This is a genomic window from Pseudomonas sivasensis (genome assembly GCF_052938085.1).
Window position 1 is genome coordinate 5,699,337 of the sequence record NZ_CP176442.1, and the last position, 230,686, is coordinate 5,930,022.

Here is a 230,686-nt window from a genome sequence, read left to right on the forward strand (position 1 = left end):
ATCAACGAAGCGGGCGCCATGAGCTCCTTCATCGCTGCCGGTACTTCGTACTCCAGCCACAACCAGCCGATGCTGCCGTTCTACATCTTCTACTCGATGTTCGGCTTCCAGCGTATCGGCGACCTGGCTTGGGCAGCAGGCGACAGCCGTACCCGTGGTTTCCTGATCGGCGGCACCGCCGGCCGGACCACGCTGAACGGCGAAGGCCTGCAACACGAAGACGGTCACAGCCACATCCTGGCTGCCACCATCCCGAACTGCCGCACCTTTGATCCAACCTACGGCTATGAGCTGGCGGTGATCATCCAGGACGGCATGAAGAAGATGACCGAAGAGCAGCAGGACGTTTTCTACTACATCACCGTGATGAACGAGTCCTACCAGCAGCCAGCCATGCCGGCCGGTGTCGAGGAAGGCATCATCAAGGGCATGTACCTGCTCGAAGAAGACACCAAGGAAGCAGCGCACCACGTACAGCTGATGGGCTCCGGCACCATCCTGCGTGAAGTGCGTGAAGCAGCGAAGATCCTGCGTGACGAATTCAACGTCGGCGCCGACGTGTGGAGCGTTACCAGCTTCAACGAACTGCGTCGCGACGGCCTGGCCGTAGAGCGCAGCAACCGCCTGCATCCTGGTCAGAAACCCGCGAAGAGCTACGTCGAAGAGTGCCTGGCCGGCCGTAAAGGTCCAGTCATTGCCTCTACCGACTACATGAAGCTGTTCGCTGAACAAATTCGCCAGTGGGTCCCATCCAAGGAATTCAAAGTCCTGGGTACCGACGGTTTCGGCCGCAGTGACAGCCGTAAGAAGCTGCGTCACTTCTTCGAAGTCGACCGTCACTTCGTGGTGTTGGCAGCCCTGGAAGCCTTGGCTGACCGTGGTGAGATCGAACCTAAGGTGGTGGCTGACGCTATCGTCAAGTTCGGGATCAACCCGGAAAAACGCAACCCACTGGACTGCTGAGGAGATTTTTTGTGAGCGAACTCATTCGCGTACCTGACATCGGCAGCGGTGAAGGTGAAGTAATCGAGCTGTTTGTGAAGGTCGGCGACAAAGTCGAAGCCGACCAGAGCATCCTGACCCTGGAGTCGGACAAGGCGAGCATGGAAATCCCTGCTCCCAAGGCCGGCGTGGTCAAGAGCCTGAAAGTGAAGCTGGGCGACCGCCTGAAAGAAGGCGACGAACTGCTGGAGCTGGAAATCGAAGGTGCCGCTGATGCTGCACCTGCGGCGGCTCCTGCTGCCGCTGCTGCACCAGCGCCTGCCGCTGAAAAGCCTGCCGCTGCAGCCGAGGCCCCTGCGGCCCCGGCTGCTGCACCGGCCGCCGCCTCTGTTCAGGACATTCATGTTCCGGACATCGGTTCGTCGGGCAAGGCCAAGATCATCGAGCTGTTGGTCAAGGTTGGCGACACCGTCGAAGCCGACCAATCCCTGATCACCCTGGAATCCGACAAGGCTTCCATGGAAATTCCTTCGCCGGCTGCCGGCGTGGTGGAAAGCATCGCAGTCAAGCTGGAAGACGAAGTCGGCACCGGTGACTTCATCCTCAAGCTGAAAGTACAAGGCGCCGCACCGGCTGCCGCTCCAGCCCCCGCCGCTCCGGCTGCTGCCAAAGCTGAAGCTGCACCGGCCGCTGCACCCGCACCTGCTGCAAAAGCCGAGGCCGCACCTGCTCCAGCTGCTGCTGCACCTGCGCCAAGCGGTGCCAAGGTTCACGCTGGCCCGGCGGTACGCCAACTGGCCCGTGAATTCGGCGTCGAGCTGAACGCTGTGTCGGCCACTGGCCCACATGGCCGCGTGCTGAAGGAAGATGTGCAGGTTTACGTCAAAGCCATGATGCAGAAAGCCAAGGAAGCTCCGGCTGCCGGCGCTGCTACCGGCGGCTCAGGCATTCCACCGATCCCGGTCGTGGACTTCAGCCGCTTCGGCGAGACCGAAGAAGTGCCAATGACTCGCCTGATGCAAATCGGCGCGTCGAGCCTGCACCGCAGCTGGCTGAACATTCCGCACGTTACCCAGTTCGACCAGGCCGACATCACCGACCTGGAAGCTTTCCGCGTTGCGCAGAAAGCCGTGGCCGAGAAGGCTGGCGTGAAACTGACCGTGCTGCCACTGCTGCTCAAGGCGTGTGCACACCTGCTCAAGGAGCTGCCGGACTTCAACAGCTCACTGGCGCCAAGCGGCAAAGCGATCATTCGCAAGAAATACGTCAACGTGGGCTTCGCTGTAGACACCCCTGACGGCCTGCTGGTACCGGTCATCAAGAACGTCGACCAGAAGAGCCTGCTGCAACTCGCTGCCGAAGCGGCTGCGTTGGCTGCCAAGGCCCGCGACAAGAAGCTGACCGCAGACGACATGCAAGGCGCCTGCTTCACGATCTCCAGCCTCGGTCACATTGGCGGCACTGGCTTCACGCCAATCGTCAACGCGCCGGAAGTGGCGATCCTGGGTGTTTCCAAGGCAACCATCCAGCCGGTCTGGGACGGTAAAGCGTTCCAGCCGAAGCTGATGCTGCCACTGTCGCTGTCCTACGATCACCGTGTGATCAACGGCGCGGCCGCTGCACGCTTTACCCAGCGTCTGAGCCAGCTGCTGAACGACATCCGCACCATCTTGCTGTAAGCCAGATCAGGTCTCCCCTTCACCGGGGAGACTTGGTTGCACCGATTTCCGAGCGCCACGCTCGTACCTCAACCCCGTCAATTTGGCGGGGCTTTTTTTGCTTTTCGATACAGACAGAACAGGTTTGTACACCTTCTGTCATCTCGATTGAAGAAATCCCTCGCCCGGCCGATAACCCCCTTATAGCACTTAGCCTTCATCCTCTCTTGTCAGTCTGTGCCGCATGATGCAACCTTGCCACAGGCAACAAAAAAAGAGGGCGTGAGCCCTGCGCCGTGCGCGTTTTTTGAAGTGAGTCTCCCCATGAAAAGCCAACCCGATGTCGCCCGTATGGCGGCCGAGGTAGTGACGCAGTTACCGGTGCCTTCGCGCCTCGGTATGCTGCGTTTCGAGCGGCTTAATGAGGCAAGCTGGGCTCTCCTGTACCTTGACCCCAATTGCGAGCGCCAATTCGGCCTGCCAGCGGTCGAGTTGTGTGCCCTGCTCGGCACGCCCTACGCCAGCCTGATGGAACCCCAGGCCCGCTATCAACTACACGACATCATCCAGCAGCAATTGACCCAGAGCCCTCATTACCTGGTGCGCTACACCCTGCACACCAGTGACGGCCCTCTGAGCCTGCTGGAAATGGGCGAAGCCTACAAACAACACAATCGCCATCTGCTGCGCGGCTACCTGATGGTGGTTGATGGTCTGTTCAGCGAGCTTCCCTTACCCGTCCCGACCGAGGATCTGGAAAGCCAGAACAGCCGCCTGCAAATCGCCCTGGAGCTGAACCAGCGCGCCCAGCAGGAGCAATTGCAGCACCTGGAGCGAGTGCGCGCCCAGCAGGAACTGATCCTGTTGCTGGCCCGCCAGCGCTACACCGCCAACAATTCGCTTCAGGAAGCCGCCGAGCTGATCACGCGCAGCGCCTGCGATATCTACCAGATCGACTGCGCCAGCATCTGGAACCTCGAAGACCAGCGCCTGGTGCCAATCTCGGCTTACCACCGCGACAACCAACAGCACCATCTGCCCGAACCCATCGATGCCAGCCGCTTCCCGGATTATCTGGAAGCCTTGCAAAGCAGCCGCGCCATCGACGCCACCAACGCCATGCGCGATCCGCGCACCCGCGAAATGGCCGAGAATCTACGCAACAGAGACATCCACGCCATGCTCGATGCGAGCATCCGCGTCGACGGCCAAGTGGTCGGCGTATTGTGCCTGGAGCAGTGCGGCAGCCCGCGTGACTGGCAGGCTGACGAGATAGCGTTCGCCGGCGAGCTCGCTGACCAGTTCGCGCAAGTGATCAACAACCACAACCGCCGTACTGCCACCAGCGCCCTGCATTTGTTCCAGCGTGCGGTGGAGCAAAGCGCCAACGCCTTTCTGCTGGTCAATTGCGACGGCGTGGTGGAGTACGTCAACCCCAGCTTCACCGCGATCACCCAGTACAGCGCCGAAGAAGTCCACGGCCACCGCCTGGCGCAATTGCCCGCCCTGGAAAACCTCAGCGAATTGCTGTTCGACGCCCCATCGAGCCTGGCCAAGAGCAACAGCTGGCAGGGCGAGTTCAAGAGCCGGCGCAAGAACCTCGAACCCTATTGGGGCCAGTTGTCGATTTCCAAGGTGTATGGCGACAACCGTGAGCTGACGCACTACATCGGCATCTACGAAGACATCACCCAGACCAAGCTCGCCCAGCAGCGCATCGAGCGTCTGGCGTATACCGACAACCTGACCAACCTGGGCAACCGCCCGGCGTTTATCCGCAACCTCGATGAACGCTTTGCACGCGACAGCGATAGCCCGATCAGCCTGTTGCTGGTAGACATCGACAACTTCAAACGCATCAACGACAGCCTTGGCCACCAGACCGGCGACAAGCTGTTGATCAGCCTGGCCCGCCGCCTGCGCAACAGCCTGAGTGCCAGCGGCAGCCTGGCGCGCTTTGCCAGTAACGAATTTGCGGTGTTGCTGGACGACACCGACCTGGAAAGCGGCCAGCAGGTCGCCAGCCAATTGCTGGCGACGCTCGACAAACCGATGTTCGTCGACAACCAATTGATCAGCGTCACCGGTTCCGTGGGCCTGGCCTGCGCGCCGCTGCACGGGCGCGACCCGCAGACCCTGATGCGCAACGCCGGCCTGGCCCTGCACAAGGCCAAGGCCAACGGCAAACACCAAGTTCAGGTGTTTACAGAGGCGCTGAACGCCGAGGCCAGCTACAAGCTGTTCGTGGAAAATAACCTGCGGCGCGCCCTGACCCAGAACGAACTGGACGTGTTCTACCAGCCCAAGCTGTGCCTGCGCAGCGGCCGGTTGCTGGGCATGGAAGCGCTGCTGCGCTGGAATCATCCGGAAAAGGGCATGATCCGTCCCGATCAGTTCATCAGCGTGGCCGAAGAGACGGGTCTGATTATTCCCATCGGCAAATGGATCGCCCGCCAGGCCTGCCGCATGAGCAAGCAACTGAGCGCCGCCGGCATGGGCAACCTGCAGGTGGCGATCAACCTGTCACCCAAGCAGTTCTCCGACCCGGACCTGGTGGCCTCGATTGCCACAATCCTCAAGGAAGAAGAGCTGCCGGCCAACCTGCTGGAGCTGGAGCTGACCGAAGGCCTGCTGCTGGAAGCCACTGAAGACACGCGCCTGCAACTGGATCAGTTGAAGAGTTTTGGCCTGACCCTGGCCATGGACGACTTCGGTACCGGTTACTCGTCGCTGAGCTACCTGAAAAAATTCCCCATCGACATCATTAAGATCGATCGCAGCTTTATCCATGAAATTCCGGACAACCAGGACGACATGGAAATCACCTCGGCCGTGATCGCCATGGCTCACAACCTCAAGCTCAAGGTCGTGGCCGAAGGCATCGAGACCGCCGAGCAACTGGCGTTCCTGCGTCGGCATCGCTGCGACGTGGGCCAGGGCTACCTGTTCGACCGGCCAATCCCCGGCGCAGAGCTGCTTGAGAAGCTCAAACGCTACCCGCGCGGGCCAATCGCCTGACAGCGCGGTAACACTCGGGCACACTGGCTGTCTGAATTCTTACCTTACTCAATCTGACTGAGAGGACTGATCATGGTCTTGCGCTCGGAAATTCTGGTGAACAAAAACGTGTTGCCTACTCAAGAACAAGCGTTGCCTGGTCGTGAAACCCCGATGAACCTGCCGGAGACGCACTTCGTCAACGGCAACCCACTGCTCGGCCCGTTCGTCGATGACGTGGGTTTTGCCATCTTCGGCCTGGGCTGCTTTTGGGGTGCGGAGCGCAGGTTCTGGCAGCTCGATGGCGTGGTCAGCACCGTGGTCGGCTACGCGGGCGGCTACACGCCGAACCCGACTTACGAAGAAGTTTGCTCCGGCCTGACCGGTCACAGTGAAGTGGTGCTGGTGGTTTATGACCAGGCCAAAGTGAAATACGAAGACCTGTTGAAGATGTTCTGGGAATTGCACAACCCAACTCAGGGCATGCGCCAGGGCAACGATATCGGCAGCCAGTACCGTTCGGTGGTCTATGCGACCACGCCTGAGCAATTGGCGGCGGCGAAGGCCAGTGCCGAGACTTATCAGCAAGAGCTGACCAAATCCGGCCTGGGTGCTATCACCACGGAAATCGAAGAAGCCCCAACGGTGTACTTCGCCGAGGCGTATCACCAGCAGTACTTGGCGAAGAACCCGCAGGGCTACTGTGGGATCGGCGGTACCGGCGTGACCTGCCCGATCTAAAGCCGACGTAGATCAAAATGTGGGAGGGGGCTTGCCCCCGATAGCTGAATGTCAGTCAGTACATCTGTAGCTGACCCACCGCTATCGGAGGCAAGCCCCCTCCCACACTTGATCAGCGCCGAGGATTATTCGGCAATAAGCCAATCCATCTGCCACCCACCCTGGGTCTGGCCAAGCTTCTTGGACAGCCACGGCAGCAGTTCACGCAACTCCTCTTCCAGACCCCAAGGCGGGTTGGCAATCGCCAGGCCCGAGCCCGTCAAGGTGTTGGGCGTGTCCAGCGGATGCACCAGCAATTCCACACGCAGCAACTTCGGCGCACCGGTGCCGGCCAGGTCCTGGTAGAAGCGACGCAGCATGCGTTGATCCTTCACCGGGTACCAGATCGCCGCGACGGTTTGGCGCATGCGGCTGACGGCTTCCTTGAGGGAGGCGGCGCAGCGTTGCATCTCGTCGAGCTTTTCAAACGGCGGGTCGATCAGCATCAGCGCGCGTTTTTCCGGCACCGGCAGCAAGGCACGCGGCACATGCCAGCCTTCGCCTAAGTGCACTTTGACGCGGCGATCACCCTTCATATTGTCTTTGAGCAGCACGCCGTCCTCCGGGTGCTTTTCATTGAGCAACACGCGGTCCTGTGGGCGCGTGAGGCGCCGCGCCAATTCCGGCGAGCCAGGGTAGTAGCGTAACTGACCGTCAGGATTCATCTCGTGCAGCACGCGCATGTAATCGGCAGTCAGCGGCGGCAGGTCGCTTTCGCCCCATAGGCGCGCGATGCCTTCCAGATACTCACCCGTGCGATTGGCCTGGTCGCCTTGCAGGTCGTACAGACCAATCCCTGCGTGGGTGTCGAGGTAGGCGAACGGCTGCTCCTTGCGCGACATCAGGGCGATGAGGCGGGTCAAGGTCAGGTGTTTGAAGACATCGGCGTGGTTGCCGGCGTGAAAGGCGTGACGATAATTCATGGTTGCTCCTGCGCAGGGGGCGAAGTTTACCTTCTACGGGCGCAAAGGTGCAGGGCTGCATGCCGGGCGGTGCTTATGTCGTAAAAGCAGGACGGGGACTGAAAAAAATCTAAATGCTGGCGCCAAGGCGGATTTATTGTGGCCATCCACCAACCAGGGAGGTCAATAACAATCATGAAAGACGCCACCATCGCACTGCACCACGCCTTCAAGTCGGACCCGACCACCAAAGCCGTGGCCGTGCCGATCTACCAGAACGTCGCTTTCGAATTCGATAACGCCCAGCACGGTGCCGACCTGTTCAACCTCGACGTGCCCGGCAATATCTACACGCGCATCATGAACCCCACCAATGATGTGTTGGAGCAACGCATCGCCGCCCTCGAAGGCGGTATTGCGGCACTGGCCGTGTCGGCCGGCAGCGCGGCCATTCACTATGCGATCCAGACCCTCACTCGCGCCGGCGACAATATCGTCACCACGCCACAGCTCTACGGCGGCACCTACACCCTGTTCGCCCACTTGCTGCCCAGCTTTGGCGTCGACGTACGCTTCGCCCGCGACGACAGTGCCGCGGCCATTGCCGAACTGATCGACGACAACACCAAGCTGGTGTATTGCGAAAGCATCGGCAACCCGGCGGGCAATATCATCGACATCGAAGCCCTGGCAGAGGTCGCCCATGCCCGCGGCGTGCCGCTGATGGTGGACAACACCGTGGCCACACCGATCCTGTGCAAGCCGATCCAGTTCGGCGCCGACATTGTGGTGCACTCGCTGACCAAATACATCGGCGGCCATGGCAACTCCCTGGGCGGTGCGATCGTCGACAGCGGCACCTTCCCCTGGACCCAATACCCGGAAAAATTCCCCGGCCTCAACCAGCCCGAGCCGGCTTACCACGGCGTGGTCTACACCGAAAAGTTCGGCCCCGCCGCCTTCATCGCTCGCGCGCGCACCGTACCGTTGCGTAACACCGGCGCAGCACTGGCGCCCATGAACGCCTTCCTGCTGCTCCAGGGCCTGGAAACCCTGGCCCTGCGCATGGAGCGCCATACGGAAAATGCCCTCAAGGTCGCGCAATTCCTCCAAGGCCATGCCGATGTGGAATGGGTCAGCTATGCGGGGCTGCCTGATCACCCCCATCACGCATTGGCGCAGAAATACCTGCAAGGCAAACCCTCGGCGATCCTTTCATTCGGCCTGAAGGGCGGGTACGCGGCAGGTGTGCGCTTCTACGACGCCCTGCAAATCTTCAAACGCTTGGTGAATATCGGCGACGCCAAGTCCCTGGCCTGCCACCCCGCGTCCACTACCCATCGACAAATGAACGAACAGGAACAGGCCAAGGCCGGCGTGAAGCCGGAGATGATTCGCCTGTCGGTGGGCATCGAGGCGATTGAAGATTTGATCGAGGACCTGCAACAGGCGCTGGGCTCAACTCAACTCTAAGGCCAGATATTCGGCCAACGCCCCATGGGTGAAATCCGGCCGACGAGCGAAATAAGCGACCTTGTGCTGCAAGGTCGCCAACGTGAAGGCGGTGTACAGGTCGGGCCGCTGCTCTTGCAGCCACTGCAAGAGGTTGTCGATCAAGGTTTGCGGTGCTTGCTCTGCCAGGTGTGCCAAGAGCGATGCGGGGACTCGCCACCAAGGGCTGGTGTTGGCCTCGGTCGCAGGCCCCGTCGCGACCGTCAGCGGCTGGCCGTTGATCAAGTAGCGCTGGAACACCGGCAATACTTTTGCCGCCTCATCGCCTAGCCCCTGCAACATCGGCAGACACTGGGTGCCATCCCAGAATCGCAAAAACACTTCCTGGCCATCCGGCAGATAGACCTTGGTCAAACTTTGGAGGTGCGCGATGACGACGTCTAACGGACTGGAAGATACCGCCAGCCACCCCCAATCCATTGTTTCAGTGGTTGCAGCCCATTCAAGAAAGGCGCTGTCAGGTTCGACGATGCCCAAGTAAGGCATGACCTCCTCCCATTCGGCGTAAGCCGTGCCTGTCCAAATTGATTGGGGCAGCGATGCGGCTGAGGTGGCTCGCCAGGCAGCAAGCGGATTGGCGTCGCTGGCAGCGCCCAACACCACGAAGAGCTGCTCATTGGGAAGCAGAGGGAATTGTGTAAGCCAAGCGCTGGGGATCAACCGTTCAGACATGGGGATAACTTCCTTTTAAGGCTGAGCTGAATGAGCGATATCGCACTGCCCTCTCTTGCAGCGCTCACACTCTTCGCAAAAGGGAGCGCTACGCTTGAGGCTAGCCACCTGCACCAGGCTCAGGGGCGCGGGGATAACCGCCAACAGCTTCTCCTTCACTCCAGGCATCAACGGCGCTGCCACAGGAGCAGGACCACTTCCCAACTGAATCGGCACACTGCTGAAAATACCGCCCGCAGACAACGTGATCGACTGCCCTCCCGCCTGGATCGTCACGATGGCCCCCGCATCAATAACAACGCTTTGGCCTGCACCGATCTGAATGGTCAGCCCAGCCTTTACCTGCTGCGAGCCGCCGATCACCAGGTGATCATCCTGCTTGAGTTCGGTGAGCCGATTGCCGTGAGTGATGCGCAGCTCTTCGCCTTGAAGCTCATGGTGCGACTCGCCCGCCACCCTGATACGACGTTGATTGTCGACCTCCACCCGCTGGTCATGCAGCACGTGCTGGGTCCAATCTCGCTGGGCGCGCAGGTAAATTTCCTCGGCGCCCTTGCGGTCTTCGATGCGCAGTTCGTTGTAGCCACCGCCACCGGGGCTGCTCCGACTGCGCAAGATGCTGCGGGTTTTGTCGGCCGGCAGGTCGAGGGGCAGCGATGTCGCAGCGTTGGGCAGGCAACCCACCACCAGCGGCATGTCCATATCACCATTGACGAACCCCACCAGCACTTCCATACCCACTCGCGGAATAAGCACCGCACCATAGCGGTCATGGGCCCAACCGCTGGCGACACGCAGCCAGCAGCTGGAATGATCGTTGTGCTCCCCGGCTCGATCCCAGGCCAGTTGCACCTTGACCCGCCCGTATTCATCGCAGTGGATTTCACTGTCGGCGGGGCCAGTCACCACTGCGTTTTGATAACCCGCCAATGTCGGCCGCGGTTGCTCGGGCAAAGGCGGTCGGAAAATCACGTCCCACGGCGCAGCAACAAACTCGTTGCGATAACCCTGACGAAAATCGCCACCGGCGACCTCGGTCACCGCCTCCTCCAACACCTGGGGTTGCTTGCCTTCGTGAGTGACGTGAGTCACCAACCACAAGTCATTCCATGGATCACGCGGGTGACCGGTCAACGTAAGGAAATGGCCGCTGACCAATGTCGGCTCATCACCGCTGCCGCGGGCAATTCGATAGTCGCTACGGTGGCGCTCCAACCCCCGTTGCGCGAGGTACTTGCCGTGGGACCGGTCGCAAAAGTGGCCGGGATAGCCCTGCGCCTCAAGACGTGGCAGCTGTTCGCTGGCCACGTCACTCTCCAGCACCAGGCTAGGTTTACGGAAATCGTAGTCACGCAGGTTGACCGCCGTAGTGCGGGTTTCCAGTTGCACGGCAAAGCGCTTGATCGCGGGTGTATCCGCCACCATCCCTGAGCCTGGCATGTAGGGCGTTGGCTGATTGGGCTGGGCGAATACTGTTTGATCATCGCCAAATACCAGCAAGTGTCGTTCAGGCGAGTGCTGGAAGTGATAGTGAATCCCCTCCTCAGCACACAGCCGCTGAATGAACGACAAGTCGCTTTCAGCAAACTGCACGCAATACTCGCGCTCGGGGTAAACACCGCTCAGGTGAAATTCGAATTGATCGGCATGGACCCCCTGCTCCACCAGCACCTGCGTAACAATCTGCGGCACTGTTTGATGCTGGAAAATGCGCTGGTGACTGCTGTGGGCCAGGTAGGCCAATTGCGGCACGAGCTTGATCTGATAACGCGTCAGGCGCCGCCCGGAGTCGCCCTGCGCCACCCGATAGACCAGGCCGTGGACGCCATGGCCGAGCTCATCGAAACGCAGAAAAACCTGGCGATGCAGCAAACTTTCCAGGTCGAGGTCAGGCTGCTCACTGACCAGTTCAAGGTCAAAACAATACGGCTGGCTGATGGCTTCCGCACCGTGAAACTCAAAGACGTTGAGTTCACTGGGCTCCCCGTCGAGGGTCAGGGTAAAAGCACTTTGATTGGCAGGAGCGAACATCCGGTGTTTCTCTGCGAGGAGTAGGCGGTGGATTCTGCACCACTGTTTTGCACGGCAGAGCGCACGCCCGATAAATCAGCAACTCCCTACACACACGCGCAAAAAAAGGCCCGCCATCCGTAGGACGCGGGCCTTTTTTCAATTCGTAGAGCGCCTAACGCCCGGCGAATTACTTGTTGAGGTTGTAGTCTTTTTCCGCCGCATCAAAGCGCTCGACCATACCGGCGGTCGGGGCGCCCATCTTGCTCACGAAGAAGATCGCGAGGCTGGCGAAGATGAAGCCTGGGATGATTTCGTACAGGCCCAGCAGTTCGAAGTGCTTCCACACGATCACGGTGATCGCGCCGACCAGGATGCCGGCCAGTGCGCCGTTGCGGGTCATGTTTTTCCAGATCACCGAGATCAGTACCACAGGACCAAACGCCGCGCCGAAACCGGCCCAGGCGTAGCTGACCAGGCCAAGAACGCGGTTGTTTGGATTGGCAGCCATGGCGATGGCGATCAGCGCCACCAGCAGCACCATCAGACGGCCGACCCAGACCAGTTCAACCTGGGAGGCGGTCTTGCGCAGGAAGGTTTTGTAGAAGTCTTCGGTCAGGGCGCTGGAGCACACCAGCAGTTGGCAGCTCAGGGTACTCATCACGGCCGCGAGGATGGCCGACAGCAGTACGCCCGCGATCCATGGGTTGAACAGCAGCTTGGCCAGTTCGATGAACACACGTTCGTGGTTCTCGTTGACCGGGCCAGCCACTTCCGGGTGCGCCGAGAAGTAAGCGATACCGAAGAAGCCCACGGCCACAGTGCCGCCCAGGCACAGGATCATCCAGGTCATGGAGATACGGCGTGCGTTGGCAATCGACTTCACCGAATCCGCCGCCATGAAACGCGCGAGGATGTGCGGCTGGCCGAAGTAGCCCAGGCCCCAGCCCATCAGCGAAATGATGCCGATGAAGGTGGTGTTTTTCAGCATGTTGAAGTTGTCAGGGTTCTTCGCTTCGATCGCCAGGAAGGTCGTATCGACACCACCGGTGGCCAGCAGCACGATGATCGGCGTGAGGATCAGCGCGAAGATCATCAGCGTGGCTTGTACGGTGTCAGTCCAGCTCACTGCCAGGAAACCACCGACGAAGGTGTAGGCAATTGTCGCCGCAGCGCCGGCCCACAGAGCGGTCTCGTAGGACATGCCGAAGGTGCTTTCGAACAGACGGGCACCTGCCACGATCCCGGAGGCGCAGTAGATGGTGAAGAACACCAGGATGACCACGGCGGAGATGATCCGCAGCAGGCCGCTTTTATCTTCGAAACGGCTGGAGAAGTAATCCGGCAGCGTCAGGGCGTCGCCGTTGTGTTCGGTCTGTACCCGCAGGCGACCGGCCACGAACAGCCAGTTGAGGTAGGCACCGACAATCAGGCCAATGGCGATCCAGCTTTCCGACAGACCGGACATGTAGATTGCGCCCGGCAGGCCCATCAACAACCAGCCGCTCATATCGGAAGCACCGGCGGACAACGCTGTCACCACGCTACCGAGGCTGCGACCGCCAAGGATGTAATCGGAAAGGTTGTTGGTGGAGCGATAGGCCATGAAGCCGATCAGCACCATTGCTGCGATGTAGATCACGAATGTGATCAGAGTTGGATTACTTACGCTCATTTGAGTGACGCCCTGGCTTTGTTTTTATGTAGCGGCGGTCTGTCAGACGGCCACCCACTGGTCAGTGGGTAAACGTAGCTGCATGCCGCGCATTTATGACTGACGTTTCCCCAGGAAAGCCGTCAGCCGATGAACCCCGGTTTACGGATGGTTGCACCTTGGCCGCGAATGCTATTCAACAAAGCAAATAAGGTGCAACCAGTTTCTGGGGAATAAGTTGCACCTGAGTACAAAATCCGCAAAACACCCTGTTTTTGCTCCCTTTCGGAGCAAGAACAGCCGATCTAAGAAGTAAAAGCACCAAGACAAAGCGCATTCTGCTGGCGTCAAAATTAATTCGGATGAAGCGTCGAAAATTTCATGGATAAAAAGGGTTGCACCCGGTTGCACCTCTGCATGCGCAAAGCTAATCTTGCCGCCAGCTAATGCCACTCGGTAGTGGCACCCATGAGGATAAGAAAATGGCGACGACCACCCTTGGGGTCAAACTTGACGACCCGACCCGCGAACGCCTGAAGGCAGCCGCGACCTCCATTGATCGCACGCCGCACTGGCTGATCAAGCAGGCGATTTTCAATTACCTGGAGAAACTGGAGGGTGGTGCAACCCTGACCGAACTCAACGGTTTGAGCAGCAAGGATGCCGATGACGCGGGTGAGGTCCAGGCCGACCATGCGCACCAGTGCTTCCTTGAATTCGCCGAGAGCATCCTGCCGCAGTCCGTACTGCGCGCGTCCATCACTGCCGCTTACCGTCGCCCAGAGCCGGAAGTGGTGCCGATGCTGATCGAGCAGGCGCGTCTGCCGGCTCCAATGGCTGAAGCCACCAACAAGCTCGCCGCCTCGATTGCCGAAAAACTGCGCAATCAGAAAAGTGCTGGTGGTCGTGCCGGCATTGTTCAGGGCCTGCTGCAGGAATTTTCCCTGTCATCCCAGGAAGGCGTGGCCCTGATGTGCCTGGCCGAGGCGCTGCTGCGCATCCCGGACAAGGGCACCCGTGACGCGCTGATCCGCGACAAGATCAGCACCGGCAACTGGCATCCGCACCTGGGCAACAGCCCGTCGCTGTTCGTCAACGCTGCCACCTGGGGTCTGCTGCTGACCGGCAAACTGGTCGCCACCCATAATGAGGCCGGCTTGACCTCGTCCCTGAGCCGCATCATCGGCAAAAGCGGCGAGCCGATGATCCGCAAGGGCGTCGACATGGCCATGCGCCTGATGGGCGAGCAGTTCGTCACCGGCGAAACCATCGCCGAAGCCTTGGCCAACGCCAGCAAGTTCGAAGCCAAAGGTTTCCGCTATTCCTACGATATGCTCGGTGAAGCCGCACTCACCGAACACGATGCCCAGAAATACCTGGCGTCATACGAACAAGCGATTCATTCCATCGGCAAAGCGTCTCACGGCCGTGGGATTTATGAAGGCCCGGGCATTTCCATCAAGCTGTCGGCACTTCACCCGCGTTACAGCCGTGCGCAGTACGAGCGCGTGATGGACGAGCTGTACCCGCGCCTGCTGTCCCTGACCTTGCTGGCCAAGCAATACGACATCGGCCTGAACATCGACGCCGAAGAGGCCGACCGCCTTGAGCTGTCCCTCGACCTGCTGGAGCGCCTGTGCTTCGAGCCGCAACTGACCGGCTGGAACGGCATCGGTTTCGTGATCCAGGCCTACCAAAAGCGTTGCCCCTATGTAATCGACTACGTCATCGACCTGGCGCGCCGCAGCCGCCATCGCCTGATGATCCGCCTGGTAAAAGGCGCGTACTGGGACAGCGAGATCAAACGCGCCCAAGTCGAAGGCCTGGAAGGCTACCCTGTGTATACCCGCAAGGTGTACACCGACGTTTCCTACATTGCCTGTGCACGCAAGCTGCTGTCGGTGCCGGAAGTCATCTACCCGCAGTTCGCCACGCACAACGCCCACACCCTGTCCGCCATTTACCATATCGCCGGTCAGAACTATTACCCCGGCCAGTACGAGTTCCAATGCCTGCACGGCATGGGTGAGCCGCTGTACGAGCAGGTCGTAGGCAAGGTTTCCGAAGGCAAACTGAACCGTCCGTGCCGCGTGTACGCACCGGTCGGCACCCACGAAACGTTACTGGCTTACCTGGTGCGTCGCCTGCTGGAAAACGGCGCCAACACCTCGTTCGTTAACCGCATCGCCGACCAGTCCATCTCCATTCAGGAGCTGGTGGCTGATCCAGTGGCCAGCATCGAGCAAATGGCCACGCAGGAAGGCGGCTTCGGCTTGCCGCACCCGCGTATTCCATTGCCGCGCGACCTGTACGGCAGCGACCGCGCCAACTCGGCCGGTATCGACTTGGCCAACGAACACCGCCTGGCGTCGCTGTCCTGCGCCTTGCTGGCAACCGCACACAACAACTGGAAAGCCGCGCCGATGCTGGGTTGCGCCACCAGTGATCAACCGGCTGCGCCAGTACTGAACCCGTCTGACCTGCGTGATGTGGTTGGTCAGGTTCAAGAAGCTACCGTCGAAGACGTCGACAACGCGATTCAATGTGCCATCAACGCTGGCCCGATCTGGCAGGCCACCCCGCCCGCCGAGCGCGCCGCGATTCTGGAACGTGCCGCCGACCTGATGGAAGGCGAGATCCAACCGCTGATGGGACTGCTGGCTCGCGAAGCCGGCAAAACCTTCGCCAACGCCATCGCCGAAGTGCGTGAAGCCGTGGACTTCCTGCGTTACTACGCCGTACAGGCCCGTAACGACTTCACCAATGATGCCCACCGCCCGCTGGGCCCAGTGGTCTGCATCAGCCCTTGGAACTTCCCGCTGGCGATTTTCAGTGGTCAAGTCGCAGCCGCATTGGCCGCCGGCAACCCGGTATTGGCCAAACCTGCCGAGCAAACCCCGCTCGTGGCCGCACAAGCCGTGCGCATCCTGCTGGAAGCCGGTATTCCGGAAGGCGTGCTGCAACTGCTGCCGGGCCAGGGCGAAAGCGTGGGTGCCCGCCTGGTCGGTGATGATCGCGTCAAAGGCGTGATGTTCACCGGTTCCACCGAAGTCGCGCGCCTGCTGCAACGCAATGTCGCCGGCCGCCTGGATGCCCAGGGCCGTCCGATCCCGCTGATCGCCGAAACTGGTGGCCAGAACGCGATGATCGTGGATTCTTCGGCACTGACCGAACAAGTGGTCATCGACGTGGCGTCCTCGGCCTTCGACAGCGCCGGCCAGCGTTGCTCGGCCCTGCGGGTACTGTGCCTGCAGGAAGATTCGGCAGACCGCGTCATCGAAATGCTTAAGGGCGCCATGGCTGAATGCCGCCTTGGCAACCCGGAGCGCCTGTCGGTAGACATCGGCCCGGTGATCGACGCCGAAGCCAAGGCCGGCATCGAGAAACACATCCAGGCCATGCGCGACAAAGGCCGCAATGTGTACCAGGTGGCAATTGCCGACGGTGAAGAAATCAAGCGCGGCACCTTCGTGATGCCAACCCTGATCGAACTGGAAAGCTTTGACGAACTGCAACGCGAGATCTTCGGGCCGGTACTGCACGTGGTGCGCTACAAGCGCAAAGAGATCGACCAGCTCATCGGCCAGATCAACGCCTCCGGCTACGGCCTGACCCTGGGCGTGCACACCCGTATCGACGAGACCATCGCCAAGGTGATCGACAACGTCAATGCCGGTAACGTCTACGTGAACCGCAACATCGTGGGTGCCGTGGTCGGCGTGCAGCCGTTCGGCGGCGAAGGCCTGTCGGGCACAGGCCCGAAAGCCGGTGGTCCGCTGTACCTGTACCGCTTGCTGTCGACCCGTCCTACCGATGCGATCGAGCAATCCTTCGTACGTGGCGACACGTTGACTGCACCGGATGTGCGTCTGCGCGACGCGATGAGCCAACCGCTGACCGCCCTGAAAACCTGGGCCGACAGCAATTCGTTCAGCGAGCTGAGTGCTCTGTGCAGCCAGTTCGCCGCGCAATCCCAAAGCGGTATCACCCGTCAGTTGGCCGGTCCGACCGGCGAGCGCAACAGCTACGCCATCCTGCCCCGCGAGCACGTACTGTGCCTGGCGGAAGTGGAAGGCGATCTGTTGACTCAACTGGCGGCGGTATTGGCCGTCGGCGGTTCGGCGGTATGGCCGGAAACTGACCTGACCAAGGCCGTGTTCCTACGCTTGCCGAAGGAAATTCAAGCGAAGATCAAGCGCGTGGCGGATTGGACCAAGGACGAGGTGGTGTTTGACGCCGTCCTGCATCACGGTGATTCAGACCAACTGCGTGCGGTGTGCCAGCAAGTGGCGCAGCGCGGTGGGGCGATTGTCGGGGTGCATGGCTTGTCTCAGGGCGAAACATCCATTGCCTTGGAGCGCCTGGTGATCGAACGGGCGTTGAGCGTTAACACCGCTGCAGCGGGCGGTAACGCCAGCCTGATGACCATCGGCTAACTGACGAAACGCGGTAAACATGTGGGAGGGGGCTTGCCCCCTCCCACATTTGATCGCACTTCAAATGATCATCTGTGTTTTGCCACTCCATCACTTAGATCAATCTTGCTGTTCACCCTTAATTCGCGCACTTAGACTCAGGCCAATTCCTCCAAAGGTAAGCCGCCATGTCCGAGATGCTGCTCAGTTCCCGCAATCTGGCTTTCGAGCTGTACGAAGTCCTCGATGCCGAGGGCCTGACCCAGCGCGAGCGGTTTGCCGAGCACAATCGCGAAACCTTCGATGCGGCCATCAGCACCGCGCGCTCCATCGCCGAAAAATATTTCGCGCCGCATAACCGCAAAAACGACGAGAACGAACCGCGCTACGAAGACGGCAAGGCGATCCTGATTCCGGAAGTCAAACCGGCCGTGGATGCGTTCCTGGAAGCCGGCTTCCTCAATGCCGCCCGCAGTTTCGAAGCCGGTGGCATGCAGTTGCCGACCTTGCTGTCCCAGGCCTGCTTTGCGCACTTCCAGTCCGCCAACGCGGCATCCACTTCCTACCCGTTCCTGACCATGGGCGCGGCCAACCTGATCGAAAGCTTCGGCACCGAGGAGCAAAAACAGCGCTTCCTGCAACCGATGATCGACGGGCGTTTCTTCGGCACCATGGCCCTGACAGAACCCCACGCGGGCTCATCGCTGTCGGATATTCGTACCCGCGCCGAACCCGCGGCTGACGGCAGCTATCGACTCAAGGGCAACAAGATCTTTATCTCCGGAGGCGACCACCCGCTGTCGGAAAACATCGTGCATATGGTGCTGGCCAAGCTGCCGGATGCGCCGGCCGGGGTGAAGGGCATTTCGCTGTTCATCGTGCCCAAATTCCTGGTTAACGATGACGGCAGTCTCGGTGCACGCAACGACGTGCTGTTGGCCGGGCTGTTTCACAAGATGGGCTGGCGCGGCACCACGTCGACCGCGCTTAACTTCGGCGATAACGGCAACTGCGTCGGCTATCTGGTGGGCAAACCACACCAGGGCTTGAGCTGCATGTTTCAGATGATGAACGAGGCACGCATCGGCGTCGGCATGGGCGCGGTCATGCTCGGTTACGCCGGCTACCTGTATTCCCTGGAATACGCCCGCGAACGCCCGCAAGGTCGTCTGCCCGACAGCAAAGACCCAAGCACCGCGCCGGTTTCGATCATCCAGCACGCAGATATCAAGCGCATGCTGCTGACCCAAAAAGCTTACGTAGAAGGCGCGTTCGACCTGGGCCTGTACGCCGCGCGCCTGTTCGATAACACCACGACGCTGGAAACCGAGAGCGAACGCAAACAGGCCCACGAACTGCTGGACCTGCTCACGCCCATCGTTAAATCCTGGCCGTCGGAGTTTTGCCTCAAGGCCAACGAACTGGCGATCCAGATCCTCGGCGGCCACGGCTACACCCGTGAATACCCGGTGGAGCAGTACTACCGCGACAACCGCCTGAACCCGATCCATGAAGGCACCCATGGCATCCAGTCTCTGGATTTGCTGGGCCGCAAGCTGGCACAGAACGGCGGCGCGGGGCTCAAGCAACTGATCCGCCTGATCGCCGACACGGGCTCGCGGGCGCAGGAATATCCAGGCCTGACGGCATTAAGAGAGCCGCTGGAACACCTGGTCACCCGCCTGCAAAGCGTGACCATCGGCCTGCTGACGGATCTCGCCCACGGCAAGGTCAACAGCAGCCTGGCGAACTCGGCGCTGTACCTGAAGGTATTCGGGCATACGGTAATTGGCTGGCGCTGGCTGGAACAGGCGATTCGCGCCGAAGAAGGGCTGGCCAAGGGTAATGCGGCGGATGCTGCCTTCTATAAAGGCAAGCTCCAGGCCGCCCGTTACTTCCTGACCTGGGAAGTACCGGGCTGCCATCATGAACTGGCGATTCTGGAGGCGCGGGATGATACGTGCCTGGGGATGCAGGATGCGTGGTTCTAAGGCTGGATCGCCTTGGAAATCACCTCGACCGTGGCGCTGACTTGCTCTTGGTAACGGTCGAGTTCCTGCTGATGAGCCTGCTGCAGTTCAATCTGCTCGGCGCACAGGTTCAGCGCCGCCAGCACCAGTAATTTGTCACCGATCAGGGTCGGGTACTTTTTCTTGGTGGTGGCCAGGGAGGCCTTGAGCATGGTCACGGCGTGCATCAGGGTCTTGTCTTCCCCGGCTGGCGCCTTGATCGAGTAATCCTCTCCGAGAATCGAAACGACCTTTATCCCTTCATTCATGCGCCGACAGGCCCTGCGCTCACACGCTCAACCAACGCCTGGATACGGGCAGCGGTGGCGCCGTGTTTTTCTTCCTGCTCCATCAAGCTCAGTTGCAGGCTGTCGTTCTCATCCTTGGCGTTGGCCAGTTCGGCCTTGAGGGATTCGTTGCTGCTCAGCAGGTCTTGATTCTGCTGTACGAGGTCGTTGACCAGTTGTTCCAATTGGCTGAGGGATGCTTCTAACATTTTGATTTCTCGGGCTTTTTCAAAGGGCGGTGACGATAAAGAAAATTCACCTCGGATGCCAGGGTTATCCCCGGCGCGCAGCCCGATTTTTAGGGGCCGGGCCGCACTTTCGAGCCTTAGTGACTGCATTTACCCGATCTGGTTCCTGAATCGGCCAAACCCCTCGTCAGATGCGACAAAAACGCACACGCCCCTTTAGACTTTAGTCGTACGACCGATAGAGATGCACACCCCGTCTCACCCCTCGCACGGATCGCGCTTCTCCCCAGGATTCCCGCATGTCGCTTCGTAATATGAATATCGCTCCGAGGGCCTTCCTCGGTTTTGCGTTGATTGGTGCACTCATGCTGTTTCTCGGTGTATTCGCCCTCAACCAGATGAGCAAAATCCGTGCTGCCACCGAAGACATCACCTTGTCCAGCGTGCCAAGCATTCGCGCCCTCGATGAGTTCACCCAACTGACCTTGCGCCTGCGAGTGCTGTCATACCGCTTGCTGACCAACCGCGAGCCGGACGTGCAGCAAAAGACCCTGGAAGCCTTCGAACTGCGTAACCAGCAGATCCGCACAGCCCAGGGCATTTACGAAAAACTGATTGAAGGCAGCGAGGAGCGCGCCACCTACAACGAGTACGTGCGCTTGCTTGGCCAGTACCATCAAATTGAAGAACGCATGAAGAGCCTGTCACGGGCCAACCAGGTGGACGAGCTGCGCAGCCTGCTCAACACCGAGTTGCTGAGCAACTCCGAGCAGGTCAACGCCGTGCTGACGCGCCTGCTGGACCTCAATAACAAGATGGCCCTGGCCACAAATCAGGAGGCCGAAGACCAATACAACTTGGCGTTCAATCTGGTCGTGGGCCTGCTGGTGATCGCCACGGCGCTGACGATGTTGTTCGCCTGGCTGCTGACCCGCAGCATCACCCTGCCGATTTCCCAAGCGCTCGAAGCGGCGGAAGAAGTCGCCGAAGGCAACCTGACCCGGCCGATCAAGGTCGACGGCAACGACGAAGCCGGACGCTTGCTGGCCGCCATGGCCAAGATGCAGGACAAGCTGCGCGACACCCTGCAACGCATCGCCGGTTCTGCCACCCAGTTGGCTTCCGCCGCCGAAGAGCTGAATGCCGTCACCGACGAAAGCGCCCGTGGCCTGACCCAGCAGAACAACGAGATCGAGCAAGCCGCCACCGCCGTCAACGAGATGACCAGCGCCGTCGAAGAAGTCGCGCGCAATGCGGTGAGCACCTCTGAAGCCTCGCGCAACGCCACCACCTCAGCCGGTGACGGCCGTGACTTGGTGCAGGAAACCGTCAGCGCCATCGAGCGCATGAGCGGCGATGTGCAAGCGACCGCCACGCTGATTGGCGAACTGGCCAATGAGTCGCGCGATATTGGCAAAGTGCTGGACGTGATTCGCGGCCTGGCTGACCAGACCAATCTGCTGGCCCTGAACGCGGCGATTGAAGCCGCGCGTGCCGGCGAAGCCGGGCGTGGTTTCGCGGTGGTTGCCGATGAAGTACGGGCGTTGGCCCATCGCACCCAGCAGTCCACCAGCGAGATCGAGCGGATGATCGGCAGTATCCAGGCCGGCACCGAGCACGCGGTGGATTCGATGCGCAACAGCACCGAGCGCGCTGAGTCGACGCTGAACATCGCCAAAGGTGCCGGGATGTCGCTGGACACCATCAACACGGCGATTGTCGAGATCAACGAGCGCAACCTGGTGATCGCCAGCGCGGCGGAAGAGCAGGCGCAGGTGGCGCGGGAAGTGGACCGCAACCTGGTGAACATTCGTGACCTGTCGGTGCAGTCGGCGACCGGCGCCAGCCAGACCAGTGCGGCCAGCAGTGAGCTGTCGCGCCTGGCGGTGGATTTGAATGGGATGGTCGGCCGCTTTCGCCTCTAAAAATGTGGGAGGGGGCTTGCCCCCGATAGCGGTGGGTCAGTTACAGATAAGCTGACTGACATACCGCCATCGGGGGCAAGCCCCCTCCCACATTCAGATCTGCGCCCGGCGTTAAAAGCTTTTTGACAGCACAGCAATTCAACAGGTTAGAATCCCTGGCACGCAGACTGCATGGTCAGTTTGCGTCCCGTCTTATTTGCTCATGGAGTACTGCCTTTGAATGCGACGACCATCAACAGCCTGTTCTTGATCGGCGCGTTGCTGGTGAGTGCGAGCATTCTGGTGAGTTCTCTTTCGTCGCGCCTGGGCATCCCGATCCTGGTGATCATCCTGGCCGTGGGCATGGTTGCTGGCGTCGATGGCGGCGGCATCATTTTCGATAACTACCCAACCGCCTACCTGGTGGGCAACCTCGCACTGGCCGTAATCCTGCTTGACGGCGGGTTGCGCACGCGGGTGGCGAGTTTCCGAGTGGCGCTTTGGCCAGCACTGTCCCTGGCCACGGTGGGGGTGTTGATTACCACCGGCCTCACGGGCATGGCGGCGGCCTGGTTGTTTGACCTCAATATTATTCAAGGCTTGCTGATTGGCGCGATTGTCGGCTCCACAGACGCTGCGGCGGTGTTCTCGCTGCTCGGCGGCAAGGGCCTGAACGAACGGGTCACCGCCACTCTGGAAATCGAATCCGGCAGCAACGACCCAATGGCGGTGTTCCTCACCGTCACCCTGATTGACATGCTCGCCAGCGGTCAGACTGGCCTGCACTGGAGCCTGCTGACTCATCTGGTACGCGAATTTGGCATCGGCGGCATCGTCGGCCTGGGCGGCGGTTGGCTGATGCTGCAGATGGTCAACCGTATCAATCTGGCGACCGGCCTTTATCCGATCCTGGTGATCGCCGGCGGCCTGTTCGTCTTCGCCCTGACCAACGCCTTGCACGGCAGCGGCTTCCTTGCCGTGTACCTGTGCGGCCTGGTAATCGGCAACCGCCCGGTGCGCAGTCGGCATGGCATTTTGCACATGCTCGACGGCATGGCCTGGCTGGCGCAAATCGGCATGTTCCTGGTGCTTGGCCTGCTGGTCACGCCCCATGATTTGCTGCCAATCGCTCTGCCGGCCCTGGGCCTGGCGCTGTGGATGATCCTGTTTGCGCGTCCCCTGTCGGTGATCGTCGGCCTACTGCCGTTCAAAGCGTTCCACGGTCGCGAAAAAGGCTTTATCGCCTGGGTCGGTCTGCGCGGCGCAGTCCCGATCATTCTCGCGGTATTCCCGCTGATGGCCGGACTGCCCCACGCACAGCTGTACTTCAACTTGGCGTTCTTTATCGTGCTGGTCTCGCTGCTGGTGCAGGGCACGAGCCTGCCGTGGGTGGCCAAGTTGCTGAAAGTGACCGTACCGCCAGACCCCGCGCCGATCTCTCGCGCCGCCCTGGAAGTACACGTCACCAGCGAGTGGGAGCTTTTCGTCTACCGCCTGGGCGCCGAAAAATGGTGCATCGGGGCAGCGCTGCGCGAATTGAAAATGCCTGAAGGCACGCGGATTGCTGCGCTGTTCCGGGGCCAGCTACTGCTCCATCCGTCGGGTAGTACGGTGCTGGAAGTCGACGATCTGCTCTGTGTGATCGGCCATGAACACAACCTGCCAGCCCTCGGAAAACTGTTCAGCCAGGCACCGCAACGCGGCCTCGATCTGCGCTTCTTCGGCGACTTCGTGCTGGAAGGCGACGCCCAACTGGGCGCGGTTTCGGCCCTTTACGGCCTGAAGCTGGAAGGTATCGACCCGGACATGCCACTGAGCAGCTTCATCAACCAGAAAGTCGGCGGCGCCCCTATCGTCGGCGACCAGGTGGAGTGGAACAACACCATCTGGACCGTCGCGGTCATGGACGGGAACAAGATCGGCAAAGTGGGCGTCAGATTCCCCGAAGGAAGTCGCCCGGGCCCCGGACTCTTCCTCTAAACTGCGGAGCGACAGCACGCTCCCGATTCTTCACCTTGCAAGACCGGTCTCTATGCCAACCCTGCGCACTTTTCTCGCCACTGCCCTGCTGGGCCTGACCCTTTGTGTCGGCAGCGTCTACGCCGCCGAGCCGCCCAGCGCCGACGCCATTCAGCAAACCCTGGACAAGCTGCCTGATCGCAAACTGCCCGACGCCGACATGAAGGCGCTGCAGTCGATCCTGCAACAGACCCTGACCTACCTGGGCAACCAGCAGGATTATGAGCAGCGCCTCACTGACCTCAAGCGCCAGCTGGAAGACGCGCCGCGCCAGACCAGCGAAAACCAGCGCGAGCTGACCCGGCTCAAGGCCACCAAAATCATCCCGGTGGCCCAACGCTATGCCACGCTGCCCGTGCCACAGCTTGAGCAATTGCTGGTGCAACGCACCACCCAGCAAGGCGACCTGCAAAAAGACCTGGCCGAAGCCAACAGCCTGACCATCGCTGCCCAAACACGCCCCGAACGCGCGCAGACCGAAATCAGCAGCAGCCAGACGCGCATCCAGCAGATCAACGCGACCCTCAAGGCCGGTAAAGACAATGGCAAAGCCCTCAGCGGCGACCAGCGCAACCAACTGAATGCCGAACTCGCTGCGCTCAATGCCCTGATCCCCCTGCGCCGCCAGGAACTGGCCGGCAACAGCCAACTGCAAGACCTGGGCAACAGCCAGCACGACCTCGTGGTGGAAAAGACCGCGCGCCTGGAACAAGAAATCCAGGACCTGCAAACCCTGATCAACCAGAAACGCCTGGCCCAGTCCCAACAGACCGTCACCCAGCAGTCCATCGAAGCGCAAAAGGCCGGTGGCAGCAGCCTGTTGGCCACCGAAAGCGCGGCCAACCTGAAGCTGTCCGACTACCTGCTCAAAAGCACCGACCGCCTCAACGACCTGACCCAGAAGAACCTGCAGACCAAGCAGCAACTGGACACCGTGACCCAGAGCGACTCGGCACTGGACGAGCAGATCAACGTGCTCAAGGGCAGCCTGCTGCTGTCGAAGATTCTGTATAAGCAAAAACAAGCGCTGCCACGCCTGACGGTGGACCGCGACCTGGCGGACGACATCGCCAACATTCGCCTGTACCAGTTTGAGGTCAACCAACAGCGTGAGCTGATCAGTTCCCCCAGCACCTATGTGGACAATCTGCTGGCCAACCAGCCACCGGATGACATCACCCCGCAACTGCGCCGAACCCTGCTGGAGCTTGCGATTACCCGCAGCGACCTGCTGGAGCGCCTGAGTCGTGAGTTGAGCGCGCTGCTCAATGAGTCCATCACCCTGCAACTGAACCAGAAACAACTGCTCAGCACCGCCACCACCCTGCGCGCGACGCTGGATGAACAGATGTTCTGGATCCCCAGTAACAAGCCGCTGGACACCGAGTGGCTGGAAACCGTGCCGGCGCACTTGAGCAAGCAAGTCACCACCCTGCCCTGGGCCTCCAGCGTCAGTGAGTTGTACGACGGCCTGACCCAGCGCCCGCTACTGTTCCTGCCATTGCTGCTATTGATCGGCGCACTGCTGTGGCGACGCAAGGCCCTGTACCAACGCCTGAACAAGGTCCATCTGGACATCGGGCACTTCAAGCGCGACAGCCAGTGGCACACGCCGCAAGCCATCTTGATCAATATCCTGCTGGCCATGCCCGTATCGCTGGGACTGGCGCTGTGCGGCTACGCGCTGCAGATCGACGCCCGTGGGCAAAACGCCAACCTGGGTTCAGCCCTGCTTCAACTGGCCCAGGCGTGGCTGGTGTTCTACACCGCCTACCGCATCCTGGCGCCGGGCGGCGTGGCGGAACTGCACTTCCGCTGGGAAAAACCCCAGGTCGAATTCCTCCAGGGTTGGGTGCGCAAACTCGGGCTGGTGGTATTGGCTCTGGTGGCCGTGGTGGCGATTGCCGAGCATCAACCGGCGGCACTGGCCGACGACGTGCTGGGCATCGCCGTGGTCCTGACCTGCTACGCCCTGATGGCCTGGCTGCTCGGGCGCCTGCTGCTGCACAGCCCGACCCACGAAAAAGCCTCGCTGTTCCGCAAATCCGTGGGCCTGGTATTCACCGCGCTGCCGATCGCCCTGTTTATTGCCGTGTGCTTTGGCTACTACTACACCGCCCTCAAGCTCAGCGACCGACTGATCAACACCTTGTACCTGTTGATGTTTTGGCTGGTCATCGAAGCCACCTTCGTCCGCGGCCTAGGCGTTGCCGCCCGGCGCCTGGCTTATTCCCGCGCCTTGGCCAAACGCCAGGCCGCCAAGGAAGCAGGTGACGGCGAAGCGGTAATCGAAGAGCCGACCCTGGACATCGAGCAGGTCAACGAACAGTCCATGCGCCTGATTCGCCTGGCCCTGCTGGGCGGCTTTATCGCCGCGTTGTACTGGGTGTGGTCGGACCTGATCTCGGTGTTTTCGTACCTGGATAACGTCACGCTGTACGAATACACCAGCGGCACCGGTGCCAATATCAGCATGGTGCCCATCAGCATCGGCGACTTGCTCGGCGCGCTGATCATCATCGGTATCACCTTCGCCCTGGCGCGCAACCTGCCCGGTCTGCTGGAGGTGTTGGTGCTGTCCAAACTGGATCTGGCACAGGGCAGCGCCTACGCCACCACCACGCTGCTGTCCTATGTGATTGCCGGCGTCGGCTTCGTGTCCACCCTGTCTACCCTCGGCGTGAGCTGGGACAAGCTGCAGTGGCTGGTCGCCGCGCTGTCGGTGGGCTTGGGCTTCGGCATGCAGGAGATCTTCGCCAACTTTATCTCCGGCATCATGATCCTGTTCGAACGCCCGGTGCGTATCGGCGACACCATCACCATCGGCAACCTGTCGGGCACGGTGAGCAAGATTCGCATCCGCGCCACCACCATCACCGACTTCGACCGCAAGGACATCATTGTCCCGAACAAGACGTTCATTACCGGGCAACTGATTAACTGGTCGCTGACCGACACCATCACCCGCGTCACTCTGAAACTGGGCGTGGACTACGGCTCCGATCTGGACCTGGTGAAGGAATTGCTGCTCAAGGCCGCGAGGGAAAATCCACGGGTGCTGAAGGAACCGGAACCTCACGTGTACTTCCTCAACTTCGGCGAAAGCACCCTCGACCACGAACTGCGTATGCACGTGCGCGACCTGGGTGACCGCAACCCGGTACTCGACGAGGTCAACCGCTACATCAACCGTGAGTTCAAGAAGCAGCACATCAACATCTCGTTCCGGCAGATGGAGGTGTACCTCAAGAACATGCATGGCCAGGAGTACAAACTGGTGCCGGTCGAGGATGATCGCAAGACCATCGCCGGGCCCGCCAACGAACAGGACGCCCCCGAGCCGCCACCCGGCAAAGTCGACGATGCGCCGGAACCGCCGCCCAGCAAACTCGACTAAAGCGTCTATCCCCAGCAGAATGCTCGGACATTCTGCTGGAGATGGCCGGTGAAAGCCCTCGACGAACTGACCTTCGACAACCGCTTCGCACGCCTGGGCGACGCGTTCTCAACCCACGTTTTGCCCGAACCCATCGACGAGCCTCGCCTTGTCGTGGCGAGCAACGCCGCCATGGCCCTGCTCGACCTCGACCCGGCGGTGGCAGAAACGCCGGTATTCGCCGAACTGTTCAGCGGCCACAAGCTGTGGGCCGAAGCAGAACCGCGCGCGATGATCTACTCCGGGCACCAGTTCGGCGGCTATACCCCTCAGCTGGGCGACGGCCGTGGGTTGTTGCTGGGCGAGGTGTACAACGAGGCCGGCGAACATTGGGACCTGCACCTCAAGGGTGCCGGGATGACGCCTTACTCGCGGATGGGCGATGGCCGTGCGGTTTTACGCTCCTCGATTCGTGAGTTCCTCGCCAGCGAAGCCCTCCACGCGTTGGGCATTCCCAGCAGCCGCGCGCTGTGTGTAATCGGCTCCAGCACGCCGGTATGGCGGGAAAAACAGGAGCGGGGTGCCATGGTGTTGCGCCTCGCGCCCAGCCATATCCGCTTTGGGCATTTCGAATACTTCTACTACACCAAGAAGCCCGAGCAGCAAGCCGAACTGGCCGAGCATGTGCTGAACCTGCACTACCCCGAGTGCCGCGAACAGCCCGAACCGTACCTGGCGATGTTCCGTGAAATCGTCGAGCGCAACGCCGAGATGATCGCCAAATGGCAGGCCTATGGCTTCTGCCATGGCGTGATGAACACCGACAACATGTCGATCCTGGGCATCACCTTCGACTTCGGGCCGTTCGCGTTTCTTGATGACTTTGACGCGCACTTCATCTGCAACCATTCGGACCATGAAGGGCGCTACTCCTTCAGCAATCAGGTGCCGATTGGACAGTGGAACCTCAGTGCGCTGGCCCAGGCGCTCACGCCGTTTATCAGCGTCGATGCCTTGAAGGAGGCCCTCGGCCTGTACCTGCCGCTGTACCAGGCGCACTACCTGGACCTGATGCGTCGCCGACTCGGGCTCACCACCGCCGAAGACGACGACCAGCAACTGGTGGAGCGCCTGCTGAAACTGATGCAGAACAGCGGTGTGGATTACACGCTGTTCTTCCGTCGCCTTGGGGATGAGTCAGCGGCGCTGGCCGTAGCGCGGTTGCGCGATGATTTTGTCGACATGGCCGGGTTCGATGCTTGGGCCGAGCAGTACAAGGAACGTGTTGCACGAGACGCAGACTCCAGCGAGGAGCAGCGCCGCGAGCGGATGCACGCCGTGAATCCGCTGTACATCCTGCGCAACTACCTCGCCCAGAACGCCATCACCGCAGCCGAGTCGGGCGACTACAGCGAAGTTCGGCGATTGCATGAGGTGCTTTCCAGGCCGTTCGAGGAGCAAGCGGGGATGGAGCAGTACGCGCAGCGCCCGCCGGATTGGGGAAAGCATTTGGAGATCAGTTGTTCGTCGTGACCACGAGAGCAATGAGCACCCTTTCTACAATCATGTGTTTCGCTTGATAACTATCATTGCTGGCTCCAAATAGAGCCTATTGGCCATTTCCAGGAGCCCTCAATGTCCGAACCTCTCGTCATACCCTGCCCTCATTGCAACGGCCTCAACCGCATCCCCGGCGAACGCCTGGCAGATGCGCCCAAATGCGGGCGTTGCAAACAGCCCGTTTTGTTGAATAAGCCTTTTGAGCTGAAACAAGGCGATTACGCCAGCCAGATCAAAGGCGACCTGCCGCTTCTGGTGGACGTTTGGGCCGACTGGTGCGGACCGTGCAAGTCGTTCGCACCAGTGTTTGAACAGGCTGCCGGGCAGTTGGAGGGCAAGTGCCGGTTGGCCAAGCTGGACAGCGAGGCCAATCAACAGTTGTCGGCGCAGTTGGGGATTCGGTCGATTCCGAGCCTGATTCTGTTCAAGAATGGTCGCGAAGTGGCGCGTCAGAGTGGAGCGTTTCCGTTGCCGCAGTTGATGAGTTGGTTGCGTAGCCAGGGGGTGTAACCGAACCTCAAGGACAATGCTGGGCAGTGTGGGAGGGGGCTTGCTCCCGATGCGGTGGGTCAGCTCCAGATGAGCTAGCTGGCATACCGCTATCGAGGGCAAGCCCCCTCCCACAGGTCAGGCGTTTTCCAGCAAGTTATGCAATTCCACGAACTGTTGGGTCAGCTTGTGCCGTGGATCGAGGTGGATCAGCGGCTTGTTCTCCTGATGGGACTCGCGCATGCGCACCGAACTGGCCAGGTACACCGGAAGCACTGGCAACCCTTCGTTGATCAACTCCTCCAGCATCTGCTGCGGCAGACTCGCTCGGGCCTGGAACTGGTTGACCACGATACCTTCGACTTCGAGGCCTTCGTTGTGGTCTTCCTTCAATTCTTCGATTTCGGCCAGCAGGCCATACAGGGCCTGACGCGAAAAGCTGTCGCAATCGAAGGGGATCAGCACACGATCAGCAGCAATCAGCGCCGAAACCGCATAAAAGTTCAGGGCTGGCGGTGTATCCAGGTAAATCCGGTCGTAATCTTCGCTCAGCTCATCCAGCAGCTTTCGCAGCTTGTTGATCTTGTGCTTGGCTTCAAGCTTGGGCTGCAAGTCCGCGAGTTCGGCCGTCGCGGTGATGACGTGCAGGTTATCGAAGGGCGTTTCGTAGATATCGACCTTGTTCTTCTTCGAAAACGGCCCGGAAGACAGGGTTTGCTTGAAAAAATCCGCGATCCCCATGGGAATGTCGTCGCCGGTCAGCCCGGTGAGGTACTGGGTTGAGTTGGCTTGTGCATCGAGGTCCACCAACAGGGTTCGATAGCCTTCGCTGGCACTGACCGCCGCCAGGTTGCAGGCGATGCTGGACTTGCCAACGCCGCCTTTCTGATTGAACACCACACGCCGCATGGAAAAACCTCCGTGTATCAATGAATGTCCGAGTGTAGAGGGCAAAAGCGCCTGTTAGCTACCTCGTTCATCCATCCATTGCCGCACTCTAGACAGGTCGTCGCACCTCACACACAAAAGAATAGGAACGGTCCGACAATCCAACTCAGCCATCGATAAAGGACAATCTGTAAATCCTTACCAACAAATTGTATTCAGCCGTGAACAAATCTTTACCAAAGTTTGCTAGAACCCCGCGGCACCGGGATAATGCGCGCCATTCGGCTATTGCTCCCTGTCCCGGTATTCGGGGCCAAAAGCCGCACATGGAAGCCCGCAGGGGCGGGATAACTTCTCAGTGATCAACTTCAACATTGCCCAATGGCGTGCCTGGGCCCCAGGGCTGGAAAGTGCGGACGAATGGCGCGCATGGTGCCAGGCGCCGGTGCTGCTGCCCGCCAGCGATGCCTCGCCCGACGTATCCTTCTTGCCCGCCATGCAGCGCCGCCGCCTGAGCCGGCTGGCGCGCATGGCCTTCAGCGTGGGCTGGCCCCTTGCAGAAGGCCTGCAAGACCTTCCGCTGGTGTTTATTTCCCGGCACGGCGAAACCCCACGCACTCTAGACATCCTCAGCGACCTGGCCAACGAGCAGCCGCTGTCCCCGACCCAGTTCAGCCTGTCTGTGCATAACGCAGTGATTGGCCTCTGGTCGATTCTGCGTAATGAAACCAGTGAAATGACCGCCCTCGCCGCCGCCGGCGATGGCCTGGAGCACGGCATGCTCGAAGCCGCCGCGCTGCTCAATGAAGGCGCCCCGGCGGTATTGCTGGTGATCACCGAAGAACAGCCGCCCGAGGCTTACGCCAGTTGGATCGTTGACGTGCCCTTCCCCTACGCCCTCGGCCTGTTGCTCACACCAGGCGACGAGTGGCAACTGGAACTCACACCCGGCACTGTCCAAGCCAATCAAACCCAGTGGCCCCACGCCCTGAACCTGCTGCGCACCCTGCTCACCGAACAGGGCGCCTGCCAACATGCCTGGAAGAACCGTGTATGGAACTGGCAACGCAAGCTCTGACTGACAAGCCACGGGACGCCTACTACTGGCGCCTGTTTGCCACCGCCGCCAGCTTCTTCCTGTTTGGTGTCGGCGGGCTGTGCCTGCGTTTGCTGGTGTTTCCGGTGCTCAGTTGCCTGCCGGGCAGTGCCGACAAGCACCAGCGCCGTGCCCGTCACACCATCAGCAAGCTGTTCTGGTTCTTTATCCGCATGATGCATCGCGCTGGCGTGCTGACCTACAGCGTCGAAGGCGCCGAGAAACTCGGCCGCCCCGGCCAGATGATCGTTGCCAACCACCCGTCGCTGATCGATGTGGTGTTTCTGATCGGCCTGATGCGCCAGACCAACTGCGTGGTCAAGCAAAGCCTGTGGCAGAACCCGTTCACCCGGGGGCCGATACGCGATGCGGGCTATATCAGCAATGACGGCAGCGCGGAGATGCTCGATGCCGCCGCCGACGCCCTGCGCGAAGGCCAGACGCTGATCATCTTTCCTGAAGGCACTCGTACCACACCCGGCGCGGCGCCCGCCTTTCATCGCGGCGCCGCCGCCATTGCGCTGCGGGGTGCGACAATCATCACCCCCGTGGTGATCAAGGTCAGCCCAACCACCTTGACCAAAGCCGAACCCTGGTATCGCATCCCGAAACGCCGCTTTCACTTCAGTTTGCGGGTGGGTGCCGATATAGAACCACAGGCGTTCGCGGCACTGGGGCCCGCGCCTCAGGCTTCACGCAAGCTCAACGATCACCTGCACCACTATTTCATTAAGGAGCTCGCCGAAGATGAGCGACCAACACCGCCTTGAGCACGACATAAAGACGCTGATCATCGAGGCCCTGGGTCTGGAAGACATCAGCGCCGACGACATCGGTAGCGACCAAACCCTGTTCGGCGAAGGCCTGGGCCTGGATTCGGTAGACGCCCTGGAATTGGGTCTGGCGATTCAAAAAAAATACGGCATCAAAATCGATGCCGACGCCAAGGACACCCGTAATCACTTCACCAACGTGGCGAGCCTTGCGGCGTTCGTTACGGCCAGACAGGCAGCTTGAGACCGGACCATGCAAACTCGTGACGATATTTTCAACACCCTGCGCGATGCCTTGGTGGAACTGTTTGAACTCCCCCCAGAGCGCGTCACCCTTGACGCCAACCTGTATCAGGACCTGGAAATCGACAGCATCGATGCCGTGGACCTGATCGACCATATCAAGCGCCAGACCGGCAAGAAGATCGCCGCCGAAGAGTTCAAGGCCGTGCGCACAGTGAACGACGTGGTAGAGGCGGTGTACCGTCTGGTCCAACCCGCCGCATGAGCCGGCTGATCGGCCTTGGCCTGTTGTTGGCGGGGCTGCTGTACCCCTTTGCGGTATATTACGGCACTGAGCATTTTGCGCCTTGGCAATTCGGGCTGCTGCTGGGCAGCCTCTGGCTGTTGCGCGCGTTCATCGGCGCACCACGTCCCGGCAGTCGCTGGATGGCGTTGGCGATGATCGTGTTTTGCCTGTTACTGGCTTGGTTCGACAGCCCGCACTTGCTGCGCTGGTACCCGAGCCTGGTCAGTGCCTTCATGCTCGCGCTGTTTGGCCTGAGCCTGAAATACGGCCCGCCGATGGTGGAGCGCCTGGCACGCATGACCGACCCGGAGTTACCGCCCAACGCGATTGTGTATACCCGCCAGGTCACCGTGGTGTGGAGCGTGTTTTTTCTGTGTAATGGCCTGCTCGCTGCCGCCCTAACCTTGTGGGCGCCACTGAGCTGGTGGACGTTGTACAACGGCCTGATCGCCTACGGGCTGATGGGGCTGTTGTTTGCCGTGGAATGGCTTGTACGACAAAGGGTTCGAGGCCGCATATGAATGGGTTGAAACTTGAGCACTTGCTGCTTGAGCCGCTGCAACAGCGTTTGGTGACCACCGAACCTGCAATGAATCACGCCCAGCTGTGGGAACAATCACTCGGCCTGGCCGCGGGCCTGCAAGCGCGCGGTATTCGGCGTCTGGCGGTGCACCTGGAAGATGCCGGCGTGCTGGCGATCGCCCTGCTGGGCGCCTGGCGCGCAGGGGTAAGCGTACTGCTTCCCGCCGATCTGCAGCCCCAGACCCGCCAACGCTGGGCCGATGCCGTCGACGCCTGGCTGGTCGAACCCGCCGATCTCGACGCGCTGTACCAGGCGCCGTTGCCTGCTGCCGCGCTCGACCTGGACACGTGCCAACTGAGCCTGTGCACCTCCGGCTCCAGCGGCGAGCCCAAGCGTATCGACAAAACCCTGCGCCAATTAGCCAACGAGGTTCAAGCGCTGGAAGCCTTGTGGGGTGCGGACCTTAAAGACGCCTGCATCATCGGCAGCGTCGCCACCCAGCACATTTACGGGTTGCTGTTCCGGGTGCTGTGGCCGTTGTGCGCCGGTCGTACCTTTGTGCGCAAGCAACTGGCCTTTCCCGAAGACTTGCAACGCGCCAGCCGCGAACACCCTCAATTTGCCTGGGTGGCCAGCCCGGCACTGCTCAAACGCATGGGCGACAACCTCGACTGGCCCGCGCTGAGCCAGGTGTCGCGAGTGTTCTCTTCCGGCGGCGCCTTGCCCGTCGAAGCCGCCGCCAGTCTTTACGAGCGTTTGCACCAATGGCCGACGGAAATTCTCGGCAGCTCGGAAACCGGCGGCATCGCCTGGCGCCAGGGCGCGCAACCCTGGCAGCCGTTTGCCGATGTGCAACTGAGCCAGGACGCCGACGGCGCTCTGCGCATCGCCTCGCCTTACCTGCCAGCAGGGCATATTGAACAAACCGCTGACGCTGCACATATCCATGCCGATGGTCGCTTCGAGCTGCTGGGTCGCCTGGACCGCATCGTCAAGCTGGAAGAAAAACGCATCTCCCTGCCGATGCTGGAACAAGCGCTGATGGCCCACCCATGGGTCGCGGAAACGCGCCTGGGCGTGGTGCAAGAAAACCGCGCGTCACTGGGTGCCCTGGTGGTATTGAGCGCCGAAGGCCTACACGCCCTGCGCAACCAAGGCCGCCGCAGCCTCACTCAAACCCTGCGCCAGCATCTGAGCCAGCATTGCGAAGCCCTGGCCCTGCCCCGTCGCTGGCGCCTGCTGCGACAGTTGCCGTTGAACGCCCAGGGCAAACTGCCCCAGGCCGATGTGGCCGCGCTGCTGCTGGCGCCACGGCCAAAGGCGCCGGAGGTGTTGGGGCAGATCGAAGCCGATGGCGAATGGACCGTGCAACTGAGTGTGCCGCCGGACCTGGCCTACTTCAGCGGGCACTTCCCGGTCACCCCCGTGCTGCCGGGCGTGGTGCAAGTGGAATGGGCGTTCAACCTGGGCCAGCAACTGCTCGACCTGCCCGCGACCTTTGCCGGGATGGAAGTGCTCAAGTTCCAGCAACTGATACGCCCCGGCGATCGTATCGAATTGCACCTGCGCTTCGACCTGGAGCGCGGCAAGCTGTATTTCGCCTACCGCAACGGCGTCGCGGCCTGCTCCAGTGGGCGGATTCTGCTGGAGACTGTCGATGCATAACCCCTGCGCCCTAATCCCGGTCTACAACCACGAAGCCGCCGTGCCCGCCGTGGTCCAAAGCCTGTTGAACAGCGGCCTGCCCTGCCTGTTGGTCGACGATGGCAGCAGCCCGGCGTGCGCGGCGGTGTTGGCGCAATTGGCGACCCTCAATAACGTGACTCTGCTGACCCTGCCACACAACCAAGGCAAGGGCGGTGCGGTCATGGCGGGTTTCCGCGAAGCTGCACGCCTTGGCTACTCCCACGCCCTGCAAGTGGACGCCGACGGTCAGCATGATTTGCGCGAAGTCGAGACGTTTGTCGATACCTCGCGCAGGCACCCCGACGCCATTATCTGCGGCTACCCCGAGTACGATGAAAGCGTGCCCAAAGGCCGCTTGTACGCGCGCTACCTGACCCACGTGTGGGTGTGGATCAACACGCTGTCGCTGCAGATCCGCGACTCGATGTGCGGCTTTCGCGTCTACCCGCTGACACCGGTGCTGGCGCTGATGGACTCGACCTACATTGGCACGCGCATGGACTTCGACTCGGACATCCTGGTGCGCCTGGCATGGCGTAATCAGCCGATGCGCTGGCTGCCGACGAAAGTGCATTACCCCACCGACGGCCTGTCGCACTTTCGCCTGTTCCACGACAACGTGCGTATCAGCGCCATGCATACGCGGCTGTTTTTCGGCATGTTGGTGCGCGCGCCGATGATCCTGTGGCGACGGTGCAAGGCATGAGCGACAACACGCAACACTGGGCCGACCGCGAAGAACGCGGCAGCTACTGGCTGATGAAATTCACCGCCTTCGCGGCCAAAGTCCTCGGCCGACGCCTGCTGAGCCCGGTGCTGTACGGCATCGTGCTGTACTTTTTCCTGTTCGGCCGAAGCGCGCGCCAGAGCGCCTGGCAATACCAGCAGCGCCTGGCCGAATGGAGCGGGCGCGATGAGTTGCGCCCCAGCCACCGCAAAGTATTCGGCCAGTTCATGGCCTTCGCCGATTCCCTGCTCGACAAACTCGACGTGTGGAACGGCAAGCTGCGCCTGGAACAAATCGAAATCAACGACCCGGCGAAACTACGCGGGCAACTGCGCGGCGAGCGCGGCCAGATGCTGGTCGGCGCACATTTGGGCAACCTGGAAGTGTGCCGCGCGCTGGCGGAAATCGGCGAAAAGGTCACCATGAACGTGCTGGTGCACACCAAGCACGCCGAACAATTCAACCGCCTGTTGGGCGAAGCCGGGGCGAGTCATCTGCGCCTGATCCAGGTCAGCGAGCTGGACCCGGCGACGATGTTGCTGCTGAGCCAGCGCCTGGACGAGGGAGAGTGGCTGGCGATTGCGGGCGACCGCGTGCCGCTGCACGGCGGACGCACGGTGCGCGTGGATTTCCTCGGCCATGACGCCGCATTCCCCCAAGGCCCGTGGCTGCTGGCCGGCCTGCTCAAATGCCCGGTCAACCTGCTGATGTGCCTTAAGCACACTGGGCGTTATCGCCTGACTATCGAACCGTTCACACCCTTGATCGAATGGAAGCGCAGCACCCGCGAGCAGGTCATCGCTCAGTGGACCTCACGCTACGCCGCACGCCTGGGCCAGTTCTGCCTGGAAGCGCCCCAACAATGGTTCAACTTTTACCCTTTCTGGAAGACCGATGACGACGCATCTTGAGCCGGTAACCTTTGGCGAACGCCCCCTGCGCATCGAAGACGTGCTGGCCCTGGCCAACCGTCAGGCGCCCACCCAGTTGCAGGGCGACGCCGCGTATCGCCAGCGCATCGCCAAAGGCGCGCAGTTCCTCGACTCGCTGCTGGACAAGGAAGGCGTGATCTACGGCGTAACCACCGGCTACGGCGACTCGTGCGTGGTCGCAGTGCCGTTGCAACACGTCGAGGCCCTGCCCCGTCACCTGTACACCTTCCACGGTTGCGGCCTGGGTAAATTGCTCGATGCACAAGCCGCCCGTGCCGTGCTGGCCGCGCGGTTGCAGTCGTTGTGCCACGGCGTTTCAGGCGTGCGCGTGGAGTTACTGGAGCGCCTGCACGCGTTCCTCGAACACGACGTGCTGCCGTTGATCCCGGAAGAAGGTTCGGTGGGTGCCAGCGGTGATCTGACGCCGCTGTCCTACGTGGCCGCGACCCTGTCCGGCGAGCGCGAGGTGATGTTCCGTGGCGAACGTCGCCAGGCCGCCGACGTGCACCGCGAGTTGGGTTGGGACCCGCTGGTTTTACGTCCGAAAGAAGCCCTGGCCCTGATGAACGGCACCGCCGTGATGACCGGCCTCGCCTGCCTCGCCTTCGCCCGCGCCGACTACCTGCTGCAACTCGCCACACGCATCACCGCGCTCAACGTGGTCGCGCTGCAAGGCAACCCGGAACACTTCGACGAGCGCCTGTTCGCCGCCAAGCCGCACCCTGGGCAGATGCAAGTCGCCGCCTGGCTGCGCAAGGACCTGGCGATCGACGCGCCGACCGCGCCGCTGCACCGCCTGCAGGATCGCTACTCGCTGCGCTGCGCGCCCCACGTCCTCGGCGTGCTGGCGGACAGCCTGAACTGGCTGCGTTCGTTTATCGAGATTGAACTGAACAGCGCTAACGACAACCCGATCATCGACGCCGAAGAAGAACGCGTGCTGCACGGTGGGCACTTCTACGGCGGGCATATCGCCTTTGCCATGGACAGCCTCAAGACCCTGGTGGCCAACGTAGCTGACCTGCTCGATCGCCAACTCGCGCTGCTGGTTGACGTGCGCTACAACCACGGCCTGCCGAGCAACCTGTCTGGCGCGCCAGCCGACCGCGCGATGATCAACCATGGCTTCAAGGCCGTGCAGATCGGCACCAGCGCCTGGACCGCCGAAGCGCTGAAAAACACCATGCCGGCCAGCGTGTTCTCGCGCTCCACCGAGTGCCACAACCAGGACAAAGTCAGCATGGGCACCATCGCCGCCCGCGATGCAATTCGCGTGTTGGAGCTGACCGAACAGGTTGCCGCCGCCACCTTGCTCGCCGCCAACCAAGGTGTGTGGCTGCGCGCCCAGGCCGAGGATGCGCGGGCGCTGCCACCGGCGTTGGCCGCCATGCATGAGGAACTGGCCAAGGACTTCCCGCCGGTGATCGAAGACCGCGCCCTGGAAGGCGAACTGCGCCTGTGCCTGCAACGCATCGCCGAGCAACACTGGAGGCTGCATGCGTAGCCCCGGCGTACTGCACTGCGACACCGAAATCCTCGTGCCATTTTTCGACGTCGACACCATGAACGTGGTGTGGCACGGGCACTACGTGAAGTATCTGGAAGTGGCGCGCTGCGCGCTGCTGGACAAGATCGGCCACAACTACACAGCGATGCTCGAAGCCGGCTATGCCTGGCCGGTCATCGACATGCAACTGCGCTACGTGCGCGGGGCAGTGTTCGGCCAGACGATCAACGTGCGCGCCAGCCTGGTGGAATGGGAGAACCGTTTGAAGGTCAATTACCTGATTACGGACCTGGCCAGCGGCGAGCGTTTGACCCGCGCCACTACCGTGCAAGTGGCGGTGGAGATGGCCAGCCGCGAGATGCAGTTGGCCTCACCCAAAGTGTTCACAGATGCGGTCGAGAGGGCCCTGGCATGAGAGCGATCATCCTGTTTGTGGGCCTGCTGCTGAGCGTCAGCGCCCACGCCTTCGACCTGCAACAACTCAGCGATCAGTTGGCAAAACCTTCCGTGATCCACGGCAGCTTCACCCAGGAAAAACACCTGCGCGCCCTGCCACAGCCCTTGGTCAGCAAGGGTACTTTCGTCCTCGCCAAAGACCACGGCCTGCTATGGCTGCTCAAAACCCCATTGCAACAGGACTACCGCATCAGCGCCCAAGGCATCGCCCGGCGTGAAGCCATTGGCTGGCAGACACTGCCAAACAAGAGCGCCGGTGCCGAGCAGAATCGATTGTTCCTCGCCGTACTCCAGGGCGACAGCAGCGGCTTGCAGCGGGATTTCGAGCTGCAACTGCAAGGCGAGGCTACGCAATGGAAGCTGACGCTGATCCCTCGGTCGCTGCTGCTGAAACAAGTGTTCACCCAGATCAATATCGACGGCGGCGCGCTGGTGCAAAAAATCGAACTGCTGGAAACCCAAGGCGACAGCACCGTACTGCGCATGCAGGACAGCACCGCCGAACAACCGTTGAGCGACGCGGAGCAACACGACTTTGCCCAGTGAGCGCCTGTTGCCGCGCCTGTTCCTGATCCTACTGGTGGCGGTGCTGGCCCTGGCCGGCTGGCAGTGGCGCCACGGTGCGCCGCTGTCGGCCAACCTGATGGAACTGGTGCCGGGCAGCACGCCGAACGCCTTGGAACTGCAAGCCGAACAGCGCATGCAGGAACCGCTGAACCGCGAGATGTTGGTACTGGTGGGGCATGCCGACCGCCAGCAAGCGGTGGCTGTGGCGCAACAGTTGGGCGAGCGCTGGCAGGCCAGCGGTCTGTTTGAAAAGGTGCAGTGGAACCTGCAAGCCGACTTGCCGGCACTGCGCGAGCAATTGCTGCGCGGCCGTTTGGCGATGCTCTCGACCAAGGACCGCGAGCAACTGATTGAACACCCCGACGCCTTTATCCAGCAGCGCGTGCAGGCGCTGTTCGACCCGTTCACCGGCTTCAGCCTGGTGCCGAGCCAGGATGACTGGCTGGGCCTGACCGGACGCATCCAGAACAGCCAGCCGCAACGCGGCTCGGTGCAGTTGGATATCGGCAGCGGCGCGTTGATCGCCGATGCCGACGGCAAAAGTTGGGTGTTGCTGCGCGCGCGCACCACCGGCAATGCCTTTGATATGAAACTGCCGCTGCAAGTAGCGGATTTGCTCCAGGCCAGCCGTGAACAGGCCGGCCAGCAAGGCGCGCAACTGCTGGCGGCCAGTGGTTTGTTATACGCCGCCAATGGTCAGCAGCAGGCCACACGGGAAATCACCTGGGTCGGTGGCGGCGCGACCGTGGGCATCCTGCTGTTGCTGTTGCTGGCGTTCCGCCGATGGCGGGTATTGCTGGCTTTCGTGCCGGTACTGGTGGGCATGCTGTTTGGCGCCGTGGCGTGTGTGGCGCTGTTTGGCCATATGCATGTGATGACATTGGTGCTTGGCTCCAGCTTGATTGGCGTCGCGGTGGATTACCCGCTGCACTACCTGTCAAAAAGCTGGAGCCTCAAGCCCTGGCGCAGTTGGCCGGCGTTGCGCCTGACCCTGCCAGGGTTGAGCCTGAGCCTGGCTACCAGTTGCATCGGTTACCTGGCGCTGGCCTGGACGCCGTTCCCGGCGCTGACCCAGATCGCGGTGTTCTCCGCGGCGGGCCTGGTCGGTGCGTATCTGTCGGCCGTGTGCCTGTTGCCGGCATTGCTCAAGGGCGTCGAACTGCGTCCGGCGCAATGGCCGTTGCGTATCGCCGAATGCCTGTGGCAGATTCGCGCCGCGTTGCTCACGCGCGTGCCGAGCCCGGTGCTACTGGCGCTGGTGTTGCTGTTTTGCGCCGGTGGCCTGTGGCAGCTCAATAGCAAAAACGATATCCGCCAGTGGATCGGCGCGCCGCCGCAGTTGCTGCAAGAGGCCCAGGCCGTGGCGCGCATCACAGGTTTCCAACCCACCAGCCAGTTCTTCCTGGTGCGCGCCGAGAATCAACAGCAATTGCTGGAGCGCCTAGCCGCGTTGGGCCAGCGCCTGGATCAATTGGTGAATATGGACAAGCTCCAGGGTTACCTGGCGCTCAATCAACTGGTCAACCTGCCCGCCGAGCAGCAACAACTGCGCGAAGCACTGAACACACTGCCACAGCATTGGCAGCCGCTGCTGGACCTCGGCGTGCCGGCCAGCGCCCTGCAAGCTGAAGTTGCGCAGTTGCAAGCGCTGCCCACCGAAGACATCGACGCGGCACTGGCGGGCCCGATGGCCGAACCCTGGCGCACACTGTGGCTCGGCCCGGTGGACGGGGGTGTTGCAGCGATGGTCAGCCTGCAAGGTCTGAACAACCCAGCGCTGTTGCGGGTACAGGCCGTGGACTTGCCGGGCGTGCAGTTGGTGGATCGCCTCGGTGATCTGAACCGCGTCTTCGCCGCCACGCAGATCAGCGCCGCGGAACTGAAATTGATGTCGTGCGTGCTGATCGTGTTGCTGCTGATCCTGCCGTTTGGTTTCGGCGGCGCCCTGCGCATCGTTGCACTGCCATTACTCGCCGCACTGTGCAGCCTGGCCAGCCTCGGTTGGCTGGGCCAGCCGCTGACGTTGTTCAGCCTGTTCGGCTTGCTGCTGGTGACGGCGATCAGCGTCGACTACGCGATCCTGATGCGCGAGCAGATCGGGGGTGCTGCCGTGAGCCTGCTGGGTACACTGCTGGCGGCGCTGACAACGTGGTTGTCGTTCGGCCTGCTGGCGGTGTCCAGCACGCCCGCAGTGAGTAATTTCGGCTTATCGGTCAGCCTGGGCCTGGCATTCAGCTTTATGCTGGCGCCCTGGGCTGGCCATCAGAAACACGCCTTATGAATCGGATTATCGCCATAGCGGCAAGGAGCCCTCGTGCCCACAGTTGAAATGGAACGTCGCCAGGTTGTCGTGATTGGTGCCGGCCCGTCCGGCGCCATCGCCGCCGCGCTGCTCAAGCGCAAAGGGCATGATGTATTGATCATCGAGCGCCAGCATTTTCCACGGTTCTCGATCGGCGAAAGCCTGCTGTCCCACTGCATCGACTTTATCGAAGAAGCTGGCATGCTCGACGCCGTGCAGGCCGCCGGCTTCCAGGTAAAAACCGGGGCAGCGTTCGCCTGGGGCGAGCGTTACAGCGCCTTTGACTTCAGCGACACCTTCAGCAACGGCAAGCCGACCACCTTCCAGGTGCAGCGAGGCGAGTTCGACAAGTTGCTGGCCGACCAGGCGGCATTGCAGGGCGTGGAGATCCGCTACGGTGAAACCATCGTCGGCGTGGATTTCGCGGGCGATAGCCGCTACCTGCATGTGCGCCGCGAAAACGGCAGCGAGTACCACATCAAAGCCAAGTTCGTGCTCGATGCCAGCGGCTATGGCCGCGTGCTGCCGCGCCTGTTGGATCTGGAAGCACCGTCGAATTTTCCGGTACGCCAGGCGGTGTTCACTCATGTTGAAGACCGCATCGAACACCCAGGTTTCGACCGTACCAAGATCCTGGTAACCACTCACCCGACCAAACGCGACATCTGGTTCTGGACCATTCCGTTCAGCAATGGCCGGTGCTCGGTGGGCGTGGTCGCGGCCAAGGAGCATTTCGACGGCCGCGACGCTGACCTCGACGCCTGCCTGCGCGGCTTTATCGACGAAACTCCAAGCCTGTCCGGCGTGCTGAACAACGCGGTGTGGGACACGCCAGCGCGCACCATCGGCGGCTACTCGGCCAACGTCAAAACCCTGCACGGCCCGGGCTTTGCACTGCTGGGCAATGCGGCGGAATTCCTCGACCCAGTGTTCTCCTCCGGTGTGACCATCGCCATGCGCTCAGCGAGCATGGCGGCCGCCCTGCTGGACCGTCAGCTCAAAGGCGAAACCGTGGACTGGCAAACCGAATTTGCCGCACCGTTGAAGCGCGGCGTCGACACCTTCCGCTGCTACGTCGAAGGCTGGTACGCAGGGACATTCCAGGATGTGATTTTCCACCCTGAAAGCTCGCCGGAGATTCGCCGCATGATCAGCGCGATTCTCGCAGGCTACGCGTGGGACGAGCGTAATCCGTTTGTCAGCGAGCCCAAGCGGCGGTTGCGGATGTTGTCGGAGATTTGCGCGAGTGAACCGACATGACATCTCAATACCTGAGTAAAAACTACGTCGAAGAAACCAAATTCGGTTTGTGGTTCCTGCGCAGCCACACTTGGCAGCACCATGTGCTGCGCGTGGCGATCAACGACCTGCGCAGCCTGTTCACTGACCCACTGCCCGAAGCGCCGGTATTGCTCGACGCCGGCTGCGGCCAGGGCAAGTCCTTCCAGTATTTGCAGCAGGTGTTCGCCCCCGAGCGCCTGATCGGGCTGGACGCAGACCCTCATAGCCTGGAATTGAGCAAGGCTGAAGCCACGCGCCAGGGCCTGGCCATCGAGCTGATCGGCAGCGACTGCGCCACCCTCGATGTGCCGGACGAGAGCGTCGATATCCTGTTCTGCCACCAGACCTTCCATCATCTGGTCGAACAGCATCGCGCACTCAAAGAGTTCTACCGAGTGCTCAAGCCGGGAGGCTATTTGCTGTTTGCCGAATCCACCGAAGCCTATATCGACACTTGGGTGATCCGCTGGCTGTTCCGCCACCCCATGCATGTGCAGAAAAGCGCCGAAGAATACCTGGAGATGCTCCGCGAGCAGGGCTTTGAATTCGGCCCACAGAACGTTTCATACCCGTACCTGTGGTGGAGCCGTTCCAGCGACTTCGGCCTGCTGGAGCGCTGGGGCCTGCGCAACCCGCCGCCGGTGGGCCAGCGCGAAGAAACCCTGGTCAACTGTGTGGCGCGCAAGCCTCTGGCGAGCTGCGCACCATGATGCGCAGCCTGTTGATCGGTTGCCTGCTATTGCTGAGCGCCTGCGCCAGCCAGCCGCCGTTGCCGGAAAAAACGCCCGCGCTGGCGTTGCCGATGCAACTGCATGTGCAGCGCCATGCAGATGGACAGAGCCAGGACTGGTTCCTGGTGGTCCAGCGCGAAGGCAGCGCAATCCGCTGGTCGATGATGGACCCGCTGGGCATCCCGCTGGCCCGGCAAAAACTGATCGATGGCGCCTGGCAGGCCGACGGCTTGCTGCCGCCCAATCCCCAGGCGCGGGAGCTGTTCGCCGCCCTGCTGTTTGCCCTGGCCTCAGCCGATGACGTGCGCGCGCTTTACCCCAGCGCCCAGGCAAGGGGCCTCACACGTACCCTGCCGGGGCATTGGCAAATCGTCTACCAATCCTCAGAAGTCTTCAGTGTGACCATGACCGGCCAACCCTTGAGCTACCGCATTACACCGCTCGGTGCCGCCCAATGACCGCCTACCTCAACGCCCTCGGCGTGATTTGCGCCCTTGGTCGCGGTCAGGAGCACGTCAGCCGCAGCCTGTTTGCCGGTGACTGTTCAGGCATGCGCGCCGAAAGCGGTTGGGTGCCGGAGCGCGTGTTGCCGGTCGGCAGTGTGCACGGCGAGCTTGCAACCATCCCGGTGGAACTCGGCCAGCAGAGCAGCCGCAATAACCAACTGTTGCTGGAAGCGGCGTTGCAGATCGAGAACGAGATTCGTCAGGCGATCCACACCTACGGCGCCTCGCGCGTTGGCGTCGTGTTGGGCACCAGCACCTCGGGCATCGACGAAGCCAGCCGCGGCATCGCCCTGTACCTGCGCGACAAGCACTTCCCCTGCGACTACGACTACCAGCAACAGGAACTCAGCGCCCCGGCGAACTTCCTCGCCGACTGGCTGCAACTGAGCGGCCCTGCCTACGTGATTTCTACCGCGTGCACCTCCAGCGCCCGCGCCCTGATGAGCGCCCAGCGCTTGCTTGATCTGGGGGTGTGCGATGCGGTGATCTGCGGCGGCGTGGACAGCTTGTGCAAGCTGACCCTCAATGGTTTCAGCGCGCTGGAAGCCGTCTCGAATGAGCGTTGCAACCCTTTTTCGGCGAACCGCAACGGCATCAATATCGGCGAAGCGGCCGTGCTGTTTTTGATGAGTAAAGCGCCGGCACCGATTGCCTTGCTGGGCAGCGGCGCCAGCTGCGACGCACACCATATCTCCGCGCCCGAACCTACCGGCAAAGGCGCGTTGCAGGCGATGCGCAAGGCCTTGGCCAGTGCAAAACTGGCGCCGGAGCAGATCGGCTACCTGAACCTGCATGGCACCGCCACCCAGCACAACGACGCCATGGAAAGCCTGGCCGTCGCCAGCCTGTTCCCCGAAGGCGTGGCCTGCTCATCCACCAAACCCATGAGCGGCCACACCCTCGGCGCCGCCGGTGCGCTGGAAGCGGCCTTCTGCTGGCTGAGCCTGACTCACGGCCGCGTCCCACCCCACATATGGGACGGCCAGGCCGACCCCGCGTTGCCCGCCTTGCAATGGGCACGCAGCGACGAAACCTTGGGAAAAACCTGCCTGATGAGCAACTCGTTTGCCTTCGGCGGTAATAACGTCAGCCTGATTATCGGAGAGGCCCCATGACCAACTGGCCACTCGCCGAGCTGCTGCCTCACGCGGGCGACATGATCCTGATCGAACACGTGCTGTCGTTCGACGAAGAGCAGATCCACACCCGTCTCACCGTCAAGCCTGGCGGCCTGTTCAACCGCCCTGACGGCAGCTTGCCGGCCTGGGTCGGCATCGAGTTGATGGCGCAGAGCGTCGCCGCCTACGCCGGTTGCCGCGCACGCCAAAGGGGCGAGGCGGTGGAACTGGGCTTCCTGCTCGGCACACGTAAGTTCGAATGCAACGTGGAACACTTCCCGATGGGCGCCGAGCTGAACATCCACGGCCTGCGCTCCCTGGAAGACGACAACGGCATGGGTGTGTTCGAATGCCACCTGACCGGCGACGGTATCCAGGCCAGCGCCCGCTTGAACGTATTTCGACCGCCCCAGGCGGCCAATTATTTAGAAGAATCGAAGGACGAAACGCCATGACTGAATCCGTACTGGTCACCGGCTCCAGCCGTGGCATCGGCCGCGCCATTGCCCTGCGCCTGGCCCAGGCCGGCCATGACATCGTGCTGCATTGCCGCAGCGGCCGTGCCGAAGCCGATGCAGTGCAAGTCGAAATCGAAGCCCTTGGCCGCAAGGCACGGGTGCTGCAATTCGATGTGGCGGATCGTGCGACCTGCAAGGAAATCCTTGAGGCCGACGTCGAGCAACATGGCGCCTACTACGGCGTGGTGCTCAATGCCGGGCTGACCCGCGACGGAGCGTTCCCGGCCTTGTCGGAAGACGATTGGGACGTGGTGATGCGCACCAACCTGGATGGTTTCTACAACGTGCTGCACCCGGTGATGATGCCGATGATTCGCCGTCGTGCAGCCGGGCGTATCGTGTGCATTACCTCGGTGTCGGGGCTGATCGGCAATCGCGGCCAGGTCAATTACAGCGCCTCGAAAGCCGGCTTGATCGGCGCGGCAAAAGCCCTGGCCATCGAGCTGGGCAAGCGCAAGATCACTGTCAACTGCGTAGCCCCCGGCTTGATCGACACCGCGATGCTGGATGAAAACGTACCGGTGGAAGAGCTGATGAAAATGATCCCGGCACAGCGCATGGGCACTCCCGAAGAAGTCGCCGGCGCGGTGAATTTCCTGATGTCGGCCGAAGCCGCCTATATCACCCGCCAGGTGTTGGCCGTCAATGGAGGCTTGTGCTGATGAAGCGTGTAGTCGTCACCGGCATGGCCGGCATGACCTCCCTGGGCGGAGATTGGGCGACCATCTCCGCCAACTTTCGCGCCAACCGCAGCGGCATTCGGCGCATGGATGAGTGGGACCGTTTTACCGAACTGAACACGCGCCTGGCCGGCCCTATCGACGATTTCGTCGTGCCGGCCCACTGGACCCGCAAGCAGCTGCGCAGCATGGGCCGTGTCTCGCGCCTGGCGGTATGGGCGGCGGAGCAGGCATTGCAGGACGCCGGGTTGCTCGGTGATGAGTCGATCAAGGATGGGCGCATGGGGGTGGCGTGTGGTTCGTCCACCGGCAGCACCGATGAGATCAAGGCGTTCGGCAATATGCTGCTCAATTCGGTGGCCGAGGGGCTGAACGCCAACTCCTATGTACGGATGATGCCGCACACCACGGCGGCGAATATCAGCATCTTTTTTGGCCTGACCGGGCGGCTGATCCCAACGTCCAGCGCCTGCACCAGCGGCAGCCAGGGCATCGGTTATGCCTATGAGGCGATCAAGTTCGGCCGCCTGCCCTTGATGCTCGCCGGCGGCGCCGAGGAGCTGTGCCCCACCGAAGCCATGGTGTTCGACGCGCTCTACGCCACCAGCCTGAAAAACGACGCCCCGCAAACCAGCCCACGCCCCTACGACAGCGGCCGCGACGGCCTGGTGATCGGCGAAGGCGGCGGCATGCTGGTACTTGAGGAGCTGGAACACGCCCTGGCGCGGGGTGCACATATTCACGCGGAACTGGTCGGATTCGGCAGCAACGCTGACGGCCAGCACACCACCCGCCCGGAACAGAAAACCATGCGCCGCGCCATGGAGCTTGCCCTTGAGGACGCTGGGCTCACACCAGACGCGATTGGCTACGTGAACGGACACGGCACCGCCACCGATCAAGGCGACATCGCCGAGACCCTGGCCACCAGCAGCCTGTTCGGCAAGCGCATGCCCATCAGCTCGCAGAAAAGCTTCCTCGGCCACACCCTCGGGGCGTGCGGGGCGCTGGAGTCGTGGTTCAGCATCGAGATGATGAACCGCAACCAATACGTGCACACCTTCAATCTGGACTCCGTCGACCCGCAGTGCGGGGAGCTGGACTACCTGCAAGGTGAATTCCGCGAGATGCATCACGACTACGTGATGAACAACAATTTTGCGTTTGGTGGCGTGAATACGTCGCTGATCTTCCGCCGCTGGTCCTGACTTTTTAAACGATTGGAGAATACGGAATGTCTTCCTTGCTACGCGTCACCCTGATCACCCTGGCGCTGTTGACCACTGCTGGCTGCACCAGCAAACCGGTCCTCAACACCCAGCACGACCTGCCGGCGAACACCCAGGTCAGCGAAGAAAAAATGAAGACGGTTATCGTCAACGCCCTGCAAAAACGCGAGTGGAACGTGCAACGCCTGAGCCCGCAACTGGTGCAGGCCGAGATCACCGTGCGTAACCAGTACTACGCCGCCATCGACATCCGTTACACCCGCAACAGTTACGCCATCACCTACCGCGACAGCCGCGAGCTGGGCTACAAGGACGGCAAGATTCATCGCAACTACAACCGCTGGGTGAACAACTTGGACAGCGACATCATGGCGGGCTTGCGCAGCAATGGTGTGAGTAGTGAGGCAGGGTCGGCGGCGCAGTTGTTTGAGCAAACCGGGACCACCAAGTAAAACCGAGGCTCCGTGGGGAGCGGGCGGTGCGAGGCAGCCCAATAAAGACGCGGGTATTTTTCTGTTAGAACTCAACGTCTGGTTTTGGGGCTGCTGCGCGGCCCAGCGCGGGACAAGCCCGCTCACCACAAGCGTCTCGTTTTCTCAGGTTATGTTTTAGATACCTATCGGGAGCGAGCCTCCTCCCGCACTTGAACCGAGCACGCCCGGCAACGCTTGGCCGTCAAGGGAACAAGCTCCCTCACCACATTTTCGATGAAGCATTGCAACTCAGTGGGTGGCCTTAAGCGTCAACAACTCCACAAACGCCTTCGCCATCGGCGCCTGCGCGCCCTTGCGCTGTACCAGCCATACCGAGGTCACCGCCTCCGGGTCCAGTAAGGTGCGATACACCACTCCATCAATGCGGATGCGCTGGTAAGACGCCGGCAGCACCGACACGCCCAACCCCGCCGCCACCAGGCCGATGATGGTCATCGCCTCGCCCGCTTCCTGGGCGAAGTGCGGGCTGAAGCCAGCGTCGCGGCACAGGCTGAGCAGTTGGGCATACAGGCCGCTCCCATAGCTGCGTGGGAAAAACACAAACGGCTCGTCAGCCAACTGTGCCAGGTGCAAGCCACGCTCACTGCCTTCCACCAACGGGTGACCGGCACTCAAGACAGCAACCAGGGGTTCGCGCATCAGCTCGATCACATTCAACGAATCCGGCAATGGCAAGGGACGCATCAACCCCACCTGAATCGACTCATCCACCAGCGACTCGGCCACTTCGGTGCTGCTCATTTCCTGCAGGTTCAAGTGCACCGCCGGGAAGGCCTGGCGAAACGCGAAGATCGCTTGGGGAATGCTCGCGTTGAAGGGCGCTGACGAGGTGAAGCCTATCTTCAACTCCCCCAGCTCACCCAACTGTGCCCGCCGCGCGACGTCCGCCGCCTTGTCCACCTGGGCCAGCACCAACCGCGCTTCGTGCAGGAACAAGCGCCCCGCCTCGCTCAGCTCAACCCGACGATTGGTACGCTCAAATAACCGCGCGCCCACCTCCTGCTCCAGCGCCTGAATCTGCTGGCTCAGGGGCGGTTGCGAGATGCCCAGCACCTGCGCGGCCCGGCCAAAGTGCAGCTCTTCGGCAACAGCGATGAAGTACCGCAGATGACGCAATTCCATGCAAACCCCATTAGGTCGTTAAAGCTATCAAACAGGTCGAACAATATATTGGAAAGAATCATTAGCCAGCTATATTCTTTTTTGCATTGCCAGCCCTGACAGGCTTTTGCTCCCCGAGGTCCCCGTGAAATCTGCTGTCGCTCCACTCGCTCAAGACGTCCCGCCCACCGCCCTCGATGAGGTAGTGGCTCAGCTCAATGACGCGTTCATCGAGAAAGGCACGCCGATGTTCATGCGCACGGTGCTGGCGTTGTTCTCCGGCGGTTTTGCCACGTTTGCCCTGCTGTATTGCGTGCAACCGATGATGCCGGCACTGTCCCACGAGTTTTCCATCAATGCCGCGCAAAGCAGCCTGATTCTCTCGGTGTCCACGGCGATGCTTGCGCTGGGTTTGCTGATCACCGGACCGATTTCCGACACCCTGGGGCGTAAGCCGGTGATGGTCGCCGCGCTGTTCTGCGCGGCGCTGGCCACGATTGCCAGCGGCCTGATGCCGTCCTGGGAAGGGATCCTGCTGATGCGTGCGCTGGTGGGCCTGTCACTCAGCGGCGTGGCCGCCGTCGCAATGACCTACCTGAGCGAAGAGATCCACCCCCAGCACATCGGTTTGGCCATGGGCCTGTACATCGGTGGCAATGCCATTGGCGGCATGAGCGGACGCCTGATCATCGGCGTGTTGATCGACTTCGTCAGCTGGCACACCGCAATGCTGATCATCGGTGCCCTGGCGCTGATCGCGGCCACGGTGTTCTGGAAAATCCTCCCGGAATCGCGCAACTTCCGCGCCAGCAGCCTCAAGCCACGCAGCCTGATGGACGGTTTTGTCATGCACTTCAAGGACGCGGGCCTGCCGTGGCTGTTTCTTGAAGCCTTCCTGCTGATGGGCGCGTTCGTGACGATGTTCAACTACATCGGCTATCGCCTGCTGGCCGACCCGTACGACCTGAGCCAGGCCGTGGTCGGCCTGCTGTCGTTGGTCTACCTCTCGGGCATCTACAGCTCGGCGAAAATCGGCTCCCTCGCCGACCGCCTCGGCCGCCGCCGTGTGCTGTGGGCCACCATCGTACTGATGCTCGCCGGCATGCTGCTGACCCTGTTCTCGCCGTTGTGGCTGGTGGTGCCGGGCATGCTGATCTTCACCTTCGGGTTCTTCGGCGCACACTCGGTGGCCAGCAGCTGGATCGGTCGCCGAGCAGTCAAGGCCAAGGGGCAGGCGTCGTCGTTGTACCTGTTCTGCTACTACGCTGGCTCAAGCGTCGCCGGCACCACGGGTGGATTCTTCTGGCACCTCGCCGGATGGAACGGCATTGGTGCATTCATCGTGGCACTGTTGATCGGCGCGTTGCTGGTCGCGTTGAAGTTGGCGAAGTTGCCGCCGCTGGCCTCGGCCTGAAAAGCACCACACTTAAGAAGCAACACTCCCACATAACAAAAAGATTTAAACGCACTATGGCCAAGCGATAAAAAATCCGCCTAGCCATGCACAGTTCATTCAGGTTGTTAGCGACAACATCACCCTCTTAATTGGAAGAGGGTGATGAAGTAAAGCAGGGGAACTACACGTGATATTGCGCGGACAACTCATGCACCGCTTGCAGGAAAGCGCCAGCGTGTTCCGGGTTCACTTCCGGCGTAATGCCATGACCCAGGTTAAACACGTGCCCGGGACCCTTGCCATAGCTGGCCAGGATGCGGCCGACTTCGGCGCGGATCGCTTCCGGCTTGGCGTACAGCACGGTCGGGTCCATGTTGCCTTGCAGCGCGACGCGGTTGCCCACGCGCTGGCGGGCTTCACCGATGTCGCACGTCCAGTCCAGGCCTAACGCATCAGCGCCGGCGTCGGCGATGCTTTCCAGCCACAGGCCACCGCCCTTGGTGAACATGATGACCGGCACTTTGCGGCCCTCGTGCTCACGGATCAGGCCGCTGACGATCTTGCGCATGTAGGCCAGGGAGAATTCCTGGTACGCCGCCGCCGACAGGTTGCCGCCCCAGGTATCGAAAATCTGTACCGCTTGCGCACCGGCCATGATCTGGCCGTTGAGGTAGGACGTGACCGACTGAGCCAGCTTGTCCAGCAGCAGGTGCATGGCTTGAGGGTTGTCGTAGAGCATCGCCTTAGTCTTGCGGAAGTCTTTCGACGAGCCGCCTTCGACCATGTAGGTGGCCAGGGTCCAAGGGCTGCCCGAGAAGCCGATCAGTGGCACACGGCCGTTCAGCTCGCGGCGGATGGTGCTGACGGCGTCCATCACGTAGCCGAGGTCTTTGTGCGGATCAGGGATCGGCAACGCTTCGATATCGGCCAGGGTGCTAACGACTTTCTTGAAACGCGGGCCTTCGCCGGTCTCGAAGTACAGGCCTTGGCCCATTGCATCAGGGATGGTGAGGATGTCGGAAAAGAGGATGGCCGCGTCCAGTTGAGGGTAGCGGTCCAGCGGCTGCAGGGTGACTTCGCAGGCGAACTCCGGGTTCATGCACAGGCTCATGAAATCGCCGGCGTGGGCGCGACTGGCGCGGTATTCCGGCAGGTAGCGACCGGCTTGACGCATCATCCACACAGGGGTGACGTCCACGGGTTGCTTGAGCAGGGCACGAAGAAAACGGTCGTTCTTGAGGGCAGTCATGTCGGCATCCGCAAAAAAAGTGCGGGCATTTTCTCAGAGCGCGACGCAAAAGGCACGGCAAGAGCGGTGCCTTTTGTCTATCGGGTCAATTTGTCGCGGACATGGAAGCGCTGCAAAACCAATGTGGGAGGGGGCTTGCCCCCGATAGCGGTGTGTCAGTCTCAGTATCTGTCACTGAACCAGCGCTATCGGGGGCAAGCCCCCTCCCACATTTTTGACCGCATTTCAGCCTGAAATGGGTTAGACGTTCAGGTAGTCCAGGATCCCTTCGGCGGCATTGCGGCCTTCGAAGATCGCGGTCACCACCAGGTCAGACCCGCGCACCATGTCGCCACCGGCAAAGATTTTCGGGTTGCTGGTCTGGTGCTTGTACTGGCCTTGTTCCGGGGCTACCACACGGCCCTGGCTGTCGGTCTGGATCTCGAACTGCTCGAACCACGGCGCCGGGCTTGGGCGGAAACCGAAGGCGATAACCACGGCATCGGCCGGAATGATCTCTTCGGAGCCCGGGATCGGCTCGGGGCTGCGACGGCCACGGGCGTCCGGTTCGCCGAGACGGGTCTCGACCACCTTCACACCTTCGACACGGTCTTCACCGACGATCGCAATCGGCTGACGGTTATAGAGGAATTTCACGCCCTCTTCCTTGGCGTTCTTCACCTCTTTGCGCGACCCCGGCATGTTGGCTTCGTCACGGCGATACGCACAGGTCACCGACTTGGCGCCCTGACGAATCGAGGTACGGTTGCAGTCCATCGCGGTGTCGCCACCGCCGAGTACCACGACCTTCTTGCCTTTCATGTCGACGAAATCTTCCGGCGACTTTTCAAAGCCCAGGTTGCGGTTGACGTTTGCGATCAGGAAGTCGAGCGCGTCATACACGCCAGGCAGATCCTCACCGGCAAAGCCGCCCTTCATGTAGGTGTAAGTACCCATGCCCATGAACACGGCATCGTATTCGGCGAGCAGTTGCTCCATGGTGATGTCTTTGCCGATTTCGGTATTGAGGCGGAACTCGATACCCATGCCGGTGAACACTTCACGACGGTGGCTCAGTACGGTTTTTTCCAGCTTGAACTCGGGGATACCGAAGGTCAGCAGGCCACCGATTTCCGGGTTCTTGTCGAACACCACCGGGGTCACGCCGCCACGCACCAGCACGTCGGCACAGCCAAGGCCCGCCGGGCCCGCACCGATGATCGCCACGCGCTTGCCGGTCGGCTTGACCTTGGACATGTCCGGGCGCCAGCCCATGGCGAACGCGGTGTCGGTGATGTACTTCTCCACCGAACCGATGGTCACCGCGCCGAAGCCGTCGTTCAGGGTGCAGGCACCCTCACACAGACGGTCCTGCGGGCACACCCGGCCGCAGACTTCCGGCAGGGTGTTGGTCTGGTGCGACAGCTCGGCGGCGGCGAGGATGTTGCCCTCGGCCACCAATTTCAGCCAGTTGGGAATGAAGTTGTGCACCGGGCACTTCCATTCGCAATACGGGTTACCGCACCCCAGGCAGCGATGGGCCTGATCGGCCGAGTGCTGGGGTTTGAAGGGCTCGTAGATTTCCACGAACTCTTTCTTGCGTTGACGCAACAGTTTCTTCTTCGGATCTTTGCGCCCGACATCGATGAACTGGAAGTCGTTATTCAGACGTTCAGCCATGTTAAAACCTCATCAAACTCTTCAGGCGCATATCACTGCGGGTTGGCACGGATGCTGGAAAGCAACGATTTCAGGTTGGCAGCCTTGGGCTTGACCAGCCAGAAACGACGCAGGTAATCATCGAGGTTTTCGGCGAGGTTACGACCCCATTCGCTGCCGGTCTCCTCGACGTACTCGTCCAGCACGTGCTGCAAGTGGTTCCGGTAGGATTCCATGGCTTCGCCGCTGATCCGCTGGATCTCGACCAACTCGTGGTTGACCTTGTCGACGAAGGTGTTGTCCTGGTCGAGCACGTAGGCGAAACCGCCAGTCATGCCCGAACCGAAGTTGTAACCGGTCTTGCCCAGTACCGCGACAAAGCCCCCGGTCATGTACTCGCAGCAGTGATCGCCAGTGCCTTCCACCACGGTGTGGGCACCGGAGTTACGCACGGCGAAACGCTCACCGGCGGTACCCGCGGCGAACAGCTTGCCACCGGTAGCGCCGTACAGGCAGGTGTTACCGATGATGGCACTCTCCTGGCTCTTGTAGACGCTGCCTTTAGGCGGAACGATCACCAGCTTGCCGCCGGTCATGCCCTTGCCCACGTAGTCGTTGGCGTCGCCTTCCAGATACATGTGCAGGCCGCCGGCGTTCCACACGCCAAAGCTCTGGCCAGCGGTACCCTTGAAGCGGAAGGTGATTGGCGCTTTCGCCATCCCTTGGTTGCCATGCTTGCGCGCGATTTCACCGGAGATGCGTGCGCCGATGGAACGGTCGCAGTTGCAGATATCCAGGGCGAATTCGCCACCACTGGCGTCATTGATCGAGGAACCGGCCATTTCGACCATCTTCTCGGCCAACAGGCCTTTGTCGAACGGCGGGTTGCGATCCACCTGGCAAAATTGTGGCTTGTCTGCCGGGATGTGATCGCTCCCCAACAACGGCGTCAGGTCCAGGTGCTGTTGCTTGGCGGTCTGGCCTTCGAGGATGTCCAGCAGATCGGTGCGACCGATCAGCTCTTCCAGCGAACGCACGCCCAGCTTGGCCAGCCACTCACGGGTTTCTTCGGCGACGTAGGTGAAGAAGTTCACCACCATGTCGACGGTGCCGATGTAGTGATCCTTGCGCAGCTTCTCGTTCTGAGTGGCGACGCCGGTGGCGCAGTTGTTCAGGTGGCAGATGCGCAGGTATTTGCAGCCCAGGGCGATCATCGGCGCGGTGCCGAAACCGAAACTCTCGGCGCCGAGGATCGCGGCCTTGATCACGTCGAGGCCGGTTTTCAGGCCGCCGTCAGTCTGCACACGGACCTTGCCGCGCAGGTCGTTGCCGCGCAGGGTCTGGTGAGTTTCGGCCAGGCCGAGTTCCCAAGGTGCGCCGGCGTACTTGATGGAGGTCAGCGGGGATGCACCGGTACCGCCGTCGTAGCCGGAGATGGTGATCAGGTCGGCATAGGCCTTGGCCACACCGGCGGCAATGGTGCCCACGCCCGCTTCCGCTACCAGTTTCACCGAGACCAGCGCCTGCGGATTGACTTGTTTCAGGTCGAAAATCAGCTGCGACAAGTCTTCAATCGAGTAGATGTCGTGGTGCGGCGGTGGCGAAATCAGGGTCACACCAGGCACTGCATAACGCAGCTTGGCGATCAGACCGTTGACCTTGCCGCCTGGCAGCTGGCCGCCTTCACCGGGCTTGGCGCCCTGGGCAACCTTGATCTGCAGCACTTCGGCATTAACCAGGTATTCCGGGGTCACGCCGAAACGGCCAGTGGCAACCTGCTTGATTTTCGAGCTCTTGATGGTGCCGTAGCGCGCCGGGTCTTCACCGCCTTCACCGGAGTTGGAACGCGCGCCCAGGCGGTTCATGGCTTCGGCCAGTGCTTCGTGAGCCTCAGGCGACAGAGCGCCGAGGGAAATACCGGCGGAGTCGAAGCGCTTGAGGATCGATTCCAGCGGCTCAACTTCGCTGATGTTCATCGGCGTGTCCAAGGTCTTCACCTTGAACAGGTCGCGGATCATGGACACCGGGCGGTTATCCACCAGCGAGGTGTATTCCTTGAACTTGGCGTAGTCGCCCTGCTGCACGGCGGCTTGCAGAGTGCTCACCACGTCCGGGTTGTACGCGTGGTATTCGCCACCGTGCACGAACTTGAGCAGGCCGCCTTGCTGGATCGGCTTGCGCGCGCTCCAGGCTTCGGCGGCCAGGGCTTTCTGTTCGGCTTCGATGTCGACGAAACGCGCGCCTTTGATACGGCTCGGCACACCACGGAAGCTCAGGTCGCAGACTTCTTCGGACAGGCCGATGGCTTCGAACAATTGAGCACCGCGATAAGACGTGACGGTGGAGATGCCCATCTTGGACAGGATCTTCAACAGGCCTTTGGTGATGCCTTTACGGTAGTTCTTGAACACCTCATAGAGGTCGCCCAGCACTTCACCGGTACGGATCAGGTCGCCCAGCACTTCGTACGCGAGGAACGGGTACACCGCCGAGGCGCCGAAGCCGATCAACACCGCGAAATGATGCGGGTCGCGGGCGGTGGCGGTTTCGACAAGGATGTTGGAGTCGCAGCGCAGGCCTTTTTCGGTCAGGCGGTGGTGCACCGCGCCGGTGGCGAGCGAAGCGTGGATCGGCAGCTTGCCTGGGGCAATATGGCGGTCGGTCAGCACGATCTGGGTACGACCGGCGCGCACAGCTTCTTCGGCCTGGTCGGCGACGTTGCGCACAGCGGCTTCAAGGCCGAGGCTCTCGTCGTAGTTCAGGTCGATGATCTGGCGGTCGAAACCTGGACGCTCCAGGGTCATCAACGAACGCCACTTGGCCGGGGAAATAACCGGCGAGCTGAGGATCACGCGGGAAGCATGCTCAGGCGATTCCTGGAAGATGTTGCGCTCGGCACCGAGGCACACTTCCAGGGACATCACGATGGCTTCGCGCAGCGGGTCGATCGGTGGGTTGGTCACCTGGGCGAACTGCTGGCGGAAATAGTCGTACGGCGTGCGCACGCGCTGGGACAGTACAGCCATCGGCGTGTCATCGCCCATGGAGCCGACGGCCTCGTAGCCTTGCTCGCCGAGCGGACGCAGCACTTGGTCGCGCTCCTCGAACGTGACCTGGTACATCTTCATGTACTGCTTGAGCTGGTCAACGTCATAGAAAGCCGAGCCGTGGTCGTTGTCTTCCATGGTCGCCTGGATGCGCAGGGCGTTCTTGCGCAGCCATTGCTTGTACGGGTGACGGGACTTCAAGCGGTTGTCGATGGCGTCGGTGTCGAGGATCTGCCCGGTTTCGGTGTCCACGGCCAGGATCTGGCCAGGGCCAACGCGACCTTTGGCGATGACGTCTTCAGGCTTGTAGTTCCACACGCCGATTTCCGACGCGAGGGTGATGAAACCGTTGGTGGTGGTGACCCAGCGCGCCGGGCGCAGACCGTTACGGTCGAGCAGGCACACCGCATAGCGGCCGTCGGTCATGACCACGCCAGCCGGGCCGTCCCACGGCTCCATGTGCATCGAGTTGTACTCGTAGAATGCACGCAGGTCCGGGTCCATGGTCTCGACGTTCTGCCACGCAGGCGGAATGATCATGCGCACGCCGCGGAACAGGTCGATGCCACCGGTGACCATCAGTTCGAGCATGTTGTCCATGCTGGAGGAGTCGGAACCGACGCGGTTAACCAGCGGGCCGAGCTCTTCCAGGTCCATCAGATCGTTGGCGAACTTGGTGCGACGGGCCACGGCCCAGTTGCGGTTGCCGGTGATGGTGTTGATCTCGCCGTTATGGGCGAGGAAGCGGAATGGCTGGGCCAGCGGCCATTTCGGCAGGGTGTTGGTGGAGAAGCGCTGGTGGAACACGCAGATCGCGGTTTGCAGGCGCTCATCGCTCAGGTCTGGATAGAAGGCGGTCAAGTCCGCCGGCATCATCAGGCCTTTATAGATGATGGTCTTGTGGGAAAAGCTGCAGATGTAGTGGTCGGCATCGGCGGCGTTGGCCACGGACGAGCGACGACGGGACGTGAACAGCTTGATTGCCATGTCCTGGTCGCTCAGGCCGTCACCGGCGATGAACACTTGTTCGATCTGCGGCAGGCGCTCCAGGGCCAGGCGGCCGAGCACGCTGGTGTCGATTGGCACTTTGCGCCAGCCGACCAGTTGCAGGCCGGCAGCGACGATCTCGCGGTTCATGTTCTCGCGAGCGGCTTCGGCTTTGACCGGGTCCTGGTTGAAAAACACCATGCCCACGGCGTACTGCTTGGGCAGGTCGACAGCGAAATGCTCTTTGGCGACCGCGCGCAGAAATTGGTCGGGCTTTTGAATCAGCAAGCCACAACCGTCACCGGTCTTGCCGTCGGCGTTGATCCCACCGCGGTGGGTCATGCAGGTCAGGGCCTCGATGGCCGTTTGCAAAAGGGTATGACTGGGCTCGCCCTGCATATGGGCTATCAGGCCGAAACCGCAGTTATCCTTGAATTCATCGGGTTGGTACAGACCTGCTTTCATAGACACTTTCTCACCAGGCTGCCTCTTATACCGAGGCAAATTTCTTTTCAATTCAACCGGTTACCTTCCACGCCGAACGTACGCCGGCTTAGCGGGGGCAAAAGGGAGGTCATTGTACACACCGACACAGACGCTCACAAATTTAGCGACGAAATGTCGCAAATCTATGTCGCATTTATGAAAGGTTTAAAGCGATATGCTGTGCTAGTCAAAACTTTTTTAATTCTGACCGCTACGACTCAAAAGCTACTGTGACGCAGACACCACAAAGCGCGCGGCTTCTGGGAAGCTGCACGCACTTGAGGATTTTTTTGAGGTGCCGGGAGGGCGGCTTGGGTAAAGCCGCCGGATCTTCAGCGAGTTGCTGCCAGTTCTTGTTGAACGCTGGCAACAGTGCGAGGCCAAGGTTTACCAGCCTGAACCTTCGCTGGCAAGGATTTGATCGCAGAATCAGCTGCTGCACGGCTGGAGAAGTTGCCGTAGGTGATCACGTAAAGAGGCTTGCCGTTGAGCACTTTCTTGAAATAACGGTACTCGCCGCCTTGCTCTTTCACGAAGGCCTGAGCGTTGGCTTCGGAGCTGGTGCCGAGGATCTGCACCACGAAGTTACCGGTCGGCTGGCTGGCGTACCAGCTGCTGCCGGCGGCGCCTGCTTTGGCGACAGTGGCAGGTTTTTCCGCAGGCTTGGTCACCGGCGCGGGTTTGGCTGCTGGAGCAGGCGCTACGGGCTTGGTGACAGGTGCAGGCTTGGCAGTCGCGATAGTTGGCGCTGGCGTGGGCACTGCGGCTGGCTTGGCGGCCGGCTGACCCGCTGGCACGCCCGCAGGTGGCGCGGTGGTAGTCACGGTCGGCGGTGTAGCGCTGGAGCCCTCTACGGGCACGCCGTCGTCGCCTTCGGAGATGCCACCGGCTTCTTCGGCGAGTGGGCCGCGCATCACAGGCTGACCAACCATTGGCAGGTTGGTCGGTTGGCCGGAATTGGCGAACTCGACATTCGGCGTGGGTTTACCCAGTGGCAACTGCGCCTGTTCGGTTGGCGCGCTGGCGGTGGTCGGCGCCTTGTTGCGACCCGGGATCAACCAGGCGGCGGCAACAGCGACCACGACAACGGCAGAAATCGCCAGTACGTGCTTCTTAGGCATAGTGAACCCCATCTTTGGACGCTTGACCGCAGAGCGGCTGGCAATCATGGCTTCGATCATTGCATCGCGGGCAACCTGGTTGATGGTGCCAGGCCAGCCGTCGGAGCTTTCGTGAATATCAGAGATCTGATTTGCCGTGAAAAGTTCGATACCGGCCCCGGCGCCTTCGAGGCGTTGAGCCAGGTATTCACGGGTTTCTTCCTCTTCGTACGGCTGCAGTTCGATGACGTGGAACAGCTCCTGATCACCGCTGATCTGCTCCAGATCGGCGATCAGCGACGACTCACCGAACAGGAACACATGGGGACGACCTTCCGGCGTACCCGCCGCCAGCGCCAACAGCGCTTCCAGTGCGGATTCGTCGAGCTGCTCGGCGTCATCCACCAGCAGGTAGACTTCCTGGCCGGTCAGGCCAAGTTGCACGATTTGTTTGAGAATCGCGCTCGGCTCAGCAGTGGATACGTCCAGGGCCTGGGCAACCTGGCGCAGCACGCCGGCCGCATCACCGGCACCACGGGCAGACACCACCACGCTCTGTACCGATTGTTTGTTGGTGCTGGCAACCAGGGCCTGGCGCAGCAAAGTCTTGCCGCTGCCCAACGGACCGGTCACGACCAGCAGTAGCTGGCTGTAGCGCGCCAAGTGGTGCAACTGCCCGAGCACCGGCTTGCGCTGGGCCGGGAAAAATTTGAAACCAGGCACCCGTGGAGCAAAAGGGTCGTGGCTTAACTGGTAATGGCCGAGGAACGCCTCGTCGGCATGCAAACTAGTCATCGGGATCTTATTAACCTTTAAGCTGGGCCAGGGCGCGGTAATCCGCTCCCAGCGTGGCCTGTAAAATCTCTTTCGGATAATCGTCGGTCACTAACGCTTCGCCCATGCGGCGCAGCAGCACCAGTCGTAGTCGACCGTCGATCACTTTCTTATCTATCGCCATGTGTTCGAGAAAGTCGGCCTCGGTCATCTCCTCAGGCGGAATGACCGGCAAACCGGCGCGCTGGAACAGGCGGATACCGCGATCACGCTCCTGGGCGCTGATCCAACCCAGGCGTTGCGACATCTCAAGTGCCATCACCGTGCCAGCCGCTACAGCCTCCCCGTGCAACCACACACCATAGCCCATGTGCGTTTCGATCGCATGGCCGAAGGTGTGGCCGAGGTTCAAAGTGGCCCGTACACCGGACTCCCGTTCGTCGGCATTCACCACCAGCGCCTTCGCGGCACAGGAACGGGAAATCGCTTCGGTGAGCGCCACCTGGTCGAGGCCGCGCAAGGCGTCCACGTGTTCTTCCAGCCAGGTCAGGAACGGCTCGTCGCAAATCAGCCCGTACTTGATGACTTCCGCCAGGCCCGCCGACAGCTCGCGTGGTGGCAGGGTGTTGAGGGTCGCGGTATCGATCAGCACGGCTTGGGGCTGATAAAACGCGCCGACCATGTTCTTGCCAAGCGGATGGTTGATACCTGTCTTGCCGCCCACCGACGAATCGACCTGGGACAGCAGGGTGGTCGGCACCTGAATAAAGTCCACGCCACGCTGGTAGCAGGCCGCCGCAAAACCGGCCATGTCGCCGATCACACCGCCGCCCAAGGCAATCACGGTGGTGCGACGGTCATGGCGCGCGGTCAGCAGGCCATCAAAGATCAGTTGCAGGGTTTCCCAGTTCTTGTGGGCTTCGCCGTCGGGCAAAACCACGGAAATCACTGAGTACGCCGCCAGGCTGCGGCTCAGACGCTCAAGATACAGCGGCGCGACCGTTTCGTTGGAGATGATCGCCACTTGCCGCCCGGCAATATGCGGTGCGAGCAACTCGGGCTGGTCCAACAGACCTTCGCCAATATGGATCGGGTAGCTGCGCTCGCCTAGATCGACCTTAAGTGTCTGCATGTGTCCCCGCGTTGAAGATGTGTTGACGACCGGCAACGTCGAGACCCGACGTCGCCTGATGGCTCTACGCCACACCCTGCAGGGTGATAGCGCGCCGCCGAGAATAGCGCATTTCGGGCCTGGCTTTAACGGGGTGGCAGCCGTTGCAGGCGCTCAAGAATGTCGAGGACCACCATGCGAGGCGGCCGCTCATCGGTTTCCACCACCAGATCGGCGATTTCCCGATACAGCGGATCGCGCAGCGTGAGTAGGTCCCGCAAGGTTTTCTCCGGGTTGGCTGTGCGCAGCAACGGGCGATTACGATCACGGGCGGTGCGGCCCACCTGCTGCTCGACCGACGCATGCAGATAGACCACCCGACCACCGGCATGCAGCGCCCGACGATTTTCATCGCGCATCACCGCGCCACCGCCGGTGGCCAATACCACGCCGTCGCAGCCGCACAGCTCAGCGATCATCGCCTGCTCGCGGTCACGAAAGCCCAGCTCGCCTTCTTTATCGAAGATCCATGGGATATTGGCACCCGTGCGCAATTCAATTTCCTTGTCGGAATCTTTGAATGGCAGGCGCAGCTCTTTGGCCAGCAAACGGCCGATGGTGCTTTTTCCAGCCCCCATCGGTCCTACAAGAATCAAATTTCGCACAGAATCAACGACTCACAGCAATCGCCTGGTTATTCATAATACGCGGAGTCAGGAATACCAGCAGCTCGGATTTTTTATCCGCCACCACATCGCGCCGGAAAAGGCGGCCAAGATACGGCACATCGCCCAAAAATGGCACTTTATCTACCACTTTGCTTTGGGTATTGGAGAAAACACCGCCAATGACGATCGTCTCTCCATCCTTGACCAACACCTTGGCGTTGACCTCGTTTTTCTTGATCGGCGGTACGTCGTTGAGTTTATTGAGGTAGTCGGGCTCATCCTTGGTGACTTTGACCACCATGATCACATGGTCATCGGGGGTGATTTGCGGGGTAACCTCCAATGAAAGGGAGGCCTCCTTGAACGACACCGACGTCGCACCTTGGGAGGTGGATTCCTGGTAGGGAATTTCCGTGCCCTTCAGAATGCGCGCGGTTTCCTTGTCGGAGGTGACCACCTTGGGCTGTGAGACGATTTCTCCATTGCCGGTTTTCTCCATGGCGGTCAGTTCCAGGTCGAGCAGCAGGTTGTCGGTGATATACGCAATGCCCAGGCCGGAGGTACCAGTAAGCGAACCCAGATCTACGAACGGCGAGCTGGGTGCATTTTCAGGAGTTTGGGCACCGTCCGACTGAGGCTTCTGAATACCTCCGGCGGCCCAATTCCCTCGATTGAGGCGACCTCCCCAGCGCGCACCCAGGCTTTTGTCGTAGTCGACGTTGGCCTCGACAATCCGCGCCTCGATCATCACCTGGCGCACCGGGATATCCAACTGCGCCACGATCCGGCGCAGCTCTTCCAAACGCTCGCCGGTCTGGTAGGCAATGATGTTGTTGGTGCGGTCATCTACGGCCACCGAACCGCGCTCATCCGTCGTTCCTTCAAAGCCGTTCACCGACTGGAACAGCTTGGCCAGGTCCGCCGCCTTAGCGTAGTTGACCTGCAATAATTCACGCCGCAGGGGCGCCAGGTCGGCCATCTGCTTGCGCGATTCCAGCGTGAGCAATTCACGAGCGGCCAACTCCTCGGCGGGCGCCACCAGTAGCACTCCGGCCTTTATCCGTTTATCCAAACCTTTAGTTTGCAGCACAAGATCCAGCGCTTGATCCCAGGGCACATGCTTGAGGCGTAGGGTGATGGAGCCCTGCACATCGTCGCTGACCACCAAGTTGAGGCCGGCCACATCGGCGATTTGCTGCAATACGGCGCGCAGACCAATGTCCTGGAAGTTGAGGCTCAGCTTTTCACCTGTATAGGCGCCCGACACCGCATTCCCGGGAGGCGGTAGCTGGATAAGATCCACACGATTGGGTACAGCAACAGCCATCGGTGCCGTGAACGCTATCCATAGCGCCACACCGAAGGACGAGAAAGTCCTTTTCATTGTTTGATTCCGTTATGAGTGGAGGTTTAATACGAGGGTTCGCGGGCGCTCCAGCCATGCGCCCTGTTCATCGGGAAACAACTCGACCAGCTCGATATGGCCGTCATGAATCGCTGTGATTCGACCATGATCCGGCCCGAGGTAATCGCCGACCGCCAGGCGATGCAACGTAGAGGCCTGGCGCAGCAGGACGAAAGTCTGCGCCCCGCGGGACAACGTGCCGACCATGTCGAACTGATCCACAGAGAGACCTTCCAAGGCTCCACGCGAACGAGCCAGGTCTGGGGCAACAGCCGCCCGTCCACGCGAGTGATCGACGTGCAAGGCAAGGAGCTGGAACGGATCACGTAGACCGGAGGCGTCGTAGACAAAGGGTTGTTCTTGCAGGGCTGGCGCGCCCCGTTTAACGCCTTTCTGGCTACGCCAATAGCTCTTGGCCAGCAGATCAAGCCGCAGTAGCTTGCCATCACTTCGGAGAGCAACGTCATGCACCGTAGCGATGCGCGAGAGGCCACCCAGGGCACTCACAAACGTCGCCAGGTCGTGATAGGCGCCGGTGACGCCGACCTGGACAGGCTGTTCGTTATAGAGTGGCCGAGACAGCTCATCCAACGGCGTGACGCTCTCTATCACCAACCTATTAGCCAGTGCTAACCGAGCGATGTCCTCCAGCAAGCCGGGCATCTCGGACTCACCAGGCAATTGCTGAAGAAGGCCGCTGACCTTTTCCTGCATCAGTTGGAACTGGCGAGCCTGGTCTTCAAGATCCGCGGCCACGTCAGTTTTTTCCGCGCGTTGCTGCTGCAGGGCAACACCTTGAACCTCGACCTGTCGCAATCGCTCCCGTGATGAGCTCAGGTATAGAAGGTCACCCACCACCAGCACTATGCCGGCCAGCGCACAGCCCAGCAGGACTTTGCCAGGTAAGGGCCATTTTGCAGCGTTGTGAGTCAGCGCGGAAAATTCGAGCCTGGGCAGGCTCATGGCTGGGCCTCGGAGGATTCTCCCTGGCGTACCATCAACTGGAATTCGTTGGTGCCGCGAGCGCCGTCGGCTCGCACATGTTGCAGGCGCGTAGAGTGTGCACCTTCGGAGGCTTCCAGGCGGCGCATCAACTGGGCAATGTCCTGGCTGGATTCAGCGCTGCCACTGATACTCACCGTATCGCCTTTGGCGACGACCTCATGCAAATGCACGCCATCAGGGACCGCACGGGCCAACTGATCGAGCAGTTGTGCGCCGGCGGAGCGATTATCGTGCAAGTCTTGTACGACCTTCATGCGTTCCGCCAGTTGCTGGCTTTGCACCTGAAGGTCATCAATGGTCTTGATACGCGAGTCCAGCACGGCGACGTCCTTGCTCGCATGATTATTGCGCGTCACCTGCCGGTCGATCGCCTGGTCGATCACCTGATCCGCCAGCCACACCGCCGCAAGCGCCACGCAGGCAAACGCCGCCAGCAGCATCAGGAAATATTTACGCCGCCGTTCCGCCAGCGCCTGGCGCCAAGGCAAAAAATTGATTCGTGTCATCCAGCGAAACTCCTCAGGGCCAACCCGCAAGCGACTCCCATCCCAGGGGCATCGACGACCCACTGTGTACCATCAACTCGATGGCCAAGTGTGAAGCTGGCGAAATCCTGACTGCAAGCGTGCGCCAATGCAAACTCTTCGATGTCCACGACACTGGTCGCCAACCCAGCCAGCGCCAAAACGGCTTCACGGGCCTCGACGTGCTCCTTGAGACAGGCTGCCAGCAATACCTCGACCCGCGCTGCCCCCTGCACCGAAATGCCCTGAACCTGAAAATCCAGTGCCACTTCATCCAGCGGATAAGGAATGTATTGATCTGCTTCCATCTGAATCCTCCAGGCCATTTCGTCATCACTCAGCCCTGCAGGCATTTCAATTACCCGAGTAATCACCGAAGGCCCCGCAACGGCAGCAGCCGCCCGCTTGGCCGACGTGCCAAGCCGAGACAGCGCGATGTAAAGCGCCTGCCCAATACCTTCCAGGTCCAGCAGGGTGCCATCGACTACCGAATGGGCAGACAGCGCCTGTGTGGCGTACCTTTGCACGGTGTAACCGCTGGCTGAACGACTGATTTCAACCAGCTTGATCCCCGCTTCATTGATGTCGACGCCCAGGACGGTGTCGTCTTTTCGCCTGAAAAATCCCTTTTCCATAAAACTCCCCAAAACTTTCCCTGTCATAACGCCTGATTGCGGCTGGGCGCCACGCATTCGGTCGGTATGTTGAAGTGGCGCGAATGACGCCCCAACCCGAAAAATGCTTTAATGCCCAGCGTTTTTTCCCGCTTTTTCTCTGCTGCCCGGGTCGATCCATCGTTTGCCATGCATGCCCCGACGCCTAACTCATTCTTTTCTCTGGAAATCCAAAAGCCTTGATTCGTCTGCTGAAGTTTTTCGGGTACTCCATTGTCGCGATCGTCTGCGGGCTACTGCTCGTACTCAGCGGGGCCTACCTCTACCTTAGTCCGGGTTTACCCTCCGTAGAGGCACTCAGAAGTATCCAGTTGCAGATTCCTTTGCGGGTCTACAGCAGCGATGAAAAACTGATCGCGGAGTTCGGCGAAATGCGCCGCACACCGATCCGTTTTGCCGACATTCCGCCCAATTTCATCAGCGCCCTGCTGTCAGCCGAAGATGATAATTTTGCCAACCACTATGGCGTCGACCCCAGCAGCCTGGTTCGCGCCGCCACACAATTGGTAAAAAGCGGACACATTCAATCCGGCGGCAGCACCATCACCATGCAGGTGGCGAAGAACTTCTTCCTCACAAGCGAACGCAGCTTTTCGCGTAAAGCCACCGAGATCCTGCTGGCATTGCAGATCGAGCGTCAGCTGACCAAGGACGAGATCCTTGAGCTTTACGTTAACAAGATCTACTTGGGCAACCGCGCCTACGGCATCGAAGCCGCGTCCCAGGTGTACTACGGCAAGTCCATTCGCGACGCCAGCCTGGCGCAGATGGCGATGATTGCCGGCCTTCCAAAGGCGCCTTCGCGCTTCAACCCACTGGCCAACCCGGCGCGCAGTAAAGAGCGCCGCGACTGGATCCTTGGGCGCATGTACAAACTGGGCAAGATCGACCAAGCCGCTTATGAAAGCGCGATAGCCGAACCACTGAACGCCAGCTATCACGTACCGACGCCGGAAGTGAACGCACCTTATATCGCTGAAATGGCACGTGCGGAGATGGTCGGCCGTTATGGCAGCGAGGCCTACACTGAAGGCTTCCGCGTGACGACGACGGTTCCGAGCAACTTGCAGGACATCGCCAATGACGCAGTGCATTCCGGCCTGATCACTTACGACCAGCGCCACGGCTACCGAGGCCCTGAATCGCGCTTGCCGGGCAAAACCCTGAGCGCCTGGACGACCGAGCTGGGTAAACAGCGCGCGATCAGCGGGCTGGAGCCGGCCATCGTCACCCAGGTGAAGAAAGATGGCCTGCAGGTACTGACACGCACCGGCGAAGCCCACGTAGCCTGGGACAGCATGAAGTGGGCACGCCCGTTCCTGAACACCAACAGCATGGGCCCGATGCCCAAGCAGCCGTCAGACGTCGCGCAAGTGGGCGACCTGATCCGCGTGCTACGTCAGAAAGACGACAGTCTTAAATTCAGCCAAGTACCGCTGGCCCAAGGTGCGCTGGTCTCGTTGGACCCGCAGAACGGTGCAATCCGCGCCCTGGTGGGTGGCTTCGCCTTTGAGCAGAGCAACTACAACCGTGCCACCCAGGCCAAGCGCCAGCCGGGCTCAAGCTTCAAGCCGTTTATCTATAGTGCCGCACTGGATAACGGCTACACCGCCGCCAGTCTGGTCAACGATGCACCGATCGTGTTTGTCGACGAGTACCTGGACAAGGTCTGGCGCCCGAAAAACGACACCAACACGTTCCTTGGCCCTATCCGTATCCGCGAGGCGTTGTACAAGTCGCGCAACCTGGTGTCGATCCGCTTGCTGCAGGCGATGGGCGTCGGCAAGACCATCGATTACATGACGCGTTTTGGCTTCAGCAAGTCAGACCTGCCTCCTAACCTGTCCCTGGCGCTCGGCACCGCAACCCTCACGCCGATGGAAATCGCCACCGGCTGGAGCACGTTTGCCAACGGCGGCTACAAAATCGCGCCGTACCTGATCGACAAGATCGAAAGCCGCAATGGCGACACCCTGTTCACCGCCAACCCACCGCGCGTGCCGGGTGATGTGGTCAACGGCGTGGCGGCCACTGACGGGTTGGCAGCGCCGAGCAACGGCGGTATTACCATCGAGCCGACACCAGGCGCCTCGCCAGCCGTAAACACCGCTGCAACCGAACCACAGGCACCTGCCGTGGCCGAGCGCATCGTGGATGGCCGCACGACGTATATCCTCAACAGCATCCTCGAAGACGTGATCAAGAAAGGCACCGGACGCCGCGCACTGGCCTTGGGCCGTGCGGACATCGCGGGCAAGACCGGTACCACCAACGAATCCAAGGACGCCTGGTTCTCCGGCTATAACGCCGACTACGTGACTACCGTGTGGACCGGCTATGACCAGCCCGAAAGCCTCGGTCGTCGAGAGTTCGGTGGCACCGTCGCACTGCCGATCTGGATGAGCTACATGGGCGCAGCCTTGAAAGACAAGCCGCTGCATACCCAGCCGGAGCCGGAAGGCATCCTTAGCCTGCGGATCGACCCGGTGAGTGGCCGTGCGGCATCGCCAAGCACGCCGAATGCGTACTTCGAACTGTTCAAGAGCGAAGACACGCCGCCGTCGGTCAATGAACTGGGTAACGGCGTTGCACCGGGCAGCCCGCTGCCGGCAGATGAGGCGGCGCCGATCGACTTGTTCTAACGGAGTCTGTGTTTGAACACAGATCCAATGTGGGAGGGGGCTTGCCCCCGATACCAGTGGAGCAGCCAACTCATCAAGTGGCTGACACTCCGCCATCGGGAGCAAGCCCCCTCCCGCCTTTGGTTCTGCGCAGGCCGTGGTTTTTATAGCCACACAGCAAAAAGCCCCGACTCGCGAGAGCCGGGGCTTTTTGTTGGTGCGCTACAACGGCTTAGCCGTTGAACACATCATCCACGCTTTGCAGCGGGTAGTTTTTCGGATACGGCAGGGTGGCCACGCCGGTCTCGATGGCGGCTTTGGCCACGGCATCGGAGATCAGGGTGATCAGGCGCTTATCCATTGGTTTCGGAATGATGTACTCACGACCGAATTCCAGCTTGGCACCACCGTAGGCATCGCACACGTCCTGAGGCACCGGCAGCTTGGCCAGTTCACGCAGGGCATTGGCGGCAGCTACTTTCATCTCTTCGTTGATGCGCTTGGCGCGAACGTCCAGGGCACCACGGAAGATGAACGGGAAGCCCAGAACGTTGTTGACCTGGTTCGGGTAGTCCGAACGACCGGTGGCCATGATCACGTCGTTACGAGTGGCGTGAGCCAGTTCCGGCGAGATCTCTGGGTCCGGGTTGGAGCAGGCGAATACGATCGGGTTGGCCGCCATGGACTTCAGACCTTCGGCGCTCAGCAGGTTCGGGCCGGACAGGCCGACGAACACGTCTGCACCGTCAAGGGCGTCAGCCAGGGTGCGCTTGGAGGACGGGTGGGCAAACATCGCCTTGTACTGGTTCAGATCGGTACGCTCGGACTGGATCACGCCCTTGCTGTCGACCATGTAGATGTTTTCGAGCTTGGCGCCCATGCTCACGATCAGCTTCATGCAGGAGATAGCCGCAGCACCGGCGCCCAGGCAGACGATTTTGGCGTCAGACAGGGTTTTACCAGCGATTTCCAGGGCGTTGATCATGCCGGCCGCGGTAACGATCGCGGTACCGTGCTGGTCATCGTGGAATACCGGAATGTCGCACTGTTCGATCAGGGCCTTTTCGATCTCGAAGCACTCAGGTGCCTTGATGTCTTCCAGGTTGATGCCACCGAAGGTGATGGAGATACGCTTGACGGTGTCGATGAAGGCCTGCGGGCTCTCGGAATCGACTTCGATGTCGAAAACGTCGATGCCGGCGAAGCGCTTGAACAGCACGCCTTTACCTTCCATGACTGGCTTGGAAGCCAATGGGCCGAGGTTGCCCAGGCCAAGAATCGCGGTGCCATCGGAAATCACTGCAACCAGGTTGCCCTTGCCTGTGTACTTGTACGCCAGCTCGGGATCACGAGCGATTTCACGTACGGGCTCAGCCACGCCGGGGCTGTAGGCCAACGACAGATCGCGGGCAGTGGCAGTGGCTTTGGTGAGCTCTACACTCAGCTTTCCTGGACGAGGATGGGCATGATATTCGAGAGCGGCAGTTTTCAAATCAGACATATCGGCATTCCGCTTTTACTGTTGGTCGACGGACCGCCGAGGATACTCGTGTCGTAAAGCCCCTACAAGACTGGGCAGTCACAGGTGTCAAGGCCCCGAAACGACGTACTTTAGTCTAAAGCCACGGTATACAAGGGCTAGACTGTTCACAATCGACATAAAAAATGTCTACAATTTTTTATTAAAACGTCAATTTGATCATGCTGGAGTCGGTCAGCGGCAACAGCCAACGCGCATGATCGTGTTTCAGGCCGCCGCGCTTGGAGCGATCCTGCACCCAACCCCGAGCCTCGACTACCTTGCCTTGCAGACCATTAAGCAGACCGACATCGAATGTGTGGGCCAGATCGGGTGCAATGCGTAATACCAGTGAACGCTCCAATTCTATCCAGATGCCACCTCGATTGCGTTCGATCTTGCTTACGCGGCCGCTGACCAAGGCAAAGCCGGCTTGCTTGAGCTGCGCCACGGGCTGTATTGGCGATTGCCGCCAGAGGCCCAGACTCGCCTGACGGGCGCGGTTTTCAGCGGCTTGCTGGCAGGCGACGAGATCCACATTGGGCGCGACGCCCACCTGGAATCCAAGGCCCTCAGCCAGCAATTGCGCCTCCAGGTTCTCGCCATTGCCACCGTAAAGGTGGGCCAGGGTACGACCGTAATGATCTTTAGGCTCGCGCCCCGGCACCAGGCCGACGCGACCGCCGCTGGCCGCCACCAACGCCTGCAAACGCTGGCGAGCAGCGACAGAATAGGGCTCATCGGTTCGGCCCTTTTTGCCGGTCTCCGGCGCATTAAGGCCGATCATCCGCACGCTGCGGCCATCCTTGAGACGTACGGTATCGCCATCAACCACACGCTGCACCTCGACCTGGGACACAGACGTCGGTGCAGGGCAAAACACCTCGGCCTGAACAGCCGACAGCCAAATCCCAGGCACAAAAAAGGCGCCCGCAAGGGACGCCTTTTTCAACAGCTGGCAAAAGCCCATAAGGCCTTTGAGCCTTACTCTGCTGGAGTAGCAGGCTTCTTGCCGAAAGCACCAAAGCGATCTGCGAAGCGCTGTACGCGGCCGCCGGTGTCCAGAGTCTTCTGCTTACCGGTGTAGAACGGGTGGCACTCGTTGCATACGTCAGTACCCAGTGGCTTGCACAGGTTCGAGCGAGTTTCGAACTTGTTGCCGCAGCTGCAGGTTACTTCGATGGTTTCGTACGCTGGATGGATATCGGCTTTCATGGCACTTCCTCGGGCTAGCGTGCCGCCACTCGACACTATTGTCGAATACCGCACGTAATTAGGCCGCGGATTCTACCAGACCTTTTTAAACGCGCAAGCGGCCCTTGCGGCCGATTCCCAACATAAAAGCTCCTTTCATCAGAAAACCATGGCATACCCAAGCCTTGCCCTGTCTGCTAGGCTCCCGCCCTTCCTCATCACCCTCCTTATATGGAACCCCGCGTGCCCGACGCCATTTTGCGCCTAGCCCTGCCCTCGCCCCTGCGCCGCCTGTTCGACTACCGGGCCCCGGCCGGCGTGCTGCGAGCGCAATTGCAGCCAGGCATGCGCGTGCGCGTACCCTTTGGCCGACGGGAAATGATCGGCGTTCTGATAGAAGTCGCCGATCACAGCGAAGTCCCGGCCGAAAAGCTCAAACCGGCCCTGGCCATCCTGGACGCCACCGCACCATTGCCGCCAGCACTGTTCAAGCTGTGCCTATGGACCGCCCAGTATTACCAGCACAGCCTGGGTGACACCTTGAGCTGGGCGCTGCCGGTGCTGTTGCGTCAGGGCGAGTTGGCCGAAGCACGCCAGGAGCGTTTCTGGTCGACGGTGCCCGGTGCCCGTCTCGATGACCCGCGCATCGCCCGTGCCCCGCGCCAACGTGAAGCCCTGGCAACCCTGGCCCAGCATCCACACGGCGTAGCGCATCAGCTATTGAGCAAGCTGATGCTGAGCAAGGACAGCCTCGACCTGCTGCTAGCCAAAGGCCTGGTGCAGGTGGAAATCCGCAAGCACGCCCCCGACCCGCGCCACGAACATTGGCTGGCCCAGCCGGAATTACCGCTGAACCCCGAGCAACGCGCGGCGTATGAAGCGATTCGCGCAGGTTTCGACAGTTTCCATGCGTTCCTGCTGGCCGGCGTCACCGGCAGCGGCAAGACCGAAGTCTATTTGCAGTTGATCCGTGAAACCCTGCAGGCCGGCAAGCAGGCACTGGTGTTGATCCCTGAGATCAACCTCGGCCCGCAAACCCTGGCGCGTTTCGAACAGCGCTTCAACGCTCGCATCGCGCTGGTGCACTCGGCGGTCAACGACCGTGAACGTCTCGAGTCGTGGCTGGCCGCGCGAGATGGCGAAGCTGACATTATTATCGGCACCCGTTCGGCGCTGTTTACGCCGATGAAAAACCCCGGCCTGATCATCATCGACGAGGAGCACGACGGCTCCTATAAACAGCAGGAAGGCCTGCGTTACCACGCCCGCGACCTCGCACTGGTGCGCGCGCGCCAGGAAGACATTCCGATTGTGCTCGGTTCGGCCACCCCATCCCTGGAAAGCCTGCACAACGCCTACACCGGCCGTTATGGGCTCCTACGCTTGAATGAGCGCGCCGGCGGCGCCAAGCAGCCTCGCTTCATGCGCCTGGACGTCAAAAGCCGTCCACTGGACAGCGGCATTTCCGGGCCGATGCAGCAAGCCATCGGCCAGACCCTTGCCGCTGGTCAGCAAGTATTGGTGTTTCTCAACCGCCGCGGCTTTGCGCCGACACTGCTGTGCCATGACTGCGGCTGGATGTCTGAGTGCGAGCGCTGCGATGCGCGCATGACCGTGCACCAACGCCACGGCGAGCTGCGCTGCCACCACTGCGGCCATGTGGAACGTGTGCCTCGCCATTGCCCACAGTGCGGCAAGGTGGACCTGCGTCCGGTGGGCGCGGGCACCGAACGTGCCGAAGAGCGCTTGGGCATTCTGTTTCCGGATTACCCGGTACTGCGAGTCGACCGCGATAGCACGTCGCGCAAAGACGCGATGAATCAGCTGTTCGCCACTATTCAGAAAGGCCAGCCGTGCATCTTGGTGGGCACGCAGATGCTCGCCAAAGGGCACCACTTTCCACGGGTGACACTGGTGTCGATCCTGGATGCCGACGGTGGTTTGTTCTCCGGGGACTTCCGCGCCAGCGAGCGCATGGCGCAGTTGATCGTGCAGGTCGCGGGTCGTGCCGGGCGCGCGGAGGAACCGGGCAAGGTGATTATTCAGACGCACCTCGCTGACCACCCTTTGCTGATCCAACTGACCGAACAAGGCTATTTTGCCTTCGCCGAACAAGCACTGAGCGAGCGCCGTTCCGCCGGCCTGCCGCCGTTTGCGCACCTGGCATTGCTGCGAGCAGAAGCGCACAAGCTCGGCCAGGCCGAAGGTTTTCTTGATGAAGCATGCAGCGTCGCCGAAGGTTTACTGGGCGAACTGCGCCTGACCGGCATCGAACTGCTCGGCCCGGTGCCCGCGCCCATGGAGCGCCGCGCCGGACGCTATCGCGCTCAGCTACTCTTGCAGGCAACCTCACGCGCACCGCTGCATCGACTATTAAGTAGCTGGCTGCTTGCCCTGGAGCAAATGCCCAGCGGCCGACAAGTGCGATGGTCGTTGGATGTAGACCCGGTAGATTTGTATTAACCCAGGCCACAGGTCCCACGAAGGTTGGCAAGCCCGCCCTCGCCACGGATAATGCCCAGTTTTTCCACCTGCGCATCGCGCGCCGCCGCTTGCGGTCGAAAGAGAACACCATGAAAGACACCATTCGCCAGCTGATCCAACAAGCCCTCACCCAACTCGTCAACGAAGGTGTGTTGCCTGAAGGCCTGACGCCGGCGATCCAGGTGGAAAACACCCGAGACAAGACCCACGGCGACTTCGCCAGCAACATCGCGATGATGCTGTCCAAGCCGGCTGGCATGAAGCCGCGCGACCTGGCGGAAAAAATCATCGCCGCGCTGCCGGCTGATGAGAGTGTGACCAAGGCCGAAATCGCCGGCCCTGGCTTTATCAACTTCTTCCAAAACACCCAGGCCCTGGCTTCGCGCCTCGATGCAGCCCTCGCCGATGCCAAGATCGGCGTACGTAAGGCCGGCCCGGCTCAGCGCGTGGCCATTGACCTGTCGGCACCTAACCTCGCCAAAGAGATGCACGTCGGCCACCTGCGCTCGACCATCATTGGCGATGGCGTGGCGCGGGTGCTGGAGTTCCTGGGCGACACCGTGATCCGCCAGAACCACGTGGGCGACTGGGGCACCCAGTTCGGCATGCTGATGGCTTATCTGCAGGAAAACCCGATCACCAGCAACGAGCTGTCGGACCTGGAGAACTTCTACCGCGCCGCCAAAAAGCGTTTCGATGAATCCGAAGAGTTCGCCGACCGGGCCCGTGGCCTGGTGGTGAAACTGCAGGCCGGCGACAAGGAATGCCTGGATCTGTGGGGCCGCTTCCGTGATATCTCGCTGTCCCACTGCCAGGAAATCTACGAGCTGCTCAACGTCAAGTTGACCATGACCGACGTGATGGGTGAAAGCGCCTACAACGACGACCTGATCAATGTGGTCAACGACCTCAAGGCCAAGGGCCTGCTGGTCGAGAGCAACGGCGCGCAGTGCGTGTTCCTCGAAGAATTCAAGACCGCCGACGGCGAGCCGCTGCCGGTGATCATCGTCAAGGCCGATGGTGGCTACCTCTACGCCACCACCGACCTGGCCGCCGTGCGCTACCGCAGTGGCGTGCTCAAGGCGGATCGCGCGCTGTATTTCGTCGACCAGCGCCAGGCCCTGCACTTCCAGCAGGTGTTCGAAGTGGCGCGCCGTGCGGGCTTCATCACCCACCCGATGCACATGGAACACATGGGCTTCGGCACCATGAACGGGGCCGATGGCCGTCCGTTCAAGACCCGCGACGGCGGTACCGTGAAGCTGATCGACCTGCTGAACGAAGCCCAGGAGCGTGCCTACAACCTGGTGAAGGAAAAGAACCCGGAGCTGGCCGAAGCCGACCTGCGCAACATCGCCCGCGTAGTGGGGATTGGCGCGGTGAAATACGCCGACCTGTCCAAGCACCGCACCAGCGACTACAGCTTCAACTTCGAACTGATGCTCAACTTCGAAGGCAACACCGCGCCGTACCTGCTGTACGCCTACACCCGCGTGGCCGGTGTGTTCCGCAAGCTGGGCAAGGACTTCAGCGAAGTCGAAGGCCAGATCGTGCTGGACGCGCCTCATGAGCAGGAACTGGCCGCCAAACTGGCGCAATTCGGCGAAGTGCTGAACAGCGTCGGCGAGAAAGGCACGCCGCATATCCTCTGCACCTACCTGTATGAAGTCGCCGGATTGTTCTCCAGCTTCTACGAGAACTGCCCGATCCTCACCGCCGACGACGAAGCCCAGAAGCAAAGCCGCCTGCGCCTCGCCGCACTGGCTGGACGGACCCTCAAGCAAGGCCTGGAACTGTTGGGCCTGGAAACTCTGGAGCGTATGTAAGTTGGCTGCCAAGAAAAAACCTGCACCCAAGCGCGGCGCCAGCCGCTACCAGGCCCCGGCGAAGAAGCCGATTGCGGGCTGGTTGTGGATGGCCATCGGCCTCACGGTTGGCGCGTTTATCGTGTTCCTGATGAAGCTGGATCCCGGCCAGGGCGATGACGTCAAACGGGTCAAACAGGAACAGCAGAAAGCCACGAAAATGGCCGAAGCCAATAAGACAGCGCCTAGCCCGACGGCACCAGTGAAGCCGAAATACGACTTCTACACGTTGCTGCCGGAATCGGAAGTGATCGTGCCGCCTGACGCCGTGCCGGAGAAAACCCTGCCGACGCCGCAAGTGCCGACCACCCCGGTGACCCCAGCGGAAGCCGCGAAAATCGACACTGCGCGGGCCCAGGCAGCGCTGGCCGGGATTACTCCGCCGCCCGCACCACCGGTTGCGGAGACCAAAGCCGCGCCTGTGACCAAGTTCTTCCTGCAAGCGGGCTCCTTCCCGAAACAGGCGGATGCGGATCGTGTGCGTGCGCAGATTATTCTGCTGGGCCAGACGGTGACGGTGGAGTCCGGCACTGTAAAGGACGCGACCTGGTATCGCGTCCTGGTGGGGCCGTTCAGCAACCGCGAACAGCTGACCGTGGCACAGAAACAATTGGCCGGCGCAGGGTTTAGCAACCTGTTGTTACAACAACGCCAGAGCCGCTGATTTCGAAGACACAACAGCATTAATGTGGGAGGGGGCTTGCCCCCGATGGCGGTGTATCAGTCACCAGATTCATTGACTGACACTCCGCCATCGGGGGCAAGCCCCCTCCCACATTTGGTTTTGCAGCGCTCTGAAATGTGTGTCAGACCGATAAACACCACTCGTCCGCCATAAACCCCTACGGTTGAAATCCCCCCCGCCACCCCCATATGAGTTTCCATCAGGGCATTTTCGCCCCGCTGCGTGGAGACTCTCCCCTTGACCACCATCGTTTCAGTACGTCGCCACGGCAAAGTCGTCATGGGCGGCGACGGCCAGGTTTCCCTGGGTAATACCGTGATGAAAGGCAACGCGAAGAAAGTCCGTCGCCTGTACCACGGCCAGGTGCTCGCCGGCTTTGCTGGCGCTACCGCCGACGCTTTTACCCTCTTCGAGCGTTTCGAAGGCCAGCTTGAGAAACATCAGGGCCACCTTGTGCGCGCCGCTGTGGAGCTCGCTAAAGAATGGCGCACCGACCGCTCCCTCAGCCGCCTGGAAGCCATGCTGGCTGTAGCAAACAAAGACGCTTCGCTGATCATCACCGGCAACGGCGATGTGGTTGAACCCGAGCACGGCTTGATCGCCATGGGCTCCGGTGGCGGTTACGCCCAGGCCGCGGCGAGCGCACTGTTGAAGAAAACCGACCTGTCGGCCCGCGAAATCGTCGAAACCGCCCTGGGTATCGCCGGCGACATTTGCGTGTTCACCAACCACAACTTCACCATTGAGGAGCAGGACCTCGCCGAGTAAGCCGTAGGCTTATTCCCGCTTGAGGCCGCCAAAAACTATGTCCATGACTCCCCGCGAAATCGTCCATGAACTCAACCGCCATATCATCGGCCAGGACGATGCCAAGCGCGCCGTTGCCATCGCGCTGCGTAACCGCTGGCGCCGGATGCAACTGCCCGAAGAATTACGCGTTGAAGTAACACCGAAGAACATCCTGATGATCGGCCCGACCGGTGTCGGTAAAACCGAAATCGCCCGGCGCCTGGCCAAGTTGGCCAATGCCCCGTTCATCAAGGTCGAAGCGACCAAGTTCACCGAAGTCGGCTATGTGGGCCGTGACGTCGAGTCGATCATCCGTGATCTGGCCGACGCCGCCCTGAAGATGCTGCGCGAACAGGAAGTGACCAAGGTCAGCCACCGCGCCGAAGACGCCGCCGAAGAACGCATCCTCGATGCCCTGTTGCCACCGGCACGCATGGGTTTCAACGAAGACGCAGCGCCGTCGTCCGATTCCAACACCCGCCAACTGTTCCGCAAACGCCTGCGTGAAGGCCAGTTGGATGACAAGGAAATCGAGATTGAAGTCGCCGAGGTCTCCGGCGTCGATATTTCCGCACCGCCTGGCATGGAAGAAATGACCAGCCAGTTGCAGAACCTGTTCGCCAACATGGGCAAGGGCAAGAAGAAAAGCCGCAAGCTCAAGGTGAAAGAGGCGCTCAAGCTGGTACGCGACGAAGAAGCCGGGCGCCTGGTGAACGAGGAAGAGCTCAAGGCCAAAGCTCTGGAAGCTGTCGAGCAGCATGGCATCGTGTTTATCGACGAGATCGACAAGGTGGCCAAGCGCGGCAATTCCGGCGGCGTCGATGTGTCCCGCGAAGGCGTACAGCGCGACCTGCTGCCGCTGATCGAAGGCTGCACCGTGAACACCAAGCTGGGCATGGTCAAGACCGACCACATCCTGTTTATCGCTTCCGGTGCGTTCCACCTGAGCAAGCCAAGCGACCTGGTGCCGGAGTTGCAAGGTCGTCTGCCGATTCGCGTAGAGCTGAAGGCACTGACCCCTGGCGACTTCGAACGCATCCTCAGCGAACCGCATGCGTCGCTCACAGAGCAGTATCGCGAGCTGTTGAAAACCGAAGGCCTGGGCATTGAGTTCCTGCCGGACGGTATCAAGCGCTTGGCTGAGATCGCGTGGCAGGTCAACGAGAAGACCGAAAACATCGGCGCGCGTCGCCTGCACACGTTGCTTGAGCGCTTGCTTGAGGAAGTGTCTTTCAGCGCCGGCGACATGGCCGGTGCGCAGAATGGCGAGGCGATCAAGATCGACGCCGATTACGTCAACAGCCACTTGGGCGAATTGGCACAGAACGAGGACTTGTCGCGGTATATTCTGTAAGCCTCACACAGAACTGCTTTGCTTCAAATGTGGGAGGGGGCTTGCCCCCGATAGCGGTGGATCAGTCAGCTTATCTATAGCTGACCCACTGCAATCGGGGGCAAGCCCCCTCCCACATTTTTAAGCCGGTTTATTCAAGAGCACCTCATATGGCCAAGTTTCCTACTGCTGTAAACCTGCACAAAACCTCAAATACCCTCGGCCTCACCTACGGGCCCGACGAGGTATACCAACTTCCCGCCGAACTGCTGCGCACCCACTCGCCTTCCGCCGAGGTCCAGGGCCACGGCAAACCCATCCTGCAATTCGGCAAGCTCAACGTTAAGTTGATCAAAGTAGAACCGGCCGGTCAGTACGCACTGAAATTGACCTTCGACGATGGGCATGACAGCGGACTGTTCACTTGGGACTACCTCTATCAATTGGCCGTGCGTCAGGACGCGTTGTGGACCGATTATCTCGCCGAGCTCAAAGCCGCCGGCAAAACCCGCGACCCGAGTCAGTCGGTTGTGCGGCTGATGCTCTAGTCCAGGCTTCTCGCTCATTAGAGGGCATTTTCTAATTTCATCTGTTTGAATGCCCTGTCGCGTGGTCAACGATTGGCCCGCTTGCGAAAAAAATTAAACTCGGGTAACCAATGGAACTGGCAAGTTCCCTGCATTTGACGATGCGGTATCAACGGTCACCCGAGTCGCAGTACCAGGCTTGTGTTGTGTATCGAAACTTGGTGCACGGCGGTACCCGGTACTCGTCTTTCGGACAATGGAGCGTCGTAGATGAGTAACAAGAACAACGATGACTTGAAACGCCAGGCCTCGGAAAACACCCTGGGGCTCAACCCGATCATCGCGTTACGCAAAAAGGATTTACTGGCCTCGGCCAAGATGGTGCTGACCCAAGCCATCAAGCAACCGTTGCACAGCGTCAAGCACGTCGCCCACTTTGGCGTTGAATTGAAGAATGTGATGTTCGGCAAATCGGAGCTGGTGCCTGAGAGCGACGACCGTCGCTTCCACGACCCGGCCTGGAGCCAGAACCCGCTCTACAAGCGCTACCTGCAAACCTACCTGGCGTGGCGCAAGGAACTGCATGACTGGATTGGCGACAGCGACCTGTCGGACCAGGACATCAGCCGCGGCCACTTCGTAATCAACCTGATGACCGAAGCCATGGCCCCCACCAACAGCGCAGCCAACCCGGCGGCGGTCAAACGCTTCTTTGAAACCGGCGGTAAAAGCCTGCTCGACGGCCTGTCACATTTGGCCAAGGACATGGTGCACAACGGCGGCATGCCGAGCCAGGTCAACATGGGCGCCTTTGAAGTGGGCAAGTCCCTTGGCACCACTGAAGGCGCGGTGGTGTTTCGCAACGACGTGCTGGAGCTGATCCAGTACAAGCCAATCACCGAGCAGGTGCATGAGCGCCCGCTGCTGGTCGTACCGCCGCAGATCAACAAATTCTACGTATTCGACCTGAGCCCGGAAAAGAGCCTGGCGCGCTTCTGCCTGCGCAACGGCCAGCAAACCTTTATCGTCAGTTGGCGAAACCCGACCAAGGCCCAGCGTGAATGGGGCCTGTCGACCTATATCGAGGCGCTCAAGGAAGCGGTCGATGTGGTCACGGCGATCACCGGCAGCAAAGACATCAACATGCTCGGCGCCTGCTCCGGAGGCATTACCTGCACCGCTCTGCTCGGCCACTACGCGGCGCTGGGTGAGAAGAAGGTCAACGCCCTGACCTTGCTGGTGAGTGTGCTGGACACCACCCTGGACACCCAGGTGGCGCTGTTTGTGGATGAACAGACCCTGGAAGCGGCCAAGCGTCATTCCTACCAGGCCGGCGTGCTGGAAGGCCGCGACATGGCCAAGGTATTCGCCTGGATGCGCCCCAACGACCTGATCTGGAACTACTGGGTCAATAACTACCTGCTTGGCAACGAGCCGCCGGTGTTCGACATCCTGTTCTGGAACAACGACACCACCCGTTTGCCGGCCGCCTTCCATGGCGACCTGATCGAACTGTTCAAAAACAACCCGCTGGTACGCGCCAACGCACTGGAAGTGTGCGGCACGCCCATCGACCTCAAGCAGGTCACGGCGGATATTTATTCACTGGCCGGTACCAACGATCACATCACACCCTGGCAGTCTTGCTACAAGTCGGCGCAGTTGTTTGGCGGCAAAGTGGAATTTGTGCTGTCCAGCAGCGGGCATATCCAGAGCATTCTCAACCCACCGGGCAACCCCAAGGCGCGCTACCAGACCAGCGACAGCCTCGCGGGCAAGCCTCTGGAATGGCAGGAGAACGCAACCAAGCACACCGATTCCTGGTGGTTGCACTGGCAGGTATGGCAGGCAGAGCGCGCCGGGAAGCTGAAGAAGGCGCCGACGACATTAGGCAACAAAACCTACGCCGCAGCCGAAGCGGCACCTGGAACCTACGTACACGAGCGTTAGATTGAAATGGGATCAAATGTGGGAGGGGGCTTGCTCCCGATGCAGGCGACACGGAGCGCCTGCTACACCGCGTTGATGCTATCGGGAGCAAGCCCCCTCCCACGTTGACCCAATACCTACCGGACTACCTCACAGGGCTTGAGCATGCCGCAACCGTTCATCTTCCGCACCATCGACCTGGATGGCCAGACCATCCGCACGGCGGTGCGCCCGGGCAAGCCTCACTTGACGCCGCTGCTGATCTTCAACGGCATCGGCGCCAACCTTGAGTTGGTGTTTCCGTTCGTCCAGGCCCTGGACCCGGACCTGGAGGTGATTGCATTCGATGTGCCAGGCGTCGGCGGCTCATCTACCCCCAAGCGGCCCTATCGTTTTCCCGGCCTGGCCAAGCTCACCGCGCGCATGCTCGACTATCTCGACTACGGCCAGGTCAACGCCGTAGGCGTGTCCTGGGGTGGTGCGCTGGCGCAACAGTTTGCCTATGACTACCCGGAGCGCTGCAAGAAACTGATCCTGGCAGCCACGGCGGCTGGCGCAGTGATGGTGCCGGGTAAGCCCAAGGTTTTGTGGCTGATGGCAAGCCCACGCCGCTACATCCAACCGTCCCATGTGGTGCGTATCGCGCCGATGATTTACGGCGGTTCTTTCCGCCGCGACTCGAACCTCGCCGCCGAACATGCGAGCAAGGTGCGATCTGCCGGCAAACTCGGTTACTACTGGCAGCTGTTCGCCGGGCTGGGCTGGACCAGCATCCATTGGCTGCACAAGATCCGCCAGCCCACCCTGGTGCTGGCGGGGGACGACGACCCGCTGATCCCCTTGATCAATATGCGCATGCTGGCTTGGCGCATCCCCAATGCGCAATTGCACATCATCGATGACGGCCACCTGTTCTTGATCACCCGGGCCGAAGCCGTGGCGCCGATCATCATGAAGTTCTTGGAAGAGGAGCGAATGCGTGCAGTGATTCATCCACGCCCGGCGGTGTAAGGACGCAACGCCGCGCAACTTGCCAGGAACCGACTATGGTTCTGAATTGGCGTGCCTGTTTGATGGCTAGACGAAGGAGTGTTGGCTCATGCGAGAAAGACCCGTGACGAACCCGGCGCCTACCCCTGCTGCGTTCATCAATGCGCAAAATGCGATCACCGGCCTCAGGGGCAGGGACTTGCTCTCGACCTTGCGCAGCGTCGCCGCCCACAGCTTGCGCAACCCGGTGCACACCGCCCGGCATGCCTGGGCCTTGAGCGGCCAGTTGGGTCGGGTGCTGTTGGGCGAGACCGTGCACGAGCCCAACCCCCATGACAGCCGCTTCAGCGATCCCACCTGGAAGCTCAACCCGCTCTACCGCCGAAGTCTGCAAGCCTATTTGAGCTGGCAGAAGCAGACACGTCACTTCATCGACGACAGCGCCCTGAGCGCCGATGACCGGGCCCGCGCACACTTCGCCTTCTCCCTGCTCAACGATGCCGTCTCACCCTCCAACACCCTGCTCAACCCGCTGGCCGTCAAAGAGTTGCTCAACTCCGGCGGCAACAGCGTGGTGCGCGGTGTGGCCAATTTGTTCGAAGACCTGCTGCACAACAACGGCTTGCCACGCCAAGTGAGCAAGCACGCGTTCGAAGTTGGCAAGACGGTTGCCACCACCCCTGGCTCGGTGGTGTTTCGCAATGAGCTGCTGGAGCTGATCCAGTACAAGCCCATGAGCGAAAAACAGTACGCCAAGCCACTGCTGATCGTGCCGCCGCAGATCAACAAGTACTACATTTTCGACTTGAGCCCGGCCAACAGCTTTGTGCAGTACGCGCTCAAAAACGGACTGCAGACCTTTATGGTCAGCTGGCGCAACCCGGATGTGCGCCACCGCGAGTGGGGCCTGTCCACCTACGTTGCGGCACTGGAGGAAGCGCTTAACGTATGCCGGGCAATCACCGGCGCCCGAGAAGTCAACCTGATGGGTGCCTGCGCCGGCGGCCTGACCATCGCCGCCTTGCAAGGCCACTTGCAGGCCAAGCGTCAGCTACGCCGCATCTCCAGCGCCAGCTACCTGGTGAGCCTGCTGGACAGCCAGATCGACAGCCCCGCCACCCTGTTCGCCGACGAGCAAACCCTGGAAGCCGCCAAACGCCGCTCCTATCAAGAGGGAGTGCTGGATGGGCGCGACATGGCCAAGGTCTTCGCCTGGATGCGCCCCAATGACCTGATCTGGAATTACTGGATCAACAACTACCTGTTGGGCAAGGAACCGCCGGCCTTCGACATCCTGTACTGGAACAACGACAACACGCGCCTGCCCGCCGCGCTGCATGGCGACCTGCTGGACTTCTTCAAGCACAACCCGCTGAGCCATCCCGGCGGCCTGGAGGTATGCGGCACGCCCATTGACTTGCAAAAGGTCACCGTGGACAGCTTCAGCGTGGCCGGCATCAACGACCACATTACGCCGTGGGACGCGGTGTATCGCTCCACACAATTGCTGGGCGGCGAGCGGCGCTTCGTACTGTCCAACAGCGGGCATATCCAGAGCATCCTCAACCCTCCGGGCAACCCCAAGGCCAACTACGTCGAGAACCCAAAGCTGAGCAGCGACCCACGCGCCTGGTACTACGACGCCAACCATGTCGAAGGCAGTTGGTGGCCGCAATGGCTGGAGTGGATCCAGCAGCGCTCGGGCGTGCAACGCGAAACCCTCACGGCTCTGGGCAACCAGAATTACCCACCGATGGAAGCGGCGCCGGGCACCTATGTGCGAGTGCGCTGAGCTCAACGATCACATTAAGAAGACTGGATGAAGACCCGCGACCGTATCCTTGAATGCGCCCTGCAGTTGTTCAACCAAAAGGGCGAGCCGAATGTATCAACCATGGAGGTGGCCAATGAAATGGGGATCAGTCCCGGCAACCTCTACTACCACTTCCATGGCAAGGAGCCGCTGATCATTGGGCTTTTTGAGCGTTTTCAAGGTGAGCTGGCGCCGTTGCTTGATCCGCCCGCAGACGCACAATTGAAGGCTGAGGATTACTGGCTGTTCCTGCACCTGATTGTCGAGCGAATGGCCCACTACCGGTTTCTGTTCCAGGACTTGTCCAACTTGGCCGGACGCCTACCGAAGCTTGCCAAAGGCATTCGCAACCTGCTTACAGCGCTCAAACGTACCCTGGCATCATTGCTGGCGCGATTGAAGGCAGCGGGGCAAGTGGTCAGTGACACGCAGGCACTGGGGCAATTGGTGGAACAGATCACCATGACCTTGCTGTTTTCCCTGGATTACCAGCGGATACTTGATCGCGAAGGCGAGATACGGGTCGTGGTGTACCAGATCATGATGCTGGTAGCGCCGCACCTGCTATTGCCGACACGGCTGACGACGGAGCGGTTGGCGCTGCGTTATTTGGATGAGCCCGTTTGACGGGCCGTCATCCCGGCTCGCCGAACTGGTAACTGAACTTGAAGAGTTCGCTGTCACTGCTAATGCCCAACTTGCGATAAGCCGATTGCTTCTGCGTGCTGATGGTACTTGCACTACGCGAAAACTTCGCAGCAATTGAATTTACCGTCATACCATCGAGAAAACACCGCAACACTTCCTGCTCTTTAGGTGTTAGGCAGGCGTTCATTTGCAACGAAGTTGAAGGCTCCACTCTCGATTTCATATTTAGAACATCAAGTATTGATTGCATACCCTGCAGTGCGGGCACCATACACGGCTTTAAGTAAATTCGGCCTTGAGCAACCGTTCGAATGGCCGTCACCAGTTCGGTCAAGTTCTGGGTCTTGCCCAGTATCCCCCAACATCCAGCCTTCAAAGATAATGAAACCGTGGCAGGCGTGTAATGCGAACACACGATCAGTGGCCTGCACTGGCTGAAGCGCCTGCTCAGGGCCTGGATCAGGCTGAGGCCGTCGCTGTCCGATGGCGCCAGGACAAAGTCCATGACCACAACGTTCGGAGGTCGCCGAGTAAGCGCTTCCAGCAGTTCCCCAGCCGTGCCGAAAGAGCCGATCACATCAAGGTCAGGCGCAGCGCTCAAGCCCAGCTCAATTCCCTGCCGAACCATCTCATGGTCATCTAAAAGCATGACGGTGTACGTAGTGGGCATAGAAGTAGGCATACAAAAAACCCGCATAAGTAAATACAACACCGCACCTTTGAATACGCGTGCTGCAATTACGGTATACCCAGTTACAGGCAGGCATCAATACTACGGGGCAATAAGCGCAAGTCCTTCAGCACGCTCCTACAGAAAAACATTAGTCCTACAGAAAAGTCTTAAGCCAAAAAGTTTTCGAATAATTACGAAATAAAACTCAGCACTTTTCTATAGATGAAGTTCGCACTCCCAGACAAATTATGCCTTCCGCCATTCGAGTAGAACTCGAAACACACTTCAGGCGTCACGCCTTAACCTGCGGCGGGCTTCTTTTACAAAATCACGACTGGGATGACCATGAAAATCACCGCTCTTTCCCCTGTTGCGGCAGTACTCGCTCTGACTGCGGCACTGTCACAGCCGGCATTCGCCGCCAACGATGGCGTTATCAATTTCACCGGCCTAGTGACCGATGTGACCTGCACCGTCGAGGGCGCAGCACCGGGCACAGGCGCCGTCGTCAAAGACGTTAACCTGGGTGGCGTCTCTGCCTCTCGCTTGGCGACGGCGGGTAGTCGCGCCAACCTGACGGGTTTCACCATTCGCATTGGCGGGCCTGGCGAAGGCAGTTGCACCAATGGCCGTACCGCCATGGTGGCTTTCGACCCAACCAGCCCGGCCATTGACGTGGCCACCGGCCGCTTGAACATCGACGGCCACGATGATCCCTCCGACACCACCAATGCCAAGAACGTACAGGTAGAAGTAACCAATCGTGATGGCTCCCCGATCAATGTCTACACCGAGAAATCGGAGGGCGTGGTGATCGTCGACAACCAGGCGATTATTCCACTGGCAGCGCAGCTGTATGCCAGCGGTGCCGCCACCGAAGGCACGGTTAAAACCCGCGTCGGCTTCCTGATCGAATACGCCGAGTAAGAGGTGGACACGTCTGTACCCACAGACCTTGTACGCCCAGGACCTGCCATCGCCGCGCAGGTCCACTTCCAGCCTCGAAGAGACTTCAGATGATTAAACGAATGGCTCGCCGCGCCCTCGCCACCTGCGCTTTTGGGCTGATATCGCTTCACGCGCTCAGCACACAGGCGGGCGTGATTGTCCATGGCACGCGCGTGATCTACCCCGCAGAACAACAGGAAGTCGTTGTGCGGCTGGAAAACAAGGGCAGCCGCCCGGCGCTGGTGCAGGCCTGGCTGGATACCGGTGATCGACATTCGACGCCGGCGACTGCGCAGACCCCGTTCACCCTGACGCCGCCATTGTTTCGTATCGAGCCATATCAACAGCATGCCTTGCGCCTGCGCTATTCCGGTGAGCCGCTACCCGAGGATCGCGAAAGTCTGTTCTGGTTGAACGTACTGGAAGTACCACCGCTTTCCGCCGATGCCGCGCAAAACAACCAGATCGAATTGTCGTTCCGTACTCGCCTGCGGGTGTTCCTGCGCCCACAAGGGCTGGCATATCCCATCGCCAGCGCCGCGTCAAAACTGCAATGGAAACTGGTACCCCATGACAATGGCTTTGCCCTGCAAGCCACCAATCCCACGCCGTACCATATTTCAATCGCCTCGGTTGACTTGCTGAGCGAGGGCAAGCGCTTCAGTAAAGCCGCAAGCAAAGCGGCCAACGACGGACTGTTACTGCCCGCCGGTGACGTAAAACTGTTTGCGCTGCCGCTGCTGCGTAATCGCCCCCACGACAAGCCCGAAGTCGAATTCACCACCGTCAGCGATTTCGGAGCCCGGGTGCGTCACTCCGCTGGCGTCGCACTGTCGTCCGCAGGATAACCCGTCGTATGAAAGCAACTTCGATTTCGCGCTGGTTAACCAGGTTCGCAGTGGCGCTCGCACTGCTCAGTCCGCCCATGGCGCAGGCGAGTGTCGTGATCAATAGCACACGGATTGTTTATCCGCAGCAGGACAAGGAAGTCACGGTAAGGCTCGAGAGCAAGAATCAGGCGCCCGTCCTGATGCAGGTGTGGCTGGACAAAGGCGACGAGTACTCGACACCGGATGTAGACGACATACCGTTCGTTGTCACACCGCCGATCTTTCGAATTGAGCCGGGCAAGCAACACGTGGTGCGCCTGGCATACACCGGCGAAACGCTGCCATCGGTACAGGAAAGCCTGTACTGGTTCAACGTGCTGGAAGTGCCTTCTCAGGCCCCGAGCGCTGGGCAGAACAACCAGTTGCAACTCGCCTTCCGCACCCGGATCAAGGTTTTTTTCCGGCCACCCGACCTGCCCTCCGCGGTTGAGGCTGCGCCCGCAAAGCTGCAGTGGCGCAGCGTGACAACCGAGCGCGGCGTGACGCTGGAAGTGTATAACCCGACGCCCTATTACGTGAGCTTCGACAAGATCGAGGTCGTCGCGAAGGGGCAGCGCCATGCCCGAGAACCCGCGGCATCGAGCGCCGACAACATGGTGGCGCCCCACGGCCGCAACCACTTCCAACTGACAGGGTTCAAGGCATTACCCGCGAGCGAGACGACCGTCGAATTCCAGACCCTCGACGACTTCGGTCTCACGATTTCGCACAGCGCCAAGGTGTCGTCATGACCGCCACGCCATAGCGACGCCAGGGCCTGCTCAGCGTCTCTTCAGTCCGCCCCTTCGGCCTTCTTGAGAATCAAACATGTCCGTTCAGTGCCCGTCCGTCGGGGCAGGGACGCGCTTTGCCGCAATTCGGACAACACCTATTCCTGTGGACGGTATCCATGCGTTCGAAAAAACCCGCCAGGACCAAAAACTGGCCCCTGTGTCCTCATCGATTGACGTTGATAACCCGTAGCCTCTTGTTGCTTGGAGGTGCCCACGCCGCAGGTGCACAGGGTGCCGAGCAGGTGATATTCAACCCGGCCTTTTTCCCCGACGGGGCGAACGGCTTGCAGATCGATCTTGCAAAGTTCAGTCAAGGCAACGTCGTCCTGCCCGGCACCTACCGCTCGGACGTTTACCTCAATGGCCAGTGGAGCGGACGCGAGTCCCTGACATTCAGCGCCATAGAAGGGCAAGACACGGCGCAACTGTGCCTGGAGCGGGAGGCGCTCATGAGGGTCGGCGTCGACATGGACGCCATCGAACAGGAAGCCGCCGAGTCGGCATTGTCCAGCTGTGCCGATATCTCCAGCTACCTGCCCGGCGCCAGCAGCCGGTTCGACGCGGGTGAAAACCGCCTGGACCTGCAGATTCCACAGATCTACCTGGCGCGCAAGGCCCGTGGTTATGTCGACCCCAACCATTGGGACGGCGGTATCAACGCCGCCTTCGTGCGCTACAACGCCAACACCTTCCTGACCCAGGCTAACGGCAGGTCGGTCAGCTCCAATTACCTGGGTCTGAACACCGGGCTCAACCTGGGTGCATGGCACTGGCGTCACAACGGCAGTTACAGCCAGTCGACGGTGGGCTCCGGCTACCAGAGCAGCAGCACCTACGTGCAGCGTGAAGTGAGCGCACTGCAGTCTCAATTGATGGTGGGCGAAATCTACACGCCGGGTGAGCTGTTCGACAGCGTACGTCTGCGCGGCGCCAGCCTGTTCAGCGATGATCGGATGCTACCGGACTCCCAGACCGGTTTTGCACCGGTGGTGCGCGGCGTTGCCGAGACCAATGCACGGGTCACCGTGCGCCAGCGCGGCGTGCTGCTGGACGAGGTGACGGTCGCGCCCGGTCCTTTTGTGCTCAACGATTTGTTCCCCACCGGATACGGCGGCGACCTGACCGTTACCATCACTGAGGCGGACGGCCGCAAGCGGGAGTTCATTGTGCCCTTCGCCGCCAACGCCAACCTGTTGCGCCCCGGTTATAGCCGCTACGCGCTGAGCATCGGCCAGCTTGATGAAATCGGCCTTCGGCACCCGCCCAACGTCATGCAGGCGACCTACCAGCACGGTCTCAGCAATGTGCTGACCGGCTACACCGGGACGATAGTGGGCCAGGATTACAACTCCCAGCTACTAGGCGCTGCGTTCAACACCCCAGTGGGCGCGCTGTCCGTTGACGTGACCCACTCGAATGCCGACCTGCCCGGGCATAGCTCGCGGGAAGGGCAAAGCCTGCAGTTGCGCTACAGCAAGAACTTCGCCTCCACCGGCACTCACTTCGCACTCGGTGCCTACCGTTACTCCACCGAAGGCTTCCTCAGCCTGGGCGACGCGGCACGGGTTCGCGATCTTGCCATCGACGGACTCAACCTAGAAAACGTATCGCGCCTGCGCGACAGGATGGACATCAGCCTTAACCAGAACCTGGGCAACGGTTCGGTCTACCTCACCGGCTCCTCGCAAAACTATTGGAATCGCACAAGCGGCAACCTGACCTTAACCGCCGGGTACAGCGGGTCCTGGAAGGGCCTTCATTACACAGTCAGCGCACAACGCACCCGGGACTTGCTCAGTGACCGTGTCGACAAGCAAGTGGACCTGACCTTGAGCCTGCCACTGGGCAGCGGCGCAAGGTCCCCGACCCTGACCACCACGGCCTATCGCGGCGACCACAGCAGTGGGGAACGTGTGACCGTCGGCGGCAACCTGGGCGAACGCAACGAACTCAGCTACGGGCTGGCTGCCAGTCGGACTCACGGCAGCGGCAACAGCACGAGCACCGACGTGAAATACCAGGCCAGTCACGGCGTGCTGTCGGCCGGTTATGGCCAGAGCAGCGACTACCGCGCCACTTCATTCGGCATGACCGGTGGCATCGTCGCCCACGCGGGCGGCGTGACCTTTGCCCCGGAACTGGGCGACACCATTGGCATCGTCCAGGCACCTGACGCACAGGGTGCACGGATCAACGGTAACCACAGCGCGCAGGTCGGCAAGAGCGGTTATGCCGTGGTGCCAAACCTCACTCCTTACCGCCAGAACGTGGTGGAGCTGGACCCCAAAGACCTTTCCGTAGACGTGGAACTCAAGACCGCCGCCCAGAACGTCGCTCCCCGTGCCGGTTCGGTGGTGAAGCTGGAGTTCGAGACGGTCAGCGGCCAGGCCTTGCTGATCACGGCAGTGCGCGAAGATGGCAGCCCATTACCGTTCGGTGCCGATGTCTTCGATGAAGACGGCGCCAGCGTAGGGGTGGTCGGGCAAGGCGGTAAGGCATTTGTTCGCGTGTCTCGTACCCACGGGGAGTTGACGGTCAAGTGGGGGAAAGCAGCATCGGCGGCGTGCCACCTTCGCTACGAACTGCCAGCAGATATGTCCAGCAGGGAGACTTCACGCTTGACGCAATTGGGCGCCGGCACGTGTGAAACGATCGCGGACCTCGTCGTGCAGCCACCCGCCAATGTACTCGCCCACTCCCTCTCATCGCGGAGTTGAAGATGAAGCACTCAGTTAAATTGATGTCCACACTACTGTTGTTCAGCGTGCCAATCGTGGCTCATGCGGCATGTGACAGGTACATGAACAGCACACTCACCCTTAACCTCCCTGCCACTATCACCGTTCCGGACAGCCTCCCTCTGGGCGGGGAAATCATCAGTCGTGCATTCAGTGGCACAGCACCCGCTTTTTTCGCCAACTGCTACTCGCTGTTTACAGCGGTCACGGGACGATACCAGACACTAGATCCGACGTACTCACCCATCTATCGCACCGAAGTAGCGGGGGTAGGGGTGCGCCTGCGCATCACGGATGCCAGGAGAATCACCAATTTCTATGCACTGCATAATCAGCAAGGAACAGCACACCCATCCATCGTGAGCCCCAGCTTCACAGCTGCAGAGTTGAAGTTCTACAAAATCGGGCCTGTAACAGACGGGCTGGTGCCAGCCGGAAACATTTGGGTAGAAAGAAGAGATAGACGTCCAGAAATGTTTACCCTGCGGCTCGGCAATGCGGTGCGTTTTATAAGACCCGCCGCCACCTGCGACCTCGCGACCGGCGACGTCAACCGCACGATCGCGCTCGACCCCATCAAAGTGAGCGCACTTCAAAACGCGACCTACACCGGCGAACGTAATTTCGAGCTCACCGCCACCTGCACCAACGCATCCAATGTGACCTTTCGGTTTTCCGGCACACCCGCGCCCGGCAACGACCGACTGTTCGCCAATACAGGCACTGCGCGTGGCGTGGCGGTGTGGCTGTATTCACGCCTCAACGGAGGCGTCCAGAACATCATCCCCAATGGGGCCGACGGTGCTCGCACGGTGACGGTTTCCGGCAACCGAGCAGTCCTGCCGCTCGGCGCTGCGTACCACAAAAACGGCACGGTCAGCCAAGGCACGCTCGACAGCACGGCCATCGTCAACATCACTTATAACTAAAACCCTGAGGACTATGAAATGAGCATTCGAGCCCTACCCTTGCTGCTGGCGATCTCCGCCAGCCTGGCCGCGAACGCGGTTCAGGCTGCGACCACCGGCACGTTGCGCTTCACCGGCCAGGTCAACGCCGGCACCTGCAACCTGGCCGCTGGCGATGTGACACGCACCATCACCCTGCCAGCCATCAAAGTGTCTGACTTTGATTTATCTGAAGAAACGGGCACAGCGGAGTTCGAGATCACCGCCGAGTGTGAGTCGGACATTAAAAATGTGTTCTTTCTGTTCGCGGGCACTCCGTCCACCGGCAACGGCGTACTTTTCGCCAACACGGGAACCTCAGGCGGAACAGCACTCTCGCTGTCCCACCGAAACGTCGCGTACATCCCCGCCAACGGCACTGTCGCCCAGCGCACGCGACAGATCGCCACAAGTGGCGGAAAAGCGCTGCTACCGATGAATGCGTCGTACCGCAAAACAGGAGCCGCCATTTCAGCAGGCACCCTGGAAAGTGCTGTCACCGTTTCCATCACTTACAACTGATGAAGGCGTAAACACACGCAAAAAAAACCCGACCTTCTCAGGCCGGGCATTTTTATGAGTCCCGGAAAAGTCAGGACTGACTGGATGGCGTCGGGGTAACCGGCGTTGCAGTCGGGCTCACGGCAGCGGGCGTCGGTGCAGCAACCGAGTTGGCTGATGAAGCGGTTGGCGTCGTCGCGGTAGCAGGTTTGGCCGCAACGGCTGGCTTGGTCGCTGCTGGTTTTTTGGCAGCGGCGGGCTTCTTCGCCGCAGCAGGTTTGGCCGCTGTTTTTGCCGCAACAGGCTTGGCTGCGGGTTTGGCCGCAGCGGTTTTAGCCGCTGGCTTGGTCGCAGGTTTGGCAGCGGCCTTGGCGGCCGGTTTGGCGGCTGCTTTCGCTGCTGGCTTGGCAGCGGCTTTGGCGGCCACTGGTTTAGCGGCTGGTTTGGCGGCGGCGGTTTTGGCGGCAGGTTTGGCAGTCGTTTTTGCGGTAGCTTTTGCCGGCGCCTTGGCAGCAGGTTTGGCGGCGGCTTTAACCAGCGGCTTGGCAGCGCTTTTCGCGGCCGGTTTGGCAGCAGCGGTTTTAGCCGCTGGCTTGGCAGCCGGTTTCGCGGCTGCGGTTTTCACCGGAGTTACTTTGGCGCCGGTGAGTTTCTCGATCTGCCGGGTCAGGGTATCGACCTTGGTGTGCAGTGCCTTGACTTCAGTACGGCTCGGCACGCCCAGTCGCGAAATCGCCTTGTTAAGACGTGTATCCAGCGCCCCTTCAAGTTCACTCCAGGTACCCAGCACCTGCTTCTTCGCATCACTGATGCGCGAACCGGCAGTCGCCTTAGCGGCATTAACTTGTTTGCCAACGGTGCTCTTGGTCAACTTCTCGGCCTTCTCGCCGTCTTTAACCAGGGTCTCGAAGAGTTTGTTGCCGTCAATGTCGATCTTCGAGTACACACCTAAACCAGCGAGCCAGATTTTGCGGGAATATTCTTCAACTTTCCCGACCCACGAGCTGCCTTCTTTCTGAGTAGTCTTTTTAACAGCCATCCCGATGTCTCCTTAGTGTTTACGCGCGACACGTTCGAGCAATGCCGTCAGCTCTTCGAGCTTAGCAGAGAGTGTCTCCACGTCATGTTTAGACGCAATGCCGATTCGATTCAAGGCACTTGCAACACGAGTGTCAAAAGCTTTTTCAACTTTATCCAGCTGAACTTCTACCAGACCTTTGACAGCGGAGACATTGTTCTTTACTTGGTCAATCTGACTGTTGGCGGCATCAAGTTGTTCAACTGCAACTTTTTTACCTTTACTTTCAACATGTTGACCGCTCTTTACGAGCTCTTTGAAGTACTCGCTGCCCTCGCTGCCGACCTTGGCATAAGCACCGAGTCCTGCAAGCCAGATCTTGCGGGCGTAGGTTTTAACGTCAGTCAGGGCGCCGGTCTGTACGTCGATTTTTTTCTTCAAGATAACTTTGGCCATGGTGCACCTCACGCAGAATAGGGTGGAGGAACGGCCCGCAGGAGTTGAGGGCTTGGGCACAAAGTAGGAGGAAAAATTAGAATCGGCACCCTAAGAACAATCGATCAGGCCAATGCCTTATCCAAGGCTTTCTCGATTTCAGACTTGATCGTGCCACTCATGGCCGACATCAACAGCCCCAACTCCACATCAATACGCAGCGAATCATCCGCCACTAATACTGTTCCTTTAACCCCAGAGCGCTTGAGGTTCAAGGTATCGCCGGACCACGACGGCTCAAGCCCATATTGCTCCTTGAGTTTGTGCGCCAACTTCTCGGCCTTTGCCCGTGCGCCTTCTTTACCCAGGGAATGTGCACGCTCAACGGTTATACGGGCCATTGCAATGACTCCTCTTTATAGGGATTTGAATACCTTCGCTGCGGCAAAAGGCCTCGGTGACCACCTATCTTACCTGCAGCCTTGCCAAGACAAAGCAAGCCTTGGGGATTATCATGTCCCGCATTCTCTTTTGGTGACAGCGATATGACTGATCAGCGCAAAGGCAGCGATGCCGAACCCACCACTCACTTCGGCTTCAAGAACGTTCCGGAAAGCCAAAAAGCGGAAAAAGTCGCTGAGGTGTTCCACTCCGTCGCCGCCAAGTACGACCTGATGAATGACGTGCTCTCCGGCGGTATGCACCGCCTGTGGAAGCGCTTCACTATCGAGTTGTCGGGTGTGCGCACCGGCAACCGTGTGCTGGACATAGCCGGTGGCACCGGCGACCTGGCCGCCAAGTTCTCCAAGCTCGTCGGGCCGACCGGTCAGGTCGTGCTGGCAGACATCAACGGTTCGATGCTCAAGGTTGGCCGTGACCGCCTGCTCGACAAGGGTGTGGCCGGCAATATCGAATTCGTCCAGGCCGACGCTGAAAAGCTGCCGTTTCCCGACAACCATTTCGACTGCGTGACCATCGCCTTCGGCCTGCGCAACGTGACCCACAAGGAAGACGCGATCCGCTCGATGCTGCGCGTCCTCAAACCGGGCGGCCGCCTGTTGGTGCTGGAGTTCTCCAAGCCGACCAATGCGCTGATGTCCAAGGTCTACGACACCTACTCCTTCGCCTTCATGCCATTGATGGGCAAGCTGATCACCAATGACGCCGAAAGCTACCGCTACCTGGCCGAATCGATCCGCATGCACCCTGACCAGGAAACCCTGAAGTCGATGATGGTAGAAGCCGGTTTCGACCGTGTGACCTACCACAACATGACCTCGGGTATCGTCGCCCTGCACCGCGGCATCAAGCCCTGATGCTGCTCGCAGGCCTGCTCGCCAGCGTCGAACACGGCCTCAACCGTGTGCTGCGCCTGGACAGTACCGCCTTGGCGCGGCTCGCGCATTTAGACGGCAAGGTCATTGCCGTCGACTGCACCAGCCCCGCCTTGCAGCTTTTTATCCTGCCCAGCGACGAAGGCCTGCTGCTGGCCAGCCAATGGGCCGCCGAAGCCGACTGCACTCTGCGCGCGCCGGCGTCGAGCCTGTTGCACCTGGCCCTGAGCCGCAACAAGACCGCCATCCTGCACAGCCCTGAAGTGGCGCTGGAAGGCGACAGCGCGGTGCTGATGGACTTGGCCGCCGTGCTGCAAGACCTGGAGCTGGACTGGGAATACGAGCTGTCCCGCTGGATCGGCCCCGTGGCCACCCAGTTGATAAGCGGGCACCTGCGCAGCCGCACGCGCTGGTACCAGCAAGGGTTTGCCAGCCTCAACCAGAACCTCGCCGAATACCTGAGCGAAGAATCGCGCACCCTGGTCGGGCAGCAGGAAGCGCAAGCGCGCTTTCGCGAACTCGACAAGGCCAAAATCGACCTGGAACGCCTTGAGGCGCGCTTCGAGCGCCTGAGCCGTTCCCTTGATCCAAGCGATAACGCATGAAGCTGCTCGCCGTCCGCCGTTTGTTTCGTATCCAGCGCGTCGTAATCCGCTACCGCCTCGATGACTTGCTGTTCGCCCTACCCTTGCCGTGGTTTCTGCTGGCGGTGCGCTATGTGCTGCCGTGGCGCTGGTTTCCGCGCAAGCAACTGGAGCTGAACCGCGGTGCGCGTCTGCGTCTGGCGCTTCAGGATTTGGGGCCGATCTTCATCAAGTTCGGGCAGATCCTCTCGACGCGCCGCGATCTGCTGCCCGAAGACATCGCCGACGAATTGATGCTGTTGCAGGACCGCGTACCGCCGTTCGATTCACAGCAGTCGATGAAACTGATCGAAGAACAGTTGGGCAAGAAGATCAGCGAGGTCTTCACCCGCTTCGACGTCGAGCCGCTGGCCTCGGCCTCCGTGGCACAAGTCCACGCGGCGCAGCTCAAGACTGGCGAAGAAGTGGTCGTGAAGGTCATTCGCCCAGGCCTGAAGCCGATCATCGGTCAGGACCTCGCGTGGTTGTTCATCCTCGCCCGCGCTGCCGAACGTTTCTCTGCCGATGCGCGCCTGCTGCACCCGGTGGACGTGGTCGCCGACTACGAAAAAACCATCTACGACGAACTCGACCTGCTGCGCGAAGCCGCCAACGCCAGCCAACTCAAGCGCAACTTCGAGGGCTCGCAGCTGCTGTACGTGCCGCAAGTGTATTGGGACTGGTGCCGCCCGAAAGTGCTGGTGATGGAGCGCATCTACGGCGTGCAGGTCACCGACCTCGCCACCCTGGCCGACCAGCGCACCGATATGAAGATGCTCGCCGAACGCGGTGTGGAGATCTTCTTCACCCAAGTGTTCCGCGATAGCTTCTTCCACGCCGACATGCACCCGGGTAACATCTTCGTCAGCACCGTCAACCCGTGGAGCCCGCAGTACATCGCGATCGACTGCGGCATCGTCGGCAGCCTTACCCCGGAAGACCAGGACTACCTGGCGCGCAACCTGTTCGCCTTCTTCAAGCGTGACTACCGCCGCGTGGCGCAGTTGCACATCGACTCAGGCTGGGTGCCGGCGGAAACCAAACTCAACGAATTCGAAGCAGCGATCCGCACCGTGTGCGAACCGATCTTTGAGAAACCGTTAAAAGACATCTCCTTTGGTCAGGTGCTGATGCGCCTGTTCCAGACCGCGCGGCGCTTCAATATGGAAGTGCAGCCGCAGTTGGTACTGCTGCAAAAAACCTTGCTCAACATCGAAGGCCTGGGCCGTCAGTTGTACCCGGACCTCGACCTGTGGAACACCGCCCAGCCGTTCCTCGAACGCTGGATGCGCGAGCGCATGAGCCCGAAAACCGTGTTGGGTAACCTGCACAGCCAAATGGAACAACTGCCGCACCTGGCCAACATGACTCGCGACTTGCTTGAGCGCATGTCCCAGCCCCACGCCAAGGACCCGGAACCGCCGTGGCGCAAGCGCAAGGATGACTGGTTCCTGCGCCTGCTCGGCGCCGCGCACCTGGTGGGCGGTGTGATGCTGGCCATTGGTGGGCCGTTGAATCAACTGGGCCACTGGCCTGCGGGGATCATGGTCGCCGTGGGTGTTTATCTGATCGTGCGTCGATAGCCAATCCGGTTATACACTGTCGCAAATTGCCGGAGCCGAACATGAAAGACTGGCTGGACGAGATCAAGTGGGACAGTGACGGCCTGGTGCCGGCCATTGCCCAGGACTACAAGACCGGGCGCGTGCTGATGATGGCCTGGATGAACCGCGAGGCCCTGAGCCTCACCGCCACTGAGCAGCGTGCCATTTACTGGTCACGTTCCCGTGGCAAACTGTGGCGCAAGGGCGAAGAGTCCGGGCACGTGCAGACCCTGCACGAGATGCGCATCGACTGCGACGCCGACGTGGTGATCCTCAAGGTCGAGCAGATCGGCGATATCGCCTGCCACACCGGCCGTCACAGTTGCTTCTATCGCGTGTTCGAGAACGGCGAGTGGAAAACCGTCGAACCGGTGCTCAAAGACCCGCACGCCATTTATTCCGCAGGACACTGACCATGAGCGATACCCTGAACCGCGTGGCCCAGGTGCTGGAAGACCGCAAAGGTGCGGACGCCGACAGCTCCTACGTCGCCAGCCTGTACCACAAGGGGCTGAACAAAATTCTGGAAAAGCTCGGCGAAGAATCCGTCGAGACCATCATCGCCGCCAAGGATGCGCAAATCAGCGGCGACTGCAGCGATGTCATCTATGAGACCGCCGACTTGTGGTTCCATAGCCTGGTCATGCTCGCCCAACTGGGGCAGCATCCACAGGCAGTGCTGGACGAACTGGACCGTCGCTTCGGCTTGTCCGGGCATGCCGAAAAGGCCTCGCGCCCGTCCGCTTGAATAACTAAGACTAGAGGATTTGCAGCATGGGCATTTTTGACTGGAAACACTGGATCGTCATTCTGGTGGTCGTGGTACTGGTGTTCGGCACCAAGAAACTCAAGAACCTGGGCACCGACGTGGGCGAGTCGATCAAGGGCTTTCGTAAAGCCATGAACGACGACGAAAAGCCTGCCGACCCCGCCGCCAATCCCGTACCGCCGGTCCAGCCTGTGCACCCGCAGGCCGCCCAGCCGATCACCGAGCGTCGCACCTTCGACGTGCAGGCTGAGAAAGTCGAAGAGCCGACCCGCAAAGACTCGTGAGCACTGAATAATGTTTGGTATCAGCTTCTCTGAACTGCTGCTCGTCGGCCTCGTGGCCCTGTTGGTACTGGGGCCGGAACGCCTGCCCGGTGCCGCGCGCACGGCCGGCCTGTGGATCGGGCGCCTGAAACGCAGTTTCAACGCGATCAAACAGGAAGTTGAACGGGAAATCGGCGCCGACGAGATCCGCCGCCAACTGCACAACGAGCACATTCTGTCGTTGGAGCAGGAAGCACGGAAGATTTTGTCCCCTGTCCAGGAGCCCGCCAAGCCGGTGGAGCCTGTGGCCGAGCACAGCATTGCGCCAGCGGTTGAGCCTACGCCCGCCGCCCCGACGCCTACCGCGCCAACCGAGCCTGCGCCGACGCCCGTTGCGTCGCCCGCGCCCCATGACCCTACATTGCCGCCGCGAGCCCCATGAGCGCTGATAAACCGGAAAACGACCAGCACATGCCGCTGGTCTCGCACCTCACCGAGCTGCGTACGCGCCTGCTGCGTTGCGTAGCGGCCATCTTCATCATCTTTGCTGGGCTGTTCGCCTTTACCCAGCAGATCTATACCTTCGTCTCCACGCCGCTGCGCCAGTACCTGCCGGCCGGCGCGACGATGATCGCCACTGACGTTTCATCGCCGTTCCTCACGCCGTTGAAACTGACGATGATGGTTTCGCTGTTCCTGGCGATCCCGGTGATCCTGCATCAGATCTGGGGCTTTATCGCGCCGGGCCTGTACAAGCACGAGAAGCGCATCGCGGTGCCGTTGCTGGTATCGAGCATCCTGCTGTTCTACACCGGCATGGCGTTCGCGTACTTCCTGGTATTCCCGTTGATCTTCAAGTTCTTCGCCGCTGCCACTCCGGCCGGCGTGGAGATGATGACCGACATCACCAGCTACCTCGACTTCGTGATGACGCTGTTCTTCGCCTTTGGCGTGGCCTTCGAAATCCCGGTGGCCGTGGTGCTGCTGGTGTGGATCGGCGTGGTCAACGTGGCCTACCTGAAGAAGATCCGCCCGTACGTGATCATCGGTTGCTTCGTGGTCGGCATGATCCTGACGCCGCCGGACATCTTCTCCCAGACCCTGCTGGCCGTGCCGATGTGGATGCTGTTCGAGATCGGCATCCTGTTCAGCGGTTTGATCAGCAAGCGTGGCGATCACCCGGATGACCAACCCGTCGACGACGAACAGCCGCCAGCGACCCAGTCGTGAACCTGCTGCTGCTTGAAGAGGCCGACTTTATTGCGGCCGACCGGGTGATCCTGCGCGATCGACGCCTGGTGCATATGCAGGAGGTCCACCGCGCCGCCGTAGGCGACAGCCTACGCGTGGGGCGCATCGGCGGGTTGATGGGCGTCGCGCAATTGTTGCGTCTGGAAGCCAGCGAAGCCGAGCTGCAAGTGAGCTTCGACCAACCGCCTCCAGCCAAGCTGCCCCTGACCCTGCTACTGGCCCTTCCCCGCCCGAAAATGCTGCGCCGGGTGCTGCAAACCGTTGCTGCCATGGGCGTGCCGAAGGTGGTGCTGGTCAACAGTTACCGAGTGGAAAAGAGCTTCTGGCAGACCCCGTTCCTGGAGCCCGAGGCGATACGCGAGCAACTGATCCTTGGCCTGGAACAGGCGCGGGACACGGTGCTGCCCGAGATCATCATCGAAAAGCGCTTCAAGCCATTCGTCGAAGACCGCCTGCCGGCCATGACCGAAGGCACCCTTGGCCTCATCGGCCATCCAGGCGATTACCCAGCTTGCCCCCGTGGGCTGGATGAGCCGGTTACCCTGGCCATCGGCCCGGAAGGCGGCTGGATCCCCTACGAAGTGGACCTATTGGCCAAGGCTGGCTTGCAGCCGGTACAACTCGGCGCACGGATCCTACGGGTTGAAACCGCCGTCACCGCCCTGCTCGCCCGCCTCTTCTAACAACAGCGCTGTCCCCCTGTGAGAGGGGCTCGCCCCCGATGACGGTTTGTCAGCTGATAAATATATCGACCGATCCCCCCTATCGGGCGCAAGCCCCCGCCATTAGAGCTGCGTCGCTACAGAATCCCGGGCGCAGGCCGATAACTCCTGAATAAGTCCAAGCCTTGTTCCAGGGGAGTTCGCAGCATGTATCGTTGGTTAGCCGAAAAGCTGGGGAATGTCAGCGTCAAAACCAAGTTGGGCGTAGGTTTCGGCCTGGTGTTACTACTCACACTGATGATCACCTTCACTGGCTGGACCGGCCTGGGCGATGTGATCAGTCGCGGTGACAAGCTGGGCTTTATCTCCAGCCTCAATGGATTGACCAAGGACCTGCGCCTGGCTCGCCGGGACTATGAATTGCGCCATGGCGAACAAGGCCCAGGCGCGGTCAGCGAATTGCTGGACAAGCTCAATAGCGGCCTGAATAAAGCCCGCAACCTGATTGAACAACCCGCCGACGCGGCCCTGGTCGATGAACAGTTGGCCGCCGTGGACCAGTACAAGCGCGCATTCAGCGACATGGTGCAAGCCAGCGCCAACCGTGAAAACGCCCGCAGCAAGCTGGGAGATACCGCTGACAACGCGGTGCTCAAGATCAATGAGATCGAGAAGGCCCTGCTGCAAGGCGACAGCGTCACCCAGTTCAACACTGTGGTGGAAGCGAGCAAACTGATACAGCAGGCGCGCTTCCAAGTGCGCGGCTATACCTACAGCGGCAAGGTCGAAGCCGAGCAACCCGCACTGGATGCCATCGACAATGCCCTGAAGAAAATCACCAGCCTCAACGGCCAACTGCCTGAGCAATATTCGACCAACCTGCAACAGGTCAGCGTCTCGCTGCAAGCCTACCGCGCCGCTGTCAGCCAGTACCGCGACTCGCAGGTGGCCAGCGCTGCAGCCCTTAAAACCATGAGCGATCAAGGCGATCTGTTGCTCGGCCACAGCGACAAACTGACCCTCTCCCAAACCGTGGTGCGCGACACCGATGCCGCGCAAGCCAAGTCTCTGTTGCTGCTGGCAACTGTGCTGGCGTTGATCTTTGGCCTGGTGGCGGCCTGGGCGATCACCCGCCAAATCATTATCCCGCTGGACCAAACACTCAAGGTCGCCGAGCGCGTCGCCTCGGGTGACCTGAGCCACAACCTGACATCTTTGCGCCAGGACGAGCTGGGGCAGTTGCAGAGGGCTATGCAGAGCATGACCGTGGGCTTGCGCGAGTTGATCGGCGGCATCAGCGAGGGCGTGACCCAGATCGCCAGCGCTGCCGAGCAACTGTCGGCTGTCACCGAACAGACCAGCGCCGGGGTCAACAGCCAGAAGGTCGAGACCGACCAAGTAGCCACCGCCATGAACGAGATGGCCGCGACCGTGCAGGAAGTCGCGCGCAATGCCGAAGAAGCCTCCGAGGCCGCCGCAGCGGCTGACCAGCAGGCCCGCGAAGGCGACAAGGTGGTCGGTGAAGCCATCGCCCAGATCGAGCGCCTGGCCACTGAGGTCGGCAATTCCACAGTCGCCATGGGCGACCTTAAACGGGAAAGCGACAAGATCGGCAGCGTGCTCGACGTGATCAAATCCGTGGCCCAGCAAACCAACCTGCTGGCCCTCAACGCCGCAATCGAAGCCGCCCGCGCCGGTGAAGCCGGACGTGGCTTCGCGGTGGTGGCCGATGAAGTGCGTAGCCTGGCCCAGCGCACGCAGAAGTCCACCGAAGAGATCGAAGAGCTGATTGCCGGCCTGCAGAGCGGCACTCAACAGGTGGCGACCATCATGGACAACAGTCGCAGCCTCACCGACAGCAGCGTCGAGCTGACCCGCCGTGCCGGCAGCGCATTGGAGAACATCACCCGCACGGTCTCGACTATCCAGACGATGAACTCCCAGATCGCTACCGCCGCCGAACAGCAAAGCGCTGTGGCGGAAGAGATCAACCGCAGCGTGCTGAACGTGCGCGATGTCTCGGAGCAGACGGCTGCGGCCAGTGAAGAAACCGCCGCGTCGAGCACCGAACTGGCGCGCCTGGGCACGCATCTGCAAGCACTGGTGGGTCGCTTCCGAGTCTGACCTCCCTCCCCGCGCGGCGACCTGTCCTGGGTCGCCGCCTGCAATCTATGAAACTTCCTACACGTTTATCAGCCCCTCCCGATCTTCAAAGACACTAGCGTTCAGGTCAGTTCAGTGTGCTCACGCACTTGTCGGAGGTTAATCATGCTTCGTCGAATGACTCACCTGCTGGGTAACGCCAGTGTCACCCTCAAATTGGCCCTGGGCTTTGCCCTGGTACTGGCCCTGAGCCTTGTCATTGCCGTGACCGGCTGGCAAGCATTAGCGGCGTCCCTTTACCGATCACAAACGCTGAGCGTGCTGGCACAACTGGCGGTGGCCGGCGAAGAACTGCGCACCGACAGAATCCTCTATCGCACCCTGGACGACGCCGAAAGCCTCAGTCGATTGAGCGCGAGCATGGAGAAAGTCGACAAGGCCCTGGCGGAGCTGTCCAACCGACTTAAGGTGCCGAAAGCCATTCAATATCTGCAGGAGATGACGCGGATGTCTGCCACGTTCAAATCCACACTCAAGGGCGTGCCCGCGCTGGTGGAAAAACGCGAAAGTGCCCGGGAACAGCTGACACAGAGCACCACGCGGGCCGGCGATGTTCTGGCACAACTGGCTAGCGACTTGCCTGATCAGGAAGATGAAAAAGCCCTGGATGCCGTCGAAAACCTGCGCCAGGCCATGGAACAGGCCGAGGACCGTGCCAAGAGCCCGGCTTGGGCTTCAAGTTCGCTGGATGCGTATGGACAAGCCGTGGTTGACGCAGAACGCAGCCTCGAACTCGCCCAGGCTGAAGTGGCCAAACTGGCGGTCGACAGTGACGCGATGAAAAACGCCGTGCTCAGTATCCGCACCCAGCTGACCCGCCTTAAAGACACCCAACTCACGACCGAAAGTAGCCAGAACCAGTTGGAGCAGCAGTTGGATCAGTTGCTCGCGCAGAGTGACCTCTTGAGCCAGGATCAGACCCAACGACGCGACAGAGAAGCCGACCAAGCCCGCACCCAGACCTTGGGTATTGCGGCTGCCGCGGTGCTCTTCGGCGCCTTGGCCGCCTGGGTGATTGCCGGACAAATCGTGCACCCGCTGCGCAAGGCGCTCATGGTGGCCAACCGCATTGCCGAGGGTGATCTGAGCAACGAAGTGCAGTCACAGCGCCGCGATGAGCTGGGCCAGTTGCAACGCAGCATGAGCCAAATGACGCTGAACCTACGGGGGTTGGTTGGCAACATCAGCGACAACGCACGGCAAATCGCCAGCGCCGCCGAAGAGCTCTCTGCCGTCACTGAGCAAACCCGCGCCGGGGTGAATAATCAGCGCGATGAAACCGAGCAGGTGGCGACGGCCATGAACCAGATGCTGGCCACCGCCCAGGAAGTGGCGCGCCACGCCGAGCAAGCATCGATTGCCGCCGGCCAGGCCAATCAGCAGGCTGAACTGGGCGATCAGGTGGTCACGGATGCCGTGGCACAAATTGAACACCTGGCCCATGAGATGGCTCGCTCAAGCGAAGCCATGTTGGGGCTGCAACGGGAAAGCCAGAAAATCGGCAGCGTGCTGGACGTAATCAAGTCCGTGTCGCAGCAGACCAACCTGCTGGCGCTCAATGCCGCGATTGAAGCCGCACGGGCCGGTGAGGCAGGCCAGGGCTTCGCCGTGGTCGCCGATGAAGTGCGCAGCCTCGCCCGGCGGACCCAGCAGTCCGCCGAAGAAATCGAAGAATTGATTGGTGGCCTGCACAGGGGCACCCAACAGGCGGCCGACATCATGGACTACAGCCGCACCCTGACCGACAACAGCGTCGGCCTGACTCGCAACGCCGGGGACGCCCTGACGGAGATCGCCCGCACCGTGGCCATCATCCAGGAAATGAACCCGCAGATTGCCGCAGCGGCCGAGGAGCAAAGCGCGGTGGCCGAAGAGATCAATCGCAGCGTCTTGAAGGTCCGCGATGCCTCGGAGCAAACCGCTGCCGCCAGCGAACAGACGGCGGCGGCGAGTATCGAGTTGGCGCGACTGGGAACGGATCTGCAGCAATGCGTAGGGAGGTTCAAGATATGAACCTCCCGGTTTCAGTGGCCTTGGGCTTACAGAACCTGACGCAGGAACGCTTGGGCACGCGGGTCTTTTGGCGAATCAAAAAACTCGGCCGGTGCCGCATCTTCCAACAACTTGCCATGATCGAAGAACAACACACGGTCCGCCACTTCGCGGGCGAAGCCCATTTCGTGGGTAACGCAGACCATCGTCATGCCTTCCAGGGCCAAGGTCTTCATCACGTCCAGCACTTCGCCGACCATTTCCGGGTCGAGGGCCGAGGTGGGCTCGTCGAACAGCATCACCTTGGGCTCCATCGCCAGCGCCCGGGCGATCGCCACCCGTTGTTGCTGGCCGCCGGACAGGCGTGATGGGAACTCGTTGGCCTTCTGTGCAATGCCGACCTTTTCCAGCAGGGCCAAGGACTTGGCTTCGCGCTCTTGCTTGCCGCGCTTGCGCACGACTTTTTGCGCCAGGCACAGGTTCTCCAACACGGTCATGTGGGGGAACAGGTTGAAGTGCTGGAACACCATGCCGACTTCACGACGATAGGCGTTCACGTCGGTTTTCGGGTCGGCCAGTTGCAGGCCGTCGATGCTCACCGAGCCCGAGTCGAACTCTTCCAGGCCATTGAGGCAACGCAGGAAAGTCGACTTGCCGGAGCCGGACGGGCCGATCACCACCAGCACTTCGCCCTTGGCCACCTGGGTGGTCACATGGTCTACCGCACGCACTACATGACCACGGGTGTCGAAGACTTTTACCAGATCGCGGACTTCAATCACTTTGGGCGAGCCTCCGCTCAAGCCGGCTGGCCATTTTCGACAGCGGCAGGTTGATCAGCAGGTACAGGCCTGCGACGCAGAACAGGATTTCAAACGGCGAGAACGAGGTCGTGATGACTTCGCGACCGCTCTTGAGCAGTTCGGTAATGGCGATCACCGAGACCAGGGACGTGTCTTTCACCAAGCTGATGAATTGCCCTGCCAAGGGCGGCAGTACGCGCTTGAAGGCTTGCGGCAGCACCACATGGCGCATCGACTGGCTGGCACTCAGGCCCAAGGAGCGCGCGGCTTCGTTCTGCCCGCGGGTGATGGACTGCACGCCGGCGCGAACGATTTCGGCCACATAGGCGCCGGTGAACAGCGACAGCGCGGCGATCCCGGCAAATTCCCGTGACAGGTTGAGCACCGTGCCAATGAAGAAATAGAAAATGAAGATTTGCACCAGCAGCGGGGTGCCACGTACCAGTTCGACGTAGATCGTCGACAGATCACGCAAGGTCGGGTTATTGGAAAGTCGGCACAAACCGGTGGCAAGGCCAATCGCCAGGCCCAAAATCCCGGAAACCACCGACAGCCACAGTGTGGTCCACAACCCCCACATCAGCGGGCCCAACGCCCAATGACGATTCACACCAATGACATCGCCTTCGGCCACGTCATCACCGCGCGCCACTTGCAGACTGTTGTCGGCAACCGTCACCTTTTGCTCGTTGCCAGCGTCGTTGCGCAGGGTCACTTCGGCGACGTCGCCGTTACGAACCAGCTCAATGACGGTGGAGATGTCCGCTGCACGCTGTGCTTCTTCGGCCTGGTAGGCGAAGTATTGCGGCACGCGGTTCCAGCGCCATTCGTAGGACATCAGCGAGGTAGCGTAGTACAAGGCGCCGGCCAGGCCGACCAGCACGACCACGGTCAGCAGGTGCCAGGGCCATTGGGCTTTTTTCTGTTTCATTACTCGACATCCAAAAAATTCGAAGGCATGCGCCTTTGTGTAGTGAGCGGGCTTGCCCCGCGCTGGGGGGGCAAGTAGCCCCAAAATCATGCGCCTCGGTCTTTCTGAAACACCGCTGCGTCTGGATTTAGGGCGGCTTCGCCCCCCAGCGCAGGGCAAGCCCGCTCACTACAGGACAGCCTTTATTCCATGTCCTTGAGCCACTCTGAGCTCTTGAACCACTTGTCATGAATGCGATCGTAGGTGCCGTCGTTCTTGATCTGGTGCAGGAAGTTGTTGATGAAGTTGATGCTGTCGTAATCACCTTTCTTCAGGCCAAACGCCAATGGCTCGAAGGTGAAGGGTTCGTCCAGGAACACCAGCTTGCCGTTGCCGACTTTCTTCTCGGCAACCACGTTGTACGGTGCGTCATACACAAAGGCATCGGCCTTGCCGTTGACTACGTCCAGTACGCCTTCCTGCTCGTTGTCATAGCCGTGGTACTTGGCTTTGGAGATCAGCTTCTTGGCGACCATTTCACCGGTGGTGCCAAGCTTGGAGGTCAGGCGGTATTTCTCGTCGTTCAGGTCTTTGTAGGACTTGATGGTGCCTTCCAGGTCCTTGCGAATCAGCAGAGTCTGGCCGACCACGATGAAGGGTTCGCTGAAGTTCAGGCGCAGGTTGCGTTCCTGGGTCAGGGTCATGCCGCTGCCGATCATGTCGAATTTGCCGGTCAGGAAGGCTGGGATGATGCCGTCATAACCCGTGGAAACCAGCTCCAGCTTGACGCCCATGGACTTGGCCATGGCCTTGAGGATGTCAACTTCGAAGCCGATGATCTCACCGCGCTTGTCTGTCATCTCGAACGGCATGTAGGTCGGATCCATGCCGACTTTCAGCGTGCCGCGCTTGACCGCATCGTCGATGGCGCCAGCCTGGGCCGCATTGGCTGCGACCAGCGCGGTGACGCCAAGCAGCAGCATCGAAAGATACTTTTTCATCATCAAGTCCCCTGAACGATTCTTATAAGGTCGGCGCGCAAAAAGGGCTGCACCATTTCGGGGTGCGATCCTAACCCACTCGTTGCCCGTCACAAAGGTTTCACGGGCAATTGTTATCAGGGTATGTAGGAAAAGACCCACGACGCTGCGGTCAACCGCAGGGGTAGACACTTGCGCAACCTGACACGGCAATGGGTTGATATGTAAGCAGTTATGACTTTCAGTCGAGTTCTGCCAGCCAGGTGGTGTCTTTGAACCACTTGTCATGCAGCCGATCATAGGTCCCATCCTGGGCCACCTGGTTCAAGAAATGGTTGATCCAGTTAATGCTGTCGAAATCGCCCTTTTTTACGCCAAACGCCAAGGGTTCGAATGTAAACGGTTGTTCCAGCGCCAGCAGCGTGCCGTTCTCCGCCCGGCTCACCGCGATCAGGTTGTAGGGTGCGTCATGGATAAAGGCATCGGCCTCCCCCGCCACCACCTGGCGAACCCCTTCCTCCGGCGTGGCGAAACTACTCAGTCGGGCCGCCCCCAAAAACCGTTGAGCCGCTGCTTTGCCGGTGGTGCCCTCAGTGACAGCGATTCTGTAACCGGCATCGTCCAGGTCTTCAATACTGCTGACCTTACCCGCCAGACGGGGGTGCAGCAGTACGCTCTGGCCCACCACGATGAAAGCGTCACTAAAGTTCAGCCTTAAGTTGCGCTCCTGAGTGACAGTCATACCACTGCCGATCAAGTCGAATTTTTTCGCCAGCAAGCCCGGCAACAGTTCGGTGTAGGGCATCACGACCAGTTCAAGTTCCACCCCCAGCGCCTGGCTCATCACGTTGAGCAGGTCAATTTCAAAGCCGACAATGCGCCCCTGTTTATCGGTCATTTCGAAAGGGATATAGGTGGGGGTGGTGCCAACCTTGAGCACACCACGCCGGACGGCGTCGTCAATCGCACCCGCGTGCACCTGGCTGATTTGAATCAATGCAGCAGCGCTGATAAGCAATGCCGAACAATACCTTTTGAGCATGAATCCCTCGCAGCCAAGAAAATTGGGGGGCGATCCTAACCTAGTCGCGGGCACGCAAATACGCCTCGGACGAGGGTCTTTTGTTTCGAAATAACAGGGCGTCAGGAAGACAAAGAAGAGGCGGGAAACGCTGTAGGACCAGCGCTTCGAACACCCCCGAGGTGAGCCCTCGGGGGTGTCTGAATCAGGCCGGTTGGGCCTGGGAGGACAGCGGTTGCAGCGGTAGCAACGGCGCGTGCGGGTCGGCCTTGATCGAATCACGCCAAGCGGCGAGCCACTCGGCATGTCCTTCGCTCCAGACCTGCTCGTGCAGGCGGGCAAGGGCCACCGGATCACTGAGCAAAGCCAGACGCTCACCGTTGTTGAGGCCGGCCGGGCCGACTTTCAACGCGTGACGAACACGTTCGATACGCAGGTACTCGATAGGCTCAGCCTCACGGTGACGCGAGGTCGCCAGGGCGCAGGCCAGGGCGTTCTGCTGCGGATCAACCACCGAACGCACGAACCCGTCATTGAGGGCGTGCCAACGGTTTTCATGGGTGTACTTCTCCGTCGACAGCAGGGCTTGCGGCGGGTTGTACTCCTCAGGAATCAGGAACAGGCTCTCGTCACGGGACTTGAGGCCCAGCTTGACCCGGCTGGAGATCACCGACACCGGGATCGACAGCATCAGCGAACCCACGATCGGCACCAGCCACCACAGGAAGCTTGGGTTCAGCCACACCACCAGCAGCGCCCACAGGAAGCCCAGCACGGTTTGCGGACCGTGCCGCTTGACCGCTTCACTCCACGGCGTGGAATCGTCGTCACGCTGTGGCGAGTTCCAGGTCGCGGCCCAGCCGAGGAACGCGGCAAGAACGAAACGGGTGTGGAAGATCATGCGCACAGGCGCCAGCAGCATGGAAAACAGCATCTCCAGCAGCATCGACAAGGTCACCTTGAACTTGCCACCGAACTCTTTCGCGCCCTTGGCCCAGATCAGGATGATGCTCAGCAACTTAGGCAGGAACAGCAACACGATGGTGGTGGAGAACAGCGCCACCGCCTTGTCCGGATGCCATTGCGGCCACAGTGGGTACAGCTGGCGGGGAGCCATGAAGTACTGCGGCTCCATCAGCGTGTTCACCGCCAGCAAGGCTGTGGACAACACCAGGAACAGAAACCACAACGGTGCCGACAGGTAGGACATCACGCCGGTCAGGAACACCGCGCGGTGCACCGGGTGCATGCCTTTAACCAGGAACAGGCGGAAGTTCATCAGGTTACCGTGGCACCAGCGACGGTCACGCTTGAGTTCGTCCAGCAGGTTCGGCGGCAGTTCTTCGTAGCTGCCAGGCAGGTCGTAGGCAATCCACACGCCCCAGCCGGCACGGCGCATCAGCGCAGCTTCAACGAAGTCGTGGGACAGGATGGAGCCGGCGAACGCGCCTTTACCCGGCAACGGCGCCAGGGCGCAGTGCTCGATGAACGGCTTCATGCGGATGATCGCGTTGTGGCCCCAGTAGTGGGATTCGCCCAACTGCCAGAAGTGCAGGCCGGCGGTAAACAGCGGGCCGTACACACGAGTGGCGAATTGCTGCATGCGCGCATACAGGGTGTCCATGCCCGACGCACGGGGCGCGGTCTGGATAATCCCGGCATCCGGCGTGGCTTCCATCAAGCGCACCAGGCTGGTCAGGCATTCGCCGCTCATCACGGAGTCGGCGTCGAGCACGACCATGTACTTATAGTCACCGCCCCAGCGACGGCAGAAGTCGTCGAGGTTGCCGCTCTTGCGCTTTACGCGACGGCGACGGCGGCGATAGAAGATCTTGCCGAAACCACCGGCCTCGCGGCACACGTCGAGCCAGGCTTGCTGTTCGGCGATGCAGATGTCGGCGTCATTACTGTCACTGAGCACGAAAAAGTCGAAGCGGTCCAGGTCACCGGTAGCGGCCACAGACTCAAACGTCGCACGCAAACCGGCGAATACACGCGGCACGTCTTCGTTGCAAATCGGCATCACCAGCGCGGTACGGGCGTCTTTCGGAATCGGCTCGTCGCCGGCACTTTTACCGGAGATACGGTATTTATCGTGTCCGGTAAGCAGTTCCAGAAAGCCCATCAAGGCGGTCCAGAAACCGGCCGACACCCAGCAGAACAAGATCCCGAACATGATCAGGATGCTGGTTTGCAGCGCGTAAGGCAGTACCTGAGTAGCGGTTTGCAGCAGGGTCTGGTTGCGGATCTCGTCGAAGTCAACCAGCGACCAGCCCTGGTACGGCATGATGCCTTTCATGTACCAGCCAGCAACGATGGTCTGGCCAAGCATCAGCACCAGCAAGATGTAGCGACGGATCGAACCCACGGTACGCCAGCGCGCGGCCGGCAATACGCGCTCATCTTTCGGCGGTGCCGGCGGATTGCTGCGGCCGGTGAGGCGGCGCCAGCCGCGCACTAGGATATTGGTACGCCAAGGCTCCGGCACCACACGGGTGCGCCGAATCGGTGGCGTGGCCTTGAGGCACACGCGACCGCTGGCGTCGAGCGCCAGCATTTCGGCGTCTTGCAGCTCCTCGGCGGTGCTAAGGGTCAAGCGGCGGCCAACCGACGCCTGGGCGGCGTCGACGGGCGCGTCAAAGGTTGCGGACGACAAACGCTCGTGCAACTCGGTGAAGGATGTGCAGCCCGCCAGTTCGGCGCGCTGCTCAGCGGTCATCGGGAGATGCGCCAGATACTCGGACAGAGTTTCTGGCTGGACTTGAGAATTACTCATCGGCAGGCAACTGATAGCTCCAGGTTTCGGTCAGGACTTGCTCGGTCTTGATCGGCTCCGGTGTGGCTGGGGCAGCTTCTGGCTGCTTGGCTTCCTTGTCTTTCGCGTCTTTCTTGGCCTGTTTCTCGTGTTGCTTGGCCAGGACCTTGTCAGCCTTGAGCACCTGGGTCGAAACCTTCTCCGGCTCTGGCTGCGGGATATCCTGAACCAGGGCAGCACGCATTTCGGTCGGTTTGCCTGCGTCTTTGATCTTCATGCGCAGGGTCAAACGCCAGCCTTTGGTGTGTTCGTTGTAACGCACGCTGTTTTCTACCACTTCAGCGTTGTCACCCACGCTCACCTGGCTGCGCACCGGGGCGTCCGGCAGGAGTTTCTTCAGGGACGGGCCTTCAAAGTCCACCAGGTAGGCGACGCTGCCATCAGGCTGACGGATCAGGTTGGACTGTTTCACATCACCCGTGGAACGCAGGGTCTGCTTGACCCAAGCGCTGTCCGGCGAGTGGAACGCGGCGTCGTCCAGAGTCCAGTGCAGGCGGTAGGCGACTTCCAGCGGCTCGCCGACTTTCGGCAGTACAGCCGGGCTCCAGAAGGCAACGATGTTGTCGTTGGTTTCGTCGGCGGTCGGGATCTCGACCAGATCGACGGAACCCTTGCCCCAATCACCTTCAGGCTCGATCCAGGCGCTTGGGCGCTTGTCGTAGTTGTCGTCCAGGTCTTCGTAGTGGCTGAAGTTGCGGCCGCGTTGCAGCAGGCCGAAACCACGCGGGTTTTCTACGGTGAAGTTGCTGACCGACAGGTGTTTAGGATTGTTCAGTGGGCGCCAGATCCACTCACCGTTACCGGCATGGATCGACAGACCGCTGGAGTCGTGCAGTTCGCGACGGTAGTTGAGCACCTTGGACGGCTGGTTTGCGCCGAACAGGAACATGCTCGTCAGCGGTGCAACGCCCAACTTGCTGACGTTGTCGCGCAGGAACATCTGGGATTTCACATCGACAACGGTGTCGGTGCCCGGACGCAGGATCAGGCGATAGGCGCCGGTCGCACGAGGGGAATCGAGCAGGGCAAAGATCACCAGGTGCTTGTCACCCGGTTTTGGACGTTCGATCCAAAACTCGGTAAAACGCGGGAACTCTTCACCAGACGGCAACGCAGTATCGATCGCCATGCCACGGGCGGACAGGCCATACACCTGGTCCTTGCCGACGACACGGAAATAGCTCGCGCCGAGCATGGTCATGATTTCGTCTTGCTTGTCGCTCTTGTTGATCGGGAACAAGACACGGAAACCGGCATAACCCAGTTGCTCGGTTGCTTTCGGATCAAACTTCACATCGCCGAAATCGAAACGCGACGGGTCGTATTTGATTTCCTGCACGCTGTCAGCGGTGACTTCGTTGATTTTCACCGGTGTATCGAAATGCATACCCTGGTGATAGAAGGACAGCTTGAACGGGGTGTTCTGATCGGCCCATTCGGCTTTTTCGTTGCGGAAACGAATCTTCTGGTAGTCCGCGAACTTCATTTCGCGAAATTCGTTCGGCAGATTGCTGCGCGGAGCTTCGTATTTCTGCCCAGCCAGCTCTTTTGCCTTGGCCGACACATCATCCAGACTGAATGCCCACAGCTGACCCGCGCCGAACAGGCAAAACAGGGCTGAGCCCGTTACCAGTGCGTTTCGTAACCGTTTGGCAGACAATTTTGGTGCATTACAGGGACTAACAATCACGAGCAACCCTCGCCGAAAACAGATCAAAAAACCAACGGCCAGCTATCTATATGCCAGGTTGGCGAGCATTGTTCCGACTCCCCTGGGTCAAAATGATTCCCCAATGGATGTCGGACAAGTCTCTACCTAAATCAAAAATGGACCAAACAACGCTGATCCCCGTAGCGCGCGATTATCTAGTAGCCCGCGAGACAACGCATCAGGGGCAGCGAAGTATTTGTAGCGAAATCCTGCGTTTTTAGGCATTAAAAGTCGTTTTTAATACATTCAGGTCTGTAACAGAAAGGTCACAGGGCCATCATTGACCAAATGCACCTGCATATCGGCACCAAAACGCCCCGACGCCACCTTGCCATGCAATTGTTGCGCTTGTACCAGCAGGTGATCAAAAAGCGCCGCTCCCAGGGCCGGCGGGGCCGCTGTGGAGAAGCTTGGCCGCAGCCCGCTCTTGGTATCCGCCGCCAACGTAAACTGCGACACCAGCAGCAAACCACCGCCGATGTCCTTGAGCGACAGGTTCATCTTGCCCTCGTCGTCGCTGAACACACGGTAGTTGAGCAATTTGTGCAGCAACTTATCGGCGCTCTCCGGCGTATCTGAAGGCTCAACGGCCACCAGTACCAGCAATCCCTGGTCGATGGCACCGACGACTTCACCCTCGACCTCGACACGGGCGCCACACACCCGTTGCAACAGGCCCTTCATGCTTCTTCTGGCGGTAGATCAAGCAGGCGCCGTGCCATCTCACCGGTCGCGCGCACCAATGCATCGGTAATGCCGGGCTCGGACGCCGCATGGCCCGCCTCGCGGATCACCTGCAGTTCGCTGTTCGGCCAAGCCTGATGCAGCTCCCACGCGTTATCCAGCGGACAGATCATATCGTAGCGGCCGTGGATGATTACGCCAGGCAGATGGGCGATCTTGTGCATATCGCGAATCAGCTGGTTGGGTTCCAGAAAGGAGTTATTGGTGAAGTAGTGGCATTCAATCCGCGCGATGGACAGGGCGCGCTGCGGCTCGGAAAAACGCTCCACATGCTGTGGGCTTGGGCACAGGCCCAGCATGCGACCTTCCCAGCCGGACCAGGCTTTGGCCGCGTGCATCTGGGCGATCTGGTCGTTACCGGTCAGGCGCTTGTGGTAGGCGGCAATCATATCGTGACGCTCGTCCGCAGGAATCGGCGCTAGGTAGTCCTGCCAGTAATCCGGGAACAAGCGGCTGGCGCCGGTTTGGTAAAACCATTCGATGTCCTGCGGTCGGGCCAGGAAAATGCCGCGCACGATCAGGCCATGCACACGCTCAGGGTGGGTTTGCGCGTAGGCCAGAGCCAGGGTCGAGCCCCAAGAGCCGCCGAACAACACCCATTTGTCGATGCCCAGGTGCTCGCGGATACGCTCAAGGTCGGCGACCAAGTCCCAGGTGGTGTTGTTTTCCAGACTGGCGCGGGGCGTGGAGCGCCCGCAACCACGCTGGTCGAAGGTGACAATGCGGTACAGATTAGGATCGAAATAGCAGCGACTCTGGGCGTCGCAACCGGAACCAGGGCCCCCGTGGATAAAGACGACAGGCAAGCCTTCGGGGGAGCCACTTTCATCGACATACAGGGTGTGGGTGTCATCGACTGCCAGATCGTGCCGGGCGTAGGGTTTGATCTGCGGGTACCAAGTCTGCATTGCGCGCTCCGTAGGGGGTCGGGTTCATCCCTGAGGGGACGTCTTTTATTTTGCCGTCTGGCACTATAAACCCGAATTGTGCAATGAGCATGTCCTTGAGCGCTTAGACCTGTGTCAGCCCTTCGCCCCTCCACGCCACCTGGAGATCAAATGTGGGAAGGGCTTGCTTCCGATAGCTGTTTCAGCAACACCTAGACTCACCGATAGCGCACTTGCCCCCAAGCCAACAAACCTTCCAGCAACTGCTTCAACACCACCCGCGTCGGCTCAGCCAAATCCGCGCGATAACGGAACGGCTCGAACTCCTCCATATAAGTGCTCTGGCACAACTCCAACTGCACCGCATGAATATCCTGCGCCGGGTCGCCGTAATGCCGGGTGATATGGCCGCCCTTGAAGCGCCCGTTCAGCACATGGGTGTACTGCGGATGGACGGCGCAGATGGCTTCCAGCTGGCTGGCCAGTTCGGGATCGCAGGCGGCCCCGTTAAAGGTGCCGAGGTTGAAGTCCGGTAGTTTGCCGTCGAACAGGTGCGGGATCACAGAGCGGATCGAGTGTGCGTCGAACAGCAGCGCGTAGCCGAACTCGGCCTTGAGCCGCGCCAGTTCCTCTTGCAGCGCGCGGTGATACGGGCCCCAGATCTTTTGCAGGTAAGTGGCGCGTTCTGCTTCGCTGGGCTCCAGGCCTTCACGAAACAACGGCACACCCTCAAATAGCGTGGCCGGGTACAAGCCGGTGGTGGCGCCGGCGTACAGCGGCTTGTCGTCGGACGGCCGGTTGAGGTCGATGACAAAGCGCGAGTACTCCGCCGAGAGCGTGCTGGCGCCGAGCTCTTCGGCAAAGTCATACAGCGTGGGGATATGCCAATCGGTGTCCGGCAGGCTTTGCGCCTCGGGGATCAACCCGGCTTCGACCGCAGGTGTCAAACGCACGCCGGCGTGGGGCATGCTGATCAGCAGTGGGGTGCGACCTTGTTTGAAATTCAGAACCTTATCCACAACAGCACTCCTTACACAGTGACATCGACGCCATGGCGCACGACGCGCTTATCCAGCTCGCCGCCCAGCCAGTAGGCGAGGTCGGCGGGACGATCAATCTGCCACGCTACAAAATCCGCCACTTTGCCCACTTCCAGTGAGCCATGGGTAGCGCCCATGCCCAATGCGGTGGCCGCATGTTGCGTGACGCCGGCCAGGGCCTCTTCCGGGGTCATGCGGAACAGGGTGCAGGCCATGTTAAGCATCAGGCGCACCGACAGTGCCGGCGAGGTGCCGGGGTTGAGGTCACTGGCGATGGCGATTTTCACGCCGTGTTTGCGCAGGGCCTCCATCGGTGGCAACTGGGTTTCGCGCAGGAAGTAGAACGCCCCTGGCAGCAGCACGGCGACGGTGCCGGATGCAGCCATGGCAATGGCGTCTTCTTCGGTCATGAATTCCAGGTGGTCCGCCGACAACGCGCGATAACGCGCCGCCAGGCTGGAGCCGTGCAACGACGAGAGTTGCTCGGCGTGCAGTTTTACCGGCAGGCCCAACTGCTGGGCGACCTTGAACACGCGCTCCACTTGCTCAGTGGAAAACGCCAGGTATTCGCAGAAGGCATCCACGGCGTCCACCAGCCCTTCCGCCGCCAGGGCCGGTAGCATCTCGCTGCAGATATGCTCGATGTAGTCGTCGGCGCGGTCCTTGTACTCCGGCGGTAACGCATGGGCCGCCAGGCAGGTGGCGCGCACGCTGACCGGCAGCTCATCGCCGAGACGCCGGGCCACGCGCAACATCTTGCGTTCGTTGGCCAGGTCCAGGCCGTAGCCGGATTTGATCTCCACTGTGGTCACGCCGTCGCGCAGCAGACTGCGTAGGCGCTTGCGGGCGCTGTCGAACAGTTCATCCTCGCTGGCGGCGCGGGTGGCGCGCACGGTGCTGGCGATACCGCCGCCCTTGGCCGCGATCTCGGCATAGCTAACGCCCTCAAGGCGCTGCTCAAATTCGCCACTGCGATTGCCACCAAACACCGTGTGGGTGTGGCAGTCGATCAGCCCCGGAGTGACCCACGCGCCTTGCAGGTCATGCACCTGGGCGTAGTCCGCCGTCGGCACTTGGCTGCGCGGGCCGATCCACTCGATGAGTGAGCCGGCAGTGACCATGGCAGCATCCTCGATGATCGAGTAGTTACCTTGAGCCATGGTTGCAACGTGGCAGTGTTGCCAAAGGGTTTTCATCAACGCCTCCCTAAGTTATCGATGAGACACAGCCGGGTCGTATTGGACGTTGGCCGTTTGCCCGGCGGCGGGTTTGACCCACAGCAGGTAGGCAACGACCAACAGCACGATCCACACGGCGCCGACCAGCAAGGCCGCCTGGGTGTCCGGGAAGTAACCCAGCACACCAAACACAAACAGCATGAATACGATGGCCGCCGCCGGCGCATAGGGCCAGAACGGCACCGGGAATTTCAGCTCAGCGACCTGTTCTTTAGTCATCGAGCGACGCATGGCGACCTGGGTGAACAGAATCATCAGCCATACCCACACGGTGGCGAAGGTGGCAATCGAGGCAATCACCAGGAACACGTTCTCCGGGATCAGGTAGTTGAGCAGCACGCCGCCGAGCAGCGCTGCGCCCATCACCACCACGGTCATCCATGGCACGCCCTGTTTGGACAACTGGGCAAAACCCTTGGGCGCCTGCCCTTGTTGAGCGAGGCCGTACATCATGCGCCCCGCACCGAAGATGTCGCTGTTGATCGCCGAGACTGCCGCCGAGATCACCACAATATTGAGAATGGTCGCCGCCGAGCCTATGCCGAGGTTACTGAATATCTGCACGAACGGGCTGCCCTGGCTTCCGATCTGGGGCCACGGGTAGATAGCCATCAGCACAAACAGGGTCAGCACGTAGAACAATAGGATGCGCAGCGGCACGGCGTTGATCGCCTTGGGAATTACGCGCTGCGGGTCTTTGGCTTCGCCAGCGGTGATGCCGATGATTTCGATACCGCCGAAGGCGAACATCACCACCGCGAACGAGGCGATCAGGCCGCCAACACCGTTAGGCATAAAGCCGCCGTGGGCCCACAGGTTGCTCAGGCCGCTGGCCTGGGTCTCGCCCGCCGAATGGATACCGAACAGCATGATGCCGAAGCCGCCGAGGATCATCGCGACAATCGCGCCGACCTTGAGCAGCGACAGCCAGAACTCCATCTCGCCAAAGACTTTGACGTTGCACAGGTTCAGGCCGCCGATCAGAAACACAATGCCGAGCACCCAGACCCAGCGCGCGACGTCGGGAAACCAGAAGCCCATATAGATGCCGAACGCGGTGACGTCGGCGAGGCAGACGATGATCATTTCAAACGCGTAGGTCCAGCCGAGAGTAAACCCGGCCATGGGCCCCAGATAGGTGCTGGCGTACTGGCCGAAGGAACCGGACACCGGGTTGTGCACGGCCATTTCACCGAGGGCGCGCATCACCATGAAAACCGCGGCGCCGCCGATCAGGTAGGCCAGCAGCACGGCAGGGCCGGCCATCTGGATAGCCGAGGCGGAGCCGTAGAACAGCCCGGTGCCGATGGCCGACCCCAGTGCCATGAAGCGAATATGTCGGGCACTTAGGCCACGTTTCAAACCCTTTTCTTGCTGGTGCATTTCTCGTCCTTAATTATTTTTATCCTGAGAAAATTAAAAGCCGCGCTCATGACAACTGCTTTTTTTGTGGTGAGCGGGCTTGCCCCGCGCGGGGGTGCGAAGCAACCCCAAATCCGGCTACCGCATTTCACTTGGAGAAATGCGGTGACTGCAGGAGGGGCTGCTACGCAGCCCAGCGCGGGGCAAGCTCGCTCACTACAGAGAGCGAGTGTCGCTTACAGGCTCGGCAGCAACTTCGCCGGCACCAGGTCATTCAGGCAGCGGCTGGCGAGCAGTTCGCTCGCGGCGATGATGTCCGGGGCGAAGAAGCGATCCTTGTCGTAGAACCCCACTTTGGCGCGTAGGACGCCACGGGCTTTTTCCAGTTTCGGCGAGGTTTTCAGGCCTTCGCGCAAGTCCAGGCCCTGGCACGCGGCCAGCCATTCCACGGCGAGGATGCCACGGGTGTTCTCGGCCATTTCCCACAGGCGCTTGCCGGCAGCAGGTGCCATCGACACATGGTCTTCCTGGTTGGCTGAAGTCGGAATGCTGTCGACACTATGGGGATGGGCCAGCGCCTTGTTCTCGCTGGCGAGCGCGGCGGCGGTCACCTGAGCGATCATGAAACCGGAGTTCACCCCGCCATTGCCCACCAGGAACGGCGGCAATTGCGACATGTGTTTGTCCATCATCAACGAGATACGACGCTCACTGAGGGAACCGATTTCGGCGATGGCCAGCGCCATGTTGTCAGCGGCCATAGCCACTGGTTCGGCGTGGAAGTTACCGCCGGAAATCACATCGCCTTCGGCGGCGAACACCAGCGGGTTATCCGATACGGCGTTGGCTTCGACCACCAGCACTTCAGCGGCCTGGCGAAACTGGGTCAGGCACGCGCCCATGACCTGAGGCTGGCAGCGCAGGGAGTACGGGTCTTGCACTTTGTCGCAGTTCTGGTGCGACTGGGAGACCTCGCTGCTTTCGCCGAGCAGGTCGCGGTAAGCGGCAGCCGAATCGATTTGCCCACGCTGGCCGCGTGCGGCATGAATACGCGCGTCGAACGGCGAGCGCGAGCCCAGCACTGCTTCGACGGTAAGGCCGCCACAGGCCAGGGCGCCAGCGAACAGGTCTTCGCCTTCGAACAGGCCGCGCAGGGCATAAGCGGTGGACACCTGGGTACCGTTGAGCAACGCCAGGCCTTCTTTAGCCGCGAGGGTCAGCGGCGTGAGGCCGGCGACTTTCAGCGCTTCAGTCGCTTCCAGCCATTCACCTTTATAGCGCGCCTTGCCTTCGCCCAGCAGCACCAGGGACATATGGGCCAGCGGCGCCAAGTCACCGGACGCACCGACCGAGCCTTTCAACGGAATATGCGGGTAAACCTCGGCGTTGATCAGCGCGATCAGCGCGTCGATCACTTGCCGACGAATCCCGGAGAACCCACGGCTCAGGCTATTGACCTTGAGCACCATGACCAGCCGCACCAGCGCATCGCTGATCGGCTCACCGACGCCGGCGGCATGGGACAGCACCAGGGAACGCTGGAGGTTTTCCAGGTCTTCGCTGGCGATACGGGTCGAGGCCAGCAGGCCGAAACCGGTGTTGATGCCGTAGGCGGTGCGGTTCTCAGCGAGAATCTGCTCCACGCAGGCAACGCTGGCTTCGATCTGGGCTGAAGCGCTGTCATCCAGACTGAGGGTCACCGGCTGCTGGTAGATGGCCCGCAGTTGGGCAAGGCTCAGTTGGCCTGGAATCAGATTTAACGCAGTCACATTCATACTCCTTGTGAATTGTTCTTTCGAATATTTCTGTTGAATAAGGGTTCAGTGCACATCGGGTAATGCGGTGTCTTTGAGCAGCTTGGCGGCAGCTGCAATGTCCGGCGCCAGCCAGCGGTCCTGCTCGTATGCGGGGACCACTTCACGTAACAATCGCCAAGCGCGGTCGGTACCCGCGCCGAAACGCTGGGCCTTCAAAAATTCAAAGGCCTGGGCCGCCAGCAAGTACTCGATGGCAAGAATCTGGGTGACGTTGGCCAGCAGTTGATGCAGCTTCAGCGCGGCATTGGTGCCCATGCTCAAGTGGTCTTCCTGCAGCCCCGAGGTGACGAAATTATCGAGCACCGCTGGTTGCGCGAGCTGGCGGTTTTGCCCGCACAGTGATGCAGCGACGTATTGCACGATCATCATTCCGGAGTTGACCCCTGGGTTGCTCACCAGGAACGCCGGCAAGCCACTGACGTGCGGGTTGATCAAACGGTCCAGGCGGCGTTCGGCAACTGAGCCGATTTCGGCCATGGCGATGGCGAGCATATCGGCGGCCAGGGCGACGGACTGGCCGTGCGGATTGGCCTGGGACACTACGCGGTACTCGTCCGGCGTGCCAAGCACCAACGGGTTGTCAGTGGCGCTGTTGAGTTCAGTCTCGATCTGGCGGGTGGCGTGCTCCACCTGGTCGCGCGCCGCGCCGTGGATCTGCGGGATCGAGCGGATGCTCAGGGCGTCCTGTGTGCGGAGGCCTTTGCTGCTGGCGATCACTTCACTGCCGTCGAGCAAGGCACGCAGGTTGACGCCAACGTGCTGCATGCCGGGGTGCGGCTTGAGGGCGATGATTTCTTCATCAAAGGCGTCGATCTGGCCACGCTGGGCTTCGAAACTCATGGCGCCGATCACGTCGGCCCACTGCAGCAAGTGATGGGCGTCGGCCAAGGCCAGGCAGCTCAAACCGGTCATGCACGGCGTGCCGTTGACCAGGCACAGGCCGTCTTTGGCGCCGAGTACCACGGGCTGCAAACCTTCTGCCTGCAAGGCTTCCTGCGCCGTCACGATCTGGCCGCGATAACTCACCGTACCGACACCCAACAAAGCGACACCGACGTGGGCCATGTGAGTCAGGTAACCCACCGAACCTTGGGACGGCACCTGTGGCGTGATGCCGTGGTTAAGCAGCGCCAGCAACGAACGTACGACCTGCGGATGCAGGCCGGATTTTCCGTGACTGTAATTGATGACCGCGGCGCAGATAATCGCCCGGGTCTGCTCATCGCTCAGTACCGGGCCGACGCCACAGGCGTGACTCAACAGGGTATTGCGCGACAGCTGGCTGAGTTGCTCGCCCGCAAGCGACACGTTGCACAGCGCGCCCAGGCCGGTGTTCACGCCATACGCGCGTTCGCCGCTGGTGACGATGCGCTGCACGATGGCTTGGGCATTGTCGATGCGGGCCCAGGCTTGGCCCGAGAGTTCCAGCACCGCGCCGTGGCGGGCCACGGCGACCACGTCCTGCCAGCGCAGAGGGGTGTCGGCGATGGTGATTTTTGTTGCCTGGGGCATTGTTGACCTCTTCATATTCTCTACCGCTTTGCCGGCCTCATCGGGGGCAAGCCCCCTCCCACATGTTGAACGGTGAACATCTTCAAAGGTGGGAGGGAGCTTGCTCCCGATAGGGCCAGCAGCCTCACCACAGAATCTGGATCAGACCACCGCCGCCCGCCGCTGAACAAACCGGTCCACGTACTCATCCGCCGGTGAATGGAGGATCTCCCGAGGCGTGCCGACCTGGATCAACTTGCCGTCCTTGAGGATCGCAATGCGGTTACCAATGCGCACGGCCTCGTCGAGGTCGTGGGTGATGAAGACGATGGTCTTGTGCAGGGTCTTTTGCAGCTCCAGCAATTGGTCCTGCATCTCGGCGCGAATCAGTGGGTCGAGGGCGCTGAAGGCTTCGTCCATCAGGATGATGTCCGTGTCGGCAGCCAACGCACGGGCCAGGCCGACGCGCTGGCGCATGCCGCCGGAGAGCTGGTGCGGGTATTTGTTTTCGTAGCCTTTGAGGCCCACGGTTTCGATCCAGTGCAGCGCGCGTTCGGCGCACACCTGCTTAGTTTCGCCACGCACCTTGAGGCCGTAAGCGACGTTGTCGAGCACGCTCTTGTGGGGCAGCAGGCCGAAGCTCTGGAACACCATGCTGATCTTGTGCCGACGGAATTGTCGCAGGGCGTCCATGTCCAGTTGCAGGATGTCTTCGCCGTCCACGAGGATCGCGCCGCTGGTGGGGTCGATCAGGCGATTGAAGTGACGCACCAGTGTGGATTTACCGGAACCCGACAGGCCCATGATCACGAAGATCTCACCGGTGCCAATGCTCAGGGACAGGTCGTTGACGCCGACCACGCAACCGGTCTCGGCCAACACTTGGTCCTTGGTCTTGCCCTGCCCAATCATCGCCAGCGCTTCCTTGGAACGCGCGCCAAAGATCTTGAAGACGTTTCTGACTTCGATTTTGCTCACAGTCGTCATTTGCTCGCCTCATGCCGTGGGCGGCCATAGGCCTGGGTAATGCGGTCGATGACCACTGCAAGAATCACGATCGCCAGCCCGGCTTCAAGGCCACGGCCAACGTTGAGGGTCTGGATGCCGACGAGCACGTCTTCACCCAAGCCACGGGCGCCGATCATCGAGGCGATCACCACCATCGACAACGCCATCATGGTGGTCTGGTTGATGCCGGCCATGATGCTCGGCAGCGCCAACGGCAGTTGCACGCCAAACAGTTGCTGCCATCGGTTGGCACCGAAGGCGTTGATGGCCTCCATAACTTCGCCATCCACTTGGCGGATGCCCAAATCGGTGAGGCGAATCAGCGGCGGCGCGGCATAGATCACCGTGGCAAAAATCGCCGGCACCTTGCCGAGGCCGAACAGCATCAGCACCGGGATCAGGTACACGAAGCTGGGCATGGTTTGCATGATGTCGAGCAGCGGCATCAGCACCGAACGCAGGCGATTACTGCGCGCCGAGAGGATGCCCAACGGAATGCCGATCAACACCGAAATCACCGTGGCAACCATCATCAAGGCCAGGGTCTGCATCAGCTTGTCCCACAGGCCAACCGCGCCTACCAGGAACAGCAAACCGACGATCACCGCCGTAGTGACTACTTTGCGGGTAGCGTGCCAGGCCACGCCGCCGACGATGGCCAGCATCAGCCACCAAGGGGCGGCGCGCAGCAGGCCTTCCAGGTTGACGATGGCCCACAACAGCGTGTCGGAGATCTGCCGGAACACATCGCCGTAGTTGGTGACCAGTGAATCCACCCAACCGTTAACCCAGTCGGCAATGGAAAACGTAAAACTCTCAGGAAACATAGCGTGCTCTCGATCCAATGGGTTGTGGCCAGGCGCCCGGCCACCCCTCAGGGTAGCCGTGCACACTTGACCTACAAGGCCGCGTCGATTTTCTTGGCTGCGTCTTCGCTCACCCAGGCGTGCCAGACTTCAGGATGTTCCTTGAGGAAGATCTTCGCCAGTTTCGGCGACTCAATGCGCTCCTTGGCCATGCGTCCCAGGTTCTGGTTCAGCAGGTCGATGGGCAGGTTGACCTTTTCCAGCACGGCCACCAATTCAGGGGCTTGTTCGTGGAAGGTCTTGGACAGGCCGACCTTGATGGTCACGGTTTTATCCACACCAGGTTTTTCTTCAAGCTTGACCAGGTCGACCTGACCCATCAGCGGCGTCGGCGACCAGTAGTAGAACAGGATCGGCTCGCCACGCTTGTAGCTCGACAGCACCGCCGCATCCAGCGCCGGGCCGGTGCCTGGACGGAAGTTGGTGTAGGTGCTTTCCAGGCCGTAGCTTTTCAGCATTTCGCTGTTGTCCAGCTCGCAGGTCCAGCCGGCCGGGCAGTTGTAGAAGCGGCCCTTGGATGGTTCTTCCTGGTCCTTGAACACCGAGGCGTACTTGGCCAGGTCGGCGATGGTTTTCAGGTCCGGCGCCTTGGCTTCCAGCTTGCGCTTGGCGTCGCCTTCGATCACGTAGCGCGGCACGTACCAGCCTTCGATTGCGCCCACCACTGGCGCACCAACGCCGACGACTTTGCCGGCCTTCTCAGCCTTGTTCCAGACTTCGCTGCGGCCGACCCATTCTTCGGCGAACACTTGAATGTCGTTACTGCTCAGGGCGTTTTCCATGGTGATGGAGTTGCCCGGCAGGCTGTCGGTTTTGCAGTCGTAGCCTTTTTCCAGCACGGTTTGCAGGATGTCGGTGAGCAACATGCCGCTTTCCCAGTTCAGCCCGGCGAATTTCACCGGTTTACCGGACTCGCACCAACCGGCCGCCTGGGCGCCAGCGCTGGCCAGCAAGCCTGCAGAGAACAACGTGGTCAGCAGGGTCTTATGCATTTTCATTGTGTGACGCTCCCAATCATGAAATGGATTACGGCAGTCAAAAGGCGTCCTGCCTTGTCCACGTCCTGTCAGGCCCGCGCCGCAGCGCGACTGGCCCCGCTTTTTTTAGTGGGTACAACACTGTCCTGCTCGACCGGCAGAATCAGTTGATCGGGCACGCTGCCGTGCCATTTTTTCGCACACAGGTAATACAGAGCAGCGGGCAGCACCAGGCCGATAATCCAGGAGATATCCACACCCCCAAGCGCGCTCACCAGCGGACCGGTGTAGAACTTGGTAGCGATGAACGGCATCTGCACCAACACCCCGAAGACATAGACGCTGATACCCAGAGGGTTCCAACGACCGTACCGCCCGTTAGGATCGGCCAGCGCCGGCACGTCATAGCGCTCGCGGGTGATGAAGTAGTAGTCAACTAGGTTGATCGCGCTCCAGGGCGTGAAGAACGCCAGCAAGAACAGAATGAAAGACTTGAACGCACCGAGGAACGAATGCTGGCCGAGCAATGCGATCAGGGTCGCCGTACCGACGATAAGCAGCACGAACACCAGACGCTGCAGACGCGTCACCTCCAGGCGACCACGAAAGCCGCTGATGATGGTCGCGATGCACATGAAGCTGCCGTAGGAGTTCAGTGTGGAGATGGTGACCTTGCCGAATGCGATGCTGAAATACAGCAGCGCAGCGGTGGCGCCCGTACCACTCAAACCAACGATGTAGGCCACTTCATGACCGGCGAATTGCCCGTTGGCCATGGCGGCGGCGAACACGCCGAGAATCATCGCCACTTGTGCGCCAATCACTGAACCGGCGCCCGCAGCGAGAAAGGTTTTCACCGACGACGTGCTGCTCGGCAAGTAGCGCGAGTAGTCCGCCACATACGGCCCAAACGCGATCTGCCAGGAGGCGGCGAGGGACACCGCGAGCAAGAAACTGCTCCAGCTGAAATGGCGGATTTGCAGCAATGCGCCAATGTCAGCCTGGCCCATCAGGCGACTGAACAGGTAAACGAAGGCAATCACACCAATGACGCTGGCAACGCGCCCTATGAAGTGGATCACCCGATAACCAAGCACCGTGACCAGCACGATGACGCTGGCGAAGATCAGGATACCGACGCTGCTGCTGACACCAAACAACTGGCCCAGCGCCTGGCCGGAAAGCACCGTACCGGTCGCGGTAAAGCCTAGGTACATCAGGCACACCAAGACGATCGGAATGGCCGCGCCATATACGCCGAACTGCACGCGGCTGGAGATCATCTGCGGCAAGCCGAGCTTGGGCCCTTGCGCCGCATGCAACGCCATGACGCCGCCGCCGATCAGTTGACCGATCAACAGACCGATCAACGACCAGAACACATCACCGCCCAGCACCACGGCCAAGGCTCCGGTGACAATGGCCGTAATTTGCAGGTTGGCACCCAGCCACAGGGTGAACTGGCTCAATAGACGACCGTGTCTTTCCGCTTCCGGGATGTAGTCGATCGAACGTTTCTCGATCAACGGGGTGGTGCTTGCACGCGCGTCATTTGCAGCCATGGGTGTTCAACCTCTGATGGATTGTTTTGGGGGTCGCAGCCGCTCAACTGTGGGAGGGGGCTTGCTCCCGATAGCAGTGGGTCAGTCACCAGACCTATTGGCTGATACACCGCCATCGGGAGCAAGCCCCGCCCCACATGGGTTACTTGATCATTGGAAGATTGAGACCCTGCTCTTTGGCGCAATCGATCGCGATCTGGTAACCCGCATCGGCGTGACGCATCACCCCTGTCGCTGGGTCGTTGTGCAGCACACGGGCAATCCGCTCGGCCGCTTCGTCGGTGCCGTCGCAGACGATCACCATGCCGGAGTGCTGGGAGAAGCCCATGCCGACGCCGCCACCGTGGTGCAGCGAGACCCACGTCGCACCGCTGGCGGTGTTGAGCAAGGCATTGAGCAGCGGCCAGTCAGATACGGCGTCGGAACCGTCCTGCATGGATTCTGTTTCGCGGTTCGGGCTTGCTACCGAGCCGGAGTCGAGGTGGTCACGACCAATCACCACCGGCGCCGACAGCTCGCCGCTGCGCACCATTTCGTTGAATGCCAGGCCGAGCTTGGCGCGCTGGCCCAGACCGACCCAGCAGATACGCGCTGGCAGGCCCTGGAAGCTGATGCGTTCGCGAGCCATGTCCAACCAGTTATGCAGGTGGGCGTCGTCGGGGATCAGCTCTTTGACTTTGGCGTCGGTCTTGTAGATATCTTGCGGGTCGCCCGAGAGCGCAGCCCAACGGAACGGGCCGATGCCACGGCAGAACAGTGGGCGGATGTACGCCGGAACGAAACCTGGGAAGTCGAAAGCGTTTTCCACGCCTTCTTCCTGTGCCATTTGGCGGATGTTGTTGCCGTAGTCGAAGGTCGGGATGCCTTGCTTCTGGAATTCCAGCATGGCTTTGACGTGGACTGCCATGGACTGCTTGGCGGCCTTGATCACGGCAGCCGGCTCGGTCTTGGCGCGGGCGCGGTATTCGTCCCAGGTCCAGCCGGCGGGCAGGTAGCCATTGAGCGGGTCATGGGCACTGGTCTGGTCGGTGACCATGTCCGGGCGCACGCCGCGCTTGACCAGTTCCGGCAGGATCTCGGCCGCGTTACCCAGCAGCGCGATGGAAATGGCTTTGCCTTCTTTCGTGTATTTGGCGATACGGGCCAAAGCGTCGTCGAGGTCGGTGGCTTGCTCATCGACATAACGGCTGGCCAGGCGGAAATCGATGCTGACCTGCTGGCACTCGATGTTCAGCGAGCACGCGCCGGCCAATGTCGCGGCCAGCGGCTGTGCGCCGCCCATGCCGCCGAGGCCGGCGGTGAGGACCCAACGGCCTTTCAAATTGCTGTCGTAATGCTGGCGACCGGCTTCAACGAAGGTTTCGTAGGTGCCTTGGACGATGCCCTGGCTGCCGATGTAGATCCAGCTGCCGGCAGTCATCTGGCCGTACATAGCCAGGCCCTTGGCATCCAGTTCGTTGAAGTGTTCCCAACTGGCCCAGTGCGGAACCAGATTAGAGTTGGCGATCAACACGCGCGGGGCGTTGCTATGGGTCTTGAACACGCCGACCGGTTTGCCGGATTGCACCAGCAGGGTTTCGTCGTCGTTCAGATTGGTGAGGCTCTCGACGATCTGGTCGTAGCACTCCCAATTACGTGCGGCGCGACCAATGCCGCCGTACACCACCAACTCTTTCGGGTTCTCGGCCACTTGCGGGTCGAGGTTATTCATCAGCATGCGCAGCGGTGCTTCAGTCAGCCAGCTTTTGGCGGTGAGCTTGTTACCGCGGGCGGCGCGGATTTCGACGTCACGGTATTTTGTAGGCTTGGTCACTGCTAGGACTCCTCGGCGATCGATGCGCGAACATGGATGGTGCGAAGGAGAGTCTTACGCACACATCTTTACTTGTATGTACAAGCATATGCAATCAAGCGGCCAACTTTCTAAGTGAGGTGTTTGGATTTTTTTGGAAAGGGTGTGTGAGCCTTGGAAATTAAGGCTTAGAGAGATGATGAAATTTCTTACAAAGGGGTTTTCTAGCGAGGGCGGTTTGTCACGACAGCATGGTTTTGCGCCACGCTGGGGCGTTCGGTAACAAAATGGTGCGAGGGTTGGAAACAGATCCCAACAACAGTGAGAAACAAATGTGGGAGGGGGCTTGCCCCCGATAGCGGTGGATCAGTCAGCCCATCTGGTACTGACACACCGCAATCGGGGGCAAGCCCCCTCCCACATTTTTTAACCGCGCTGAGTCAGTTCGATGATGCAGCTACGGCCAGTGATAGAGATGTCCAGCAAGCCAGCGTTACCGTCCACTTGCAGGCAATCGTGATGGCCCAGTACCTGGTCCAGCACCTTCACTTCATCCGCCACGCTGAACACCAGCACCGTCTGCGCCGTACTGAAAAACCGCTGCACACCATCCATCCACTGCAACCGCGCGTGGTAGCGCTCGGGCGAATAAATCAGGTTGAAATCGCGAATCGGCCCAGTGATCAATCGGCACGACACCTGACTGTCACCCTTGAACGCGAACGGTTGCAGCGGTAACAGTCCGCGCTGCTCCTCGCCATCCACGGTCAGCACCATGCCTGCGCCCTTGATTACCGTGATCACACGCTGGTAACCGGCGAAGGTGGAAAAGCCGCCCGACTCGGCGATATCGGCAATCGACAAGCGCCAGCCAAAGCCATCCAGGCCATCGCCGGCATCACGGGAGATTTCTTCGGTACTGCCACCGCCGTTTTTCCACGGCATGCGGACGTAATCGGCGGCGCGCCAGACTTTCAAACTCATTTACTGAAGCGTCCTTCGAGGCTGTGACGGGAACCAGGGTGGATCAACCGCGCGGCGGTCACCGGCTGGCGTCCGGACCAGGTGCGTCGGCGAATCAACAGGCACGGTTCGGAGGGCTCGATTTGCAGCAGCTTGCACTCGTCGGCGTCGGCGAGGATCGCTTCCACGACGTGCTCGCCTTCCGTCAGCGGCGCAACCTGGTTGAGATAGGCATAGGGCGTTTGTTGGGTGAAATCCTGCTGCAGGTATTCCGGCGCGACCAGGGCGTTGACGAAACGGTCTTCGATTTGCACGGGAATATCGTTTTCGTAATGCACGATCAGTGAGTGGAACACCCGCCCGCCTTCGCGCATTTCCAGGGCGACGGCACGTTCGGAACCGGCGGCCTCTTCGCCCAGGGTGATGACCTGGCAGGTATGCCGATGACCGCGGGAAGCGATCTCATCGGCAATGTTGTGCACTTCAAACAGCGCCGATTGGCTTTTGGGCTCGGCCACAAAAGTACCGACGCCTTGCATGCGAACCAGCAACCCTTCGGCGGTGAGTTCGCGCAGGGCGCGATTGATCGTCATTCGGCTGAAGCCCAGCTGGCTGACCAGTTCACTCTCCGACGGCACGCGGTAATGGGGTGGCCAGTTGCCGTTGAGGATCTGCTGGCTGATCATCTGTTTGACGCGGGCATACAAGGGCGCCGGACTTTCGTCCATGTGGGCAGCCAGTGAAGACTTGGCGGGCGGAGTCGGCACAGGGAATCCTTGCAGGGGGAAAAGATGCATAGATTGCCGGAGTTTACCGAGCAGGCAAACGTCTGTATATGTATATACAAATAAACACACGACCGGAGTGCTCTGAACATGTCCGCTTTTTTTGCCGAACGCGCACTGCTGCCTAATGGATGGGCCAACGATGTACGTCTTGAAGTCAGCGCCGATGGCCTGCTGGCACAGATTGCGGCCAATGCCAGTGCAGACGGCGCCGAGCGGCTCAAAGGCCCAGTTTTGGCTGGCATGCCCAACCTGCACTCCCACGCATTCCAACGCGCCATGGCGGGTTTGGCCGAAGTCGCCGGCAACCCGAATGACAGCTTCTGGACCTGGCGCGAGATGATGTACCGCATGGTCGGCAAGATCAGTCCGGAACAACTGCAGGTGATCGCGCGCCAGCTGTACATCGAGATGCTCAAGGCCGGTTACACCTCGGTGGCCGAATTTCACTACGTGCATCATGATGTCAGCGGCCAGCCGTACGCCGACCGTACGGAACTGTCGCGGCAGATCAGCCACGCGGCCGCCAGCAGCGGTATTGGCCTGACCTTGGTGCCCGTGCTCTACACCCACTCGGGTTTTGGCGGGCAGGCGCCGAACGAAGGCCAGCGACGGTTTATCAACAGCACCGAAAACTACCTGGACCTGCAGGCGCGCCTCAAACCGATCCTCGCGGCGCAACCGGCGCAGCAACTGGGCTTGTGCTTCCACTCCCTGCGCGCTGTTACGCCACAACAAATCAATGAAGTCCTGGCCGCCAGCGACAAGACGTGCCCGATCCATATCCATATTGCCGAACAACAAAAAGAAGTCGACGACTGCCTGGCCTGGAGCGGCAAGCGTCCGTTGCAATGGCTGTATGACAATGTCGAGGTGGATGAACGCTGGTGCCTGGTGCACGCGACTCACGCCAACCCGGAAGAAGTGACGCGCATGGCAGCGAGCCGGGCGATTGCCGGATTGTGCCTGACCACCGAAGCCAACCTGGGCGACGGGATTTTCCCGGCAGTGGATTTTCTCGCCCAGGGCGGGCGCATGGGCATCGGTTCCGACAGCCATGTGTCATTGAGCGTAGTGGAGGAATTGCGCTGGCTGGAATACGGCCAGCGCCTGCGCGATCAACGGCGCAACCGCTTGTATCGCAGTGACCAACCGATGGTTGGCCGTACGCTGTTCGATGCTGCGCTGGGCGGTGGCGCACAGGCACTGGGGCAGCCAATTGGTCGACTGGAAGTGGGCAAGCGTGCGGATTGGATCGTGCTGGACGGTAATGACCCTTACCTGGCGACAGCAACAGAGGATGGCATTCTCAATCGCTGGCTGTTTGCCGGCGGTGATCGCCAGGTGCGTGATGTGCTGGTCAACGGGAAATGGGTGGTGCGCGAAGGGCGTCATGCAGGCGAAGAAGAAAGCAGCCGGGCATTTACGCAGGTGCTAAGGGACTTACTCGGTTAAAACATGTGGGAGGGGCTTGCCCCCGATTGCAGAGTGTCAGCCAGCAAATCAGATACTGACACACCGCTATCGCGGGCAAGCCCCCTCCCACATTGGATTGAGGGGCTCTCAGGTTATTGCGAAGTCTTGGCCATCTGCTTATCCGATGTCCGGAAGATCAACCGCGTGGTGTCATACCCCTGCTGTCGCGCCCTGCTCAGCAGGTCTTCGCGAGTATCGGCACTGACCGTTGGCGTGCGCGACAGGATCCACATATAGCGCCGGCTCGGGCTGCCGACGATGGCGGTCTTGTAGTCATCGCTGACGTACAGCACCCAGTAATCGCCCTTGGCGACGCCCGGCAGCAGTGACGTGAACCAGTTGTTGAATTCCACCCAGAGCTTGTCAGTCTTGCCAGGCACTTGCGGGGTGGCGGTGCCCTTGGCTTCTTCCCACTTCCATTCGGTGGTCAGGCAGCGGTTAAACACCGACATGTCGCCATCGGGCAACAAGGTGTAGCGTGCTTCGGACTGCGCGCAGTTGCGCTGAAAGTACATCGGCAATCGGGCCAACTCATACCAGGTGCCCTGGTAACGCTTGAGGTTGACGCTGCCGGCAGTCTTGGGTTGCAGATCATCGCCAGAATGGCTGGCACAGCCCGCCAAAAACAGGCTGGCACAAAGGAACAAAACAAAACGCATCATTCTTCTTCTCCCGCAGGCTCTCGCCCCGGTTTACTTCAGGCCTTGCCCGGAAAACATGAGAACTTTGTCACCGGCATATTGAACGCTGATAAAGCTGGTTTTATCGCCCCACGTGCAGCTGGACATGCCCAGTGCGCCGGAACAATCGGTCGGCTTACCCAACAACGACTCCACCTCGGCCTTCGGCATGCCGGCCGACAACTTCGCGTAATTTTCCTGGTTGATCTTGCTGCAAGCGGCCAACAGCACGCAAAAAGCCAGCAAAGCGAGACGGCGTAACGACATGGAATAACTCCTGGAGGGACAAGGCAGCGTGGGTATCTGCCAGAAGCTTAGAAGGGAAAACAGGTGTCTGGTTCCCGACGAGTAAAAACAAAAAAGCCCCGAAAACGCTGAAACGTTTCGGGGCTTCTTTAAGGGTGAACCGGCTCACAACAACGCCGATCACTTATCGCCGCAGCTTACTTCTTGTGATAGGCCGTCACGCGCTCAACTTCTTCCTTCGAACCCAGGAACACCGCTACACGCTGGTGCAGGCCTTCCGGCTGGATGTCGAGGATGCGCTGGTGGCCGTCAGTGGACGCGCCGCCCGCTTGTTCAACCAGGAACGACATCGGGTTGGCTTCATACATCAGGCGCAGTTTGCCCGGCTTGGATGGCTCGCGGCTGTCACGTGGGTACATGAACAAGCCACCACGGGTCAGGATGCGGTGCACGTCAGCTACCATCGCCGCGACCCAACGCATGTTGAAGTTTTTCTTCAGCGGGCCTTCTTCACCGGCCATCAACTCGCCCACGTAGCGGGTAACCGGTTCTTCCCAGTGACGCTGGTTGGACATATTGATCGCGAATTCCTGGGTGGACGCAGGAATGGTGATGTCTTCGTGGGTCAGTACGAAGCTGCCCATTTCGCGGTCCAGGGTGAAACCTTTAACGCCGTCACCCAGGGTCAGCACCAGCATGGTCTGTGGGCCGTAGATCGCGTAACCGGCAGCGACCTGCTCGGTGCCTGGCTGCAGGAAAGCCTTTTCGTTCAGGGCTTCGTTCTGGCTCAGGTATTCGTTCGGGCAGCGCAGCACGGAAAAGATAGTGCCGACCGGTGCGTTGATGTCGATGTTGGACGAACCGTCCAGTGGGTCGAACACCAGCAGGTAGGCACCTTTCGGGTATTTACCCGGGATCTGGTAGGCATTGTCCATTTCTTCGGACGCCATGCCGGCCAGGTGACCGCCCCATTCGTTGGCTTCAAGCAGGATCTCGTTGGAGATTACGTCGAGCTTCTTCTGTACTTCTCCCTGCACGTTTTCAGTGCCCATGCTGCCCAGGACACCACCCAGTGCGCCTTTGGACACGGCATGGCTGATTTCCTTGCAAGCACGCGCGACCACTTCGATAAGGAAGCGCAGATCGGCAGGCGTGTTGTTGCTGCGGGTCTGCTCAATCAAATAGCGACTCAAGGTAACGCGGGACATGTAAGGCTCCGGAGAATGGGGGGCTTGAAAACCCGCGCAGTTTAACGCGAGTCGGGGCGTATTTCCTCCTATCAGAGGATTTAAACCCAATAGAGTTCATGGACTTTATTTAACGCGCCGCCGGTGGCTTGCGCAGCAAACTGTAGGCCATGGCGCCCAGTGCCGCCACGCCGAGCAGCAAGACGGCCCAGAGCCCGAGTTTTTTCCAGTTCGGCCCGCCCTCCACAGCGGCTACGACCACCGGCGACGCGACCGCAACGTCCCCGACAACCTTGGCCTGTCCCAGCGTATTGAGGCGCTCGGCACTGTAATCGGGGATCAGGGTCGACAGTGGCAGGCTTGCGGCTTTCACCGACGCATTGCCCAACGCCAGGCTGAACGGCGGCTCACCCCGCGCCAGGAACACCAACTGGGTAGCGCGCACCGCAAAGCGCAGCGCCGGCGCATCGGCGCCCAAACCGCCACCGCGCTCGTCCACCTGCAACTTGAGTTCGGTCACGACCTGACCCGGCAACTGCAACTCATCCTGCACCACGTCCTGGCCGTTTTGCGTCAGGCGGTACAGCAAGCCATTGTTCAATGGCTGCCACAGTTGTTTGGCATCGCTGCGTCCCGCCAATGTCACCGGTGCCAGCGTGTTGGGCTGCTTCAACTCAATGCGCAAACGCTCGACACTCAGCCCAGTCGGCAACTGCCAGCTGTACTCCCCAGCCTTGAGTCGCGTTCCCGCCAATGGCTGCGACCACACCAACGGCATTGGCAGACTGCTGCGCGTAGCACTCACCAGCTTGGCCGAGGTCAGCAGCGGCGCCGCCTGCCCCTTCCATACCAGACGCAGGTAGCGCGCTGAGCGTCCTGGCAGGCTGACGTCATGCTGTTCGACCCGTTCGTCGGCGAACGACAAGCGTGCCACCTGCCCCTCGCCCCAAGGCTCCCAACGCTGCAAGTCATCACTGGCTTCAATGCTGAAACGCTGGAAGCCCTCTTGCTCACGGCTCCAGTCCAGGCTCAGTTGCTGCAACGGTGCCTTGATCGCGCTGGCGTCCAGCACCCAGCCGCGCAATACCTGCTTACCGGGCTTGGCGGCAGAAGACGGTTTGATTTCCACCAGGGTGCCTTCGGTGGTGGTTTTCATCACCACACCGGGCAGGCTTTCCTGAGTGTCGGCGGCGTACAGCGGGAACCACTTCACATCAGCGACGTTGCGACTTTCGGTGCGCTGGGAAGATTGTCGCGACAGCGCATAGGCCTGGGGCTCACCGGCGGCGTTAAACACGCGAACGTCACTGAGGTCCGCCTGGCGCGCGTTGAGTTGCACAGCCAACGGCAATTCAAGGCGATACCAGGGGCCATTGCCGCTCACACTCAGCGGCACATGGTGGGTGAAATCAGCCGGGGCTTCCTGGGCCGACGCCGCCAGCGCCGCACACATGCCCACCATGGCCACGCTCAACTTACCGATCAAGAGGATGCTCCTTCAGTTTCCATCACAGGTTCGGCCCGCTTAGGTGGCAGCGGTGCGAAATAACCCACCACCAGCAACAGCCCGCCCACGCCGATAAACGACACGATCCGCGCCAGGCCGCCACGGTTACTCAGTTCGACAAAGAACAGTTTGGCCACCACCACCGCAATCAACGCGGCGCCGATCAACCACACTTCGCGACGATGGCGCAGGTGGCCGCCGATCATCAGGCCGAGGGCGATCAGAGTCCACACAATCGACAGGCCGGCTTGCACCAGCATCGACTCCAGCAACGCATCCAGATGGAACGGCACGCCGCCCCAGTGGTGCGCGGTGCGCATGACCAGTGCCGTGAAGAACGCAAACAGCGAGAGACCCGCGATCCCTTGTGCGGCCAATTCGGCACGCGGCCCGCGTTGTGGCGCCACGCTTCGGGACCACAGGTAAACACCCAGCAGCGCGAAGAGCAGGCCCAGTTCCAGAGGGTTGAGCAGAGGCACGTAAGGCAACGGATTGGCGGTGCCATCGCTGAAGGTATTCGCCAGCCAGAACCAGCCGAGAATCAGCACAGCCAATGGCAGCGCGGCCAGGACTCGGTACTCCCTTGGGTACGCCGACACTGGCCACGGCCAGGTGCGCGGTGCGGCGGCCAGCACCAGGTACAGGCTTGGCAGGATGGCCCAGCCCAACCAGCGCCAGGCGTTGTATTCAGCCGACAGGCGCAACAGTCCATAGCGCAATTCCAGTGCCAGCACGCCGATCAGCATCCAGCAGCCTAGGACATGGGCAATACTCAGCATCCTGGCCGGAACCACCGGCGCCAAGCGGCGCAGCGAGATGAAATGCACCACAAACACCGCCAACCAGGCCAGCCATCCGTACTGCGCCGCCGGGTGATAGTAGCTGTGGGCAGACACCAGCAACGCCACGCCCGCCGCCGGCATCAGCAAGGTGCACAGCACACCCAGGGATGCCCAGCGCAGTCGCGCCGCGAGCAACGCCCAGATCGCCACGCTCGCTGCGGCAAGCCCCAGCAGGAAAGAACCAAGCAACGCTTGCGGAACAAAGCGCAACACTTCGCCGCCCAGCGCCAATGTCCACCACGCCGCACCCCACACCAGCAAAAGGTCGGACAAGCGTTGCAGCTTCAGCACCGCAAACACCGGCGCATGGGGCTCACGTTGCAAGCGCCAGGCGCCGATCAAGGCGGCCAGGCCCAACACCATCGGCGTCCAGAAACCACTGTGCGCCAGCGGACGCAGGCCTTCGCCGGTCAACGGCCCGAGCAGTTGCGGCACCGCCAGCAGGAACGAACCACCGCCGACCAGTTGCAGCAGCAACCCAAATACAAAACTGACGCGTTGTTGCAGGTACAAGCTCAGCCAGATGATCAACAACCCACTGGCAGCCCATACGCCGCTGGCGCTTTCCCATGGCAGCACAAACAGCACCGCCAGATTGATCAACACCAGACCGGCGAGCAGCACCACCGACAACCCACGTAACAGCCGCACATCGCTGCGCACCATGTCGTCGCGTGCCGCCAGCAGCATGCCGCCAATCAAGGCCAGGCCGATCAGGGAGGCCGTGAGCAAACCACTCCATCCCGCATTGAATACCGCCGCGCCCTCCCCGCCCTGCAAGCGCACCAGGAATAACGCGCCACCCAGCAATTGCACCGCGAACGCAGTGAACAGGAACGTGCGCGAGCCAATGCGCAGGCCGATAAACAGGGTCGCCAGACCGGCGATGGCCCAACTGATGGCGGTACCTTGGGTCAGCAACAGCAAGGGCGCCAGCAGGTACAAAAAGCTCAAGCCCAGAGACGCCAGGACCGGCAGCCCTTTGCGCTCCCACTCTGCCGTGTGCTGCGCCGATGCCTTGCGCAACTGATCGAAGCTGAACAGCAACGCGGCGCCGAGCAACAACGCACCCAGCGGCGCACCGTCGAGCAGGCTGTGTTCGCCAATGCGCAGTTCGCTGAGGAAGGCCAGCGCTGAGCCCAATTGCAGCAACAAGCCGAACGCACGCGCCAACGGTCGCTGCTGGCGCAAACCGAGCCAGAAGATCCCGGCGCCTTCCACCGCCCACGCCGCAGCCGTCCAACGTGCATCAAGGCCCAGAGGAATCGCCAGGCTGGCAAAGATCACGCCCAGGGCCAGGCACGTTTCCGCCAGCAGCAACGCGCGTCCGCCACTGAGTAACCGCGCCAGGCCCATGTAGATAATGCCCAGGCCCAACGCACTGAACGCCGCGGCGAATTCCAGATGCTGTACCAATGCGAACTGCAAGCCAAAGCCCACCAGCGGCGGGCCGAACAGCATGCCGCCGTCAACGTAATCACCCTTGGCAGCCGACCAGCGCAACAACGCATCGCGGCCTTCGGGCGCGTCGCCCAGCTCCAGCAATTTGCGTCGGGCGAACAACAGGCCGATGGCCAGATACATTAGGAAGAACAGGATCAGGAATGGCTCGGTGCTCCACAGCAATTCCGGCGTGTAGGAACGCATTCCCCAGGCGAAGCCGATGCCGAAGGTACCGACGAACCCGATCAGGTTGAGCAAGCGCCAGGCCTTGAACCAGGCGATGGCGAGAATACCGGCGTTGAGCAGGGCAAAATAACTGAACAGCGCAACATGGTTACCGGCGCCGGTGGACGTAAGGATCGGTGCCGCAAAACCGCCGAGTGCTGCCGCGCAGGCCAGGCCCAATGCGTCCTGGGTGACCGCCAGGATCGCCGAGAACACCGTGACCGCAACCAGCAGGCCCAGCGCCGCGCTCGGGTCGATCAACGGATGCAGGCGCATCGCGGCAAACACCGTCAAGTACAGCACCGCAATCCCGGTGCCTTGCAGCATCAAGCCGTAGTTGCTGTTGCGCAGTCTCAGCCACCAGCCCAGGCCCAGCAGGCCGACGGCGGCAGCAGCCACACCGGCGTAACGCAACTCGATCGGCACCACCATGCCTTCGGTGGCATAACGCAGCAGGAACGCCAGGCCGAGAAACAACAGCACCACGCCGACGCGCAGGACGGTGTTGCCACCAAACAGCCAATTGCGTGCACCAGCGAGGGCACGTTCGAACAGGTTGGGGCCACGGGGGATAGCAGGTTCTTCATGAGGGCGCGGAGCCGGAGCAGGCTTCCAGGCGTCTTCGGGCAATGCAGGGCTTGGTTCGGCGATCATGGCGACGGGCGCCAATTCGCCCGGCAGCTCCCAAACCAGTTCGGGGGCCTTGGCGATGGGTGTCGGTTCAGGGATGGAGGGTTCGACCACCGCGGGGCTGGCCGGCGCGGGCACTTCCAATTGCCGCAGCCGCTCGCCGAGGGCGATCACCGACTTCTGCGAGGTTTCCAACTGACGCGCCTGCTGTCGCACCTGGGCCGCAAGCTTCGACAGGCCAATCGCCTGGCCAATGCCCAACCCCAGCAGTGCGCCGATGCCTGCGTCATAGAACGACTCATCGAGCGTCCAGCCGACAACCAGGCCAATCAGCATGAAAATCCATTGCATGGTCGATATTCCCTAAGCAAACCGGCGCTCAGTATATCGACGCGCAACCAATGTGGGAGGGGGCTTGCCCCCGATAGCGGCGTGTCAGTCGACATATTCGTCAACTGACCATCCACTATCGGGAGCAAGCCCCCTCCCATATTTGGATCCAGGGTGCTTAGTCGAGCGCTTTCCAGATCTCCGTGGCGTACTCGCGGATCGTCCGGTCCGACGAGAACCAACCCATGCGCGCGGTATTGAGCACCGCCGAACGCCACCATGCCTTGGAGTCATGCCAATGCGCTTCGACCCGCGCCTGGGCATCCCAGTAGGAGTCGAAGTCGGCACACACCAGGAAGCGGTCGTAGTCGATCAACCCGTCGATCAAGCCCACATAGCGGCCCGGATCATCGGGCGAGAACACCCCGCCACGGATCGCTTGCAGCACATCGTTGAGGCGATGGGACGCAGCAATATCAGGCCCGGCGTTGAACTCGCCAGCGTGTTTTCGGGCTTCCACCTGCTGTGCACTAAGGCCGAAGATAAACATGTGATCGGCGCCCACGCGCTCGTGCATCTCCACGTTGGCGCCGTCCATGGTGCCGATGGTCAGCGCGCCGTTGAGGCCGAACTTCATGTTGCTGGTGCCCGACGCTTCAAAGCCGGCCGTGGATATCTGCTCCGACAAGTCCGCCGCCGGGATGATGCTTTCTGCCAGGCTGACGTTGTAGTTGGGCAGGAAGACCACTTTGAGCAACCCGCGCACAGTCGGATCGTTGTTGACGGTGCGGGCGATGTCGTTGGTCAACTTGATGATCAACTTGGCCTGGTGATAACTGGCCGCCGCCTTGCCGGAGAAGATCTTCACCCTCGGCACCCAGTCGGTGCCCGGCTCGGCACGGATCGCCTGGTACAGCGCCACGGTGTGCAGCAGGTTGAGCAGTTGGCGCTTGTACTCGTGGATACGTTTGACCTGCACGTCGAACATCGCCGCCGGGTTCACCGAAATGCCCAGGCGCTCGTGGATGATCTCGGCCAGTGCACGCTTACTGTGCAGGCGCTGGTCGGCGAAGGCTTTGCGGAAGGTCTGTTTCTCGGCGAAGGTTTCCAATTCGCCCAAGCGGGTTTCCATGGTGTCGAGAATGTCCGGACCCAAGGCTTCCACCAGCATCTCGGTGAGCTTGGGGTTGGCCTGGTACAGCCAGCGGCGGAAGGTAATGCCGTTGGTTTTGTTGTTGATGCGGTCTGGGTAGAGCTTGTGCAGTTCGGAGAACACCGTGCTGCGCATCAGTTGGGTGTGCAAGCCCGACACGCCATTGACGCTGTGGGAGCCGAGGAACGCCAGGTTTCCCATGCGCACGCGGCGACCATTGTCTTCTTCGATCAGCGACACAGCGCGCAGCACGTCAAAATCGTGGATACCTTTGGCGCGCAGCGAGTCGATGTGCTGGGCATTGATCAGGTAGATGATCTGCATGTGCCGAGGCAACATGCGTTCCATCAGGCCTACCGGCCAGGTTTCCAACGCCTCGGGCAGCAAGGTGTGGTTGGTGTAGGACAAGGTTTCGACCGTGACCTGCCAAGCGGCGTCCCAAGCGATGTCGTGCAAATCCACCAGTTGGCGCATCAACTCGGCCACGGCGATGGACGGGTGGGTGTCGTTGAGCTGGATCGCCGCGTGTTCGCCCAGGCTCAATACCGAGCCATGCATGTTTTTGTGGCGGCGCAGCAGGTCTTGCAGAGAGGCGGAGACGAAGAAGTATTCCTGACGCAGGCGCAGCTCCTGCCCTGCTTCGGTGCTATCCGCCGGGTAAAGCACCCGGGAGATGCTTTCAGCGCGGGCCACTTCGGCAACGGCGCCCAGGTGGTCACCGGCGTTGAAGCGCTCCAGGTGCAAGTCTTCCACCGCCCGTGCACGCCACAGGCGCAGGGTGTTGACGCTTGCACCGCGCCAACCGACCACCGGCGTGTCATAGGCCACGGCGCGCACGGTCTCGCTGGGCGTCCACACTTGGATCAGCTTGCCGGCGGCGTCCGGCAGGGTTTCCACGCTGCCGCCAAAGCCGATCGGGTAGATCACTTCAGCGCGCTCGAACTCCCACGGGTTGCCGAAATCCAGCCAGCGTTCGGTCTGCTCCTGTTGCCAGCCATCGACAATCGCCTGGCGGAAGAGGCCATGTTCATAACGGATGCCATAACCGTGACCGGCAATGCCCAAGGTCGACATGCTTTCCATGAAGCATGCGGCCAGGCGGCCCAAGCCACCGTTGCCGAGCGCCGCGTCAGGCTCCAGCAGGCGGATACGCTCAAGGTCGACGCCAAGTTCGCTGAGCGCTTCGCGGGCAATCTCCAACACACCAAGGTTACTCAGACTGTCGTAGAGCAAACGGCCGATGAGGAATTCGAGGGACAGGTAATACACACGCTTCTGGCCCTTGCGGTAAATACGCCGCGTGTGGTCCATCCAGTGATCGACCATCTGGTCGCGTGCGGCCAGAGCAATGGCTTCGAACCAGTCGTGGTCGAAGGCGTGATCCGGGTCCTTGCCCACCGCGTAGGTGAGTTTGGTCAAGACGGCATCGCGAAATGCGGCTACCTCTGCTTCTCGTGCAAGTGGTTCCTGAGACATCAATTGCGACCTCGGGCGAGATAGAAGGAGTTGCTAGAGCCTAGACGGTCTGACAGACGGTAGACGCTCTGGTTCGGCAGTTTTTTAACGCATTTACCTTTAGCGGGTTTTGATGCATTGGCCGTGCCTGCTTTCGCCCATCGCACCGTTCGAGATGAAATACGCAAAATATTGTTCAAAAAACCACCAATCCCGGTATGATCCCGCGCCCGGATACAGCCCCACCTTTTGGAACCTTGATGAAGCCTCAACTGATCGCCGCCGCGGAACTCGACCGTCTTGAGACCTGGCAGAAATATTCCGCCCACATGTGCGGTGGCTGCGTGTCCAGCTGCTGCACGCTGCCGGTCGAAGTGAAGATCAAGGACCTGATCCGCATTGGCATCGTCGATGAGTTCGAACGCGGCGATCCGCCGAAGAACATCGCCAAGCGGTTGCAGAAGGAAGGCATCGTCGAGCGCTACAACAACAAATCCGAGATTTTTACGCTGCAGCGCATGAGCAACAACGATTGCCTGTACCTGGATCGTAAGACGCGCTTCTGCACTATTTATGACAAGCGCCCCGATACCTGCCGCAATCACCCGAAGATCGGACCGCGGCCGGGGTATTGCGCGTACAAGCCGAAGGAAGTGGTGCGCGAGACCAATTTCAAGACCCTCGACAAGTTCTGATCCGGGTTTTGCAGGGGGCTCAAGGGCTCTATTGGGGGCAAGCCCCCTCCCACACTGACCGCATTCCAGATGGCTGTACTCGGTCAAATGTGGGAGGGGGCTTGCCCCCGATGAGGCCGGTACAACCACCACAAAACCAGCAGGCATAAAAAAACGCCCCCGGCCTTTCGACCGGGGGCGTTTTTCATTCAGCCTGAGTTAACTCAGTTCTTGGCTTTCTTGGCAGCGCGGGTACGCTCGCCTTCGTCCAGGATCTTCTTACGCAGGCGGATCGACTTAGGCGTAACTTCGCACAGCTCGTCGTCCTGGATGAATTCCAGGGCCTGTTCCAGGGTGAAGCGAACAGGTGGGACCAGAGCGATGGTTTCGTCTTTGCCCGAAGCACGCATGTTGTCGAGCTTCTTGCCTTTGGTTGGGTTGACGCCCATGTCGTTGTCACGGCTGTTCAGACCAACGATCTGACCGTTGTAGATCTCTTGACCGTGTTCAACGAACAGCTTGCCACGCGCCTGGAGGGTTTCCAGGGAGTAGGTCAGTGCCTTGCCAGTCTCAACCGATACCAGAACACCGTTCTGACGGCCGGACATGTCGCCGGACTTCATGGTGTCGTAGCGATCGAAGATCGAGGTCAGGATGCCAGCGCCGTTGGTCAGGGTCAGGAACTGGTTACGGAAACCGATCAGACCACGAGCAGGGATGTTGTATTCCAGACGCACACGGCCTTTGCCATCCGGCACCATGTTGGTCAGGTCGCCTTTACGCAGGCCCATCTCTTCCATGACCTTGCCCTGGGATTCTTCAGGGGTGTCGATGGTTACGTTTTCGAACGGTTCCTGCTTCACGCCGTCAACTTGACGGATGATCACTTCTGGACGACCAACGCCCATTTCGAAGCCTTCGCGACGCATGGTTTCGATCAGTACCGAGAGGTGCAGCTCACCACGGCCGGAAACCTTGAACTTGTCAGCCGAGTCGCCTTCTTCAACGCGCAGTGCAACGTTGTACAGCAGCTCTTTGTCCAGACGTTCCTTGATGTTACGGGAAGTCACGAACTTGCCTTCTTTACCGCAGAAAGGCGAGTCGTTTACCTGGAAGGTCATGGAAACGGTTGGTTCGTCAACGGTCAGAGGCTTCATCGCCTCGACGTTGTCCGGCTGGCACAGGGTGTCGGAGATGAACAGGGAGTCCATACCGCTCACGCATACGATGTCGCCAGCGAAAGCTTCTTCAACGTCGATACGGTGCAGACCGTGGTGACCCATCAGCTTCAGGATACGACCGTTACGCTTCTTGCCGTCGGCGCCGATAGCAACAACCGGGGTGTTCGGCTTGACGCTACCACGAGCGATACGGCCAACGCCGATAACACCCAGGAAGCTGTTGTAGTCCAGTGCCGAGATTTGCATCTGGAACGGGCCGTCACGGTCAACTTTTGGAGCCGGTACGTTGTCGACGATCGACTGGTACAGCGGGGTCATGTCTTCAGCCATGTCGGTGTGTTCCAGACCGGCAATGCCGTTCAGGGCCGAGGCGTACACGACTTTGAAGTCCAGCTGTTCTTCGGTAGCACCTAGGTTGTCGAACAGGTCGAAGATCTGGTCCAGAACCCAGTCCGGACGCGCGCCTGGACGGTCAACCTTGTTGATGCACACGATCGGACGCAGGCCGGCTTCGAAAGCCTTCTTGGTCACGAAACGGGTTTGCGGCATAGGGCCGTCTTGGGCATCAACCAGCAGCAGAACGGAGTCAACCATCGACATTACGCGTTCTACTTCGCCGCCGAAGTCGGCGTGGCCCGGGGTGTCCACGATGTTGATGTGGTAGCCGTTCCAGTTGATAGCGGTGTTTTTTGCCAGGATGGTAATACCGCGCTCTTTTTCCTGGTCGTTGGAGTCCATCACGCGCTCGTCGTTGAGCTCGTTGCGCTCCAGGGTGCCGGATTGACGCAGGAGTTTGTCTACCAGGGTGGTTTTACCATGGTCAACGTGAGCAATGATGGCGATGTTACGTAGATTTTCGATCACTTGTGTATCTCGATCAGAGGATTCGGTGTGCTGACAGGTCGTGGCAGCGATTTACAGTAGAGTCAGGCCTTGCCGTTACAGCTTGACGGCAGAGTCGGGGGGCCGGTGACGCAGGCCACAGGCAAACAGCCCCGGGCTCTTAGCTCGGTCGATAAACGCGCACATTGGCATGCCCCTCACTGAGCAAATGGTGGGCATGCAGGCGACTCATCACGCCTTTGTCGCAATACAGCAGGTACTGACGGCTGTCATCCAGTTCCTTGAAACGCGCGTTCAATGCGTAGAACGGCAGCGTTTGTACGTCGACGCCAGGAATTTCCAGCGGCTCATCTTCAGCGGCATCCGGGTGACGGATGTCGACAACAATCTGGCCGGCCAGGGCTTCACTGACTTCTTCGATCTGCACATCCTGGCCCAGTTCGTCGATAACACGATCGATCGGGACCAGCTTGGCGTTCTGAAGCGCACGCTCCAGAATCGCCATATCAAACTGTTGTTCTTCGTACTCCACGCGGTTGCGCTTGGCGTGGGTCTTGGGATTCACCGAGATGACCCCGCAGTATTCAGGCATATGCTTGGCGAAGTCGGCGGTGCCGATTTCTTCTGCCAAATCGATGATGTCCTGCTTGTGGCTGGCGATCAGTGGGCGCAACACCAGCTTCTCGGTCACGCAGTCGATCAGCGACAGGTTCGGCAGCGTCTGGCTGGAAACCTGGGAAATCGCTTCGCCGGTCACCAGGGCGTCGATCTGCAACTGATCGGCAATCCGAGACGCAGCGCGCAACATCATACGCTTCAATACTACGCCCATATGACTGTTATCGACTTTACCGAGAATTTCGCCCAGCACTTCCTCAAACGGTACGCTCACAAATAGCACGCGTTGGGAGCTGCCGTACTTCTTCCAGATAAAGTGCGCGACTTCCATCACGCCCAATTCGTGTGCACGCCCACCCAGATTAAAGAAGCAAAAGTGGCTCATCAGGCCGCGGCGCATGATCTGGTAGGCCGCGACCGTGGAATCGAAACCGCCGGACATCAATACCAGGGTCTGTTCCAGGGCGCCCAACGGGTAGCCGCCGATGCTGTCGTGCTGGCTGTGAATCACAAACAACCGTTGGTCGCGAATTTCCATGCGCACTTCAATTTGTGGCGCTTTTAAGGAAATTCCGGCGGCGCCGCACTCGCGACGCAGCTTGCTGCCGACGTATTTCTCGACGTCCATGGAGCTGAATGGGTGCTTGCCGGCACGCTTGCAGCGTACCGAAAAAATCTTGCCTTCAAGGCTGTCACCGAAGTGCCGTTTGCATTTTTCGGTGATGTCATCGAAGTCGCCCAGCGGGTACTCATCCACCTGGAGGAAATGCGCGATACCCGGCATGCAGCTCAGGCGCTCGGTCATGTCCTTCAAGGCTTTGGCGTCGGTGAGGCGGGTTTCCAGTTCGAGGTTGTCCCACACACCGTTCACCACCACAGCCGGGTCCAGATCGCGGAGCACGGCACGGATGTTCTTGGCCAACTGACGGATGAAACGCATCCGTACCGGTCGGCTCTTGATGGTGATCTCGGGGAAGACTTTAACGATTAATTTCATGGAAACAGCGCGCGCAGGGCCTGCCGAAAAAGGGGGGCGCGGATTATAGCGGAAATCGCTCAAGGTTTAACCAGTTAATATGCACATCACTCGACCCGCACTAAAGCAGTGCATTTGCACGCATCAGCGCCACATTGCAGTGCGCGAATTTCGCGCTTTTGTCGCAACGCACCTTTATAGGGGCGTTTTTGGAGCAAAAAACCCATGTTGGCGCACTGGCATGCAATTTGCTCTCTTGTGAGGCAGGTTGCCATGGCGGACTATCCGCGCCGGCATCACCCACATTCTAAGGGCTAACTCCACTACCCCAGCCCGAAGCCACCCGGAGGACACTATGTCGAAGTCGGTTCAACTCATCAAAGATCATGACGTTAAATGGATTGATCTGCGCTTCACGGACACCAAAGGCACTCAGCACCACGTGACCATGCCGGCTCGCGATGCGCTGGATGATGCGTTCTTCGAAGAAGGCAAAATGTTCGACGGTTCCTCCATCGCTGGCTGGAAAGGCATCGAAGCCTCCGACATGATCCTGATGCCGGACGACAGCACTGCCGTGCTGGACCCGTTCACCGAAGAAGCCACCCTGATCCTGGTGTGCGACGTGATCGAGCCTTCGACCATGCAAGGCTACGACCGCGACCCACGTGCGATCGCCAAGCGTGCCGAGGAATACCTGAAGTCGACCGGTATCGGTGACACCGTATTCGTAGGCCCAGAGCCAGAATTCTTCATCTTTGACCAAGTGAAGTTCAAGTCCGACATCTCCGGCTCCATGTTCAAGATCTACTCTGAACAAGGTTCGTGGATGTCCGATCAGGACGTGGAAGGCGGCAACCATGGCCACCGTCCAGGCATCAAAGGTGGTTACTTCCCAGTTCCGCCATTCGACCACGACCACGAAATCCGTACCTCCATGTGCAACGCCATGGAAGACATGGGCCTGGTCATCGAAGTTCACCACCACGAAGTGGCGACTGCCGGCCAGAACGAAATCGGTGTGAAGTTCAACACCCTGGTTGCCAAGGCTGACGAAGTTCAGACCCTGAAGTACTGCGTACACAACACTGCCGTTGCCTACGGCCGTACCGCGACCTTCATGCCTAAGCCTCTGTACGGCGATAACGGTTCGGGTATGCACGTTCACCTGTCCATCGCCAAAGATGGCAAGAACACTTTCGCTGGCGAAGGTTATGCCGGCCTGTCCGATACCGCGCTGTACTTCATCGGCGGCATCATCAAGCACGGTAAGGCCCTGAACGGCTTCACCAACCCTTCGACCAACTCCTACAAGCGTCTGGTCCCAGGTTTCGAAGCTCCGGTAATGCTGGCCTACTCGGCGCGCAACCGTTCCGCTTCGATCCGTATTCCTTACGTCTCCAGCCCACGCGCTCGCCGTATCGAAGCTCGCTTCCCGGATCCAGCAGCCAACCCTTACCTGGCCTTCGCTGCTCTGGTTATGGCCGGCCTGGACGGTATCCAGAACAAGATCCACCCTGGCGACGCTGCCGACAAAAACTTGTACGACCTGCCGCCTGAAGAGGCCAAAGAGATCCCACAAGTGTGCGGCAGCCTGAAAGAAGCCCTGGAAGAGCTGGACAAGGGCCGTGCGTTCCTGACCAAAGGCGGCGTGTTCAGCGACGACTTCATCGACGCTTACATCGGCCTGAAAAGCGAAGAAGAAATCAAGGTTCGTACCTTCGTACACCCACTGGAATACGAGCTGTACTACAGCTGCTGATCCGGTAGCGCTGCTTAAAGTAGCGTGACAAAAAAGACCTCCTTCGGGAGGTCTTTTTTTGCCCGTGAATTACACAGTTCCACACCTGCAAACCTAATCAAAAAGGTGGGAGGGAGCTTGCTCCCGATAGCGGTGGGTCAGCTGATACAGGTGCTGACTGACACTCTGCTATCGGGGGGCAAGCCCCCTCCCACAAGGAGATCAGCATTGAAACGTCGACTTGTGTTCGCTCTGTTATTCGTCAGCGCCAGTGCATTCGCTGCACCGCCGACACTGGAGCCATTGCTCAACAGCATCGCCGAACGCCTGACCATTGCCGACCAGGTGGCCCTGAGCAAATGGGACAGCAAAAAACCGGTAGAAGACAAAAAGCGCGAGCAAGATGTGCTCGCCAGCGTCATTGCCCAGGCACCGAGCTACAAACTGGAGCCCGCCGCCGCCGAGCAATTTTTCTCGGCGCAGATCGAGGCAAACAAGCTGGTGCAGTACACACACCTGTCCGACTGGCAGTTCCAGGGCAAGGCACCCGACGACCCGCGCCCGGACCTGGTAAAGCAGATTCGCCCGCAACTGGATCAATTGCAAAAACGCCTGCTGCAACAACTGGCGGACTTCACTCCACAACGTACCGACCCGCAGTGCCCTCAATGGCTGGCCGCAGCGGTACATGAGCCGCTGAACGACCCACTGCGGCAATTGGCGATGATCCGCGCTACGGCCGAGCTGTGTATCTACAAAGACTAAAACTGTAACCCCGATCCAAAAATGTGGGAGAGGGGCAACCCCTCCCACATTTGATTTATATGATTTCGGCACTTCCTGAACAACCTTCACAAAACCGCACTATATTGGTGCGACATCCTGCACCCACCCCAACGACTAACACCATTTTGGTTCGAAACTTCCCGTTCAAGCTGGCAGAACGCCACAGTTTCGGGCCCTAACCCCCCATTTCAGGGCTTTCGCGCTTCTTTTCGGAGCCTTGGTTTGGTTTTTGCATTTTCCTTGTATCAGCGTGTGCCTCAAGCCCGCGCCTTGCTCCAAAAGAGGTCCTGATGACCATCAGCGATGCACTGCACCGTTTGCTACTCGACAACCTGACCACCGCGACCATCCTGCTCAATGACGACTTGCGTCTTGAGTACATGAACCCGGCGGCGGAGATGCTTCTGGCCATCAGTGGCCAGCGCAGCCATGGGCAGTTCATCAGCGAGCTGTTCACCGAGTCGGCCGAAGCCTTGAGCTCGTTACGCCAGGCGGTGGAGCAGGCGCATCCATTCACCAAGCGTGAAGCGATGCTCACGGCCCTTACCGGGCAGACATTGACCGTCGACTACGCTGTGACCCCGATCCTGAGCAACGGCGCGACCCTGCTGCTGCTTGAAGTACATCCCCGTGACCGCCTGCTGCGCATCACCAAAGAAGAAGCGCAGTTGTCCAAGCAAGAAACCAGCAAGATGCTGGTACGTGGCCTCGCCCATGAGATCAAGAACCCGTTGGGCGGCATCCGTGGTGCGGCGCAGTTGCTGGCCCGCGAGTTACCGGACGAGAACCTCAAGGACTACACCAACGTCATCATCGAAGAGGCCGACCGCCTGCGTAACCTGGTGGACCGCATGCTCGGCTCCAACAAGCTGCCGTCCCTTGCGATGACCAACGTGCACGAAGTACTTGAGCGCGTCTGTCATCTGGTAGAGGCCGAAAGCCAGGGCTGCATCACCTTGGTGCGCGACTACGACCCGAGCATTCCCGACGTGTTGATCGACCGCGAACAGATGATCCAAGCGGTGCTCAACATCGTGCGCAACGCCATGCAGGCCATCAGCAGCCAGAACGAATTGCGCCTGGGCCGCATCAGCCTGCGCACCCGCGCACTGCGCCAGTTCACCATCGGCCATGTGCGCCATCGCCTGGTAACCAAGGTCGAGATCATCGACAACGGCCCAGGCATTCCTGCGGAACTTCAGGAAACCATCTTCTTTCCCATGGTCAGCGGCCGCCCGGACGGTACCGGGCTGGGCCTGGCCATCACCCAGAACATCATCAGCCAGCACCAGGGTCTGATCGAATGTGAGAGCCATCCCGGCCACACCACGTTCTCGATCTTTCTGCCTCTGGAACAAGGAGCCCCATCGACATGAGCCGTAGTGAAACTGTCTGGATCGTCGATGACGACCGTTCTATCCGCTGGGTCCTTGAGAAAGCCTTGCAACAGGAAGGCATGACCACCCAGAGCTTCGACAGCGCCGACGGGGTGATGAGCCGCCTGGCACGCCAGCAGCCCGACGTGATTATTTCTGACATCCGCATGCCAGGCGCCAGTGGCCTGGACCTGCTGGCACGCATTCGCGAGCAGCACCCGCGCCTGCCGGTGATCATCATGACTGCGCACTCCGACCTGGACAGCGCTGTCGCGTCTTACCAGGGCGGCGCATTCGAATACCTGCCCAAGCCGTTTGACGTGGACGAGGCTGTGGCGCTGGTCAAGCGCGCCAACCAGCACGCCCAGGAACAACAGAATCAGGAAGCCCCGCCGGCCCTGACCCGCACCCCGGAAATCATCGGTGAAGCGCCGGCGATGCAGGAAGTGTTTCGCGCCATCGGGCGCTTGAGCCACTCCAACATCACCGTGCTGATCAACGGCGAGTCGGGTACCGGTAAAGAGCTGGTAGCCCACGCTCTGCACCGTCACAGCCCACGGGCAGCGTCGCCGTTTATCGCACTGAACATGGCAGCGATCCCCAAGGACTTGATGGAATCCGAGCTGTTCGGCCATGAGAAAGGCGCGTTCACCGGCGCCGCCAACCTGCGTCGCGGACGCTTTGAACAGGCGGATGGTGGCACGCTGTTCCTCGATGAGATCGGCGATATGCCGGCCGACACCCAGACTCGCCTACTGCGCGTACTGGCGGACGGCGAGTTCTACCGCGTGGGCGGTCACACACCGGTCAAGGTTGATGTGCGCATCATCGCCGCGACTCACCAGAACCTGGAAACCCTGGTGCATGCGGGCAAGTTCCGTGAGGACTTGTTCCACCGCCTCAACGTAATTCGCATCCACATCCCCCGCATGTCGGACCGCCGCGAAGATATCCCCACCCTCGCCCGCCACTTCCTCAGCCGCGCCGCCCTGGAGCTCGCGGTCGAGCCGAAGCTTTTGAAAAGCGAGACCGAGGAATACCTGAAGAACCTGCCATGGCCAGGCAACGTGCGCCAGCTGGAGAACACCTGCCGCTGGATCACGGTGATGGCGTCCGGGCGCGAAGTGCATATCGGCGACCTGCCGCCGGAGCTTTTGAGCCTGCCGCAGGATTCGGCACCAGTGACCAACTGGGAGCAGGCGCTGCGTCAATGGGCCGACCAGGCACTGGCACGGGGCCAGTCGAACCTGCTGGACAGTGCCGTACCAGCGTTCGAGCGGATCATGATCGAGACCGCCCTCAAGCACACCGCCGGCCGCCGGCGCGATGCTGCGGTGTTGCTGGGCTGGGGTCGCAATACCCTGACGCGCAAGATCAAGGAGCTGGGCATGAAAGTGGACGGTGGTGACGACGATGAGGGCGACGACGCCTGAATCTCGAATCCACTGAGGTGTAATGTGGGAGGGGGCTTGCTCCCGATAGCAGTAGGTCAGTCACAACATCTGTGCCTGATACACCGCCATCGGGGGCAAGCCCCCTCCCACATTTGGACCTCCACACGGACTCAGAACCGTGCACCGCTTCAATGCACCCTGTTCTAGCATCGCGCACACGTTCCACGCCCGAACCAACCATTTTGTTAAGAGAATGCTGAATTCCGAAAACACCAAAGCCCCGTAATCCGGGGCTTTGCGCTTTTTGAAGAATTTTTTTGGCACAACTTAGCCACTCTGGCACGCGCCCTGCAATAACCCAAGTACAACCCAGTTTCGGGGACCTTGGTACAGGCAGGCCGAGAATCCCCTCTTTACACCCGGGGTGCTTGATGCGAACCGCGTCGCGCTCCACACCGCTTTGGGGAACCTCGGTACAGGCAGGCCGGGGACTCCCTCTTTAACACCGAAGCCTTGATGGCTTCACCCCGTTTTGGGAGCCCTGGTACAGGCAGGCCGGGAACTCCCTTCTTTACACCGGGACTTATGTGGCACAGCGCCCATAGCCCCAGCCCGTTTTGGGGACCTTGGTACAGGCAGGCCGGGGATTCCCTCTTTTATTGCTCCTGGAGATGGATCTCCAACCGCCAGCGGTCATCGACCTCTTCTCCCTTCCACTCCCCGCGCAACGGCCGAGCCGCGACCAGGTTCAGCAGCAGGCCGCCATCGGTCTTGCGCACGCGCCAGTTCACGTCCTTGTCGTTGATCTTAAGTTGCCCGGTGCTGGCCTTGCCTTGGGCATCAAACAGCAACGCCACGGTGCCATCGATATGCTCGCCGTGCAGCTTGGGTTCGCTGTTGAACCACACCACTACGCCATCCGTGGTCGTCTCTACCTGTTGCAGTTCGACAGGGTCCGCTGTGGTCAGCCGGCCAATCATCAGGCCCACCATCAAGCCGACAATCGCCAGCGAGCCCATGACCCTTGGCAATAGCTTCGGTCTTGGGTCTTCTTCAGGGGTAGAATGCAGCGCATCTTTGCCTTCGGAGCCGTGCATGTTTCACGTCATCCTTTTTCAACCAGAAATTCCGCCGAATACCGGCAACGTTATCAGGCTGTGCGCCAACAGTGGCTGCCACCTGCATTTGATCGAGCCCCTGGGCTTCGACATGGACGACAAGCGTCTGCGCCGTGCCGGGCTGGACTACCACGAGTACGCCACGCTCCAGCGCCACGCCGACTTGGCCAGCTGCCTGGAAAGCCTGGGGCATCCGCGCTTGTTCGCGTTCACCACCAAGGGTTCGCGACCGTTCCATGATGCCAGTTTTGCCGAGGGCGATGCCTTCCTGTTCGGCCCGGAGAGCCGTGGCCTGCCGGCCGAAGTGCTCGACGCCCTGCCCGATGGGCATCGCCTTCGCCTGCCAATGCGCGAAGGCTGCCGCAGCCTGAACCTGTCCAACACCGTAGCCGTTGCCGTGTACGAAGGTTGGCGCCAACTCGGTTTCAAATAACACACCAAACAAAATGTGGGAGGGGGCTTGCCCCCGATGGCGGAGTGTCAGTCGACATCTATCTGACTGATCCACCGCTATCGGGAGCAAGCCCCCTCCCACATTGGGTTCTGCGTCGGGTTCGAGATTACTGAACCGTCGGTGCGCCTTCCTGTTGCATGCGCTGCAGCTCTTGAGCGTACAGGGCATCGAAGTTCACCGGAGCCAGCATCAGCGCAGGGAACGAACCACGGGTGACCAGGCTGTCCAAGGTCTCACGGGCATACGGGAACAGGATGTTCGGGCAGAACGCGCCCAGGGTGTGGCTCATGGACGCTTCGTCCAGGCCCTGGATCAGGAAGATACCGGCCTGTTGCACTTCAGCAATGAAGGCCACTTCTTCACCGTTCTTGACGGTGACCGACAGGGTCAGCACAACTTCGTGGAAGTCGCCTTCCAGTGCCTTTTGACGGGTGTTCAGGTCCAGCGCAACGCTTGGTGTCCACTCCTGGCGGAAGATGGCCGGGCTTTTCGGCGCTTCGAACGACAAGTCACGCACGTAGATACGCTGCAGCGAGAACTGTGGGCCTTGAGCTTCTGCTGCTTCGGTGTTCTGTTGGTCAGTCATCGCAGATCCTTCTTGATCTTGGGGTCTTTTAGGGTTTAGGAGTCAGACGAGCAGCAGCGCATCGAGTTTACCGGCGCGCTCCAGGGCAAACAGGTCGTCGCAGCCACCGATGTGTTTGGCGCCGATCCAGATCTGCGGCACAGACGTGCGTCCCGCCTTCTGGGCCATTTCGGCGCGCACCTGGGGCTTGCCGTCGACCTTGATCTCTTCGAAGGCAACGCCCTTCTTATCCAGCAGAGCCTTGGCTCGCATGCAATAAGGGCAATAATCGCTGGAGTAGACGACAACCTGGCTCATATCACTTCACCAGCGGCAGGTTATCGGCGCGCCAGCTGCTGATGCCACCGGACAGCTTGGCCGCGGTGAAACCGGTCTTGAGCATTTCGCGGGCGTGAGTGCCAGCGTGCTGGCCTTGGGCGTCGACCAGGATGATGGTCTTGGCCTTGTGTTTTTCCAGCTCGGCCAGGCGCGCGATCAGCTTGTCCTGTGGAATGTTCAGTGCACCGACGATATGGCCGGCAGCGAATTCCTTGGCTGGGCGGATATCCACCACAATGGCCTCATCCTTGTTGACCAGCGCGGTCAGCTCCGACGTGCTCAGGCTGCGACCACCACGGCTCAATTCGTGAGCGATCAGCAGCGCCAGCAGGATGACGAAGGCACCCACGAGCAGATAGTGGGCAGTGGCAAATGCAATCAGGTGATCAACCATCAAGGAGGTTCCAGGGCGTTAAAATGGCGGTAAGTATACACAGCCGTCAGGGGGGGCCAACCCCCGTAAAGCGGTGACGTGGTCGGAACTTCGCTTTAAACTGCCACTCCCTTTTCAATTGCCTTCCTTTATTACCGCCGCGAGAGGATCTATGACTACTACGCCTAAACCTTTGGTCCTGATAATTCTCGATGGCTTCGGACACAGTGAAAGCCACCACGACAACGCGGTATACGCGGCCAAGAAGCCTGTACTGGACCGCTTGACCGCCAGCGTCCCCAACGGCCTGATCTCCGGTTCGGGCATGGACGTGGGCCTGCCCGACGGGCAGATGGGCAACTCGGAAGTCGGCCATATGAACCTCGGCGCCGGACGAGTGGTATATCAAGACTTCACACGCGTGACCAAAGCGATCCGCGACGGCGAGTTCTTCGAGAACCCGACCATCTGCGCAGCGGTAGATAAAGCAGTAGCCGACGGCAAGGCCGTGCACTTCATGGGCCTATTATCCGACGGCGGTGTACACAGCCACCAAGACCATCTGGTTGCCATGGCCGAACTGGCCTTCAAGCGCGGCGCCGAGAAGATCTACCTGCACGCCTTCCTCGACGGTCGCGACACTCCTCCAAAAAGCGCGCAATCGTCCATCGAGCTCCTGGACGCCACATTCGCCGCCCTGGGCAAGGGCCGCATTGCAAGCATCATTGGCCGTTACTTCGCCATGGATCGTGACAACCGTTGGGACCGAGTGTCCCAAGCCTACAACCTGATCGTCGACGGTCAGGCCGAATTCAACGCCGCCACTGCCCAAGAAGGCCTGGAAGCCGCCTACGTCCGTGGCGAAAGCGATGAGTTCGTCAAGGCCACTACCATCGGCGAGCCGGTAAAAGTCGAAGACGGCGACGCCGTGGTGTTCATGAACTTCCGCGCCGACCGCGCCCGCGAGTTGAGCCGCGTGTTCGTCGAAGACGGCTTCAGCGAGTTCGAACGCGCCCGCCAGCCAAAAGTGCACTACGTCGGCCTGACCCAATACGCCGCGAGCATCCCGGCCCCCGCCGCCTTTGCTCCGGGCAGCCTGGACAACGTGCTCGGCGATTACCTGGCGAAAAACGGCAAGACCCAACTGCGCATTGCCGAAACTGAAAAATACGCCCACGTGACCTTCTTCTTCTCCGGCGGCCGTGAAGAACCGTTCCCAGGCGAAGAGCGCATCCTGATCCCGTCGCCAAAAGTCGCCACCTACGACCTGCAGCCGGAAATGAGCGCGCCGGAAGTCACCGACAAAATCGTCGACGCCATCGACCACCAGCGTTACGACGTGATCGTGGTCAACTACGCCAACGGCGACATGGTTGGCCACAGCGGCAACCTGGAAGCCGCGACCAAGGCCGTGGAATGCCTGGACTTGTGCGTCGGTCGCATCGTCGACGCCCTGGAAAAAGTCGGCGGCGAAGCGCTGATCACGGCCGACCACGGCAATTGCGAGCAGATGTCCGACGAGTCCACCGGCCAGGCACACACGGCTCACACCACTGAGCCAGTGCCGTTCATCTACGTAGGCAAGCGCGACTTCAAAGTGCGTGACGGCGGGGTGTTGGCGGATGTGGCGCCAACCATGCTGATGCTGATGGGGCTGGAGAAGCCAGCGGAGATGACCGGGACCTCGATTCTGGTTTGATTTCAACCACACCACTGAACAGTGTGGGAGGGGGCTTGCCCCCGATAGCAATGGGTCAGCTAACACATATTCAGCTGACACACTGCAATCGGGGGCAAACCCTTCCCACATTGGATCTCCCGTGTTTTGAAGATGTCTTTTTGCCATACCACCGCCACTCGGCGCCTATCTTGCCCGCCAGCCCCAATTGGGCGTTTTTTTTGCAGCGCTTGGCGGGCATACTAGGCCGTCCCTTTCCCTGGTGTCGCCCGCCTCTATGCTTCGCGCCTTGATTACCCTTGCTCTTGTCTGCCTGCTCCAACCGGCGTTTGCCGATGAGCGCGCACAAACCCAACAACAGTTGGACGCTACGCGTCAGGACATTACCGAGCTGAAAAAACTGCTCGGCAAGCTCCAGGAAGAAAAATCCGGTGTGCAGAAAGACCTGCGCGGCACGGAAACCGAAATGGGCAAGCTAGAGAAGCAAGTCCAGGAGCTGCAAAAAGAATTAAAGAAGAGCGAGTCGGAACTGGAGCGACTCGACGCTGAGAAAAAAAAACTCCAGAGCGCACGCGTTGAACAGCAACGCCTGATCGCGATCCAGGCCCGCGCCGCCTACCAGAGTGGCCGCCAGGAATACCTCAAGCTGCTGCTCAACCAGCAGAACCCTGAGAAATTCGCGCGCACCCTGACCTACTACGACTACCTGAGCAAAGCCCGCCTGGAGCAATTGAAAAGCTTCAACGAGACTCTGCGCCAGTTGGTCAACGTCGAACAGGAAATCGCCAACCAACAGTCGCAGTTGGAAGACCAGAAAAGCGCCCTCGACACCCAGCGCGATGAGCTGGACAAGGTCCGCAAGGAGCGCCAACTGGCCCTGGCCAAGCTCAATGACGACGTGAAAGCACGCGACGCCAAGCTCCAGGCGCGCGAGCAAGACCAAGCCGACCTGGCCAAAGTGCTCAAGACCATCGAAGAAACCCTGGCGCGCCAGGCACGTGAGGCCGAAGAAGCGCGCCAGAAAGCGCTGATCGCCCAGCAGGAAGCCGAAAAAAAGCGCCAGCGTGAGGCCGAACTGGCAGCCACCACTGACGCTCCGGCGCCACGTAAACCGGCACATGCAGCGCCTGGCCCGTTGGTTTCCAGCGCCGGCGAGTCCTTCGGCGGCCCTTTTGCTTCAGCGCGAGGAAAACTTCCATGGCCTGTTGATGGTCGACTACTGGCACGCTTCGGTGAAACCCGTGGCGACGACACCCGCGCCAAGTGGGATGGAGTGATGATCAGCGCCTCCGCCGGCAGCCAGGTCCACGCCGTTCACGGCGGGCGTGTGGTGTTTGCCGATTGGCTGCGGGGCGCCGGTTTGTTGGTGATTCTTGACCACGGTAATGGCTATTTGAGCCTTTACGGCCACAATCAGACGTTACTCAAGTCGGCAGGTGATGTTGTAAAAGCCGGTGAATCCATCTCCACTGTCGGTAACAGTGGTGGCCAGGACACCCCGGCGCTGTACTTCGCTATTCGTCAGCAGGGTCGCCCGAGCGATCCCGCACAATGGTGCCGTTCCCAAGGATAGGGCCGCATCTACATTAGGAGTTCGTTCGACATGCTGCATTTGTCCCGCCTCACTTCGCTGGCCCTGACGATCGCCTTGGTGATCGGCGCGCCTCTGGCTTTCGCCGACCAGGCCGCTCCGGCTGCACCTGCTGCCACGGCCGCGACCACCAAGGCCCCGTTGCCGCTGGACGAGTTGCGCACCTTTGCCGAGGTCATGGACCGCATCAAGGCAGCCTATGTCGAACCCGTAGACGACAAGACTCTGCTGGAGAATGCCATCAAGGGCATGCTCAGCAACCTCGACCCGCACTCCGCCTATCTGGGCCCTGAAGATTTCGCTGAACTGCAGGAAAGCACCAGCGGTGAATTCGGTGGCCTGGGCATTGAAGTCGGCGCCGAAGACGGCAACATCAAGGTGGTGTCGCCAATCGACGACACCCCGGCGTCCAAGGCCGGCATCCAGGCGGGTGACTTTATCGTCAAGATCAACGGCCAGCCGACCCGTGGCCAGACCATGACCGAAGCCGTGGACAAGATGCGCGGCAAGATCGGCCAGAAAATCACCCTGACCCTGGTACGCGACGGTGGCAACCCGTTCGACGTGACACTCACCCGCGCGACCATCGTGGTCAAGAGCGTGAAGAGTCAGCTGCTGGAGTCGGGCTACGGTTACATCCGCATCACCCAATTCCAGGTCAAGACCGGCGACGAAGTGGCCAAGGCACTGGCCAAGTTGCGCAAGGACAACGGCAAGAAACTCAGCGGCATCGTGCTCGACCTGCGCAACAACCCAGGCGGCGTGCTGCAGTCGGCGGTGGAAGTGGTCGACCACTTCATTACCAAAGGCCTGATCGTCTACACCAAGGGCCGTATCGCCAACTCCGAGCTGCGCTTCTCGGCCACCGGCAACGACCTCAGCGAGAACGTGCCACTGGCCGTGCTGATCAACGGCGGCAGCGCCTCGGCTTCGGAAATCGTCGCCGGCGCCCTGCAGGACCAGAAACGCGGCGTGCTGATGGGCACCACCAGCTTCGGCAAAGGCTCGGTGCAGACCGTGTTACCGCTGAACAACGATCGCGCATTGAAGATCACCACTGCGCTGTACTACACGCCGAACGGCCGCTCCATCCAGGCCCAGGGCATAGTGCCGGACATCGAAGTGCGCAAGGCCAAGATCACTAACGAGATCGACAGCGAGTACTACAAAGAGGCAGACCTGCAAGGCCACCTGGGCAATGGCAACGGCGGTGCCGACCAGCCGACCGGCAGCAGCAAGAAAGCCAAGCCGATGCCACAGGACGACGACTATCAACTGGCTCAGGCGCTGAGCCTGCTCAAGGGGCTGAGCATCACGCGCAGCCGTTGATATGCGATTTGCCCTGATCCTTGCTCTGCTGTGCAGCCTGGTGGGAGTCGCCCAAGCGACTCCCACAGGCGAACCTCACAAAGCCTATCTGACACTGATCATCGACGACCTGGGGCAAAACCTGCCTCGGGATCGCCGCGTGCTGGCCCTGCCTGGGCCGGTGACCACGGCGATCATGCCCGACACCCCCCACGCTGCAGAATTCGCCCGCGAAGCCCACAGGGCCGGCAAGATCGTGATCCTGCACATGCCCATGGACCCGGCCACCGGCCCGTTCGCCTGGCACCCTGAGCTACCTATCGAAGAACTCGCCAAACGCCTGGACGCCGCGTTCAACGCCGTGCCCTACACCGCCGGCATCAACAACCATATGGGCAGCCGCATGACGGCTCAACCTGCGGCAATGGCCTGGTTGATGGCCGAGCTGCAGCGGCGCAACAAGTTCTTTGTCGACAGCCGTACCAGCGCGCAGACAGTGGCAGCCGCCGAGGCACAGAAGATCGGTCTGGCGAGTGTTTCGCGGGACGTGTTCCTGGACGACGAACGCACCGAAGCGGCGATCACCACACAGTTGCAAACCGCGATCAAGCTGGCCCACAAACAAGGCTCGGCCGTGATGATCGGCCACCCTTACCCACAAACCCTGGCAGTGCTGGAGCGCGAGCTGCCCAAGCTCAAGGCACAGGGCATCGAGTGGATTGATATTAAGCTGATGATCAGCGTGCGCAGCAATCAAGCCATGGCTGGACACGGGAAGGACGGGGTTTACCGCTAGAAACGCCGCAACGATCCCAGTAAGAGCTGGCAAGCCAGCGCCTACAGAACTTCGGGTCTTTTACAGATACTTCGCCGTGATCTCGTCGACGACGCCGTCTTTACGCAACTGGTCCAGCGCGGCCTGAAGCTTGTCTACCAAGTCGTCCGGCACATCCTTGTTCAACGCGAGGTAGAGCTGGGCGCTGTTGAATCGCAGCACGGTCTTGAGCCCGGTCACCCCAACTTGGCGTGCCAGGTAACGCCCGGCCGGGTCGCCGGTAGCCCACAAGTCGATCTGGCCATCCACGAGCTTTTGCGCATTGTCCTGGTCACGCAGCACTACGATCGGGTTGAGGCCCTGTTTCTCCAGGGTCTCGGCGATGGCATCGCCTTTATAGGCGCCGATCTTGTAGCGCCGCGCTTGCTCAAGTTCGGCAAGCTGGATCTTGCTGTCCGACTTGGCCAGCAGCACCCAATCATCCGGGCCAATGGGGCCGACCCACTTGAACAGCGCTTCGCGAGCCGGCAAACGTGCCATTACGAATACGCCATAGCCGGGTTTTTCCAGGGCGAGCTTGTAGATTCGCTCCCAAGGAAAACGCAGGGTGAGGTTGTAGGAAATGCCCGCACGCTTGAAGGTTTCGCGCACGATATCCACGGCGATGCCTTCGATGTTTTCTTCCTTGGCGAAGTTCTTGCCGTTTTTCGCCATGTTGTACGGCGGGAAGTTTTCCGTCAGCAACACCAGGGAGGCGTCGGACGGTTCCTCGGCATGGGCCGAACCGACTAACAACAGGGACGAACTGGCGAGGGCAAGTAAGAGGGTCTTGAACATGAAGGCTACCGGAATCCATGGCAAGCGCAGAGAGTGCCGCGCGCCCGCCATGGTGTCCAGCAACGTTTAACGAACGACGATACCGCGCGCCGCCATATAGGCCTTGGCCTCAGGAACGGTGTATTCGCCAAAGTGGAAAATACTCGCCGCCAGCACTGCGCTGGCGTGGCCTTCGATCACGCCGTCGGCCAGATGCTGCAGGTTGCCGACGCCGCCGGAAGCGATCACTGGAATGCCCAGCGCGTCGCTGATGGCACGGGTCACGCCCAGGTCGAAGCCGTTTTTCATGCCGTCCTGGTCCATGCTGGTCAGCAGGATCTCACCAGCGCCCAGGCCTTCCATCTTCATCGCCCATTCCACCGCATCCAGGCCAGTCGGCTTGCGACCGCCGTGGGTGAAGATCTCCCAGCGCGGGGTTTCGCCCGGGCCGGAGACTTTCTTGGCGTCGATAGCCACTACGATGCATTGCGAGCCGAAATGTTGCGCGGCTTCGCCGACGAACTCCGGGTTGAACACCGCTGCGGTGTTGATCGAGACCTTGTCCGCGCCAGCATTGAGCAGGTTGCGGATGTCTTGCACGGTGCGCACGCCGCCGCCCACGGTCAGCGGGATAAACACCTGGCTGGCCATGCGCTCGACGGTGTGCAGCGTGGTGTCGCGGCCATCAACGCTGGCGGTGATGTCGAGAAAAGTAATCTCATCGGCACCTTGCTCATCGTAGCGACGGGCAATTTCCACCGGATCGCCGGCATCACGGATGTTCTCGAACTTGACGCCCTTGACCACGCGACCATTGTCGACGTCCAGGCAAGGGATGATGCGTTTGGCCAGCGCCATGGTCAGTCCTCAGCCGTTGTAGGCATCGCAGTAAGCCTGGGCTTCGGCGACGTCCAGAGTACCTTCATAGATCGCGCGGCCGGTGATGGCGCCGATGATCCCTGGCGCCTTGGCGTCCAACAGCGACTTGATATCGCCCAGGTTGTGAATACCGCCGGAAGCAATCACCGGGATCTTCGTCGCCGCAGCCAGCGCGGCCGTGAACGGTACGTTGCAGCCCTGCATCATGCCGTCTTTGGCGATGTCGGTATAAACGATGGCAGACACGCCGTCAGCTTCGAACTGCTTGGCCAGGTCGATGACTTGCACGGTACTGATTTCAGCCCAGCCGTCGGTGGCGACGAAGCCATCTTTAGCGTCCAGACCCACGATAACTTTGCCTGGGAACGCGCGGCAGGCTTCAGCAACGAAGGCCGGGTCTTTCACAGCCTTGGTGCCGATGATCACGTAGCTCACGCCAGCTTTGACGTAGTGCTCAATGGTTTCCAGGGAGCGGATACCGCCGCCGATCTGGATCGGCAGATTCGGGTAGCGCTTGGCGATGGCGGTAACCACCTCACCGTTGACCGGCTGGCCTTCGAAGGCGCCGTTCAAGTCCACCAGATGCAGACGACGGCAGCCCCCTTCTACCCATTTGGCAGCCATGCTCACCGGGTCATCGGAGAACACGGTGGAGTCTTCCATGCGGCCTTGGCGCAGACGTACGCAGGCGCCGTCCTTGAGATCGATAGCGGGGATAATCAGCATCTGGCAAACCTTATTCGATATTCAGCAATGCTTGGGAAATCAGGGTTTCTCAAGCGACCACAGGTCGCTTTCGATGCTTTCGAACCTTTCTTTAAGGAGCGTCTGCGAATCGAAAATCGCCCTGTTGTAATAGTGCGGAGCCACTTCGGTGGTGAACAGCTCAAGAATCTCGGCGACCTCGAACGAGCCCAGCTTGAGCTCGAAGCGATCTTCCATGAAGCGTTTGATCTTGAGGGTAGCCTCACTCTCCTGCTCAGGCGTGAGGTTCAAGATCGGCAGCTTCGGCTTCCTGGCCATTTACCAGCGCCCGTCCCACGCGGCGAAGTTCTGCAGCAATTGCAGGCCATGGGTATGGCTCTTCTCCGGGTGGAACTGCACAGCAAAACGCGAACCTTCGGCCAACGCTGCGGCGAAGTCGACGCCGTAGTGCCCGCCACCCACCACCTGGCCCGGCTTACCGGCGGCGATGTAGTAGCTGTGCACGAAATAGAAACGCGCCAGGTCCGGGATGTCGTGCCAGAGCGGGTGATCCACCGTCTGACTGACTTCGTTCCAGCCCATATGCGGCACTTTCAGGTGGGCGCCATCTTCGTGCAGGTCCTTGCCGAAGAACTTCACCTGGCCAGGGAACAGGCCGATGCAGTCGACGCCGTCGTTCTCTTCACTGCGGTCGAGCAAGGCTTGCATGCCCACGCAGATGCCGAGGAACGGGCGATCCTGGCTGACTTCGCGCACCAGGCTGTCAAAGCCCAGACGGCGGATCTCGGCCATGCAATCGCGGATCGCGCCGACACCGGGGAATACCACGCGGTCAGCTTCGCGAATCACGTTGGCATCGCTGGTGATCAGCACCTTGCCGGCACCTACGTGTTCGAGGGCCTTGGCCACCGAGTGCAGGTTACCCATGCCGTAATCGATAACCGCGACCGTCTGCATTACAGAACGCCCTTGGTCGAGGGCATTTGCCCGGCCATGCGGTCATCCAACTCTACAGCCATGCGCAGCGCGCGGCCGAAAGCCTTGAACACGGTTTCGATTTGGTGGTGGGTGTTGGTGCCGCGCAAGTTGTCGATATGCAGGCTGACGAGCGCGTGGTTGACGAAACCCTGGAAAAACTCCTGGAACAGGTCGACGTCGAAGCCGCGGCCCACGTTGGCACGGGTGTACGGCACGTGCATCTGCAAGCCTGGGCGGCCGGAGAAGTCGATGACCACTCGCGAAAGCGCTTCGTCCAGCGGGACATAGGCGTGGCCGTAGCGACGGATGCCTTTTTTGTCGCCGATGGCCTTGGCAAATGCCTGGCCGAGGGTGATGCCCACGTCTTCCACCATGTGGTGGTCGTCGATGTGCAGGTCGCCCTTGCCTTCGATATCCAGGTCGATCAGCCCGTGACGGGCGATCTGGTCCAGCATGTGCTCAAGAAAAGGTACACCGATATCAAATCGGGCCTTTCCGGTGCCATCCAGGTTAATCGAGGCTTTGATCTGGGTTTCCAGAGTGTCGCGCTCGACGGACGCCTTACGTTCGGCCATCACCAGCTCCGCAAAATCATTGGGCGAAAAAGGCAGCCATTATAGGGGCGCGGGCGCTAAACAGAAACATCGAAGGGGATAAGACTGACGAGTTGAAGTGGGGGGTGTCGGGGATAGACATGTGCATACAAGTGCGAATCCACTTATGAAAACTCTGCACAGCCAATGTGGAAGGGGGCTTGCTTCCGATGGCGGCGGCTCAGTCGCCTAGTGGCTGACTGATCTGACGCTATCGGGAGCAAGCCCCCTCCCACAATGGTTTTGCGGTGTTAGTGGAACAGTACCGCCGTCTTCTGCAGGGTCACCCACACACCCCACGCCAACGGAATACCCACCACCAGCCAGGCCGCAATGGCCAATGGCACCGTACCGGGGGCCGCTTTCCACTCCAGGGAAGTGGTGGCATCCGCGCCTTTGTCATGGCCCAGCGCCTGTTCGGCAGCCAGTTCGGCGTCGGTCATGAAGTACTTGTCGGCCACCGGCCGTACCAGCATGTTGCAGATAAAGCCCAACACCAGCAGGCCGGCGAGGATGTACAAGGTGATGTCATAGGCCGCAGCGCGTTCAACGCCGATGCTCAGTTGATACTCACGCAGGTAGTTCACCAACACCGGGCCCAATACGCCCGCAGCAGCCCAAGCGGTCAGCAGGCGACCGTGGATCGCGCCCACCATCTGGGTGCCGAACAGGTCGGCCAGGTAAGCCGGAACGGTGGCAAAACCACCGCCGTACATCGACAGGATGATGCAGAACGCGGCCACGAACAGCGCCACGTTGCCCAAGTGCCCCAGGTTCGGGATCAGCGCGTAGAGGGCAAAGCCCAGGGCGAAGAACACGAAGTAGGTATTTTTACGGCCCAGGTAGTCGGAGAACGACGCCCAGAAGAACCGGCCGCCGATGTTGAACAAGCTCAACAGACCAGTGAAACCCGCGGCGATCGCGGCGATCGACGCCAGTTGCCCGGCATCCAGTTGACCGAACGGCACATCAACACCCAGTAGCTTGCCACCGAACACTTCCTGCAGCAGCGGCGAAGCCATGCCGAGGATGCCGATACCGGCCGATACGTTCAGGCACAACACCAGCCATACCAGACGGAATTGCGGGGTTTTCCACGCCACGCTCACATGCACGTGACGGTGGGTGATCATCGCATTGCTGGCTTTTTTCGCCGGCGCGGTCCAGCCCTCAGGCTTCCAGCCGGTCGGTGGCACGCGATAAGACAGCGCACCGCCGATCATGAACACGAAGTAGATCGCGGCCATCACCAAGAAGCTCTGCCAGACGCCCACGCTGGTCGGCGAAGCGAAGTGACCCATCAGCGCTGCCGCCAGGGGTGCACCGACCATCGCGCCCCCACCGAAACCCATGATCGCCATACCGGTGGCCATGCCACGCTTGTCCGGGAACCACTTGATCAAGGTCGACACGGGCGAGATATAGCCCAGGCCCAGGCCGATGCCGCCAATGACGCCGGAACCGATCCACATCAGCCAGATCTGGTGGGTGTAAATACCCAATGCCGAGATCAACAGGCCGCCGCACCAGCACAACGCCGATACAACACCCGCCTTACGCGGCCCGGCATGTTCCAGCCAGCCGCCCCAGATCGCTGCCGAGCAGCCCAGGAAAATGAAGAACAGGGTGTAGATCCAGCCCAGCATGGAGATGGGCCAGTCGCATTGGGACGAGAAGACTTGGGCGATAAAGCTCATGTCTGGCGCGCAGGCAACGGGCTTGGTGATACCCAGCGCCTTGGACAGCGGCAGCCAGAACACCGAAAAACCGTAGGCCATGCCGATGCAAAGATGGATGGCCAGGGCGGCCGGTGGAACCAGCCAGCGGTTGAACCCGGGCTTGGCGATGATGCGCTCCTTGGACAGGAACGCAGGCTGTGCGGCGGTAGAACCGGCCGCAGTGCTAGTGCTCATTGGTGTTTCCCCCAGTTATTAGTATGCGTCCGTCAGGCGCTCTCTCCCTCGGCCTTGCACGCAGAGCGTGGCCGTTTTTGATGAGTGAAGCTCCATTTTGGCGCGACGATACGTCGCAGAAGGCGGACGAACACGCAGAGATTAGCACCTGCGGATGACGGAAAAACCAAACTGATATCACTTTTTTCAGGAAATTCTCTTTTTTTGACGCCAGAATCCCGCTACCTGGCCCGCGGATACAATGTAACGATCGGTGACCTGACGCCGGTCATCGGGCGTTATACTCTGCGGCTAAATTTTAAAATCGACATACAAGGACTCGCCCATGAAAGCGTTCGGCAAAATCCTGGGTCTGGTACTTCTCGGGCTGTTGCTGATCATTGTGGCTCTGGGCTTCGCCCTGACCCATCTTTTCGATCCCAACGACTACAAAGAAGAGATTCGCCAGATTGCCCGCGACAAGGCCCACATCGAGCTGACGCTCAATGGCGATATCGGTTGGAGCCTGTTCCCCTGGCTTGGCCTTGAACTGCACGAAGCCAGCGTAGCGACCCTGACCACCCCGACCCAGCCCTTCGCCGACCTTCAAATGCTCGGCCTGTCAGTACGCGTATTACCGCTGCTGCGCCGCGAAGTGCAGATGAGCGACGTGCGTGTCGAAGGCCTCAACCTGCGCCTCAACCGCGACAAGCAGGGTCACGGCAACTGGGAAGACATCGGCAAGACTGCACCGGTAGCCACCACCGATACGCCCACCACGCCGCCCCCGGCGCAACCGTCACCCGAAGCCAAGCCAGAGAAGCCGGCCCAGCCGATCCGCCTGGATATCGACAGCCTGACGGTCAACAACGCCCGCATCGAATACAACGATGAGCAGACCGGCAAACAGTTCAGCGCCGAGAGCATCCAGTTGAGCGCCGGTGCAGTGCACGAAGGCGCCAGCATTCCGGTGAAGCTCACCGCCTTCTTCGGCAGCAACCAGCCGGTAATGCGCGTCAAGACCGAGCTCAACGGCAATCTGCGCATTCAGCGCGCCCTCAAGCGCTACCAGTTCGAAGACATGCGTATCAGCGGCGAAGCCACTGGCGAGCCGCTGCAAGGCAAGACCGTGACCTTCTCCACCCAGGGTCAGTTGCTGGTGGACCAAGCGGCCAACATTGCCGAATGGACCAACCTGAAACTGTCGGCCAACCAACTGCGCGCCTTGGGCGAGCTGAAGGTCAATGACCTGGATAAGACCCCACAGCTCAGCGGCGCCCTGTCCATCGCCCAGTTCGACTTGGCCAAGTTCCTCGACAGCGTCGGCAGCCCACTGCCACCGATGGCCGAGGGCAGCCTGAGCAAAGTCGAACTGGTCAGCCGCCTCAAGGGCACGCCAACCAGCATGGCCCTGGAAGACCTGAACCTGAAGCTCGACGGCAGCACCTTCACCGGCCGCGTCGCCGTGGACGATTTCGCCAAACAGTCGCTTCGCGTGCAACTCAAGGGCGACAGCTTCAACGCCGACAACTACCTGCCGGCGAAGTCCGAATCTGCCAAGGGCGCAACCGCCGCCCGCCAAGCCGAAGTGCAGAACAGCGAAGCCGGCGCCATGGCTGCCGGCGGCACCACACCGCTCCCGGATGCGCCTACCAAAGGCGCCTGGAGCACCGACAAGCTGCTGCCTCTGGCGCACCTGCGCAAACTGGATGTCGATGCTGATCTCGCCTTCGGCCAACTGACCTTGAGCAAATTGCCGATCCAGAATGCCGTGCTCAAAGCGTCCGGCATCGAAGGCCAACTCAAGCTCGACACCCTGAGTGGCGGCCTCTACAACGGCAGCTTCCAAGCCAACGGCACACTCGATGTGCGCCAGGATATTCCAGTGCTGGCACTGCAAAGCCGGATCAAGCAAGTGCCGGTCGAACGCATCCTGCAGGCCCAGGGGCAAACCCCACCCGTGAAGGGCCAGGTCACCCTCGACAGCAACCTCAGCGGCCGTGGCAATAGCCAAAAGGCGCTGATCGACAGCCTCAACGGCACCGCCAGCTTTGTGATCAACAACGGTGTGCTGCTCAATGCCAACCTTGAACAGCAGCTGTGTACAGGCATCGCCATGCTCAATCGCAAGACCCTGAGCGGCGAACAGCGGGGCAAAGACACGCCTTTCCAAGAGCTGAAGGGCAACCTGACCTTCCGTAATGGCGTGGCCAATAACCCTGACCTGAAAGTGCGCATTCCGGGCCTGGCCGTCAACGGCAACGGTGACATCGACCTGCGCGTGCTGGGCATGGACTACCGCGTCGGCATCATCGTCGAAGGCGACCAACGCGAAGTGCCGGATCCGGCCTGCGAAGTGGGCTCCAACTTCCGCAACATCGAAGTACCGCTGCGCTGCCGCGGCCCGCTGGAATTGGGTGCCAAGGCGTGCCGCCTGGATAAAGATGGCTTGAGCCAAGTCGCGATCAAGGCGGCCGGTAACAAGCTCAGCGAGAAGCTGGAAGAGAAGCTCGACAAGGTAAACCCGCAATTGAAAGATGCATTAAAGGGCCTGTTCAAGCGATGAGAAACGAGCAGTTTTCACAGGCGGTGCTGGACTGGTACGACCGCCACGGTCGCCATGACCTGCCCTGGCAACAGGGCATCACGCCTTACCGGGTATGGGTCTCGGAAATCATGCTGCAACAGACTCAGGTGAGCACCGTGCTCAATTACTTCGACCGTTTTATGGCGTCTTTGCCAACGGTCGAAGCTCTGGCCGCCGCACCGGAAGATGAAGTGCTGCACCTGTGGACTGGCCTTGGCTACTACACCCGGGCGCGCAACCTGCAAAAGACTGCGAAGATCATCGTGGCCCAGTACGGCGGCGAATTTCCCAAGGATGTCGAAAAGCTCACTGACCTGCCCGGCATCGGCCTGTCCACCGCCGGCGCAATCGCCAGCCTGAGCATGGGCCTGCGCGCACCGATCCTCGACGGCAACGTCAAGCGCGTGCTGGCGCGCTTTACTGCACAAGAGGGTTACCCTGGCGAGCCGAAAGTGGCCAAGCAGTTGTGGGCCACTGCAGAGCGCTTCACGCCCCATGATCGCGTTAACGCCTACACCCAGGCGATGATGGACATGGGTGCCACCCTGTGCACGCGCAGCAAGCCCAGCTGCCTGCTATGTCCGCTGGAAAAGGGCTGCGAAGCCCACATGCTCGGCCTTGAAACACGCTACCCGATTCCCAAGCCGCGCAAGGCCGTCCCGCAAAAGCGCACGCTGATGCCGATGCTGGCCAACGCCGAGGGCGCGATCCTGCTTTACCGCCGCCCTTCCACAGGTTTGTGGGGCGGTTTGTGGAGCCTGCCCGAGTTAGACGACCTGCAAGACCTCGAACACTTGGCCACACAACACGCACTCGAACTGGGCAAGCACCAGGAACTGCCAGGGCTGATCCACACGTTCAGCCACTTTCAACTGGCTATCGAACCCTGGCTGGTCCAGGTCGAGGAATCCGCCCATCACGTGGCCGAGGCCGACTGGCTCTGGTATAACCTCGCCACCCCGCCGCGCCTGGGCCTTGCCGCCCCGGTAAAGAAACTGCTGAAGCGCGCGGCTGAAGTATTGAACGCAGGAGTGTCGTCATGACCCGCACCGTAATGTGCCGCAAGTACAAAGAAGAACTGCCAGCCCTGGAGCGCCCTCCGTACCCAGGTGCCAAGGGCCAGGACATCTACGATCACGTCTCTGCCAAAGCCTGGGGCGACTGGCTTAAACACCAGACCCTGCTGATCAACGAAAAACGCCTGAACATGATGAACGCAGAAGATCGTAAATACCTTGCGGGCGAGATGGACAAGTTCTTTTCCGGCGAGGATTACGCCAAGGCCGACGGCTACGTACCACCTGCTCAATAATTGATCAAAAACCGGGGTCGGCACGTAAGCGACGGTAATAATTAAATATTTTTTGAAAACTTGCTTGACGACCCCCTGAAAAACCAGTTTAATGCGCCCCGTTGCCCAGATAGCTCAGTCGGTAGAGCAGGGGATTGAAAATCCCCGTGTCGGCGGTTCGATTCCGTCTCTGGGCACCACTAATTAGTTTCAGGTGGTGCAAACGTCATCTGAAATACACAAGAAACCCGCCAAGTGCGGGTTTTTTGTTGCCCAAGATTTAACCTCCTAACCCGCCTCTTCGTTACGCCGCGCACTAGTAGCGCTATGATATGATTCAAAATGTGCCAAGGTAGGCGATTAACAGTATGCGGATGCATCCCTCCTGTAACCCGTCAGCCAATGCCACCTAGTATCGGAGTAGGCAACGACGGCGGATCCTGTATCCCCACGAGCCTCCCTCTACACGCTGCAGCCTCTCTCCCCCACCTCAACACAGCCCAGGGTCACGCCCAAGCGGTGAGGGAGCGCACGCAAGCGCAGCGGCACAAGGACACATCATCCGGCGATGCGCAGCCCAGCGTATCGCTTACTCATACGGGCACATGGAGAAACAAATGGCATACACATCGATCATTTTCAAAAACCCGAATACGGGCGCGATGAAGGAAGCTCCAGTCGGTTTTTCGTGGACAACCTTCTTTTTCGGTTGCTTCCCGGCACTGTTTCGCGGCGACGTGAAATATGGCGTGATCCAGTTCGTCATTGCGATGGTGACCATGGGCCTTAGCAACATCGTCTTTGCGTTCATCTACAACAAGCTCTACATCAAGGATCTCATCGGCCAAGGCTTCAAGGCTCAATCCATTGCCAGTGGCGATATGAACTTCGCGTCGGCGAAGATCGGCATGCAGATCCCACAGCTGGAAGCCGCGTAATCGAAGGCGGAAACCGTATCCGACAAAAAGCCTGCTGAATGCAGGCTTTTTGCTGACCGGCTGACTCACTGCAACAAGAACACCAGCAACGGATTGTCGTTCAACCGTCCTTCAAAGTCGGGAGGCTGATGCTCCAGCGACGTCCCCGCCAGCAGTGCGACCTCCTTGCGCGCCACGACCACCCAGGCTGGCCGATGCACACGAGCTAATTGTTCAAGCTCATGACCACCAATGAACACCGGTTGCTCGTCGTGATCCAGGTTCATCATGTAACGCACCGCCCAGGTATCCCGACCGAGGTCGATAAACACCAGCGGGCCCGGCCGCGTGGCACGCAGCGCTTCAACCTGGCTGACAAACTGCCGGGTATCGAACTGTAAGTCCTTGGCCGGCTCCACCACGACCACCAGCAGCAACCACTGCGCCACCAATGCAATCAAGCTGAGCGACACCAGCCGCGCAATACGCCGCCAGGCGATCAACGCAGCGACTTGCAGCACCACCAGCACGCCCACCCACAACGGCAGCGAAACGTCTGGCCAGTAACCGTGCTTTTGCCACCCATGCCGACAGACAAATACTACAACCACACACAACGCCGGTAGCGCCGCGACAAGCCCCTCATAGCATCGACGCACGCCGCCAAGCCAGCCTTGCGCCTGGAGGAGCCCATAGGCCGCGACAGCCGCAAACATCGGCACCATGGGCAGAATGTAATAGGCGCGCTTGAAGTGCGGCACCGACAACCCAATCAAAATCATCAGGCCGCAAGCGCCTAGCCGCACAACCAATTGCACGGGCTCATCAAACCGTTCACGCCAGCGATGACGCAACGCAACCAGCGTGGCCAGCGCCAACGGCACCACAGGGAAGTAACGGTACAAACTCAGTTGAAGATAGAAATAGAACGGCTCGCCACTTTCATCCAGGCGCCCGCCCACTTGCATCCTGAACACCTCTTCGGCGAACCCATCACCACCACTGACGCGCGCCAGCTTTATCAGCAGCCACCAACAGACCGCCAACAACGCCAGACCAACCAGGCCGTGAATCAGCACCTGCCTGACCCGTTGCCCCGGATTACCAAGCGCCCAATACACACACACCACGCCGCAGACCTCAATCAACCCCAATGGCCCACGTATGGCGAAGCCGAAGATGAACAGCGGGAACACCGCCAACTGCCTCAATCGCGAGCCCAGGCGCTCGCCACTGTGCAGCAGGTAGAAACTGCCAACGCAGAGCAAAGCCACCATCTGATCCAGGCAAACCGAACGAGACTTTTCCAGCAGTTGAGTGGTGAGCAGGGTCAACAAAACGGAGAGCAGCGCCCACTGCCGACTCGCAGGAACCAGCAGGCGATAGAGCAGCGCAATCACCCCAGCAGACGCCAGTGCGGTGGGCAGTACGTTCGCCAGGTGATTGGGCGCACCGAATAACCGGGCAAACACAAAACTGAAGAAGGTAGCGGTGCCAGGGTAGTCCGCGTAGGGCTGACCGTAGGTCGTGGGAAAAAGGCTCGCACCATGGCGAAACATTTCTTGCAGGAACAGCGCCCAACGTCCGTCAAATCCCTGGGGCTGTTGATCCCAGATCCCCAGGGTAAAGAGCAGCAAGGCAAACAGGAAAATGCCCAGGGATTCCAGGCGAAAACGGTTGCGTTGATCCATCGGTAGGCCTGTCAGGTGAGGAGCGCTGACTTAATGGTGCCGAGCACGCCCCTGAACATCGCCTGAACAGACCTGAACATTCACCCAGCTACCGACCTGCGGGCCACACCGCCCATGGGATCAGGCGCACGTAGATCAACTCAGCCACCAACTCGACCAAGGTCTGCAGGATCACCGCCGTGGCGGCCAACCCCCGTACGTCTTCAGGCAGGGCCAGCGCCAGGGGCAATACCACCAGCGAATTGCGCGTGGATGCGCTGAACGTCACCGCCCGCGCCGTGACCGCCGGCAGCGCGAACAGCCGCGCCGCCAGCATCCCCATCAGTGGCGCCAGCAGCACAAAGCCCAGATAGACCGGAATCACTGGCACCAACAGGCCGATATCGCGCACCACCGAGGTGACTTGCGAGCCGATCACCACGAACAGCACCAGCGCCATGGCGGGTACCGGCAACCATGCCCAGGCGTTATTCCACGCATTGATAATTGCGTAGCGCCGCGCCAGGGACGTCGTGAGCACCGCCAGCACCATCGGCACCACGATCAACTCTACAAAGGCTTGAACAAACGGTCCCACCGCAACCACTACTTCGGACTGCGCGCCCAGCATAAACCCCAGGTACACCGGCAACAGCGCCAGCTGCAGTAACAACAGCACCGGCGTCGCCGCCAGCATCAACCGCGAATCGCCTTTGCCGATATGGGTAAACACCACCACATAATCGATGCACGGCGTCAGCAACACCAACAACGCGCCCACCAGCAACGCCGGGCGCTCCACCAGGCCACGGGTCAATGCCCACACCAGCAGCGGCACCAGAATGAAATTGGCCAACAACAACGCCGACAGGAAGCGCTTGTTGCTCAAGCCCTCGCGCAGGTCCAGAAAGGGGATTTGCAGGAACATCGCGTACATAAGCACTGCGATGACGGGGGTGATCAATACGTTGAGGTTGTGGGCGGATTGGGGCGCGAACAGGCCGACGACGGCAGCCAGCAGGATGGCGACAAAGTAGATTGGGATCTGGTTGTGTTCGAGGGTGTCGCGGGACATGAAGGCGCTCGAGAAAATTGCGAAGGCACCAGCTTATGCGCCTACTCGCACAGGGTCGACCCGCACTACCCGTTCACAACAACCGCAGAAGCCATGAGCGTAACGACGCGCCAACGCCGCCAATTCTGAGGATGCCCTTGGGATTTCCTCCAACCTGCGCTTCAATACCCCACCCAGATCCAGAACCTTAGGATGTCGAGCCCATGGCTTCGCCGAACAAGCAGCAAAAACGTGCCCAGCGGGCAAAGACCAAGGCTAAGCAAAACCGCACTCAGCGCGCCGTAGCGACCAAGCCGGATGCGTTTGCAGGCGATGACAGTCGCATTGACCTAGAGTCGGTCGATTTGACTGAGCTGTTTGAGGAGATGCGCGTCGCTGGCGAGACCAGCCAACAGGCGTTGTGCGCGGCATTCCTGGCCCACCCGCTGCTGGCGCTGGTGCTGGAACAGGAAGGTGAAGAAGAAGCCACCGACTTCATCCTGGCAGCGCTGATCGAATATCGGCAGTGGGCCACGGACAGCGACGATGAAGCCGCCGCACTGGCGTGGGTCGAGTCGCCGCAGTTCCAGGCGGATTACGTCGCCGCATCCCAGGCGCTGGCGACTTCCCAGGACTGATGCAAAACAAAATGTAAGAGGGGGCTTGCCCCCGACAGCGTGTTTTCAGTCAATTAGATGTCGACTGACGCACCGCTATCGGGGGCAAGCCCCCTCCCACATGGGGACTGCGGTTAGTTAAGCACCGCAGCGCCTGCTCTCTGCGCCTTGCGACGGCTCGACACAAACAACCCCGCCGCCACTACCAGCAAGCTTAGAACGCCGGTCGCGATAATCTCGACCCGGTGCGCTTCCTGGAACAGCATGATCGTCAGCGTCCCCACAATAAACACCATCACCGCGTAGGTCAGGCCAGGGAACAGCCACATCTTGAAGACGATTTTCTCGCCCGCCGCCGTACGCTTCTGACGCATGCGCAGTTGCGACACAGCGATGACGAGGTACACCAGCAACGCGATGGCGCCGGAGCTGGCCAGCAGGAATTCGAACACCGCTGCCGGTGCCACATAGTTGGCAAAGACCGCCAGGAACGCAGCACCAGTAGACAGCAACACAGCCCAGTAAGGCGTGCCGCTCTTATTAGTGCGCTTGGCCACTGCCGGGGCGTCACCGCGACGGCCCAGGGAGAACAGCATGCGCGACGCGGTGTACAGCGCCGAGTTCAGGCAGCTCGTCACGGCAACCAGCACCACAAGATCGACGATCAGCTTGGCATTCGGGATGCCCATGCGTTCCAGCACGGTCTGGTAGGAACCTACCGCCGCCAGTGTCGGATCGTTCCACGGCACCAGGGACACGACGATGAAAATCGACAACAGGTAGAACAAACCAATCCGCCAGATCACCGAGTTGGTGGCCTTGGTGATTTGCTGGCCTGGGTTCTTCGATTCCGCCGCGGCGATAGTGACGATCTCGGTACCCATGAACGAGAACATGGTGGTAAGGATGGCCGCCAGTACTGCGCCCATGCCGTTGGGCATAAAGCCTTGGGTGTCGAACAGGTGCGAAACGCCGCTGACCTGGCTGGTCGGCAGGAAGCCGAAAATCGCCGCCAAGCCGAGGATCACAAAACCCACGATCGCTACGACTTTGATCAGCGCAAACCAAAACTCGAACTCACCGTAGTTCTTCACGCTGAACAGATTGGTCGCGGTCAGCAGCAACGTGATGATCAGCGTAAAGGCCCAGATGGCCACATCAGGGAACCAAGCGTGGAGGATGGTCGCAGCAGCGTTGGCTTCCAACGGAATCACCAACACCCAGAACCACCAGTACAGCCAGCCAATGGTGAAACCGGCCCAGTGACCAATCGCACGGTCGGCGTAGGTGGAAAACGAACCGGTGTCCGGCGAGGCAACGGCCATTTCGGCCAGCATGCGCATCACCAATACCACCAGCGTACCCGCAGCGGCATACGCCAGCAGTACGGCCGGGCCGGCGGCAGCAATCGCGTGGCCGGAGCCAACAAACAAACCGGCACCAATAACGCCGGCAATCGACAGCATGGTGACGTGACGCGGTTTGAGCCCCTGTTCGAGGTCATTGGAGCTTTGCGTACTACTCATTGACACACCTTTGCGAGGAATTGCGAAAACGGTCCACCCGGCCTGGTGTCTTCTTCGTGAAAAGAAACCAACAGGGCGTTCTTTATTTTTTACGCAAGATTTGCGCCAAAATGTTACGAAGTCGCAATTGACGCGGGCTGTAGGACGATTCGACAGTCGTCGCAAGTCATTGAGAACAATGGCATTCCGCTATAGCGTTACCGTGCGACTCACATTCAAGACGAACAAGCGCACCAAAAACACACACAAAAAGTACGTGACGCGCCATAAAGGGGCCGATGGGTACCGTTTGCCCGTTTAACCCTTCCAACACCCGGCCAAAGCTGGCACCATCGCGCCCTTTTTTACGCAAAGCCTGCGGTTTATCGGGTTCAAACGGTTGTTCGGTTGTTGAGGGCGCGACACGCTGCTGTGCCGATGCGACACCCTGCCGCACACGCCCCATTTACCGCCGGCCACGCTGTTGGCTGCCATCAAGACGCTATGCTAGCTTGGCGCCTCGCCAGGAAGGCGGCCCAACAGCAGGAATGCAATGAACACAATGAGGACCGCACATGGCCGAGGCCACGCCCGCGCTTGAAATCCGCAACTTGCACAAACGCTATGGTGAGCTGGAGGTACTCAAAGGTATCTCGCTGACCGCTCGCGACGGCGATGTGATCTCGATCCTGGGTTCCTCCGGTTCCGGCAAGTCCACGTTCCTACGCTGCATCAACCTGCTGGAAAACCCACACCAGGGCCAGATCCTGGTGGCCGGCGAAGAACTCAAGCTCAAGGCCGCGAAAAACGGCGAACTGATGGCCGCCGACGGCAAGCAGATCAACCGGTTGCGCAGCGAAATCGGTTTTGTATTTCAAAATTTTAACCTGTGGCCACACATGAGCATCCTCGACAACATCATCGAGGCCCCCCGCCGTGTGCTCGGCCAGAGCAAGGCCGAGGCAATAGAAGTGGCCGAGGCCCTGCTGGACAAGGTCGGCATCGCCGACAAGCGCCACGCCTACCCCGCGCAATTGTCCGGCGGCCAGCAACAACGGGCAGCCATCGCGCGTACCCTGGCGATGCAGCCCAAAGTCATCCTGTTCGACGAACCCACTTCTGCCCTTGACCCGGAAATGGTTCAGGAAGTACTTAATGTGATCCGCGCGCTGGCCGAAGAGGGCCGCACCATGCTGCTGGTCACCCATGAAATGGGCTTCGCCCGCCAAGTGTCCAGTGAAGTGGTGTTCCTCCACCAAGGCCTGATCGAAGAGCAAGGATCGCCACAGCAGGTGTTTGAAAACCCGCTTTCGGCGCGCTGCAAACAATTCATGTCCAGCAACCGCTAACGGAGCAACATGCATGCAGAACTATAAAAAATTCCTTCTGGCCGCGGCCGTCTCGATGGCGTTCAGCGCCACGGCCATGGCAGAAACCTTGAAGATGGGGATCGAAGCGGCTTACCCACCTTTCAACAATAAAGACGCCAGCGGCAACGTCGTCGGCTTCGACAAAGACATCGGCGACGCCCTGTGCGCCAAGATGAAAGTCGAGAAGTGCGAAGTGTATGTGTCCGACTGGGACGGCATTATCCCGGCCCTGAACGCCAAGAAGTTCGACTTCCTGGTGTCCTCACTGTCCATCACCGATGAACGCAAGCAAGCCGTCGACTTCACCGACCCGTACTACTCCAACAAGCTACAGTTCATCGCACCTAAAGCCACTGCGGACTTCAAAACTGACGCCGAGTATCTGAAGGGCAAAGTCATCGGTGCACAGCGTGCAACCCTGGCCGGTACCTATCTGGAAGACAAGCTGCCGGACACCGAAGCCAAGCTGTACGACACCCAGGAAAACGCCTACCTCGACCTGACGTCCGGCCGCCTCGACGGCATCCTCGCCGACAAGTACGTGCAGTACGAATGGCTCAAGAGCAAAGACGGTTCCGCCTACGAGTTCAAGGGCGACCCGGTTGTAGAAAGCGACAAGATCGGTATCGCCGTGCGCAAGGGCGACCCACTGCGCGAGCGCCTGAACAAAGCCCTGACAGAGATCAAGGCAGACGGCACCTACAAGAAAATCAACGACAAGTACTTCCCGTTCAGCATCGAATGACCTGAACGGTCTGCCCGACGCGCTCACTTGAGCGCGTCGGCTTCCAGCAATGCCTGCCGCGATATGAAAACACCATGAATTTCGATCTCTACGGATTCGGCCCCGCGCTCGCCGCCGGCGCGCTGATGACCGTCAAACTGGCGCTCACGGCGTTATGCCTGGGGCTGGTACTCGGCCTCGCCGGTGCCTTGGCCAAGACTTCGCCGTACAAGCCGCTGCAATGGCTGGGCGGTACCTACTCGACAATCGTTCGCGGCGTGCCGGAACTGCTGTGGGTGTTGCTGATTTACTTCGGCACGATCAACGCCATGCGCTCACTGGGTGAGTTGCTCGACATTCCCGACCTGTCCCTCAGCGCCTTTGCCGCCGGCGTCATTGCGCTGGGGCTGTGTTTCGGTGCCTACGCCACCGAAGTACTGCGCGGCGCAATCATCTCCATCCCCAAGGGCCACCGCGAAGCCGGTGTGGCACTGGGCCTGTCGAAGTTTCGGATCTTTACCCGCTTGATCATGCCGCAGATGTGGCGCATCGCCCTGCCGGGGCTGGGCAATCTGTTCCTGATCCTTATGAAGGACACCGCGCTGGTCACGGTCATCGGTCTCGAAGAAATCATGCGCCACGCGCAGATCGCCGTAACCGTCACCAAACAGCCTTTCACCTTCTACCTGGTCGCCGCGTTCATTTACCTGGGCCTGACCTCACTGTCGATGGTGGCTATGCACTTCCTGGAAAAACGCGCCGCCCGCGGCTTCGTGAGGACGACGTAATGGAATGGGAAGTCATCATCAAGTGGCTGCCGAAGTTTATCCAGGGCGCCATCCTGACCCTGGAACTGGTGAGCATTGCCGTGATCCTCGGGTTGATCCTGGCCATCCCGCTGGGTATCGCGCGCTCATCCAAGCGCTGGTATGTGCGCTCACTGCCCTACGCCTACATCTTTTTCTTCCGTGGCACGCCGCTGCTGGTGCAGTTGTTTCTGGTCTATTACGGCCTGGCCCAATTCGACAGCATCCGCTCAAGCTTCATGTGGAAGTACCTGCGCGACCCGTTCTGGTGTGCCACCGCCACCATGACACTGCACACCGCAGCCTATATCGCCGAGATCCTGCGCGGCGCCATCCAGGCCATTCCACCTGGGGAAATTGAAGCAGCCCGAGCGCTGGGCATGTCCAAGCCCAAAACGCTGTTCTATATCATCCTGCCCCGCGCGGCGCGCATCGGTTTGCCGGCCTATAGCAACGAAGTGATCCTGATGCTCAAGGCCAGTTCACTGGCGAGCACCGTGACCCTGCTGGAACTGACCGGCATGGCCCGCACGATCATTGCGCGCAACTACCTGACGGTGGAAATGTTCTTCACCGCCGGTGTGTTCTACCTATTGATCTCGTTCCTGCTGGTACGCGGCTTCAAACTGCTGGAACGCTGGCTGCGCGTCGATGCCTGCCAGGGACGTTGAAGCGCGCTTCCGGGCGCTGGATGCGTTTCTGATCGAGCATCAAGGGCTGTGGCGACCACGGCCCTTTACTCAGCGCCAGTTGCCTTGGGAAAACGAATACCCCGAACTGGCCCAGTGGCTGCGCCAACGCTCGTTGGCCGATGCCGAAGCCAATCACAACCAGCCCCATGGCCTGCTCGCCCCCGCACCTTTTCCACAGTTCGCATCCCAGGCGCTGCAACTCAGCACTGTGGATAAGTTACCAACGCAGCCCTTGCAACCCGCCGCGCACCGCCTGAATGTCGATGTGCCCGGCCGCAAATGGCAACAGATCGAAGCCTTCGGCGCGGCGCTGCAGTTTGCGCAAACACCCCGGCATTGGTTGGACTGGTGCGCCGGCAAAGGCCACCTTGGCCGCCGCCTGCTGCACACAGGCCAGCAGCTGACCTGCCTGGAATACGACCCGGCCTTGATCGCTTCGGGCCAAGCCTTGAGCGAGCACCACGGCCTGCCCGTCACCCATCGTCTGCAAGACGTGATGGCGGATGTAGCCATAAGCGCCGAACACACCCCCGTGGCCCTGCATGCCTGCGGCGACCTGCATGTACGCCTGCTGCAAGTGGCCAGCGCCGCCGGCTGCAAGCAACTGGCACTGGCGCCGTGCTGCTATAACCGCATCCAGGGGAATACCTACCAGCCGCTGTCCGACGCGGGCCGCGCTTCCACCTTGTTGTTGTCGCTCGACGACCTCGGCCTGCCCCTCAGCGAGACCGTCACCGCCGGCAAACGCGTGCGCCTGCAACGGGACACCTCCATGGCCCGGCGCCTCGGCTTCGATCAATTGCAACGCCTGTTACGCGGCTGCGACGAGTACCTGCCTACCCCGTCCCTGCCCACCCACTGGCTGGACAAACCCTTCGCTGACTACTGCCGCGAACTGGCACGCCTCAAAGGGTTATCCACAGGCGAACAAGACTGGGCGGCGTTGGAGGCCCATGGTTGGCAGCGCTTGGCCGAGGTCAGGAACCTGGAGTTGGTGCGTGGTCTGTTTCGGCGCCCGCTGGAGTTATGGCTGGTGCTGGATCGGGCACTGTTTCTCAGCGAACGTGGCTACAGGGTTGAGGTCGGCAGCTTTTGCGACCCGGCGTTAACGCCGCGCAACTTGATGGTGCTCGCCGAGCGCGATTAAAGGGCGAAATTGTCGCACCCCAACCTGTGGATAACTCTGTTGATGAATTCGTTACAGACCCTGTAGCGCTCTACGCTGCGGACCAAAAGCCACGCTGTTCATTTTTTGTTCACACAATAAAACGCACGTAAAACAGGCAGTTGCACTGTGTTGAGAACCGCTCCACAAAATGGCTGTTTCATCACAACTGCATCCAACCGATTGTGCATAAGCATCTGGAGGTAAGCGTATAAACCGCGCTTTAAACGCGTTTTCTGCGAGCGATCAATAACCGGCAAAGGTCGGTGATATCGTCACCGGCCAGGCTCGTCGCCGTGTTGTCCAAAGGGTCCGTAGAAAATGCCAAGCCTTCGCTGATCGCCGGATCACGGTGCACGACTTCCAGCGGGTACTCACCTCGGCGCAACTTGAAGGCGTCGAGCATTTCCAGGTTGAACGTCGAGTTTTCGTCCAGTTGGTTGATCACCAAGTGGCAACGCGGTGGACGCTCACGCTCAAGATGAGGCGCCAGCAACTCATCCAATTGGTCCAGGGTGCCGAGGCAAGCGGCATTCGGTTGGGCGACGACCAGCACGATGTCAGCCACGCTCAGTGCTTGATGGAGATAAACGTTGTCACCTGCGGGGGTATCGACGATGACTGTGTGCCGTTCACTCAGCCCCAATGCCGACAGGCGCTGGGTCAGCCACTTCGGCTCGCGCGTCAACCAGCGTTGCAGGTTTTCCTTTTGCTGGGTGTCGGTGTCGCCAAAGGGAATCACCTGGCAACCGGCAAAACCCGATTGCAGGATGGTCCTCCATGGCGCGTTGAGCAGACTACTGCGACCCACACCGGGTAGCTCATGATCAACACCAAAGTGCTGGCGCAAAGCATTCTGGGGATCCAGGTCCAATGCCACGACCGACTCACCCAGGCGCTGCAAACCGCTGCTCAGTGCCGTGGCCAGCGTACTGCGGCCAACACCACCATTGATGGACACCAGCGCCACTACCGTCGGGCGTAGCGTGGTCAGTGGCTCATTGTGATGATGTTCATTGGCGTGGGACGCATGAGTACTCATGCGCGAGCCATCTTTATGGTTCACCCGAGTGCCATCGTCGAAGGGAACGCTGCCGAAAAAATGCAGGCGAGCGTTTCTTCCCTTGGGATCACGGGAAACGCTCTTGCCGAATAGGGCAAATAGATCATCAGTGCGGCTCATGGCCGGAGCTCCTTCACGGCGCCATATAAAGACGTGAAAAGGTCGGCAAGGTATGGCTTCGCCGCAGGTCTTTTTGTAGGCGTTCTCATGGCTTCATTCTGTGACAGCGTTAAAGAAGTGTCATTATTTTGATGAAATTACCACCGCCCTTTCAGACGAGCGGAAAACAGCCAATTTACTGACGTACTTTTACTACAATTCACTGGCAGTGATTTCATCGTGCCATTGTTTTTTACCCGCTATCACCGCACCATTGCCGCACCTTCAATGCTGCAAGCTTGGGTAATCGCAGTGGCGATACGCTTTAAATTCCCTCGGATTCTGTACGGCCTCGCCATCACGCTGTTGCTGGGTGGCGGCCTGCTGGGCGATTTGCTCGCCGACTGGGATTTCAGCCAAATCAGCCGCCGCGCCGAGTCGCTTTACGGGCCACTGGGCCCCGGGCGTCAGCGCATTGATGCATGGCAGCAATTGCTGTCAACGCAGAAGCAAGTGGGTGAGACCGAGCAGCTCAAAGTGGTGAATCTGTTCTTCAACCGCCAGTTGCGCTACGAGGAAGACATCGACCTGTGGCACGAGATTGATTATTGGGCGACCCCTATTCAGTCCCTGTGGAAAGGCGCAGGCGACTGCGAAGACTACGCCATCGCCAAGTACTTCAGCCTGCGTCACTTGGGCGTCCCCGCCGAAAAACTGCGCATTACCTACGTTAAAGCGTTACGCCAGAATCGCGCGCACATGGTGCTGACGTACTATGCCAGCCCCGAAGCCATGCCCTTGGTACTGGACAGCCTGATGGACGCCATTTTGCCCGCCAGCCAGCGCGCCGATTTGCTGCCGGTGTACGCGTTCAACGGTGAAGGGCTGTGGTTGACCGGCGCGGCGGGCAACAAAAAAGTCGGTGACACCAAGCGCCTGTCACGTTGGCAGGATGTCTTGAAAAAAATGACCGCTGAAGGGTTTCCGGCCAGTTCGGATAATTAACAGGAGCTACGATGTCACTGTTCAAACAATTGCTGATCGCTATCTGCGTGTTCCTGGTGGTCGCGTTCAGCGGTAGCTTCTTCGTCAGCCTTGAGAGTTCGCGTACCCAGTACGTCAACCAACTGCGCTCCCACGCGCAGGACGCGGCCACGGCGCTGGCCCTGTCGTTGACGCCGAACATCGATGACCCGGCGATGACCGAACTGATGGTCAGCTCGATCTTTGACAGTGGCTACTACGCAAGCATTCGTGTGGTGGACCTGAGCAACGACCAGGTACTGGTGGAGCGTGCCGCCGAGCCGGATGCCAGCAGCGTTCCGGCTTGGTTCGTGAAGATGATCGGCCTCGCGCCGGCTGGCGGCGATGCCATTGTCAGCCGTGGCTGGCAGCAGGCGGCGCGGGTTGAGGTGGTCAGTCACCCGATGTTTGCCCTGGCCAAACTCTGGCAAAGCGCGCTCGGCAGCCTGGGTTGGCTGTTGATCTGCGGCGCCGCGAGTGCAGTGCTGGGCGCGCTGTTGCTGCGTCGCCAGCTGAAACCGTTGGACTATATGGTCGAGCAGTCCCACGCCATCGCGCGTCGTGAGTTCCTCAGCTTGCCCGACCTGCCCCGCACCCCGGAATTACGCCGCGTGGTGCAGGCCATGAACCAGATGGTGGAGAAACTCAAGGCACTGTTCCACGAGCAGACCGAACGCAGCGAGAAGCTGCGGGTGGAGTCCTACCAGGACAGCCTGACCGGCCTGGCGAACCGTCGTTATTTCGAGATGCAGTTGCAATCGCGGGTCAGCAACATGGAGGAGTCCAGTTCAGGCTACCTGCTGATGTTGCGGGTCAACGACCTGGGCGGCCTCAATCAGCGTCTGGGCGGGCAACGCACCGACCAGTTGCTGCAAGCCGTCAGCCAACAACTGGTGCGTACCTGTGCCAAATACCCGGAAACCAATAACCTGATCACCCGCAGCCGGGGTGGCGAGTTCGCCGTGCTCGCGCCAGGCTTGGTGCGCGACGAAGCAGTGCAGTTGGCCCAGGAACTGGAAACCACCTTGCAAAGCCTGCACGAAACCGGCGCCACCGACATGCCCACCGTGGCCCACATCGGCCTGGCCCCTTACAACCCCGGCGACGCCTCGGCAGACCTGCTGATGCTGGCTGACCAAGCGCTCACCCAGGCCGAAGCCAACAGCCTGCAAAGCTGGGTCTGCCTGTCACATCAAACCCTCGACACCGTCAGTGACGACCCGCACAGCTGGCACACCTTGCTCGACAATGCGCTGAGCCAGGGTCGCTTCCGCCTGTTCTTCCAGCCGGTGGTGAGCAGCAGCGATACCCGCCAGGTCCTGCATTACAAAGTGCTGTCGCGCTTGCTCGACAATCAGGACCAGACCATCGCCGCCGGGCATTTCCTACCGTGGCTGGAGCGCTTCGGTTGGACCGCGCGGCTCGACCAGGTAATGCTCGATCTGGTGATCAAACACTTGGGCCAGCACAACCAATCGGTCGCACTGAACCTGTCGGCGGCTACCCTGAACGACCCGCAAGCCCTGGAGCACATGTTCGAGCGCCTGTCGCAACACCCGTTGCTGGGCGAGCGCCTGACCCTGGAAATCGGCGAGGAGCAAGTCCCCGAACAGGCACAACTGGAACGCCTGATCCGGCGCATGCGCGGTCTGGGCTACAGCCTTGGCCTGCAACGCTTCGGCGGGCGCTTCAGCATGATCGGTAACCTCGCGCATCTGGGCCTGGCCTACCTCAAGATCGACGGCAGTTACATCCGCGACATTGACCAGGAAAGCCACAAGCGCTTCTTTATCGAGGCCATCCAGCGAGCAGCCCACAGCATTGATCTGCCGCTGATTGCCGAGCGCGTGGAAACCGAGGGTGAGTTGCGGGTGATCCGCGAGATGGGGATTGAAGGGGTGCAAGGCCAACTGGTCGGTGAACCGGCGCCCTGGAAGTGGAGCACAGAATAATCACGCCTCCTTGACGGTTAAGCCGTGAAGGAGGTGCGCGTCAAATCAGGCCGGTTTCATCATCATTGATCAGCTCGCTCAAACCGCCCAGCGCCGCCCGGGCCTGGGTGCGTTCCAGGAACTTGGTCTGCGCCGCCGGCGGCAAGTCGGTGATGCTCATTACGTTCTTGGTGATCAGCACCTGAATCAAGTCGTCCAGTACGCGGATCATCTCAAGGTCACTGCTCTTGAGCTGCTTGAGGCTGGTCTCGATCTCATCGTCGGCAAACCACGCCTGGATCTCGTGATGGTCAGCCGGTAGCGTCTCAGTGGCTTCAGCGAAGGCCTGCGCCTCGACACGCACCAAAGCGTTGTATTGATCGCGTAGCACGTAGAACATCAGCCCTCTCCCAATAAAAAATCCCTGCAGGCGCCGCACACGGCTCCCACAGAGATTACACACATTTCGCCGAAGCGGATGCCATGGGGGCGCCAATCCCTAAAGATTGCCGCCCCCATGGTGATCAGTCGTGGTGCTTGACGGTCAAGTCGCCACCGGCGATCAGGCTATTGATCGCGGCGGAACCCGAGCCCCAACTGGCGCCATCCACTTTGATCGTGACATCAGCCGTGCCGCCACTGGTGCCGGTGAACGACCCGGTGCTGCTCACGCTCAGCGTCGAGTTGCCCGACGCATCCGTGGTCAGCCTCAGGTAGCTCGACAGGTTGGTGTCGTTATTGCCTTGCAGCAGGTCGGACAGGTCCAGCTTGTCGCCTTCACCGTGTTTGAAGTCAGTGATGCGATCAAAGCCACCGTTGGTGTTGGTGTCGCCTTTGAGCCACACAAAGGTATCGGCACCCGCGCCGCCGGTGAGGATGTCGTTGCCCTTGCCGCCCACCAGGATGTCATTGCCTGCGCCGCCGGAGAGCGTGTCGTTACCGCCCTGGCCGAACAGGATGTCATCGCCGGCGTTGCCGATCAGGGTGTCGCCGCCATCGTTGGTGCCGTAGATGTTCGACGCGTTGGCCAAAGCACCGACGTCCTGCACATGCTCAGTGATGTACTGATGCAAGGTGCGGTCGTCGATCTGATCGACCGTGGTCGCCAGCTTCTCGGCAGCGAATGCCTTGAGTGCCGCGCTGCCTTCCTGGCCTTTGTAGCTGATCAGGTCGCCGAAGATGATGTCGTTGCCCGAACCGCCGGAAACGTTGTCGGCACCGGTATCGGCGGTGTGGCCGGTAATGGTGTCCGCCAGCTTCGCGGTGTCGATCGTGCTAACCGTTTTGTCGGTATCGAAGTACTTCTGCAACATGTCCTTGTCGACGCTGTTGCCCAGGCCGATGGCCTGAACCTCAACCCCGCCCTTGACCGCAGTGATCAACGCCGCGTAAGCGTCTTTGGCCGCTTCCAACGGATAGTCGTAGTAGTAGCTGCTGTTGCCGACAGCCCCCGCCACGTCGAAACCACCGCGGCCGTCGGACACGACATAACCTTCAAAAGTCTTGGTGCCGGACGAGTTGTACGAATAGACCTTGCCTTCGCTGTCAACGATGACCTGGGTCTTGCCGTAGATCGTTGCGGTGACCTCAGTGGACTGGCCCAGGGTGTAGTTTTTGCTATTGACCTTGCTGTCGAAGTAAACCGTATCGCCGTAGCGGCTGGTCGCCCCAAGAGTAGGGTTGTTGTACGTGTAGTTGTAGACGTTCGGCGCACCGTCGGTAATGAAGTACGTCAGGTTCTTCGCACTGGCGTTGCTGGTCGCTTCAGAGCTCTTGAACCAGGCCGTCGCAGTGTTGAAGGCGTCCTGGTAGTTGGTCACGTCTGTCGAGTTGGAGCTCATGTTGTTCAACACAGCCTGCAACGCATCCTTGGCAGCCGCCTGGTCAGCCAGGTTGACCGACACTTGCGATTCGACCTTGGTATCGAAGTCCACCAGCAACACTTTCACCACACCCGAACCGGTCAACTTGGCGTTGGCGATCAGGGTATCGAAGATGGTCGACAACTGGGACTTGATCGAAGTCATCGCGCTCGAGCCGATACTGCCCGAGGTGTCAACGATGAACGCGATGTTGTAGTTGGTGCCCGGGGTGGTGATGCCACCTTTGTCGCCAATCACGATGTTGTGGGTCGAGGTGGAGCCCAGGTCGATGGTATCCACCGCAGCGCCGCCTTCCGTAACAGGGGTGTAGACCTGAGGCTTGACCGTGATGGTGGTCGTTGCCGCCAACGAACTCAGGCTGTTGCCACCCTCATTGTCAGTCACCGCGACATCAATGATGCGGTCGCCCAGCGTCGGGTACTTGCTGGTGCTGGAGTACTGGAACGACTCAAGCAGCGTCTTGTAGGTCGCCGCATCCGCCACGCCCGACAGGGTCAGCACGATCTTGCCGCTGACGTCAGTCCCGACGCTGGTCACGGTGATGCCTTTGTAGGTACCACCCACCGCTACCAGACTGGAGCTCAGCACATCGCCTGAACTGGCGTTTTTCAGGGTGATGGTCGCACTTTGCATCTGCGTGCTGTCGACGTCGCCAATGGCCACGCTGCCGGTAATCGCCACACCCGTGGTGCTGCGTTCGGTGTACGCGGTGTTGTAGCCGGTAGCGACAGCACCGTCAGCAGTGCTCAGGTCCAGGGTTGGGGCGTCGTTGACCGCAGTGATCACGATGCTCACTTTGCCGGTCGTTACCGCCGAAGCGCCAGTGCTCAGCTCCGTGGCCGTGGCTTTCACGGTGAGGTCGAAGCTGGCGGTCGAATCCTTGAGCGGCGTAACGGTCAGGGTTTTCAGGTTCCAGGTGCTGACATCGTAGAGCGTGCCGCTGCCGTTCGACGTGATGCTGTGCCCAGTGTTGCCGTCGGTAATCACGGTGCCGGCTGGCAAGCCGCTGATTTCCACCTTGTGCGACTCCGAGCCGTCGTTGTCGACAAACGTGGTAGTGATCGGGCTGACCTTGATCGCGGTGTCTTCCAGACCACGGTTGTAGACGTAGCCAGTGTAATAACCTTCGCCGTTGACGATATGGCTATCGCCGAGCACCGCACCGGCGGCTTTCAACGCGTCCACGCTGGTGTAGGTCTGCAGGCCGCTGTTGCCCAGGGACATCGACACGCCGTTGTTGATCGACACATTGACGTCGTAGTTGCCCGCGCCTGCCTGGTTGTAGTGGTAGATATCCAGGGTGTAGTAGCCCGACTCGGTCGGGGTGTAGCTCGACCCGGTAATCGCGCTGCCCTTGCTCCACGTCTCGGTGGCAACCAACTTGCCGCCCACGGTGATTGCCAGGCTGTCGTCGGCCGTACCAGTGAAGGTGTAGCTCTTGCCGGCTTCCAGGTAAATCAGGCCGGAGACTTTGGTCGCGGTACCGTCTGCCACATTGCTGTTGCTGACGCTGCTGGTCACGCCCGTGGTGACGGCGCTGGCAGCGGTCTTGGCGTCGATCACACGGATCAGATCGCTGGAATTGACCACACCGTTACCGTTGGTCCCCAGATCAGTGCGCAGAGTGCCGCCAGTCCAGGTTTGAATGACCAAGCCTGTAGGAACAGCGCCGAACGCGCCAACCGTCACAACCGGCACATCCGCCACCGGGTGGATATCCACGGTGATGACCTTGGTGTCGCTGTAGGAATTGCCGTCAGTAGCCTGGAATTGCAGCTGGGTGTAATCGGTCTGCTTGTTGCCCACACCTGTGCCCACGAAGGTGTTGTCACCCGATTCGTTGGCTGCCGGGGTGTAACGCACGTTGTGGCCGTCGAAGTCCGCCTGGCTGAACGACTTACCGGCAGAGGTATCGGTTTTCAGATCAGTCGCGCTGAGTTTGACCCACGCGCCGTTGGAGTAGTACTCGATGGAACCGGCAGGCAGGCTGGTGAACACCACTTTCGGGTTTGTGGAGTCCTCATCGCTGACGCCGAAGGTCGCCCAAGTCAATTCGATCGGGGTGTCTTCGTCGCCCTGGATGTAGCCGTTGCTGGCGATCGGAGTGTCGTCGACCAACGTCACGGTCGGCTGACCAGTGCTGTGTGAGTTGGCGCCGTCAGCGTCAGTGACGGTCAGGTCAATCTTCGGCAACTGATGACCGGAGTTGACGTAGTCCGCGCCCTTCTGCGTCAGCACAACGTTGGTGCCGGACAGGCTGTAATAGCCATCCGAATTGGTGCCGGTGGTGAAGGTGACCTTCAGTTGGGCGACCGGTGTTTCTTCGTCGCTTGCCGAGAAAGTACCGGCCACGGTGCCAACTTTGGCGGTGTTCTCCACGATGGTAGTCGCAGCCACGGTGATAACCGGGATGTCGTTGACCAAAGTAACGACCGGCTGAGCGTCGCTGTGCGAAGTGGCGTTGTCAGCATCGGTGACGGTCAGGTCAATTTTCGGCAGTTGATTACCGGCGTTGACGAAGTCCGCGCCCTTCTGCGTCAGCACAACATTAGTGCCAGACAGGGTGTAGTAGCCGTCCGCGTTGGTGCCGGTGGTGAAGGTGACTTTCAGGCTGGCAGTAGGCGTTTCTTCGTCGGTGGCGGTGAAGCTACCGGCGATAGTGCCGACTTTGGCGCTGTTCTCGACAATGGTGGTAGCAGCCACGGTGATAACCGGGATGTCGTTGACCAAAGTAACGACCGGCTGAGCATCGCTGTGCGAAGTGGCGTTGTCAGCATCGGTGACGGTCAGGTCAATTTTCGGCAACTGGTTGCCGGCGTTGACGAAGTCCGCGCCCTTCTGCGTCAGCACAACATTAGTGCCAGACAGGGTGTAGTAACCCTGAGTATTGGTGCCGGTGGTGAAGGTGACTTTCAGGCTGGCAGTAGGCGTTTCTTCGTCGGTAGCAACGAAGCTACCGGCCACGGTGCCAACTTTGGCGGTGTTCTCCACGATGGTAGCCGCAGCCACGGTGATAACCGGGATGTCGTTGACCAAAGTAACGACCGGCTGAGCGTCGCTGTGCGAAGTGGCGTTGTCGGCGTCGGTGACGGTCAGGTCAATTTTCGGCAACTGGTTGCCGGCGTTGACGAAGTCCGCGCCCTTCTGCGTCAGCACAACGTTAGTGCCAGACAGGGTGTAGTAACCCTGAGTATTGGTGCCGGTGGTGAAATCAACTTTCAGGCTGGCCGTCGGGGTTTCTTCGTCAGTTGCTACGAAGCTACCGGCGACGGTGCCGACTTTGGCGCTGTTCTCAACAATGGTGGTAGCAGCCACGGTGATAACCGGGATGTCGTTGACCAAAGTAACGACCGGCTGAGCATCGCTGTGCGAAGTGGCGTTGTCGGCGTCGGTGACGGTCAGGTCAATTTTCGGCAGTTGATTACCGGCGTTGACGAAGTCCGCGCCCTTCTGCGTCAGCACCACGTTGGTACCGGACAGGGTGTAGTAACCCTGAGTATTGGTGCCGGTGGTGAAATCAACTTTCAGGCTGGCTGTCGGGGTTTCTTCGTCAGTGGCTACGAAGCTACCGGCGATAGTGCCGACTTTGGCGCTGTTCTCGACAATGGTGGTAGCAGCCACGGTGATAACCGGGATGTCGTTGACCAAAGTAACGACCGGCTGAGCATCGCTGTGCGAAGTGGCGTTGTCTGCGTCGGTGACGGTCAGGTCAATTTTCGGCAACTGGTTGCCGGCGTTGACGAAGTCCGCGCCCTTCTGCGTCAGCACCACGTTGGTACCGGACAGGGTGTAGTAACCCTGAGTATTGGTGCCGGTGGTGAAATCAACTTTCAGGCTGGCCGTCGGGGTTTCTTCGTCAGTTGCTACGAAGCTACCGGCGATGGTGCCGACTTTGGCGCTGTTCTCAACAATGGTGGTCGCAGCCACGGTGATAACCGGGATGTCGTTTACCAAAGTAACGACCGGCTGAGCGTCGCTGTGCGAAGTGGCGTTGTCGGCGTCGGTGACGGTCAGGTCAATTTTCGGCAACTGGTTGCCGGCGTTGACGAAGTCCGCGCCCTTCTGCGTCAGCACAACGTTGGTACCGGACAGAGTGTAGTAACCCTGAGTATTGGTGCCGGTGGTGAAATCAACTTTCAGGCTGGCCGTCGGGGTTTCTTCGTCAGTTGCTACGAAGCTACCGGCGATAGTGCCGACTTTGGCGCTGTTCTCCACGATAGTGGTCGCAGCCACGGTGATAACCGGGATGTCGTTGACCAGGGTGACATCTGGAGTAGCGGCGGCGTTCGCGCTGCCTTTGTCTGCATCAGTCACGGTCAGATCGAACGCTGGCAATTTGTTGCCCGCGTTAACGAAGTCAGCACCGGCCTGAGTCAGGACAACGTTGTTGCCAACGATGGCGTAGTAACCGTCTTTATTGCTGTCACCGGTGAAGGTGACTTTCAAATCGGCAACTGGGGTTTCTTCGTCACCCACGGTGAACGAGCCCGCCACAGTGTCTTTGCTGACAGCGTCTTCAACCAACGGATTGGCGGTTACTTCGATGGTCGGCAGGTCGTTGACCAAGGTGACATCCGGAGTAGCGGCGGCGGTTGCGCTGCCCTTATCGGCATCAGTCACGGTCAGGTCAAACGCTGGGAGTTTGTTCCCTGAGTTAACGAAGTCAGCACCGGCCTGAGTCAGAACAACGTTGTTGCCAACGATGGCGTAGTAACCGTCTTTATTGCTGTCGCCGGTGAAGGTGACCACCAGGTTTGCAACTGGGGTTTCTTCGTCACCCACGGTGAACGAACCCGCCACAGTGTCTTTGCTGACAGCGTCTTCGACCAACGGATTGGCGGTTACTTCGATGGTCGGCAGGTCGTTGACCAGCGTCACGTCCGGAGTAGCGGCGGCAGTTGCGCTGCCTTTGTCAGCATCAGTCACGGTCAGGTCAAACGCTGGCAATTTGTTGCCCGCGTTAACGAAGTCAGCACCGGCCTGAGTCAGGACAACGTTGTTGCCAACGATGGCGTAGTAACCGTCTTTATTGCTGTCGCCGGTGAAGGTGACCACCAGGTTTGCAACCGGGGTTTCTTCGTCACCCACGGTGAACGAGCCCGCAACAGTGTCTTTGCTGACAGCGTCTTCAACCAACGGATTGGCGGTTACTTCGATGGTCGGCAGGTCGTTGACCAGCGTCACGTCCGGAGTAGCGGCGGCAGTTGCGCTGCCTTTGTCAGCATCAGTCACGGTCAGATCGAACGCTGGGAGTTTGTTCCCAGCATTGACGAAGTCAGCACCGGCCTGAGTCAGGACAACGTTGTTGCCAACGATGGCGTAGTAACCGTCTTTATTGCTGTCACCGGTGAAGGTGACCACCAGGTTTGCAACTGGGGTTTCTTCGTCACCCACGGTGAACGAACCCGCCACGGTGTCTTTGCTGACAGCGTCTTCGACCAACGGATTGGCGGTTACTTCGATGGTCGGCAGGTCGTTGACCAGCGTCACGTCCGGAGTAGCGGCGGCAGTTGCGCTGCCTTTGTCAGCATCAGTCACGGTCAGGTCAAACGCTGGCAATTTGTTGCCCGCGTTAACGAAGTCAGCACCGGCCTGAGTCAGGACAACGTTGTTGCCAACGATGGCGTAGTAACCGTCTTTATTGCTGTCGCCGGTGAAGGTGACCACCAGGTTTGCAACCGGGGTTTCTTCGTCACCCACGGTGAACGAGCCCGCAACAGTGTCTTTGCTGACAGCGTCTTCAACCAACGGATTGGCGGTTACTTCGATGGTCGGCAGGTCGTTGACCAGCGTCACGTCCGGAGTAGCGGCGGCAGTTGCGCTGCCTTTGTCAGCATCAGTCACGGTCAGATCGAACGCTGGGAGTTTGTTCCCAGCATTGACGAAGTCAGCACCGGCCTGAGTCAGGACAACGTTGTTGCCAACGATGGCGTAGTAACCGTCTTTATTGCTGTCACCGGTGAAGGTGACTTTCAAATCGGCAACTGGGGTTTCTTCGTCACCCACGGTGAACGAGCCCGCCACGGTGTCTTTGCTGACAGCGTCTTCAACCAACGGATTGGCGGTTACTTCGATGGTCGGCAGGTCGTTGACCAGCGTCACGTCCGGAGTAGCGGCGGCAGTTGCGCTGCCTTTGTCAGCATCAGTCACAGTTAGGTCAAACGCTGGGAGTTTGTTCCCTGCGTTGACGAAGTCAGCACCGGCCTGAGTCAGGACAACGTTGTTGCCAACGATGGCGTAGTAACCGTCTTTATTGCTGTCGCCGGTGAAGGTGACCACCAGGTTTGCAACTGGGGTTTCTTCGTCACCCACGGTGAACGAGCCCGCCACAGTGTCTTTGCTGACAGCGTCTTCAACCAACGGATTGGCGGTTACTTCGATGGTCGGCAGGTCGTTGACCAGCGTCACGTCCGGAGTAGCGGCGGCGGTTGCGCTGCCCTTATCGGCATCAGTCACAGTCAGGTCAAACGCTGGGAGTTTGTTCCCTGCATTGACGAAGTCAGCACCGGCCTGAGTCAGGACAACGTTGTTGCCAACGATGGCGTAGTAACCGTCTTTATTGCTGTCACCGGTGAAGGTGACTTTCAAATCGGCAACTGGGGTTTCTTCGTCACCCACGGTGAACGAGCCCGCCACGGTGTCTTTGCTGACAGCGTCTTCAACCAACGGATTGGCGGTTACTTCGATGGTCGGCAGGTCGTTGACCAGCGTCACGTCCGGAGTAGCGGCGGCAGTTGCGCTGCCTTTGTCAGCATCAGTCACAGTTAGGTCAAACGCTGGGAGTTTGTTCCCTGCGTTGACGAAGTCAGCACCGGCCTGAGTCAGGACAACGTTGTTGCCAACGATGGCGTAGTAACCGTCTTTATTGCTGTCGCCGGTGAAGGTGACCACCAGGTTTGCAACTGGGGTTTCTTCGTCACCCACGGTGAACGAGCCCGCCACAGTGTCTTTGCTGACAGCGTCTTCAACCAATGGATTGGCGGTTACTTCGATGGTCGGCAGGTCGTTGACCAGCGTCACATCCGGAGTAGCGGCGGCGGTTGCGCTGCCTTTGTCAGCATCAGTCACGGTTAGATCGAACGCTGGCAGTTTATTGCCCGCATTAACAAAGTCAGCACCGGCCTGAGTCAGGACAACGTTGTTGCCAACGATGGCGTAGTAACCGTCTTTATTGCTGTCGCCGGTGAAGGTGACCACCAGGTTTGCAACTGGGGTCTCCTCGTCACCCACGGTGAACGAGCCCGCCACGGTGTCTTTGCTGACAGCGTCTTCAACCAACGGATTGGCGGTTACTTCGATGGTCGGCAGGTCGTTAATCAGCGTCACATCCGGCGTTGCAGCATCGTGCGAGCTGCCCTTATCGGCATCCGTCACGGTCAAGTCAATCGCAGGCAGTTTGTTACCCGCATTGACGAAGTTCGCGCCCGCCAGGGTCAACACCACGGCGTTGCCAAGGAGGGTGTAGTAGCCATCTTTGTTGCTGTCGCCGGTGAAGGTCACTTTCAGATCGGCAATCGGGGTCTCAACGTCGCTGACGGTAAAGGTACCGGCAACGGTGCCTTCGGCCACGGAGCCTTCCACCAGAGGGTTCGCTACGACATCAATCACCGGCAGGTCGTTGACCGCAATCACGTTAATCGGCAGCGTAATCGACTCGGACTTAGGCGCCGCATCACCATCCTGCGCAGTGGCGGTGACGGTGAGGTTCACCAGGCCATTGGCGTTTGGTACCGGGTTATAGACCAGCGTGCCCTTGTTCCAGGTGCTGATATCGATGCTTTGCACGTCAGCCGTGGCCGTGAAGCTGTGGCCCGGCGTGCCGTCAGAAATGGTCGCGCCTTCTGGAATACCGCTGATTTCCAGCTTCAGCGTCTCGGAGCCGTCTTTGTCGGTCGCATAAGCGTCAATCGCAGACAACTTGATCGCGTGGTCTTCCAGGCCAGCGTTCAGCACCTGGGTAACGCTGATGTTGTCCAGCACGCCGCCAAGCGAGTTGTTGGTCTCGCCGGCCGGGGCCTTAAATTCGAGTTTGGCATCGCCGTCAGCGGTGACCGGCACGGTGAAGGTGTAGGTCTTCATGCCAACGACAGTGGTGTCCAGGGTGCCGACTTTGACGCCGCCCCAGAACACGTCGATCACCGAACTGTTCTCAGCGCCCGCACGCGGCGAGTAGTCGACCGAGATGGTGTACGCGGTGCCGCCTTCCGCTTTGATGATGGTGTACAGGCTGGCGTCGTCGCCGGCGTTTTTCTCCAGCTCGATGACCTGGCTATTGCCTGGGGTCTCTACGCCGTAAATGCTGCTTTGGCCGATTTCCACCTTGCCGTCGGCGTTGCCGGTCTGCCATTGGGTATTCGGATTGGTGCCGGCTGCGTTATTGGCATCGCCAACCGCGACGACGCTCCAGGAGCCGCCGATGGGGGCGCTGTCGAAGTTGATCGCGCTGACAACGCCGCCACCGAGCAGGCCCAGGTGCGGGGTATCGGTAACCGGGGCGATTGTCACTGGGGCAGTGGTTTCGACGCTGGCTTTACCAGCATTGTCGACCGCGGTGAAGGTGAGCGCGGTATTGCCGCTCCAGTCCGCGGTTGGGGAGAAGTAAACCGACGCCTTGCCGTCAGCGCCCGCTGGCACCGAATCACCGACCTTGAGATCGGTGGTCAGGCTGGCGTCGCTATACAGCTTGCCGTTTTCCGGCAAGGTGGTGATGACGAACTGGGCAACGGAACCGTCCACATCGGCGCCACTCAGTACGATGGTGGCCGCGTGGTCTTCGTCCGCGCCCGCCGAGGTGGCGGTTGCTGTCGGTGCATCGTTGAATAGCTCGACGGTGACCTTGCCGGTGGCGCTGCTGGTTTCCGGTGGCTCACGGTCAAGGTTGCCGCCACCGATATCGGTGACGTCGATGGTTACTGTGCGATCAGTGCCAACCGGATTGTTGCCCGGGGCCTGGAAGGTAATCGCTTCAACCAGCTTGGTGAAGTCGGCCGCGCTGTTGCCGGCTGGCGAGTTGCTGGTCAGGGTGTAGACGATCTTGCCATCGGCGGCGCTGCCGCTTTCGGTGATGGTGATACCCGCAACAGCGAGGGCCTTGAGCAAGTCGGCGTTGCTGAGCAGGTCGCCGGACACCAGGTGATCAACGGTGACCACTACCTTGCTGAAGGTTTTGTTGTCGACGTCGGTGATGCTCAGGTTTTCGACCAGCGCCACCGCACCTTTCTGCTCGACAAACTTAGTGCTGTCAAAACTGATAACCGGCGCATCGTTAACCGGTACCACGTAGATCACGGAAGTCACAGGCGCGGAGTCCGCCTGGCCGTCGTTCACGGTGATGGTCAGGTTACGGTTGGCCGGGCTTGGGTCTTCGCTTTCGCTGGCGAAGTGCACCGATCGCAGGACTTCCTGGTACTCAGCCTTGGTCGCTTCACCGGACAGGGTCAGTACGCCGGTGTCCTTGTCATAGCTGACGGTGATTTTGGTGTTGCTGACATCGGCGATCAGCACGTCATCGGCCAAGTGGTTGACCAGCGTGACTTTGGCGCTTTGCAAGGTGCTGTTGTCGACGTCGGTGATGGTCAGGTTCGCCGCGACGTAGCCGCCGGGTTTGCCCTCGATGTAGGTGTCGCCGAACGCGTTGGTCGAACCATTGCCCAGTACCGGCGCGTCGTTGACCGCAGTGACCACGACGCTGATCTTGCCGGTCGAGACTTCTTCAACACCGGTGCTCAACTCTTTGGCGGTGGCCTTCACGGTCAAGTCGAAACTGGCCGTAGAGTCCTTGAACGGCGTAACCGTCAGGGTGCTCAGGTTCCAGGTGCTCACGTCGTACAGCGTGTTTGCGCCGGTTGAGATGATGCTATGGCCGGTAGTGCCGTCGGTGAGCACGGAGCCTTCCGGCAAGCCGCTGATTTCCACCTTGTGGGATTCCGAGCCGTCGGTGTCGACAAAAGTGGCGGTGATCGGCGCGATCTTAATCGCGGTGTCTTCCAGACCGTGGTTGTAGACGTTGCCGGTGTAATAGCCTTCGCCATTCACAACGTGGCTGTCGCCCAGGACCATGCCTGCGGCTTCCAACGCGGCGGCACTGGTGTAGGTCTGCAGGCCACTGTTGCCCAGGGACACCGACGAACCGTTGTTGATCGACACATTGACGTCGTAGTTGCCCGGGCCGTTCTGGTTGTAGTGGTAGATGTCGAGGGTGTAGTAACCCGACTCGGTCGGCGTGTAGGACGACCCGTTGATACCGCTGCCCTGGCTCCAGGTTTCGGAAGCGACCAGCTTGCCGCCCACGGTAATAGCCAGACTGTCGTCGGCCGAACCGGTGAAGGTGTAGCTCTTGCCAGCTTCCAGGTAAACCAGACCGGACACTTTGGTCGCGGTGCCTTCGGCCACATTGCCGTTGCTTACATTGCTGGTCACGCCCGTGGAGGCGGCGCTGTCAGCGGTTTGGGCGTTGATCACTTTGATCAGGTTGCTGGACTGGGTGACGCCTTGGCCGTTAGTGCCCAACTCGCCCGGCAGGTTGCTGCCGGTCCAGGTTTGAATGGTCAGACCGGTTGGCACTTGGCCGACGGTCAGCACCGGCACATCCGTCACCGGGTGAATATCCACAGTGATGGTTTTGGTATCGCTGTAGGAGTTGCCGTCGGTGGCTTGGAACTTCAGCTCGGTGTAATCACCTTGCTTGTTGCCCACGCCGGTGTTTCCGAAGCTGTTGTCGCCCGACTCGTTGTCTGCCGGGGTGTAACGCACGTTGTGGGCATCGAAGTCAGCCTGAGTGAAGGCCTTGCCCGCCGAGGTGTCGGTTTTCAGATCGGCCGTGGTGAGCTTGACCCACTCACCGTCGACTTTGTATTCGATGGAGCCGGCCGGCAGGCTGGTGAACACCACTGCCGGGCTCGTGGAATCTTCGTCCTGCACACCGAAAGTCGCCCAAGTGAGCTCGATCGAGGTGTCTTCGTTGCCCTCGATGCGGCCGTCGACGGCGGTTGGGGTGTCATCGACCAGCGTGACAGCCGGCTGGCCAGTGTTGTGGGAATTGAGGCCTTCAGGGTCGGTGACGGTCAGGTCGATTTTTGGCAACTGATTACCGGCATTGACGAAATCGGCGCCTTTTTGGGTCAGCACGACATTGTTGCCGGAGAGGCTGTAGTAGCCGTCAGCGTTGGTGCCAGCGGTGAAGCTGATGGTCAGGCTTTCACGCGGAGACTCTTCGTCACGCGCGTTGAACGTACCGGCGACGGTGCCAACTTCGGCGGTGTTCTCGACGATGGTAGTCGGCGTGATGTCGATCAGCGGTACATCGTTGACCAGGGTTACGGTCGGCTGGCCAGTGCCGGTGGAGTTCAGGCCTTCAACGTCGGTGACGGTGAGGTCGATCTTCGGCAGCTGGTTGCCGGCGTTAACGAAGTCGGCGCCTTTTTCGGTCAGCACGACGTTGTTACCGGAGATGGCGTAGTAGCCGTCAGCGTTGGTGCCTGCGGTGAAGCTGATGGTCAAACCATCGCGTGGTGTTTCTTCGTCTTTAGCGACGAAGGTACCGGCGACGGTGCCTGCTTCAGCGGTGTTTTCAACGATGGTGGTCGGCGTGACAGCAATTACTGGGACGTCGTTAACCAAGGTCACGGTCGGTTGACCGGTGCCGGTGGAATTCAGGCCTTCAACATCGGTAACGGTCAGGTCGATCTTCGGCAGCTGGTTACCCGCGTTAACGAAATCGGCGCCTTTTTGGGTCAGCACGACATTGTTGCCGGAGAGGCTGTAGTAGCCGTCAGCGTTGGTGCCAGCGGTGAAGCTGATGGTCAGGCTTTCACGCGGAGACTCTTCGTCACGCGCGTTGAACGTACCGGCGACGGTGCCAACTTCGGCGGTGTTCTCGACGATGGTAGTCGGCGTGATGTCGATCAGCGGTACATCGTTGACCAGGGTTACGGTCGGCTGGCCAGTGCCGGTGGAGTTCAGGCCTTCAACGTCGGTGACGGTGAGGTCGATCTTCGGCAGCTGGTTGCCGGCGTTAACGAAGTCGGCGCCTTTTTCGGTCAGCACGACGTTGTTACCGGAGATGGCGTAGTAGCCGTCAGCGTTGGTGCCTGCGGTGAAGCTGATGGTCAAACCATCGCGTGGTGTTTCTTCGTCTTTAGCGACGAAGGTACCGGCGACGGTGCCTGCTTCAGCGGTGTTTTCAACGATGGTGGTCGGCGTGACAGCAATTACTGGGACGTCGTTAACCAAGGTCACGGTCGGTTGACCGGTGCCGGTGGAATTCAGGCCTTCAACATCGGTAACGGTCAGGTCGATCTTCGGCAGCTGGTTACCCGCGTTAACGAAATCGGCGCCTTTTTCGGTCAGGACCACGTTGTTGCCGGAGATGGCGTAGTAGCCGTCAGCGTTGGTGCCAGCGGTAAAGCTGATGTTCAGGTTTTCGCGCGGAGTTTCTTCGTCTTTCGCGACGAAGGTACCGGCGACGGTGCCTGCTTCAGCAGTGTTCTCGACGATGGTGGTCGGAGTGACAGCAATCACGGGAACATCGTTAACCAGCGTTACGGTCGGTTGACCGGTGCCAGTGGAGTTCAGGCCTTCAACGTCAGTAACGGTCAGGTCGATCTTAGGCAACTGGTTGCCGGCATTAACGAAGTCAGCACCTTTTTCGGTCAGGACCACGTTGTTGCCGGAGATGGCGTAGTAGCCGTCAGCGTTGGTGCCAGCAGTGAAGCTGATGGTCAAACCATCGCGTGGTGTTTCTTCGTCTTTCGCGACGAAGGTCCCGGCGACGGTGCCTGCTTCGGCGGTGTTCTCGACGATGGTGGTCGGCGTAACAGCAATTACTGGTACGTCGTTGACCAGGGTCACGGTCGGTTGACCAGTGCCGGTGGAATTCAGACCTTCAACGTCAGTAACGGTGAGGTCGATCTTCGGCAGCTGGTTGCCGGCGTTAACGAAATCGGCGCCTTTTTCAGTCAGCACGACGTTGTTGCCGGAGATGGCGTAGTAGCCGTCAGCGTTGGTGCCTGCGGTGAAGCTGATGGTCAAACCATCGCGCGGAGTTTCTTCGTCTTTGGCGACGAAGGTACCGGCGACGGTGCCTGCTTCAGCAGTGTTCTCGATGATGGTGGTCGGCGTGACAGCAATCACCGGAACGTCGTTAACCAGCGTTACGGTCGGTTGACCGGTACCGGTGGAATTCAGGCCTTCAACATCGGTAACAGTCAGGTCGATCTTCGGCAGCTGGTTACCAGCGTTAACGAAGTCAGCACCTTTTTCAGTCAGCACGACGTTGTTGCCGGAGATGGCGTAGTAGCCGTCAGCGTTGGTGCCTGCGGTGAAGCTGATGTTCAGGTTTTCGCGTGGGGTTTCTTCATCTTTCGCGACGAAAGTACCGGCGACGGTGCCTGCTTCAGCAGTGTTCTCGACGATGGTGGTCGGCGTGACAGCAATCACCGGAACATCGTTAACCAGAGTCACGGTCGGCTGGCCGGTGCCAGTGGAGTTCAGGCCCTCAACGTCGGTAACGGTCAGGTCGATCTTCGGCAGCTGGTTGCCAGCGTTAACGAAGTCAGCACCTTTTTCAGTCAGGACTACGTTGTTGCCGGAGATGGCGTAGTAGCCGTCAGCGTTGCTGCCAGCGGTGAAGCTGATGGTCAAACCATCGCGCGGGGTTTCTTCGTCTTTCGCGACGAAGGTACCGGCGACGGTGCCTGCTTCAGCGGTGTTTTCAACGATGGTGGTCGGCGTGACAGCAATTACTGGGACGTCGTTAACCAAGGTCACGGTCGGTTGACCGGTGCCGGTGGAATTCAGGCCTTCAACATCGGTAACAGTCAGGTCGATCTTCGGCAGCTGGTTGCCAGCGTTAACGAAGTCAGCACCTTTTTCAGTCAGGACCACGTTGTTGCCGGAGATGGCGTAGTAGCCGTCAGCGTTGGTGCCAGCGGTGAAGCTGATGTTCAGGTTCTCGCGTGGGGTTTCTTCGTCTTTCGCGACGAAGGTACCGGCGACGGTGCCTGCTTCAGCAGTGTTCTCGACGATGGTAGTCGGCGTGACAGCAATTACCGGAACGTCGTTAACCAGGGTCACGGTCGGTTGACCGGTGCCAGTGGAGTTAAGGCCTTCAACGTCAGTAACGGTCAGGTCGATCTTCGGCAACTGGTTGCCGGCATTAACGAAGTCAGCACCTTTTTCGGTTAGGACTACGTTGTTGCCGGAGATGGCGTAGTAGCCGTCAGCGTTGGTGCCAGCGGTGAAGCTGATGTTCAGGTTTTCGCGCGGGGTTTCTTCGTCTTTGGCAACGAAGGTACCGGCGACGGTGCCTGCTTCGGCAGTGTTTTCAACGATGGTGGTCGGCGTGACAGCAATTACCGGTACGTCGTTAACCAGCGTTACGGTCGGTTGACCGGTGCCAGTGGAGTTCAGGCCTTCAACGTCAGTAACGGTCAGGTCGATCTTCGGCAACTGGTTGCCGGCATTAACGAAGTCAGCACCTTTTTCGGTCAGGACCACGTTGTTGCCGGAGATGGCGTAGTAGCCGTCAGCGTTGGTGCCAGCAGTGAAGCTGATGGTCAAACCATCGCGTGGTGTTTCTTCGTCTTTCGCGACGAAGGTACCGGCGACGGTGCCTGCTTCGGCGGTGTTCTCGACGATGGTGGTCGGCGTGACAGCAATCACCGGAACATCGTTAACCAGCGTTACGGTCGGTTGACCAGTGCCGGTGGAATTCAGACCTTCAACGTCGGTGACGGTGAGGTCGATTTTCGGCAGTTGGTTACCAGCGTTAACGAAGTCAGCACCTTTTTCGGTCAGGACCACGTTGTTGCCGGAGATGGCGTAGTAACCGTCAGCGTTGGTGCCAGCGGTGAAGCTGATGTTCAGGTTTTCGCGTGGGGTTTCTTCGTCTTTGGCGACGAAAGTACCGGCGACGGTGCCTGCTTCAGCGGTGTTTTCAACGATGGTGGTCGGCGTGACAGCAATCACCGGAACGTCGTTAACCAGCGTTACGGTCGGTTGACCGGTGCCAGTGGAGTTCAGGCCTTCAACGTCGGTGACGGTGAGGTCGATTTTCGGCAGTTGGTTACCCGCGTTAACGAAGTCAGCACCTTTTTCGGTCAGGACCACGTTGTTGCCGGAGATGGCGTAGTAACCGTCAGCGTTGGTGCCAGCGGTGAAGCTGATGTTCAGGTTTTCGCGTGGGGTTTCTTCGTCTTTGGCGACGAAAGTACCGGCGACGGTGCCTGCTTCAGCGGTGTTTTCAACGATGGTGGTCGGCGTGACAGCAATCACCGGAACATCGTTAACCAGCGTTACGGTCGGTTGACCGGTGCCAGTGGAATTCAGGCCTTCAACGTCAGTAACGGTCAGGTCGATCTTCGGCAGTTGGTTACCCGCGTTAACGAAGTCAGCACCTTTTTCGGTCAGGACCACGTTGTTGCCGGAGATGGCGTAGTAACCGTCAGCGTTGGTGCCAGCGGTGAAGCTGATGTTCAGGTTTTCGCGTGGGGTTTCTTCGTCTTTAGCAACGAAGGTACCGGCGACGGTGCCTGCTTCGGCGGTGTTCTCGACGATGGTGGTCGGAGTGACAGCAATCACCGGAACATCGTTAACCAGCGTTACGGTCGGTTGACCAGTGCCGGTGGAATTCAGGCCTTCAACATCGGTGACGGTGAGGTCGATCTTCGGCAGCTGGTTACCCGCGTTAACGAAGTCAGCACCTTTTTCAGTCAGCACGACGTTGTTGCCGGAGATGGCGTAGTAGCCGTCAGCGTTGGTGCCAGCGGTGAAGCTGATGGTCAAACCATCGCGCGGAGTTTCTTCGTCTTTGGCGACGAAAGTACCGGCGACGGTGCCTGCTTCGGCGGTGTTTTCAACGATGGTGGTAGGCGTGACAGCAATTACTGGGACGTCGTTAACCAGGGTCACCGTCGGTTGACCGGTACCGGTTGAATTCAGGCCTTCAGGGTCAGTGACGGTCAGGTCGATCTTCGGCAGCTGGTTACCAGCGTTAACGAAGTCGGCGCCTTTTTCAGTCAGCACGACGTTGTTACCGGAGATGGCGTAGTAGCCGTCAGCGTTGGTGCCTGCGGTGAAGCTGATGGTCAAACCATCGCGCGGGGTTTCTTCGTCTTTGGCAACGAAGGTACCAGCGACGGTGCCCGCCGCCGCCGTTTCTTCAACAATGGTGTTAGCCGTGATTTCAATCACGGGCACATCGTTGACCAGGGTCACGGTCGGCTGGCCAGCAGCGTTGGAGTTGAGGCCTTCGGGATCGGTAACCGTCAGGTCGATCTTCGGCAGTTGGTTGCCGGCGTTGACGTAGTCCGCGCCCTTCTGCGTCAACACAACGGTGTTGTCGACGATGGCGTAGTAGCCATCCTTGTTGTTGTCACCCGTAAACGTGACGGTCAGTTGGCCAGCCGGTGTTTCTGCATCGCTGATAACAAACGTGCCCGCCACACTGCCCGCGACTGCGGTGTTTTCGACCAGGGTCGTGCCCGTCACGTCGATCAGCGGCGCATCGTTGACCGGTGTGATCGTGATCGTCAGCGTGCTGCTGGAACCGGTGTTGGTGGTGTATTCGATCTGCGGCACTTCGCCGCTGTAATCCTTGACCGGGGTAAAGACGTATGCGCCATCAGCACCGATGGTGATGGAACCAATGCCTTGGATGTCAGCAGTCTGGCCAGCGTTGTAGGTCGTGTTGCCCACTTTGAAGGTAGCGACAGCCAACTGGTTATCGATGTCGCTGTCGTTGCTCAGCACATTGCCGGTCGCGACGCTATCTTCGACGATGGTGTTGGTATCGGCGACCAACACGCTTGGATCATCCACAGCAACCACAGTGGAAGTGGCCGGCTCAGGATTGATTGCAAGGTTTTCGTAGTTACCGCCAGTCGCTTCGGTGATCGTGACGCTGACGGCCAGGTTCTTGCCATCAGCCAGGTTGGCAGGCGTATCGGCAGTGACCGTGCCGGTGGTTTTACCGGCCTCAATGGTGATGGTCAGGTCGTTGGACAGTTTGATCACAACGTCGGTCTGAGCCGCGTTGGTCACCGTTGCGGTGTAGACGATCTGGCCGCCTTCATTCACCGACGGGGTCGCGGTCAGGGTGACGGTGGTGGTGTCGATGGTGTCAGCGATCTGCGTGACTGCTGGCGCCGGGTCGGTGGTGATGATGAGGTTGCCGCCACCGGAGGTGCCGGCGATGGTGGCGGAGATCGACGAGGCGTCCAGGTAAGGCGTGTCATTACCGGCGAAAGTGACGTTCAGCACGCCCGAGGTCTGGCCCGCGGCGATCACAACGGAGAGGCCGTTGGACAAGGTGACGGTGAGGTCGCTGGTCGGTGCCTGGGTGATGAATACGGTGTAAACGACTACGCCACCGGCTTCGGTGATGCTCGGCGTGGCGGTCAAGGTAATGGTGACGTTGCGCGGATCTACGCCGTTGTTGTCGGCACCGGTTTGGGTCGTGCCTACGGCATCACCGGCATTCAAGCCGGTCGTTGGGTAACCAATGGTGGGGTCAACCACGCCTGCTGTGGCTTCCAGCACAACAAAACTGTGACCGCCACCCGCGGCGCCGTCTGCGCCTGCGGAGGTCGGGCCGGCAGCGGTGGCTTCGAGGTCTTGGGTAGGGTCAGCGCCGGCAGCGATGGCTTGCTGCAGTTCGGCAACGGACGGTGCAGCTTGAGCAGTCGCAGCACTGAGGTCGGTGACCGAGTCAGGAGCGTTCGCGCTCCACTGAGTGTCGCGACCCAGGTCGATGACGCGGCCGTCGGCCAGTTCCAGCGACACGGCACCCGAAGCACCGGTATCGACCTGCTCCCCTGCAAACAGGCGATCCCCTTCTACAAGCAGGCGGCGAATCCCTTCCGGGGAAACTGCGAACACTTGACCGACAATGCTTTTGACGACCGCAACGCTGCTCATAAAAGACTCTCCGTGTATTACCGTCAGGGGGTATCCATCAAGGTGACCGGCCGTCTCATGGGTGCCGATTCAATAGCTGGAGTACGTAGTTTCTAAGTAAGAAATTTGGCGTCAATATTTTGTTGTTCCGTCAGGAGAATTACTTTTCCGTCAAGGTATTGACCTATTGGGCGTCATCCTAAACAATCCGCCCGGTAATGTCACATTGATATTTAAACGGCCTCGCGACTTTCTGTTTGCGCCCTCCGGCGCCCTAGAAAAACGGGCATTTCGAGTTGCCACTCCAATGCAATATTCCAAGTTTGTTGCGGTTTTTCAGGCAACCAATCCCCGGGGAAACATCAGAATGCGTTTGCACCTTCTTAAAGCTGTGCCTTTTGCTCTAGCCGCCAGTTTCGTCCAGGCTCAGACCCTGCCCGAAGCCATGCAAGATGCCGTGAAAAACCACCCGGAGATCCAGGCCGCAATCAATGCGCGCATTGCTGCTGACTATCAGGTCAGAGAGGCCCAGGGCGGTTACCTGCCTAAAGTCGACCTGCTGGGCGGCTATGGCCGTGAAAGCTCGGACAACACCTCGACCCGTGCCGCCAGCAACAGCCACGATTGGAAAACCTTGAACCGCGGCGAATCGACCATCCGCCTGCAACAAAATTTGTTCCAGGGGTTTGGCACCATCAATGAAGTCGGCCGCCAACAAGCCACCGCCAATTCCCGTGGGTATGCGCTGCTCAATACTTCCGAGCGCACCGCACTGACCGTTGCTCAGGTTTATCTGGATGTCTTGACCCGTCGCGAGATGGTGCAGTTGGCAGAAGACAACCTGAAGAGCCACGAACGCATTTTTGACCAGATCAAACTGCGCACCAGCCGTGGCGTCGGAAGAATGGCGGACATGGACCAGGCTGAAGCCCGACTGGCTCAGGCGCAAAACAACCTGATCACCGAGCAGACCAACCTCGCTGACGCCAACACCAACTACCTCAGCGTTGTCGGCAAAGAGCCCGACCAACTGGAACGCCCACTGGGCGTGGTGACCCTGCTGCCAGCCAGCCTGGAAGACGCGCGCCGCCAGATGATTGCTGACAGCCCGGTGCTGCGCTCGGCCGAATCGGACATCGCCGCTGCCGAAAAGCAGTACGAAGCCGCCAAGTCGACCTTCTACCCACGCTTTGATGCAGTGCTGCAACGCTCGGCCAACAACAACATCGGCGGCGAAGAGGGCCATGACAATGGCTACTCCGCGATGCTGAACATGCAGTTCAACCTGTATAACGGCGGCAGCGACAAGGCCAGCCTGCAGTCCAAGGCTTCCCAGGCCACCCAGGCGCTGGATATCCGCAACAACGCCTTGCGCCAGTTGAACGAAGAATTGGGCCTGGCGTGGAACGCTTACAACAACGCCAGCCAGCAAGTGCCAATCGCGCAGCAGTACGTCGACCGCAGCACCAAAGTGCGCACCTCGTACCAGCAGCAGTTCAGCCTCGGTGAGCGTACACTGCTCGACTTGCTCGACAGCGAGAACGAACTGTTCACTGCTCAGCAACGTTTGGCGCAGATCAAAAGCCTCTACGTTTACACCCAGTACCGTATCAAGGCCGACATGGGCCAATTGCTGAGAAGTCAGGGCGTAGTCGCTCCGATGGCATCAGTTGTGCAAAACGATATTAAACCGTCGGTAAACCTGCCAGGGATGAACTGATTCTTGACGGCGTTGGACCACACAACCGTTTAAGAGAGAGTCAGCTTGGATTCCGAAATAGGTTTGGCGCCACTTCACCATGACCCGCGCGCTCAGCATGACGACCCATTGCTAGATGGGTTGTTGGCTCTCTGTTCGCTGCATTACAAGCCTGCCAGTCGGGCCATGCTGACCACCGGCCTGCCCTTGGCGGGGCAGCGCCTGAGCCCGGACTTGCTGCCGCGCGCAGCAGCCAGGGCGGGTTTGCAGGGGCGTTTGCTGCAGCGCAAGCTGGAGCAGATCCCGTCCATCGCATTGCCGGCCTTGTTGCTATTAAAGGAAGGACGCAGTGCGGTGCTGTTGGGATGGGAGGGTGATACCGCCCGCCTGCTGCTCAGCGAAAGCGACGGCGGCGAAGTCCAGGTCACCCGTGAGGCGCTGACTCAGGATTACAGCGGTCGGGTTTTCTTCGCCCAACCGCAGCATAAATTTGACGTCACCAGCGGCACGCTGATCCCCCGCGCACGTTCGTGGTTCAAAGACACCCTCAAACGCTCCCGCTGGCTGTACGCCGACGCTATCGCAGCAAGCCTGGTGATCAACCTGATCGCCCTGGCTGCGCCGTTGTTTGTCATGAACGTGTACGACCGCGTCGTGCCGAACCAGGCCACCGCCACCCTGTGGGTGCTGGCCATCGGTATTTGTGGCGCCTACCTGTTCGACCTGCTGCTCAAGAGCATGCGCAGTCTGTGCCTGGACCTGGCGGGCAAGAAAACCGACCTGATCATTTCCGCGACGCTGTTCGAGCGCATCGTGGGTATGTCGATGAAAATGCGCCCGGCGCGCGTCGGCAGCTACGCCTCCAACATCCACGAGTTTCAGGGGATGCGCGACTTCCTCACCTCCCTGACCCTCGCCAGCCTGATCGATTTGCCCTTTACCCTGATCATCCTCGGCGTGATCGCGCTGCTGGGGGGCCACTTGGTGTGGATTCCCATCGTCGCCTTCCCACTCGCCCTGGGCATCGGCCACTTCCTGCAAAAACCGCTCACGGCAACACTTGAGCGCACCATGGCCCTGGGTGCCGAGCGTCAATCGAGCCTGATCGAGACCCTCGCCGGGCTGGACGCGGTAAAGGTCAACAACGCCGAAAGCGAACGTCAGTACCAGTGGGAACAAACCATTGGCACCCTCAGCCGCCTGGAACTGCGAGTCAAAGTGCTGTCCGGCCTGGCGATGAACATCACCTTGCTGATCCAGCAAGTGGCGGGCGTGGCGATGATTATCTTCGGCGTGTACCAAATCATCGATGGCACCCTCAGCATGGGCGGCCTGGTGGCGTGCTACATGCTCAGCGGCCGTGCGCTTGGCCCGTTGGCCCAGCTGTCGGGCCTGCTGACGCGCTACCAGCAAGCCAAGGTGACGATGGTCTCGGTGGACCAGATGATGGAACTGCCGCAGGAACGCAACTTCGACGAACGCCCGCTTAGCCGCAAAACCCTGCAAGGCGCGATGACGTTCCGCGAAGTCGACTTTACCTACCCGAACCAGCAGACCCTGGCTCTGCGCGGGATCAACCTGAATGTTCGTCCCGGCGAGAAAATCGGCATCATCGGCCGCAGCGGCTCGGGCAAAAGCTCGCTGGCCAAGCTGCTGGTCGGCCTGTATCAGCCGGACTCCGGCTCGTTGCTGGTGGACGGCGTAGACATCCGCCAGATCGACGTCAGCGAATTGCGCCACAACATCGGCTACGTCGCCCAGGACATCCAACTGCTGGCCGGCACCTTGCGTGACAACCTGGTCTCGGGTGCGCGCTACGTGGACGATGAGATGGTGCTGCAAGCCGCAGAACTCGCCGGCGTGCATGAGTTCGCCAGGCTGCACCCACAAGGTTACGAGCTGCAAGTGGGCGAGCGCGGGCAGAACCTCTCCGGCGGTCAACGCCAGAACGTTGCCCTGGCCCGTGCGCTGCTGCTGAACCCGCCGATCCTGCTGCTGGACGAACCCACCAGCGCTATGGACAACACCGGTGAAGAGCGCCTCAAACAGCGCTTGCAGTCGGTGATCGAAAACAAGACGGTGATTCTCGTCACCCACCGTGCTTCGCTGTTGAGCCTGGTAGATCGCCTGCTGGTGATCGACCGTGGCCAGATCCTCGCAGACGGTCCAAAAGCGGCCGTTATGGAAGCGCTGAAAAAGGGGCAGATCAGTGTTGCTTAAGTCCGGCCCAGGCCGTTGGAAAGACGTCATCTTCCGCTACTTCAAGGGCAGCGACTCGCTCGATGATCAACCACTGCCCGAAGTCGAAAAGGCGCTGATCGACGACGCACCACGCATCGTGCGCCTGACCATCTGGGCCGTGATCGGCTTCTTCGTGTTCCTGCTGCTGTGGGCACACTTCGCGATCATCGACGAAGTGACCAAGGGCGAAGGCAAGGCGATCCCCTCGTCGCGCATCCAGAAGATCCAGAACCTGGAGGGCGGCATCGTTGCCCAGATTTACGTGCACGAAGGCCAGATCGTCGAAGCCGGCGCGCCGCTGATTCGCTTGGATGACACCCGATTTGCCTCCAACGTCGGCGAAACCGAAGCCGACCGCGTGGCCATGGAACTGCGCGTGGAGCGTCTCAGCGCGGAAGTCGATAACCGCCCGCTGAACATCACCGATGCCGCACGCAAAGCCGTGCCTAACCAGGCCTCGAACGAAGAATCCCTGTACCTCAGCCGCCGCCAGCAACTGGCTGATGAGATTGGCGGGCTGCAACAGCAACTGCTGCAACGCCAGCAAGAGCTGCGCGAATTCAGCTCCAAGCAGGAGCAATACCGCAACAGCCTGAACCTGCTGCGCCAGGAGATCGGCATGTCCGAGCCACTGGTACAGCAAGGCGCAATCTCGCCGGTAGAAGTGCTGCGCCTCAAACGCTCGGAAGTTGAAACCCGCGGCATGCTCGACGGCACCACCCTGGCCATCCCCCGCGCCCAGGCGGCGATCAACGAAGTGCAGCGCAAGGTCGACGAAACACGCGGCAAATTCCGCAGCGAAGCCCTGGCCCAGCTGAACGAAGCCCGCACCAACCTGAGCAAGGCTCAGGCAACGTCCAAAGGCCTGGAAGACCGCGTCAGCCGCACCATGGTCACCTCGCCCGTGCGCGGTATCGTCAAGCAGATGCTGGTCAACACCGTCGGCGGCGTGATCCAGCCCGGCAGCGACATGGCCGAAGTCGTCCCACTGGACGACACCCTCCTGGTCGAAGCGAAGATCCGCCCACAAGACATCGCCTTCCTGCACCCCGGCCAGGAAGCCATGATCAAATTCACCGCCTACGACTACACCATCTACGGCGGCCTCAAAGGCAAACTCGAAACCATCGGTGCCGACACCGTGATGGATGAAGAGAAGAAAAACACCTTCTACATCATCAAACTGCGCACCGACCGCAGCCACCTGGGCACCGATGAAAAACCGTTGCTGATCATCCCCGGCATGGTGGCGTCGGTGGACATCATCACCGGCAAGAAGAGCATCCTGAGCTACCTGCTCAAACCGATCATCAAATCCCGTGCAGAGGCAATGCACGAGCGTTGATTCTTGGCGGGTGGCGCGCAGAAATGTGGGGAGATTTGCGAAAACTTGGGTTTTCGCAAAAATAGTCAGATTTCAGGGGTTTACAGAACCTTTTCAGTCGCTATAATCGTCGCCCTAACACGCCGGTATAGCTCAGTTGGTAGAGCAACTGACTTGTAATCAGTAGGTCCCGGGTTCGACTCCTGGTGCCGGCACCATACAAGGTTCCTTAGAAGGCTTTCAAAATCTCTGGAACCCCCGAAAAACCCGCCTTCTGGCGGGTTTTTTCGTTTTGGCGTTCCGTGGACTCCGCCAAAACCTTATGGATACCATCGATTTTAGGGGTCAGGTAGTTAGATAAAGAGGGAGTGTTCTTAAAGCGCACACCACTGCCCCGCTCTCCGATTCGGCTTGCCGTTCAGCCAAGTCCACCGCCGCACCTAGCTTTTAGACGACGACGGCCGCGCCATATAAGACAAAGCCCCTGTAGAAATGCAGGGGCTTTGTTGTTTCTGGAGTTCCACCCTATCAGCCCGAACCTGCCATCGGCGGGCAATAGATCAAAATGCCCCTATCCCGTCGTTTCCGCTTTTTCGGTATAACCAATTCCCTCGCGTTGTGAACGGACCTCTATGAACGCTTTGAAGTTGATCTTCCTACTGGTGATTTTCCCGTTGCTGCTGACAGCCCTGGGTGGCTGGGAGCGCGAGCGGGCGGAGTCCGCTACTGCGGCGTCGATTGATTACCAGCGCCACCTCGTTACTTATAAACAACAGTTGCAAGAGGTGGCGGCCATGCAACCTGTGCCCACCGCTGATGCGCCAGAGGGGCTGATCAGCGTTCAGGAAGCCATCGCTCGACTGGAAAGAAACGAAGCTGAATTGCCCACTGCGCAACGCGTCAATCATGCACGGCGCGTCATCGCGCTCTGGGTGATAGGCCTGGGACTGGTCGCCGCTTTGATTGGTGTAACCGCATTGCTTGCTACGCACTGGGCGGGACGACGTGCGCAGCAATCGCGCGAAACATTGTTGCAGGTGTTCTCCATCGGCAGCCGATCGTTGCCCTACGTGCTGGTGAGCCATGTGGTGGCAATGGCGGCGACCGTCGCCTTGGCGTTGAGCTACGAAGGCTTGGCGATGTGGCATATCGGCCGGCTGGGTAGTGGCGAGGTCAAGCTGATGGCGGTGCTAGGGGTCATTGCGGCGTTTTGCTTGTACTCGATCTGGCAGTTGCTTAAACAGTTGCGCCACATGCTGGGGATGTTCACGCCTGAACCGCTGGAGATGTTCGGGCAGGTGGTGACGCCCGAGCAGGCGCCGGGGTTGTGGCGCCATGTGAACGAAGTGGCGGGCAAACTCGGCGCGCTGCCACCGGACCATATTGTGGCGAGCCTGGCTCAGGGCTTTTACGTGACGTCCAGCGAGGCCACTGTGCAACCGGCGAACACTTCGCTGCAGGGGCGCACCTTGCATGTGCCGCTGTTGTTCCTGGGCCTGTTGAGTCGCGAGGAAGTCGGCGCGGTGATCGGCCATGAGCTGGCGCACTTTGCTGGGAAAGACACGGAATACAGCCTGCGTTTTTTGCCGATCTACGACGGGGTCAATCGCAGCCTGGAAGCGCTGTTGAACACGATGCTGGCCAGCGATGTTATCCAGGGATGGCTGATGCGGCCGTCGTTCATGTTCGGTGTGTTTTTCATGCAGCGCTTTGATGACGCAGTTAACCACTGGAGCCGTGAGCGCGAATTGCTGGCGGATGCGGCTGGTGCGCGACTGGTAGGCAGTACAGCTGCGGCGTCAGCGCTGTTGCGGGTGTCGGTGTTGCAACCGCACATAGAGGACTCACTGCTGGCATTGTGTGACGCTGCCTCGGCGACAGATCTGCCCGACGCCGTGCTCGCGACCTTGCGTGAGTGCCAATTGCAACTGCCGCCCGAAGCCTTGGCGATTCATCAACCGCACCCAACTGACTCCCATCCCTCCAACGGCGAACGCCTGCAGGCGCTCAACGTTTCGCTGGACGATGCCCTGCGCAGCGCAACCCGCGCGGTGGATAGCGACGCGGCGAATGCTCAGATAGATGCCTGCTTCAGCGCACCACAGGCCCTGCGCGCGCAGCTGTCTGGCGACGTGATGGAAGTGGCCGAGTCAGAGAACACCGCGCATACCCATCTGCTGGAAACCCTGGCCGCTTCGACCGAAGGTGATCGTAGATTGCATGAAGGAGGAAAGTGGCGCGGGGTACTGATGGCGCTGTCGGGCCTGCCCTTTGTGTTGGCTGCACTGTTTATCTTGAGCCGGGTCTGGCTCGCCCCGGAGCGTTTGAAAGGCACGCCGCTGTCGGCAGTCGGCGCGGGCGCTTGCCTGGGTGTTATTGGGCTGGCCCTGCTGTGGCTGGGGATCCGCCGATTCATGCGTGCGCCGCAGACCGCATTGCGCCTGACGCCGGAACATTTTGAGTTCAATAACCTGGCGCAGCCGCTGCCCATCGAACATATCGAAGAGATTTCGCTGCAATTCGTCCAGGGCATTTGGATAACGCTTCAATTGACGCCCGAGGCGCCATTACCTGCAACGCGCAAGACAGCGTTCGGCGTTCCCGGTGTGCGAATTAATAAAAAGAAACGCCAAGTGCTGCTGCTGATGGCACAGCTCTGTATCGACAATAAAAAGATAGAGCCCTATGAAGGGTTGTCCTTGATGCTCGACTACAAGAATGCAGCGTTGGCGCGCAAGATTTTGCAGAGCCGCCAGGACTGATACGCGCACATAAAAAAACCCCGAACCAGTCGGGGTTTTTTATCGCCTGGAATCAGGCGCGACGTGCGATCAGTTAGAAAACGTTGATCGGGTAGTCGGCGAACAGACGGATTTCGTTACCGCCTACGTTGTACTTGTCGGCATTGCTGGAAACGCGCAACCACGAGGCACGAGCACGCAGGCTCAAGTCTTTGGCTGGGCCGCTCTGAACGACGTATTTGAACTGGTTGAAGATCTCGCGCTCGGTGCCGTTGCCACGGCCACTGCCGTCGTCAATGTTGGTACCGCGAACGTAGGCCACGTTGTAGGTCAGGCCAGGCACGCCGAAGGTGCTGAAGTCCAGACCGTAGCCGGCTTGCCAGGAGCGCTCGTCCTTGCCGTTGAAGTCGGACCAGTAGGAGTTGGCCAGCAGGATGGTGTTGCCGCCGTCACCGATGCCGGTGTCCACGGTATTGTCACGGTAGCCGCCATACAGGTAACCGGTATCGCCGGTACTGCGCTGATGGGCCAAGGTGAAGCTGTGCGCACCAACAGCCCATGTAGCGCCCAGGCTCCAGATTTTGTTGTCGCGCGCGTCGCCATTACCGCGTTGCTCGGCGAAGCTCCTGTCCAGCTTGGTTTTGTAGCCGTTGAAGTCAAAGGTCAGCGACTGTTTCTCTGGCAGGGCCAGCACGTAGTTGACGTTGACGTATTGCTTCTTCAGCACGTCTTGCATGTCGGAAGCGTACAGCGCAGCCGACAGGCTTTCGGTGAACTTGTAGCTGCCGCCCAGGTAGCTGATGTTCTTCAGGTTACCGCTGTCGGTGCCTTCAGCACCTTTTTGGGCTTCCTTGGTGAAACGACCTGCGTCCAGTTGCAGACCTTCGATCTCTTTGGAAACGATCGAGGTACCGGTGTAGGTTTCCGACAACAGACGAGAGTTGTCGTACTGCAGCACAGGAACGGCCGGCATTTGATCGCCGTACTTGAGCACGGTGTTCGATACGCGGAATTTCACCGCGGCGCCGCCCTTGGCCAGGTCGTCGGCTGCTGCGCCGCTGTCACCTTGCTTGAAGAAGTTAATACCGCCCGCGCCGCTGCGGCCTTTACCACCGTCCAGACGGATAGCGTACTGACCGATCACGTCCACACCCACACCAACGGTGCCTTGGGTGAAGCCGGACTCAAACTTGCCGATGAAGCCCTGGCCCCATTCAGCTTTGTCTTGCTTGCCGTTTTTGTAGTCACGGCTGATGTAAGCGTTACGTGCTGCGATGTTCAGGTGGCTGTCTTCAACGAAACCCTTGGATTGCTCCTGGTCGTTTGCCATTGCTGCCGATGCGCTCAAAATCCCCAGAGCGATCAGACTCATCCGTTGCTTCAACATTTTCTTGTATTCCTTATTTCTGGTTGAGTACGCACTGTGACACCAGGCTCCATGTCGCTTTTCTGGTGTCGACTTTTCCGGAAAAAAGAAGGCCCGCGGACGACTGAACATGCCGCGGGCCTTTTTTTATTAGATGAGTCATGGCGGTTAGCCACAGGCGTTGGGCGCAATCCTAGTCGCGGGTTGAACTATGTGTCAATTTCGCGAATCGTCTGTATTTAGGCGAAATAATTCTAAGCAAAGACCTATAGCCTGTCTGAAAACGACAAAATTCTCGTCGCATACAAGAAAAAAACACATCCAGTAACACATATCAAAGTGGATACGTTTGGCAATAGATAACGCGCGCAAATGCAAAGCATTACCATTAGCGCGTTTTCTCCTCCCAAACATTTTGGATACTTTTCCCAATGCCTGCCCCTCGCCTGACACCCATGACTCTTGGGCTTTCTTTTCTGCTGTCTGCCGGTTTTGCCTGTGCGGCCACCACCTTGCCCGAGACCTCGATCAGCGCCGAAGCTGACGAAGATGACCCGCGCATCAAGGAAACCAGCACCGCCACACGCACCGCCACTCCCGTGCGTTATGTGCCTCAGGCTATTGATTCGGTGAAGACTGAGAACCTGCGTTCATACGGCACCAACGACCTGGGCCAGGCTTTGAGCGGCATCCCCAACGTGAGCAGCGGCGCCGATACACGTTTCGACAGTGTGCGCATCCGTGGTTTTGACGCGAGCAATGACTTCTACCTGGACGGCATTCGCGACGACAGCCAGTACGTGCGCGACCTGCATAACATCGAGCGCATCGAAGTGCTCAAAGGCCCGGCAGCAGTGCTTTACGGGCGAGGCGGTCAGGGAGGGATCGTCAACCGCGTGAGCAAGTTGCCAACGGCCGGGCACAAATCGAGCATCGAGGCGCAAGGCGGCAGCAACGATTTGCGCAGCCTGTATGCCGACCTGAGCACGGACCCCACCGATAACATCAGCCTGCGCCTGAACATGGGCAACCAGGACAACAACAGCTTTCGCGACGACGTGAGCGGCAGTCGCCAACTGTTTGCACCGTCCATGAGCTGGCAACTCACGCCTGACCTGAACTGGCTGGTGCAATACGAATACAGCCGCTACAACCGCACGCCTGATCGCGGCGTGCCCGGCGTCAACGGGCGCCCAGCGGATGTGAGCCGCAGCACCACCTACGGTGACAGCCGCGATTACATCGACGACAAAACCCAGTCCCTGCGCTCCAAGCTCACCTACGAGCTCAACGACAACTGGCAACTGCGCCAGACGCTGGGCGTGTTCAAGCTCGACAGCGATTTCGACAATACCTACCAAACCGGCTACAACCCTGCGAACAACCGCGTGACGCGCCAACGCTGGCAACAGGACCTGACCACCCTCAACATTTTCAACAACGTCGAGCTCGAAGGCAGTTTCAGTACCTATGGCCTGGAACACCGCCTGCTCACTGGCCTTGAGCTGGGCAGCCAACGTCGCGATCCAAAGCTATACAGTGGTGGCCTGACCGTGCCGGCCATTGACCTCAACCAGCCGAATCGTCATTTGAGCCATACCGGGCGGATGAGCGTGTCGAGCAACAACCACACCGAAGTCGAAAGCCGCGCCATTTACGTCCAGGACCAACTGCGCCTGAATGATCAATGGCAAGTGCTGGCCGGCGTGCGTTACGACGTATTTGAAGTGAGCACCAAAAACAAGCTGCTCAATGTTCAGGAGGGGGTCGACAGCCGCAAGGCCAGCCCACGTTTCGGCCTGGTGTGGACGCCTATGGAAAACCACTCGTTCTATGCCTCGTGGAGCAAGACGTTCTCACCGGCAGGGGGTGGTTTGATCGGCATCACCCCGAACGCCGCCGGCAGCGTCAACGACCTGAGCCCCGAGCTGACCAAGCAGAAAGAAATCGGCGTGAAGAGTGACTGGCTCGACGACCGCCTGAGCACCACTCTGGCGGTGTACGAACTGGAACTCTACAACCGCCGCACCAACGACCCGCTTGACCGCACCATCATTCTGCTCAGCGGCCTTCAGCGTTCGCGTGGCGTGGAGCTGACGGCCACCGGCAAGATCGTGGGCAATTGGTATGTACGCGGCGGTGTTGGCGTGCAGGATGCCAAGGTCGAGAAAGACAACAATGGCTTTGAAGGCAAGCGCGTCAGCGACGTCGCCAAGCGCAATGCCAGCCTGTTTATCACCTGGAAACCGGAAATGGGCTGGTACGCAGAAACCGGCCTGACGCTGGTGGGCGACCGTTATGCCGACAGTCTCAACACCGTGGTCCTACCGGGTTATGGCAGTTGGGATGCGCTGGTCGGGTTCCGCCATAAAGAATGGGACGTGCGGGCGGCGCTGAACAACATTACCGACAAGACTTACTACGAATCAGCAACCAGTGTGGCGCAGATTCAGCCAGGGGAGCCGCGTAACCTGGTGGTGACGGGGACTTACAGCTTTTAATTTAAGTGTGGGAGGGGCTGCTTCGCCGCACAACGCAGGCGAGCCCCCTCGCCGCAGCAGGCTCGCTCAAACCTTTGGTGGCCGTGTTGTTCAGTTTTTGAGCAGGTCACACAACGCGTGCACTTCATCATCACTGAACAACCCTACCGGGTAGCGTTCACTCATCACGCTGCGCAGATCCGATTGCCGCCGGACCTGCCGCGCGCCGTGTTCCTTCAACCAGTGCCCCAGCGCATGGATCGTATCGTTGTTAACCCGTAAAGGGTGGAAGGTGCGCGTGTAGATCGGGTTGATATCGGCGTTCATTTCAGCGCTCTCTCCTACTGCTTGAGCGGCTAACTTACTCAAGGTTTATGACAGAACTGTGCAGTTATCACCTTGGGCCACTGAGGCAACACCGATACAAGAGCTATGCCAATGTCGCGTGCTTGCGGGCTTATGGGCACAAAAAAGCCCGCGGCCTTACTGGGCCGCGGGCTTGCTGCAGACGCTGAAACCGAGTAGCACCCGGCCGCCGGAAAGGCGCTGTTACAACTGCACTCAGTTTTTGTGCGGGGCGGGCTGCTGCTGGGTCAGACAGTGGATATTACCGCCACCCAGTAACAGTTCACGGCCCGGCACCATCACCACTTCGTGTTGCGGGAACAGGTTCTGCAGGATGGCCTTGGCTTCGTTGTCCAGCGGGTCGTCGAAGCTTGGCGCGATGATCCCGCCGTTGACGATCAGGAAGTTGACGTAGGAACCGGCTAACCGCACGGTCGGATTACGTTCCTGGGTGCCGTCCACCGGGTCAACACCTGCGCATTCTTCTTCAGTGGCATACAACGGCCCTGGGATCGGCATTTTGTGCACTGTGAATGGGCGGCCCTGAGCGTCGGTGCTGCTTTGCAGCACGTCCATCGCCGCGTGGCAGCGGGCGTAGTTCGGGTCTTGCGCATCGTCGGTCCACGCCAACAACACTTCACCTGGGCGCACGTAGCAGCAGAAGTTATCCACATGGCCGTCGGTTTCGTCGTTGAACAGACCGTCCGGCAGCCAGATGATCTTATCCACAGCCAAGTTGGCGCTGAGCACCGCTTCGATCTCGGCACGGTCAAGGTGCGGGTTGCGATTGCGGTTGAGCAGGCATTCTTCAGTAGTGATCAGGGTGCCTTCGCCATCGACATGGATCGAACCGCCTTCCAGCACAAAACCTTCGGTGCGATAACGCGGTGCTCGCTCGATTTCGAGGATCTTGCCGCCCACCTGCGAGTCGCGATTCCACGGCGAGTAGAGGCCGCCATCAAAACCACCCCAGGCGTTGAAATCCCAGTTCACGCCGCGCACTTCGCCGCTGTTGTTGATCACGAACGTCGGGCCAGTGTCACGTACCCAGGCGTCATCGCTGGACATTTCCACCACACGAATATTCGGCACGTCCAAACGGGCGCGGGCGTTTTCGTACTGGCCGGCAGAAACCGCCACGGTCACCGGCTCAAAACGCGCGATGGCCTTGGCCACTGCCACATGAGCCGCCTGCGCCGGTTTACCACCCAGACGCCAGTTGTCCGGGCGCTCGGGCCAGACCATCCAGGTTTGCGTCTGTGGTGCCCATTCGGCGGGCATATGGAAGCCATCGGCGCGGGGGGTGCTGTGCAGGGTGGTCATGGCGATCAGGACTCCGAATGGGGGAAAAGGCCGACTTTATAACGGATAAAAATCGGCTTTAAAAGCGATCAAAAAGCATGATCGATAAATATGACAGGTAATAGCCGATAACAATCGATTAATTACAGTTGCTCATCGAGTACCTTCGACAACATGTCGACAAAAAAATCCACGCTGCGTTTAGACGTAACCATCGGCGGCTTGATCTTGAGGATGTTCAGGTAGTCACCAGTAGGTTGCATGAAAATCCCCAGCTCGCGCAGGCGGTCACATAGCAACGTGGTCTCTTCGGTCGCCGGTTCCAGGGTTTGTCGATCGCGAACCAACTCCAGGCCAAGATAAAAACCGGAACCGTGAACCGCGCCCACCAAGGGATGGCGATCAATCAGTGCTTCCAACCGCGCCTTGAAATGCCCTCCGACAACTTTGGCGTTTTCCCACAGTTTTTCTTCCTCCATCACGCCCAGCACCGCCATGCCGATGCGGCAACTCACTGGGCTGCCCCCGACGACGAGAAGAAATACCCTTCAGCCTCCAGTGCCTCGGCGATCTCCCGCCGGGTAATCACTGCACCCAACGGCTGGCCGTTGCCCATGCCCTTGGCCATGGCCATGGTGATGATGTCAGGTACCACGCCCTGCTCTTCAAAGCCCCAGAAAAAATGCCCCATGCGGCCATAGCCCACCTGCACTTCATCGGCGATGCAGACGCCGCCCTGAGCGCGAACCAACCCGTAAACCTGCTCAGCGCCCTGATGACCTTGGGTACGCGCACGCCCTGCAGTGTGTTGAGGGCTGCGAGCTGGAGCTGCAACTCCACAGCGGCGTAGTCGCCCCGGCAGATTTTCAGAACAAACCGGCCGCGGGAGCTGTCGACTTTGTAATTGAGGTCTTGCTGGCTGCCCAATGACTGCAACGTGCCAGAAAGGCCGTTTTTTAGACGTGTATATCGCCATTGTTCAGGGGGCTTGCGCAACCCCCACATGCACACGGTCCTGACCAGCGCCACAACACAAGCTATGCTCCATTCGCTAAACGTCCGCCTAAGGAAAAGGGCCCCAGTCATGCGCATTCTCATTACCGGTGGCGCCGGTTTTATCGGTTCTGCTTTGATACGTCATCTGATTCAGCACACCGAGCACGAAGTGCTCAACCTGGACAAACTCACCTACGCCGGCAATCTGGAATCGCTAACCAGTATCGCGGCCAATAGCCGCTATGAGTTCGTACAGGCCGATATCATCGACCAAGCCACCGTCAGCGCAGTGCTCGCGCGCTTCGAGCCTCAAGCGATCATGCATCTGGCCGCCGAATCCCACGTCGACCGTTCGATTGACGGCCCGTCGGATTTTATCCAGACCAATATCGTCGGCACCTACAGCCTGCTGGAAGCCGCCCGCGGCTACTGGCAAACCCTTTCCGGGCCAGACAAGAGCGCGTTTCGCTTCCACCATATTTCTACCGACGAGGTCTACGGCGACCTACACGGCGTGGACGATCTGTTCACCGAAACCACGCCCTACGCGCCCAGCTCGCCCTACTCTGCCAGCAAAGCCGCGTCCGACCACTTGGTCCGCGCCTGGCAACGCACCTACGGCCTGCCCGTGTTGCTGACCAATTGCTCCAACAACTACGGCCCCTTCCACTTTCCTGAAAAGTTGATTCCGCTGGTGATCCTCAACGCTCTCGCGGGCAAGCCTTTGCCGGTCTATGGTGATGGCTTGCAAGTGCGCGACTGGCTGTTTGTCGAGGACCACGCCCGAGCGTTGCTCACCGTCGTGACGCACGGCGTAGTCGGCGAGACCTACAACATCGGCGGCCACAACGAGCAGCAGAACATCGATGTTGTGCGCAGCATCTGCAGCCTGCTGGAGGAATTGGCACCCCACCTTCCGCACGGTGTGGAGAAATACGCCGACCTGATCACGTTCGTGAAAGACCGTCCGGGCCACGACCAACGCTACGCGATCGACGCCAGCAAAATCGAACGCGAACTGGGCTGGGTACCCGAAGAAACCTTTGAAACCGGGCTGCGCAAAACCGTGCAGTGGTACCTCGATAACCTGGAATGGTGCCGCAGGGTTCAGGATGGGAGTTATCAAGGTGAACGATTGGGCAATACCGACACGAGGGATCTGATTGCATGAAAGGAATCGTATTGGCCGGTGGCTCCGGCACACGCTTGCACCCCATCACCCTGGGTGTCTCCAAACAACTGCTGCCGGTCTACGACAAGCCGATGATTTATTACCCGATCTCGGTACTGATGCTGGCAGGCATCAAAGAAATTCTGGTGATTTCCACGCCGGCGGACTTACCGCAATACCGCAACCTGCTGGGTGACGGTAGCCAGTTTGGCGTGACGTTCAGCTACGCCGAACAACCGAAGCCGGACGGGCTGGCGCAAGCCTTCCTGATTGGCGAGCAGTTCATCGGCAACAACCCCGTGTGCCTGATCCTGGGCGACAACATTTTCCACGGCCAGCGTTTCAGCGAGCAGTTGCATGCGGCGGTCAATCGCGGCAAAGGTGCCACGGTGTTTGGCTATTGGGTTAAAGACCCGGAGCGCTTCGGTGTGATCGACTTCGACAGCGAAGGCCGCGCCCTGTCCATCGAAGAAAAACCCGCTGTACCGAAATCCAGCTATGCCGTCACCGGCCTGTATTTTTACGACAACGACGTGGTCAGTATCGCCAAGGCGGTCAAACCCTCCGCCCGTGGCGAACTGGAAATCACCGACGTCAACAACGCTTATCTCAAGCGCGGCGACTTGCAGGTGGAGCGCTTCGGTCGAGGTTTCGCCTGGCTGGATACCGGCACCCACGACAGTTTGCTGGACGCGTCGCAGTACGTGCAGACCATCGAGCGTCGCCAAGGTCTCAAAGTGGCGTGCCTTGAAGAAATCGCCTACGGCAACGGCTGGATCGACCGCGACCATTTGTTGGAGCGCGCCAAATACTTCGGCAAGACCGGTTATGGTCAGTACCTGTATTCCCTGGCGGGAGACAACCTGTGAATATCATCGACACCTCACTTCCCGGTGTATTGATCCTCGAACCAAAAGTATTCGGTGACGAACGCGGCTTTTTCTACGAAAGCTTCAACGCCCGAGCCTTTGCAGAGGCTACCGGGCTCAGGCGCGAGTTCGTCCAGGACAACCACTCGCGCTCGCAAAAAAATGTGCTGCGAGGCCTGCATTACCAACTGGAGCACACCCAAGGCAAACTCGTGCGTGTCACCGCTGGCGAAGTGCTCGATGTCGCCGTGGACATTCGCCGCAGTTCGCCGAACTTCGGCCAATGGGTGGGCGTACGTCTGTCGGCACAGAACCGTCGCCAGTTGTGGGTACCGGAAGGGTTTGCCCATGGGTTTGTGGTGCTGAGCGACTACGCCGAGTTCCTTTACAAGACCACCGACTACTACCAGCCGAGCGCCGAGCGCAGCATCCTGTGGAATGACCCGACGCTGGCTATCGACTGGGAGCTGAACGAGCCGCCGCAACTGTCCGCCAAGGACCAGGCGGGCAAACTGCTGATGGACGCCGATCTGTTCCCATGAAGATCCTGATTACCGGCCAACATGGCCAAGTCTCCCAGGCACTGCAAGCGCACCTTCAGGGGCTGGGCGAATTGATGGTGCTCGGCAGCAACCAGCTTGACCTGGCCAAACCGGACCAGATCCGCGAGCAGATCCGCGCCCATCGCCCCGACCTGATCATCAACGCCGCCGCCCACACCGCAGTCGACCAAGCCGAAAGCGAACCAGACGCCGCATTCGCCATCAACGCCATCGCCCCCGGCATCCTTGCGCAGGAAGCTAAGGCCCTGGGGATTCCACTGATTCACTACTCCACCGACTATGTGTTCGACGGCAGCAAGCCTGCGCCCTACACCGAAGCCGACACGCCGAACCCGTTGAGCGTCTACGGCCAGAGTAAGCTGGCGGGCGAGCAGGCCATTGCGGCGGCGGGCGGTCAATACCTGATCCTGCGTACCAGTTGGGTCTACTCCAACCAAGGCAAGAATTTCCTGCTGACCATGCAACGCCTGCTGCAAGAGAAACCGCAGATGCGCATCGTGGCTGACCAAATCGGCGCGCCAACATGGGCCGGGACCATTGCCGGCAGCACCCGCGCACTGATCGAGCGCTGGCTGGCCGGCGAGGCGGGAGAATGGGGTATTTATCACCTCACCGCCCAAGGTGAAACATCGTGGTTCGGCTTCGCTCAGGCGATTGGCGAGCACCTGCACGCCGATGGCAAAGCCTGTGCCGAACTGGAGGCGATCCCATCCAGCGCCTACCCGACGCCCGCCATGCGGCCCTTGAACTCACGCCTCGATTGCAGCCGCTTGCAGCAACAGTGGCACGTCAGCCAGCCACACTGGCAAGACGCATTGCGCGAGTGTCTTGCACAGCAGCACTAGGCATAATGCGCCTGTCCCCATAGGCGCACGACTCCCATGACTCCATCCCTTCCGCGAAGACCCCGCTGGCGCAGCCTCGCCCTGCTGGCATTGTGCCTGGCACCGCTGCTGTGGCCGCTGGAGCACTTGGCCGAGCGCTATTACCGCAGCGAACTGGCCGGGCAGAATCGCCAGACCCTCGACCTCTACGTCGCCAACCTGTTGGGCACCCTGCACCGCTATGAAGTGCTGCCGCAGATCCTCGGCGACTTGCCCGCGCTGCGCACCGTGCTGGATGCGCCGAATGTAAGCTCCCATCAGATCAACGCCAACCTGCTCCTCAAGGACGTCGCCGCCCAGGCCGGGGTTGAAGTGATGTATCTGATGGACACCACCGGCAAGACCCTCGCCGCCTCGAACTGGGATAAACAGGACAGCTTTGTCGGGCGCAATTTCTCGTTCCGCCCGTACTTCAGCGAAGCCATGGCCGGGCGCCTCGGGCGGTTTTTCGGCCTGGGTACTACGTCGGCCAAACGCGGTTATTTCTTCGCCGCCGCCGTGCGCGAGGGCGACAAGATCATCGGCGTGCTGGTGGTCAAGGTCGACCTGGACCATACCGAAAGCCTGTGGGGCAACACGCCTGAACAACTGCTGGTGACTGACCACAACGGCGTGGTGATCCTCACCTCACGCCCGCAATGGCGTTTCCGCGCCACTCGGCCGCTGACCGCTGAAGAACGACAGGCGATCACTGCAATCCAGCCCTACCCGACCCGTGATCCACAGCCGCTGAGCCTGAGCAACACCGCATGGTTGCGCCAATCCACTGCCATCGCCGAGACCGGCTGGAACGTCGAAATCCTCGCGCCCCAATCATTGATCAGCCGCCCGGTGCGCACGGTGGTCGCCGTGGGTGGGGCCACGCTTCTGGTGCTGATGTTGCTGCTCGGTTTGATGATGCAACGACGCCGGCATTACCTGGAGCGCATCGCTTTTGAAGCCAAGGCGCGTCGCGAACTGGAAGCCCGTGTGATCGAGCGGACCAGCGACCTGGAAGGCTTGAACCGCCGCCTCAAACAAGAAGTACTGGAACGCGAACATGCCCAGCAGGAACTGGTGCGCGCCCAGGATGATTTGGTGCAAGCGGGCAAGCTCTCGGCGCTGGGCACCATGTCGGCGAGTATCAGCCACGAACTCAATCAGCCCCTGGCCGCAATTCGCAGCTACGCGGAAAACGCCGAGATCCTGCTGGACCATGAACGCACCGCCGATGCGCGGGGCAACCTTAAGTTGATCAGCGAACTGACCGGACGCATGGCTTCGATCATCGCCCACCTGCGCGCCTTCGCCCGGCGCGACCGGCATGCGCCGGAGAGCGTGGCCCTGCAACCGGCGCTGGACGACGCGCTGGCGCTGCTGGCTAAACGTCGGCGGTCAATGGAGGTGGAGCTGATCCGCGATTTGCCGGAAGCGACCCTGTGGGTACAGGCCGGCGAAACACGGCTGCGCCAAGTGCTGGGCAACTTGCTGGCCAACGCCCTGGACGCCCTCACCGAAAAAGGCCCGCCGCGTAAACTGTGGCTGAGTGCCGAAACCACCGCCCAAGGCGTCAACCTGTACATTCGTGACAATGGCCCTGGGTTTTGCATGGAAGCGTTGGGCCGCGCCAGCGAACCGTTCTACACCACCAAGACCCGCACCCAAGGCCTGGGATTGGGCCTGGCGATCTGTGACACCTTGATGCGTGCCTTTGGCGGCGAACTGTCGTTCGCTAACCACAAGGAAGGTGGCGCGCTGTTAACCCTGAAATTGCGTGCCGGCTCGCCGGGCGTCAGTCTGCAACCGTCCGAGGACCGCAGTGTATGAGTATCGATAACCAGATTCAGGTGGTGTTGATCGACGACGATCCACACCTGCGTCAGGCCCTGTGCCAGACCCTGGACCTGGCCGGGCTGAAAGTCCTGACCCTGGGCGAAGCCACCGGCCTCACCGCGCGCCTGTCGCGGGATTGGCCCGGCGTAGTGGTCAGCGACATCCGCATGCCCGGCATGGACGGCCTGGAGCTGCTGGCCGAACTGCACGGCCAGGATCCAGACCTGCCGGTGCTGCTGATCACCGGCCACGGCGACGTGCCGTTGGCGGTGCAGGCGATGCGCGCGGGTGCCTATGACTTCCTCGAAAAACCCTTCGCCAGCGACTCGCTGCTCGATAGCGTGCGCCGCGCCCTGGCCTTGCGCCGGCTGGTGTTGGATAACCGCAGCCTGCGCCTAGCCCTCAGCGACCGCCAGCAACTGAGCACGCGACTCGTTGGGCACTCACCGCAAATGCTGCGCCTGCGCGAGCAGATCGGCGCGTTGGCGGCGACCAAGGCCGACGTGCTGATCCTCGGTGAAACCGGCGCCGGCAAAGAAGTCGTGGCCCGTGCACTACATGACCTGTCGAACCGACGCAGCGGCCCGTTCGTCGCGATCAACGCAGGTGCCCTCGCCGAGTCGGTGGTCGAAAGCGAGCTGTTCGGTCATGAGCCCGGCGCCTTTACCGGGGCGCAGAAACGCCGCATCGGCAAGTTCGAGTTTGCCAACGGCGGCACCTTGTTCCTCGACGAAATCGAAAGCATGAGCCTGGATGTGCAGGTCAAACTGTTGCGCCTGTTGCAGGAGCGCGTGGTGGAACGCCTGGGCGGCAATCAACTGATCCCGCTGGATATCCGCATTATCGCTGCCACCAAGGAGGACCTGCGCCAGGCCGCCGACCAGGGCCGTTTCCGCGCCGACTTGTATTACCGTCTCAACGTCGCGCCGCTGCGCATTCCGCCGCTGCGCGAGCGCGGTGAAGATGCATTGATGCTCTTCCAGCACTTCGCCGACGAAGCCAGCAGCCGCCATGGCCTGACGTTGCATGAGCTGCAGCCGGGCCAGCGGGCCTTGTTGTTGCGTCACAGCTGGCCGGGCAATGTGCGGGAATTGCAGAACGCCGCCGAGCGCTTTGCACTGGGCCTGGAACTGGCACTGGACAGCACGCCGGACAACCCCGCCAGCAGCGTACTGACCTCCACACCGGGTGGCTTGAGCGAGCAAGTCGAGCAGTTCGAGAAAAGCCTGATCGCTGCCGAACTGACCCGTCCCCACAGCTCCATGCGCAGCCTCGCCGAAGCCCTCGGCGTACCGCGCAAGACCTTGCACGACAAACTGCGCAAGCATGGCCTGAACTTCGCCAACCAAAGCGCCGACGACGAATGACCCTGCCCACCCACCAAGAGGTCCCCATGAGCTGCGACAGCCGTTACCTGGAATCCGTCCTGCACCACGACATCCCCCTGACCCGGGAAATGGGCCTCAAGGTGCTCGACTGGCAAGACAGGCAACTGCGGCTGCACCTGCCCCTGCAGGCCAATATCAACCACAAGAGCACCATGTTCGGCGGCAGCCTCTACTGCGGCGCGGTGCTGGCGGGTTGGGGCTGGCTGCACCTGCAACTGCGTGAGGAAGGGATTGAAGACGGGCATATCGTGATTCAGGAAGGGCAGATCAGTTATCCGCTGCCGGTGACGCATGACGCGACCGCGATATGCGCGGCGCCGGAGGAAAAGGTATGGAAGCGCTTTATCGCGACCTACAAGCGCTATGGCCGGGCGCGGTTGGCGTTGGACACGTGGATCGTGAATGAGGGCAGTGACGAAAGAGCGGTAGCCTTCACTGGCCAATACGTCCTGCACCGCTAGAAGCCAATACACAAAACAAATGTGGGAGGGGGTTTGCTCCCGATGGCGGTAGTTCAGTCACTGCTGTATTGACTGATACACCGCTATCGGGGGCAAACCCCCTCCCACATTTTGATCTGCGATGGTTTTAAGATCTTGCCAAGGTCAGCAACCGCTCACGCCACGCAGCCTTGGCCGGCAACGCCAGAAAAAACGGGTTCAACAACGATTCCCGCGCCGGGTAGCTGAACGGCTCACCACTCAACTCCAGCACCTCGCCCCCCGCACCTTCGAGCACGCCTTGTGCCGCAGCCGTATCCCATTGCGAAGTCGGCGCCAAGCGTGGATAGCAGTCGGCGCTGCCCTCGGCCAACAGGCAGAACTTCAACGAGCTGCCGATATTCGCCAACTTCAACTCACCCACGCCTGCGCTCAACCCGTCCAGCAAACGCTCCTGCTCGGGGCTGGTATGCCGACGGCTGGCAACCACCGTGAATGCCTCACCCGCAGCCGGTGCCTTGCGCACCTGGATCTGCCTGGGCGCTTCGTTCACATCGGATCGCCACGCGCCTAAACCTGCGCCGCCAAAGTAGCAACGGCCACTGGTGGGCATCGACACCACACCGAACACCACGCGGCCGTGTTCAATCAGGGCGATATTGACGGTGAACTCTTCACTGCCGGCGATGAATTCCTTGGTGCCGTCCAGTGGGTCCACCAACCACCAACGCGTCCAGCCTGCGCGCACGCTCTGGTCGATATCAGCGTCTTCTTCGGACAGCACGGGGATGCTCGGGTCCAGCGCGGTGAGGCCAGCGAGAATCAGGTGGTGGGCGGCCAGGTCTGCTGCCGTCACCGGCGAATCGTCGGCCTTTGAAGTCACCGCCACATCGGCGCGCCAGTACGGCAGGATGACTTCACCCGCCTGGCGAGCCAGCTCGATTACAGGGGCGATAAACGGGTGGCCTAAAAACAGTTCGCTCATGCGGTAAACGCTCCACGCTGGATCAACAGATCTCGTACCAGGTACAACGCCGCCAAAGCGCGACCCTCACTGAATTGCTCGTTTTGCGCTAACTGTGACAGCTCGCGCAGATTGACCCGATCCACACGCATCGGCTCGGGCTCATCGCCTTCAAGGCTTTCTTCATACAGGTCAGTGGCCAATACCACTTGGATTTTCTGGCTCATATAACCGGGCGACAGCGACAGCTCGGTAATGTGTTCCAACTGTCGCGCGCCGTAGCCGGCTTCTTCCTTGAGCTCACGATCGGCGGCAGCCAGTACGTCTTCACCCGGTTCGATCAGGCCTTTGGGCAAGGACAACTCATATTCGTCGATACCGCCGCAGTACTCTTCCACCAGCAAGGCATGCTCTTCATCGATCATCGCCACGATCATCACCGCGCCATAGCCGGCACCACGCCCCACCAGGCGCTCGTAGGTCCGTTCAACGCCATTGGAAAAGCGCAACTGCACTTCCTCCACGCGGAACAAACGGCTACTGGCGACTATTTCGCGGGCGAGGACGGTGGGTTTCTGGCGCATGAGCGGCTCCTTGGCGTGATCGGGTTACTATACCGTGGCTTTTCCGATTGTCTGTGTCGGATATCTTTACTTACATGAGACCGCACCATGCCCTCTTTGCCCTGGCACGCCATCGACACTGTCCTGCTGGACATGGACGGCACCCTGCTCGACCTGCATTACGACAACCACTTCTGGATGGAGCACCTGCCCCAGCGCTACGCCGAGCTGCACGGGGTGAGCCGGGCCATGGCCGAGATGGAGTTGCAGCCTCTGTTCGAGCGTAACGCCGGACAGTTGCAATGGTATTGCCTGGATTTTTGGAGCACAGAACTGAAGATCCCAGTGCGTGAACTCAAGCTGGAAACCGCTCACCTGATTGCCCTGCGCCCGGATGCGGATACCTTTCTCGCGGCGATCAAACAGGCCGGCAAGCGCGTGATTCTGATCACCAACGCCCATCGTGATTCGCTGTCGTTGAAGTTGGAACGCATTGAACTGGCGCCGTATTTCGAGCAATTGATCAGCTCTCACGACTACGGTTTCGCAAAGGAAGATCCGCAGTTCTGGGATGCCTTGCAGGCCGACATTCAGTTTGATCCCTCGCGCAGCCTGTTTATCGACGACACCTTGCCGATCCTGCGCAGCGCCCAGGCGTTTGGCGTGGCCCATTTGCTGGCGGTGAAAGAGCCGGACAGCAAAAAAGGGCCGAAGGACACGGGCGAGTTTGCAGCAGTCGGTGACTACCGCGATCTCATTGTCGGGCTCTGACCAAATGTGGGAGGGGGCTTGCTCCCGATAGCAGTGTGTCAGTCAAGGAAGCTTTGACTGACACTGCGTTATCGGGAGCAAACCCCCTCCCATATTTTCGCCCGTGTATTACTCAGGAATACGCAGCGTCTGCCCTGGGTAAATCTTGTCCGGGTTCGACAACTGCGGTTTGTTAGCTTCGAAGATTTTGTTGTACTGATTGGCGTTGCCGTAGACCGCCAGGGATATTGCGCTAAGGGTGTCGCCCTTTTTCACCACGACGAAACGGGCTGCGGCAACTGCCGGGCCGGATACGGTGATCTGGTCATCCACACTGGCCACACCGGCAATATTGCCCGCCGCCAGAATGATTTTTTCTTTCTCTTCCTGACTGGCAACGGTTCCAGTAAGCGTGACCTTGTCACCCTCCACAGTCGCGTGAACATCGGGATTACCCAGCCCGACTTCTTCAATGTGCTTTTTCAGATCATCGCTTGCGTTGGCGTTGCCCGGGGTCAACAGCTTGGCCAACTTCTCGCCTGCTTCCTTAACAAAGCTAAAAAGACTCATCGTACGCGCTCCTTGGTAGTTGATTTCCAGATGCCAAAGACTAGACCAGTCCTACAGATTTGGGTTCCAGCCCGGCCAAAGACCCAAACGCGCTAGAATCCCCCCGCCATTGGAATAAGCCCTGGAGCGAAGATGGACATCAAACAGCTGAAATTCCTGATCGCCCTCGATGAAACCCGGCACTTCGGCCAGGCAGCGGCTCGTTGCCACATTACCCAGCCCACCCTGTCGATGCGCCTGCGCAGCCTCGAAGAAGAGTTGGACTTGCCCCTGGTCAATCGCGGCCAGCGCTTCGAAGGCTTCACCGCACCCGGTGAACGGGTGCTGGCGTGGGCCCGAACAGTGCTGGCGGCGTATGACGGCTTGCAGGCTGAAGCTGCTGCCTGTCGCGGCAACCTGGTGGGTACGTTGCGTTTGGGCGTGGTGCCGCTGTCGAGCTTTGATCCGTTGGCGTTGATGCAACAACTGCATAAAGAACACCCGAGCCTGCGCTTCGAGCTCTCGGCCTTGAGCTCCGAACAGATCCTTGAACAACTTGCGAGTAATCGACTGGACCTGGGCGTCTCCTATCTTGAGCGTTTGGATAATGAACGCTTTGACTCACTGGCCTTGGGCGAAACGCGCATGGGCCTGCTCTACGACCAGCGGTTTTTCAGCTTTGGCGACAAGCCGTTGAGCTGGGAGGCCCTGACCGAACTGCCCCTGGGCATGCTCACCAGTGGCATGCATTTTCGCCAGTCCATCGACCACAACTTCCACAGCCGTGGACTCAATCCCCAACCGCTGCTGCAAACCGATGCCGTCCATCAGTTGCTACAAGCGGTACACGGCGGGCTGTGTTGCGCGGTCATGCCCCTGGACGGTGGCCTGGATGCGCTCACCGAACACCTGCGCCTGCAACCTATCGAGGATGCCCACACCCTTGCGCGCCTGGGGCTGATCATGCGTCGCAGCGCACCGCGCTCCGCGCTGGCAGAGGCATGTTTCGCGCTGTTTCAGAAATCGCAAAACGCGTCTTGATCGACGTCATCTATCGGTAGATCAGTACTGGCAATTAGACGCGACGCTTTGTCGCGCCTAGTCTAAACACTGACCAATCCGCCGGTGGTACTGCCCCATGAACGCCAAGCGCCCAGTCTGCGCGGCGCCCGCCTCTGAAACGCCCGCGCCCGCCGCCAGCCAGAGCTACCAATACTGCAATCTCGAACACACAGAGGTCGCCAGCACTGCGTTGGCGGAAGAAGTGGCGTTGGCGATCGCCTATAACGACATCAGCCAGGCAGTCATGTTGGTCACGCCGACGGACCTGGAAGACTTTATCGTCGGCTTCAGCATCGGCAGCGGCATTATCGCCGACGTTAGCGACATCTATGATCTCAAACTCAGCGGTTCAGGCTCGACCCAGTACGCTCAGGTGCAGATTTCCAGCCGCGCGTTCTGGAATCTCAAGCAACAACGTCGCCAGTTGGCGGGCACCAGCGGTTGTGGTTTGTGCGGTGTAGAAGCGGTGGAACAAGCCTTGCCGGACCTTAAGGTCCTGCCCGGCGCACCACTGCCACCCGCCGAATGGCTTGATGGTCTGCGCCAGCGCATCAGCGCCTTTCAGCCTCTGGGCCAATACAGCGGCGCGGTGCATGCGGCGGTGTTCATGAACAGCCAAGGCGAACTGTTGATGGGCCGCGAAGACATTGGCCGGCACAACGCGCTCGATAAATTGATCGGTGCGTTGATCCGCCAAAAGATCCCGACCGATGGCGGCCTGGCGATTGTCACTAGTCGTTGCAGCCTCGAATTGATCCAGAAAGTTTTGCGCGCAGGCATCCAGACCCTCGTCAGCCTGTCGTCGCCCACCGGCCTAGCCCTGCAATGGGCCCGCCGGCACAACCTCAATCTCATCCACCTGCCGCAGAAAAGTGCGCCGCGGGTCTACAGCCCTGCGATGGAGAACCAGCCGTGAGCAATCATCATCAAGCCGACCAAACCCCAACCCCGCGCTACAAGCCTTACAAAGGCCCGGCGGGCGGCTGGGGCGCGCTGATCAGCGTGGCACAGGCGTGGTTGACCAGCGACAACGCGCTGAAAAACCTGCGCATGATGCTCAAGACCAACCAGAACGGCGGCTTTGACTGCCCGGGCTGCGCCTGGGGCGACTCGCCGGAAAGCGGCATGGTCAAGTTCTGCGAAAACGGCGCCAAAGCGGTCAACTGGGAAGCCACCAAACGTCGTGTAGACGCTGCATTCTTCGCCAAACACAGCGTCACTGCGCTGCTGGAACAGAGCGATTACTGGCTCGAATACCAGGGCCGCCTGACCGAGCCGATGCGCTACGACGCCGAAACCGACCGCTACACACCCGTCAGCTGGGAAGCAGCCTTCGACCTGATCGGCCAGCACCTCAACGCACTGCCAAGCCCGGATATGGCCGAGTTCTACACCTCGGGCCGGGCCAGCAACGAGGCGGCGTACCTGTATCAGCTGTTCGTGCGTGCCTACGGCACCAACAACTTCCCGGATTGCTCGAACATGTGCCACGAGGCCAGCGGCGTGGCCTTGGCGCAAAGCGTGGGCGTCGGCAAAGGCACCGTGACCTTTGATGACTTCGAACATGCCGACGCGATTTTCGTCTGGGGCCAAAACCCCGGCACCAACCACCCGCGCATGCTTGAACCGCTGCGTGAAGCGGTTAAACGCGGCGCCCAGGTGGTGTGTATCAACCCGCTGAAAGAGCGCGGTCTGGAACGTTTTCAGCACCCGCAACACCCGCTGGAAATGCTCACCAACGGTGACAAGCCGACCAATACCGCCTACTTCCGCCCAGCACTGGGTGGCGACATGGCTATCCTGCGCGGCATGGCCAAGTTCCTGCTGCTGTGGGAACGCCAGGCGCAGGCCGAAGGCAAGGAAGCCGTGTTCGACCACGACTTCCTCAACGAACACACGGCCAACGTGCTCGATTACCTGGGCCAGATCGACGACACCTCGTGGGATGAAATCGTCGCGCAATCCGGCCTCCCACTGGTGGAGATCGAGCAAGCGGCACGCATGTACGCCAAAGGCAAAAACGTAATCATGTGCTGGGCGATGGGCATCACCCAGCACCGCCACTCGGTACCGACCATCCAGGAAATCGCCAACCTGATGCTGCTGCGCGGCAACATCGGCCGCCCAGGCGCCGGCTTGTGCCCGGTGCGCGGCCACAGCAACGTGCAGGGCGACCGCACCATGGGCATTAACGAACGTCCACCGGTGGCGTTCCTCGACGCCCTGGAGCGTCGCTTCCAGTTCCAGGTGCCGCGTACCAACGGACACAACGTGGTGGAAGCGATCCACGCGATGCTTGAAGGCCGCTCCAAAGTGTTTATCGGCCTGGGCGGCAACTTCGCCCAAGCTACCCCGGACAGCCCGCGCACCTTCGAAGCACTGCGTAATTGCGACCTGACCGTGCAGATCAGCACCAAGCTCAATCGCAGCCACCTGATGCACGGCAAGGACGCGCTGATCCTCCCGTGTTTGGGCCGTACCGACATCGACATCCAGGCCGACGGCCCGCAGGCGGTCACGGTGGAAGACTCGTTCAGCATGGTTCACGGCTCCAATGGCCAACTGCAACCCCTGTCGAAGCTGATGAAGTCCGAGCCAGCAATCCTGGCCGGCATTGCCGCCGCGACGCTGGGCAGCAAGCCGGTCGACTGGAACTGGCTGGTGGCCGATTACAGCCGTATCCGCGACCTGATTGCCGATACCATTCCAGGCTTCAAGGACTTCAATGACAAGATCAAAAACCCAGGTGGCTTCTACTTAGGCAACTCCGCCGGCGCGCGCCGTTGGAACACGCCTTCGGGTCGCGCCAACTTCCGCCCGAACATCCTGCCCAAAGACTTGATCCACGAACGCACCCACGCCACTGGCCGGGTACCGGATCTGATCATGCAGTCGATGCGCTCCCACGATCAGTACAACACCACCATTTATGGCCTGGATGACCGCTATCGCGGCGTGAAAGGCCAGCGTGACGTACTGTTCGTCAACGAAGCCGACATCATCCGCCTGGGCTTCAAGCCGGGGCAGAAGGCTGACATCGTGTCGCTGTGGGAAGATGGCCGTGAGCGTCGCGTGAAGGGCTTCACGTTGCTGGCGTTTGATATCCCGGCGGGGCAGGCAGCCGCTTACTATCCGGAAGTGAACCCGCTGGTGCCGCTGGAAAGCACCGGGGACGGCAGCCATACGCCAACATCGAAGTTCGTGGCGATCCGCTTGGAAGCCGCAAGCGATAATGGCCTGATCATGGCCCGTACAGCCTAACTGATCATTTCGGACACAAAAAAGGCCGCTTTTGCATAAAAGCGGCCGTTCCGAAGTAGTTAAAGACTCTCAAAAACCACTTAAGTTCCCGATTAAAAACAGTAACTTAGAGGATTGTGTACAACTCGTGTTACTGGTCGGAATTCTATTGTCACAATGTCAATACAGCCTCAGGATCGCGCCGTCATCCTCTTGAGGTTTCCCGAATGAAGTTCTCCTCGATTCTCTTGTTGTCCCTTGGCCTGGTCAGTGGCGCAGCCATGGCCGGTGGCACCACCGAAGCCGGTGTAGGCGGCGCATTGGGCGGGGTTCTAGGTTCTGTCGTCGGCCAGCAGTTGGGCGGCAACACCGGTTCGACCATCGGCGCGGCCCTCGGTGGCGCAGGTGGTAGTGCGGTCGGCGCTGACAAGCGCAGCCGTGGCGAAGCCGCTATTGGCGGCGCCCTGGGCGCAGCCGGCGGCAACGTCGTAGGCCGCAGTGTCGGCGGTAGCACAGGTGCACTGATCGGCTCGGCTGCAGGCGGTGGCGCGGGCGGTGCACTGGGCAACTACATGGGCAACAAGAGCGATGACGATGATCGTCGTGATCGTGGGCGCGACAACCGTCGCTATGACCGTGATGACCATCGCGGCCGCGGCCATGCCTATGGGCATCGCAAGAACAAGCATCACTACCGTCACCGGTAATCTCTAAAAAACGCCGCAAAACCAATGTGAGAGCAAGCTTGCACCCTCTCACATTGGTTTTTGCCGTCAGACCACCAACCGCTGCAGCGCCTCGCGCAACACTCCCGGAATGGTCACCGGCTGGTTCGACCCCCGATCCACAAACACATGCACAAAGCGCCCCGCCGCGCAGGCGTCCTCTTCGCCGGTCTTGAACACCGCCAACTCATACTGCACTGAGCTATTGCCCAACTTGCCCACTCGCAAGCCGATGTCGATACGCTCGGGAAAGGCAAT

Annotated in this window: 176 protein-coding genes, 2 tRNA genes and 5 pseudogenes (2 of these 183 only partly in view); 105 read left to right on the forward strand and 78 right to left on the reverse strand. The window is 60.2% G+C overall.

Annotated elements, in window-relative coordinates; genetic code table 11:
* The 4 genes from aceE to msrA all read left to right on the forward strand — a co-directional run.
* Window positions 1-963, forward strand: partial view of a pyruvate dehydrogenase (acetyl-transferring), homodimeric type gene (gene aceE / locus ACKZ62_RS26295; RefSeq protein WP_032890366.1) — the final stretch only. 1,683 nt of this gene lie to the left of the window's left edge; only the last 963 of its 2,646 coding nucleotides appear in the window; its start codon lies off the left edge, out of view; its stop codon occupies window positions 961-963.
* A gap of 11 nt (window positions 964-974) precedes the next feature.
* Window positions 975-2,621, forward strand: coding sequence for a dihydrolipoyllysine-residue acetyltransferase (aceF, locus tag ACKZ62_RS26300; RefSeq protein WP_447096039.1), 1,647 nt, complete (start codon window positions 975-977; stop codon window positions 2,619-2,621).
* 303 nt (window positions 2,622-2,924) lie between these two features.
* A complete protein-coding gene (locus ACKZ62_RS26305) occupies window positions 2,925-5,618 on the forward strand; it encodes a putative bifunctional diguanylate cyclase/phosphodiesterase (RefSeq protein WP_032890362.1) in 2,694 nt (897 codons plus the stop codon).
* Between the two features lie 72 nt (window positions 5,619-5,690).
* Window positions 5,691-6,338, forward strand: a complete 648-nt coding sequence (msrA, locus tag ACKZ62_RS26310; protein WP_122682102.1) for a peptide-methionine (S)-S-oxide reductase MsrA — start codon at window positions 5,691-5,693, stop codon at window positions 6,336-6,338.
* A 125-nt stretch (window positions 6,339-6,463) separates the two neighbouring features.
* Here the strand turns inward: msrA and ACKZ62_RS26315 are convergent, their stop codons facing one another.
* A complete protein-coding gene (locus ACKZ62_RS26315) occupies window positions 6,464-7,300 on the reverse strand; it encodes a 23S rRNA (adenine(2030)-N(6))-methyltransferase RlmJ (RefSeq protein WP_016975658.1) in 837 nt (278 codons plus the stop codon).
* Window positions 7,301-7,474: 174 nt separating this feature from the next.
* Here ACKZ62_RS26315 and ACKZ62_RS26320 point away from each other — a divergent pair, with 174 nt between their 5' ends.
* Window positions 7,475-8,752, forward strand: coding sequence for an O-acetylhomoserine aminocarboxypropyltransferase/cysteine synthase family protein (locus ACKZ62_RS26320; RefSeq protein ID WP_032890357.1), 1,278 nt, complete (start codon window positions 7,475-7,477; stop codon window positions 8,750-8,752).
* Here the strand turns inward: ACKZ62_RS26320 and ACKZ62_RS26325 are convergent.
* From ACKZ62_RS26325 to putP, 3 genes are all read right to left on the reverse strand, one after another.
* A complete protein-coding gene (locus tag ACKZ62_RS26325; protein WP_447096040.1) occupies window positions 8,738-9,463 on the reverse strand; it encodes a DUF4123 domain-containing protein in 726 nt (241 codons plus the stop codon). The genes ACKZ62_RS26320 and ACKZ62_RS26325 overlap by 15 nt on opposite strands.
* Window positions 9,464-9,478: 15 nt before the next feature.
* Window positions 9,479-11,494, reverse strand: a complete 2,016-nt coding sequence (locus tag ACKZ62_RS26330) for a type VI secretion system Vgr family protein (RefSeq protein ID WP_447096041.1) — start codon at window positions 11,492-11,494, stop codon at window positions 9,479-9,481.
* A gap of 169 nt (window positions 11,495-11,663) precedes the next feature.
* Window positions 11,664-13,148 (reverse strand): sodium/proline symporter PutP, encoded by a 1,485-nt coding sequence (gene putP, locus ACKZ62_RS26335; protein WP_032890351.1) that lies wholly within the window; start codon window positions 13,146-13,148, stop codon window positions 11,664-11,666.
* 461 nt (window positions 13,149-13,609) lie between these two features.
* Between putP and putA the strand changes: the two genes are divergently transcribed.
* Window positions 13,610-17,563, forward strand: a complete 3,954-nt coding sequence (putA, locus tag ACKZ62_RS26340; RefSeq protein WP_447096042.1) for a trifunctional transcriptional regulator/proline dehydrogenase/L-glutamate gamma-semialdehyde dehydrogenase — start codon at window positions 13,610-13,612, stop codon at window positions 17,561-17,563.
* Between the two features lie 167 nt (window positions 17,564-17,730).
* A complete protein-coding gene (locus ACKZ62_RS26345) occupies window positions 17,731-19,533 on the forward strand; it encodes an acyl-CoA dehydrogenase (protein ID WP_447096043.1) in 1,803 nt (600 codons plus the stop codon).
* On the opposite strand, the gene ACKZ62_RS26350 is transcribed toward ACKZ62_RS26345, so the two are convergent.
* Together ACKZ62_RS26350 and ACKZ62_RS26355 are read right to left on the reverse strand one after the other, a co-directional pair.
* Window positions 19,530-19,820 carry a cell division protein ZapA gene (locus ACKZ62_RS26350; RefSeq protein ID WP_032890345.1) on the reverse strand — a complete coding sequence of 97 codons (291 nt, stop codon included), beginning with the start codon at window positions 19,818-19,820 and terminating at the stop codon, window positions 19,530-19,532. The two genes, ACKZ62_RS26345 and ACKZ62_RS26350, sit on opposite strands and share 4 nt — an antisense overlap.
* Complete coding sequence (locus ACKZ62_RS26355; RefSeq protein ID WP_032890343.1) at window positions 19,817-20,047, reverse strand: hypothetical protein; 231 nt, start codon at window positions 20,045-20,047, stop codon at window positions 19,817-19,819. Before ACKZ62_RS26355 ends, ACKZ62_RS26350 begins: the two co-directional genes overlap by 4 nt.
* A gap of 344 nt (window positions 20,048-20,391) precedes the next feature.
* On the opposite strand from ACKZ62_RS26355, the pseudogene ACKZ62_RS26360 reads away from it, so the two are divergent.
* From ACKZ62_RS26360 to trxC, 6 genes and pseudogenes are all read left to right on the forward strand, one after another.
* Window positions 20,392-21,048, forward strand: a pseudogene (locus ACKZ62_RS26360) (MCP four helix bundle domain-containing protein); the annotation flags it as partial.
* Between the two features lie 303 nt (window positions 21,049-21,351).
* Window positions 21,352-21,951: pseudogene (locus ACKZ62_RS26365) on the forward strand (methyl-accepting chemotaxis protein); the annotation flags it as partial.
* 216 nt (window positions 21,952-22,167) lie between these two features.
* Window positions 22,168-23,910, forward strand: a complete 1,743-nt coding sequence (locus ACKZ62_RS26370; RefSeq protein WP_447096044.1) for a potassium/proton antiporter — start codon at window positions 22,168-22,170, stop codon at window positions 23,908-23,910.
* Window positions 23,911-23,962: 52 nt separating this feature from the next.
* On the forward strand, window positions 23,963-27,346 hold the full coding sequence (gene mscK, locus ACKZ62_RS26375) for a mechanosensitive channel MscK (protein ID WP_122682109.1): 3,384 nt from the start codon (window positions 23,963-23,965) through the stop codon (window positions 27,344-27,346).
* A gap of 48 nt (window positions 27,347-27,394) precedes the next feature.
* Window positions 27,395-28,858 carry a protein adenylyltransferase SelO gene (gene selO, locus ACKZ62_RS26380; RefSeq protein WP_447096045.1) on the forward strand — a complete coding sequence of 488 codons (1,464 nt, stop codon included), beginning with the start codon at window positions 27,395-27,397 and terminating at the stop codon, window positions 28,856-28,858.
* A 102-nt stretch (window positions 28,859-28,960) separates the two neighbouring features.
* On the forward strand, window positions 28,961-29,395 hold the full coding sequence (gene trxC, locus ACKZ62_RS26385; protein ID WP_032890334.1) for a thioredoxin TrxC: 435 nt from the start codon (window positions 28,961-28,963) through the stop codon (window positions 29,393-29,395).
* A gap of 117 nt (window positions 29,396-29,512) precedes the next feature.
* Here the strand turns inward: trxC and ACKZ62_RS26390 are convergent, their stop codons facing one another.
* On the reverse strand, window positions 29,513-30,283 hold the full coding sequence (locus tag ACKZ62_RS26390; protein WP_032890333.1) for a ParA family protein: 771 nt from the start codon (window positions 30,281-30,283) through the stop codon (window positions 29,513-29,515).
* Window positions 30,284-30,620: 337 nt separating this feature from the next.
* Here ACKZ62_RS26390 and ACKZ62_RS26395 point away from each other — a divergent pair, with 337 nt between their 5' ends.
* Genes ACKZ62_RS26395 through ACKZ62_RS26490 form a run of 20 tightly spaced genes read left to right on the forward strand, consistent with a single transcriptional unit; the run spans window position 30,621 to window position 47,875 of the window.
* Entirely contained in the window at window positions 30,621-31,340 is a 720-nt protein-coding gene (locus ACKZ62_RS26395) for a beta-ketoacyl synthase chain length factor (RefSeq protein WP_032890331.1), read from the forward strand.
* Window positions 31,316-32,128, forward strand: coding sequence for a lysophospholipid acyltransferase family protein (locus ACKZ62_RS26400; RefSeq protein ID WP_032890329.1), 813 nt, complete (start codon window positions 31,316-31,318; stop codon window positions 32,126-32,128). The genes ACKZ62_RS26395 and ACKZ62_RS26400 overlap by 25 nt, the downstream gene beginning before the upstream one ends.
* Complete coding sequence (locus ACKZ62_RS26405) at window positions 32,106-32,375, forward strand: phosphopantetheine-binding protein (RefSeq protein ID WP_010563239.1); 270 nt, start codon at window positions 32,106-32,108, stop codon at window positions 32,373-32,375. The genes ACKZ62_RS26400 and ACKZ62_RS26405 overlap by 23 nt, the downstream gene beginning before the upstream one ends.
* Before the next feature lie 9 nt (window positions 32,376-32,384).
* Window positions 32,385-32,639, forward strand: coding sequence for an acyl carrier protein (locus ACKZ62_RS26410; RefSeq protein WP_003187949.1), 255 nt, complete (start codon window positions 32,385-32,387; stop codon window positions 32,637-32,639).
* The gene (locus ACKZ62_RS26415; protein WP_032890326.1) at window positions 32,636-33,181 is read left to right on the forward strand and encodes a COG4648 family protein; all 546 of its coding nucleotides are present in this window, start codon (window positions 32,636-32,638) and stop codon (window positions 33,179-33,181) included. Before ACKZ62_RS26410 ends, ACKZ62_RS26415 begins: the two co-directional genes overlap by 4 nt.
* Window positions 33,178-34,848, forward strand: a complete 1,671-nt coding sequence (locus ACKZ62_RS26420; protein WP_447096046.1) for an ApeI family dehydratase — start codon at window positions 33,178-33,180, stop codon at window positions 34,846-34,848. Before ACKZ62_RS26415 ends, ACKZ62_RS26420 begins: the two co-directional genes overlap by 4 nt.
* On the forward strand, window positions 34,841-35,575 hold the full coding sequence (locus ACKZ62_RS26425; RefSeq protein ID WP_099602027.1) for a glycosyltransferase family 2 protein: 735 nt from the start codon (window positions 34,841-34,843) through the stop codon (window positions 35,573-35,575). The genes ACKZ62_RS26420 and ACKZ62_RS26425 overlap by 8 nt, the downstream gene beginning before the upstream one ends.
* A complete protein-coding gene (locus ACKZ62_RS26430) occupies window positions 35,572-36,507 on the forward strand; it encodes a lysophospholipid acyltransferase family protein (protein WP_032890320.1) in 936 nt (311 codons plus the stop codon). The genes ACKZ62_RS26425 and ACKZ62_RS26430 overlap by 4 nt, the downstream gene beginning before the upstream one ends.
* On the forward strand, window positions 36,491-38,032 hold the full coding sequence (locus ACKZ62_RS26435; RefSeq protein ID WP_122756634.1) for an HAL/PAL/TAL family ammonia-lyase: 1,542 nt from the start codon (window positions 36,491-36,493) through the stop codon (window positions 38,030-38,032). Before ACKZ62_RS26430 ends, ACKZ62_RS26435 begins: the two co-directional genes overlap by 17 nt.
* Window positions 38,025-38,450: an acyl-CoA thioesterase gene (locus ACKZ62_RS26440; protein WP_032890316.1), complete on the forward strand. Its 426-nt coding sequence runs from the start codon at window positions 38,025-38,027 to the stop codon at window positions 38,448-38,450. The genes ACKZ62_RS26435 and ACKZ62_RS26440 overlap by 8 nt, the downstream gene beginning before the upstream one ends.
* Window positions 38,447-39,037 (forward strand): outer membrane lipoprotein carrier protein LolA, encoded by a 591-nt coding sequence (locus ACKZ62_RS26445; RefSeq protein ID WP_122756632.1) that lies wholly within the window; start codon window positions 38,447-38,449, stop codon window positions 39,035-39,037. The genes ACKZ62_RS26440 and ACKZ62_RS26445 overlap by 4 nt, the downstream gene beginning before the upstream one ends.
* Window positions 39,027-41,339 carry an MMPL family transporter gene (locus ACKZ62_RS26450; RefSeq protein ID WP_032890312.1) on the forward strand — a complete coding sequence of 771 codons (2,313 nt, stop codon included), beginning with the start codon at window positions 39,027-39,029 and terminating at the stop codon, window positions 41,337-41,339. Before ACKZ62_RS26445 ends, ACKZ62_RS26450 begins: the two co-directional genes overlap by 11 nt.
* A 33-nt stretch (window positions 41,340-41,372) precedes the next feature.
* Window positions 41,373-42,620, forward strand: a complete 1,248-nt coding sequence (locus ACKZ62_RS26455; protein WP_081797837.1) for an NAD(P)/FAD-dependent oxidoreductase — start codon at window positions 41,373-41,375, stop codon at window positions 42,618-42,620.
* Window positions 42,617-43,351 carry a class I SAM-dependent methyltransferase gene (locus ACKZ62_RS26460; RefSeq protein ID WP_032890309.1) on the forward strand — a complete coding sequence of 245 codons (735 nt, stop codon included), beginning with the start codon at window positions 42,617-42,619 and terminating at the stop codon, window positions 43,349-43,351. Before ACKZ62_RS26455 ends, ACKZ62_RS26460 begins: the two co-directional genes overlap by 4 nt.
* A complete protein-coding gene (locus ACKZ62_RS26465) occupies window positions 43,348-43,830 on the forward strand; it encodes a hypothetical protein (RefSeq protein WP_032890308.1) in 483 nt (160 codons plus the stop codon). The genes ACKZ62_RS26460 and ACKZ62_RS26465 overlap by 4 nt, the downstream gene beginning before the upstream one ends.
* Complete coding sequence (locus ACKZ62_RS26470) at window positions 43,827-44,993, forward strand: beta-ketoacyl-[acyl-carrier-protein] synthase family protein (protein ID WP_447096047.1); 1,167 nt, start codon at window positions 43,827-43,829, stop codon at window positions 44,991-44,993. Before ACKZ62_RS26465 ends, ACKZ62_RS26470 begins: the two co-directional genes overlap by 4 nt.
* Window positions 44,990-45,451 carry a hotdog family protein gene (locus ACKZ62_RS26475; protein ID WP_122682118.1) on the forward strand — a complete coding sequence of 154 codons (462 nt, stop codon included), beginning with the start codon at window positions 44,990-44,992 and terminating at the stop codon, window positions 45,449-45,451. The genes ACKZ62_RS26470 and ACKZ62_RS26475 overlap by 4 nt, the downstream gene beginning before the upstream one ends.
* Entirely contained in the window at window positions 45,448-46,176 is a 729-nt protein-coding gene (gene fabG, locus ACKZ62_RS26480) for a 3-oxoacyl-ACP reductase FabG (protein ID WP_032890302.1), read from the forward strand. Before ACKZ62_RS26475 ends, fabG begins: the two co-directional genes overlap by 4 nt.
* The gene (locus ACKZ62_RS26485) at window positions 46,176-47,402 is read left to right on the forward strand and encodes a beta-ketoacyl-ACP synthase (protein ID WP_095186120.1); all 1,227 of its coding nucleotides are present in this window, start codon (window positions 46,176-46,178) and stop codon (window positions 47,400-47,402) included. Before fabG ends, ACKZ62_RS26485 begins: the two co-directional genes overlap by 1 nt.
* A 26-nt stretch (window positions 47,403-47,428) precedes the next feature.
* Window positions 47,429-47,875, forward strand: coding sequence for a hypothetical protein (locus tag ACKZ62_RS26490; protein ID WP_122682119.1), 447 nt, complete (start codon window positions 47,429-47,431; stop codon window positions 47,873-47,875).
* Window positions 47,876-48,145: 270 nt separating this feature from the next.
* Here the strand turns inward: ACKZ62_RS26490 and ACKZ62_RS26495 are convergent, their stop codons facing one another.
* Window positions 48,146-49,039 (reverse strand): LysR family transcriptional regulator, encoded by an 894-nt coding sequence (locus ACKZ62_RS26495; protein ID WP_447096048.1) that lies wholly within the window; start codon window positions 49,037-49,039, stop codon window positions 48,146-48,148.
* 184 nt (window positions 49,040-49,223) lie between these two features.
* Between ACKZ62_RS26495 and ACKZ62_RS26500 the strand changes: the two genes are divergently transcribed.
* Complete coding sequence (locus tag ACKZ62_RS26500; RefSeq protein WP_032890295.1) at window positions 49,224-50,432, forward strand: MFS transporter; 1,209 nt, start codon at window positions 49,224-49,226, stop codon at window positions 50,430-50,432.
* A gap of 163 nt (window positions 50,433-50,595) precedes the next feature.
* Here the strand turns inward: ACKZ62_RS26500 and hemE are convergent, their stop codons facing one another.
* From hemE to pilM, 10 genes and pseudogenes are all read right to left on the reverse strand, one after another.
* Complete coding sequence (gene hemE / locus ACKZ62_RS26505; protein WP_122756629.1) at window positions 50,596-51,663, reverse strand: uroporphyrinogen decarboxylase; 1,068 nt, start codon at window positions 51,661-51,663, stop codon at window positions 50,596-50,598.
* 240 nt (window positions 51,664-51,903) lie between these two features.
* Window positions 51,904-53,322: a glutamate synthase small subunit GltD family protein gene (locus ACKZ62_RS26510; RefSeq protein ID WP_099602017.1), complete on the reverse strand. Its 1,419-nt coding sequence runs from the start codon at window positions 53,320-53,322 to the stop codon at window positions 51,904-51,906.
* 32 nt (window positions 53,323-53,354) lie between these two features.
* A complete protein-coding gene (gene gltB, locus ACKZ62_RS26515; protein ID WP_122753833.1) occupies window positions 53,355-57,800 on the reverse strand; it encodes a glutamate synthase large subunit in 4,446 nt (1,481 codons plus the stop codon).
* A gap of 353 nt (window positions 57,801-58,153) precedes the next feature.
* Window positions 58,154-59,716, reverse strand: coding sequence for an SPOR domain-containing protein (locus ACKZ62_RS26520; RefSeq protein WP_095186123.1), 1,563 nt, complete (start codon window positions 59,714-59,716; stop codon window positions 58,154-58,156).
* Window positions 59,717-59,726: 10 nt separating this feature from the next.
* Window positions 59,727-60,827: a 3-dehydroquinate synthase gene (gene aroB / locus ACKZ62_RS26525; protein WP_447096049.1), complete on the reverse strand. Its 1,101-nt coding sequence runs from the start codon at window positions 60,825-60,827 to the stop codon at window positions 59,727-59,729.
* Between the two features lie 125 nt (window positions 60,828-60,952).
* Complete coding sequence (aroK, locus tag ACKZ62_RS26530) at window positions 60,953-61,471, reverse strand: shikimate kinase AroK (RefSeq protein ID WP_010213757.1); 519 nt, start codon at window positions 61,469-61,471, stop codon at window positions 60,953-60,955.
* 4 nt (window positions 61,472-61,475) lie between these two features.
* A pseudogene (locus ACKZ62_RS26535) lies at window positions 61,476-62,732 on the reverse strand (type IV pilus secretin PilQ); the annotation flags it as partial.
* A gap of 138 nt (window positions 62,733-62,870) precedes the next feature.
* Window positions 62,871-63,842: a pilus assembly protein PilP gene (locus tag ACKZ62_RS26540; RefSeq protein ID WP_447096050.1), complete on the reverse strand. Its 972-nt coding sequence runs from the start codon at window positions 63,840-63,842 to the stop codon at window positions 62,871-62,873.
* On the reverse strand, window positions 63,839-64,390 hold the full coding sequence (locus ACKZ62_RS26545; RefSeq protein ID WP_095186126.1) for a PilN domain-containing protein: 552 nt from the start codon (window positions 64,388-64,390) through the stop codon (window positions 63,839-63,841). Before ACKZ62_RS26545 ends, ACKZ62_RS26540 begins: the two co-directional genes overlap by 4 nt.
* Window positions 64,387-65,043, reverse strand: a complete 657-nt coding sequence (gene pilM, locus ACKZ62_RS26550; RefSeq protein WP_447096051.1) for a type IV pilus assembly protein PilM — start codon at window positions 65,041-65,043, stop codon at window positions 64,387-64,389. Before pilM ends, ACKZ62_RS26545 begins: the two co-directional genes overlap by 4 nt.
* 221 nt (window positions 65,044-65,264) lie before the next feature.
* On the opposite strand from pilM, the gene ACKZ62_RS26555 reads away from it, so the two are divergent.
* Complete coding sequence (locus ACKZ62_RS26555) at window positions 65,265-67,724, forward strand: penicillin-binding protein 1A (RefSeq protein ID WP_371854028.1); 2,460 nt, start codon at window positions 65,265-65,267, stop codon at window positions 67,722-67,724.
* 211 nt (window positions 67,725-67,935) lie between these two features.
* Here the strand turns inward: ACKZ62_RS26555 and ACKZ62_RS26560 are convergent, their stop codons facing one another.
* The 3 genes from ACKZ62_RS26560 to rpmE form a co-directional block, all read right to left on the reverse strand.
* Window positions 67,936-69,204, reverse strand: coding sequence for a malic enzyme-like NAD(P)-binding protein (locus ACKZ62_RS26560; protein ID WP_032890259.1), 1,269 nt, complete (start codon window positions 69,202-69,204; stop codon window positions 67,936-67,938).
* A gap of 181 nt (window positions 69,205-69,385) precedes the next feature.
* A complete protein-coding gene (locus tag ACKZ62_RS26565; protein ID WP_447096052.1) occupies window positions 69,386-70,192 on the reverse strand; it encodes a thermonuclease family protein in 807 nt (268 codons plus the stop codon).
* 14 nt (window positions 70,193-70,206) lie between these two features.
* Window positions 70,207-70,437 carry a 50S ribosomal protein L31 gene (gene rpmE / locus ACKZ62_RS26570; RefSeq protein ID WP_049710411.1) on the reverse strand — a complete coding sequence of 77 codons (231 nt, stop codon included), beginning with the start codon at window positions 70,435-70,437 and terminating at the stop codon, window positions 70,207-70,209.
* A 222-nt stretch (window positions 70,438-70,659) separates the two neighbouring features.
* Here rpmE and ACKZ62_RS26575 point away from each other — a divergent pair, with 222 nt between their 5' ends.
* The 10 genes from ACKZ62_RS26575 to ACKZ62_RS26620 all read left to right on the forward strand — a co-directional run bounded on the left by ACKZ62_RS26575 (window position 70,660) and on the right by ACKZ62_RS26620 (window position 83,458).
* Window positions 70,660-72,879, forward strand: a complete 2,220-nt coding sequence (locus tag ACKZ62_RS26575; RefSeq protein ID WP_447096053.1) for a primosomal protein N' — start codon at window positions 70,660-70,662, stop codon at window positions 72,877-72,879.
* A 110-nt stretch (window positions 72,880-72,989) separates the two neighbouring features.
* A complete protein-coding gene (gene argS, locus ACKZ62_RS26580) occupies window positions 72,990-74,726 on the forward strand; it encodes an arginine--tRNA ligase (RefSeq protein WP_447096054.1) in 1,737 nt (578 codons plus the stop codon).
* Between the two features lies 1 nt (window position 74,727).
* Window positions 74,728-75,429 (forward strand): SPOR domain-containing protein, encoded by a 702-nt coding sequence (locus tag ACKZ62_RS26585; protein WP_447096055.1) that lies wholly within the window; start codon window positions 74,728-74,730, stop codon window positions 75,427-75,429.
* A 258-nt stretch (window positions 75,430-75,687) separates the two neighbouring features.
* Window positions 75,688-76,218 (forward strand): ATP-dependent protease subunit HslV, encoded by a 531-nt coding sequence (hslV, locus tag ACKZ62_RS26590; RefSeq protein WP_010563201.1) that lies wholly within the window; start codon window positions 75,688-75,690, stop codon window positions 76,216-76,218.
* A 37-nt stretch (window positions 76,219-76,255) separates the two neighbouring features.
* Entirely contained in the window at window positions 76,256-77,593 is a 1,338-nt protein-coding gene (hslU, locus tag ACKZ62_RS26595) for an ATP-dependent protease ATPase subunit HslU (RefSeq protein WP_242170419.1), read from the forward strand.
* A 149-nt stretch (window positions 77,594-77,742) separates the two neighbouring features.
* The gene (locus ACKZ62_RS26600) at window positions 77,743-78,120 is read left to right on the forward strand and encodes a gamma-butyrobetaine hydroxylase family protein (RefSeq protein ID WP_032890248.1); all 378 of its coding nucleotides are present in this window, start codon (window positions 77,743-77,745) and stop codon (window positions 78,118-78,120) included.
* Between the two features lie 249 nt (window positions 78,121-78,369).
* Window positions 78,370-80,049 carry a class II poly(R)-hydroxyalkanoic acid synthase gene (gene phaC, locus ACKZ62_RS26605; protein WP_447096056.1) on the forward strand — a complete coding sequence of 560 codons (1,680 nt, stop codon included), beginning with the start codon at window positions 78,370-78,372 and terminating at the stop codon, window positions 80,047-80,049.
* A 144-nt stretch (window positions 80,050-80,193) separates the two neighbouring features.
* On the forward strand, window positions 80,194-81,039 hold the full coding sequence (phaZ, locus tag ACKZ62_RS26610) for a poly(3-hydroxyalkanoate) depolymerase (protein ID WP_032890243.1): 846 nt from the start codon (window positions 80,194-80,196) through the stop codon (window positions 81,037-81,039).
* 88 nt (window positions 81,040-81,127) lie between these two features.
* Complete coding sequence (gene phaC, locus ACKZ62_RS26615) at window positions 81,128-82,810, forward strand: class II poly(R)-hydroxyalkanoic acid synthase (protein WP_447096057.1); 1,683 nt, start codon at window positions 81,128-81,130, stop codon at window positions 82,808-82,810.
* 27 nt (window positions 82,811-82,837) lie between these two features.
* Window positions 82,838-83,458: a TetR/AcrR family transcriptional regulator gene (locus ACKZ62_RS26620; protein WP_032890239.1), complete on the forward strand. Its 621-nt coding sequence runs from the start codon at window positions 82,838-82,840 to the stop codon at window positions 83,456-83,458.
* Window positions 83,459-83,465: 7 nt separating this feature from the next.
* Here ACKZ62_RS26620 and ACKZ62_RS26625 read toward each other — a convergent pair whose 3' ends face one another.
* The gene (locus tag ACKZ62_RS26625) at window positions 83,466-84,161 is read right to left on the reverse strand and encodes a response regulator (RefSeq protein WP_447096058.1); all 696 of its coding nucleotides are present in this window, start codon (window positions 84,159-84,161) and stop codon (window positions 83,466-83,468) included.
* Between the two features lie 336 nt (window positions 84,162-84,497).
* Here ACKZ62_RS26625 and ACKZ62_RS26630 point away from each other — a divergent pair, with 336 nt between their 5' ends.
* The 6 genes from ACKZ62_RS26630 to ACKZ62_RS26655 all read left to right on the forward strand — a co-directional run bounded on the left by ACKZ62_RS26630 (window position 84,498) and on the right by ACKZ62_RS26655 (window position 90,970).
* Complete coding sequence (locus ACKZ62_RS26630; RefSeq protein ID WP_032890638.1) at window positions 84,498-85,079, forward strand: fimbrial protein; 582 nt, start codon at window positions 84,498-84,500, stop codon at window positions 85,077-85,079.
* A 101-nt stretch (window positions 85,080-85,180) separates the two neighbouring features.
* A complete protein-coding gene (locus tag ACKZ62_RS26635) occupies window positions 85,181-85,948 on the forward strand; it encodes a fimbrial biogenesis chaperone (RefSeq protein WP_447096980.1) in 768 nt (255 codons plus the stop codon).
* A gap of 8 nt (window positions 85,949-85,956) precedes the next feature.
* Entirely contained in the window at window positions 85,957-86,721 is a 765-nt protein-coding gene (locus tag ACKZ62_RS26640) for a fimbrial biogenesis chaperone (protein WP_447096059.1), read from the forward strand.
* A 158-nt stretch (window positions 86,722-86,879) separates the two neighbouring features.
* Window positions 86,880-89,480 carry a fimbria/pilus outer membrane usher protein gene (locus tag ACKZ62_RS26645; RefSeq protein WP_447096060.1) on the forward strand — a complete coding sequence of 867 codons (2,601 nt, stop codon included), beginning with the start codon at window positions 86,880-86,882 and terminating at the stop codon, window positions 89,478-89,480.
* A gap of 2 nt (window positions 89,481-89,482) precedes the next feature.
* Window positions 89,483-90,430 (forward strand): fimbrial protein, encoded by a 948-nt coding sequence (locus ACKZ62_RS26650; RefSeq protein ID WP_447096061.1) that lies wholly within the window; start codon window positions 89,483-89,485, stop codon window positions 90,428-90,430.
* A gap of 18 nt (window positions 90,431-90,448) precedes the next feature.
* On the forward strand, window positions 90,449-90,970 hold the full coding sequence (locus ACKZ62_RS26655; RefSeq protein ID WP_032890229.1) for a fimbrial protein: 522 nt from the start codon (window positions 90,449-90,451) through the stop codon (window positions 90,968-90,970).
* A 70-nt stretch (window positions 90,971-91,040) separates the two neighbouring features.
* On the opposite strand, the gene ACKZ62_RS26660 is transcribed toward ACKZ62_RS26655, so the two are convergent.
* The 3 genes from ACKZ62_RS26660 to ACKZ62_RS26670 form a co-directional block, all read right to left on the reverse strand.
* Window positions 91,041-91,988, reverse strand: coding sequence for a phasin family protein (locus ACKZ62_RS26660; RefSeq protein ID WP_447096062.1), 948 nt, complete (start codon window positions 91,986-91,988; stop codon window positions 91,041-91,043).
* Window positions 91,989-92,000: 12 nt separating this feature from the next.
* Complete coding sequence (locus ACKZ62_RS26665) at window positions 92,001-92,423, reverse strand: phasin family protein (protein WP_447096063.1); 423 nt, start codon at window positions 92,421-92,423, stop codon at window positions 92,001-92,003.
* A 104-nt stretch (window positions 92,424-92,527) separates the two neighbouring features.
* Window positions 92,528-92,803, reverse strand: coding sequence for a polyhydroxyalkanoic acid system family protein (locus ACKZ62_RS26670; protein ID WP_053140503.1), 276 nt, complete (start codon window positions 92,801-92,803; stop codon window positions 92,528-92,530).
* A gap of 144 nt (window positions 92,804-92,947) precedes the next feature.
* Between ACKZ62_RS26670 and ubiE the strand changes: the two genes are divergently transcribed.
* The 12 genes and pseudogenes from ubiE to ACKZ62_RS26730 all read left to right on the forward strand — a co-directional run bounded on the left by ubiE (window position 92,948) and on the right by ACKZ62_RS26730 (window position 103,084).
* Window positions 92,948-93,718: a bifunctional demethylmenaquinone methyltransferase/2-methoxy-6-polyprenyl-1,4-benzoquinol methylase UbiE gene (ubiE, locus tag ACKZ62_RS26675; RefSeq protein ID WP_003171186.1), complete on the forward strand. Its 771-nt coding sequence runs from the start codon at window positions 92,948-92,950 to the stop codon at window positions 93,716-93,718.
* Window positions 93,718-94,341, forward strand: a complete 624-nt coding sequence (locus ACKZ62_RS26680) for a ubiquinone biosynthesis accessory factor UbiJ (RefSeq protein ID WP_122753824.1) — start codon at window positions 93,718-93,720, stop codon at window positions 94,339-94,341. The genes ubiE and ACKZ62_RS26680 overlap by 1 nt, the downstream gene beginning before the upstream one ends.
* Window positions 94,338-95,942 (forward strand): ubiquinone biosynthesis regulatory protein kinase UbiB, encoded by a 1,605-nt coding sequence (gene ubiB / locus ACKZ62_RS26685; RefSeq protein WP_032890218.1) that lies wholly within the window; start codon window positions 94,338-94,340, stop codon window positions 95,940-95,942. The genes ACKZ62_RS26680 and ubiB overlap by 4 nt, the downstream gene beginning before the upstream one ends.
* Window positions 95,943-95,983: 41 nt before the next feature.
* A complete protein-coding gene (hisI, locus tag ACKZ62_RS26690) occupies window positions 95,984-96,376 on the forward strand; it encodes a phosphoribosyl-AMP cyclohydrolase (protein ID WP_032890216.1) in 393 nt (130 codons plus the stop codon).
* A 2-nt stretch (window positions 96,377-96,378) separates the two neighbouring features.
* The gene (locus tag ACKZ62_RS26695) at window positions 96,379-96,711 is read left to right on the forward strand and encodes a phosphoribosyl-ATP diphosphatase (RefSeq protein WP_003209299.1); all 333 of its coding nucleotides are present in this window, start codon (window positions 96,379-96,381) and stop codon (window positions 96,709-96,711) included.
* A gap of 26 nt (window positions 96,712-96,737) precedes the next feature.
* Window positions 96,738-97,016, forward strand: coding sequence for a twin-arginine translocase TatA/TatE family subunit (locus ACKZ62_RS26700; protein WP_032890214.1), 279 nt, complete (start codon window positions 96,738-96,740; stop codon window positions 97,014-97,016).
* A gap of 10 nt (window positions 97,017-97,026) precedes the next feature.
* Window positions 97,027-97,437 carry a Sec-independent protein translocase protein TatB gene (gene tatB, locus ACKZ62_RS26705; protein WP_095186135.1) on the forward strand — a complete coding sequence of 137 codons (411 nt, stop codon included), beginning with the start codon at window positions 97,027-97,029 and terminating at the stop codon, window positions 97,435-97,437.
* Window positions 97,434-98,225 carry a twin-arginine translocase subunit TatC gene (gene tatC / locus ACKZ62_RS26710; RefSeq protein WP_447096064.1) on the forward strand — a complete coding sequence of 264 codons (792 nt, stop codon included), beginning with the start codon at window positions 97,434-97,436 and terminating at the stop codon, window positions 98,223-98,225. The genes tatB and tatC overlap by 4 nt, the downstream gene beginning before the upstream one ends.
* The gene (locus tag ACKZ62_RS26715) at window positions 98,222-98,929 is read left to right on the forward strand and encodes a 16S rRNA (uracil(1498)-N(3))-methyltransferase (protein ID WP_099602006.1); all 708 of its coding nucleotides are present in this window, start codon (window positions 98,222-98,224) and stop codon (window positions 98,927-98,929) included. Before tatC ends, ACKZ62_RS26715 begins: the two co-directional genes overlap by 4 nt.
* Before the next feature lie 276 nt (window positions 98,930-99,205).
* Window positions 99,206-100,174 (forward strand): annotated as a pseudogene (locus ACKZ62_RS26720) (methyl-accepting chemotaxis protein); the annotation flags it as partial.
* A gap of 144 nt (window positions 100,175-100,318) precedes the next feature.
* The gene (locus tag ACKZ62_RS26725; RefSeq protein WP_371854030.1) at window positions 100,319-101,032 is read left to right on the forward strand and encodes a methyl-accepting chemotaxis protein; all 714 of its coding nucleotides are present in this window, start codon (window positions 100,319-100,321) and stop codon (window positions 101,030-101,032) included.
* A 144-nt stretch (window positions 101,033-101,176) separates the two neighbouring features.
* On the forward strand, window positions 101,177-103,084 hold the full coding sequence (locus ACKZ62_RS26730) for a methyl-accepting chemotaxis protein (protein ID WP_163034937.1): 1,908 nt from the start codon (window positions 101,177-101,179) through the stop codon (window positions 103,082-103,084).
* Between the two features lie 26 nt (window positions 103,085-103,110).
* On the opposite strand, the gene ACKZ62_RS26735 is transcribed toward ACKZ62_RS26730, so the two are convergent.
* The 20 genes from ACKZ62_RS26735 to hutC all read right to left on the reverse strand — a co-directional run bounded on the left by ACKZ62_RS26735 (window position 103,111) and on the right by hutC (window position 127,778).
* Complete coding sequence (locus ACKZ62_RS26735) at window positions 103,111-103,845, reverse strand: amino acid ABC transporter ATP-binding protein (RefSeq protein WP_447096065.1); 735 nt, start codon at window positions 103,843-103,845, stop codon at window positions 103,111-103,113.
* Complete coding sequence (locus tag ACKZ62_RS26740; protein ID WP_032890201.1) at window positions 103,838-104,797, reverse strand: amino acid ABC transporter permease; 960 nt, start codon at window positions 104,795-104,797, stop codon at window positions 103,838-103,840. The genes ACKZ62_RS26735 and ACKZ62_RS26740 overlap by 8 nt, the downstream gene beginning before the upstream one ends.
* Window positions 104,798-104,979: 182 nt before the next feature.
* Complete coding sequence (locus ACKZ62_RS26745; RefSeq protein ID WP_032890199.1) at window positions 104,980-105,777, reverse strand: transporter substrate-binding domain-containing protein; 798 nt, start codon at window positions 105,775-105,777, stop codon at window positions 104,980-104,982.
* A 220-nt stretch (window positions 105,778-105,997) separates the two neighbouring features.
* Complete coding sequence (locus ACKZ62_RS26750; RefSeq protein ID WP_447096981.1) at window positions 105,998-106,798, reverse strand: transporter substrate-binding domain-containing protein; 801 nt, start codon at window positions 106,796-106,798, stop codon at window positions 105,998-106,000.
* 184 nt (window positions 106,799-106,982) lie between these two features.
* A complete protein-coding gene (gene mdoH, locus ACKZ62_RS26755; RefSeq protein WP_032890196.1) occupies window positions 106,983-109,553 on the reverse strand; it encodes a glucans biosynthesis glucosyltransferase MdoH in 2,571 nt (856 codons plus the stop codon).
* A complete protein-coding gene (locus tag ACKZ62_RS26760) occupies window positions 109,546-111,282 on the reverse strand; it encodes a glucan biosynthesis protein G (protein ID WP_032890634.1) in 1,737 nt (578 codons plus the stop codon). Before ACKZ62_RS26760 ends, mdoH begins: the two co-directional genes overlap by 8 nt.
* 267 nt (window positions 111,283-111,549) lie before the next feature.
* Window positions 111,550-111,987: a D-aminoacyl-tRNA deacylase gene (gene dtd / locus ACKZ62_RS26765; protein ID WP_099602003.1), complete on the reverse strand. Its 438-nt coding sequence runs from the start codon at window positions 111,985-111,987 to the stop codon at window positions 111,550-111,552.
* A complete protein-coding gene (gene pip / locus ACKZ62_RS26770; protein WP_032890191.1) occupies window positions 111,984-112,955 on the reverse strand; it encodes a prolyl aminopeptidase in 972 nt (323 codons plus the stop codon). The genes dtd and pip overlap by 4 nt, the downstream gene beginning before the upstream one ends.
* Before the next feature lie 197 nt (window positions 112,956-113,152).
* Window positions 113,153-113,953, reverse strand: coding sequence for an N-formylglutamate deformylase (hutG, locus tag ACKZ62_RS26775; protein WP_447096066.1), 801 nt, complete (start codon window positions 113,951-113,953; stop codon window positions 113,153-113,155).
* A gap of 11 nt (window positions 113,954-113,964) precedes the next feature.
* Window positions 113,965-115,170 carry an imidazolonepropionase gene (gene hutI, locus ACKZ62_RS26780; protein WP_122753820.1) on the reverse strand — a complete coding sequence of 402 codons (1,206 nt, stop codon included), beginning with the start codon at window positions 115,168-115,170 and terminating at the stop codon, window positions 113,965-113,967.
* Between the two features lie 15 nt (window positions 115,171-115,185).
* A complete protein-coding gene (locus ACKZ62_RS26785; protein WP_447096067.1) occupies window positions 115,186-116,595 on the reverse strand; it encodes an L-histidine transporter HutT in 1,410 nt (469 codons plus the stop codon).
* Between the two features lie 215 nt (window positions 116,596-116,810).
* Complete coding sequence (gene hutH, locus ACKZ62_RS26790) at window positions 116,811-118,349, reverse strand: histidine ammonia-lyase (RefSeq protein ID WP_122756619.1); 1,539 nt, start codon at window positions 118,347-118,349, stop codon at window positions 116,811-116,813.
* A gap of 45 nt (window positions 118,350-118,394) precedes the next feature.
* Window positions 118,395-119,903: a histidine ammonia-lyase gene (gene hutH, locus ACKZ62_RS26795; protein ID WP_447096068.1), complete on the reverse strand. Its 1,509-nt coding sequence runs from the start codon at window positions 119,901-119,903 to the stop codon at window positions 118,395-118,397.
* Window positions 119,904-120,044: 141 nt separating this feature from the next.
* A complete protein-coding gene (locus tag ACKZ62_RS26800) occupies window positions 120,045-120,869 on the reverse strand; it encodes a quaternary amine ABC transporter ATP-binding protein (protein WP_050442867.1) in 825 nt (274 codons plus the stop codon).
* A complete protein-coding gene (locus ACKZ62_RS26805; RefSeq protein WP_032890174.1) occupies window positions 120,866-121,717 on the reverse strand; it encodes an ABC transporter permease in 852 nt (283 codons plus the stop codon). The genes ACKZ62_RS26800 and ACKZ62_RS26805 overlap by 4 nt, the downstream gene beginning before the upstream one ends.
* A gap of 71 nt (window positions 121,718-121,788) precedes the next feature.
* Complete coding sequence (locus ACKZ62_RS26810; protein WP_032890172.1) at window positions 121,789-122,754, reverse strand: ABC transporter substrate-binding protein; 966 nt, start codon at window positions 122,752-122,754, stop codon at window positions 121,789-121,791.
* Window positions 122,755-122,822: 68 nt separating this feature from the next.
* Complete coding sequence (locus ACKZ62_RS26815; protein WP_032890170.1) at window positions 122,823-124,295, reverse strand: purine-cytosine permease family protein; 1,473 nt, start codon at window positions 124,293-124,295, stop codon at window positions 122,823-122,825.
* A 142-nt stretch (window positions 124,296-124,437) separates the two neighbouring features.
* Window positions 124,438-126,108, reverse strand: coding sequence for a urocanate hydratase (gene hutU / locus ACKZ62_RS26820; protein WP_032890167.1), 1,671 nt, complete (start codon window positions 126,106-126,108; stop codon window positions 124,438-124,440).
* A gap of 405 nt (window positions 126,109-126,513) precedes the next feature.
* Window positions 126,514-127,071, reverse strand: a complete 558-nt coding sequence (locus tag ACKZ62_RS26825; RefSeq protein WP_032890165.1) for a HutD/Ves family protein — start codon at window positions 127,069-127,071, stop codon at window positions 126,514-126,516.
* On the reverse strand, window positions 127,068-127,778 hold the full coding sequence (gene hutC / locus ACKZ62_RS26830; RefSeq protein ID WP_442117835.1) for a histidine utilization transcriptional repressor HutC: 711 nt from the start codon (window positions 127,776-127,778) through the stop codon (window positions 127,068-127,070). Before hutC ends, ACKZ62_RS26825 begins: the two co-directional genes overlap by 4 nt.
* 147 nt (window positions 127,779-127,925) lie before the next feature.
* Here hutC and ACKZ62_RS26835 point away from each other — a divergent pair, with 147 nt between their 5' ends.
* On the forward strand, window positions 127,926-129,290 hold the full coding sequence (locus ACKZ62_RS26835) for a formimidoylglutamate deiminase (protein ID WP_447096069.1): 1,365 nt from the start codon (window positions 127,926-127,928) through the stop codon (window positions 129,288-129,290).
* 113 nt (window positions 129,291-129,403) lie between these two features.
* Here the strand turns inward: ACKZ62_RS26835 and ACKZ62_RS26840 are convergent, their stop codons facing one another.
* The 6 genes from ACKZ62_RS26840 to ACKZ62_RS26865 form a co-directional block, all read right to left on the reverse strand.
* Window positions 129,404-129,973 (reverse strand): lipocalin family protein, encoded by a 570-nt coding sequence (locus ACKZ62_RS26840; protein ID WP_032890161.1) that lies wholly within the window; start codon window positions 129,971-129,973, stop codon window positions 129,404-129,406.
* A gap of 30 nt (window positions 129,974-130,003) precedes the next feature.
* On the reverse strand, window positions 130,004-130,258 hold the full coding sequence (locus tag ACKZ62_RS26845; RefSeq protein WP_032890159.1) for a lipoprotein: 255 nt from the start codon (window positions 130,256-130,258) through the stop codon (window positions 130,004-130,006).
* Window positions 130,259-130,434: 176 nt separating this feature from the next.
* Entirely contained in the window at window positions 130,435-131,445 is a 1,011-nt protein-coding gene (locus tag ACKZ62_RS26850) for a class 1 fructose-bisphosphatase (protein ID WP_003237460.1), read from the reverse strand.
* Window positions 131,446-131,554: 109 nt separating this feature from the next.
* On the reverse strand, window positions 131,555-132,907 hold the full coding sequence (locus tag ACKZ62_RS26855; RefSeq protein ID WP_447096982.1) for a DUF3999 domain-containing protein: 1,353 nt from the start codon (window positions 132,905-132,907) through the stop codon (window positions 131,555-131,557).
* A complete protein-coding gene (locus tag ACKZ62_RS26860; protein WP_447096070.1) occupies window positions 132,907-136,422 on the reverse strand; it encodes a DUF2339 domain-containing protein in 3,516 nt (1,171 codons plus the stop codon). The genes ACKZ62_RS26855 and ACKZ62_RS26860 overlap by 1 nt, the downstream gene beginning before the upstream one ends.
* A 157-nt stretch (window positions 136,423-136,579) precedes the next feature.
* Window positions 136,580-139,030 carry a glycogen/starch/alpha-glucan phosphorylase gene (locus ACKZ62_RS26865; RefSeq protein ID WP_032890155.1) on the reverse strand — a complete coding sequence of 817 codons (2,451 nt, stop codon included), beginning with the start codon at window positions 139,028-139,030 and terminating at the stop codon, window positions 136,580-136,582.
* A 239-nt stretch (window positions 139,031-139,269) separates the two neighbouring features.
* On the opposite strand from ACKZ62_RS26865, the gene ACKZ62_RS26870 reads away from it, so the two are divergent.
* Entirely contained in the window at window positions 139,270-139,704 is a 435-nt protein-coding gene (locus ACKZ62_RS26870) for a YkgJ family cysteine cluster protein (protein ID WP_003187815.1), read from the forward strand.
* 203 nt (window positions 139,705-139,907) lie between these two features.
* Here the strand turns inward: ACKZ62_RS26870 and typA are convergent, their stop codons facing one another.
* Window positions 139,908-141,728: a translational GTPase TypA gene (gene typA / locus ACKZ62_RS26875; protein WP_032890153.1), complete on the reverse strand. Its 1,821-nt coding sequence runs from the start codon at window positions 141,726-141,728 to the stop codon at window positions 139,908-139,910.
* A 139-nt stretch (window positions 141,729-141,867) separates the two neighbouring features.
* On the reverse strand, window positions 141,868-143,322 hold the full coding sequence (gene thiI / locus ACKZ62_RS26880; protein WP_032890151.1) for a tRNA uracil 4-sulfurtransferase ThiI: 1,455 nt from the start codon (window positions 143,320-143,322) through the stop codon (window positions 141,868-141,870).
* Between the two features lie 334 nt (window positions 143,323-143,656).
* On the opposite strand from thiI, the gene glnA reads away from it, so the two are divergent.
* From glnA to ntrC, 4 genes are all read left to right on the forward strand, one after another.
* The gene (gene glnA / locus ACKZ62_RS26885; RefSeq protein WP_032890148.1) at window positions 143,657-145,063 is read left to right on the forward strand and encodes a type I glutamate--ammonia ligase; all 1,407 of its coding nucleotides are present in this window, start codon (window positions 143,657-143,659) and stop codon (window positions 145,061-145,063) included.
* Window positions 145,064-145,270: 207 nt separating this feature from the next.
* Window positions 145,271-145,807: a chorismate mutase gene (locus tag ACKZ62_RS26890; RefSeq protein ID WP_447096071.1), complete on the forward strand. Its 537-nt coding sequence runs from the start codon at window positions 145,271-145,273 to the stop codon at window positions 145,805-145,807.
* Between the two features lie 311 nt (window positions 145,808-146,118).
* Window positions 146,119-147,204 (forward strand): nitrogen regulation protein NR(II), encoded by a 1,086-nt coding sequence (gene glnL / locus ACKZ62_RS26895; protein ID WP_032890142.1) that lies wholly within the window; start codon window positions 146,119-146,121, stop codon window positions 147,202-147,204.
* Window positions 147,201-148,637 carry a nitrogen regulation protein NR(I) gene (ntrC, locus tag ACKZ62_RS26900; protein WP_032890139.1) on the forward strand — a complete coding sequence of 479 codons (1,437 nt, stop codon included), beginning with the start codon at window positions 147,201-147,203 and terminating at the stop codon, window positions 148,635-148,637. Before glnL ends, ntrC begins: the two co-directional genes overlap by 4 nt.
* A gap of 617 nt (window positions 148,638-149,254) precedes the next feature.
* Here ntrC and ACKZ62_RS26905 read toward each other — a convergent pair.
* Window positions 149,255-149,695 (reverse strand): hypothetical protein, encoded by a 441-nt coding sequence (locus tag ACKZ62_RS26905; RefSeq protein WP_447096072.1) that lies wholly within the window; start codon window positions 149,693-149,695, stop codon window positions 149,255-149,257.
* On the opposite strand from ACKZ62_RS26905, the gene ACKZ62_RS26910 reads away from it, so the two are divergent.
* The gene (locus tag ACKZ62_RS26910) at window positions 149,694-150,149 is read left to right on the forward strand and encodes a tRNA (cytidine(34)-2'-O)-methyltransferase (RefSeq protein ID WP_010563141.1); all 456 of its coding nucleotides are present in this window, start codon (window positions 149,694-149,696) and stop codon (window positions 150,147-150,149) included. The genes ACKZ62_RS26905 and ACKZ62_RS26910 overlap by 2 nt on opposite strands.
* A 127-nt stretch (window positions 150,150-150,276) precedes the next feature.
* On the opposite strand, the gene secB is transcribed toward ACKZ62_RS26910, so the two are convergent.
* The 3 genes from secB to ACKZ62_RS26925 are packed head-to-tail and all read right to left on the reverse strand — an operon-like array spanning window position 150,277 to window position 151,468.
* A complete protein-coding gene (secB, locus tag ACKZ62_RS26915) occupies window positions 150,277-150,756 on the reverse strand; it encodes a protein-export chaperone SecB (RefSeq protein WP_014716520.1) in 480 nt (159 codons plus the stop codon).
* Window positions 150,757-150,798: 42 nt separating this feature from the next.
* Window positions 150,799-151,053, reverse strand: coding sequence for a glutaredoxin 3 (grxC, locus tag ACKZ62_RS26920; RefSeq protein ID WP_032890136.1), 255 nt, complete (start codon window positions 151,051-151,053; stop codon window positions 150,799-150,801).
* 1 nt (window position 151,054) lies between these two features.
* Complete coding sequence (locus ACKZ62_RS26925) at window positions 151,055-151,468, reverse strand: rhodanese-like domain-containing protein (RefSeq protein WP_032890134.1); 414 nt, start codon at window positions 151,466-151,468, stop codon at window positions 151,055-151,057.
* Between the two features lie 151 nt (window positions 151,469-151,619).
* Here ACKZ62_RS26925 and gpmI point away from each other — a divergent pair, with 151 nt between their 5' ends.
* From gpmI to ACKZ62_RS26945, 4 genes are all read left to right on the forward strand, one after another.
* Complete coding sequence (gpmI, locus tag ACKZ62_RS26930) at window positions 151,620-153,146, forward strand: 2,3-bisphosphoglycerate-independent phosphoglycerate mutase (RefSeq protein ID WP_447096073.1); 1,527 nt, start codon at window positions 151,620-151,622, stop codon at window positions 153,144-153,146.
* Between the two features lie 256 nt (window positions 153,147-153,402).
* Complete coding sequence (locus ACKZ62_RS26935) at window positions 153,403-154,698, forward strand: murein hydrolase activator EnvC family protein (protein ID WP_032890130.1); 1,296 nt, start codon at window positions 153,403-153,405, stop codon at window positions 154,696-154,698.
* A 30-nt stretch (window positions 154,699-154,728) separates the two neighbouring features.
* On the forward strand, window positions 154,729-156,045 hold the full coding sequence (locus ACKZ62_RS26940; protein ID WP_027605074.1) for a S41 family peptidase: 1,317 nt from the start codon (window positions 154,729-154,731) through the stop codon (window positions 156,043-156,045).
* A 1-nt stretch (window position 156,046) separates the two neighbouring features.
* Window positions 156,047-156,820: a divergent polysaccharide deacetylase family protein gene (locus ACKZ62_RS26945; RefSeq protein WP_447096074.1), complete on the forward strand. Its 774-nt coding sequence runs from the start codon at window positions 156,047-156,049 to the stop codon at window positions 156,818-156,820.
* A 60-nt stretch (window positions 156,821-156,880) separates the two neighbouring features.
* Here ACKZ62_RS26945 and ACKZ62_RS26950 read toward each other — a convergent pair whose 3' ends face one another.
* The 7 genes from ACKZ62_RS26950 to ACKZ62_RS26980 form a co-directional block, all read right to left on the reverse strand.
* Window positions 156,881-157,636, reverse strand: coding sequence for a substrate-binding periplasmic protein (locus ACKZ62_RS26950; RefSeq protein WP_179179650.1), 756 nt, complete (start codon window positions 157,634-157,636; stop codon window positions 156,881-156,883).
* Between the two features lie 66 nt (window positions 157,637-157,702).
* The gene (hisF, locus tag ACKZ62_RS26955; RefSeq protein ID WP_003171107.1) at window positions 157,703-158,473 is read right to left on the reverse strand and encodes an imidazole glycerol phosphate synthase subunit HisF; all 771 of its coding nucleotides are present in this window, start codon (window positions 158,471-158,473) and stop codon (window positions 157,703-157,705) included.
* A 9-nt stretch (window positions 158,474-158,482) separates the two neighbouring features.
* Window positions 158,483-159,220, reverse strand: a complete 738-nt coding sequence (gene hisA / locus ACKZ62_RS26960; protein WP_003187784.1) for a 1-(5-phosphoribosyl)-5-[(5-phosphoribosylamino)methylideneamino]imidazole-4-carboxamide isomerase — start codon at window positions 159,218-159,220, stop codon at window positions 158,483-158,485.
* A 39-nt stretch (window positions 159,221-159,259) separates the two neighbouring features.
* Window positions 159,260-159,517 carry a DUF2164 domain-containing protein gene (locus ACKZ62_RS26965; RefSeq protein ID WP_032890124.1) on the reverse strand — a complete coding sequence of 86 codons (258 nt, stop codon included), beginning with the start codon at window positions 159,515-159,517 and terminating at the stop codon, window positions 159,260-159,262.
* Window positions 159,518-160,156 carry an imidazole glycerol phosphate synthase subunit HisH gene (hisH, locus tag ACKZ62_RS26970; RefSeq protein ID WP_032890121.1) on the reverse strand — a complete coding sequence of 213 codons (639 nt, stop codon included), beginning with the start codon at window positions 160,154-160,156 and terminating at the stop codon, window positions 159,518-159,520. It lies immediately after the preceding gene.
* Window positions 160,156-160,752 (reverse strand): imidazoleglycerol-phosphate dehydratase HisB, encoded by a 597-nt coding sequence (hisB, locus tag ACKZ62_RS26975; protein ID WP_028615365.1) that lies wholly within the window; start codon window positions 160,750-160,752, stop codon window positions 160,156-160,158. The genes hisH and hisB overlap by 1 nt, the downstream gene beginning before the upstream one ends.
* Window positions 160,753-161,021: 269 nt before the next feature.
* Window positions 161,022-162,683: an OFA family MFS transporter gene (locus ACKZ62_RS26980; RefSeq protein WP_032890119.1), complete on the reverse strand. Its 1,662-nt coding sequence runs from the start codon at window positions 162,681-162,683 to the stop codon at window positions 161,022-161,024.
* Window positions 162,684-163,008: 325 nt separating this feature from the next.
* Here ACKZ62_RS26980 and ACKZ62_RS26985 point away from each other — a divergent pair, with 325 nt between their 5' ends.
* The 5 genes from ACKZ62_RS26985 (at window position 163,009) to ACKZ62_RS27005 (ending at window position 167,478) form a co-directional block, all read left to right on the forward strand.
* Complete coding sequence (locus ACKZ62_RS26985) at window positions 163,009-165,228, forward strand: AsmA family protein (RefSeq protein ID WP_447096075.1); 2,220 nt, start codon at window positions 163,009-163,011, stop codon at window positions 165,226-165,228.
* Window positions 165,225-166,292 carry an A/G-specific adenine glycosylase gene (gene mutY, locus ACKZ62_RS26990; protein WP_032890116.1) on the forward strand — a complete coding sequence of 356 codons (1,068 nt, stop codon included), beginning with the start codon at window positions 165,225-165,227 and terminating at the stop codon, window positions 166,290-166,292. The genes ACKZ62_RS26985 and mutY overlap by 4 nt, the downstream gene beginning before the upstream one ends.
* Window positions 166,289-166,561, forward strand: coding sequence for an oxidative damage protection protein (locus tag ACKZ62_RS26995; protein WP_095186157.1), 273 nt, complete (start codon window positions 166,289-166,291; stop codon window positions 166,559-166,561). The genes mutY and ACKZ62_RS26995 overlap by 4 nt, the downstream gene beginning before the upstream one ends.
* Before the next feature lie 103 nt (window positions 166,562-166,664).
* A tRNA-Phe gene (locus ACKZ62_RS27000) sits at window positions 166,665-166,740 on the forward strand.
* A gap of 417 nt (window positions 166,741-167,157) precedes the next feature.
* Window positions 167,158-167,478: a hypothetical protein gene (locus tag ACKZ62_RS27005; RefSeq protein WP_095186158.1), complete on the forward strand. Its 321-nt coding sequence runs from the start codon at window positions 167,158-167,160 to the stop codon at window positions 167,476-167,478.
* Window positions 167,479-167,543: 65 nt separating this feature from the next.
* On the opposite strand, the gene ACKZ62_RS27010 is transcribed toward ACKZ62_RS27005, so the two are convergent.
* Together ACKZ62_RS27010 and ACKZ62_RS27015 are read right to left on the reverse strand one after the other, a co-directional pair.
* Window positions 167,544-169,148: a glycosyltransferase family 39 protein gene (locus tag ACKZ62_RS27010; protein ID WP_447096076.1), complete on the reverse strand. Its 1,605-nt coding sequence runs from the start codon at window positions 169,146-169,148 to the stop codon at window positions 167,544-167,546.
* Between the two features lie 88 nt (window positions 169,149-169,236).
* The gene (locus ACKZ62_RS27015) at window positions 169,237-170,202 is read right to left on the reverse strand and encodes an arsenic resistance protein (RefSeq protein WP_122764255.1); all 966 of its coding nucleotides are present in this window, start codon (window positions 170,200-170,202) and stop codon (window positions 169,237-169,239) included.
* A 203-nt stretch (window positions 170,203-170,405) separates the two neighbouring features.
* Here ACKZ62_RS27015 and ACKZ62_RS27020 point away from each other — a divergent pair, with 203 nt between their 5' ends.
* Window positions 170,406-170,819 carry a hypothetical protein gene (locus ACKZ62_RS27020; RefSeq protein ID WP_181640264.1) on the forward strand — a complete coding sequence of 138 codons (414 nt, stop codon included), beginning with the start codon at window positions 170,406-170,408 and terminating at the stop codon, window positions 170,817-170,819.
* 113 nt (window positions 170,820-170,932) lie between these two features.
* On the opposite strand, the gene gabP is transcribed toward ACKZ62_RS27020, so the two are convergent.
* Window positions 170,933-172,324 carry a GABA permease gene (gabP, locus tag ACKZ62_RS27025; RefSeq protein WP_095186161.1) on the reverse strand — a complete coding sequence of 464 codons (1,392 nt, stop codon included), beginning with the start codon at window positions 172,322-172,324 and terminating at the stop codon, window positions 170,933-170,935.
* A 554-nt stretch (window positions 172,325-172,878) separates the two neighbouring features.
* Here gabP and ACKZ62_RS27030 point away from each other — a divergent pair.
* From ACKZ62_RS27030 to ACKZ62_RS27050, 5 genes are all read left to right on the forward strand, one after another.
* Window positions 172,879-173,652, forward strand: a complete 774-nt coding sequence (locus ACKZ62_RS27030) for an ABC transporter ATP-binding protein (RefSeq protein WP_065925764.1) — start codon at window positions 172,879-172,881, stop codon at window positions 173,650-173,652.
* 13 nt (window positions 173,653-173,665) lie between these two features.
* Complete coding sequence (locus ACKZ62_RS27035; RefSeq protein ID WP_447096077.1) at window positions 173,666-174,418, forward strand: ABC transporter substrate-binding protein; 753 nt, start codon at window positions 173,666-173,668, stop codon at window positions 174,416-174,418.
* Window positions 174,419-174,492: 74 nt separating this feature from the next.
* Complete coding sequence (locus ACKZ62_RS27040) at window positions 174,493-175,185, forward strand: ABC transporter permease (protein ID WP_032890094.1); 693 nt, start codon at window positions 174,493-174,495, stop codon at window positions 175,183-175,185.
* Window positions 175,185-175,874: an ABC transporter permease gene (locus ACKZ62_RS27045; protein ID WP_032890091.1), complete on the forward strand. Its 690-nt coding sequence runs from the start codon at window positions 175,185-175,187 to the stop codon at window positions 175,872-175,874. The genes ACKZ62_RS27040 and ACKZ62_RS27045 overlap by 1 nt, the downstream gene beginning before the upstream one ends.
* Window positions 175,855-177,042 (forward strand): methyltransferase, encoded by a 1,188-nt coding sequence (locus ACKZ62_RS27050; RefSeq protein WP_447096078.1) that lies wholly within the window; start codon window positions 175,855-175,857, stop codon window positions 177,040-177,042. Before ACKZ62_RS27045 ends, ACKZ62_RS27050 begins: the two co-directional genes overlap by 20 nt.
* A gap of 241 nt (window positions 177,043-177,283) precedes the next feature.
* Here ACKZ62_RS27050 and bcsQ read toward each other — a convergent pair whose 3' ends face one another.
* Window positions 177,284-178,243, reverse strand: a complete 960-nt coding sequence (bcsQ, locus tag ACKZ62_RS27055; protein ID WP_122753808.1) for a cellulose biosynthesis protein BcsQ — start codon at window positions 178,241-178,243, stop codon at window positions 177,284-177,286.
* 267 nt (window positions 178,244-178,510) lie between these two features.
* On the opposite strand from bcsQ, the gene lapG reads away from it, so the two are divergent.
* Window positions 178,511-179,227 (forward strand): cysteine protease LapG, encoded by a 717-nt coding sequence (gene lapG, locus ACKZ62_RS27060; RefSeq protein WP_095186164.1) that lies wholly within the window; start codon window positions 178,511-178,513, stop codon window positions 179,225-179,227.
* Between the two features lie 11 nt (window positions 179,228-179,238).
* A complete protein-coding gene (gene lapD, locus ACKZ62_RS27065) occupies window positions 179,239-181,197 on the forward strand; it encodes a cyclic di-GMP receptor LapD (RefSeq protein ID WP_032890083.1) in 1,959 nt (652 codons plus the stop codon).
* A gap of 40 nt (window positions 181,198-181,237) precedes the next feature.
* Here the strand turns inward: lapD and ACKZ62_RS27070 are convergent, their stop codons facing one another.
* Complete coding sequence (locus ACKZ62_RS27070) at window positions 181,238-181,576, reverse strand: hypothetical protein (protein WP_032890080.1); 339 nt, start codon at window positions 181,574-181,576, stop codon at window positions 181,238-181,240.
* 124 nt (window positions 181,577-181,700) lie between these two features.
* Window positions 181,701-200,975, reverse strand: coding sequence for a retention module-containing protein (locus ACKZ62_RS27075; protein WP_447096079.1), 19,275 nt, complete (start codon window positions 200,973-200,975; stop codon window positions 181,701-181,703).
* Between the two features lie 346 nt (window positions 200,976-201,321).
* Here ACKZ62_RS27075 and ACKZ62_RS27080 point away from each other — a divergent pair, with 346 nt between their 5' ends.
* The 5 genes from ACKZ62_RS27080 (at window position 201,322) to ACKZ62_RS27100 (ending at window position 208,980) form a co-directional block, all read left to right on the forward strand.
* Window positions 201,322-202,674, forward strand: a complete 1,353-nt coding sequence (locus ACKZ62_RS27080; protein ID WP_032884990.1) for a TolC family outer membrane protein — start codon at window positions 201,322-201,324, stop codon at window positions 202,672-202,674.
* 45 nt (window positions 202,675-202,719) lie between these two features.
* Complete coding sequence (locus ACKZ62_RS27085) at window positions 202,720-204,873, forward strand: type I secretion system permease/ATPase (protein WP_032884989.1); 2,154 nt, start codon at window positions 202,720-202,722, stop codon at window positions 204,871-204,873.
* Window positions 204,863-206,239 carry an HlyD family type I secretion periplasmic adaptor subunit gene (locus tag ACKZ62_RS27090; protein WP_032884988.1) on the forward strand — a complete coding sequence of 459 codons (1,377 nt, stop codon included), beginning with the start codon at window positions 204,863-204,865 and terminating at the stop codon, window positions 206,237-206,239. The genes ACKZ62_RS27085 and ACKZ62_RS27090 overlap by 11 nt, the downstream gene beginning before the upstream one ends.
* Window positions 206,240-206,360: 121 nt before the next feature.
* Window positions 206,361-206,436, forward strand: a tRNA-Thr gene (locus ACKZ62_RS27095).
* Between the two features lie 414 nt (window positions 206,437-206,850).
* A complete protein-coding gene (locus ACKZ62_RS27100; RefSeq protein WP_447096080.1) occupies window positions 206,851-208,980 on the forward strand; it encodes a M48 family metalloprotease in 2,130 nt (709 codons plus the stop codon).
* 73 nt (window positions 208,981-209,053) lie between these two features.
* Here the strand turns inward: ACKZ62_RS27100 and ACKZ62_RS27105 are convergent, their stop codons facing one another.
* Window positions 209,054-210,346, reverse strand: a complete 1,293-nt coding sequence (locus ACKZ62_RS27105; protein ID WP_032884986.1) for an OprD family porin — start codon at window positions 210,344-210,346, stop codon at window positions 209,054-209,056.
* 410 nt (window positions 210,347-210,756) lie between these two features.
* Here ACKZ62_RS27105 and ACKZ62_RS27110 point away from each other — a divergent pair, with 410 nt between their 5' ends.
* A complete protein-coding gene (locus ACKZ62_RS27110; protein WP_447096081.1) occupies window positions 210,757-212,826 on the forward strand; it encodes a TonB-dependent receptor in 2,070 nt (689 codons plus the stop codon).
* Between the two features lie 90 nt (window positions 212,827-212,916).
* On the opposite strand, the gene ACKZ62_RS27115 is transcribed toward ACKZ62_RS27110, so the two are convergent.
* From ACKZ62_RS27115 to ACKZ62_RS27125, 3 genes and pseudogenes are all read right to left on the reverse strand, one after another.
* On the reverse strand, window positions 212,917-213,132 hold the full coding sequence (locus ACKZ62_RS27115; protein ID WP_032884982.1) for a hypothetical protein: 216 nt from the start codon (window positions 213,130-213,132) through the stop codon (window positions 212,917-212,919).
* Window positions 213,133-213,366: 234 nt separating this feature from the next.
* Complete coding sequence (gene aguA, locus ACKZ62_RS27120) at window positions 213,367-214,473, reverse strand: agmatine deiminase (protein ID WP_032884980.1); 1,107 nt, start codon at window positions 214,471-214,473, stop codon at window positions 213,367-213,369.
* 122 nt (window positions 214,474-214,595) lie between these two features.
* A pseudogene (locus ACKZ62_RS27125) lies at window positions 214,596-215,218 on the reverse strand (aminotransferase class III-fold pyridoxal phosphate-dependent enzyme); the annotation flags it as partial.
* A 318-nt stretch (window positions 215,219-215,536) separates the two neighbouring features.
* On the opposite strand from ACKZ62_RS27125, the gene rfbB reads away from it, so the two are divergent.
* Genes rfbB through ACKZ62_RS27160 form a run of 7 tightly spaced genes read left to right on the forward strand, consistent with a single transcriptional unit; the run spans window position 215,537 to window position 222,596 of the window.
* Window positions 215,537-216,619, forward strand: coding sequence for a dTDP-glucose 4,6-dehydratase (gene rfbB, locus ACKZ62_RS27130; RefSeq protein ID WP_447096082.1), 1,083 nt, complete (start codon window positions 215,537-215,539; stop codon window positions 216,617-216,619).
* Window positions 216,616-217,488 (forward strand): glucose-1-phosphate thymidylyltransferase RfbA, encoded by an 873-nt coding sequence (rfbA, locus tag ACKZ62_RS27135; protein ID WP_447096083.1) that lies wholly within the window; start codon window positions 216,616-216,618, stop codon window positions 217,486-217,488. The genes rfbB and rfbA overlap by 4 nt, the downstream gene beginning before the upstream one ends.
* Window positions 217,485-218,030 (forward strand): dTDP-4-dehydrorhamnose 3,5-epimerase, encoded by a 546-nt coding sequence (gene rfbC / locus ACKZ62_RS27140; RefSeq protein WP_032884972.1) that lies wholly within the window; start codon window positions 217,485-217,487, stop codon window positions 218,028-218,030. The genes rfbA and rfbC overlap by 4 nt, the downstream gene beginning before the upstream one ends.
* Window positions 218,027-218,896, forward strand: a complete 870-nt coding sequence (gene rfbD, locus ACKZ62_RS27145; protein ID WP_447096084.1) for a dTDP-4-dehydrorhamnose reductase — start codon at window positions 218,027-218,029, stop codon at window positions 218,894-218,896. The genes rfbC and rfbD overlap by 4 nt, the downstream gene beginning before the upstream one ends.
* 36 nt (window positions 218,897-218,932) lie before the next feature.
* Entirely contained in the window at window positions 218,933-220,741 is a 1,809-nt protein-coding gene (locus ACKZ62_RS27150; protein ID WP_032884970.1) for a sensor histidine kinase, read from the forward strand.
* The gene (locus ACKZ62_RS27155) at window positions 220,738-222,114 is read left to right on the forward strand and encodes a sigma-54-dependent transcriptional regulator (protein WP_032884969.1); all 1,377 of its coding nucleotides are present in this window, start codon (window positions 220,738-220,740) and stop codon (window positions 222,112-222,114) included. Before ACKZ62_RS27150 ends, ACKZ62_RS27155 begins: the two co-directional genes overlap by 4 nt.
* Before the next feature lie 26 nt (window positions 222,115-222,140).
* A complete protein-coding gene (locus ACKZ62_RS27160) occupies window positions 222,141-222,596 on the forward strand; it encodes a YiiD C-terminal domain-containing protein (protein ID WP_447096085.1) in 456 nt (151 codons plus the stop codon).
* A gap of 127 nt (window positions 222,597-222,723) precedes the next feature.
* Here ACKZ62_RS27160 and cysQ read toward each other — a convergent pair whose 3' ends face one another.
* Entirely contained in the window at window positions 222,724-223,560 is an 837-nt protein-coding gene (gene cysQ, locus ACKZ62_RS27165; protein ID WP_032884967.1) for a 3'(2'),5'-bisphosphate nucleotidase CysQ, read from the reverse strand.
* Complete coding sequence (gene nudE, locus ACKZ62_RS27170; RefSeq protein WP_032884966.1) at window positions 223,557-224,123, reverse strand: ADP compounds hydrolase NudE; 567 nt, start codon at window positions 224,121-224,123, stop codon at window positions 223,557-223,559. Before nudE ends, cysQ begins: the two co-directional genes overlap by 4 nt.
* Window positions 224,124-224,210: 87 nt before the next feature.
* Here nudE and yrfG point away from each other — a divergent pair, with 87 nt between their 5' ends.
* Window positions 224,211-224,873, forward strand: a complete 663-nt coding sequence (yrfG, locus tag ACKZ62_RS27175; protein WP_447096086.1) for a GMP/IMP nucleotidase — start codon at window positions 224,211-224,213, stop codon at window positions 224,871-224,873.
* Between the two features lie 108 nt (window positions 224,874-224,981).
* Here the strand turns inward: yrfG and lysM are convergent, their stop codons facing one another.
* Window positions 224,982-225,422, reverse strand: a complete 441-nt coding sequence (gene lysM / locus ACKZ62_RS27180) for a peptidoglycan-binding protein LysM (RefSeq protein WP_095186282.1) — start codon at window positions 225,420-225,422, stop codon at window positions 224,982-224,984.
* A gap of 132 nt (window positions 225,423-225,554) precedes the next feature.
* Here lysM and ACKZ62_RS27185 point away from each other — a divergent pair, with 132 nt between their 5' ends.
* From ACKZ62_RS27185 to ACKZ62_RS27200, 4 genes are all read left to right on the forward strand, one after another.
* Entirely contained in the window at window positions 225,555-226,442 is an 888-nt protein-coding gene (locus ACKZ62_RS27185; protein ID WP_032884960.1) for a LysR family transcriptional regulator, read from the forward strand.
* Between the two features lie 97 nt (window positions 226,443-226,539).
* Window positions 226,540-227,379 carry a formate dehydrogenase accessory sulfurtransferase FdhD gene (gene fdhD / locus ACKZ62_RS27190; protein WP_032884958.1) on the forward strand — a complete coding sequence of 280 codons (840 nt, stop codon included), beginning with the start codon at window positions 226,540-226,542 and terminating at the stop codon, window positions 227,377-227,379.
* A complete protein-coding gene (locus tag ACKZ62_RS27195; protein WP_032884956.1) occupies window positions 227,376-229,724 on the forward strand; it encodes an FdhF/YdeP family oxidoreductase in 2,349 nt (782 codons plus the stop codon). The genes fdhD and ACKZ62_RS27195 overlap by 4 nt, the downstream gene beginning before the upstream one ends.
* A 206-nt stretch (window positions 229,725-229,930) precedes the next feature.
* Window positions 229,931-230,410 carry a glycine zipper domain-containing protein gene (locus ACKZ62_RS27200; RefSeq protein WP_032884954.1) on the forward strand — a complete coding sequence of 160 codons (480 nt, stop codon included), beginning with the start codon at window positions 229,931-229,933 and terminating at the stop codon, window positions 230,408-230,410.
* Window positions 230,411-230,476: 66 nt separating this feature from the next.
* Here the strand turns inward: ACKZ62_RS27200 and ACKZ62_RS27205 are convergent, their stop codons facing one another.
* A protein-coding gene (locus ACKZ62_RS27205) for an acyl-CoA thioesterase (RefSeq protein ID WP_447096087.1) crosses the window boundary here: on the reverse strand, window positions 230,477-230,686 show its final stretch. 222 nt of this gene lie beyond the right edge of the window; 210 of the gene's 432 nt are visible here — the last part of the coding sequence; the start codon falls outside the window, past its right edge; its stop codon occupies window positions 230,477-230,479.

What these genes read in the sequence shown, in the direction of transcription:
- ACKZ62_RS26785 (WP_447096067.1), bottom strand. Translation starts at nt 116,595, where the DNA reads ATGCACCAGCAAGAAAAGGGTTTGAAACGTGGCCTAAGTGCCCGACAT.
- ACKZ62_RS26740 (WP_032890201.1), bottom strand. Translation starts at nt 104,797, where the DNA reads ATGAAACAGAAAAAAGCCCAATGGCCCTGGCACCTGCTGACCGTGGTC.
- ACKZ62_RS27075 (WP_447096079.1), bottom strand. Translation starts at nt 200,975, where the DNA reads ATGAGCAGCGTTGCGGTCGTCAAAAGCATTGTCGGTCAAGTGTTCGCA.
- lapG (WP_095186164.1), top strand. Translation starts at nt 178,511, where the DNA reads ATGCTGCAAGCTTGGGTAATCGCAGTGGCGATACGCTTTAAATTCCCT.
- tatB (WP_095186135.1), top strand. Translation starts at nt 97,027, where the DNA reads ATGTTTGGTATCAGCTTCTCTGAACTGCTGCTCGTCGGCCTCGTGGCC.
- ACKZ62_RS26935 (WP_032890130.1), top strand. Translation starts at nt 153,403, where the DNA reads ATGCTTCGCGCCTTGATTACCCTTGCTCTTGTCTGCCTGCTCCAACCG.
- ACKZ62_RS26350 (WP_032890345.1), bottom strand. Translation starts at nt 19,820, where the DNA reads ATGAATGAAGGGATAAAGGTCGTTTCGATTCTCGGAGAGGATTACTCG.
- ACKZ62_RS26345 (WP_447096043.1), top strand. Translation starts at nt 17,731, where the DNA reads ATGTCCGAGATGCTGCTCAGTTCCCGCAATCTGGCTTTCGAGCTGTAC.
- ACKZ62_RS26850 (WP_003237460.1), bottom strand. Translation starts at nt 131,445, where the DNA reads ATGTCCCGCGTTACCTTGAGTCGCTATTTGATTGAGCAGACCCGCAGC.
- ACKZ62_RS26665 (WP_447096063.1), bottom strand. Translation starts at nt 92,423, where the DNA reads ATGGCCAAAGTTATCTTGAAGAAAAAAATCGACGTACAGACCGGCGCC.
- gpmI (WP_447096073.1), top strand. Translation starts at nt 151,620, where the DNA reads ATGACTACTACGCCTAAACCTTTGGTCCTGATAATTCTCGATGGCTTC.
- ACKZ62_RS26680 (WP_122753824.1), top strand. Translation starts at nt 93,718, where the DNA reads ATGCTGCTCGCAGGCCTGCTCGCCAGCGTCGAACACGGCCTCAACCGT.
- ACKZ62_RS26495 (WP_447096048.1), bottom strand. Translation starts at nt 49,039, where the DNA reads ATGGAATTGCGTCATCTGCGGTACTTCATCGCTGTTGCCGAAGAGCTG.
- mdoH (WP_032890196.1), bottom strand. Translation starts at nt 109,553, where the DNA reads ATGAGTAATTCTCAAGTCCAGCCAGAAACTCTGTCCGAGTATCTGGCG.
- ACKZ62_RS26950 (WP_179179650.1), bottom strand. Translation starts at nt 157,636, where the DNA reads ATGTTCAAGACCCTCTTACTTGCCCTCGCCAGTTCGTCCCTGTTGTTA.
- ACKZ62_RS26980 (WP_032890119.1), bottom strand. Translation starts at nt 162,683, where the DNA reads ATGAGCACTAGCACTGCGGCCGGTTCTACCGCCGCACAGCCTGCGTTC.
- rpmE (WP_049710411.1), bottom strand. Translation starts at nt 70,437, where the DNA reads ATGAAAGCCGATATCCATCCAGCGTACGAAACCATCGAAGTAACCTGC.
- ACKZ62_RS26565 (WP_447096052.1), bottom strand. Translation starts at nt 70,192, where the DNA reads ATGGGCTTTTGCCAGCTGTTGAAAAAGGCGTCCCTTGCGGGCGCCTTT.
- ACKZ62_RS27185 (WP_032884960.1), top strand. Translation starts at nt 225,555, where the DNA reads ATGGACATCAAACAGCTGAAATTCCTGATCGCCCTCGATGAAACCCGG.
- ACKZ62_RS26730 (WP_163034937.1), top strand. Translation starts at nt 101,177, where the DNA reads ATGCTTCGTCGAATGACTCACCTGCTGGGTAACGCCAGTGTCACCCTC.
- ACKZ62_RS26825 (WP_032890165.1), bottom strand. Translation starts at nt 127,071, where the DNA reads ATGAGTTTGAAAGTCTGGCGCGCCGCCGATTACGTCCGCATGCCGTGG.
- ACKZ62_RS26410 (WP_003187949.1), top strand. Translation starts at nt 32,385, where the DNA reads ATGCAAACTCGTGACGATATTTTCAACACCCTGCGCGATGCCTTGGTG.
- ACKZ62_RS26600 (WP_032890248.1), top strand. Translation starts at nt 77,743, where the DNA reads ATGGCCAAGTTTCCTACTGCTGTAAACCTGCACAAAACCTCAAATACC.
- ACKZ62_RS26425 (WP_099602027.1), top strand. Translation starts at nt 34,841, where the DNA reads ATGCATAACCCCTGCGCCCTAATCCCGGTCTACAACCACGAAGCCGCC.
- ACKZ62_RS26670 (WP_053140503.1), bottom strand. Translation starts at nt 92,803, where the DNA reads ATGGCCCGTATAACCGTTGAGCGTGCACATTCCCTGGGTAAAGAAGGC.
- mutY (WP_032890116.1), top strand. Translation starts at nt 165,225, where the DNA reads ATGAGAAACGAGCAGTTTTCACAGGCGGTGCTGGACTGGTACGACCGC.
- ACKZ62_RS26645 (WP_447096060.1), top strand. Translation starts at nt 86,880, where the DNA reads ATGCGTTCGAAAAAACCCGCCAGGACCAAAAACTGGCCCCTGTGTCCT.
- yrfG (WP_447096086.1), top strand. Translation starts at nt 224,211, where the DNA reads ATGCCCTCTTTGCCCTGGCACGCCATCGACACTGTCCTGCTGGACATG.
- putP (WP_032890351.1), bottom strand. Translation starts at nt 13,148, where the DNA reads ATGAGCGTAAGTAATCCAACTCTGATCACATTCGTGATCTACATCGCA.
- ACKZ62_RS26315 (WP_016975658.1), bottom strand. Translation starts at nt 7,300, where the DNA reads ATGAATTATCGTCACGCCTTTCACGCCGGCAACCACGCCGATGTCTTC.
- ubiE (WP_003171186.1), top strand. Translation starts at nt 92,948, where the DNA reads ATGACTGATCAGCGCAAAGGCAGCGATGCCGAACCCACCACTCACTTC.
- ACKZ62_RS26485 (WP_095186120.1), top strand. Translation starts at nt 46,176, where the DNA reads ATGAAGCGTGTAGTCGTCACCGGCATGGCCGGCATGACCTCCCTGGGC.
- hslU (WP_242170419.1), top strand. Translation starts at nt 76,256, where the DNA reads ATGTCCATGACTCCCCGCGAAATCGTCCATGAACTCAACCGCCATATC.
- msrA (WP_122682102.1), top strand. Translation starts at nt 5,691, where the DNA reads ATGGTCTTGCGCTCGGAAATTCTGGTGAACAAAAACGTGTTGCCTACT.
- ACKZ62_RS26965 (WP_032890124.1), bottom strand. Translation starts at nt 159,517, where the DNA reads ATGGCCAGGAAGCCGAAGCTGCCGATCTTGAACCTCACGCCTGAGCAG.
- dtd (WP_099602003.1), bottom strand. Translation starts at nt 111,987, where the DNA reads ATGAAGGGCCTGTTGCAACGGGTGTGTGGCGCCCGTGTCGAGGTCGAG.
- ACKZ62_RS26995 (WP_095186157.1), top strand. Translation starts at nt 166,289, where the DNA reads ATGACCCGCACCGTAATGTGCCGCAAGTACAAAGAAGAACTGCCAGCC.
- glnL (WP_032890142.1), top strand. Translation starts at nt 146,119, where the DNA reads ATGACCATCAGCGATGCACTGCACCGTTTGCTACTCGACAACCTGACC.
- ACKZ62_RS27010 (WP_447096076.1), bottom strand. Translation starts at nt 169,148, where the DNA reads ATGGATCAACGCAACCGTTTTCGCCTGGAATCCCTGGGCATTTTCCTG.
- hisH (WP_032890121.1), bottom strand. Translation starts at nt 160,156, where the DNA reads ATGCAGACGGTCGCGGTTATCGATTACGGCATGGGTAACCTGCACTCG.
- ACKZ62_RS26910 (WP_010563141.1), top strand. Translation starts at nt 149,694, where the DNA reads ATGTTTCACGTCATCCTTTTTCAACCAGAAATTCCGCCGAATACCGGC.
- fdhD (WP_032884958.1), top strand. Translation starts at nt 226,540, where the DNA reads ATGAACGCCAAGCGCCCAGTCTGCGCGGCGCCCGCCTCTGAAACGCCC.
- ACKZ62_RS26560 (WP_032890259.1), bottom strand. Translation starts at nt 69,204, where the DNA reads ATGTCTGATTTGAAAACTGCCGCTCTCGAATATCATGCCCATCCTCGT.
- ACKZ62_RS26870 (WP_003187815.1), top strand. Translation starts at nt 139,270, where the DNA reads ATGAAGCCTCAACTGATCGCCGCCGCGGAACTCGACCGTCTTGAGACC.
- ACKZ62_RS26865 (WP_032890155.1), bottom strand. Translation starts at nt 139,030, where the DNA reads ATGTCTCAGGAACCACTTGCACGAGAAGCAGAGGTAGCCGCATTTCGC.
- ACKZ62_RS26835 (WP_447096069.1), top strand. Translation starts at nt 127,926, where the DNA reads ATGTCCGCTTTTTTTGCCGAACGCGCACTGCTGCCTAATGGATGGGCC.
- hisA (WP_003187784.1), bottom strand. Translation starts at nt 159,220, where the DNA reads ATGCTGATTATCCCCGCTATCGATCTCAAGGACGGCGCCTGCGTACGT.
- trxC (WP_032890334.1), top strand. Translation starts at nt 28,961, where the DNA reads ATGTCCGAACCTCTCGTCATACCCTGCCCTCATTGCAACGGCCTCAAC.
- ACKZ62_RS26640 (WP_447096059.1), top strand. Translation starts at nt 85,957, where the DNA reads ATGAAAGCAACTTCGATTTCGCGCTGGTTAACCAGGTTCGCAGTGGCG.
- ACKZ62_RS26325 (WP_447096040.1), bottom strand. Translation starts at nt 9,463, where the DNA reads ATGTCTGAACGGTTGATCCCCAGCGCTTGGCTTACACAATTCCCTCTG.
- ACKZ62_RS27020 (WP_181640264.1), top strand. Translation starts at nt 170,406, where the DNA reads ATGGCTTCGCCGAACAAGCAGCAAAAACGTGCCCAGCGGGCAAAGACC.
- nudE (WP_032884966.1), bottom strand. Translation starts at nt 224,123, where the DNA reads ATGCGCCAGAAACCCACCGTCCTCGCCCGCGAAATAGTCGCCAGTAGC.
- ACKZ62_RS26465 (WP_032890308.1), top strand. Translation starts at nt 43,348, where the DNA reads ATGATGCGCAGCCTGTTGATCGGTTGCCTGCTATTGCTGAGCGCCTGC.
- ACKZ62_RS26415 (WP_032890326.1), top strand. Translation starts at nt 32,636, where the DNA reads ATGAGCCGGCTGATCGGCCTTGGCCTGTTGTTGGCGGGGCTGCTGTAC.
- mscK (WP_122682109.1), top strand. Translation starts at nt 23,963, where the DNA reads ATGCCAACCCTGCGCACTTTTCTCGCCACTGCCCTGCTGGGCCTGACC.
- ACKZ62_RS26460 (WP_032890309.1), top strand. Translation starts at nt 42,617, where the DNA reads ATGACATCTCAATACCTGAGTAAAAACTACGTCGAAGAAACCAAATTC.
- ACKZ62_RS26445 (WP_122756632.1), top strand. Translation starts at nt 38,447, where the DNA reads ATGAGAGCGATCATCCTGTTTGTGGGCCTGCTGCTGAGCGTCAGCGCC.
- cysQ (WP_032884967.1), bottom strand. Translation starts at nt 223,560, where the DNA reads ATGAGCGAACTGTTTTTAGGCCACCCGTTTATCGCCCCTGTAATCGAG.
- ACKZ62_RS26800 (WP_050442867.1), bottom strand. Translation starts at nt 120,869, where the DNA reads ATGACGACTGTGAGCAAAATCGAAGTCAGAAACGTCTTCAAGATCTTT.
- ACKZ62_RS26470 (WP_447096047.1), top strand. Translation starts at nt 43,827, where the DNA reads ATGACCGCCTACCTCAACGCCCTCGGCGTGATTTGCGCCCTTGGTCGC.
- ACKZ62_RS26945 (WP_447096074.1), top strand. Translation starts at nt 156,047, where the DNA reads ATGCGATTTGCCCTGATCCTTGCTCTGCTGTGCAGCCTGGTGGGAGTC.
- ACKZ62_RS27155 (WP_032884969.1), top strand. Translation starts at nt 220,738, where the DNA reads ATGAGTATCGATAACCAGATTCAGGTGGTGTTGATCGACGACGATCCA.
- ACKZ62_RS26490 (WP_122682119.1), top strand. Translation starts at nt 47,429, where the DNA reads ATGTCTTCCTTGCTACGCGTCACCCTGATCACCCTGGCGCTGTTGACC.
- hemE (WP_122756629.1), bottom strand. Translation starts at nt 51,663, where the DNA reads ATGACTGCCCTCAAGAACGACCGTTTTCTTCGTGCCCTGCTCAAGCAA.
- hutH (WP_122756619.1), bottom strand. Translation starts at nt 118,349, where the DNA reads ATGAATGTGACTGCGTTAAATCTGATTCCAGGCCAACTGAGCCTTGCC.
- hutH (WP_447096068.1), bottom strand. Translation starts at nt 119,903, where the DNA reads ATGCCCCAGGCAACAAAAATCACCATCGCCGACACCCCTCTGCGCTGG.
- ACKZ62_RS26630 (WP_032890638.1), top strand. Translation starts at nt 84,498, where the DNA reads ATGAAAATCACCGCTCTTTCCCCTGTTGCGGCAGTACTCGCTCTGACT.
- ACKZ62_RS27005 (WP_095186158.1), top strand. Translation starts at nt 167,158, where the DNA reads ATGGCATACACATCGATCATTTTCAAAAACCCGAATACGGGCGCGATG.
- ACKZ62_RS26905 (WP_447096072.1), bottom strand. Translation starts at nt 149,695, where the DNA reads ATGCACGGCTCCGAAGGCAAAGATGCGCTGCATTCTACCCCTGAAGAA.
- ACKZ62_RS27045 (WP_032890091.1), top strand. Translation starts at nt 175,185, where the DNA reads ATGGAATGGGAAGTCATCATCAAGTGGCTGCCGAAGTTTATCCAGGGC.
- gabP (WP_095186161.1), bottom strand. Translation starts at nt 172,324, where the DNA reads ATGAGTAGTACGCAAAGCTCCAATGACCTCGAACAGGGGCTCAAACCG.
- ACKZ62_RS26660 (WP_447096062.1), bottom strand. Translation starts at nt 91,988, where the DNA reads ATGGCTGTTAAAAAGACTACTCAGAAAGAAGGCAGCTCGTGGGTCGGG.
- ACKZ62_RS26750 (WP_447096981.1), bottom strand. Translation starts at nt 106,798, where the DNA reads ATGCTCAAAAGGTATTGTTCGGCATTGCTTATCAGCGCTGCTGCATTG.
- ACKZ62_RS26655 (WP_032890229.1), top strand. Translation starts at nt 90,449, where the DNA reads ATGAGCATTCGAGCCCTACCCTTGCTGCTGGCGATCTCCGCCAGCCTG.
- ACKZ62_RS27200 (WP_032884954.1), top strand. Translation starts at nt 229,931, where the DNA reads ATGAAGTTCTCCTCGATTCTCTTGTTGTCCCTTGGCCTGGTCAGTGGC.
- lapD (WP_032890083.1), top strand. Translation starts at nt 179,239, where the DNA reads ATGTCACTGTTCAAACAATTGCTGATCGCTATCTGCGTGTTCCTGGTG.
- thiI (WP_032890151.1), bottom strand. Translation starts at nt 143,322, where the DNA reads ATGAAATTAATCGTTAAAGTCTTCCCCGAGATCACCATCAAGAGCCGA.
- phaC (WP_447096056.1), top strand. Translation starts at nt 78,370, where the DNA reads ATGAGTAACAAGAACAACGATGACTTGAAACGCCAGGCCTCGGAAAAC.
- ACKZ62_RS26810 (WP_032890172.1), bottom strand. Translation starts at nt 122,754, where the DNA reads ATGAAAATGCATAAGACCCTGCTGACCACGTTGTTCTCTGCAGGCTTG.
- ACKZ62_RS27110 (WP_447096081.1), top strand. Translation starts at nt 210,757, where the DNA reads ATGCCTGCCCCTCGCCTGACACCCATGACTCTTGGGCTTTCTTTTCTG.
- ntrC (WP_032890139.1), top strand. Translation starts at nt 147,201, where the DNA reads ATGAGCCGTAGTGAAACTGTCTGGATCGTCGATGACGACCGTTCTATC.
- ACKZ62_RS26355 (WP_032890343.1), bottom strand. Translation starts at nt 20,047, where the DNA reads ATGTTAGAAGCATCCCTCAGCCAATTGGAACAACTGGTCAACGACCTC.
- ACKZ62_RS27115 (WP_032884982.1), bottom strand. Translation starts at nt 213,132, where the DNA reads ATGAACGCCGATATCAACCCGATCTACACGCGCACCTTCCACCCTTTA.
- ACKZ62_RS26925 (WP_032890134.1), bottom strand. Translation starts at nt 151,468, where the DNA reads ATGGTTGATCACCTGATTGCATTTGCCACTGCCCACTATCTGCTCGTG.
- ACKZ62_RS26545 (WP_095186126.1), bottom strand. Translation starts at nt 64,390, where the DNA reads ATGACACGAATCAATTTTTTGCCTTGGCGCCAGGCGCTGGCGGAACGG.
- ACKZ62_RS27050 (WP_447096078.1), top strand. Translation starts at nt 175,855, where the DNA reads ATGCCTGCCAGGGACGTTGAAGCGCGCTTCCGGGCGCTGGATGCGTTT.
- rfbA (WP_447096083.1), top strand. Translation starts at nt 216,616, where the DNA reads ATGAAAGGAATCGTATTGGCCGGTGGCTCCGGCACACGCTTGCACCCC.
- ACKZ62_RS26700 (WP_032890214.1), top strand. Translation starts at nt 96,738, where the DNA reads ATGGGCATTTTTGACTGGAAACACTGGATCGTCATTCTGGTGGTCGTG.
- ACKZ62_RS26540 (WP_447096050.1), bottom strand. Translation starts at nt 63,842, where the DNA reads ATGAGCCTGCCCAGGCTCGAATTTTCCGCGCTGACTCACAACGCTGCA.
- ACKZ62_RS26320 (WP_032890357.1), top strand. Translation starts at nt 7,475, where the DNA reads ATGAAAGACGCCACCATCGCACTGCACCACGCCTTCAAGTCGGACCCG.
- ACKZ62_RS27040 (WP_032890094.1), top strand. Translation starts at nt 174,493, where the DNA reads ATGAATTTCGATCTCTACGGATTCGGCCCCGCGCTCGCCGCCGGCGCG.
- hisI (WP_032890216.1), top strand. Translation starts at nt 95,984, where the DNA reads ATGAAAGACTGGCTGGACGAGATCAAGTGGGACAGTGACGGCCTGGTG.
- ubiB (WP_032890218.1), top strand. Translation starts at nt 94,338, where the DNA reads ATGAAGCTGCTCGCCGTCCGCCGTTTGTTTCGTATCCAGCGCGTCGTA.
- ACKZ62_RS26695 (WP_003209299.1), top strand. Translation starts at nt 96,379, where the DNA reads ATGAGCGATACCCTGAACCGCGTGGCCCAGGTGCTGGAAGACCGCAAA.
- rfbD (WP_447096084.1), top strand. Translation starts at nt 218,027, where the DNA reads ATGAAGATCCTGATTACCGGCCAACATGGCCAAGTCTCCCAGGCACTG.
- ACKZ62_RS26510 (WP_099602017.1), bottom strand. Translation starts at nt 53,322, where the DNA reads ATGGCTGAACGTCTGAATAACGACTTCCAGTTCATCGATGTCGGGCGC.
- rfbB (WP_447096082.1), top strand. Translation starts at nt 215,537, where the DNA reads ATGCGCATTCTCATTACCGGTGGCGCCGGTTTTATCGGTTCTGCTTTG.
- ACKZ62_RS27015 (WP_122764255.1), bottom strand. Translation starts at nt 170,202, where the DNA reads ATGTCCCGCGACACCCTCGAACACAACCAGATCCCAATCTACTTTGTC.
- gltB (WP_122753833.1), bottom strand. Translation starts at nt 57,800, where the DNA reads ATGAAAGCAGGTCTGTACCAACCCGATGAATTCAAGGATAACTGCGGT.
- ACKZ62_RS26625 (WP_447096058.1), bottom strand. Translation starts at nt 84,161, where the DNA reads ATGCCTACTTCTATGCCCACTACGTACACCGTCATGCTTTTAGATGAC.
- hisF (WP_003171107.1), bottom strand. Translation starts at nt 158,473, where the DNA reads ATGGCGCTGGCCAAACGCATCATCCCTTGCCTGGACGTCGACAATGGT.
- aroB (WP_447096049.1), bottom strand. Translation starts at nt 60,827, where the DNA reads ATGCAGACACTTAAGGTCGATCTAGGCGAGCGCAGCTACCCGATCCAT.
- ACKZ62_RS26985 (WP_447096075.1), top strand. Translation starts at nt 163,009, where the DNA reads ATGAAAGCGTTCGGCAAAATCCTGGGTCTGGTACTTCTCGGGCTGTTG.
- bcsQ (WP_122753808.1), bottom strand. Translation starts at nt 178,243, where the DNA reads ATGAGCCGCACTGATGATCTATTTGCCCTATTCGGCAAGAGCGTTTCC.
- putA (WP_447096042.1), top strand. Translation starts at nt 13,610, where the DNA reads ATGGCGACGACCACCCTTGGGGTCAAACTTGACGACCCGACCCGCGAA.
- ACKZ62_RS26815 (WP_032890170.1), bottom strand. Translation starts at nt 124,295, where the DNA reads ATGGCTGCAAATGACGCGCGTGCAAGCACCACCCCGTTGATCGAGAAA.
- pip (WP_032890191.1), bottom strand. Translation starts at nt 112,955, where the DNA reads ATGCAGACTTGGTACCCGCAGATCAAACCCTACGCCCGGCACGATCTG.
- ACKZ62_RS27105 (WP_032884986.1), bottom strand. Translation starts at nt 210,346, where the DNA reads ATGTTGAAGCAACGGATGAGTCTGATCGCTCTGGGGATTTTGAGCGCA.
- ACKZ62_RS26860 (WP_447096070.1), bottom strand. Translation starts at nt 136,422, where the DNA reads ATGCAATGGATTTTCATGCTGATTGGCCTGGTTGTCGGCTGGACGCTC.
- secB (WP_014716520.1), bottom strand. Translation starts at nt 150,756, where the DNA reads ATGACTGACCAACAGAACACCGAAGCAGCAGAAGCTCAAGGCCCACAG.
- ACKZ62_RS27030 (WP_065925764.1), top strand. Translation starts at nt 172,879, where the DNA reads ATGGCCGAGGCCACGCCCGCGCTTGAAATCCGCAACTTGCACAAACGC.
- argS (WP_447096054.1), top strand. Translation starts at nt 72,990, where the DNA reads ATGAAAGACACCATTCGCCAGCTGATCCAACAAGCCCTCACCCAACTC.
- ACKZ62_RS26635 (WP_447096980.1), top strand. Translation starts at nt 85,181, where the DNA reads ATGGCTCGCCGCGCCCTCGCCACCTGCGCTTTTGGGCTGATATCGCTT.
- glnA (WP_032890148.1), top strand. Translation starts at nt 143,657, where the DNA reads ATGTCGAAGTCGGTTCAACTCATCAAAGATCATGACGTTAAATGGATT.
- ACKZ62_RS26390 (WP_032890333.1), bottom strand. Translation starts at nt 30,283, where the DNA reads ATGCGGCGTGTGGTGTTCAATCAGAAAGGCGGCGTTGGCAAGTCCAGC.
- pilM (WP_447096051.1), bottom strand. Translation starts at nt 65,043, where the DNA reads ATGGAAAAGGGATTTTTCAGGCGAAAAGACGACACCGTCCTGGGCGTC.
- ACKZ62_RS26840 (WP_032890161.1), bottom strand. Translation starts at nt 129,973, where the DNA reads ATGATGCGTTTTGTTTTGTTCCTTTGTGCCAGCCTGTTTTTGGCGGGC.
- ACKZ62_RS27150 (WP_032884970.1), top strand. Translation starts at nt 218,933, where the DNA reads ATGACTCCATCCCTTCCGCGAAGACCCCGCTGGCGCAGCCTCGCCCTG.
- ACKZ62_RS26430 (WP_032890320.1), top strand. Translation starts at nt 35,572, where the DNA reads ATGAGCGACAACACGCAACACTGGGCCGACCGCGAAGAACGCGGCAGC.
- ACKZ62_RS26845 (WP_032890159.1), bottom strand. Translation starts at nt 130,258, where the DNA reads ATGTCGTTACGCCGTCTCGCTTTGCTGGCTTTTTGCGTGCTGTTGGCC.
- ACKZ62_RS26940 (WP_027605074.1), top strand. Translation starts at nt 154,729, where the DNA reads ATGCTGCATTTGTCCCGCCTCACTTCGCTGGCCCTGACGATCGCCTTG.
- ACKZ62_RS26745 (WP_032890199.1), bottom strand. Translation starts at nt 105,777, where the DNA reads ATGAAAAAGTATCTTTCGATGCTGCTGCTTGGCGTCACCGCGCTGGTC.
- ACKZ62_RS27070 (WP_032890080.1), bottom strand. Translation starts at nt 181,576, where the DNA reads ATGTTCTACGTGCTACGCGATCAATACAACGCTTTGGTGCGTGTCGAG.
- ACKZ62_RS26405 (WP_010563239.1), top strand. Translation starts at nt 32,106, where the DNA reads ATGAGCGACCAACACCGCCTTGAGCACGACATAAAGACGCTGATCATC.
- ACKZ62_RS26435 (WP_122756634.1), top strand. Translation starts at nt 36,491, where the DNA reads ATGACGACGCATCTTGAGCCGGTAACCTTTGGCGAACGCCCCCTGCGC.
- grxC (WP_032890136.1), bottom strand. Translation starts at nt 151,053, where the DNA reads ATGAGCCAGGTTGTCGTCTACTCCAGCGATTATTGCCCTTATTGCATG.
- ACKZ62_RS26305 (WP_032890362.1), top strand. Translation starts at nt 2,925, where the DNA reads ATGAAAAGCCAACCCGATGTCGCCCGTATGGCGGCCGAGGTAGTGACG.
- ACKZ62_RS26330 (WP_447096041.1), bottom strand. Translation starts at nt 11,494, where the DNA reads ATGTTCGCTCCTGCCAATCAAAGTGCTTTTACCCTGACCCTCGACGGG.
- fabG (WP_032890302.1), top strand. Translation starts at nt 45,448, where the DNA reads ATGACTGAATCCGTACTGGTCACCGGCTCCAGCCGTGGCATCGGCCGC.
- hutC (WP_442117835.1), bottom strand. Translation starts at nt 127,778, where the DNA reads ATGGACGAAAGTCCGGCGCCCTTGTATGCCCGCGTCAAACAGATGATC.
- ACKZ62_RS26420 (WP_447096046.1), top strand. Translation starts at nt 33,178, where the DNA reads ATGAATGGGTTGAAACTTGAGCACTTGCTGCTTGAGCCGCTGCAACAG.
- ACKZ62_RS26725 (WP_371854030.1), top strand. Translation starts at nt 100,319, where the DNA reads ATGAACGAGATGGCCGCGACCGTGCAGGAAGTCGCGCGCAATGCCGAA.
- lysM (WP_095186282.1), bottom strand. Translation starts at nt 225,422, where the DNA reads ATGAGTCTTTTTAGCTTTGTTAAGGAAGCAGGCGAGAAGTTGGCCAAG.
- ACKZ62_RS26475 (WP_122682118.1), top strand. Translation starts at nt 44,990, where the DNA reads ATGACCAACTGGCCACTCGCCGAGCTGCTGCCTCACGCGGGCGACATG.
- ACKZ62_RS27080 (WP_032884990.1), top strand. Translation starts at nt 201,322, where the DNA reads ATGCGTTTGCACCTTCTTAAAGCTGTGCCTTTTGCTCTAGCCGCCAGT.
- phaC (WP_447096057.1), top strand. Translation starts at nt 81,128, where the DNA reads ATGCGAGAAAGACCCGTGACGAACCCGGCGCCTACCCCTGCTGCGTTC.
- ACKZ62_RS27160 (WP_447096085.1), top strand. Translation starts at nt 222,141, where the DNA reads ATGAGCTGCGACAGCCGTTACCTGGAATCCGTCCTGCACCACGACATC.
- ACKZ62_RS26805 (WP_032890174.1), bottom strand. Translation starts at nt 121,717, where the DNA reads ATGTTTCCTGAGAGTTTTACGTTTTCCATTGCCGACTGGGTTAACGGT.
- ACKZ62_RS26520 (WP_095186123.1), bottom strand. Translation starts at nt 59,716, where the DNA reads ATGACTAGTTTGCATGCCGACGAGGCGTTCCTCGGCCATTACCAGTTA.
- ACKZ62_RS27100 (WP_447096080.1), top strand. Translation starts at nt 206,851, where the DNA reads ATGAACGCTTTGAAGTTGATCTTCCTACTGGTGATTTTCCCGTTGCTG.
- hisB (WP_028615365.1), bottom strand. Translation starts at nt 160,752, where the DNA reads ATGGCCGAACGTAAGGCGTCCGTCGAGCGCGACACTCTGGAAACCCAG.
- ACKZ62_RS26400 (WP_032890329.1), top strand. Translation starts at nt 31,316, where the DNA reads ATGGAACTGGCAACGCAAGCTCTGACTGACAAGCCACGGGACGCCTAC.
- hutI (WP_122753820.1), bottom strand. Translation starts at nt 115,170, where the DNA reads ATGAAAACCCTTTGGCAACACTGCCACGTTGCAACCATGGCTCAAGGT.
- ACKZ62_RS26440 (WP_032890316.1), top strand. Translation starts at nt 38,025, where the DNA reads ATGCGTAGCCCCGGCGTACTGCACTGCGACACCGAAATCCTCGTGCCA.
- ACKZ62_RS26650 (WP_447096061.1), top strand. Translation starts at nt 89,483, where the DNA reads ATGAAGCACTCAGTTAAATTGATGTCCACACTACTGTTGTTCAGCGTG.
- phaZ (WP_032890243.1), top strand. Translation starts at nt 80,194, where the DNA reads ATGCCGCAACCGTTCATCTTCCGCACCATCGACCTGGATGGCCAGACC.
- ACKZ62_RS26620 (WP_032890239.1), top strand. Translation starts at nt 82,838, where the DNA reads ATGAAGACCCGCGACCGTATCCTTGAATGCGCCCTGCAGTTGTTCAAC.
- aguA (WP_032884980.1), bottom strand. Translation starts at nt 214,473, where the DNA reads ATGACCACCCTGCACAGCACCCCCCGCGCCGATGGCTTCCATATGCCC.
- ACKZ62_RS27035 (WP_447096077.1), top strand. Translation starts at nt 173,666, where the DNA reads ATGCAGAACTATAAAAAATTCCTTCTGGCCGCGGCCGTCTCGATGGCG.
- tatC (WP_447096064.1), top strand. Translation starts at nt 97,434, where the DNA reads ATGAGCGCTGATAAACCGGAAAACGACCAGCACATGCCGCTGGTCTCG.